At 67.0% G+C, this 230,686-nt stretch carries 209 protein-coding genes, 1 tRNA gene, 2 pseudogenes and 1 riboswitch (1 of these 213 cut by a window edge); of the genes and pseudogenes, 118 read left to right on the plus strand and 94 right to left on the minus strand.

Annotated elements, in window-relative coordinates:
• The first annotated feature begins 52 nt into the window (after positions 1 to 52).
• From ON32_RS09345 to ON32_RS29945, 5 genes and pseudogenes are all read left to right on the plus strand, one after another.
• A pseudogene (locus ON32_RS09345) lies at positions 53 to 1,026 on the plus strand (integrase core domain-containing protein).
• A 153-nt stretch (positions 1,027 to 1,179) separates the two neighbouring features.
• The gene (locus ON32_RS09350; protein ID WP_040790453.1) at positions 1,180 to 1,743 is read left to right on the plus strand and encodes a DUF3558 domain-containing protein; all 564 of its coding nucleotides are present in this window, start codon (positions 1,180 to 1,182) and stop codon (positions 1,741 to 1,743) included.
• A 44-nt stretch (positions 1,744 to 1,787) separates the two neighbouring features.
• Positions 1,788 to 2,189 carry a hypothetical protein gene (locus tag ON32_RS09355; protein WP_040790454.1) on the plus strand — a complete coding sequence of 134 codons (402 nt, stop codon included), beginning with the start codon at positions 1,788 to 1,790 and terminating at the stop codon, positions 2,187 to 2,189.
• A 237-nt stretch (positions 2,190 to 2,426) separates the two neighbouring features.
• Positions 2,427 to 3,488, plus strand: coding sequence for an IS3 family transposase (locus ON32_RS09360; RefSeq protein WP_245550936.1), 1,062 nt, complete (start codon positions 2,427 to 2,429; stop codon positions 3,486 to 3,488).
• A gap of 441 nt (positions 3,489 to 3,929) precedes the next feature.
• The gene (locus ON32_RS29945) at positions 3,930 to 4,703 is read left to right on the plus strand and encodes a tyrosine-type recombinase/integrase (protein WP_245550912.1); all 774 of its coding nucleotides are present in this window, start codon (positions 3,930 to 3,932) and stop codon (positions 4,701 to 4,703) included.
• Here ON32_RS29945 and ON32_RS09375 read toward each other — a convergent pair.
• Positions 4,692 to 4,768, minus strand: a tRNA-Pro gene (locus ON32_RS09375). The two genes, ON32_RS29945 and ON32_RS09375, sit on opposite strands and share 12 nt — an antisense overlap.
• A 139-nt stretch (positions 4,769 to 4,907) precedes the next feature.
• Here ON32_RS09375 and ON32_RS09380 point away from each other — a divergent pair.
• Both ON32_RS09380 and ON32_RS09385 read left to right on the plus strand, forming a co-directional pair.
• Positions 4,908 to 5,357: an SgcJ/EcaC family oxidoreductase gene (locus tag ON32_RS09380; RefSeq protein WP_040790457.1), complete on the plus strand. Its 450-nt coding sequence runs from the start codon at positions 4,908 to 4,910 to the stop codon at positions 5,355 to 5,357.
• Between the two features lie 54 nt (positions 5,358 to 5,411).
• Entirely contained in the window at positions 5,412 to 7,268 is a 1,857-nt protein-coding gene (locus ON32_RS09385) for a Na+/H+ antiporter (RefSeq protein ID WP_040790458.1), read from the plus strand.
• Between the two features lie 19 nt (positions 7,269 to 7,287).
• Here the strand turns inward: ON32_RS09385 and ON32_RS09390 are convergent, their stop codons facing one another.
• The gene (locus ON32_RS09390; protein ID WP_040790459.1) at positions 7,288 to 8,190 is read right to left on the minus strand and encodes a universal stress protein; all 903 of its coding nucleotides are present in this window, start codon (positions 8,188 to 8,190) and stop codon (positions 7,288 to 7,290) included.
• A gap of 165 nt (positions 8,191 to 8,355) precedes the next feature.
• On the opposite strand from ON32_RS09390, the gene ON32_RS09395 reads away from it, so the two are divergent.
• Positions 8,356 to 8,859: a GNAT family N-acetyltransferase gene (locus tag ON32_RS09395; protein WP_040790618.1), complete on the plus strand. Its 504-nt coding sequence runs from the start codon at positions 8,356 to 8,358 to the stop codon at positions 8,857 to 8,859.
• Here the strand turns inward: ON32_RS09395 and ON32_RS09400 are convergent.
• The 3 genes from ON32_RS09400 to ON32_RS09410 form a co-directional block, all read right to left on the minus strand.
• Complete coding sequence (locus ON32_RS09400) at positions 8,847 to 9,965, minus strand: lycopene cyclase family protein (RefSeq protein ID WP_051133056.1); 1,119 nt, start codon at positions 9,963 to 9,965, stop codon at positions 8,847 to 8,849. The genes ON32_RS09395 and ON32_RS09400 overlap by 13 nt on opposite strands.
• A gap of 139 nt (positions 9,966 to 10,104) precedes the next feature.
• Complete coding sequence (locus ON32_RS09405) at positions 10,105 to 11,031, minus strand: hypothetical protein (protein ID WP_157224137.1); 927 nt, start codon at positions 11,029 to 11,031, stop codon at positions 10,105 to 10,107.
• Positions 11,032 to 11,109: 78 nt separating this feature from the next.
• Positions 11,110 to 12,567, minus strand: a complete 1,458-nt coding sequence (locus ON32_RS09410) for an NAD(P)/FAD-dependent oxidoreductase (protein ID WP_051133058.1) — start codon at positions 12,565 to 12,567, stop codon at positions 11,110 to 11,112.
• 180 nt (positions 12,568 to 12,747) lie between these two features.
• Between ON32_RS09410 and ON32_RS09415 the strand changes: the two genes are divergently transcribed.
• Positions 12,748 to 14,229: a cytochrome P450 gene (locus ON32_RS09415; protein ID WP_040790460.1), complete on the plus strand. Its 1,482-nt coding sequence runs from the start codon at positions 12,748 to 12,750 to the stop codon at positions 14,227 to 14,229.
• A 96-nt stretch (positions 14,230 to 14,325) separates the two neighbouring features.
• Here the strand turns inward: ON32_RS09415 and ON32_RS09420 are convergent, their stop codons facing one another.
• The gene (locus ON32_RS09420; protein ID WP_040790461.1) at positions 14,326 to 15,219 is read right to left on the minus strand and encodes a serine hydrolase; all 894 of its coding nucleotides are present in this window, start codon (positions 15,217 to 15,219) and stop codon (positions 14,326 to 14,328) included.
• A gap of 55 nt (positions 15,220 to 15,274) precedes the next feature.
• Positions 15,275 to 15,472: a hypothetical protein gene (locus tag ON32_RS09425; RefSeq protein ID WP_245550913.1), complete on the minus strand. Its 198-nt coding sequence runs from the start codon at positions 15,470 to 15,472 to the stop codon at positions 15,275 to 15,277.
• Positions 15,473 to 15,745: 273 nt separating this feature from the next.
• Between ON32_RS09425 and recC the strand changes: the two genes are divergently transcribed.
• The 4 genes from recC (at position 15,746) to ON32_RS09445 (ending at position 25,678) form a co-directional block, all read left to right on the plus strand.
• Positions 15,746 to 19,177: an exodeoxyribonuclease V subunit gamma gene (recC, locus tag ON32_RS09430; protein ID WP_040790463.1), complete on the plus strand. Its 3,432-nt coding sequence runs from the start codon at positions 15,746 to 15,748 to the stop codon at positions 19,175 to 19,177.
• Positions 19,174 to 22,656: a UvrD-helicase domain-containing protein gene (locus ON32_RS09435; protein ID WP_083874268.1), complete on the plus strand. Its 3,483-nt coding sequence runs from the start codon at positions 19,174 to 19,176 to the stop codon at positions 22,654 to 22,656. Before recC ends, ON32_RS09435 begins: the two co-directional genes overlap by 4 nt.
• 64 nt (positions 22,657 to 22,720) lie before the next feature.
• Entirely contained in the window at positions 22,721 to 24,613 is a 1,893-nt protein-coding gene (gene recD, locus ON32_RS09440; RefSeq protein WP_040790623.1) for an exodeoxyribonuclease V subunit alpha, read from the plus strand.
• 93 nt (positions 24,614 to 24,706) lie between these two features.
• Complete coding sequence (locus ON32_RS09445; RefSeq protein WP_040790464.1) at positions 24,707 to 25,678, plus strand: VOC family protein; 972 nt, start codon at positions 24,707 to 24,709, stop codon at positions 25,676 to 25,678.
• A 16-nt stretch (positions 25,679 to 25,694) separates the two neighbouring features.
• On the opposite strand, the gene ON32_RS09450 is transcribed toward ON32_RS09445, so the two are convergent.
• Positions 25,695 to 26,378 (minus strand): TetR/AcrR family transcriptional regulator, encoded by a 684-nt coding sequence (locus ON32_RS09450; protein WP_040790465.1) that lies wholly within the window; start codon positions 26,376 to 26,378, stop codon positions 25,695 to 25,697.
• Between the two features lie 178 nt (positions 26,379 to 26,556).
• Between ON32_RS09450 and ON32_RS09455 the strand changes: the two genes are divergently transcribed.
• Both ON32_RS09455 and ON32_RS09460 read left to right on the plus strand, forming a co-directional pair.
• The gene (locus tag ON32_RS09455; protein ID WP_040790466.1) at positions 26,557 to 28,128 is read left to right on the plus strand and encodes a succinic semialdehyde dehydrogenase; all 1,572 of its coding nucleotides are present in this window, start codon (positions 26,557 to 26,559) and stop codon (positions 28,126 to 28,128) included.
• Between the two features lie 43 nt (positions 28,129 to 28,171).
• Entirely contained in the window at positions 28,172 to 28,999 is an 828-nt protein-coding gene (locus ON32_RS09460) for an SDR family oxidoreductase (RefSeq protein ID WP_040790467.1), read from the plus strand.
• 9 nt (positions 29,000 to 29,008) lie between these two features.
• Here the strand turns inward: ON32_RS09460 and ON32_RS09465 are convergent, their stop codons facing one another.
• Positions 29,009 to 29,776 carry a putative protein N(5)-glutamine methyltransferase gene (locus ON32_RS09465; protein WP_040790468.1) on the minus strand — a complete coding sequence of 256 codons (768 nt, stop codon included), beginning with the start codon at positions 29,774 to 29,776 and terminating at the stop codon, positions 29,009 to 29,011.
• A gap of 129 nt (positions 29,777 to 29,905) precedes the next feature.
• The gene (locus ON32_RS09470; protein WP_083874288.1) at positions 29,906 to 30,766 is read right to left on the minus strand and encodes a YdcF family protein; all 861 of its coding nucleotides are present in this window, start codon (positions 30,764 to 30,766) and stop codon (positions 29,906 to 29,908) included.
• A gap of 176 nt (positions 30,767 to 30,942) precedes the next feature.
• Here ON32_RS09470 and ON32_RS09475 point away from each other — a divergent pair, with 176 nt between their 5' ends.
• A complete protein-coding gene (locus tag ON32_RS09475; protein WP_040790469.1) occupies positions 30,943 to 31,794 on the plus strand; it encodes a bifunctional 5,10-methylenetetrahydrofolate dehydrogenase/5,10-methenyltetrahydrofolate cyclohydrolase in 852 nt (283 codons plus the stop codon).
• 77 nt (positions 31,795 to 31,871) lie between these two features.
• Here the strand turns inward: ON32_RS09475 and ON32_RS09480 are convergent, their stop codons facing one another.
• Entirely contained in the window at positions 31,872 to 33,122 is a 1,251-nt protein-coding gene (locus ON32_RS09480; protein ID WP_040790470.1) for a phage tail tip lysozyme, read from the minus strand.
• A 325-nt stretch (positions 33,123 to 33,447) separates the two neighbouring features.
• Between ON32_RS09480 and ON32_RS09485 the strand changes: the two genes are divergently transcribed.
• From ON32_RS09485 to ON32_RS09505, 5 genes are all read left to right on the plus strand, one after another.
• Positions 33,448 to 33,930 (plus strand): cation:proton antiporter regulatory subunit, encoded by a 483-nt coding sequence (locus ON32_RS09485; protein ID WP_040790625.1) that lies wholly within the window; start codon positions 33,448 to 33,450, stop codon positions 33,928 to 33,930.
• Positions 33,931 to 33,937: 7 nt separating this feature from the next.
• A complete protein-coding gene (locus ON32_RS09490) occupies positions 33,938 to 35,128 on the plus strand; it encodes a cation:proton antiporter (RefSeq protein ID WP_040790471.1) in 1,191 nt (396 codons plus the stop codon).
• A 174-nt stretch (positions 35,129 to 35,302) separates the two neighbouring features.
• The gene (locus ON32_RS09495; protein WP_157224138.1) at positions 35,303 to 35,674 is read left to right on the plus strand and encodes a hypothetical protein; all 372 of its coding nucleotides are present in this window, start codon (positions 35,303 to 35,305) and stop codon (positions 35,672 to 35,674) included.
• On the plus strand, positions 35,674 to 37,137 hold the full coding sequence (locus ON32_RS09500) for a hypothetical protein (RefSeq protein ID WP_040790473.1): 1,464 nt from the start codon (positions 35,674 to 35,676) through the stop codon (positions 37,135 to 37,137). The genes ON32_RS09495 and ON32_RS09500 overlap by 1 nt, the downstream gene beginning before the upstream one ends.
• A gap of 6 nt (positions 37,138 to 37,143) precedes the next feature.
• Positions 37,144 to 37,938, plus strand: a complete 795-nt coding sequence (locus tag ON32_RS09505) for an ESX secretion-associated protein EspG (protein WP_040790474.1) — start codon at positions 37,144 to 37,146, stop codon at positions 37,936 to 37,938.
• A gap of 46 nt (positions 37,939 to 37,984) precedes the next feature.
• On the opposite strand, the gene ON32_RS09510 is transcribed toward ON32_RS09505, so the two are convergent.
• Complete coding sequence (locus tag ON32_RS09510; RefSeq protein ID WP_040790475.1) at positions 37,985 to 38,335, minus strand: hypothetical protein; 351 nt, start codon at positions 38,333 to 38,335, stop codon at positions 37,985 to 37,987.
• Between the two features lie 235 nt (positions 38,336 to 38,570).
• Between ON32_RS09510 and ON32_RS09515 the strand changes: the two genes are divergently transcribed.
• From ON32_RS09515 to ON32_RS09535, 4 genes are all read left to right on the plus strand, one after another.
• Entirely contained in the window at positions 38,571 to 40,124 is a 1,554-nt protein-coding gene (locus tag ON32_RS09515) for an AIM24 family protein (protein WP_040790476.1), read from the plus strand.
• A gap of 233 nt (positions 40,125 to 40,357) precedes the next feature.
• On the plus strand, positions 40,358 to 40,810 hold the full coding sequence (locus tag ON32_RS09525) for a hypothetical protein (RefSeq protein WP_051133059.1): 453 nt from the start codon (positions 40,358 to 40,360) through the stop codon (positions 40,808 to 40,810).
• 85 nt (positions 40,811 to 40,895) lie between these two features.
• Complete coding sequence (locus ON32_RS09530; protein WP_040790478.1) at positions 40,896 to 42,452, plus strand: phytoene desaturase family protein; 1,557 nt, start codon at positions 40,896 to 40,898, stop codon at positions 42,450 to 42,452.
• Between the two features lie 128 nt (positions 42,453 to 42,580).
• Positions 42,581 to 44,029, plus strand: coding sequence for a three-helix bundle dimerization domain-containing protein (locus ON32_RS09535; protein ID WP_085995150.1), 1,449 nt, complete (start codon positions 42,581 to 42,583; stop codon positions 44,027 to 44,029).
• A gap of 26 nt (positions 44,030 to 44,055) precedes the next feature.
• Here ON32_RS09535 and ON32_RS09540 read toward each other — a convergent pair whose 3' ends face one another.
• Positions 44,056 to 44,976: an LLM class F420-dependent oxidoreductase gene (locus tag ON32_RS09540; RefSeq protein WP_040790628.1), complete on the minus strand. Its 921-nt coding sequence runs from the start codon at positions 44,974 to 44,976 to the stop codon at positions 44,056 to 44,058.
• A gap of 318 nt (positions 44,977 to 45,294) precedes the next feature.
• On the opposite strand from ON32_RS09540, the gene ON32_RS09545 reads away from it, so the two are divergent.
• Positions 45,295 to 47,580 (plus strand): AMP-binding protein, encoded by a 2,286-nt coding sequence (locus tag ON32_RS09545; RefSeq protein WP_083874290.1) that lies wholly within the window; start codon positions 45,295 to 45,297, stop codon positions 47,578 to 47,580.
• A gap of 192 nt (positions 47,581 to 47,772) precedes the next feature.
• On the plus strand, positions 47,773 to 49,050 hold the full coding sequence (locus tag ON32_RS09550) for a metallophosphoesterase (RefSeq protein WP_245550917.1): 1,278 nt from the start codon (positions 47,773 to 47,775) through the stop codon (positions 49,048 to 49,050).
• On the opposite strand, the gene ON32_RS09555 is transcribed toward ON32_RS09550, so the two are convergent.
• A complete protein-coding gene (locus tag ON32_RS09555; protein WP_051133061.1) occupies positions 49,013 to 50,290 on the minus strand; it encodes a phthiocerol/phthiodiolone dimycocerosyl transferase family protein in 1,278 nt (425 codons plus the stop codon). The genes ON32_RS09550 and ON32_RS09555 overlap by 38 nt on opposite strands.
• Before the next feature lie 151 nt (positions 50,291 to 50,441).
• Here ON32_RS09555 and ON32_RS09560 point away from each other — a divergent pair, with 151 nt between their 5' ends.
• Positions 50,442 to 51,221 carry a siderophore-interacting protein gene (locus tag ON32_RS09560; protein ID WP_040790479.1) on the plus strand — a complete coding sequence of 260 codons (780 nt, stop codon included), beginning with the start codon at positions 50,442 to 50,444 and terminating at the stop codon, positions 51,219 to 51,221.
• A gap of 61 nt (positions 51,222 to 51,282) precedes the next feature.
• Here ON32_RS09560 and ON32_RS09565 read toward each other — a convergent pair whose 3' ends face one another.
• On the minus strand, positions 51,283 to 52,059 hold the full coding sequence (locus ON32_RS09565; protein ID WP_083874269.1) for a M50 family metallopeptidase: 777 nt from the start codon (positions 52,057 to 52,059) through the stop codon (positions 51,283 to 51,285).
• A 243-nt stretch (positions 52,060 to 52,302) separates the two neighbouring features.
• Here ON32_RS09565 and ON32_RS09570 point away from each other — a divergent pair, with 243 nt between their 5' ends.
• Positions 52,303 to 52,749, plus strand: coding sequence for an RsbRD N-terminal domain-containing protein (locus ON32_RS09570; RefSeq protein ID WP_040790480.1), 447 nt, complete (start codon positions 52,303 to 52,305; stop codon positions 52,747 to 52,749).
• On the opposite strand, the gene ON32_RS09575 is transcribed toward ON32_RS09570, so the two are convergent.
• Complete coding sequence (locus tag ON32_RS09575) at positions 52,719 to 53,954, minus strand: PucR family transcriptional regulator (RefSeq protein ID WP_040790481.1); 1,236 nt, start codon at positions 53,952 to 53,954, stop codon at positions 52,719 to 52,721. The genes ON32_RS09570 and ON32_RS09575 overlap by 31 nt on opposite strands.
• 371 nt (positions 53,955 to 54,325) lie before the next feature.
• Here ON32_RS09575 and ON32_RS09580 point away from each other — a divergent pair, with 371 nt between their 5' ends.
• Entirely contained in the window at positions 54,326 to 55,306 is a 981-nt protein-coding gene (locus ON32_RS09580) for a hypothetical protein (RefSeq protein ID WP_040790482.1), read from the plus strand.
• 54 nt (positions 55,307 to 55,360) lie between these two features.
• Here ON32_RS09580 and ON32_RS09585 read toward each other — a convergent pair whose 3' ends face one another.
• Positions 55,361 to 56,488, minus strand: a complete 1,128-nt coding sequence (locus ON32_RS09585) for a DoxX family protein (protein WP_040790483.1) — start codon at positions 56,486 to 56,488, stop codon at positions 55,361 to 55,363.
• A 251-nt stretch (positions 56,489 to 56,739) separates the two neighbouring features.
• The gene (locus ON32_RS09590) at positions 56,740 to 57,294 is read right to left on the minus strand and encodes a DUF8020 domain-containing protein (protein WP_040790633.1); all 555 of its coding nucleotides are present in this window, start codon (positions 57,292 to 57,294) and stop codon (positions 56,740 to 56,742) included.
• 270 nt (positions 57,295 to 57,564) lie between these two features.
• On the opposite strand from ON32_RS09590, the gene ON32_RS09595 reads away from it, so the two are divergent.
• Complete coding sequence (locus ON32_RS09595; RefSeq protein ID WP_040790484.1) at positions 57,565 to 58,542, plus strand: NAD-dependent epimerase/dehydratase family protein; 978 nt, start codon at positions 57,565 to 57,567, stop codon at positions 58,540 to 58,542.
• Positions 58,543 to 58,558: 16 nt separating this feature from the next.
• Here ON32_RS09595 and ON32_RS09600 read toward each other — a convergent pair whose 3' ends face one another.
• Positions 58,559 to 59,206 carry a TetR/AcrR family transcriptional regulator gene (locus ON32_RS09600; RefSeq protein ID WP_040790485.1) on the minus strand — a complete coding sequence of 216 codons (648 nt, stop codon included), beginning with the start codon at positions 59,204 to 59,206 and terminating at the stop codon, positions 58,559 to 58,561.
• Between the two features lie 166 nt (positions 59,207 to 59,372).
• Between ON32_RS09600 and ON32_RS09605 the strand changes: the two genes are divergently transcribed.
• On the plus strand, positions 59,373 to 60,821 hold the full coding sequence (locus tag ON32_RS09605; RefSeq protein ID WP_083874270.1) for an NAD(P)/FAD-dependent oxidoreductase: 1,449 nt from the start codon (positions 59,373 to 59,375) through the stop codon (positions 60,819 to 60,821).
• Complete coding sequence (locus tag ON32_RS09610; protein WP_051133062.1) at positions 60,814 to 62,613, plus strand: hydroxysqualene dehydroxylase; 1,800 nt, start codon at positions 60,814 to 60,816, stop codon at positions 62,611 to 62,613. The genes ON32_RS09605 and ON32_RS09610 overlap by 8 nt, the downstream gene beginning before the upstream one ends.
• 12 nt (positions 62,614 to 62,625) lie before the next feature.
• Here ON32_RS09610 and ON32_RS09615 read toward each other — a convergent pair whose 3' ends face one another.
• Complete coding sequence (locus ON32_RS09615; protein ID WP_040790486.1) at positions 62,626 to 63,183, minus strand: TetR/AcrR family transcriptional regulator; 558 nt, start codon at positions 63,181 to 63,183, stop codon at positions 62,626 to 62,628.
• Between the two features lie 92 nt (positions 63,184 to 63,275).
• On the opposite strand from ON32_RS09615, the gene ON32_RS09620 reads away from it, so the two are divergent.
• The 3 genes from ON32_RS09620 to ON32_RS09630 all read left to right on the plus strand — a co-directional run bounded on the left by ON32_RS09620 (position 63,276) and on the right by ON32_RS09630 (position 65,333).
• Positions 63,276 to 63,749, plus strand: coding sequence for a DUF4334 domain-containing protein (locus ON32_RS09620; RefSeq protein ID WP_040790487.1), 474 nt, complete (start codon positions 63,276 to 63,278; stop codon positions 63,747 to 63,749).
• The gene (locus ON32_RS09625) at positions 63,749 to 64,837 is read left to right on the plus strand and encodes an NAD(P)-dependent alcohol dehydrogenase (RefSeq protein WP_040790488.1); all 1,089 of its coding nucleotides are present in this window, start codon (positions 63,749 to 63,751) and stop codon (positions 64,835 to 64,837) included. The genes ON32_RS09620 and ON32_RS09625 overlap by 1 nt, the downstream gene beginning before the upstream one ends.
• Positions 64,838 to 65,039: 202 nt before the next feature.
• Positions 65,040 to 65,333 (plus strand): hypothetical protein, encoded by a 294-nt coding sequence (locus ON32_RS09630; RefSeq protein WP_040790489.1) that lies wholly within the window; start codon positions 65,040 to 65,042, stop codon positions 65,331 to 65,333.
• Here ON32_RS09630 and ON32_RS09635 read toward each other — a convergent pair.
• From ON32_RS09635 to ON32_RS09645, 3 genes are read right to left on the minus strand one after another with little or no spacing between them, the layout of a single operon-like run.
• The gene (locus tag ON32_RS09635) at positions 65,320 to 66,579 is read right to left on the minus strand and encodes an MFS transporter (protein ID WP_040790490.1); all 1,260 of its coding nucleotides are present in this window, start codon (positions 66,577 to 66,579) and stop codon (positions 65,320 to 65,322) included. The two genes, ON32_RS09630 and ON32_RS09635, sit on opposite strands and share 14 nt — an antisense overlap.
• Before the next feature lie 11 nt (positions 66,580 to 66,590).
• The gene (locus ON32_RS09640; protein WP_051133063.1) at positions 66,591 to 67,643 is read right to left on the minus strand and encodes an amidohydrolase family protein; all 1,053 of its coding nucleotides are present in this window, start codon (positions 67,641 to 67,643) and stop codon (positions 66,591 to 66,593) included.
• Positions 67,644 to 67,678: 35 nt separating this feature from the next.
• Complete coding sequence (locus tag ON32_RS09645; RefSeq protein WP_157224139.1) at positions 67,679 to 68,806, minus strand: beta-ketoacyl-[acyl-carrier-protein] synthase family protein; 1,128 nt, start codon at positions 68,804 to 68,806, stop codon at positions 67,679 to 67,681.
• Between the two features lie 292 nt (positions 68,807 to 69,098).
• Here ON32_RS09645 and ON32_RS09650 point away from each other — a divergent pair, with 292 nt between their 5' ends.
• The 5 genes from ON32_RS09650 to ON32_RS09670 all read left to right on the plus strand — a co-directional run bounded on the left by ON32_RS09650 (position 69,099) and on the right by ON32_RS09670 (position 75,115).
• The gene (locus ON32_RS09650; protein WP_157224140.1) at positions 69,099 to 72,020 is read left to right on the plus strand and encodes a helix-turn-helix transcriptional regulator; all 2,922 of its coding nucleotides are present in this window, start codon (positions 69,099 to 69,101) and stop codon (positions 72,018 to 72,020) included.
• A gap of 129 nt (positions 72,021 to 72,149) precedes the next feature.
• Positions 72,150 to 72,971, plus strand: coding sequence for an LLM class F420-dependent oxidoreductase (locus tag ON32_RS09655; RefSeq protein ID WP_040790493.1), 822 nt, complete (start codon positions 72,150 to 72,152; stop codon positions 72,969 to 72,971).
• 212 nt (positions 72,972 to 73,183) lie between these two features.
• Complete coding sequence (locus ON32_RS09660; protein ID WP_040790494.1) at positions 73,184 to 73,474, plus strand: hypothetical protein; 291 nt, start codon at positions 73,184 to 73,186, stop codon at positions 73,472 to 73,474.
• Positions 73,475 to 73,578: 104 nt separating this feature from the next.
• Positions 73,579 to 74,433 carry a protein kinase family protein gene (locus ON32_RS26990; protein WP_157224141.1) on the plus strand — a complete coding sequence of 285 codons (855 nt, stop codon included), beginning with the start codon at positions 73,579 to 73,581 and terminating at the stop codon, positions 74,431 to 74,433.
• Between the two features lie 94 nt (positions 74,434 to 74,527).
• Positions 74,528 to 75,115, plus strand: a complete 588-nt coding sequence (locus ON32_RS09670) for an NAD-dependent epimerase/dehydratase family protein (RefSeq protein ID WP_040790495.1) — start codon at positions 74,528 to 74,530, stop codon at positions 75,113 to 75,115.
• A gap of 76 nt (positions 75,116 to 75,191) precedes the next feature.
• Here ON32_RS09670 and ON32_RS09675 read toward each other — a convergent pair whose 3' ends face one another.
• Together ON32_RS09675 and ON32_RS29950 are read right to left on the minus strand one after the other, a co-directional pair.
• Positions 75,192 to 76,568, minus strand: coding sequence for an MFS transporter (locus ON32_RS09675; RefSeq protein ID WP_051133065.1), 1,377 nt, complete (start codon positions 76,566 to 76,568; stop codon positions 75,192 to 75,194).
• Positions 76,569 to 77,100: 532 nt separating this feature from the next.
• Positions 77,101 to 77,394 carry a hypothetical protein gene (locus tag ON32_RS29950; RefSeq protein WP_245550919.1) on the minus strand — a complete coding sequence of 98 codons (294 nt, stop codon included), beginning with the start codon at positions 77,392 to 77,394 and terminating at the stop codon, positions 77,101 to 77,103.
• A gap of 64 nt (positions 77,395 to 77,458) precedes the next feature.
• Between ON32_RS29950 and ON32_RS29955 the strand changes: the two genes are divergently transcribed.
• Positions 77,459 to 77,857 (plus strand): zinc-binding dehydrogenase, encoded by a 399-nt coding sequence (locus ON32_RS29955; protein ID WP_245550920.1) that lies wholly within the window; start codon positions 77,459 to 77,461, stop codon positions 77,855 to 77,857.
• Positions 77,858 to 77,953: 96 nt separating this feature from the next.
• Here the strand turns inward: ON32_RS29955 and ON32_RS09685 are convergent, their stop codons facing one another.
• The 8 genes from ON32_RS09685 to ON32_RS09720 all read right to left on the minus strand — a co-directional run bounded on the left by ON32_RS09685 (position 77,954) and on the right by ON32_RS09720 (position 85,688).
• On the minus strand, positions 77,954 to 78,382 hold the full coding sequence (locus ON32_RS09685; RefSeq protein WP_040790496.1) for a nitroreductase family deazaflavin-dependent oxidoreductase: 429 nt from the start codon (positions 78,380 to 78,382) through the stop codon (positions 77,954 to 77,956).
• Between the two features lie 79 nt (positions 78,383 to 78,461).
• Positions 78,462 to 78,776: a WXG100 family type VII secretion target gene (locus tag ON32_RS09690; RefSeq protein ID WP_040790497.1), complete on the minus strand. Its 315-nt coding sequence runs from the start codon at positions 78,774 to 78,776 to the stop codon at positions 78,462 to 78,464.
• Entirely contained in the window at positions 78,773 to 79,279 is a 507-nt protein-coding gene (locus tag ON32_RS09695) for a YbaB/EbfC family nucleoid-associated protein (protein WP_040790498.1), read from the minus strand. Before ON32_RS09695 ends, ON32_RS09690 begins: the two co-directional genes overlap by 4 nt.
• A gap of 158 nt (positions 79,280 to 79,437) precedes the next feature.
• Positions 79,438 to 80,052, minus strand: coding sequence for a QsdR family transcriptional regulator (locus ON32_RS09700; protein ID WP_040790499.1), 615 nt, complete (start codon positions 80,050 to 80,052; stop codon positions 79,438 to 79,440).
• Positions 80,053 to 80,091: 39 nt separating this feature from the next.
• Entirely contained in the window at positions 80,092 to 81,885 is a 1,794-nt protein-coding gene (locus ON32_RS09705) for an acyl-CoA dehydrogenase (protein ID WP_040790500.1), read from the minus strand.
• Between the two features lie 66 nt (positions 81,886 to 81,951).
• Positions 81,952 to 83,784, minus strand: coding sequence for an adenylyl-sulfate kinase (gene cysC, locus ON32_RS09710; RefSeq protein ID WP_040790501.1), 1,833 nt, complete (start codon positions 83,782 to 83,784; stop codon positions 81,952 to 81,954).
• Entirely contained in the window at positions 83,784 to 84,716 is a 933-nt protein-coding gene (cysD, locus tag ON32_RS09715; RefSeq protein ID WP_040790502.1) for a sulfate adenylyltransferase subunit CysD, read from the minus strand. The genes cysC and cysD overlap by 1 nt, the downstream gene beginning before the upstream one ends.
• A 9-nt stretch (positions 84,717 to 84,725) precedes the next feature.
• Entirely contained in the window at positions 84,726 to 85,688 is a 963-nt protein-coding gene (locus ON32_RS09720) for a helix-turn-helix domain-containing protein (protein ID WP_083874274.1), read from the minus strand.
• Positions 85,689 to 85,769: 81 nt separating this feature from the next.
• Between ON32_RS09720 and ON32_RS09725 the strand changes: the two genes are divergently transcribed.
• The 5 genes from ON32_RS09725 to ON32_RS09745 all read left to right on the plus strand — a co-directional run bounded on the left by ON32_RS09725 (position 85,770) and on the right by ON32_RS09745 (position 90,566).
• Complete coding sequence (locus tag ON32_RS09725; protein WP_040790503.1) at positions 85,770 to 86,933, plus strand: hypothetical protein; 1,164 nt, start codon at positions 85,770 to 85,772, stop codon at positions 86,931 to 86,933.
• Complete coding sequence (locus ON32_RS09730) at positions 86,933 to 87,709, plus strand: SDR family oxidoreductase (RefSeq protein ID WP_040790504.1); 777 nt, start codon at positions 86,933 to 86,935, stop codon at positions 87,707 to 87,709. The genes ON32_RS09725 and ON32_RS09730 overlap by 1 nt, the downstream gene beginning before the upstream one ends.
• A 16-nt stretch (positions 87,710 to 87,725) precedes the next feature.
• Complete coding sequence (locus ON32_RS09735; RefSeq protein ID WP_040790505.1) at positions 87,726 to 88,886, plus strand: sulfotransferase family protein; 1,161 nt, start codon at positions 87,726 to 87,728, stop codon at positions 88,884 to 88,886.
• A gap of 137 nt (positions 88,887 to 89,023) precedes the next feature.
• A complete protein-coding gene (locus ON32_RS09740; RefSeq protein ID WP_051133066.1) occupies positions 89,024 to 89,548 on the plus strand; it encodes a type VII secretion system-associated protein in 525 nt (174 codons plus the stop codon).
• Between the two features lie 67 nt (positions 89,549 to 89,615).
• A complete protein-coding gene (locus tag ON32_RS09745) occupies positions 89,616 to 90,566 on the plus strand; it encodes a hypothetical protein (RefSeq protein ID WP_040790506.1) in 951 nt (316 codons plus the stop codon).
• An 86-nt stretch (positions 90,567 to 90,652) separates the two neighbouring features.
• Here the strand turns inward: ON32_RS09745 and ON32_RS09750 are convergent, their stop codons facing one another.
• The 4 genes from ON32_RS09750 to ON32_RS30675 all read right to left on the minus strand — a co-directional run bounded on the left by ON32_RS09750 (position 90,653) and on the right by ON32_RS30675 (position 92,568).
• Positions 90,653 to 91,321, minus strand: a complete 669-nt coding sequence (locus ON32_RS09750; protein WP_040790507.1) for a PaaI family thioesterase — start codon at positions 91,319 to 91,321, stop codon at positions 90,653 to 90,655.
• Between the two features lie 76 nt (positions 91,322 to 91,397).
• The gene (locus ON32_RS09755; RefSeq protein WP_245550937.1) at positions 91,398 to 91,913 is read right to left on the minus strand and encodes a DinB family protein; all 516 of its coding nucleotides are present in this window, start codon (positions 91,911 to 91,913) and stop codon (positions 91,398 to 91,400) included.
• A gap of 30 nt (positions 91,914 to 91,943) precedes the next feature.
• Positions 91,944 to 92,273: a maleylpyruvate isomerase mycothiol-dependent enzyme family protein gene (locus tag ON32_RS30670; RefSeq protein WP_306307651.1), complete on the minus strand. Its 330-nt coding sequence runs from the start codon at positions 92,271 to 92,273 to the stop codon at positions 91,944 to 91,946.
• A gap of 46 nt (positions 92,274 to 92,319) precedes the next feature.
• Positions 92,320 to 92,568 (minus strand): maleylpyruvate isomerase N-terminal domain-containing protein, encoded by a 249-nt coding sequence (locus ON32_RS30675; protein ID WP_306307652.1) that lies wholly within the window; start codon positions 92,566 to 92,568, stop codon positions 92,320 to 92,322.
• A gap of 179 nt (positions 92,569 to 92,747) precedes the next feature.
• Between ON32_RS30675 and ON32_RS09765 the strand changes: the two genes are divergently transcribed.
• Positions 92,748 to 93,197 carry a thioredoxin family protein gene (locus ON32_RS09765; protein WP_040790509.1) on the plus strand — a complete coding sequence of 150 codons (450 nt, stop codon included), beginning with the start codon at positions 92,748 to 92,750 and terminating at the stop codon, positions 93,195 to 93,197.
• Entirely contained in the window at positions 93,194 to 94,012 is an 819-nt protein-coding gene (locus ON32_RS09770) for an IclR family transcriptional regulator (protein WP_040790510.1), read from the plus strand. The genes ON32_RS09765 and ON32_RS09770 overlap by 4 nt, the downstream gene beginning before the upstream one ends.
• Positions 94,013 to 94,127: 115 nt before the next feature.
• Here the strand turns inward: ON32_RS09770 and ON32_RS09775 are convergent, their stop codons facing one another.
• The 3 genes from ON32_RS09775 to ON32_RS09785 form a co-directional block, all read right to left on the minus strand.
• Positions 94,128 to 95,834 carry an FAD-binding dehydrogenase gene (locus tag ON32_RS09775; protein WP_085995151.1) on the minus strand — a complete coding sequence of 569 codons (1,707 nt, stop codon included), beginning with the start codon at positions 95,832 to 95,834 and terminating at the stop codon, positions 94,128 to 94,130.
• 165 nt (positions 95,835 to 95,999) lie between these two features.
• Positions 96,000 to 96,701: a biliverdin-producing heme oxygenase gene (locus ON32_RS09780; RefSeq protein WP_040790511.1), complete on the minus strand. Its 702-nt coding sequence runs from the start codon at positions 96,699 to 96,701 to the stop codon at positions 96,000 to 96,002.
• A gap of 121 nt (positions 96,702 to 96,822) precedes the next feature.
• Positions 96,823 to 98,436 carry a threonine/serine exporter family protein gene (locus ON32_RS09785; RefSeq protein WP_085995156.1) on the minus strand — a complete coding sequence of 538 codons (1,614 nt, stop codon included), beginning with the start codon at positions 98,434 to 98,436 and terminating at the stop codon, positions 96,823 to 96,825.
• A 375-nt stretch (positions 98,437 to 98,811) separates the two neighbouring features.
• Between ON32_RS09785 and ON32_RS09790 the strand changes: the two genes are divergently transcribed.
• Entirely contained in the window at positions 98,812 to 100,743 is a 1,932-nt protein-coding gene (locus tag ON32_RS09790) for an acyl-CoA dehydrogenase family protein (RefSeq protein ID WP_040790512.1), read from the plus strand.
• An 18-nt stretch (positions 100,744 to 100,761) separates the two neighbouring features.
• On the opposite strand, the gene ON32_RS09795 is transcribed toward ON32_RS09790, so the two are convergent.
• The 4 genes from ON32_RS09795 to ON32_RS09810 form a co-directional block, all read right to left on the minus strand.
• Complete coding sequence (locus ON32_RS09795) at positions 100,762 to 101,463, minus strand: phosphatase PAP2 family protein (RefSeq protein WP_245550921.1); 702 nt, start codon at positions 101,461 to 101,463, stop codon at positions 100,762 to 100,764.
• A gap of 82 nt (positions 101,464 to 101,545) precedes the next feature.
• Positions 101,546 to 102,430, minus strand: coding sequence for a nuclease-related domain-containing protein (locus ON32_RS09800; protein ID WP_245550922.1), 885 nt, complete (start codon positions 102,428 to 102,430; stop codon positions 101,546 to 101,548).
• A gap of 161 nt (positions 102,431 to 102,591) precedes the next feature.
• Positions 102,592 to 104,001, minus strand: a complete 1,410-nt coding sequence (locus ON32_RS09805) for a DUF2252 domain-containing protein (protein WP_040790644.1) — start codon at positions 103,999 to 104,001, stop codon at positions 102,592 to 102,594.
• A 98-nt stretch (positions 104,002 to 104,099) separates the two neighbouring features.
• Positions 104,100 to 105,782 carry a GMC oxidoreductase gene (locus ON32_RS09810; protein WP_040790514.1) on the minus strand — a complete coding sequence of 561 codons (1,683 nt, stop codon included), beginning with the start codon at positions 105,780 to 105,782 and terminating at the stop codon, positions 104,100 to 104,102.
• Between the two features lie 236 nt (positions 105,783 to 106,018).
• On the opposite strand from ON32_RS09810, the gene ON32_RS09815 reads away from it, so the two are divergent.
• The 9 genes from ON32_RS09815 (at position 106,019) to ON32_RS09855 (ending at position 113,963) form a co-directional block, all read left to right on the plus strand.
• Complete coding sequence (locus tag ON32_RS09815; protein ID WP_040790645.1) at positions 106,019 to 106,618, plus strand: CDP-alcohol phosphatidyltransferase family protein; 600 nt, start codon at positions 106,019 to 106,021, stop codon at positions 106,616 to 106,618.
• A 98-nt stretch (positions 106,619 to 106,716) separates the two neighbouring features.
• A complete protein-coding gene (gene gcvH, locus ON32_RS09820) occupies positions 106,717 to 107,115 on the plus strand; it encodes a glycine cleavage system protein GcvH (RefSeq protein WP_040790515.1) in 399 nt (132 codons plus the stop codon).
• 151 nt (positions 107,116 to 107,266) lie between these two features.
• Positions 107,267 to 107,752, plus strand: a complete 486-nt coding sequence (odhI, locus tag ON32_RS09825) for an oxoglutarate dehydrogenase inhibitor Odhl (protein ID WP_040790516.1) — start codon at positions 107,267 to 107,269, stop codon at positions 107,750 to 107,752.
• Between the two features lie 69 nt (positions 107,753 to 107,821).
• Positions 107,822 to 108,625 carry a transcriptional regulator FtsR gene (gene ftsR / locus ON32_RS09830; RefSeq protein WP_040790517.1) on the plus strand — a complete coding sequence of 268 codons (804 nt, stop codon included), beginning with the start codon at positions 107,822 to 107,824 and terminating at the stop codon, positions 108,623 to 108,625.
• A gap of 138 nt (positions 108,626 to 108,763) precedes the next feature.
• Positions 108,764 to 109,237, plus strand: coding sequence for a bifunctional nuclease family protein (locus ON32_RS09835; RefSeq protein ID WP_040790518.1), 474 nt, complete (start codon positions 108,764 to 108,766; stop codon positions 109,235 to 109,237).
• A gap of 178 nt (positions 109,238 to 109,415) precedes the next feature.
• Positions 109,416 to 109,994 carry a MerR family transcriptional regulator gene (locus ON32_RS09840; protein ID WP_051133094.1) on the plus strand — a complete coding sequence of 193 codons (579 nt, stop codon included), beginning with the start codon at positions 109,416 to 109,418 and terminating at the stop codon, positions 109,992 to 109,994.
• Between the two features lie 93 nt (positions 109,995 to 110,087).
• Positions 110,088 to 110,186: riboswitch (glycine riboswitch) on the plus strand.
• Positions 110,187 to 110,339: 153 nt separating this feature from the next.
• Positions 110,340 to 113,132, plus strand: a complete 2,793-nt coding sequence (gcvP, locus tag ON32_RS09845; RefSeq protein ID WP_040790520.1) for an aminomethyl-transferring glycine dehydrogenase — start codon at positions 110,340 to 110,342, stop codon at positions 113,130 to 113,132.
• Between the two features lie 121 nt (positions 113,133 to 113,253).
• Positions 113,254 to 113,538 (plus strand): hypothetical protein, encoded by a 285-nt coding sequence (locus ON32_RS09850; protein WP_040790521.1) that lies wholly within the window; start codon positions 113,254 to 113,256, stop codon positions 113,536 to 113,538.
• Complete coding sequence (locus ON32_RS09855; RefSeq protein WP_051133067.1) at positions 113,520 to 113,963, plus strand: PIN domain-containing protein; 444 nt, start codon at positions 113,520 to 113,522, stop codon at positions 113,961 to 113,963. The genes ON32_RS09850 and ON32_RS09855 overlap by 19 nt, the downstream gene beginning before the upstream one ends.
• Positions 113,964 to 114,520: 557 nt before the next feature.
• On the opposite strand, the gene ON32_RS09860 is transcribed toward ON32_RS09855, so the two are convergent.
• From ON32_RS09860 to ON32_RS09875, 4 genes are all read right to left on the minus strand, one after another.
• Positions 114,521 to 116,194 (minus strand): VWA domain-containing protein, encoded by a 1,674-nt coding sequence (locus ON32_RS09860; protein ID WP_040790522.1) that lies wholly within the window; start codon positions 116,192 to 116,194, stop codon positions 114,521 to 114,523.
• Positions 116,195 to 116,259: 65 nt separating this feature from the next.
• On the minus strand, positions 116,260 to 116,508 hold the full coding sequence (locus ON32_RS09865; RefSeq protein ID WP_040790523.1) for a WhiB family transcriptional regulator: 249 nt from the start codon (positions 116,506 to 116,508) through the stop codon (positions 116,260 to 116,262).
• A gap of 36 nt (positions 116,509 to 116,544) precedes the next feature.
• Entirely contained in the window at positions 116,545 to 117,093 is a 549-nt protein-coding gene (locus ON32_RS09870) for an HNH endonuclease (protein ID WP_040790524.1), read from the minus strand.
• Positions 117,094 to 117,454: 361 nt separating this feature from the next.
• Positions 117,455 to 118,342 (minus strand): ATP-grasp domain-containing protein, encoded by an 888-nt coding sequence (locus tag ON32_RS09875; RefSeq protein ID WP_040790525.1) that lies wholly within the window; start codon positions 118,340 to 118,342, stop codon positions 117,455 to 117,457.
• Positions 118,343 to 118,691: 349 nt separating this feature from the next.
• Between ON32_RS09875 and ON32_RS09880 the strand changes: the two genes are divergently transcribed.
• Positions 118,692 to 120,881 carry a malate synthase G gene (locus ON32_RS09880; RefSeq protein ID WP_040790526.1) on the plus strand — a complete coding sequence of 730 codons (2,190 nt, stop codon included), beginning with the start codon at positions 118,692 to 118,694 and terminating at the stop codon, positions 120,879 to 120,881.
• A gap of 195 nt (positions 120,882 to 121,076) precedes the next feature.
• On the plus strand, positions 121,077 to 121,937 hold the full coding sequence (locus tag ON32_RS09885) for a 3-hydroxyacyl-CoA dehydrogenase (RefSeq protein ID WP_040790647.1): 861 nt from the start codon (positions 121,077 to 121,079) through the stop codon (positions 121,935 to 121,937).
• 492 nt (positions 121,938 to 122,429) lie between these two features.
• Here ON32_RS09885 and ON32_RS28780 read toward each other — a convergent pair whose 3' ends face one another.
• The 12 genes from ON32_RS28780 to ON32_RS09945 all read right to left on the minus strand — a co-directional run bounded on the left by ON32_RS28780 (position 122,430) and on the right by ON32_RS09945 (position 135,195).
• Positions 122,430 to 123,029, minus strand: a complete 600-nt coding sequence (locus ON32_RS28780) for a hypothetical protein (RefSeq protein WP_157224142.1) — start codon at positions 123,027 to 123,029, stop codon at positions 122,430 to 122,432.
• Positions 123,030 to 123,039: 10 nt separating this feature from the next.
• Positions 123,040 to 123,744, minus strand: coding sequence for an IQM protein middle domain-containing protein (locus ON32_RS09895; RefSeq protein WP_157224143.1), 705 nt, complete (start codon positions 123,742 to 123,744; stop codon positions 123,040 to 123,042).
• Between the two features lie 313 nt (positions 123,745 to 124,057).
• Positions 124,058 to 125,023 (minus strand): hypothetical protein, encoded by a 966-nt coding sequence (locus tag ON32_RS09900; protein ID WP_040790529.1) that lies wholly within the window; start codon positions 125,021 to 125,023, stop codon positions 124,058 to 124,060.
• Positions 125,020 to 126,084, minus strand: coding sequence for a hemolysin family protein (locus ON32_RS09905; protein WP_040790530.1), 1,065 nt, complete (start codon positions 126,082 to 126,084; stop codon positions 125,020 to 125,022). Before ON32_RS09905 ends, ON32_RS09900 begins: the two co-directional genes overlap by 4 nt.
• Positions 126,077 to 127,483 (minus strand): hemolysin family protein, encoded by a 1,407-nt coding sequence (locus ON32_RS09910; protein ID WP_051133069.1) that lies wholly within the window; start codon positions 127,481 to 127,483, stop codon positions 126,077 to 126,079. The genes ON32_RS09905 and ON32_RS09910 overlap by 8 nt, the downstream gene beginning before the upstream one ends.
• Positions 127,484 to 127,762: 279 nt before the next feature.
• Entirely contained in the window at positions 127,763 to 129,199 is a 1,437-nt protein-coding gene (locus ON32_RS09915; protein WP_040790531.1) for a GuaB1 family IMP dehydrogenase-related protein, read from the minus strand.
• Positions 129,200 to 129,373: 174 nt separating this feature from the next.
• Entirely contained in the window at positions 129,374 to 130,729 is a 1,356-nt protein-coding gene (locus ON32_RS09920) for a DEAD/DEAH box helicase (RefSeq protein ID WP_245550923.1), read from the minus strand.
• Positions 130,722 to 131,660, minus strand: coding sequence for a M56 family metallopeptidase (locus ON32_RS09925; RefSeq protein ID WP_040790532.1), 939 nt, complete (start codon positions 131,658 to 131,660; stop codon positions 130,722 to 130,724). Before ON32_RS09925 ends, ON32_RS09920 begins: the two co-directional genes overlap by 8 nt.
• A 38-nt stretch (positions 131,661 to 131,698) precedes the next feature.
• On the minus strand, positions 131,699 to 132,088 hold the full coding sequence (locus tag ON32_RS09930) for a BlaI/MecI/CopY family transcriptional regulator (RefSeq protein ID WP_040790533.1): 390 nt from the start codon (positions 132,086 to 132,088) through the stop codon (positions 131,699 to 131,701).
• 64 nt (positions 132,089 to 132,152) lie between these two features.
• Positions 132,153 to 133,046: an ABC transporter ATP-binding protein gene (locus ON32_RS09935; protein WP_051133070.1), complete on the minus strand. Its 894-nt coding sequence runs from the start codon at positions 133,044 to 133,046 to the stop codon at positions 132,153 to 132,155.
• On the minus strand, positions 133,043 to 134,155 hold the full coding sequence (locus ON32_RS09940; protein ID WP_040790534.1) for a FecCD family ABC transporter permease: 1,113 nt from the start codon (positions 134,153 to 134,155) through the stop codon (positions 133,043 to 133,045). Before ON32_RS09940 ends, ON32_RS09935 begins: the two co-directional genes overlap by 4 nt.
• Complete coding sequence (locus tag ON32_RS09945; RefSeq protein ID WP_083874277.1) at positions 134,152 to 135,195, minus strand: FecCD family ABC transporter permease; 1,044 nt, start codon at positions 135,193 to 135,195, stop codon at positions 134,152 to 134,154. The genes ON32_RS09940 and ON32_RS09945 overlap by 4 nt, the downstream gene beginning before the upstream one ends.
• Before the next feature lie 100 nt (positions 135,196 to 135,295).
• On the opposite strand from ON32_RS09945, the gene ON32_RS09950 reads away from it, so the two are divergent.
• A complete protein-coding gene (locus ON32_RS09950; RefSeq protein ID WP_051133071.1) occupies positions 135,296 to 136,003 on the plus strand; it encodes a hypothetical protein in 708 nt (235 codons plus the stop codon).
• A gap of 229 nt (positions 136,004 to 136,232) precedes the next feature.
• Positions 136,233 to 136,679 carry a PaaI family thioesterase gene (locus tag ON32_RS09955; protein ID WP_040790535.1) on the plus strand — a complete coding sequence of 149 codons (447 nt, stop codon included), beginning with the start codon at positions 136,233 to 136,235 and terminating at the stop codon, positions 136,677 to 136,679.
• Between the two features lie 87 nt (positions 136,680 to 136,766).
• Here ON32_RS09955 and ON32_RS09960 read toward each other — a convergent pair whose 3' ends face one another.
• Positions 136,767 to 137,531: an SDR family oxidoreductase gene (locus tag ON32_RS09960; protein ID WP_040790536.1), complete on the minus strand. Its 765-nt coding sequence runs from the start codon at positions 137,529 to 137,531 to the stop codon at positions 136,767 to 136,769.
• 188 nt (positions 137,532 to 137,719) lie between these two features.
• On the opposite strand from ON32_RS09960, the gene ON32_RS09965 reads away from it, so the two are divergent.
• Both ON32_RS09965 and ON32_RS09970 read left to right on the plus strand, forming a co-directional pair.
• Positions 137,720 to 139,351 (plus strand): ABC-F family ATP-binding cassette domain-containing protein, encoded by a 1,632-nt coding sequence (locus tag ON32_RS09965; RefSeq protein WP_040790537.1) that lies wholly within the window; start codon positions 137,720 to 137,722, stop codon positions 139,349 to 139,351.
• Between the two features lie 116 nt (positions 139,352 to 139,467).
• Positions 139,468 to 139,710: a helix-turn-helix domain-containing protein gene (locus tag ON32_RS09970; protein WP_051133097.1), complete on the plus strand. Its 243-nt coding sequence runs from the start codon at positions 139,468 to 139,470 to the stop codon at positions 139,708 to 139,710.
• A gap of 303 nt (positions 139,711 to 140,013) precedes the next feature.
• On the opposite strand, the gene ON32_RS09975 is transcribed toward ON32_RS09970, so the two are convergent.
• From ON32_RS09975 to ON32_RS09985, 3 genes are all read right to left on the minus strand, one after another.
• Complete coding sequence (locus ON32_RS09975; RefSeq protein WP_245550924.1) at positions 140,014 to 140,418, minus strand: acyl-CoA thioesterase; 405 nt, start codon at positions 140,416 to 140,418, stop codon at positions 140,014 to 140,016.
• Between the two features lie 110 nt (positions 140,419 to 140,528).
• A complete protein-coding gene (locus ON32_RS09980) occupies positions 140,529 to 141,095 on the minus strand; it encodes a TetR/AcrR family transcriptional regulator (RefSeq protein WP_040790539.1) in 567 nt (188 codons plus the stop codon).
• Positions 141,096 to 141,216: 121 nt separating this feature from the next.
• Positions 141,217 to 144,024, minus strand: coding sequence for an aconitate hydratase (locus tag ON32_RS09985; protein WP_040790540.1), 2,808 nt, complete (start codon positions 144,022 to 144,024; stop codon positions 141,217 to 141,219).
• A gap of 349 nt (positions 144,025 to 144,373) precedes the next feature.
• Between ON32_RS09985 and ON32_RS09990 the strand changes: the two genes are divergently transcribed.
• The 8 genes from ON32_RS09990 to ON32_RS10025 all read left to right on the plus strand — a co-directional run bounded on the left by ON32_RS09990 (position 144,374) and on the right by ON32_RS10025 (position 153,218).
• Positions 144,374 to 144,919 (plus strand): Rv1476 family membrane protein, encoded by a 546-nt coding sequence (locus ON32_RS09990; RefSeq protein WP_040790654.1) that lies wholly within the window; start codon positions 144,374 to 144,376, stop codon positions 144,917 to 144,919.
• A gap of 518 nt (positions 144,920 to 145,437) precedes the next feature.
• The gene (locus ON32_RS09995) at positions 145,438 to 146,793 is read left to right on the plus strand and encodes an NlpC/P60 family protein (RefSeq protein ID WP_281032224.1); all 1,356 of its coding nucleotides are present in this window, start codon (positions 145,438 to 145,440) and stop codon (positions 146,791 to 146,793) included.
• 170 nt (positions 146,794 to 146,963) lie between these two features.
• Entirely contained in the window at positions 146,964 to 148,151 is a 1,188-nt protein-coding gene (locus ON32_RS10000; protein WP_085995153.1) for an AAA family ATPase, read from the plus strand.
• Positions 148,148 to 149,128 (plus strand): DUF58 domain-containing protein, encoded by a 981-nt coding sequence (locus ON32_RS10005; protein WP_040790542.1) that lies wholly within the window; start codon positions 148,148 to 148,150, stop codon positions 149,126 to 149,128. The genes ON32_RS10000 and ON32_RS10005 overlap by 4 nt, the downstream gene beginning before the upstream one ends.
• On the plus strand, positions 149,125 to 150,126 hold the full coding sequence (locus ON32_RS10010; RefSeq protein WP_040790543.1) for a VWA domain-containing protein: 1,002 nt from the start codon (positions 149,125 to 149,127) through the stop codon (positions 150,124 to 150,126). Before ON32_RS10005 ends, ON32_RS10010 begins: the two co-directional genes overlap by 4 nt.
• A 399-nt stretch (positions 150,127 to 150,525) precedes the next feature.
• Positions 150,526 to 151,242 (plus strand): 3-oxoacyl-ACP reductase FabG1, encoded by a 717-nt coding sequence (gene fabG1, locus ON32_RS10015; RefSeq protein ID WP_040790544.1) that lies wholly within the window; start codon positions 150,526 to 150,528, stop codon positions 151,240 to 151,242.
• Between the two features lie 41 nt (positions 151,243 to 151,283).
• Entirely contained in the window at positions 151,284 to 152,120 is an 837-nt protein-coding gene (gene inhA / locus ON32_RS10020; RefSeq protein ID WP_040790545.1) for an NADH-dependent enoyl-ACP reductase InhA, read from the plus strand.
• A gap of 102 nt (positions 152,121 to 152,222) precedes the next feature.
• On the plus strand, positions 152,223 to 153,218 hold the full coding sequence (locus tag ON32_RS10025; RefSeq protein WP_245550939.1) for a ferrochelatase: 996 nt from the start codon (positions 152,223 to 152,225) through the stop codon (positions 153,216 to 153,218).
• A 101-nt stretch (positions 153,219 to 153,319) separates the two neighbouring features.
• Here the strand turns inward: ON32_RS10025 and ON32_RS10030 are convergent, their stop codons facing one another.
• Both ON32_RS10030 and ON32_RS10035 read right to left on the minus strand, forming a co-directional pair.
• Positions 153,320 to 154,135 (minus strand): Rv1486c family protein, encoded by an 816-nt coding sequence (locus ON32_RS10030; protein ID WP_040790547.1) that lies wholly within the window; start codon positions 154,133 to 154,135, stop codon positions 153,320 to 153,322.
• A 47-nt stretch (positions 154,136 to 154,182) separates the two neighbouring features.
• Positions 154,183 to 155,007 carry a DUF3097 domain-containing protein gene (locus ON32_RS10035; protein WP_040790548.1) on the minus strand — a complete coding sequence of 275 codons (825 nt, stop codon included), beginning with the start codon at positions 155,005 to 155,007 and terminating at the stop codon, positions 154,183 to 154,185.
• Between the two features lie 103 nt (positions 155,008 to 155,110).
• Here ON32_RS10035 and ON32_RS10040 point away from each other — a divergent pair, with 103 nt between their 5' ends.
• From ON32_RS10040 to ON32_RS10060, 5 genes are all read left to right on the plus strand, one after another.
• Positions 155,111 to 155,542, plus strand: coding sequence for an NfeD family protein (locus tag ON32_RS10040; RefSeq protein ID WP_040790549.1), 432 nt, complete (start codon positions 155,111 to 155,113; stop codon positions 155,540 to 155,542).
• The gene (locus tag ON32_RS10045) at positions 155,542 to 156,741 is read left to right on the plus strand and encodes an SPFH domain-containing protein (protein ID WP_051133073.1); all 1,200 of its coding nucleotides are present in this window, start codon (positions 155,542 to 155,544) and stop codon (positions 156,739 to 156,741) included. Before ON32_RS10040 ends, ON32_RS10045 begins: the two co-directional genes overlap by 1 nt.
• A 176-nt stretch (positions 156,742 to 156,917) precedes the next feature.
• Positions 156,918 to 158,180, plus strand: a complete 1,263-nt coding sequence (locus ON32_RS10050) for an ABC transporter substrate-binding protein (protein ID WP_040790550.1) — start codon at positions 156,918 to 156,920, stop codon at positions 158,178 to 158,180.
• A complete protein-coding gene (locus tag ON32_RS10055; protein ID WP_040790551.1) occupies positions 158,177 to 160,054 on the plus strand; it encodes a hypothetical protein in 1,878 nt (625 codons plus the stop codon). Before ON32_RS10050 ends, ON32_RS10055 begins: the two co-directional genes overlap by 4 nt.
• On the plus strand, positions 160,051 to 161,736 hold the full coding sequence (locus tag ON32_RS10060) for a tetratricopeptide repeat protein (RefSeq protein WP_040790552.1): 1,686 nt from the start codon (positions 160,051 to 160,053) through the stop codon (positions 161,734 to 161,736). The genes ON32_RS10055 and ON32_RS10060 overlap by 4 nt, the downstream gene beginning before the upstream one ends.
• Positions 161,737 to 161,747: 11 nt before the next feature.
• Here ON32_RS10060 and ON32_RS10065 read toward each other — a convergent pair whose 3' ends face one another.
• Positions 161,748 to 162,428, minus strand: coding sequence for a TVP38/TMEM64 family protein (locus tag ON32_RS10065; protein ID WP_051133074.1), 681 nt, complete (start codon positions 162,426 to 162,428; stop codon positions 161,748 to 161,750).
• Positions 162,429 to 162,634: 206 nt separating this feature from the next.
• Here ON32_RS10065 and ON32_RS10070 point away from each other — a divergent pair, with 206 nt between their 5' ends.
• Genes ON32_RS10070 through meaB form a run of 3 tightly spaced genes read left to right on the plus strand, consistent with a single transcriptional unit; the run spans position 162,635 to position 167,782 of the window.
• Positions 162,635 to 164,509, plus strand: a complete 1,875-nt coding sequence (locus tag ON32_RS10070) for a methylmalonyl-CoA mutase family protein (RefSeq protein WP_040790553.1) — start codon at positions 162,635 to 162,637, stop codon at positions 164,507 to 164,509.
• Positions 164,509 to 166,782: a methylmalonyl-CoA mutase gene (scpA, locus tag ON32_RS10075; protein ID WP_040790554.1), complete on the plus strand. Its 2,274-nt coding sequence runs from the start codon at positions 164,509 to 164,511 to the stop codon at positions 166,780 to 166,782. Before ON32_RS10070 ends, scpA begins: the two co-directional genes overlap by 1 nt.
• A gap of 7 nt (positions 166,783 to 166,789) precedes the next feature.
• Positions 166,790 to 167,782 carry a methylmalonyl Co-A mutase-associated GTPase MeaB gene (gene meaB, locus ON32_RS10080; RefSeq protein WP_040790555.1) on the plus strand — a complete coding sequence of 331 codons (993 nt, stop codon included), beginning with the start codon at positions 166,790 to 166,792 and terminating at the stop codon, positions 167,780 to 167,782.
• A gap of 72 nt (positions 167,783 to 167,854) precedes the next feature.
• Here the strand turns inward: meaB and ON32_RS10085 are convergent, their stop codons facing one another.
• Positions 167,855 to 168,334: a TetR family transcriptional regulator C-terminal domain-containing protein gene (locus ON32_RS10085; protein ID WP_245550925.1), complete on the minus strand. Its 480-nt coding sequence runs from the start codon at positions 168,332 to 168,334 to the stop codon at positions 167,855 to 167,857.
• A gap of 61 nt (positions 168,335 to 168,395) precedes the next feature.
• On the opposite strand from ON32_RS10085, the gene ON32_RS26995 reads away from it, so the two are divergent.
• The gene (locus ON32_RS26995; protein ID WP_157224144.1) at positions 168,396 to 168,674 is read left to right on the plus strand and encodes an alpha/beta fold hydrolase; all 279 of its coding nucleotides are present in this window, start codon (positions 168,396 to 168,398) and stop codon (positions 168,672 to 168,674) included.
• A 6-nt stretch (positions 168,675 to 168,680) separates the two neighbouring features.
• Complete coding sequence (locus ON32_RS30650) at positions 168,681 to 169,187, plus strand: alpha/beta fold hydrolase (RefSeq protein ID WP_305082343.1); 507 nt, start codon at positions 168,681 to 168,683, stop codon at positions 169,185 to 169,187.
• 167 nt (positions 169,188 to 169,354) lie between these two features.
• Here ON32_RS30650 and ON32_RS10095 read toward each other — a convergent pair whose 3' ends face one another.
• From ON32_RS10095 to ON32_RS10105, 3 genes are read right to left on the minus strand one after another with little or no spacing between them, the layout of a single operon-like run.
• Positions 169,355 to 170,233: an amidohydrolase family protein gene (locus ON32_RS10095; protein ID WP_040790557.1), complete on the minus strand. Its 879-nt coding sequence runs from the start codon at positions 170,231 to 170,233 to the stop codon at positions 169,355 to 169,357.
• The gene (locus ON32_RS10100) at positions 170,230 to 171,375 is read right to left on the minus strand and encodes a nucleoside hydrolase (RefSeq protein WP_083874278.1); all 1,146 of its coding nucleotides are present in this window, start codon (positions 171,373 to 171,375) and stop codon (positions 170,230 to 170,232) included. The genes ON32_RS10095 and ON32_RS10100 overlap by 4 nt, the downstream gene beginning before the upstream one ends.
• Positions 171,376 to 171,422: 47 nt before the next feature.
• The gene (locus ON32_RS10105) at positions 171,423 to 172,253 is read right to left on the minus strand and encodes an MHYT domain-containing protein (protein WP_245550926.1); all 831 of its coding nucleotides are present in this window, start codon (positions 172,251 to 172,253) and stop codon (positions 171,423 to 171,425) included.
• Positions 172,254 to 172,817: 564 nt separating this feature from the next.
• Between ON32_RS10105 and ON32_RS10110 the strand changes: the two genes are divergently transcribed.
• The 5 genes from ON32_RS10110 to ON32_RS10125 all read left to right on the plus strand — a co-directional run bounded on the left by ON32_RS10110 (position 172,818) and on the right by ON32_RS10125 (position 178,346).
• Positions 172,818 to 174,284: an aminotransferase class I/II-fold pyridoxal phosphate-dependent enzyme gene (locus ON32_RS10110; protein WP_040790559.1), complete on the plus strand. Its 1,467-nt coding sequence runs from the start codon at positions 172,818 to 172,820 to the stop codon at positions 174,282 to 174,284.
• A gap of 179 nt (positions 174,285 to 174,463) precedes the next feature.
• Entirely contained in the window at positions 174,464 to 174,613 is a 150-nt protein-coding gene (locus ON32_RS28785; RefSeq protein ID WP_157224145.1) for a hypothetical protein, read from the plus strand.
• 107 nt (positions 174,614 to 174,720) lie between these two features.
• On the plus strand, positions 174,721 to 175,134 hold the full coding sequence (locus tag ON32_RS10115; protein WP_040790560.1) for a secondary thiamine-phosphate synthase enzyme YjbQ: 414 nt from the start codon (positions 174,721 to 174,723) through the stop codon (positions 175,132 to 175,134).
• A gap of 83 nt (positions 175,135 to 175,217) precedes the next feature.
• Entirely contained in the window at positions 175,218 to 176,060 is an 843-nt protein-coding gene (locus tag ON32_RS10120; RefSeq protein WP_040790659.1) for a methyltransferase domain-containing protein, read from the plus strand.
• Positions 176,061 to 176,138: 78 nt separating this feature from the next.
• Positions 176,139 to 178,346: a molybdopterin oxidoreductase family protein gene (locus ON32_RS10125; protein WP_051133100.1), complete on the plus strand. Its 2,208-nt coding sequence runs from the start codon at positions 176,139 to 176,141 to the stop codon at positions 178,344 to 178,346.
• A 148-nt stretch (positions 178,347 to 178,494) separates the two neighbouring features.
• Here the strand turns inward: ON32_RS10125 and ON32_RS10130 are convergent, their stop codons facing one another.
• From ON32_RS10130 to ON32_RS10155, 6 genes are all read right to left on the minus strand, one after another.
• A complete protein-coding gene (locus ON32_RS10130) occupies positions 178,495 to 178,971 on the minus strand; it encodes a nitroreductase family deazaflavin-dependent oxidoreductase (protein WP_051133078.1) in 477 nt (158 codons plus the stop codon).
• An 897-nt stretch (positions 178,972 to 179,868) separates the two neighbouring features.
• Positions 179,869 to 180,348 carry a hypothetical protein gene (locus ON32_RS29965; protein ID WP_245550928.1) on the minus strand — a complete coding sequence of 160 codons (480 nt, stop codon included), beginning with the start codon at positions 180,346 to 180,348 and terminating at the stop codon, positions 179,869 to 179,871.
• Positions 180,349 to 180,420: 72 nt separating this feature from the next.
• Positions 180,421 to 180,978: a hypothetical protein gene (locus ON32_RS29970; RefSeq protein ID WP_040790562.1), complete on the minus strand. Its 558-nt coding sequence runs from the start codon at positions 180,976 to 180,978 to the stop codon at positions 180,421 to 180,423.
• A gap of 81 nt (positions 180,979 to 181,059) precedes the next feature.
• On the minus strand, positions 181,060 to 181,548 hold the full coding sequence (locus ON32_RS10145) for a GreA/GreB family elongation factor (protein ID WP_040790563.1): 489 nt from the start codon (positions 181,546 to 181,548) through the stop codon (positions 181,060 to 181,062).
• A gap of 337 nt (positions 181,549 to 181,885) precedes the next feature.
• Positions 181,886 to 183,430, minus strand: a complete 1,545-nt coding sequence (locus ON32_RS10150) for a PucR family transcriptional regulator (protein ID WP_040790564.1) — start codon at positions 183,428 to 183,430, stop codon at positions 181,886 to 181,888.
• 105 nt (positions 183,431 to 183,535) lie between these two features.
• A complete protein-coding gene (locus tag ON32_RS10155; protein WP_040790565.1) occupies positions 183,536 to 183,988 on the minus strand; it encodes a MarR family winged helix-turn-helix transcriptional regulator in 453 nt (150 codons plus the stop codon).
• A gap of 201 nt (positions 183,989 to 184,189) precedes the next feature.
• On the opposite strand from ON32_RS10155, the gene ON32_RS10160 reads away from it, so the two are divergent.
• Positions 184,190 to 184,570, plus strand: a complete 381-nt coding sequence (locus tag ON32_RS10160) for a DUF5313 family protein (protein WP_040790566.1) — start codon at positions 184,190 to 184,192, stop codon at positions 184,568 to 184,570.
• 186 nt (positions 184,571 to 184,756) lie between these two features.
• Positions 184,757 to 186,166 carry a M1 family metallopeptidase gene (locus tag ON32_RS10165; RefSeq protein ID WP_040790567.1) on the plus strand — a complete coding sequence of 470 codons (1,410 nt, stop codon included), beginning with the start codon at positions 184,757 to 184,759 and terminating at the stop codon, positions 186,164 to 186,166.
• Between the two features lie 41 nt (positions 186,167 to 186,207).
• Here the strand turns inward: ON32_RS10165 and ON32_RS10170 are convergent, their stop codons facing one another.
• On the minus strand, positions 186,208 to 186,408 hold the full coding sequence (locus ON32_RS10170; protein WP_157224147.1) for a DUF6186 family protein: 201 nt from the start codon (positions 186,406 to 186,408) through the stop codon (positions 186,208 to 186,210).
• Positions 186,405 to 186,815: a hypothetical protein gene (locus tag ON32_RS10175; RefSeq protein ID WP_157224148.1), complete on the minus strand. Its 411-nt coding sequence runs from the start codon at positions 186,813 to 186,815 to the stop codon at positions 186,405 to 186,407. The genes ON32_RS10170 and ON32_RS10175 overlap by 4 nt, the downstream gene beginning before the upstream one ends.
• 232 nt (positions 186,816 to 187,047) lie before the next feature.
• Between ON32_RS10175 and ON32_RS10180 the strand changes: the two genes are divergently transcribed.
• Positions 187,048 to 187,383 (plus strand): hypothetical protein, encoded by a 336-nt coding sequence (locus tag ON32_RS10180; protein ID WP_157224149.1) that lies wholly within the window; start codon positions 187,048 to 187,050, stop codon positions 187,381 to 187,383.
• A gap of 16 nt (positions 187,384 to 187,399) precedes the next feature.
• On the opposite strand, the gene ON32_RS10185 is transcribed toward ON32_RS10180, so the two are convergent.
• Positions 187,400 to 188,074: a dienelactone hydrolase family protein gene (locus ON32_RS10185; RefSeq protein ID WP_040790571.1), complete on the minus strand. Its 675-nt coding sequence runs from the start codon at positions 188,072 to 188,074 to the stop codon at positions 187,400 to 187,402.
• A 206-nt stretch (positions 188,075 to 188,280) separates the two neighbouring features.
• Between ON32_RS10185 and ON32_RS10190 the strand changes: the two genes are divergently transcribed.
• Complete coding sequence (locus tag ON32_RS10190) at positions 188,281 to 189,540, plus strand: acyl-CoA dehydrogenase family protein (RefSeq protein WP_040790572.1); 1,260 nt, start codon at positions 188,281 to 188,283, stop codon at positions 189,538 to 189,540.
• Positions 189,541 to 189,592: 52 nt separating this feature from the next.
• On the opposite strand, the gene ON32_RS10195 is transcribed toward ON32_RS10190, so the two are convergent.
• From ON32_RS10195 to ON32_RS28795, 11 genes are all read right to left on the minus strand, one after another.
• Positions 189,593 to 190,279, minus strand: coding sequence for a hypothetical protein (locus tag ON32_RS10195; protein ID WP_040790573.1), 687 nt, complete (start codon positions 190,277 to 190,279; stop codon positions 189,593 to 189,595).
• 58 nt (positions 190,280 to 190,337) lie between these two features.
• Positions 190,338 to 190,928, minus strand: coding sequence for a G/U mismatch-specific DNA glycosylase (gene mug, locus ON32_RS10200; RefSeq protein WP_051133079.1), 591 nt, complete (start codon positions 190,926 to 190,928; stop codon positions 190,338 to 190,340).
• Positions 190,929 to 191,012: 84 nt separating this feature from the next.
• Entirely contained in the window at positions 191,013 to 191,534 is a 522-nt protein-coding gene (locus ON32_RS10205) for a universal stress protein (protein WP_040790574.1), read from the minus strand.
• A 40-nt stretch (positions 191,535 to 191,574) separates the two neighbouring features.
• Positions 191,575 to 191,940: a fluoride efflux transporter CrcB gene (gene crcB / locus ON32_RS10210; RefSeq protein WP_040790575.1), complete on the minus strand. Its 366-nt coding sequence runs from the start codon at positions 191,938 to 191,940 to the stop codon at positions 191,575 to 191,577.
• A complete protein-coding gene (crcB, locus tag ON32_RS10215; protein ID WP_083874280.1) occupies positions 191,937 to 192,344 on the minus strand; it encodes a fluoride efflux transporter CrcB in 408 nt (135 codons plus the stop codon). Before crcB (ON32_RS10215) ends, crcB (ON32_RS10210) begins: the two co-directional genes overlap by 4 nt.
• 151 nt (positions 192,345 to 192,495) lie before the next feature.
• Complete coding sequence (locus tag ON32_RS10220; protein WP_051133081.1) at positions 192,496 to 193,536, minus strand: Acg family FMN-binding oxidoreductase; 1,041 nt, start codon at positions 193,534 to 193,536, stop codon at positions 192,496 to 192,498.
• Between the two features lie 242 nt (positions 193,537 to 193,778).
• On the minus strand, positions 193,779 to 195,515 hold the full coding sequence (locus ON32_RS10225) for a GAF domain-containing sensor histidine kinase (RefSeq protein WP_040790576.1): 1,737 nt from the start codon (positions 195,513 to 195,515) through the stop codon (positions 193,779 to 193,781).
• Between the two features lie 59 nt (positions 195,516 to 195,574).
• A complete protein-coding gene (locus ON32_RS10230) occupies positions 195,575 to 196,225 on the minus strand; it encodes a response regulator (RefSeq protein ID WP_040790665.1) in 651 nt (216 codons plus the stop codon).
• 117 nt (positions 196,226 to 196,342) lie between these two features.
• A complete protein-coding gene (locus tag ON32_RS27005) occupies positions 196,343 to 197,467 on the minus strand; it encodes a 1-phosphofructokinase family hexose kinase (protein WP_051133082.1) in 1,125 nt (374 codons plus the stop codon).
• 69 nt (positions 197,468 to 197,536) lie between these two features.
• Entirely contained in the window at positions 197,537 to 198,478 is a 942-nt protein-coding gene (locus ON32_RS27010; protein ID WP_051133083.1) for a GyrI-like domain-containing protein, read from the minus strand.
• A gap of 11 nt (positions 198,479 to 198,489) precedes the next feature.
• Positions 198,490 to 198,657, minus strand: coding sequence for a hypothetical protein (locus ON32_RS28795; RefSeq protein WP_157224150.1), 168 nt, complete (start codon positions 198,655 to 198,657; stop codon positions 198,490 to 198,492).
• A gap of 289 nt (positions 198,658 to 198,946) precedes the next feature.
• Here ON32_RS28795 and ON32_RS10245 point away from each other — a divergent pair, with 289 nt between their 5' ends.
• Entirely contained in the window at positions 198,947 to 199,402 is a 456-nt protein-coding gene (locus ON32_RS10245) for a pyridoxamine 5'-phosphate oxidase family protein (RefSeq protein ID WP_245550929.1), read from the plus strand.
• A gap of 41 nt (positions 199,403 to 199,443) precedes the next feature.
• Positions 199,444 to 200,445: a zinc-binding alcohol dehydrogenase family protein gene (locus ON32_RS10250; RefSeq protein ID WP_040790669.1), complete on the plus strand. Its 1,002-nt coding sequence runs from the start codon at positions 199,444 to 199,446 to the stop codon at positions 200,443 to 200,445.
• A 22-nt stretch (positions 200,446 to 200,467) separates the two neighbouring features.
• Here ON32_RS10250 and ON32_RS10255 read toward each other — a convergent pair whose 3' ends face one another.
• Together ON32_RS10255 and ppsA are read right to left on the minus strand one after the other, a co-directional pair.
• Positions 200,468 to 202,003, minus strand: coding sequence for a bifunctional aminoglycoside phosphotransferase/ATP-binding protein (locus ON32_RS10255; RefSeq protein ID WP_245550930.1), 1,536 nt, complete (start codon positions 202,001 to 202,003; stop codon positions 200,468 to 200,470).
• Complete coding sequence (gene ppsA / locus ON32_RS10260; protein ID WP_040790578.1) at positions 202,000 to 204,294, minus strand: phosphoenolpyruvate synthase; 2,295 nt, start codon at positions 204,292 to 204,294, stop codon at positions 202,000 to 202,002. Before ppsA ends, ON32_RS10255 begins: the two co-directional genes overlap by 4 nt.
• A gap of 282 nt (positions 204,295 to 204,576) precedes the next feature.
• Between ppsA and ON32_RS10265 the strand changes: the two genes are divergently transcribed.
• The 22 genes from ON32_RS10265 (at position 204,577) to ON32_RS10370 (ending at position 224,283) form a co-directional block, all read left to right on the plus strand.
• Complete coding sequence (locus tag ON32_RS10265) at positions 204,577 to 205,326, plus strand: SDR family NAD(P)-dependent oxidoreductase (protein WP_040790579.1); 750 nt, start codon at positions 204,577 to 204,579, stop codon at positions 205,324 to 205,326.
• Positions 205,327 to 205,394: 68 nt separating this feature from the next.
• A complete protein-coding gene (locus ON32_RS10270) occupies positions 205,395 to 206,378 on the plus strand; it encodes an Acg family FMN-binding oxidoreductase (protein WP_040790580.1) in 984 nt (327 codons plus the stop codon).
• A 55-nt stretch (positions 206,379 to 206,433) separates the two neighbouring features.
• A complete protein-coding gene (locus ON32_RS10275; RefSeq protein WP_040790581.1) occupies positions 206,434 to 207,774 on the plus strand; it encodes a wax ester/triacylglycerol synthase family O-acyltransferase in 1,341 nt (446 codons plus the stop codon).
• A gap of 76 nt (positions 207,775 to 207,850) precedes the next feature.
• Positions 207,851 to 208,225 (plus strand): hydrogenase maturation nickel metallochaperone HypA/HybF, encoded by a 375-nt coding sequence (locus ON32_RS10280; protein ID WP_040790582.1) that lies wholly within the window; start codon positions 207,851 to 207,853, stop codon positions 208,223 to 208,225.
• A complete protein-coding gene (gene hypB, locus ON32_RS10285) occupies positions 208,183 to 209,022 on the plus strand; it encodes a hydrogenase nickel incorporation protein HypB (RefSeq protein WP_051133084.1) in 840 nt (279 codons plus the stop codon). Before ON32_RS10280 ends, hypB begins: the two co-directional genes overlap by 43 nt.
• An 84-nt stretch (positions 209,023 to 209,106) precedes the next feature.
• The gene (locus ON32_RS10290; protein WP_040790583.1) at positions 209,107 to 210,162 is read left to right on the plus strand and encodes an NADH-quinone oxidoreductase subunit B family protein; all 1,056 of its coding nucleotides are present in this window, start codon (positions 209,107 to 209,109) and stop codon (positions 210,160 to 210,162) included.
• Between the two features lie 12 nt (positions 210,163 to 210,174).
• Entirely contained in the window at positions 210,175 to 211,971 is a 1,797-nt protein-coding gene (locus ON32_RS10295; protein ID WP_040790584.1) for a nickel-dependent hydrogenase large subunit, read from the plus strand.
• Positions 211,972 to 212,003: 32 nt separating this feature from the next.
• A complete protein-coding gene (locus ON32_RS10300; protein WP_051133085.1) occupies positions 212,004 to 212,918 on the plus strand; it encodes a NifU family protein in 915 nt (304 codons plus the stop codon).
• Positions 212,915 to 213,550, plus strand: coding sequence for a DUF5947 family protein (locus ON32_RS10305; RefSeq protein WP_040790585.1), 636 nt, complete (start codon positions 212,915 to 212,917; stop codon positions 213,548 to 213,550). The genes ON32_RS10300 and ON32_RS10305 overlap by 4 nt, the downstream gene beginning before the upstream one ends.
• Positions 213,547 to 214,194: a DUF6084 family protein gene (locus ON32_RS10310; protein ID WP_040790586.1), complete on the plus strand. Its 648-nt coding sequence runs from the start codon at positions 213,547 to 213,549 to the stop codon at positions 214,192 to 214,194. Before ON32_RS10305 ends, ON32_RS10310 begins: the two co-directional genes overlap by 4 nt.
• A complete protein-coding gene (locus ON32_RS10315; RefSeq protein WP_040790672.1) occupies positions 214,194 to 215,516 on the plus strand; it encodes a hypothetical protein in 1,323 nt (440 codons plus the stop codon). The genes ON32_RS10310 and ON32_RS10315 overlap by 1 nt, the downstream gene beginning before the upstream one ends.
• A 13-nt stretch (positions 215,517 to 215,529) precedes the next feature.
• A complete protein-coding gene (locus ON32_RS30810) occupies positions 215,530 to 215,649 on the plus strand; it encodes a DUF6893 family small protein (protein WP_040790587.1) in 120 nt (39 codons plus the stop codon).
• Between the two features lie 22 nt (positions 215,650 to 215,671).
• Positions 215,672 to 215,986, plus strand: coding sequence for a hypothetical protein (locus ON32_RS10325; RefSeq protein ID WP_051133086.1), 315 nt, complete (start codon positions 215,672 to 215,674; stop codon positions 215,984 to 215,986).
• Positions 215,946 to 216,533, plus strand: a complete 588-nt coding sequence (locus ON32_RS10330) for a hydrogenase maturation protease (RefSeq protein WP_083874282.1) — start codon at positions 215,946 to 215,948, stop codon at positions 216,531 to 216,533. Before ON32_RS10325 ends, ON32_RS10330 begins: the two co-directional genes overlap by 41 nt.
• Positions 216,534 to 216,536: 3 nt before the next feature.
• Positions 216,537 to 216,779 (plus strand): HypC/HybG/HupF family hydrogenase formation chaperone, encoded by a 243-nt coding sequence (locus tag ON32_RS10335; protein WP_040790588.1) that lies wholly within the window; start codon positions 216,537 to 216,539, stop codon positions 216,777 to 216,779.
• Positions 216,776 to 219,106: a carbamoyltransferase HypF gene (gene hypF / locus ON32_RS10340; protein WP_040790589.1), complete on the plus strand. Its 2,331-nt coding sequence runs from the start codon at positions 216,776 to 216,778 to the stop codon at positions 219,104 to 219,106. Before ON32_RS10335 ends, hypF begins: the two co-directional genes overlap by 4 nt.
• A gap of 19 nt (positions 219,107 to 219,125) precedes the next feature.
• Positions 219,126 to 219,449, plus strand: a complete 324-nt coding sequence (locus ON32_RS10345) for a HypC/HybG/HupF family hydrogenase formation chaperone (protein ID WP_040790590.1) — start codon at positions 219,126 to 219,128, stop codon at positions 219,447 to 219,449.
• Positions 219,446 to 220,558, plus strand: a complete 1,113-nt coding sequence (hypD, locus tag ON32_RS10350; RefSeq protein ID WP_040790591.1) for a hydrogenase formation protein HypD — start codon at positions 219,446 to 219,448, stop codon at positions 220,556 to 220,558. The genes ON32_RS10345 and hypD overlap by 4 nt, the downstream gene beginning before the upstream one ends.
• Positions 220,551 to 221,633, plus strand: coding sequence for a hydrogenase expression/formation protein HypE (gene hypE, locus ON32_RS10355; RefSeq protein WP_040790592.1), 1,083 nt, complete (start codon positions 220,551 to 220,553; stop codon positions 221,631 to 221,633). Before hypD ends, hypE begins: the two co-directional genes overlap by 8 nt.
• Positions 221,634 to 221,723: 90 nt before the next feature.
• Positions 221,724 to 222,782, plus strand: coding sequence for a Nickel transporter NicT (gene nicT, locus ON32_RS10360; RefSeq protein ID WP_217998038.1), 1,059 nt, complete (start codon positions 221,724 to 221,726; stop codon positions 222,780 to 222,782).
• Between the two features lie 5 nt (positions 222,783 to 222,787).
• Positions 222,788 to 223,543: a DUF6390 family protein gene (locus tag ON32_RS10365; RefSeq protein WP_040790593.1), complete on the plus strand. Its 756-nt coding sequence runs from the start codon at positions 222,788 to 222,790 to the stop codon at positions 223,541 to 223,543.
• A gap of 266 nt (positions 223,544 to 223,809) precedes the next feature.
• Positions 223,810 to 224,283, plus strand: coding sequence for an RDD family protein (locus ON32_RS10370; protein WP_040790594.1), 474 nt, complete (start codon positions 223,810 to 223,812; stop codon positions 224,281 to 224,283).
• A 100-nt stretch (positions 224,284 to 224,383) separates the two neighbouring features.
• Here the strand turns inward: ON32_RS10370 and ON32_RS10375 are convergent.
• Positions 224,384 to 229,864, minus strand: a pseudogene (locus ON32_RS10375) (ATP-binding protein).
• A gap of 527 nt (positions 229,865 to 230,391) precedes the next feature.
• Between ON32_RS10375 and ON32_RS10380 the strand changes: the two are divergent.
• Entirely contained in the window at positions 230,392 to 230,676 is a 285-nt protein-coding gene (locus ON32_RS10380) for a hypothetical protein (protein WP_040790676.1), read from the plus strand.
• On the plus strand, positions 230,673 to 230,686 hold the beginning of the coding sequence (locus tag ON32_RS10385; protein ID WP_040790595.1) for a ribbon-helix-helix protein, CopG family. 292 nt of this gene lie beyond the right edge of the window; the window shows 14 of its 306 coding nt (coding positions 1-14); the start codon lies at positions 230,673 to 230,675; its stop codon lies off the right edge, out of view. The genes ON32_RS10380 and ON32_RS10385 overlap by 4 nt, the downstream gene beginning before the upstream one ends.

Here is a 230,686-nt window from a genome sequence, read left to right on the forward strand (position 1 = left end):
TTTGCGAGAGTCTGAATGCCCAGGTTTTGGGCGGGAAGGCTCGACGACGATCATGGCGACGCGTGCACGGCGCACCCCTGAGCAGGTGGTGCGGAAACCGACCGAGGCCGATCGGCTGCCGGCCGAGGGCAAGGACGTGGCCGGGGTGTGCGGGGTCCTGCAGGGCACCGAGGCCACCTATTACCGGTGGCGCAACCGGTTCGGCGGGGTGAAGGCCGATGATGCGAAGAAGCTCGAGGAACTCGAACGTGAGAACACCGTGTTGAAGCGGTTGCCGGCCGAGGCCGAGCTGGAGAAGGCGGCGTTGAAGGAGGTCGCGAAGGGAAACTTCTAGGCCCGGAACGCCGGCGTGCGGCGGTGGCTCACCTGCGACGACTGTTCGGTATGAGTGAACGCGCCGCGTGCCGGGCGACCGGGCAGCATCGCAGTGCCCAGCGCCGTCCACCGGCCGGCCGACGGGGCGCCGACCCGGATTCCGGGTTGCGGGAATGGTTGCGGCAGTGGGCGAAAACCCATCCACGACAAGGGTTTCGCCGCGCATACCACGATGCCCGCGCCGAAGGATGGGCGGTGAACCACAAAAAGATCCAGCGCCTGTGGCGGGCCGAGGGGCTGCGGGCGCCGGTGCGGCGGCGCCGCAAACGCCTGGGCGGACCGGTGGAGCGCTCGATCACTGCCGATCGGCTGATCGACGAGCTCGACCGCATCGCGGCCGAGCGAGGCCACCCGGCAGTGCTGCGCTGTGACAGCGGCCCGGAACTGGTGTGCTCGGTGATGGCCGATCGGGCGGGTGAACGTGTCGGGTTGGCGTTCATTCCTCCTGGTAGGCCCTGGCGCAACGGCTATATCGAGTCGTTCGACGGACGTCTTCGCGACGAATGCCTCAACATCAACAGCTTCTGGTCGCCGACCCAGGCCCGGGTCGTGATCACCGAGTGGAAAACCGACTACAACCAGCGGCGGCGGCATTCGGCCCTGGGATATCGCACCCCGGCCGGATACGCTGCCATCTGCACACATCAATGACCGGCTCTCACAGCCAGTGGACCGATCACTGGGATCCTGTCAGCCCCGCTACCTGCCCACCGGACCTCGAAACGGGATGGAACCGAAGCCGGCCAGGGTGCGTCATATAGTCATGGCGGGGAATCCCGCACCACGGCCCACGGGGAGACATCCATGCGCATCGCCACCGCCCTACGCACCACACTGCTCACAGCAGCGATAGTGACACTGGCCTCCGGGTGCGGGGTACTCGAGAGCGGGAAAGCCGACACCGAAAGCGCCGGAACCACCACAACCCGCGATATCGACGAGATAGTGGTCTTCAACCCCTGCTCCCAGATCGGCGACGACGTACTCATCTCCGTGGGACTGAACCCGGACTCCAAGAACGTCATCACCGACCCGCCAACCGGCCCCTCCTCCTGGCGTGTCTGCTCATGGCGACCCGCCGACCGCCTATACGCGATCAGTGTGATGTCCACCAGCCACACACTTGACGAAGCCCGAACGAACAAAGACCACGTCGATATCCGGGAGACCACGGTAAACGGTCGACCCGCCATCTACTCCCGCGACAAAACAGATGTCGATCGCGACAGCTGCTACGTCTCTTTTTCTGCCCAACAAGGAATGTTCGAAATCGCAGCCGGTTGGCTCAACGGTGATCCCAGCGATGGCGATATCTGCGCCATCGCCATGCAGTACGCGGTCGGATTCGAACCGCATCTACCCGAATAGCCGCACGCCGCCACCGAGTTCCAGAGCCGCGACAGGGGGACGTGATGTCAGAAAACCTACAGAATGAGCTGCAGCAATGGCAGCAGTTCAAACAGCAGGCAATCAGCGGGGAGATGCGGCTCGAAGAGGGCATCGGCGCCGACTTGGCCAAAGCCTGCGAAGGCTACCGCCAAAAACTATTGGACGCCAAAGATAGCGACCAACGGCTCGGCCGTCTCTCAGGCTACGGCGGCCTACCTTCAGCTCTCGCTCTACAGGACAAGTTCCAGCGAAAGGCCGTCGGTGGTGGCGACAATGCCGACGACAACGCCGTCAAACGCCTGGAACAACACATCGAACTGGCCGAACTCATGCGCGACACCTATCTCGCCGCCATCGGCAAACTCCAAACCACCGACCAAGACACCGGCACCCAACTCGCCAACACCGGAGAAGGACTGCGCTGACACCCCCGACCATCCTCCCAGCGACGATGGGTAAACCTTCTTCTACCAGTCGGGGCTGCCATGATCTGACCCCCTGTTTCCGGGCCATGGTTGTGAGAGTTGAGGCAGAGTGATCCGCAGGAGGTCATGAGGCCGAAGTCTTTCCCGTAGTCGGTTCGCAGGCAGGGGTGCGCTCGTTTGCGAGCCGGGGAGCCTGTCGCCGAGATCGTCGCCGAAACCGGTATTTCGCCGGCGGCATTGTTTTGGTGGAAGGCTCAGGTCCTTGTCGATGCGGGAGTCCGTGAAGGAGTGCCGAGCGTGGAAGCCGACGAGCTCGCCTCGGCGAGGAAGCGGATCGCAGCATTGGAAGCCGAACCGAAACCGACCCGCAATGCCTGCGAATTGTTCGACGATCAGGCGATGGTGTCCTCTAAAGGGAGAATCGCGGTCGTCGAAGGATTGATCGCGCGTGGACATTCGCAGCGCTCGGCCTGCCGGGTTGTCGGTGTGTACCGCTCGACTTTCCTGCGGCAACGGCGGCAACCGATGTCCACCGGACAGCTCCGCCGGATTGTCGTCGCCAACGAGACATCCCGGATACATGCCCGATCACGCGGCACCTACGGCACGCGCCGGGTCAAGGCCGAGTTACTCGCCGGCAGCGGCACGGTCGTGAACCACAGGCTCGTCGCCTCGATCATGTCGGAGCTGGGGTCATGCGGTGTTCCGCGGCCGAAACGACGCGCTCACCCACTGCTCGGCGTCGACACCCCTTCGGGCCTGGTCGACCGGGTCTTCCCCGCGAGTCGGCCCAACGAGCCGTGGTGTGCGGACATCGCAGAGCGTCCGGCCGGAGATGGGAAAGTGCGCTGCCGCGCTGTTCTCGACTGCTTCGGCAAGAAAATCGTGGGACGAGCATTTTCTGCGGTTGCCGACACCGTGTTGGTGAACAACGCGGTGAACATGGCGATGACCGAGCGGATAGGGAATCCGGGGTTGATCTTGCGTGCCGATCACGGCAGCCGATTCACGTCGTGGTCGTTCGGGGAGAACCTTCGAAGACACAATCTGTTGCCCTCGTTCGGGACGGTCGGGGACTGCTTCGACAACGCCGCAATCGAATCATTCTGGGGTCGTTCGCAAACCGAACTACTCAACACGAAGAAACGGGCGACGACCCTCGAATCGAGCATCGCGATGGCCGATTGGATCGACAACTTCTACAACACCGGTCGCCGCCACTCCTACCTGGGCTACGCGAGTCCCACCGAGTATGAGACGCTGTGGCTCGATACCCGACCAACCCCTCGACTCTCGTAAGACCGGCCCGACCAGAGGGGACCAGATCACGTGGACCGATCACTGGGGTCCTGTCACCGCGACTCACGGTGTCGACCCGAAAACTGCGACGGCCACGCTCGCGGAATACGGAAACACGCACTGGGATACCGCAATGCGAGGCGGCGAACCCAAGACGCTCGATCCGTACCGAGCAGGGTGGCGGCTTCGTATCGTGCCGACGCTCGGTCACCTGCCCTTATCGGCCGCCGACAACGCCGGTCTCGTCGATCGGGCGGTCGCGAGATGGGTGGCGGTCGGCTGTGGGCGCTCCACTGTCAAGAACACTTTGGCCGCGCTGGCTCGTGTACTGAACCAAGCGGTCCGCGACGACGTCATAGACCGCAACCGGGTGGAAGTCCCGGGCTGGCAGCGGTTCTACGAACGGCATGAGGACGAGGTCGACGACCCCGGGCGCTGGCGTTGCCGGACTGGGCGACGCTACAGCAGCTCTCGACAGCGCTGGTGCAAGCATCCTCCGATCAATACCAGGGGTGGGGCGACGCCGCGGTATTCGCGGCGTGCACGGCGACCAGGATCGGCGAAGTATCCGGGTGCCGTATCGGAGATATCGACACCGACATCTGGGTGTGGATGCTGCGGCGCCAGACCACCCCCGGCCCGGGCGGCATGAAGGACAAGGGCACCAAAGGAAAGAGGGCTCGACCGATCCCGATCATCGAGGAGGTGCGCCCGGTGGTTCTTCGTCGAATGAATGCCGCGTGGGCACGCATCACCGCGGACACGGCACTCGCGGAGGCCGACGAGGACACACGCCACAATGCGTTCATGCGGGCGCGGTTATTCGTCGGCCCGCGCGGCGGCCGGATCGCGACCGGTGTCCTGCGGAAGGCGACGCACTGGGACGAGGTCGTTACGAAGCTGGGGTTCGAGCACCTGCGTCGACACGATCTGCGGCACACCGGTCTGACCTGGTTCGCCGACGCCGGCGTGCCGTTGCACCGGCTGCAGCGGATCGCCGGCCACACCGACCCACGCATCACCCAGCGATACCTGCACCCCGATCTGGACGAGCTGCGCGGCGACGGTGACCGGCTGTCACGCTTCCTGGCAGCCCCTGGTCAAGGCCCTGCGACGGCCCGACAGGGCCGAGATGGTCCCAAAACTCCGATTGGTCGAATAACAGAAAACCCCTTCCCATGCAGGTGGGAAGGGGTTTTTCTATGGTCGGGCTGACAGGATTTGAACCTGCGACCACTTGACCCCCAGTCAAGTGCGCTACCAAACTGCGCCACAGCCCGTTGCGTCCCTCTCGGGACGCTCGAAGAGATTACCTCAGTGTGGTTCCGGAGGGCTAATCGCCTGGTAAAAAGATATTTTGTACTGCGTACAACACCCGCCGTTCGACCTGAAGTCAGGTTGAGATTGCAAGATCGAGGTATGGAATCGAAAACGCCCACACCGCCCGTGATTGCGAACACCACCGAAGATCGCGCCGAGGACATCGCCGCGATCGAACAGATCGTTCGCAATGTCGAGACCTCGATCAACACCAATGACGCCGAGCTGATGGTCGCGGACTTCGCCGCCGACGCCTCGGTGGTCAACGCGAACGGGGTGCAGATCACCGGCCGGGAGGCGCTGCTCGAGGCGAGCCGACAGGGGCTCGCCGGGTTCCTGAAGGACCAGTTCGTCCACTACGAGGTCGCCGACATCACTTTTCTGCGACCCGATATCGCGATTGCCCACAAGCGCGCCCGGGAGGTGACGGCCACGGGTGAGCCCATCGATATCGACCCTACGACGATCGCGCTGTACATCCTGGTCAAGCGGGACGGTCGGTGGTGGGTGGCGGCCCGGCAGAACACGCTGATCCCGTCGCCCGAGTGATCCGGGGTAGGGCGGCGGGCGCGCCGTGAGTTTTCGTTCTGCGAGAATGCCACGGTGGAGATCGCCGTCGGATTGGTCGTACTCGTCGCGTCGGCGGCCGCGGTGGCGGCGCTGGCGCGACGGGTCGGCGTCTCCGAACCTCTGGCGCTGACCCTGGCGGGGGTGGCGGGGTCGTATCTGCCGTTCGTGCCGGTGGTGCACCTCGAACCGGAGCTCGTGCTGCTGGGTGTGCTGCCGCCCCTGCTGTACACCGCGGCGCTTCGGACATCGCTGGTCGATTTCCGGGCGAATCTCGAATACATCGCGTTGTTGTCGGTGGGGTTGGTACTGTTCACCACCTTCGTGGTGGCGGCGGTGGTGTGGTGGCTGTTGCCGGTGCCGTTCGCGGCGGCGGTGGCGTTGGGGGCGGTGGTCGCCCCGCCGGACGCGGTGGCGGCGACGGCGGTCGCGCGCCGGATCGGGATGCCTCGTCGGATCGTCTCCGTTCTGGAGGCGGAGTCGCTGTTCAACGACGCCACCGCGCTGGTGGCGGTGCGCACCGCGATCGCCGCGTCGGCGGGGGCGGTGTCGGTGTGGTCGGCGGGGGCGGATTTTCTGCTCGCGGCCGGTGGGGGCGCGCTGGTGGGGATTGTGGTGGCGTGGTTGCTGGGGGTGCTGCGGCGGCGGATCATCGATCCGGTGCTCGACACCACCTTGTCGTTTCTCGCGCCGTTCGTGGCGTATCTGCCCGCCGAGGGGATCCACTCCTCGGGGGTGATCGCGGTGGTGGTCTGCGGAATGATCCTGGGCCACCGTGCGCCGGTGTGGCAGAGAGCGGCCTCACGGATCTCCGAACGCATCAACTGGCGTACCGTGCAGTTCATCCTGGAGAGCGCGGTGTTCCTCGTGATCGGGTTACAGGTGCGCGGCATTGTCGATGACGCGTGGAGCAGTGGACTGGACCATACGACGTTGGTGATCGCCGTGGTCGCGGTTCTGTTCGCCATTGCGGTGTCGCGGCCGGTGTGGGTTTTCGGGTGGGCGTTGGCGCGGCGTGCCTTCGGTCGGTCCGGAGTGCCGGCGGCTCATTCGATGGTGGTGTCGTGGGCGGGGATGCGGGGTGTGGTGACATTGGCGGCGGTGCTGTTGCTGCCGCAGGACACTCCGCAGTTGCCGGTGTTGAAACTGCTCGCGCTGGTGGTGGTCGCGGGCACTCTGCTGCTGCAGGGGACGTCGCTGTCGTGGGTGGTGCGGTTGTTGCGGTTGCGGGGGCCCAGTCGTGCCGAGGATGCGTTGCAGGAGGCCACGCTGTTCAGTCGGGCCGCCACCGCGGGATTGGAGGCGCTCGAGCGGGCCACGGGCCCGGATACGCCCGATGAGGTGGTGCGGTTGCTGCGCGAGCGGTCGGATATGCGGACCAACGCGGTGTGGGAGCAATTGGGTCGACCGGAATCCGAGCAGGTGACTCCGACCGCGGAGTATCGGCGGTTGCGGTTGGAGATGTTGCGCGCGGAACGGGAGACGGTGTTGCGGGTGCGGGATTCCGGGGAGGTGGATTACGAGATCCTGCAGCGTGTGCTGTCCTGGCTCGATCTGGAGGAGTCCATGATCGACCGGCTCGACGATGCGGGGGAACTCGATCACACCGAGTTGCTGGTCGGTGACGAGTCCGCCGCCGAGTGCGTGCATCTGCGGTCCACGCCGTTGCTGTGCGAACCCGCCGTGTCCGGACAGTGCGCCGAATGCGTGGCCGAGGGATTGCGGTGGGTGCATCTGCGGATGTGTTTGACCTGCGGGAATGTCTCTTGTTGCGACTCCTCGCCTGGACGTCACGCGAGCCGGCATGCCGCGACCACCGGGCATCCGGTCATTCGCAGTCTGGAGCCGGGGGAGGCGTGGCGCTGGTGCTATGTGGACGAACTGTTGGGGTGAGGCGGGATCGGCCGTCCGGTCAGCGGGGGTGGGTGACCATTACCGGGCAGCGGGCGCGCTGGACGAGGGCATGGCTGGTGGAGCCGAGCAGGAGACTGCGGAATCCGCCGCGGCCCCGGCTGCCCACGACCACGAGCTGAGCGGTTTCCGACCATTCGAGCAGATGCTGGCGTGGTGACGACGGGTAGACCCGTCGATGCACCGTGACCTCCGGGTACTGCTCCTGCCGGCCCGCCAGACGTTCGGCCAGGACCGCATGCTCGGCGGCGGCGAGATCCGCGACCGGGATTTCGATCATGGCGGTACTGGCGTATTCGGCGAAGATGAGATCACTCCAGGTATGCACTGCCACCAGTTCGGCCTTGCGTTCGGCGGCTTCGGCGAAGGCGGCCGCCACCGCGGCGTCGCTGATGCGGCTGCCGTCGACACCGACCACCACGGGACCGTTGTGTCGGCCGTCGGTTTCACGCACGGCGACGATATTGCCGTGGCCGTGGGCCGCGACCGACAGCGTTGTCGAACCCATGTGCGCGAGTGCGCCGCCGGGGCGCGAGCCCAATGCCACCAGATACGCGTCCTCGGACAATTCGATCAACAGGGCTGCCGGGCCGTCCTCCGAGAGCCGGGTCTCCACTCGCAGATTCGGGTCGACCTCCTGTGCGAGCCGACGCGCGTCGGCCAGGACCGCCTCTCCGTGCGCGCGCAGGGTTTCGATCGCTTCGGGAATCATCGGTTGGTAGGCGACGAGCAGGGACCTGGCGGGGGTCACATTCATACCGTGGGCGAGCAACAGGCTGCGTCCACGTTGGACGGCGACCTCGGCGGCCCAGCGAACCGCCACGTCGGAGGCGGGAGAACCGTCGACCCCCACCACGACCGCGGCGGATACCAGCTGATGTGGATCCTCGACGTGTTCGCTCATGCCGGCGGTATCCCCTCGACGGTCGCATCGAAACGTGGGGCCGGGTTCGCGGCGGGGTATGGTGCGTTTCACATATTCATCGCACGGCGTGTCACCTGCGATCTTTCCCCGCGGCGCGCCGGGAGGACACTTGTTCGTCCGGGCTTCTGTGTCGATCATGATCACGTGTTGATATCGGATGGGGTCATCGGACTACGTCCCATCGAGGTCGCCGACGCCTCGGTGCATCTGGCCGAGGAGGACGGTGAAATACTGCGGCGGTTCTACGGGGGAGCGAATCCGGCGGCGAAAGTGACGGACTGTTTCCGTCGCTGTGCGGACGACTGGGCGGCCGACGCGCCGAACAAGGTGTTCATGGTGGTGGATACGACCGGACAACCGGTCGGCACGATGGCCATCGAACTCGCCCGGGATTTCCTGGCAGCTCGGCAGGCCAATGTGTGCTACGGGATATACCCGGCGCGACGGTATCGGGGATTGGGCGTGCGGGCACTGGTGTTGGCCTGCCGATATCTCGCCCGAGACGATATGGCTGACGAGGCGGTATTGCGGATCCATCCGGACAACAAATTGGCGGTGGCGGTGGCGCATCGGGTGGGTTTCACCTATCACCACAGCAGTGAGGACCCGGTGTACGGGAGGTTGGACTGGTTTCTTCAGGCGCTGTGACCGGACCGGGCGGGAAATGGTAACGCGAGTGTCGCGGTGACCAATCGGGTTCGGGTCGGGGCGGGAAGCGCGGTGAACAGCCGCGTCATGGCGGTGAGCGTGCCGGTGAGTTCGGTGCGACCGGATAGATAGGCGCGCTGGGCGGGAAGCGGGAGGTCGAAGAAGCCGTCGAAGAATACCGGTATCTCGGAGGGCGGCAGGGCGAGCAGGGCCCGGAGGCCGGCCAGGCGGAGACGATGCACCGCGCGTGCCGTGGGAGGCCATGCGGAACGGCCCGCGGCGACCGTGTCGGCGGCGGACAGGGCGGCGGCGACGCTGTATCCGGTGGCCGGATGGAGGAATGCGCCGGCCGCGCCGAAACGGGAACGGCTCGGGCGCCCGCCGGTCACCGGGAACCGGACGCGTTCGACGCGCTCGTCGCCGCGCACCGAGATGCCTCGGGCCCGTAGCCGGTGGTGGAGGCGTTGCGCGAGCGCTGCGGGAGAGGGTGCGGGGAGTCCGACCAGACAGGTTTCCTCGAACAGGGTGGTGCCGTCGCCCAGCGGGATGGCGTAGAGGAACGACGGTGGGTCGGTGGGGTCGGCGCCGTTGTCGGGACGCCAGTCCATGAACAGGGTCTCTTCGGCGTGGTCGAGAACCAGGCCGTAGGCGGTTTGTTCGGCTCGGTTCGGGGCGCGGGGCAGACCGCGGGCGTCGATGATGCGGTCGCCGCGGAGGACGGCGCCCGAGGCCAGTGTCACCGTGTGCCGGTCGAGTGCGGTCGCGCGGTCGGTGACGAGTTCTGCGCCCGTGATGTCCAGGGATTCCTGGAGCAGGCGGGTGTCGAAGACCGTGTAGGGGCGCGGGATTCGATGTGGCCGCCGGCCGTGGGCCGTCGGTTCGGGCATCGTCGTGGCGGTGACCGCCGGGTCGAGCCAGTCCGGCAATTCGTCCGCCCATGCCGCGTAGGTCGCGGTCCACCGGCGGCACGGGTTCGGGTCGACCACGGTGACCGCCATCCCTCGGACCAGACAGCGGTGGGCGAGGGCGCGACCGGCCGGGCCGAGCCCGCAGATGACGATATCGCTCACCACGCCGCTCCGACTCGCGGGTGACGTCCGTGACATGGTTGCTCGTCGACCATTCTCGGATCGAACCATGGGATGCGGCTCGGGCGGGAACGACCCGCGGGGTCGGTGCCCGGACACAGCCGTCGTTCGACGGGAATCGGTGGGCTCGTCGAACGACGGCTGCGGGACGGCTGGATTACGACGTGGCGGAGGCGGGTGCGGCCGGGGTTTCGGCGGGTGGGGTTCCGTAAGGCGCAGCGGCCAGGCCCTCTGCCGCGCCGACGGCCCCACCGATGGCCGCGCCCAAGGCCAGCGCGGGGGCGGCGATGACCCCGTAGCCGATGGCTCCGCCCAGGATCGGGCCGATGAGCAGACCGATCGGCAGGAACGGTATGCCCGCGACGAACCCGGCGACCGCGCCGACCACCGCGGAGGTGGCCGCCAAGGGCGAGGCCACCGTGGAACCGACCGAGGCGCCGATGGCGGCCGAACCGAGGGTTTGGGCGGCGATACGGTCGGATCGGCTGCGTTCTATGCCGACCGAATCCAGGAAGGTGGCCAGATCGGCCTCGGCTTGGGCCGCGCCCTCGTTGATCGGCGTCGGGTCGATACCGGGGGGATCCATGACGATATTGCCGATGCGGAGTTTGCCCGGGGGCGCTTCGATCGGCTCGACGGCGGGCACCGGAACCGGCCCATGGAGTTGCCCCAAGGGGGCCAGGTAGCTCTGGTCCGGCATGGGCCGCGATACGGCGTCGGCGGTTTCGGTCGATGCCGGCGCTGCCGCGGTCGCGGCGAGAGGCGCGGCCGGCCGACCGGCGGGAACGTACGGGGCGGGGGTGGGCATACGGTGCAGCGGACCGACGGCGCTCTCGGATGCGGTGAGGGGGAGCGGCGCCGGGGTCGGTTCGAGGCCGAGATGGGTCACCGTATCGGCGACGACTCGGGTGACCGCGTCGGAGACGATCCGCGCCGGGTCGAGTTGTTCGACGGGAGGAGCGGGTTGGGGCGCCGCGTTGGCGGTGCCGCTACCGATCAACGCCATGACGAGCGGAAATGTGCCCGCCGCGACGATCGACCCAACCATGCGCCGTGGCGGAACGACAACGCTGTGTTTGCCCATGTTGGCCTTTCATCCAGGAGAAGTGCCGTGTCTGCTACGGCATTCGGACCCGGATGGGCCTGCGGATGGGCCATGTGCTCAGCCCGCCTTGTCACCGACCTCCGTGGCTCCGGTTCCGCTCGGTTCGCCGGTGCCCGATTTCGGTCGTCCGCGGTAGCCGAGGGAGCGGCGTAGCGCCGCCTGCTCGGCCGCGTCGTCGCCGACGCCGTTCACCGCCTCCAGCGCCAGTCGGGCGAACACCCACTGCTCGGTGGCCGCCATCTGGCCCCGGCTGCGGCCCAGGAAGGTGACGAACCATTGGATCACCGTGATGATCCGGCTGCGATAGCCGATCAGGTAGTACAGGTGCAGTGCCAGCCAGACCAACCAGGCCAGGAAGCCGCCGAACTCCAGTTTGCCGATCTGACAGACGGCGCTGAACCGGGAAACCGTCGCCATACTGCCCTTGTTGAAGTACCGGAACGGTTTGCGCTCCTGCGGTGTCTGGCCTTTCAGACCGGCCTTGATCTGTTTGGCGGCGTAGACGGCGCCCTGGATGGCGCCCTGGGCCTGGCCGGGCACCCCGGGAACCGACATCAGATCACCCACCACGAAGACATTGGGGTGGCCCTTGATGGTGAGATCCGGTTCCACGATCACGCGGCCCGCCCGGTCGACCTCGGTGCCCTCGGAACGTTCGGCCAGCATTCGGCCCAGCGGGCTGGCCTGTACACCGGCCGACCACACTTTGCAGGCCGCTTCGATTCGGCGAACGGTGCCGTCGGCGTCCTTCACCGTGACCCCGCGGGCGTCGACATCGGTGACCATCGCGTTGAGCTGGATCTCCACCCCCATCCGCTCGAGTCGCCGTTGTGCCTTCCCACCGAGGTTGGGTCCCATGGGGGCGAGGACCGCGTCCGCGCCCTCCACCAGAATCACCCGCGCCTCACGCGGATCGATGTTGTGGAAGGTGCCTTCCAGGGTGCGATCGGACAGTTCGGCGATCTGACCGGCCAGCTCCACCCCGGTGGGACCCGCGCCGACCACCACGAAGGTGAGGAACCGTTCGCGTTCTTCCTGGGTGGTGGCCAGTTCCGCCTGTTCGAACGAGCCGAGGATGCGACCGCGCAATTCCAGGGCGTCGTCGATGGTCTTCATGCCGGGGGCGAAGGTGGCGAAATGATCGTTGCCGAAATAGGACTGTTGCGCGCCGGTGGCCACGATGAGGCTGTCGAACGATGTGACGGTGTCGCGTGCGAGCAGCCGTGAGGTGACGGTGCGGGCCTGGAGGTCGATATCGATGACCTCGCCCAGCAGTACCCGGGCGTTTTTCTGTTTGCGTAGTACCAGCCGGGTGGCCGGGGCGATTTCGCCGACCGACAGGATGCCGGTGGCCACCTGGTAGAGCAGCGGCTGGAACAGGTGGGTGGAGGTCTTGGAGATGAGGGTGACGTCGACGTCGGCGTTCGCGAGCTGCTTGGTCCCGAACAGGCCGCCGAAACCGGAGCCGATCACCACCACCCGATGCCGGTGGTTTCCGACAGGTTCAGTGCTCATCGTCGCTCCTCGCCAGACCGGGCGGTGTCCCGGTGATCATCTGCGGACACCGCTCACGGTAGTCGTCCGGGCGAGGAGCGTCACGGGCGGACTGGGCCGACGTGACGGCGATTCGGTGGAATGAGTGAGACGTGTGACACAAAGAGAATACGATGGACTCTATATCTCAGGAGGTTCGTCATGGTCACCGTGGACCGTGCCGCGTCCGTGTCACGCGCACACATCGATACCGAGAATTGGTCGCTCATCGAGCCGCCCCGCACGAGTGTGATCGACCGGCTTCTCGCCCGGACACCGGAGAGACCGCGAACCCTGGCCACCCCGCCACAGGGTAGTGACACCCGCGCGATCCGCGGCGACGCCGGCCTGCCCTATGTGGGCCGCAGCCTGCACTTCATGCGATGGGGGCCGGCGGAGATGATGGACCGCTACCGCCGCTACGGACCGGTGACCCTCAACAGCGGGATGGGTTTGGATCGGGTCTTCGCCGCGGGCCCGGAGGCGCTCGACGAGGTGCTGGGCCGGCGCCGTCGGGACTTCGGGCAGGGTTGGGACTACTTCATCGGTCCCTTCTTCCGGCGTGGACTGCTCCTGCTCGAGTTCGACGAGCACATGTTCCACCGGCGGATCATGCAGCAGGCGTTCACCCGGGAACGGCTCGAGGCGCATCTGGCCGAACTCACCCCCGTCGTCCGTTCCACGATAGAGCGCTGGGTACCACCCGGCCGCGGTGCGAGCGCCACGGTGCGGTTGTTCCCCGCCATCAAGGAGATGGCCCTCGACATCGCCGGGGAAACCTTCATGGATGTCGAGGTCGGTGAACAACGACGCGCCCTCACCAAGGCGTTCGTGGCGTGCACCCATGCCGGACTGGCGATCGTCCGGTATCCGCTGCCCGTCGGAAAGTGGGGAGCCGGGATCCGGGGGCGCAAGGTCCTGGAGGACTACTTCTACTCGATGCTGCCGGAGAAGCGGCGCAGCGACGCCCCGGACTTCTTCTCCGGGCTGTGCCACGCGCGCACCGAGGACGGTGAGATGTTCAGCGATGCCGACGTGGTCAACCATATGATCTTCCTGATCATGGCGGCCCACGACACCAGCACCACCACGGCCACCGCCGTCGCCTACTACCTGGGCAAACATCCGGAGTGGCAGGAGAAGGTGCGCGAAGAGGTGCGGGCGTTGGACTCCGAGGGGGGTATCCCGACCATCGCCGACCTGGATCGTCTGCGCAATCTGGATCTGGTGCTGAAGGAGAGCCTGCGATTGATGCCGCCGGTGCCGGGAATGGTGCGCCGGGCCGTGCGCGATACCGAGATCCTCGGTCACTATGTGCCCGCGGGCACCCCGGTCGACCTCGCCTATCAGGTCAATCATCTGCTGCCCGAATATTGGACCGACCCCGAGGTTTTCGATCCGGAGCGGTTCGGCGAGGCGCGGCGCGAGGACAAATCGCATCGGCTGGCGTGGATGCCGTTCGGCGCGGGGGCGCACAAGTGCATCGGCATGCACTTCGGCAGCTTCGAGGTGAAGACCATCATCTCCGCCATGGTGCGCGACTACCGCTGGCATATCCCCGACACCTACCGAATGCCCTGGGGATTCAGCACCATACCGTATCCGCGCGACAATGCCCCGCTGCATCTGCAGCGGATCACCTGAAACAGCGGATCCCGCGCCGAATATGCGACGGGGCCGGTCTCCCGTGTACGGGAAACCGGCCCCGTGTCCGTCTCGGCGGTGGTGCGTGTGCGGGAATCAGCGTCCGGCGAGCAGGATCTCGGCGACCCGGGTATCGGTGGCCGACCCCTCCGCGTAACCGCCCTCCCGGCCCATGGCGGTCATGATCGCGAGCGTGTAGCGCTCACCGGGACCGGCGAAACCGACCGAGTTGACCACCCAGCCGTCCTGTTCCTCCGACCAGCCGTTCTTCAGACCGGGCCGCATGGCCGCGCCCGCGCCCCAGACACCCCAATGCTGGTTGTGGTCGACCGACCTCATCCGGTCGATCAGATAGTTGCGATCGTCGGGGTGCATTCGGTCCAGGACATGCGACATCAACCGGTCCAGGTCGGCGGCGGTGCACTTCTGGAACGCCCAGTGCGGTCCGGGTCCGCTGGGGTTGGGTTGCGGGGCCAGACTCGTCATCCCATTGGCGCGGAAGGCATTGTTGAACGCCATCCGGTCCATACCCGCGTATTTGTTCCAGAGCAGGTCGGCGGCCTGGTCGTTGGAGGTGGCCAGCATCGACTCGATCAGGCCGCGATCCTCCGGGGGTAGGTTGATCGCCCCGACCCGAGCCCGATTCAACAGATCGGAGGCAATGGCGAGTTTGATGGTGGAGGCGGTCCACACCATGTCCTCGGCGTGATTGTTGGCGTAGACCGCGCCGGTCTGCCGATCACGCAGCACATAGCCGGTTACGCCGGGGCGGGACGCGAGATAGGCGTTGGCGTTCTCGATTCGCGCGGCCATATCGCAGTCGAAGCCGTGGGCGCAGCCCTGGGTGAGCGCGGGCGGTGCGGCGGCGGCGTGAGGATGGGCGATCGGAGCGCCGGTGACAGCCATCGCGGCGGCCGCGACAACACATGCGGACGCGGCGAGACGGGGAGCGGCCTCGGTGACAGACAGGTAACGCACGAGCGTACACATTGGCACACCGCCGTCCGCCACGCATGTTTTCGAGGTGAACGAGGTTGCAGCACGCTCAGCGATGGGCCGCGGGGGCCTGCGCCACGGTGCGCCCGTTGAGTCGGTGACAATGTTCGAATGCCTCGGTGTGTCGATCGCGCGGCCACCAGTGCACCACCACATCGCGCCCGTAGTGGCGTGAATTGACCAACTCCCACCGGTCGCCGACCCGACGGACGGTGAATCCATCTTTCGGGACCAGGGGGATCACCATCGCATCCATGAGCGTGAACCAGCCTTTCGCGCAAACCCCGACTTCCCCTCCCGGGGCAGCACTGTGGCACAGCGTCCGGGCGAAATCGCCACGACACGACCGAGTGTCGGCGTCGCATGTGGGACAAGTCACGTGCGAGTGCGCCGATTTCGGGTATAGGGGACCGGGGGCGCGAGAGCGGTTGCCGGGTGGCGGGCGTATAACGGTTGGACGATGCGCCCGCGGTTCGGGCGCGGAGGGTGGTGATCGTCGAGACCGGAGGAAAGGGCACGTATGCCGCTGCACATCCACCGCGCCGAGTGCGCGGACGTGCTCGCGGCGGCACTGGCCGAGCTGCTCGCCGTCCCGCTACCGGACCCGTTCGCCGCGGAGGTGATCGCGGTACCCGCCAAGGGCACGGAACGGTGGTTGGCGCACCGGCTCTCATCGATACTCGGGGCCACGACACTCGGGGCCACGACACTCGGGGCCACGACACTCGGGGCCACCACGGACGGAGCCGGCGACGGGGTCGCGGCGAATATCGCCTTTCCCTCGCCGGGTGCGCTGGTCACCGAAGTGCTCGCGGCAGCATCCGGTATCGCGCCGGAGGACGACCCGTGGGCGCCCGACCGTATGGTGTGGACGCTGCTGCGGATTGTCGACGAATCGGCGGGGGAGCCGTGGTGTGCGGTGCCGGCCCGGTATCTCGGTGTCGCGCGGTCCGATACCGACACCGAAGACCGGCGCAGCCGCCGCTATGCCGCCGCCCGACGGCTGACGGCGCTGTTCGACGGCTATGCGAGTCGGCGACCCGCGGTGCTCGCAGAATGGGTGGCGGGCGCCGATACCGACGGTGCGGGGCAGCCCCTCCCGGACGATCTGCGGTGGCAGGCCGCTCTCTGGCGCCGGCTGCGCGCGGCCATCGACGTTCCCGGTCCGGCGGAACGGCTGACCCTGGCCGCCGATCGGCTGCGGGCCGAACCCGATGTGGTGGACCTGCCGGCTCGGCTGTCCCTTTTCGGGGTGAGTCGGGTGGCGGCCGATCAACTGGCGGTCGTCTCCGCCCTGGCGGCACATCGCGATGTGCATCTGTGGCTGGTGCATCCGAGTCCGGCGCTGTGGGATCGGTCGGTGCGGAATGCCCCGAGGAACATCGAGGGTGTGACGGCGTCGGGAGACGATATCGCCGCATCGATCCGGCATCCCCTGCTGTCCGCGCTGGGACGCGATATTCGAGAACTCCAGCAGCGACTTCCCGAGTGCGCGAGCGATACCCGCCACGGCACCGCGGTGCAGGACACATCGGCCGGGTCAGGGGACGGGTCGACCACATTGTTGCGGACCCTGCAGGAGCATATTCGCGACGATCGGTGGCCGCCGCGCACGCACTGTGTCGGCGACGGCACGGTGGCGATACACGCATGCCACGGGCCGACGCGGCAGGTGGAGGTGTTGCGGGAATGTCTGCTCGGGCTCTTCGCCGCCGACCCCACCTTGGAGCCGCGAGAGGTGCTCGTCATGTGCCCCGATGTGGAGGCGTATGCGCCGCTGGTGCGGGCCGCATTCGGTCCGCGGCCCGCGGAAGACGTCGACACGCCCGACGATTCGGAGCATCCGGCCCATCGGTTGCGGGTGCGGTTGGCCGATCGAGGTCGCGCGGCGGTCAATCCGCTGCTGCTGGTGGTGGGCCGGCTGCTGGATATGGCGGCCGGGCGGGTCACCGTCACCGAGGTCCTGGATCTGGCGGCGACCGAAACCGTGCGCCGGCGTTGCGAATTCGATGACGACGATATCGAGCGACTGCGGGAATGGGCGGTCGAGGCCGGGGCGCGATGGGGGATCGGGCAACGGCAGCGGCAGGCGTTCGGACTGGCCGAATTCGGGCAGAACACCCTCAACAGCGCCGTGGACCGAATACTGCTGGGGGTGACGGCGGACGAAACCACCTCCGACTGGCTCGATCTGGCGTTGCCGCTCGGTGATGTCGACAGCAACGACGTGGACCTGGCCGGCCGGTTCGCGGAATATGTGGACCGATTGGCGGCGGTACTACGGGATCTGCGCGGTCCCCGTCCGGCCGCGCAGTGGTCGGCGATCCTGACCCGTGCGCTCGACCTGCTCACCGATGTGCCCGAACCCCAGGCCTGGTTGCGTATCGAGGCGCATCGCGAACTGGCCGCCGCCATCGCGCACGCCGGCGATATCGCATTGCGTCGCGACGATATCGCGGCGCTGCTGCGGACCCGGCTCGCCGCCCGGCCCACCCGCACCAATTTCCGCACCGGCGAGCTGACCGTCTGCGGGATGGCGCCGATGCGTTCGGTACCGCATCGGGTGGTGGTGCTGCTCGGGATGGACGACGAGGTGTTCCCGCGAGCCGCCGCGGTGGACGGCGACGACGTCCTGGCGCGGAACCCCCAGCCCGGCGAGCGGGACGCACGGATCGAGGACCGGCAGCTGTTTTTGGACGCGATCCTGGCCGCGCGGGAGAAACTGCTGCTGTTCTACACCGGTGCCGATCCGGTGACCGGCGCCCACCGCCCACCCGCCGTCCCGGTGGCCGAACTGTTGGACGTCCTGCGCGCCCACGTGGGGCCGGACGGTATGAGGCAGGTGGTGGCCCGGCATCCGTTGCAGGCCCACGATCCGCGCAACTTCCGGTCGGAACGGCCCTTCGGTTTCGACACGGTGGCATTGGCCGGCGCGGTGGCCTATGGGCAACCGCCCGTCCCACGTCCGCGGCTGTCGGACACGCCGCTGCCGGCGGTGAAACCGGCCGATATCGGGCTGACCGAACTGATCTCGTTCGTCGAACACCCGATCCGCGGTTTCCTGTGGCAGCGATTGGGGTTGCGGATCCCGGACCGGGACGACGAAGTCGACGACCGGCTGCCCATCGAACTCGACGGGTTGGCCGGTTGGTATCTCGGCGAGCGCATGCTCTCGGCTCGGCTCACCGGCGCAGATCCGGCCGATCTGCGCGCCGCGGAATGGCGTCGTGGCACCCTGCCCCCGGCCGGGCTCGGCGGTGCCGTACTCGACGAAGTGGAACGCACCGTCGAAACCCTGGTGCGGGCGGCCCGCAACGATTACCGGCTGCCGCCGCGGGCGGTGGATATCGCCGTGGATCTGGGAGCCGGTCGTCGGATCACCGGCACCGTGCCCGAGGTGCACGGTGATGTGTTGGTCCGCACCACGTATTCGCGGGTATCGGCCAAACATCGGCTCGGTGCCTGGGTGGCGCTGTTGGCCCTGGCCGCCGGCGACGATACCGGAGAACGTTCCTGGCGGGCGGTGATCACCGGCCGCGGCAGGTTCGGACGCCCGGCCTGGCGTTGTGAGCTCACCGCACCCGCGGCCCCGCAGGCGCGCGAGATATTGCGTGATCTGACGGCACTGCGCGATCTGGGGCTCACTCAACCGTTGCCGATCGTCACCGCGGCGACCGCCACCTACGCCGAGCGTCGCTTCCGCGGCGCCGGACCGGACGAGGCGTTGGAGGCCGCCGAGAACGAATTCTTCGGCGGCCCCGACGGTCCCACCCGCTATGGTGAACACACCGACCGTCACCTGCGCTATCTGTGGGGATCGACCCCCCGGTTGAGTGATCTCGCCGCCGCACCCGCCCCACCGGGCGAAGCCACCGAACCCACCCTTTTCGGTTCCCTCGCACGTCGGTTGTGGGCACCGGTTCTGCGCGCCGAACAGCAGGGGGCTCCATGACCACGACCCGGCCGGCCCGGCCCGCAGCCGTATCGACACGGGGCGCGGCGCCGACGACCCCGTCTCCGAGCCGTAACGCCGGCGGCGGGACGACCTTCGACCTGTACGGACCGCTGCCCACCGGCACCACCGTGCTCGAGGCGAGTGCGGGAACCGGGAAAACCTTCGCCATCGTCGGTCTCGCCGTACGGTATGTCGCCGAGTTGGGGATCGATATCTCGGAACTGTTGCTGGTCACCTTCAGCCGGGCCGCCACCCAGGAGCTACGGGAACGGGCTCGGGACCGGTTCGTCGCGGTGGCCGCGGCATTGGCGGACCCGGATGCGGCCCGCACCGGACCGGACGAATTGGCGCGATACCTGGCCGCCGCAGACCCGGATGAGGTGCGCCGCCGGCGGGCACGGCTGTTGGTGGCGTTGTCGGACTTCGATGCCGGCACCATCGCCACCACCCACGGTTTCTGCCGTCGCATGCTCGACGAGTTGGGTGCGGTCGGGGAACAGGACCCGGATATCCGACTGGTGGAGAATATCGACGACCTGGTCCGCACCGTCGCCGACGATCTGTATCTGAGCCGGTATGCCCGCACCCGTCCACCGTTCAAGGTGCGGGTGGCCCACGAGTTGGCCCTGGCCGCGGTGGCCGACCGACAGGCTCGCCTGGCGCCGGAGGACGGTGGCGTCGCCGGGGAACGGGCCGCTTTCGCCGCTGCGGTCCGCGCCGAAACCGAACGGCGCAAACGGCTGGCCGGGATCGTCGATTTCGACGACCTGCCGGCGCTGCTACACGAGGCCTTGACCGATCCCCGCCATGGCGCGGACGCCTGCCGACGGATCGGTTCCCGATATCGGGTGGTGTTGGTCGACGAATTCCAGGACACCGATCCGCTGCAGTGGCAGATCCTGCGCCGGGCGTTCCACGGCCGTACCACCCTGGTCCTGGTGGGTGATCCGAAACAGGCCATCTACGCGTTTCGCGGTGCGGAGGTGCTCAGCTATCTCGACGCCGTCGCCCACGCCGGTGACCGCCGCGAGCTCGACATCAACCGACGCAGCGACGCCGGCCTGTTGACGGCACTCGACCATCTGCTCGGCGGCGCGGCCCTGGGACATCCCGAGATCACCGTCGGACCGGTTACCCCCACCCATCCCTGGACCCGACTGTCCGGGCCCGCCGATCTGCTCACCCCGCTGCGCCTGCGCTGTCTGCCGCGCACCGGGGCCGGGCCGTTGAACAAGTCGGGGTTCCCGAGTATCGGTCGGATGCGGGCGAAGGTCGCCGAGGACGTGGCCGTCGATATCGCGCGCCTGCTGGAATCCGGGGTGCGGATCGCCGTCGACTCTCGGGCGGCGAACGATGCGGCGACACAGCCGTTCCAGGATCCGGTCGATGCCGTTCCGGCGGATTCCGTGGGTACTTCGGCCGGTGGAGGCGAGCCGACCGGCCCGGCCCATCGTCTGCTCGGGCCCGGCGATATCGCCATCCTGGTTCGTACCCGCTCGCAGATCGAGGTGGTGCGCAGCGCGCTGGACCGAGCGGGGGTGCCGTCGGTACTGGCGGGTGGCACCAGTGTTTTCGCCACCACGAGCGCCACGGACTGGTTGTGGGTGCTGCGCGCCCTGGAACAACCCCATCGAGCCGACCGGGTGCGACTGGCGGCCGGCACCCCGCTGTTCGGTCACACCGTCGACGAGATCGATGAGCAGGGAGCGGATCTGGTGGGGCGGGTCAGCGCCCGACTGCGGGATGCGGCCCGATTGTTCACGCGAGCCGGATTCGCCGCTCTCTTCGAGAAACTGTCGGCCGAAACCCGTTTGGCGCCACGGCTGCTGGCCATGGAGAACGGCGAGCGGGAACTCACCGATCTGCGACATATCGCCCAATTGCTCGACCACGTCGCCGCATCCGAAGGACTCGGGCTCACGGCCCTCACCCGCTGGTTGTCCGATCGGATCCGGGATCCGGCCTCCGGTACGGTCACCGACCGCAGCCGCCGTCTGGATCGGGACGCGGCGGCGGTGCAGATCGCCACCGTGCACGCCAGCAAGGGACTCGAATTCCCGGTCGTGTACCTGCCGTTCGCGTGGGACAGCGCGAAGAATCCGTATGCCGAGACCCAGTTGCTGCATGTCGACGGTGTTCGGGTGCTCGATGTGGGAGGTCAGGAGGCCCCCGGCGGCGCCGAGCGGCGGCGTCGCGCCGAGTCGGAGGAGGCCGGAGAGGAGCTGCGGCTCTGCTATGTCGCCTTGACCAGGGCGAAATGCCAGGTCGTCGCCTGGTGGGCGCCAACTTTCACCACCGCCGTCTCCCCGCTGCATCGGTTGCTGCTGGGGCGGGACACCGGTGCGGTCGATATCGCCGCGCGGGTGACGGTTCCCGCGGATGCGGTCGCGGTGCGGCGGATTGCGGAACGGACGGCCGCGGCCGGGGACGCGATATCGGTGACCGCGGTGGACGGTTCCGGTGCGCTGCCCGCACGCCGTCCACCCGTCGACACCGCCCCCGCCGAGCTCGCCGCCGCGACCTTCGACCGTATCCTGGACCACCACTGGCGGCGCACCTCGTATTCGGCGCTCACCGCCGCGGCGCATGCCACGGCCCCGGACGCCGAACCGGAGGAAGGGCCCGGTCCCGTCGACGAACCCGACGGTCCTTCGCTCGTCACGGTCGAACCCGAACCCGGCGCGCCCTCGCTGATGAACGAACTACCCTTCGGCGCCGAATTCGGCACCCTGGTCCACGGGGTGCTGGAACGGATCGATACCGATGTCCCGGACCTTGCCGCCGAGGTGCGCGCGCGATGCGCCGATCAGGTGACCGAGATGATGTCCGAGGCCGATCCGGAGCTGCTCGCCACCGCCCTGCTCGCCGTCCTGCGGACCCCGCTCGGTTTCGGTACGCTCGCCGATATCCGCACCCGGGACCGGTTGTGCGAGTTGGAGTTCGAGCTTCCCCTCGCCGGCGGTGACACACCCGGCGCCGATTCTGCGAGTCCACACCGTATCGCCGAACTATTACGCGCGCATCTGACACCGGCAGACGACTTCCACGAGTACGCCGACCAATTGGCCGGTCTCGGCGATCTCCCGTTACGGGGCTATCTCACCGGCAGTATCGACGCCGTGCTGCGGATCGGGGGCGAGCGTTTCGTGGTTGTCGACTACAAGACCAACCGGCTCGGCACCGGTGATCTCACCGTCGCGCACTACACCCGCGACCGCATGGCCGCCGAGATGCGTCGTGCGCACTATCCGTTACAGGCACTGCTGTACAGCGTGGCCCTCCACCGCTATCTGCGTTGGCGGCTGCCCGGTTACGACCCGGCCCGGCATCTCGGTGGTGTCCGTTACCTTTTCGTTCGGGGCATGATCGGCCCCGAAACCCCATCGGGTGTGGGGGTTTTCGATTGGGATCCGCCCGTCGCGCTGATCACCGAACTCTCCGATCTATTGGCCGGAGGTGGGGTGTGTCGCAAATGAGCGCAACCGCCCGGCCAGGTCGGTCGGCCCGTGCCCCCCGGGGGCCGGGGGCGAGGAGGTGGGCGTGATATCGATCCAGGTGGCCCAGCGGGGGACCGGGCTGTTGCGGGAGTTCAACGAGGCCGGGGTGCTGTCGGCGGCGGATGTGCACGTGGCGTTGCGATTGGGGCGCCTCGGTGGGGAACAGGACGAGTCGGTGCTGTTCGCGGCCGCATTGGCAGTGCGGGCGGTGCGGTCGGGATCGGTATGTCTGGACCTGTCCCGTATGCGGGATATCGGTGTGGATATCGAGGAGGATCGGGAAACGACTCTCGACCCCGACACGTTGCCGTGGCCCGAGGATCGGGCCGTCGTCGACGCGCTGCGGGCCAGCCCCCTGGTGCGCGGAGGGGCGGCGGGACCATTGCGGCCGCTGCGGCTGGTCGAGCCCACCCGCCCCGGGGTAGGGCCGCTGCTCTATCTGGACCGGTACTACCGACAGGAACAGATCATCCGCCGCGTCCTCACCGAACGGGCCGGTGGACACCCGGATATCGATCCCACCCTGGTTCGGCGTGAACTGGACCGTCTGTTCGGTCCGCCTACCGCGACCCCGGATCGGCAGCGAATAGCAGCGGCGCTGGCGGCGACTCACTGGACCACGGTCGTCGCGGGCGGTCCCGGAACCGGGAAAACCCACACCATTGCGCGGATACTGGCATTGCTCGTTGCGCATCGCGCCGCGGAACCGGGCCGGCCCGCCCTGCGGATCGCGCTGGCGGCACCCACCGGAAAGGCTGCGGCCCGCCTCCAGGAGGCGGTCCGCGACCAGGCCGCGGAACTCGGTCTCGGGGAACTCACCGCGGCGACCCTGCATCGGCTGCTGGGTTGGCAGCGCGGCCGCGATACGCGTTTCCGCTACCACGAGCACAACCGGCTGCCCTACGACGTGGTCGTCGTCGACGAAAGCTCCATGGTGTCACTGACCTTGATGAGCCGACTGTTCGCGGCGCTGCGCCCCGACACCCGCCTGGTTCTCGTCGGCGATCCCGACCAGTTGGCGTCCGTGGACGCGGGGGCGGTGCTCGCCGATCTGGTCGCCGCCCCGGTCACCGATGCCCCGAACCCGATCTTCGACGAGATCCTCGGCCCGGCGGCCGATCCGTCCGACGATCCGGAGGCCCTGACCGAACTGGAGCGCACCAGGCTCCGCGGTGGGATCGTCCGGCTCACTCGTGGCCGCCGCTTCGGCGGACGTATCGCCGATCTCGCCGTCGCGGTGCGGGCCGGGGACGGTGATACCGCCCTGGAACTGTTGCGCGCGGGTGGGGAGGCCCTGAGCCTGTGCGCGCCCGAGGACATCGCCGCCGTGCGCGCCGATGTGGTGCGGACGTCCCGGTCGATCACCGAGGCGGCCCTGGTCGGTGACGCCGCCGCCGCATTGACGGCCTTCGAATCCCATCGACTGCTGTGCGCCCATCGCCAAGGCCCCTACGGGGTGGAGCGCTGGGATCGCCTCGCTGCCGAATGGTCGGCCCTGGCCGGTGTCGGACCCGAGAACTCCCATGCCACCTGGTATCCCGGCCAGCCATTGCTGGTCACCGCCAACGATCACGAGGCCCGGATCTACAACGGTGATACCGGTGTGGTGCTACGCCTGCCCGACGGTTCGCTGCGCGTGGCGCTGCAACGCGGCGACGAACCCTATCTGGTGCACCCCACCCAGTTCCCGGCCGTGGTCACCGTCTACGCCATGACCATCCACCGCAGCCAGGGCAGCCAGTACGACGCGGTCACCATCGTTTTACCGGAAGCCGAATCCACTCTGCTCACCCGAGAACTGCTCTATACCGCCATCACTCGCGCCCGGCACCACGTTCGGGTCATCGGTACCGAGGAAGCCATTCGGGCCGCCGTCGACCGTCGGGTGCTGCGGGCGAGCGGACTCAGCATCGGCCCGGTCGATCGGGCGAAATAGGGATTTCCCGACGGGTATTCCGAACCGGCGCCGCTCTACGATCGCCGCGAGTGGACGCGCCACGGCGTCCGGGTGGTGAGGACTACAACAGAAATGAACTTGCGCACAACCAGGAAACTCGTCATCGCGGTGGTCGGCGCGTTGATGGCATTGCTGCCGTTCGGGGTGGTTCCGGCCGTCGATCCCGCGGGCCCCGCCCATGCGGAGATCACCACCTCGCTCGGGGTGCCGCAGCACTTGGGATTTATCGCGCCCCGGATCGAAACGGCCACCGCTCCCTTCGAATCCGGTATCGGTACCCGGTTCACTCCGGCGGCGACCGAAACGGTGTCGGTAACTCTGGCGGGCGAGTCCCGACCGCGTTCGATCGTGCTGCACCGGACGCGGTCGCTGGACGGCGCGCCGGTGCTCACCTTCGAACAGGCCGCGCCCGCGGTGGGCCCCTGGGCCGAGCCCGATACGGCGTTCCTGTCGTACGCGGTGACCGATCTCGATGCCACGGGACGACGGTTGGCCGACAACGGTTTCCGGCTCGTCGCCACGGCGCGGGACTTCACGTTCTGGCGCGGCGCCGGTGGTGTCCTGGTCCGACTGATCGCCGAATCGTCTTTTCCCGCGGCGGAATCGGGAAGGGCGGGTGGTCTCGGTCCGGTGCGGTCGTTCACCCTGGCCCCGTGCGATATCGCGGCGGTGCGTGATCAGTTGGGGACCGCGTTGGGGGTCCGCTGGAAGATACCCATGGCCGTGCCCTTGCCGTGGGAGCACACCGATGGTGCGGTGCGTCCGCTCGTACACCAATTGCACTCCTCGGACGAGCGGGCGCCACATCTGAGTGTGGAGAGTCCGGATCCGGCGCCCGCCCAGACCTGCGCCCCGGACCGTACACCGGTGCATCTGGTGTATTTCACCTCGGATGTGGTGGCGGCCGAGCGTCGTCTGCTCGCGGCGGGGATGACGCCGGTCGCCCGGGTGCCGATGATGGTGACGTATTTCCGTGCGGGAGAGACCGGCCCGTATCTCGAGGTCGGCAGCACCGCATTCGAATTGGCCGAATACCTGCCCTGAACCGGGGTCGGTGGGCCTACGACGGCGGAGTTGGGAAGATACCGGGCAACTCCAGGGCGTAGCGGACATCGTCGGTATTGCCCAGTGTCGCCAGGACGACGCGGATCATCGTGACCCGGGCGGCGGCGACGGTCTCCGGATCGGGTTCGGCGCCGGGACGGGTATCCGCGGCGATGCGGTAGACGACGTATTCGCAGACGTGTAGCGCGGCGTCGAGGTCCAGCGGCGCCGGAACCGGTCGGTCGAGTTCGGCGAATTTGGTGCGGACGATCTGGCGGATATCGTCGAGCGCCCGATTGCGGTAGCTCGAGACCGGTGAGGCGGGGTCGTGGAGTTCGGCGAACAGGGGCCGCAACATGGGCCCGTGGCCTCGGGCCCAGTCCAGGTAGGCGTCGATGAGGCGGATACCCAGTTCCACGCTTTCCGCGGGTGTGTCCAACGCATTCCGGATACCGCCCACCAGTCCGGCATTGGAGGCGTCCAGGACGGTGTGCAGGGGTTCGGTGGCATTGGCGAAGTATCGGTAGAAAGTGGGTCGCGCCAGACCGGCCTGTTCGATGATCTGCGCGACGTTCAGTCCTCGGGATCCGCCACGGGTGAACACCTCAGCGGTGGCGCGCACGATCCGAGCGCGCACCTGATCGGCCTGTTCTCGTGTCTGTGGTGGTCGGCCTCGGCGGGTGGTGCTCTTCGCCGTCATCCGCATCGATGCCGGGTGGTTGTGATACCGCACAGTCCGAATGCGGGCCGGGCTGTCGTTCGGAACGAGGCGCTTGACACGGTACAGGACACGGCCATTACTCTAACACTGCTGTTCAATTAATCCAGGTGATGTGGCTTCGCCCGCATGGCCGAGAATTTCCAGGAGTACGTCGCCCATGACGACCGCTTCCCGGCTCGCCGATATCGACGCGCTGCCTCCGGATCTGGTGAAACCGCTGCTCGACCGGGCCGCGGCCGGTGGCGCCGCCTCGGTACAGGTCGTCGCCCCCGCTACCGGTCGTCCGCTCGTCGAGTTGCCGCAGTCCTCGATCGCCGATATCGACGCCGCCTTCGAACGCGCCCGTCGGGCGCAACGCGGGTGGGAGAAGGTCCCGGTTCGGGAGCGGGCCGCTGTCCTGCGCCGTTTCCACGACATCGTGCTGGCCGAGCAGGACACCATTCTCGACATCGTCCAGACCGAAACCGGAAAATCCCGGGCGCACGCCTTCGACGAGGTCGGCGATGTGGCGGTGAACTCGCGGTACTACGCCGCCACGGCCGCGCGGCTACTGGCCGACCGCGCCCCGCGCGGAGTGCTTCCCGGGCTCACTACGGTCCGGGTGCGGCACCGACCCAAGGGAGTGGTCGCGGTTATTTCGCCGTGGAACTATCCACTGGCGCTGGCCGTCTCCGATGCCCTGCCGGCGCTGATCGCGGGAAACGCCGTTATCGGTCGCCCCGACAACCAGACCGCGCTCACCGCGCTGTGGGCGGTGGACGCCGCCGAACGCGCCGGTCTCCCGAGGGATCTGTGGCAGATCGTGCTGGGACGCGGATCGGTGATCGGCCCCGAGGTGATCGACCGCGCCGATTACGTCGACTACACCGGTTCCAGCGCCACCGGCCGCACCATCGGCCGACAGGCCGGCGAACGGCTCATCGGCTGCTCCCTGGAACTGGGCGGTAAGAACCCGTTGCTGGTACTGGCCGACGCCAGGATCGGCGCCGCCGCCAAGGCCGCGGTTCGGGCCAGTTTCTCCTCCGCCGGGCAGCTGTGCGAATCGATGGAGCGGATCTATGTGCACGAGGCGGTCTACGACCGGTTCGTGGCCGAGTTCGTGGAAAACGTGCAGAAACTGAAGCTCGGGGCCGAACTCGACTACAGCAGCGATATGGGTTCGCTCACCTTCCAGCGGCAGCTGGACACCGTCCGAGCGCATGTCGACGACGCCGTCGCCAAGGGCGCCACCGTACTCACCGGCGGGCGGCATCGCCCGGATCTCGGCCCGTACTTCTACGAACCGACCGTGCTCACCGGGGTGACCCCCGAGATGACCGTCCATCGCGAGGAAACCTTCGGTCCCGTCGTCTCGGTGTACAAGGTGAGCAGTGATGACGAGGCGGTGGAGCAGGCCAACGACACCGCCTACGGCCTCAATGCCAGTGTCTGGACCCGAGATCCGGCGCGCGGTCGAGAAATCGCGGCGCGAATCAAGGCCGGATCGGTGAACATCAACGAGGGGTTCATCGCGGCCTGGGGTAGTGCCGACGCTCCCTCGGGCGGTCTCGGTATCTCCGGCACCGGCCGACGACACGGGCCCGAAGGACTGCTCAAATACGTCGACACGCAGACCATCGCCGCCCAGCGGCTGCTGCGGATCGCGCCGCTGCCGGGTATGTCGGAACAACTGTGGGCCAAGACCATGACGCTTTATTTCCGGGTCATGAAAACCCTGCGCCAGAAATAGGTCGCACCGACCCTGGGATTGCTCGAACAAGGATTTGAATTCGATGAAACTCGATACCGTCGCCGGCAAGAAGGTACTCGTCACCGGGGCCGCGATGGGCCTGGGCAAGTTGTTCGCCGAACAGGCCGTCCGTGAGGGTGCCGCCGCGGTCGTGCTCTGGGACGTCAACGACACTGCGCTGACCGACACCGCCGCCGAACTGTCCGGCAAGGGGGCGCGGATTCACCGGTACACCGTGGATGTCTCCGACCCCGAGGCCGTCCACACGGCCGCGGAAAAGGTACGTGACGAGGTCGGTGATATCGATGTTCTGGTCAACAATGCCGGAATCGTGCGCGGCAATTCCTATTTCTGGGAAACCTCCGATCGCTCCGATATCGAGAAGACCATGGCGATCAATTCATTGGCGCCGATGTACATCACCCTCGAATTCCTGCCCGCCATGATCGCGAACGGGTCCGAGGCGCGAATCCTCACCATCGCCTCGTCGGCGGGTCTGGTGCACAATCCCCGCATGAGCGTCTACGCCGCCTCGAAATGGGCGGCGCTGGGCTGGTCGGATTCGGTGCGGATCGAACTCGATCAGGCCGGACATCGACACGTCCGCGTCACCACCATCTGCCCCACCTACATCAATACCGGGATGTTCGAGGGCGCCAAGGGCTTTTGGCTCACCCCGATCCTGGACGCGCACAAGGTCGTCGACACCTCGTGGAACGCGATGAAAAAGGGGACCCCGGTGGTGATCCTGCCATGGACCTCTCGACTCAACAAGGTGCTGTCGGGCCTACTGCCCATTCGACTGCGCGACTTCTTCCTCGACATGGTGGGCGTGTATCACTCCATGGAGGATTTCACCGGACGAAAGTGATACCGCGGGTCATTCGGACCGACCGATGGCGACGGTGGCCTCGAGTTCGGGGGAGTGCACCATCCGGGCCGCCAGGCCATGTTCGGAGAGGACCGCGGCGGCCGCGGCGGTCTGATCCACGCCCACCTCGATCAGCACATGACCACCGGGACGCAGCCAGGCACCGGCACCGGCGGCCACCCGACGGAACACGTCCAGACCGTCCGACCCGCCGTCGAGCGCGATGGCGGGTTCGTGGTCGCGTGCCTCGACCGGCAGTTGCGTGATCCGACGAGTGGGCACGTATGGGGTGTTGGCGAGCAGGACGTCGACCCGGCCGCGCAGCTCGTCGGGAAGCGCGTCGAAGAGATCGCCCCGATACACCCGCGCACCGATCGCCACGAGATTGTCGCGGGCACAGGCCACGGCGACCGGGTCGATATCGGAGGCCACCAACTCCATCGGCCGAGCCAGCGTATGAAGGAGGGCCAGTCCCAGCGCTCCCGACCCGCAACACAGGTCGACCACCGTGGGGCGATCGGACCGCCCGCGGAGCAGGGAAGCGGCCTCCTCGACGAGGAATACCGTGCGCTGTCGCGGCACGAAAACCCCCGGACGCACCCCGACCCGGATCCCGCCGAACTCCACCCGGCCGAGCAGATACTCCAACGGCGTGCCGGCGGCCCGACGGGCCACCAGATCGTCGAGCTCTTCGTCCGAGCTCGCCGCCGCCAGCAATAGTCGGGCCTCCTCCTCGGCGAACACACAGCCTGCCGCTCGCAGCCGGGCCGTCACCATCGCCGCATCACGCGTATGCACCGGGTCAGTGTGCCGGTGGCGCACCGGCGAGCGCACCCGATTTATCGCCCCACCGGACGGCCGCGCAGGAGACCGGACGACGCCGTCCGGCCCCCGGCGGCGTCGCGTTCACCGGGCGATGGCGAGCTGGAGGGTGCGACCGGCGTCCAGGTAGATCCCCCGCTGCGCCTGTCTGCTCGGGGGCGGCAGTTGGGAGACCAGGTGCTCGAGTGAGGTGGTCGCGCCCACCACATGTGTGCCCGCGACGATGAAGTCGGCCACCGCGCGGCGGATATGGTTCGGCGATGTCACCACCACCGCGCTCGTCGCGCCGAGATCACGCAGAATACGGCTGCTGAACAGGGCGTTCTGCACCGTTGATCCGGCCCGGTTCTCCACATGGATCCGCTGGGCCGGCACCCCGTGCCCCACCAGCCAGTTGCGCATGGCCTCCGCTTCGGTGATCCCGTTGCTGGGGTTGCCGCCGGTGACGACGATCGGTGAGAACGGGGAGGCGATGGACTGGAGCCAGGCCGCGGTCAGCCGGTTCACCAGTTCCGGGCGCAGCGAACCGTCGGGCAGCAGACCGTAGCCGAGAACCACGATCCCGGTCTGCGGTCCCACCAGCGCGGGCAGCGGATTGGGCAGGGTGGCCACCGCAGAGCCGACCGCGTGGATCACCCGGTCGGTGCCCGCCGCCAGATCGCCGTCCACCGCGCGCAGGCGGGCCATGGTGTCGTGGAAGGCGAGCAGATCGCCGGCGTAATGCGACCAGATGGCCTGCAGCGAGAGCGCCTTGGCGTCGGTGGGGTTGCGGTCGATGAGGATACGCAGATCCGCGCGTCCGGCGGCGTCGTTACCGGCGGTGAAATGCCGCTGCGCCGAATTGTAGAGGGCATCCGTATCCGGACTGTCGGCCTGGGCGGGAGAGCTCGCGAAACCGGCCGCGAGAGCCACGGCCGTGGCGACGGCCGCCAGCAGCCGGCGCATACTTCTGGAGATTTTCACTACTGATGACACCTTTCCGCGAAGGATTGGGTTTCGGTAGGTAAGCGAGCGCTGTGCCGATATGGAGCTTCCCTACGATATGTCCGACGGTTTCGTACCGGTGGGAACCGTGGCGGCCCGTCATGGGCACGATTCGGGCGACGATAGGCTGGATCCCCGTGGATACCGCATCGCTGCCCGGTAAGGACCTCGCCGCCGCCATCAATATCGATACCACAGCACGCGCCGCCGCGTTGACCGAGCGTACGAGCCGCGCCCCGCGGCTGGCGCTGGTCGTCGCCAATGACGATCCGGCCAGTGCCTGGTATGTCAATTCGCTGCGCAAAGCGGCCGCCCGTCTCGGAATCGACTGCGAAACCGTGGACCTGGGTGCCGACGCCGACGTCGACACCATTCGCGGTGAACTGTCGGCCCGCAGCAAGGACGCCGAAACCGACGCCATCATGTTGCAGACCCCGCTGCCCGCCGGTGTCACCCTCGACGACGTCTCCTCCGCCATCGTCGCCTCCAAGGACGTCGACGGTGTGAGTCCGCTCTCACTCGGTCTGCTCGCCGCCGGCCTGGACGGTTTCGCCCCCGCCACCGCCGAGGCCGTGGTGGAGTTGCTGAAACATCACGAGATCCCGCTCGCCGGCCGGCACGTCGCCGTTGTCGGCCGCTCCAATGTGGTCGGCAAACCGCTCGCCCAGCTGCTGCTGGCGGAGAATGCCACGGTCACCGTCTGCCATTCCCGAACCACCGATCTACCGGCCGTGACCTCGGCCGCCGATGTGGTGGTCGCCGCCGCCGGGCGAATCGGACTGGTCACCGGCGAGCATGTGCGCGAGGGAGCGGTGGTGATCGACGTGGGTACCAACGAGGCGGCCGACGGTGGCATCGTGGGGGATGTCGATGCCGAATCGGTGCGCGGGAAGGCAGTGGGACTGAGCCCTGTTCCCGGCGGGGTGGGACCGGTGACCACGGCACTGCTCATGCGGCATGTGGTGCTCGCCGCCGAACAAGGACGCTGAGAGACCGGGGCATGCCGAGACCGGCGGCCCCGTCGAGCCGGGGTCCCATCGAACGAAGCGCTCGATGGGACCGATGTTCACACCATCTGAGAGGTATCCAGGGTGGGTTGCTGTTGTATCTGGGTGGGAGGCTGCGTGGGCTGGTTGCGGTTTAGTTGGGCTTGCTTCTGCAAATAGGCCCTGATGTACTGGTCGTACCCGTTCGCGTAGCCGATACGATCTGAGCGGTGCACACCGGAACTTCGTTCGTAGTATTCGTCGAAGACCGCAGCGGCCTGGGCGGGCGTACTCGCGCCTCTCAGATAGCCATATGCCTTCGATTCGTTCGTATTCAATTCGTGCACCAGGTAGTCGATCTGGACTTCCCATCTGCTCGGGTCTTTGAGCGGATGATTCGCGGCGAACGCGTAGAGCCCTTCCAGTCGGCTCCCTCGCCATTGGGCCAGACCGTAGGAGCCTTCTTCGGCGTAGAGGGCGCCCGTATCGAAGCCCGGCGCTTCGACCTGGAGGTTGCCGAGGATGCCCACTGCCTGGGCGTGGGTCAGCCCGTGCTCACGTAGGCGCTGGTAGATCAACTCGGGTGGAACTTTTTCCCCTTGGCCGACGGGCTTCACATTGCTCGCATGCTGCACAGCGTTGGTGTACTGCACACCGTTGCCCCTGGTACCGGGGGAGCCGCTCCACGGCGTGGACGAAGTCGGCATAACGGGCGGCATATACGGCGAGCCGCCGCCCAGGGGCGAGCTGCCCCCCATGGTCTGGAGCGGGGACGGCTGAGGTATGTCGGGGTCCTGTAACTGGGTGTGCGCCTGGCTGACCTTGTCCTTCGCGATGCCGAGTTCCTCGTCGATGGCGGCCATGGCCCGGAACTGCTCCTTCAACCAGGCCTGCTTGTTCAGTCGACCCTCTTTGTCGACGAAATCGCTCTTCGGGCGGACATCGCCCAGGATCTCCTTGGTGCGTTTGATGAAGGTGTCGGTCGCGGTGTAGGCGGTGTTGCTGGCCACAGCGGCCTTCGAGGCGATATCGCCGACCTTCTTGTCCAGGTCGTCCAGCTCTTCTTTGTACTGCTGGTACTGATTGCTCTGGGCCTCGTACTCTTCCTTCAGCTTCCCCTCGCCGAGTTGCTCCGGGCGTTTCGTCTCGGGTGTGGGCGATGTCGCCGGGTCGTCGTCGGCGAGTGCCTTCAACACACTGGGCTTGACCGTCTCCGCTTTTCCGTCGCCGAGACCTTTCGCCAAACCACGGAATATCCATTCCACTCGGTCGACATAGGAATTCAGAACCGTAGCGCCCGAGACATCGGGGAATTTCACCTCGAGGGCCATGCTTCACTCCCTGCATGCCGCGGTGCGAGCACCCGCTGTCGTACCGGAACAGTGTGCGTCAGGATACAGTTGTTCCCGACACCGATACGGCGAGTGATATCGGTGTCCTGTTTCATGGTGCACGCCTCGCCGCTTCACTCCTTGCTCGGGTCGCTGTCTGCCGTCGAGCCCTGTCCGGCAGCGTAAACGGGGGCGGCCCCGTCCGCTACGCCCTGTTCCCGCCGGTGGGAGCCCTTGGGGTGAAAGGGTGATCTCGCTGTTCGGGGTGCCTGTATGTGCGGAGTGCCGGTAAACGGACCGGGTGGTACCGGATAGGGTGGGTTACGTGAACGTGGATGTGACCCCTCTTCCGGGAATAGGTGTTCGTAAAGATTTCCCACTCTCCGGCGTACGGAGACGGATCGGGGTCGTGGACCACAAGGACGGCACCATCGACCTGATCTTCACCAAGGTCGGTGATCCGGACACCACCACTCAGATCCCCTTGACCGAGACCGAGGCCGGGGCGTTGGCCAACCTGCTCGGCGCGCCTCAGCTGGTCGCGCAGCTGCGGGCCGAACATCAGGACATGGAGGGTGTCAATACACGCCAGCTGCCCATCGGTGAGGGTTCTCCCTACGACGGTCGGACACTCGGTGACACTCGGATGCGGACCCGGACCAAGGCCTCCATCGTGGCCGTGATGCGCGCCGGGCAGGTGCATCCGGCTCCGGGACCCGAGTTCCCCCTCACCGCCGGCGATCTGCTCGTCGTGGTCGGAACCAGCGAGGGACTGGATGCCGCCGCCGAGATACTGACCGAGGGCTGATCGACGAATGAGTTCCACCACGCTGGCCATGATCCAGCTGGGTGCGGTCTTCTTCGGGCTCGGTGTGCTCGGTCGGATCGCTGCCCGTATAGGCCTGTCACCCATTCCGCTCTATCTCGTCGGTGGTCTGGTGTTCGGCGAAGGCGGGGTCGTCGAACTGCACGAAGCCGGCGAGTTCATCCATATCGCCAGTGAAATCGGCGTCGTCCTGCTGCTGTTGCTGCTGGGCCTGGAGTATTCCGCCGCCGAACTGTTCACCGGTATGCGAAGATCATGGCCCGCCGGCCTGCTCGATCTCGCGCTCAATGCCACGCCCGGGGTGATCGTGGCATTGCTGCTCGGATTGGGCCCCACCGGCGCCCTGGCCATGGCCGGGGTCACCTATATCTCTTCGTCGGGCATCGTCGCCAAAGTGCTCAACGACCTGGGCCGACTCGGTAACCGGGAGACCCCGGTGATTCTGTCGATCCTCGTGTTCGAGGATCTGGCCATGGCGGCCTACCTGCCGGTGCTCACCGCGGTCCTGGCCGGACTCGGTTTCCTCTCCGGTCTGAAAACGCTGGGTATCGCGCTGGTCGCGGTCACCGCCGTATTGATCGTGGCCCTGCGCTACGGCAAATACGTCTCCGCATTGGTGGCCAGCGAAGACCGGGAGATCTTCCTGCTCAAGCTGCTGGGGTCGGCCCTGCTGGTGGCCGGTATCGCCTCCGCGCTCCAGGTCTCCGCGGCGGTCGGCGCGTTCCTGCTGGGTATCGCGATTTCCGATTCCACCGCGCACAATGCCCTCAAGATTCTGGAACCGTTGCGCGACCTGTTCGCCGCGCTGTTCTTCGTCCTGTTCGGGCTTTCCACCGATCCGCGCAGTATTCCGCCGGTGCTGGGATGGGCGGTGCTGCTGGCCGTGGTGACCACGGTGACCAAGGTTGCCACCGGATGGTGGGCGGCGGGTCGGGCGGGCGCCGGGCCGCTGGGCCGGGCCCGTGCCGGGACCGCGCTGGTGGCGCGTGGAGAGTTCTCCATCGTCATCGCGGGTCTGGCGGTGGCGGCGGCGGCCGTGCCGGCGGAGTTCGCCGCATTGGCGACCACCTATGTGCTGTTGATGGCGATTCTGGGACCCATTGCGGCGCGTGTCGTCGAGCCGGTCATGGGCCGGCTCGTCCGCCGTCCGAAACCCACCGCGAGCGTTCCGGAGGAATAGTTCGTCGTACCGGCGGCGTCGATATTCGTCGGCGCCGCCGGTGTCGTGTGTGGGGGACGCCCAGGACGTGTTGTGAAATTTATCTTGTTCACACATTTCCCTGAGTGACATTGTTCGAGGTCCGTGGTGAGAGATAGGGTCGCGGAAAATGAACGGACCAGGGGAGGGATGGATATGGCGGGGGCGGACGCATCGAATCGATATTCGGTATCGGAGTGGGGCGGGACGCAGGATCTGATCCTCGATCCGGATGTCGGGGTAGCGGTGGCGCGGGCGTTCGGTGACTTTCTCGGCTGTCTGGAATCCGTCCACGACATGGCGGAGCGAACCGCCGTCGTCGACGGGTTCGGTCCGTTTCGCTCCGGGCGGGCATTGCGCGAGAAGTTCGCTCGCAAAGCGAGTGGTACCCCGGGGTCGATCGATGTGGTTCTCCGCGAGCACATCGAAACGGTGCGGTTGCTCGCCCATACGGTTGCGGTATCGCTGATGAGCACCTCGGAGGCCGACCGGACGCTCGGGCAGCGGATCACGGGCGTGGTGCGGTGATGATCGGTCCTGCGGAGTACCGGCAGCGGATCGTCGACGCCCAGCGGCAATGGGACGAAGAACGATTCGCGGCCTTCGTGGGCGGGGCGCCGGTCGATTCGGGTTTCCGGGGCGAACTGGAGCCGCCGAGTATTCCGGGCCCCGACGACTACGACACCCTGACACTGGAGCAATCGGTCGCGGCGGTCGAACAGATGAACCCGGCCGCCGTTCACGCCGCGGGTCGGGTATGGCGTGATATCGCAACCCAACTGGCAGAGGGGGCGCGAGCCTTCGACGAACGATTCCGACACGCGGTGGAAGGCGTTGTGGGACGGGCGGGCTGGACCGGTTCGGCGGCCCGGGCCGCTGTCGACGGTGTTCGGCGCTGCACTGAAGCCGTGACGGATCTGGCGCTGGCCGCACAGCTGATCGCACTCGGATTGGCGGAGTTGGGAACCGGCCTGGAACTGACCCGATCCTCGATGCCTGCACCCTGTGAGCGCCCTGAACCGCGCGATATAACCCTTCCACCCGAAGGGATCACGAAGGAAGGCGATTATCTCCTCGAAGAGGCGGAGGACGAGGCGCGCAGAGTTCTGCGCACGATCTACGCGCCGGCCGTACATCGCGCCGATCTCGGTGTGCCGGTTCTGCCCGGTCCACCCGCGGTGGTCGACGCGATATCGTCCGAGATATCGCCCGAGACGCTGTCCGGATCGAACGGGGGCGATAAAGGCGAATGGGCCGTAACACGTCGATCGGGCGACGAAGGGCCGCGGTCCGGCGATATGGGAGTGTGGGCGGTCGGTCGGGAGCAGAGCCCTACGGACGACGGTGGGTACGGGTCCGTCCGAGCGGAACGGGATGAGCGAGCACAGGGGACCGAGCACAACCGGGAATGTGCCGAAACACCAGAGGCGGTGACGAAGACCTCGGCGGCCACCGCCGAGGAGACAGGGCCATCGGATGCGTTGTCGTCCACCGGCCGGTCGACCGGGCCCGGCCATTTCCGCACCGAAAGCGTCGGGGCGTTCACCCGCCCGAGCGCTCCGACCTCCTTCGTCGCACCAGACCTGTTCGGTCTCCGGAGTGGCCCGGGCGGCCCACGAAGCTCTGCCCGTGCCGCCGGGGTAACCGATTCCGCGGCCCCGACCACTCCCGAAACACCGGACCGTCGGGAGCCGGGGCCCGCGATCGCATCGGCCCCACCATGGCCCGGTCGGAGAATTGCGGACGCGTCGCAGCGCAGCGGTGGAACCGACGCGACACCCCACGGTGGGGCTGCCGGGGCGTCGTCGACCCGTGCCGCGGTGATGGGACAGTCGTGGAGCGCTGTTCCGATAACGGCCCGTGGCGTGGAGGAGGAGAAGGAAAACCGATCGGCGATCAAGGAGTATCTGATCACCGCGCAGAACGGCGCGGAGCTCATCGGTTCCGATCCCGGGCCGGTGACCGTGCAGCCCGTGTGGACAGAGGATTGAACCGCCATGCCCACCTGGCGTTTCACTGGCCTCGAGTTCTCGATCCTGTGGTCGGCGTTCGGCCACGACCGTCTGCCGTATCCCCTGCGCTTCCGTCCGTGTGCCATGGATTTCGACGATCTGCGTCGGCAACGAGAAGCCGCGGTGGAGGCACTGTGGGCGAAGCGCTACTCGCACCGGCTGATCGGCATGCTCGATATTCTGCGCGAACCCGAGGTTCGTATAGAACTCGTGGGATACGGCGACGCGGATACCGATGATGCCGGAGCGCCCGATATCCGCCGCTTCCACGGCGCGATCCGCAACGACCGTGCCGCGGTTCTCGTCCAGCTACCGGGTTCGGATTCGCGCACGGGTGGTGATGTTCTCGTCGCGACCTGCGCGCCCGAGCAGGTGCCCGCTCGGGCAGTGGCCGTACTACCGGTCGAGGCGGCGGGAACCCATGAATCGGTACGGGTGCATCGCGCGGATATCGCTGCCGACCGCCAGTACCATGTGCCGCGATTGAACCGAATCTTCAAACGCCCCCGCCGATCCATGGGGGAGATCCGGATCCATCCCGGACCGGCCGTAGACGCCCGCCCGTCCTTCGGTCGCGGATTCTGGTGGATGGACTACCCCGACGGCCGCTACCGGGTGGGCACCGGCAACCCCATAACCGCCGAACCCGTGTCCACCTCGGACCTCGTCGGGGAGATAGCACGTCTGACCGAACGAACTCGGCGCTTCCACCATGAGGATCTCGAGCACGAGAACTATCTGCGCACCCGCCGGATTCCTGCGTCCCCGGACCGGGGCTGAACTCGAAACCGGGATCGTCGACGACGCTCGTCGGCCGGGGCCACGCTCATGCCGCCGCGGCGCGACGCAGCATCCCCATGGTGCTCTCGATATCGTCGACGTCGACGACCAGGCGGGTGTAGTCGGTTCCGGTGAGGTCGATACGAATGGCCTTACCGTCGAAGAAGGTGTCCCAGAACTCTTTTCGCCCCTTGCCTCGGAAGGTGCCGGCGGCGATCACGCCGGGGAAGAAGGTACCGGGAGCACGCAACCAGGGCGGGCGTCGGTCGATCTCGGCGGGGGCGACCGCGGTGATATTCGAGAGATCGAAGGTGAGATGGTCCCGCAGCGCCAGCACGCGGTGCGCGCCGCGGACGTGAACCGTGACAGTGCTACCCGTGACTTCGACTTCAACCATCGAGCACCTCCCGATTGCGAGCTGTGGACCTGTTTCCAGAGTGGTCGTCACGCCTGGTCGTAGGCTGTGGCGTTCCTATGAGTTTTCTCAGGATCGAGCGCTCGGGCGTTACAGTGTGGGATGTCATCCTCGCCGGCGCGTCGCGGACGATATACGGCAAACTCGATATCGTGGATCAGATGTCATTCACTCGGAGGGCCGCCGGCCGTGCCGCTGTGCATCGTGGCGGTGCGTGATGAGCACGTTGGCACGTGGGGAGAACCGTCCCGCTCCCGGTCTGCGGATGACGGTCACCGTCACATGTTCGGCGCCGGTCGATGTGTCGGCGCTCCTGTTGGCGGCCGACGACAGAGTTCGTTCCGACGCCGATTTCGTCTTCTTCAACCAGCCGGTGGCCACCGGTGTCACCTATCGGCATGGCCAGGGCGCCGGGGATATGGTCGATGTGCAGACACCCGCCCTACCCGACGACATCCACAAGGTGGTGATCACCGCCAGCCTCGACGGCCGCGGACCCGCCACCTTCGGGGCGGTGGGATCGCTGGTCACCACGATCACCGGTGAGTCGGGCACCTTGACCTTCCCGATCTCGGGGCTGACCACGGAGGCCGGTGTCGTATGCGTGGAGGTCTACCGCCGCGGCACCGGTTGGAAGGTACGGGCCGTCGGCCAGGGCTACGACAACGGGCTGGCCGGGATCGCGACCGCCTACGGGGTGAACATCGACGAGGAACCGGGGCCCGCCGCCCCCGCGCGACCGTCCGTTCCCGACCCGACCGTGGTGGCTCGGCCGGCGAGTGCGCCCATGCCAGAACAGAACTCACCACCGGCCCCAGGTTTCGCCCCGGGCGCATACCCGCCCCCACCCGGCTATTCGCCGATGCCCGGTCAACCGCCGGCACCGCCCGCTCCGGGCGGATATCCGCCGCCCGCCGGTTATCCGGCAGCGCACGGCGGTCCCTATGCGCCACCCGGACATTCGGGTCCTCCGCCGCACGGCCGTCCTCACTCCGTACCCGTACCATCACCTCAGCAAGGAGCGCTGCCGATGCACAGCGAACTGTTCGATCCGATCCATGCCGAAGTGAGTGGACTCGGTATCCAGAAGCAGGGCGGCAAGATGGTCAAGGTCGGCGTCAACGGAGAGGTGCTGGCCCGTGCCGGATCCATGGTGGCCTACCAGGGTGAGCTGCATTTCCAGGCGCTCGGTTCGGGCGGTATCCGTCGTGCCATCCAACAACACCTCACCGGTGAGGGCGTGCCGCTGATGAAGGTGTCCGGACGCGGTGACCTCTTCCTCGCCAACGGCGCCTCCGAGGTGCATCTCATCGACCTGGACGGCACCGACGGCCTCACCATCAACGGTGCCAATGTGCTCGCCTTCGACCCCACCCTCTCCTACGAGATTCGCATGGTGCAGGGAGCGGCCGGTCTGGCGAGCAATGCCGGCCTGTTCAACTGTGTATTCACCGGGCGCGGTCGAATCGCCATCACCAGCCACGGCACCCCGGTGGTGTTGAACGTCGACCAACCCACCTATGCCGACCCCCAGGCCGCGATCGCTTGGTCGTCGAGTCTGCGGACCGGGATCAAACGCAACGACTCCTGGGGCTTCGGCCGAATTTTCCTCGGCCGCAGCACCGGTGAGGGAGTAACCCTTTCGTTCTCCGGGCAGGGGTTCGTCATCGTCCAGCCATCGGAACTGCCGCCGGGCGGCTTGATCGGCGGCACCGGCGGGGGAGAAGAGGCCGGGCAGAGCGGCGGTGTGCTCGGAGGGTTGTTCAGCTGAGGCGCATTTCGGCGCACCGGTTGCCGGTGACCCACCGTGCCCTGCCGGTCGGTCCGCCGCCCTGCGCGGTGCGGGAACGTTCACCGAAAGTGAGGACATCGCACCGGGTACGGCGATAGGGTCGGTACTCGCCGGCGTCGGAGAAGCGTGTTCTCGTATGGTACCGATAGTCGCCGGGCCGGGCCGGGCCGAACCGGGCCGGCGTTTTCGGAAACGATTTCGAAGGACGGACCATGACCTCACGAATTCGCTCGATCGTGCTCGGTATCGCCGCCGTATGTCTGGCCCTCGGTGGGGCTCCCGCCGTATCCGCCGCCCCGAACGCACCGGGCGATGCATTGTGCGAGTTCACCTATCCGACTCCGGACGACTTCGACGTCGCGGCCTCCAGCGCGACCTTCGCTGTGGCGGCGGGTCCGGGCACGGTCGATCTCATCATGCTCACCGACGCCGCATCCCAGGTGAGTTACCAGCAGACGTTCGCCGTGACCTGGGCCAATCTGGATACCGGCCGCAATGGCCAGGGTGAGGTGGCCGCCGAGGTCCAAGGTTCCGACAATGTATTGACGATTCCCGGTGTGCGGACCGAACCCGGACGTATCGCCTTCGTGCTGAAGGCCACCAACCATGGATCGGATCAGAACTACACCTACGGGGATTGCAGCGCCGAATACTCGGTGGGCTAGGCAGCGTGACGCGGTGGTGGGGCCGGACGCTCCGGCCGGACAGGAGATCCTTCGGCCCCACCGGCTCTCGTGGTATCGATGACCGATGGTGACGCGCTCCCAATACGATGTGGTGATCGTGGGTGGTGGACACAACGGCCTGGTGGCCGCCGCCTATCTGGCCGGGGCCGGTAAATCGGTGCTGGTACTCGAACGAACCGGCGAGCTGGGGGGAGCGGCGGTGTCGGAACGGGTGTTCGCGGGTGTGGATGTGCGGTTGTCGCGCTACTCGTACCTGGTGAGTTTGCTCCCCACGCGGATCGTGCGGGATCTGGGGTTGCGGTTCGCCACGTGTCGGCGGCGGATCTCCTCGTACACACCGGTTGGTGACGGTGGTCTGCTCGTCGACAACGGTGCACCCGACCGGACGCGTGCGAGTTTCGCCCGCGTCACCGGCTCGGACAGCGAGTACGAGGCGTGGCGGCGGTTCTACGCGATGACCGGCGAAGTCGCGCGAAAGGTGTTCCCCACCCTGACCGAACCCCTACCCACCCGTGACGAACTACGGGATCTGGTGGGCGCGTCGAGCTGGGACGCGTTGTTCGAACGTCCGCTCGGCGAAACCCTGGAACGGTATTTCGCCGACGATATCGTGCGCGGTGTCGTCTTCACCGACGCGCTGATCGGGACGTTCACCCATGCCCACGACCCGTCGCTGGCGCAGAATCGGTGTTTCCTCTACCACGTGATCGGCGGCGGCACCGGCGATTGGGATGTGCCGGTGGGCGGAATGGGCGCGCTTCGGGACGCTTTGGTCGCCGCGGCGCGAACCGCCGGGGCGGAGCTGGTCACCGATACCGCGGTCACCGGACTCGAGACCGACGGGCGCACCGCGGAAGTTCGGTTCGAGGCGGGTACGGTGGGTGCGCGCTATGTTCTGGTGAACGTCGCACCCACGGAACTGGCCCGGCTCCTCGGATCCGAGGAGGTCCCGAAAGCCGAAGGCTCGCAACTGAAGATCAATATGGTGTTGCGCAGACTGCCGCGATTGCGGGACACCGCCGTCGACCCCGGGGAAGCCTTCGCCGGTACCTTCCACATCGCCGAATCCTATACACAACTGGAACGGTCGTATCGAGAAGCGGTGAGTGGTCGACTCCCCTCGGTGCCACCGTCGGAGATCTACTGCCACACACTCACCGATCCCAGTATCCGCGGTCGCGGGGCCGATGCCCTGCACACCTTGACACTATTCGGTTTGCACACTCCCGCAAGGATTTTCGAGAACGACCCGATCTCACGGCGCGTAACGGCGGTCGATGCCGTTCTCGCGCAACTGGATGCCGTCCTGGCCGAGCCCATCCGCGACTGTCTTGCCGTGGACGCCGAGGGGAGGCCCTGCCTGGAAGCGCGGACACCGCTCGACCTGGAACGCGATATCGGATTGCCCGGAGGCCATATCTTCCACGGCGATCTGTCGTTTCCCTACCGGTCGGATGTCGCTGACGATTCCGCCTCTCGATGGGGTGTGTCCACCGGGTTGCGCAATGTGTTCCTGTGTGGGTCCGGTGCGGTACGCGGCGGCGGTGTCAGTGGTATCGGCGGGCACAACGCCGCCATGGCCGTGCTGGAACAAACGACACGTCAGGGAAATACGATATGAATTCCTGATCAGAATTCGGTTCCATCGTTCATGGCTGGGAGCATCGGAATCCGCTGGGGCGGTAGGCTTGTCGACCGCGGGCCGGCTCGAGCCGTTCCGAAAGATATGTCCGCGCCGAGGAGCGATAGGTGGAACTCGATACCGTCCGTGAGGAGAAGGCGATTCGTGAACTGGAGAATCGCCTGGTGAAGGACTATACGGAGACCCACTCTCCCGATCGGGTGGGCGCCGTCGTCCATGATGTGCACAAGCGCTTCGAGGGTATGCCGGTTCGTGATTTCGTTCCTATTCTGGTGGAACGCATCGTCCGCCGAGAACTGGAACCGGGTAACGGTCCCGAAAATGCCGAAGAAGCCGGGGGATCCGCCGACGGGACCACGAAATCCACTACCGTCGCGGTTTATTCGAATAAAGATAACGAAAATATCGGATCGAATTCGCTCGCTCGTAACCTACCGGACAACTTGCGCGCAATTGTGAGCGACCGACGGGGTGCGCTCGCCCTGGCCGGGGCGGGTGTGCTCGCCGCAGGGGCGGCGGTTTGGGCCGCTACCCGGTCCGAACCCGATCCTGCCCCCGCCCCGGTCGCCTCGGCGACTCCCACGCCGACCCTGGTCTCGGGGGTGGTGGGCTCGGAGAAGATCGATTTCTTCACCGATCCTCGCGTGGTGGACGTATTCGACCACTACGGCCTGCGGGTGGAGGTCCACCCCGCCGGTTCGCGGGAGATCGCCACCTCCGTCGATCTGAGTGCCTTCGCTTTCGCCTTCCCGGCCGGTCTGCCCGCCGCGCAGCGGCTGAAACAGAAGGTGGGGGTCGGCACCCAGTACTCGCCGTTCCATTCACCGATGGCAATCGCCACCTTCGGGCCCATTGTGGACCTGCTCAACCGTGCCGGCGCCGTGAAACACGACGGTCCGGTGCCGACCCTGGATATCGGCGCCTACCTCGATATGGTGGCCCGCGGCACCCGATGGGCGGATCTGGAAGGCAACACCGCCTATCCGGTACGCAAGAACATCCTGATCTCCACCACCGACGCGCGAACCTCCAACTCGGCGGCCATGTATGTGGCGGCGGCGAGTTATGTACTCAACGAGAACGCGGTGGTGCGCGGAACCGCCGCCGAACAGCATGTGCTGCCGATGCTGCGTCGACTGTTCGGCGCCCAGGGGTACACCGAGGACTCCAGCCGGGGGCCTTTCGAGGAGTACCTCACCGTCGGTATGGGTGCCGTACCGATGGTCTGGATCTACGAGGCCCAGTATGTGGCGGCGACCGTTCAGGGCCGCATCAGGCCGGATATGGTGTTGCTGTATCCGTCGCCGACGGTGTATTCCCGGCACATTCTCGTACCGCTGGACCCGGCGGGTGAACGGGTCGGCGAGCTGCTGTCCACCGATACGACCTTGCAGGCACTGGCCGCCGAACACGGGTTCCGCACCGGCGACACCGCCCGGTTCGCCGAGATCGTCGCCGAACACCAGGTGCCGGTCTCGCGTGAGCTGTACGACGTCGTCGACATTCCCGCCTTCGATACTCTCGAACATCTGCTCGACGGTGTGGCCGCCCTCTGATCGGTGGCCGGCCACACCCGCCGGGGTTACAGCTGCGGCATGACCCGTTCGGCGACGAGTTCCAGGTGGTCGAGATCCGACAGGTCGAGTACCTGCAGATAAATTCGTTCGGCGCCGATCTCCCGGTATCGGCCGATCTTGTCGACCACCTCGTCCGGGGAGCCCGCCAGTCCATTGGCGCGCAGCTCGTCGACCTCGCGGCCGATGGCGGCGGCGCGCCGGGCGACCTCGGCGTCGGTCGAGCCCACACATACCACCAGCGCGTTGGAATAGATCAGGTCGTCCGGCGCGCGGCCCTGTTCCGTCACGGCTGCGCGGACCCGCTCGAACTGGGCGGCGCTGTCCTCGACGGACGCGAACGGGATATTGAACTCGCTCGCGTAGCGGGCCGCCAGTCGGGGAGTGCGGCGCGCCCCCAGACCACCGATGAGCACCGGAATCGGTTGCTGCGCCGGCTTCGGGAGCGCGGGTGAGTTGCTCAGCTGGTAGTACTTACCGGTGAAGTCGAACGTATCGCCGAGTTTCGTTTCCCACAGCCCGGTGATGATGGCCAGCTGTTCTTCGAAGCGGCCGAACCGGTCGTTCGGGAACGGGATTCCGTAGGCGGTGTGTTCCTCGGCGTACCACCCGGTGCCCAACCCGAACTCGACCCGCCCACCGGACATCTGATCCACCTGCGCCACCTGAATGGCCAGCGGCCCCGGCAGGCGGAAGGTGGCGGCGGTGACCAGGGTGCCGAGCCGGATCCGGCTGGTTTCCCGGGCCAGCCCGGCCAGGGTGATCCAGGCGTCGGTGGGGCCGGGCAGTCCGTCCGCATCACCCATGCTCAGGTAGTGATCGGAGCGGAAGAAAGCGCCGAACCCCAGGTCTTCGGCGGTTTTGGCCACCCGGAGCAATGTGTCGTAATCGGCGCCTTGCTGCGGTTCGGTGAAGATACGCAGTTCCATGTCGACCATCGTGCCGCATTCCCGAACGTGCGACACGGCCGGTGCGGCACCGTGTGCGCTACCTCTCGCCGGGCCGTACCCGCTGCGGCGGAGAAGGGAATGAACGCTCCGTCATTGTGACCGGAACCACCGCGCCCGACCGCCCGCACGGGAGGGCGTAGCCGGCGATCGCGAGGCGTTCGGTGTCGCCCCGGACGTAGACGTGTGTGACGGCCGAGACGCGCGCCGGATATCCGCCCGGGCGCATTTACCGAAGTAATCGAGATCTCGTCGGTACAGATGATCACCGCCCGACCAGGTCGACCGGTCATATCGGATATGGCCGCGGTGAATGATCGGCAATCCACTTTGGTGATCTGCCACGAAACCGCTCCGAAACACTTCTACCTGCTGGTTCGGTTACCTCGGCGTCGCTATCGTGATGAGCGTTACAGCCGGGTTACCCGCCGACTTCGAGTGTTGGCGCGGGCCGACGAGGAGTATCAGCAGTTGGTCACCGACCTCATCGATGTGCAAGTGCATCTGCCCGTGGCGCGTGGCGCGGTATGGGATCTGCTGCTCGATCCCCAGACCTATCCTCGGGTTTTCCCCGGGATCGGCGCCGGTGTGCAGTCGACCCGCCCCGGCCGGCAGGCGATGTTCGAATTCCGTATCGGCACACCCGATGTCGGGATTCGTACCGTCACCGTCCAAGTGGTCGCCGGGCGCTGGTACGAAAGCCTGGACCTGCAGTGTCCGGGCCTGGGTTGTTTCGTCTCATTGCGACTGCGCGGGGAAGGTGATCGCTGTACGGTGGCGGTCACTTTCTTCGCTCCCGGCCGGATACACCCCCATATCGAAAGATTGTCCGACTCCGTGGTGGTCGATTGGGCCGAACGGGGACTGCGACGTATCGCCGATATCGTGTGCGGGGCGCCCACCTCGGTCGTCGTCAACGGCGAGAACACGGTGGTGCGCACACAGGTCGAGGTCGTGCGGCAGGTGATGACCAGCGGTGTGGTGCGCCCCGGCAGTATGGGTGTCGCGATGAAACAGCTGCGGTCGTTCACCCGCTGGGGATTCAACCTGGCCGGTGGGTATGCCGCCGGTGCCGCGCATTCCCCACATCGGGTCGCCGTCGTCGACGACCGCGGGATGCGGACCTTCCACGAGATGCACGAGCGCACCAATGCGTTGGCCGCGGGAATGAGCGCGGTCGGTCTGGTCGCCGGTGACGCGATCGGCCTGCTGGCGCGCAACCACTCGGGCATGGTCGAAACCATGGTCGCGGCGGGCAAACTCGGTGTCGATGTGGTGTTGCTGAACGTGGGCCTGTCCGGCCGCCGAATCGAGGAGATCGTGCAGCGCCACCGACTCTCTGCGATATTCGTCGACGGTGAATTGGAAGAGCTCATCGCCTATCTGCACTCCGATATCCCGCGCTACAACACCGATGGTCGACCGCCGGTATCCACGCGTCGCACCATTGATGATCTGATGGATACGGGGGAGAGCGGTTTCCGCCGCGCACCGCACCACGGCCGGCTGATCGTGCTCACCTCCGGGACCAGCGGCACCCCGAAGGGCGCACGCCGCCCGCATCCGAAAGGGTTCGCCACCATCGCGGCGTTGCTGTCGCGGATTCCGATGCAGATGGACCGGACGATGCTCATTCCGGCGCCGCTGTTCCACACCTGGGGACTGGCCGGACTCCAGTTGAGCACCGCGCTGCGTTCCACGGTGGTGCTCCCCGAACGGTTCGATGCCGAGGATTGTCTGCGCCGTATCGAGGAACGCGGGGTCACCACACTCGTCGTGGTGCCGACCATGGTGCATCGCATCCTGGAACTTCCCCGTCATATCCGTGATCGTTACGACACCTCCGCTCTGCGGCAGGTGATCAGCTGCGGTGCCCCGCTGGCCGGATCCACCGTTCTGCGCTTCATGGATGCCTACGGCGACATCCTCTACAACGTCTACGGTTCCACCGAGGTGTCGTGGGCGTCGGTTGCGACACCGGAGGACATGCGCATCGCGCCGACCACCGCCGGTCGTCCGCCGTTGGGGACGAAAGTTGCGGTTCTGGGCCCGGACGAGCGACCGGTGCCCGTCGGTGCCATCGGACATATCTTCGTCGGTAACCACATGCTTTTCGACGGCTATGTCAACGCGGCCCCACCGGATGAGGTCGACGGCATGCTGGACACCGGTGATCTGGGCTATATGGACGCTACCGGAAGGCTTTTCGTGGTCGGTCGCGATGACGAGATGATCATCTCCGGCGGGGAGAACGTCTTTCCGCGGCCGGTAGAGGAGGCGTTGGCGCATCTACCGCAGGTGCGTGAGGTGGCCGTCGTCGGGGTGCCCGACCCGGAATTCGGGCAGAGGTTGGCCGCATTCGTGGTGAAACGGGAAGGCGCCGGACTGGATCAGGACATGATCCGCACCTATATCCGGCATCGGCTCAGCCGATTCTCCGTGCCCCGCGATGTCACCTTTCTGCCGTCATTACCGCGTGGTGAGACCGGCAAGGTCCTGAAACGGTTGCTCGCCGGGCCACAATCGGGGCAGATGCCGATGACGCCGCCGCAAATCGGCCGGTTGGGGGCTTCCGGCTCCGCGTGAGGACGGCCGGAACACGCAGCCGGCGGTGTGTGATACACCCGCGGGTCGATACGGGTCGACGACCGCACGGCCCGGCGGGCGTACGGGGTGATTCGCCGTGACGGTAGATTCAGCAGCCACAGGTGCAGTAAGGCAGGAAGAGGCAGTTCCACCGTGGCCATAGTTTCCGTACTCGCAGGGATCGTTCCACCGGTGGTGGTCGCAGCGCTGCACTGGTACCTGTGGCGGCGACTCGTCCGGGACGCCACGCGACCTCGGACATTCTGGCGGTGGTTCGGCGGGGTGATTCTGGCGTCGGGCGCCGTGCTCATGACCGTCGCGCTGGGACTGATGGTGGCCGGCGTGTCCTGGGAAACGGTGCGGTTCCTGATGTGGCCGGGACTGTTGTGGACAGCGATGTCGCTGTACCTGTTCATCGGTGCGTTGATCGGCGAGGTGGTCCGGCCCCTACTGTTGCGTTCGCTGTCGCGGCGGGACGCCGATACCGTGGCGGCGGCCGCCGCGGTATCCGCGGAATCGTCCGCCGCGTCCCGGGCCCACGCCGTCGACGTCGAGGCGGGGGCGACCGCGTCGGCGTCGACGGCGCTCGGGAAGCAACTGTCGGCGCCGAATACCCCTGACCAGGGGGATCGGACGATGGTTTCCCGGCGAATGTTCGTCTCCCGGTTGGCCGCCGGTGCGACGGTGGCGGCCTCCATGGCGACGGTCGGTCTCGGAACCCGCGGTGTGCTGAACGGTCCACTGGTGCGCCGGGTCACCGTCCCGTTGACCAAACTGCCCGCCGCCGCCCATGGATTCCGCATCACCCTGCTCAGCGATCTGCATCTGGGCCCGGTGCTGGGTGGTGAGTTCTGCGAGAAAGTGGTGCGCGCCGTCAACGAGACCGCTCCCGATCTCATTGCCGTCGTCGGAGATCTCACCGACGGTACGGTGGCCGATCTACGTGACGAGGTGGCCCCGCTGGCCGGTCTACGTTCCCAGTTGGGCACTTTCGCTGTGCCGGGTAACCACGAGTACTACTCCGATGCCGATGCCTGGATGGCGTATGTCGCCGACGAGCTGGGCATGCGGGTGCTGCTGAACAGTAGGGTCGAACTGCCCCATTTCGATCTCGCCGGGGTGGACGATATCGAAGGTGAGAAGCACGGTCGGGGCCCGGATTTCACGGCGGCGTTGGCCGGCCGCGACCCCGATCGCGCGTGTGTGCTGTTGGCACACCAGCCTCTCCTGGTACACGACGCCGTCGAGCACGAGGTGGACCTCCAGCTGTCCGGGCATACGCATGGTGGGCAGCTATGGCCCGGTAATCTCGTTGCCGCCCTGGCGAATCCGACGCTGGCGGGATTGGAGCACTATGGCGCCACCCAGCTCTACGTCAGCCGCGGCGCAGGGGCGTGGGGGCCGCCGGTCCGGGTGGCGGCGCCGTCGGATATCACCGTTCTCGAACTCGCCGCACAGCAGCGGGACTGACCCGATCGGAGCCGAACTGCCCCAAGAGTGCCTCGAGGTGCGTTATTCGGGGCGACTGCACGGAGGTGAACTCCGGCGGATGGTGGATCTCGATACTCAGCCGGCCCTGGTATGTGCTGATGATGATGGTTCCGCTACCCGGTTGCGGCCGGCGACGTCCGGTGGGATCGGGCTTGGCGATCATGGTGGAGCGGAAGTCGGTGAACCGCAGGCCCGGTGGTTCCGGAAACGAAGGGATACGGCCCCAGTTCGTGGTCATGACCGTATCGACCATGCCCGGTGTCGGGGCGGCGTTCGTCCTGGGGAGTCGAAGCGGGGTGCGCTGGATGAATCCGGACTCGAGGCCCTCGCGGAGCGCGTCGCAGATGCCGCGGCCCAGGCCGACCAGGGTCGGTTCGATATCGGGGTCGGGCCGGTGGGTGGTGAATCCGAGGACGTTCGTACCCGCAATCCGGCCGATCGGGGGATGCATACGCCGCCGCAGATCCACCGAGTACGAGTACATCAGGTCGTGTACCGGAACCCGTCTCTCCTCCGCCTCGGTGAGCAGTAGCGCCGCGGACACCAGACCGTGGACGGTCACCCCCGTGCGATGTCCGAAATCCACCAGCGCCGCGGTGGCCTCTCGGCTCAACAGGCATCGTGAGGTGACGAGTGTGGGGTATGGCCCCTCGGCGCACGGCGGTCCCCCGTCCGGTCCCGTGAGGGCGGCGACCGAATCGGATGTGGCGGGTTCGTGAATGCCACGGGCGCGCAGCAGTTCCTCCACCGGCTGCGGGAAAGGTGCCTCCGACAGGCGTGGTGTCCCGCCTGCCACCGTCATACCGTAAGCGGCCCACAGGCGTTCGAGCAGTGCCAATGCGTGCATTGCGTCGGCGATACTGTGGTGGGCCAACAGGGTGACGCTTGTGGTCTCCGCGCCGCGAACCACACACAGCGTGCACAACGCCCGTCGTTGGTCGGGGTCGGCGCCGGTGAGCAGCAGCTCCGGGTCGCCCTCCGTTACGGTGATCTCGGTTTCGGACGGCCCGGAAGACACCAGGACGTGTCCGAGAACCCCATCCGGCACCAATTGCGCGTCGAGGGTCGGGTGTGCGGTCACCAGTGCGTCGAACGCGGTGGTCAGCGCGGCGATGTCCAGGCGCCCCGATACCCGGACGCAATATCCGACGAATATTTCACTGAAGGCGTAGATCTGTTCGCTCGGCGCCAGTGGACGAATGACGGTAGCTGCGGTCATGGCGGACCCCTCCCTGAGAGCTTGCTGAGAGATTAGCCCAAATCCGGGCTCTCACCCTGTGTTTCGCAGAACCGTGGGCGAGTGCTACCGCCCGGTCGAATCGCGACTGGTACGTTGAGTTAGGTATGCCTAAATCCAGTGAGGAGACCGGATGGCCAGAAAGCGCACCACCATGACCGTGCTCCGGACCGAGCGGGTGGGCCCGCATATCGTCCGGGTGGTTCTCGGTGATCCCGGATTCGACGATTTCACCCCGAACGAATTCACCGACGCGTACGTGAAGCTGCTGTTCGACCGGCCCGAGGGCGAGGTCATGCGCACCTACACGGTCCGTTCGGTGGACACCGTGGCCCGCGAGGTCGCCATCGATATCGTGGTCCACGGTGACGAGGGCATCGCCGGCCCCTGGGCGCTCTCGGTGCAGCCGGGGGAGCGGATCGATATGTACGGTCCCGGGGGCGCCTACGCCCCGCGCGCAGATGTCGACTGGCATCTGCTCGCCGGTGACGAATCGGCACTGCCGGCCATCGCCGCGGCCCTGGAAGCCCTGCCCGGGGACGCACCTGCGAAAGTGTTCATCGAGGTCGCCGATGCGGCGGATGAGATCCCCCTCACCACCGAGGCGTTGGTGGAGGTGACCTGGGTGCACCGCGGTGGGGCCGCGCACGAGGTGGGCGAGGACCGGGCCGGTGACAATGCGCCGCTCGTCGCGGCCGTGCGCAATGCCGCCTGGCTACCCGGTCGGGTCGGGGTCTTCATTCACGGTGAGGCGCAAGCGGTGATGCACAATCTGCGCCCCTATATCCGGAAGGAACGTGGGGTACCGGCAGAGTTCGCCTCCATCTCCGGTTATTGGCGTCGTGGCCGCACCGAGGAAGGGTTCCGGGTCTGGAAGAAGGAGCTCGCCGCCGCTGAGAGCGGCGGGGCATGACCTCCGTACCGCCGGCGGCATAGGCGGTATAGCCATGAGTTCGCTCCCGGGGTGCGGGGAATCAGCCGGCGGGGCAATCGGCGCCATTCGGGATGGGCAGGCAGATCCCCGCCGTGGCCGACAGCAACAGACTCGCCCCCGCCACGAGCGCCGCCACCGCGACGGCGCCGAAGACCAGCACCCACAGCGATGCCGGGAGCCGGGTCAATCGGGCCAGCTGATCGGCGTCGGTGGTGCCATCGCGCATCCGGCGACGGGTGCGCTGTAGTTCGAGGACCGGCCGGCTGCCCGCGAACAGCAGCATCCAGGTCGCCAGATAGGCGAATCCGGCCTGTAGGGTGTCGGAGCCGAACCAGGAAACGCCGAAGACGAGAGCACCGGTGCCGAGCACCGATACCACCCCGTAGACATTGCGGATCATGACCAGCATGGCGGCCAGTGCGACGATGGAGATCCACAGCATGAGGGTGATCCGGCCGGCACCCAGCAGCGCGGCGAACCCGAGTCCCACCAGGGGCGGCGCCGGATAGCCCGCGAACGTGGTGAGAATCATGCCGAGGCCATAGGGTCTACCGCTGGACACGGTGAGTCCGGAGGTGTCCGAGTGCAGCGTGATGGCATTGAGGCGGCGGCCGGTGAGCAGGGCCATCAGAGCATGTCCGCCCTCGTGCGCGATGGTCACCACATTGCGGGTCAGGCGCCACAGCGGGCGATACCCGACCAGCACCAGTGCCGCCGCCGCGGCGGCGAACACCAGCCACGGCGGCGGCGCCGCCTGCGTTGTCGTGAGCCGATCCGCGATGGACGTGCTGCGGTCGATCAATTCGGCTGTATCCACCGCCGCACCCTAACGGATAGGGTCGGGCACTCGCCCGTTCGCGAGCAGACGCACGGATACCCGCTTCTGTGGGATCGGCCCGGTGGTGTGGAAACGACCGCGAACAGGCGTGAATGGGACACTTCACAATTTTTCGTCGTCGTCGTTCCGATGTGTGCCGAAGTGCGAGCGATGTGAACGAGTATTTCGTCGCGGAACTATACGTTCGTCCATAAGGGATCGTCGCCGGTGAAGGGAGTGCGCATGAAGGCGGGCGGGTCGCACGACCCCGGTACGGGAGATTCACCGCGGTTACCGGAACTCTCGGAACTGGTCGAACCACTGGATATCCGAGCTCTGCTCCCGGCGGACGCCCCCGATTCCGTGCCCGGTGGTACCGACTTCGGGACGGCCCTGCAGATCGGTCTCGGATTGGCGCTGGCGCTGCTGGACGATTCCGATCCCTCGGGCCGAAGGATATTGGCGCGGTTGGAGCAGGCCGCGGTGTGCTGGGCGCGGCAGGAGATACCGTTGGAGGTTGTCCAGCACGCGCTGCACGAAGGGGTGAAAAGTGGTCTCGGACTGCGGGATTCACCCCCGTCCCGGGGCGTGTCCGGTCTCGTCGACGGCTGTTTCGTGGTGGACGTGCTCGAGACGCTCACCACGACCGTCTCGCGCGCCTACGTGGCCGAGTTGCGGTCGGCGCAGTAGCTGCGCGCCACCAGCGCCGAGCGCAGATACCACAGGCCCGACGGTTGGGTCGGGTCGAAACCGGTGAGCTGCGCGACTCGTTTGAGCCGGTAGTCGATGGTATTGGTGTGAATATGCATGAGCCGGGCGGTGCGCTGCCGGTTCAGGTTGTTGCTGATATGCCGTTGCAGGGTTTCCAACAGTTCGGGATGGTCGTCGAGTGGGTCGAGCAGCGACCCCAGATACTCGCGGCCGGGCCCCGGACGGGTGAGTTGGTATTCCAGCGCCATATCGTCGAATCGGTACAGTCCGGGCACACAGTCCAGCCGCTGCACCATATCGAGCAATTCGTGCGCCTGATCGGCGGCCGCGGGCACCTGCGGTGTCGGCGCCTCCACCACGGCGGCGCTGATCTGCACCTGTGCGGCCCGGGACAGTCTGGACACCAATTCGTCGAGTTGTTCACCCTCGAACATTCCGGCGGGCAGCAGAACCGTTCCCCCGTCCACGCTCAACAGGGACAGCGCCGATTCGCCGCATCGGGTGGCGAGCTCGGCCTGCACTCGCCGCAGTTTGCGTCGCGCCACCACCTTGCCGTCCAGATTGGGCGCCGATTCGTCGGGATGCGCGGGAATCGCCATGGCCAGCACCGTGTAGGCGGGTGCGATCTCGATTCCGCATTCGCGGGCCATGGTGGACGTGCTGTACCCGCCCAACAGCGCGGAGGTGAGGGTGTGCACGGCGGTGTGGTGTTCGCTCACCACCGCTCGTAGTTCCCGGATATAGGCCATGGAAATGCAGACCGTCATCTTGTCCAGCATCTCCACCACCAGTTTGGCGCCGTCCACCAGGTTGGAATAGTCGGTGACCGTCGCGTTCGACACCACCAGGTCGAGCCCCAGTTTGACGCCCTCGTGCACCGCGTGATGAATGGTGTCGATGGGGACACCTTCGCGCGCCCATCCCGCGGCGGCGTTCTCCAGGCGCCGTGTCTTCTCCGGGATGTCCTGGCCGTCGAGCATGCTGACCGCGAGTTCCAGGCAGATTCGGGTGATGGTGGTGATATCGCCGTGGATGGCATCCCCGGGCAGCGTGCCGCACGGCACCACGTTTTCGACGAAATGGCCGACCATACGTCGGGACAGTGTCCTGACATCCTGCAGCGGTGCAGACATCGGTTGTCCGGACACGGTCAATTTCGTCCGGATAGCGCTGTCGGCGCTCATGATGATCTCCTTCGACCCCCGATGACGAGACTGCCGAATCACGGTAGCGAGTGACGAACAGGTTACGGGGAGATTTGTCGGCCCGTTGGGTGAGCGTGAATCCGCACGGGGGGTGATTGTGATCGATCACAGGTCGACGGCCCGTCGTTCGTCGAGCGTTCGGAAGGGGATCAGGGCGTGGGTCTACGGTGGGTCGTCGGGGTTCCCTCGCTGGTCCGGGGTAGTTCTCGGCGGCCGTTTCTGTCATACCCCCCGCGTATTCTGTGCTGGTAGGACAGTTCGGCGGGCGGTTTCCGCGATATCGATTCCCTGGGTCCCTGGGTCCCTGGGCATCGCGGCGCTCGTCGGCGCATCGGAACGGGGGTTCTGTGATGAGTGCAATCGGACAGGAACGGCTGCTGCCGCCACGGCAGCACGGCACCTCGTGGCGGGAATCGGAGTATCGAGCGATCGCCGCGGCCTTGCGCACCGGTGTCGCACTGGACGAGATCGCGGCCGAACTGGGCCGAACCCCCACCGCGGTGGAGGCGGCATTGCGCAATTTCATTCCACCGGATGAACGGGTGCGCCGCAGCGAACGGGTGGATTGGATCCGGGAGCGGCTGGCGGATCCGGAATGGGACTGGTGGTCGGTGGTGGTGGACCACTACCGGAACGGGTCGTCGTCACTGTGGCTCACCGAACACGAGCATCTGGCCCGCACCGCGTGGCGGGAACGCACCCCGATGCCGGTATTGGCGCAGCGGTTGGGCACAGCCGAGATCGCGGCGGCCGGGTTCCTGCGCGCGCTCGGGCTGGCCGACAGCCTCGCGGAGGTCGTGGAACGGCTCGGCGCCACACCTGGCCAGGCACTGGCAAAACGGGTCAGCGCCGCTCGTGATCAGGACATCTCCAGTAGCTGGGTGCTCGTGGTCGATGGTGCGGAGGGTACCGCGAAACCGCGCAGTGCACCGGTGCGGCGCCATGTCTCCGTCCACGAGAGTCGGGCCGCCGCCGAGGCGCGGCGCGATCGGGTGCTGTACTGGCATCGCCGCACCGCCGGTGACAGCGCCCGACCGGTGTGGTGGACCATTGCGCAGCGCGGTCTCGGGGAGACGACCGGCCGCACCTACTGCGGCGTCTACACCCCGCGTGCCGGCACCGGTGGGGTGCGGGCGGACGCATTGGCCGTTGGTGACCGTATCCGAATCACCGACGCCGATGGACATCCGCTCGAGGCGATGGTCGAGTCGGTCACCCATCAGGAGGGGACGGTTGTCGTCGATCTCGGTCCGGTCGGGGAATCCCGGGTGCGTCGGGTAATCGAGTTCGAGGCCGCGGAATCGGTGGACATCGTGCCCATCGAGGAATAGGGGGTGTGCGGTGGGGCGTGGCCTCCTTACGCCCCACCGCACGCGGCACAGGAGTCAGCCGAACCACAACACGCCGCGCGCTCGTTTCCGGGGCGCGGCGTTTCCCTGTGCCTTGGCGGTGTCGGCGATACCGACGCCGCGATAACGGGCGCGGTCGGCGAGCTCGGCCGTGCGATGCTTGGCGCGGCTCACCAACTCAGGGCCCTGCTCTTGGGCGACACCGACGATGCCGGCGCCGCGATGACGGGCGGTTTCGGCCAGTTCCTCCCCACGGTGTTTGGCGATATCGGCGATTTCGGCGCCGCGGTGCTTGGCGCGGTCGGCCCATTCCGGTCCGCGTTGCTGGGCCACCTCGGCCAGGACCGCGCCGCGGTGTTTGGCGATATCGGCGATTTCGGCGCCGCGGTATTTGGCGCGGTCGGCCCATTCCGGTCCGCGTTGCTGGGCCACCTCGGCCAGTTCCTCCCCGCGCTGTTTGGCGATTTCCGCCAGTTCCGCGCCGCGGTGGCGAGTGATATCGGCGATTTCGACACCTCGATGTTTGACCGTCTCGGCCCATATCGGGGCCCGCTGCTGCGCGACCTCGGCCAGTTCGGTGCTCTTCTCGGCCGCGGTGCCGGCGAGCTCACGTCCGCGTTCGGCGGCCTGATGCAATTGGTGGCGCAGTGTTCCCGCCGTGCCGTTCTTGGCGGACTCGCCGAGGGGAAGTGCGCCGCTCACCGTCGCGGCCGCAGCCTTGGCGGCTCGGCGACCCCGCCAGCCGAGCGAGGGTTTGCCCTCGGTATCGGCCGCGACGATCATGAGCCCACCGAGCAGGCTCATGTCCTTGAGGAAGGCGGTCCGTTTGGCGGCCCGGCGCTGTGGGTCGTTCTCGGCCCAGAAGTTCTGCTCGGTCACCGTCGCCGGCACCACCGTCGCCGCCAGGGCCAGTGCCGCCAGGCGCGGAGCCTTGCCCAATGCCAGTAGTGCTCCGCCCACGATCTGGGTAACGGCCGTAACCTGCACCAGGGCTCCGGGGTCCGACGGCAGTTTCGTCGCGATATCGGGCGGCAGCGATTCCTCGCCCTTGTGGACCAGCGCGGACGCCTCCTTCACCCGGGACTCCGGGTTACGGAGTGTTTCGGCCCCGTCCACGATGAACGTACTCGCCAGGAGCGGGCGGGCCAGCCGACGTAGAAGCATGGAGACCCCTTTCCTCAGTTGGTATCGGCCCGCGCGAGGCGGGGCCGGACGCCGACGAGATACCCGGTCCATTCGAGCGGAAACAGCGGTTGGCGAGACCGTCCTCGGGATATGGGTGCTCGGTGAGCAGGATGCCCGCTCGCCGAGTGGTGAGGTGGTGACCGGGTCGCCGTAGGGGTCCGAGATCGGCGTGCCCGACGGCCGTCAGAGCCGCCGGGCATGCCGATCGGGTGGTTCGGATCGAGTGGATATCAGGGGGTGGAGTATCCGATGAGTGCCCCGATTCCCGCGCCGATCGGTACGGTCACCAAAGCCCCGACTCCGCCGAGGAAGAAGCCGAGAACCGCCCCGATTCCGGCGCCGATGAGGGCTCCGATCCCGGCATTGTGCAATTTGCGGGCCTGCGTCTCGCCGTCATCGACCAGTTGGGCGATATGGTCGCTGCTGCGCGGCGATCCGATCGGGGTCAGAGTCAGGGTGCGTCCGTCGGAGGAGATCTGCGCGGCCAGTGTCGTCGACTGCCCGAAGGTCTGTACCGTCAGCGGTAGGGCGGCCACGACCTGCCCACCGGGATCGGCCAGGGCCACACTGCCGGCGTCCGGGGCCAGGTGGAAACTGCCGGTGTCCAAGGTGGTCACCACACTCGAGCCGTCGTCACTGGGCGCCATGACATAACCGAGCCCCTGTTCCACGCCGCGCACGCTGACCTCGGCGGCGGCCGGTGGTTCGGCGTGTGCGGTGCCCGCGGCGACTCCGAGCGCGCCGATGGAGAGCACCGCGGTAGCGGCGATATGTCTGATTCTCATTTCGATTCCCCACATACTTCTGCCGACGTTCCCGTCGACGTTCCCCAAGAACCGGATCTCGGTTCCGAACCTCATTCTGGCCGTGAGTCTTCCGGGAAACAGCCGTTTCGCCGATTCCGGGTGCGGGATCACAGAAAGGCCTGTGGTCGTCCGCTGAGTGGGCCGAACCGTGTACCGGACCGCTATGTCCGCTTACGATGCCCTCGGTACCACGGCGCCGATGACGCGGACCCCGTCCCGCATCGGCGGCGTAATCGAGCAAGGAGCAGCATGCGGATCGCGGTCACCGGCGGAACCGGTTATCTGGGCGCGCACAGCGTCGCGGCACTATTGGCGGACGGGCACGATATCCGCTTGTTGGTCGCGCCGAACGATACGGTGCCCGAGGCGCTTCGGGACGTGGAGCGTGAATCGACAGGGGCGATCGAGACCCTGACCGGCGATATCCGGGTTCCGGAAGTGGTGGATGCGCTGCTCGACGGTTGCGACGCGGTCCTGCACATGGCCGGTGTGGTCGGCACCGACAACCGGCGTGAGCAGCTGATGTGGGAGGTCAATGTCGATGCCACGAGCGCGGTGTTGGCCAAGGCGGTCGCCGCCGGGCTGGACCCGGTCGTACACGTCGCCAGCTACAGTGCCCTGTTTCCGTGTCCCGACCCGGTGATCGGGCCCGACAGCCCGACCGCACCCGGCCGCAGCGCCTACGGTCGGACGAAGTCGACGGCCGACCGGATCGCCCGCGCCCTGCAGGCCACCGGCGCACCGGTGGTCATCACCTATCCGTCCAGTGTGGTGGGTCCGGCTCTCGGCACGTCCGCGGGAATCACCGCCGCGGGATGGGACGTGATGGTGCGGACGCGGCTGGCGCCCCGGGTGCCGGGTGGGATGCAGATGATCGATGTGCGCGATGTGGCGGCCGTGCACGCCGCCGTCATGCGACCGGGGCGGGGGCCGAAACGTTATCTGTGCGGGGGGCATCTGGTGACCTTCGACGAGATCGTCGACATGCTGGAAACCGGTCTCGGCAAACCCATTCGACGTATTCCCTTGTCCCCAGCGGTTTTCCGCGGAATGGGACGCGTCGGTGATCTCGTTTCCCGAGTGCTGCCGATCAGTGCCGGACTGAGCTACGAGGCCGCCTGGCTGCTCACCGCTGCCACCCCGACCGATGATTCGCGCACCCTCGAGGAGCTGAATCTGACCTGGCGGCCGCTGGCCGACTCGATCGCGGAGGCGGTGCGCATCTGATCGTGCGGCGGGAGCCTCAGTCGGGTCGGGGCGCATCGCCGTAGACGGTCAGCCAGATGGAGCGGCCCAGGGCCTGCGCCAGGGCCTCGTCGCTGATACCGGTGTCCGTCGCGAATGCGGAGGCGATGGATCGCTCCACCATCGACACGAGGACGAGTGCGGTCGCGTCGGGGTCGATATCGGGGCTGATTCGGCCGGCGGCCCGGTCGGTGTCGAGCCGGGTGCGCACCATATCGGTGAAACCGGCGACGCGGGTGCGCCAGTAGGCGCCGACATCGCGGTCGTAGGCGGAGACCTCGGCGAGGGCGAGCAACAGATAACGGTGTCGGCGGAAGCCGGTGATCATGGTGTGGATGGCGCGGAACACGCCGGCCTGGCGATCGGTGTGTTCGGCGCTCCACCAGTGTTCGGCGGCGGCGAAGAGATCGGCGGTGGCCAGATCGGCCATCCGGATGAGCAGTTGGCTCTTGTCCGGGAAATAGCGGTAGAACGTGGAGCGGGCCGCGTTCGAGGCGGTGGCGATCTTCTGGACCGCGAGCTCGGTGAACGGGGTGCCGTCGGACAGTAGATCTTCCACCGCGTGTAGGACGCGCTGTTCGAATTCGGCGCGCCGGTCGACGGTCTGTTTGCGGGGGTTTTTCCGAACCCGGGTCAGCGACGGCATCGGGCCTCCGGCGACGGGGCGTTCGGGTCCCGTTGCGGTGGTTCTCCGATCACATATCGCATGTGCCCATTGTGCCCGCACCGGCGGTGACCATTGACATTCCCTTGTGCGCCATCGCACTATCGATCGGACACCATGTCCGAGACTCGATGACCGAGGCGATCTCATGAGCGGTTCCGATCTCGCCGTGCCCGTCACCGAACACAGCGATGTCGTCGTCGTCGGAGCCCGATGCGCGGGATCGGCCACCGCCATCACGCTCGCTCGGGCCGGTCGTCGGGTGATCGTGTTGGACAGTGCGCGTTTTCCCTCCGACACCCTCTCCACCCACCTGTTGTGGCCCACCGGTGTGGCCGAGCTGGCCCGTCTGGGCGTGTGGGACCGAGTACGTGCCCTCGGCGCACCCCCGCTGACCACCGCGTTCGCCGCGGTGGACGGATACCGGGTGAAGTCCCGTTTCCCGACCGTGGAAGGGATCGATCACGCTCTGTGCGTGCGCCGGGCCGGACTCGACGAGGCATTGGTTCGGACCGCGATCGAGGCAGGCGCCGAGGTACGGGAGAAAGCTCGGGTCACCGAGCTGGTGTGGGACGAAAAGCGTTGCGTCGGAGTGCGCTATCGCACCGCCTCCGGCGAACTCGCCGAGATCCGGACGTCCCTGGTGGTGGGGGCGGACGGACGACACAGTACAGTGGCGCGACTGGTCGGGGCCGAGCGACCGTTCGCCGCCGTGCCGAGTGGGCGGGAATGTTATTTCGCGTACTGGCGGGACACCCACGACGAATGGCGTTCGATCGCCGCGCAATGGCGGGCCGGAAGCGATCTCGGCACCGCCTTCCCCTGTGACGACGGGCTGCTGCTGAGCCTGGTGCAGCCGCCGGTCGGTCGGTCCGGTTCGGCGAAACTTCGCCCCGGCGACGCCGAGCGCCGCTATACCGAGGCCATCGAGCGACTCCCCGACCTGCGGGAGCGCCTGCGCGGCTGTGAACGGATGGGTCGGGTGCGTGCGGCCACCGAGCTGGCCTCGTATTTCCGCCGTTCGTCCGGACCGGGATGGGCATTGCCCGGCGACGCCGGACATTTCAAGGACCCGGTGACCGCCCAGGGAATCCGGGACGCGTTGCACTACGGTCGGCGTCTCGCCGAGGCCGTCGTGCCGGTGCTCGACGACAGTGCCCGACTCGATCGTGCGCTCGCCGACTGGGAACGCCGGCGGGTGCTCGAATGTCGCGAGATCTATCACTGGACCAACCGCCTGGCCCGCGGCGAGGCCGTGCGTCCCCTGGAACTCGAGCTCTATCGGGCAGCGGCCCACCGACCTGAACTCGGCGAGATCGCCACCGGGATCTTCTGCCGTACCCGACGTCCCGCCGAGCTGTACACCCCGGAACGTGGTCTGCGGTTGGCCGCCGCGGCGCTGTGGCGCCATCGGGCCGATCCCGCGCCGGTCGTCGCCGATCTGGTCCGCGAAATTCGCGATACCGCCATGGAATGGCGCGATTCCCACACCAGCCTGGCCGGCGCTCCTCCTCGACTGCCCGCGACGACAGTGATGTCCGCGGACGATTCCGATATCTCCACCTCACTCGCCAGTCCAGGAGACGACCATGTCTGATCAGCTGCCGATGACGTCAGCATCGATCGCTCGCCGCACCGTGCTGCGTGGTGCGCTCGCCGCCGGCACCGCGTTGGCCACCACCGCGCTGCCGTCCGGTTCCACCGCCGCCTCCGTCGGGCGTCGCCGCACCCCCGGCCCACGGTCCGCCGGTAGGACGGTGGCGATCTTCGGCGGCGGTATGGCCGGACTGTCGGCCGCACACGAACTCGTCGAACGCGGCTATCGGGTCACCGTGTACGAACCGGCCCATCTCGGTGGCAAGGCGCGCAGTATGCCGGTGCTCGGCACCGGGGCCGGTGGCCGGCGAGACCTACCCGGTGAGCACGGATTCCGGTTCTTTCCCGGCTGCTACCAGAACATTCCGGACACCATGCGCCGGATCCCGTTTCCGGGCAATCCGAACGGGGTGTTGGACAATCTGATCCGGGTGCAGGGCACCGTCGCCGGTTTCCGCGGTCGGCCGCCGATCTTCGCGCCGGTGGAGGCGGGGGCCATCGAGCAACTGACCCCGGAGCGGCTGCAGGACAGTATCGTCGGCGCGTTGAGTTTCGTCCCGGAGTTGCCACCGCACGAATTGGCGTTCTTCGCCAAACAGATGGTCATGTGGTTCACCTCGAGCACCGAACGACGGTTCGGACAGTGGGAGTATGTGACCTGGGAACAGATCATGCACGCCGAGGGCAAGTCGCCGGCCTATCGCGATTATCTGGTGAACGCGCTCACCCGCATCACCGTGGCCGCGAAACCGCATATGAGCTCGGCCCGCACCATCGGCACCATCGGTGAGGCGCTGGTATTGGCCGGAACCGGTCTGATTCCGCAATTCTCCGGTGGTGTCGACCGTATTCTGAACCGTCCCACCAATGAGGCGTGGATCGATCCATGGGTGGCGTATCTGCGCTCTCGTGGGGTGCGGTTCGTGATGGGGCAGGGGCTGACCGGCCTGAGTTCGAGCGGCGGACGGATAGATTCGGCGCGGGTGGGCGGTTCGGCGGGCTCGGCCACCGTCACCGCCGACCACTATGTCTGCGCCATGCCGGTGGAGAAGACTGTTCCGCTGCTGAACGACCGCATCCTCGACGCCGACCCCGCGTTGGCCGGGATGCGGGAACTGCGGACCGACTGGATGGTCGGCATCCAGTACTACCTCCGGCGACCGACCGATATCCCGGAAGGGCATATCGCCGCGCTGGGCTCCCCGTGGGCGCTCACCGCCCTGCGGCAGGCGCCGATGTGGGTGGGGGATTTCTCGGCCACCTACGGTGACGGTTCGGTGCAGGAATGTCTATCGGTGGATATCTCCGACTGGGACACCCCCGGCATCCTGTTCGGTCGCCCCGCAAAACAGTGCACCGCCCGGGAGATCGCCGCCGAGGTGTGGGCACAACTGGAGGAATGGCTCAACACCTCAACCGGCTGGCTGCGCAAGGAGGATCTGCACTCCTGGCATCTGGACCCGGGGATCACCTGGTCGGGCGGGACCATCCACAACGAGACCCCGCTGCTGGTCAATACCGTCGGTTCCTACGATCATCGGCCGAACGCCCATTGTGCCATTCCGAACCTGTTCTTCGGTGGCGACCATGTGCGCACCCATATCGATCTCGCGACCATGGAGGGCGCCAACGAATCCGGTCGGGCCGTGGCCAATGCCATTCTCGACGCCACCGACGACCCGGCCCCACGTGTCCCGGTGTTCCCGCTGGTGACCTTGCCGATATTCGAACCCGCCAAGAAGATCGACGCCGACCGTTTCCGGGCCGGTCTGCCGCATCTCATGGATGTGTGAGCGGGGCCTGCGTCACGGTGCGATCAGACGCCGGGCGGCCAGCACCGTGGCGGCCCGGTGGGCGGCGATGCGTTCGGGTCCGCGGGAGCGTTGGGCGGCATGGGTGGCCGTGGTGCGGGCCAGTTCGGTGAGCATGCGCAGCAGGGTGGGTGCGGGAATATCGGCGGTGATCAGACCCGCACGCTGGCCGCGGCGCAGTTCGGCGAGTTTCGGTTCGACGGTGCGGCGCAGGACCTCGTCGATGCGTTCGTCGGTGGGTTCCAGATCGGTCCACGCCTGGAGCCGGGCATTGTCGGGGTGAGCGAGGAAGTGGTCGAAGAGTCGACCCACATACCCGGGGATGTCCTCGGCGCGAAGCGCTGTCTCGGCGGCGGTTTCGCGGGTCCATTGTTCGGTGACGGCGGCGTAGAGCTCGCTCTTGCCGGGAAAGTAGGCATAGAGCCGGTCCTTGCTGGCATGTGCGGCGGCGGCGATGCGGTTGATCCGGGCGCCGGCGGTGCCGTACTCGGCGAACTCGGCCTTGGCAGCGGCGAGAATCCGCTCCCGAGTGGCCTGACCTGCTGCGCGCATGTAGGGATCCTAGCTTGCCGAACCATTTGGTTCGGGATTATGGTTGCTCCCGAACCAAATGGTTCTGGAAATCGGCGAGCAGAGGACGGGCGATGAGCGCGGACATACCCCGCTGGCAGCAACTGCGGGCACGAACCGAAGGAGTCTCGGCCACCGAACTGGACGAGTTGTGGGCCCGCCTGAAACCCGCCCGCGCCGAGGACATCCTCGGCCGATGGCGCGGCGACGCCTTCCAGACCGGTCACCCCCTGTGCCGGGCCCTGCCCGCGAGCCGCTGGTACGGCAAAACCTTCCACGCCCTCGACGACGCGAAACCACTCATCTGCCGCGCCGAGGACGGATCGCTGTTCTCCGATGTCGAGCTCGGCCAGGGCGAGGCGACCCTGTGGAACATCGAATTCCGCGGTGAGGTCACCGCCACCATGGTCTACGACGGTCGCGCGGTGTTCGACCACTTCAAATGGCTCGACGACAAAACTCTCATGGGCATCATGAACGGTCGCCCGGAACTGGTGTTGTCGAAGCAGGGCGAGCACTTCTACTTCCTGCTGGAGCGGGTCTCCTGATGCGAACGACGGCGGTACTGTCCCGCGACCCGAAGGCCCCGTTCTCGGTCGAACCGGTGGAGATCGACGATCCACGGGAAGGTGAGATCCTGGTTCGGATCGTCGCCGCCGGGATCTGTCACACCGACCTGGTGAACCGCCCGATGGGCGCAGCCGACCGTCCCCTCCTGCTCGGCCACGAGGGGGCGGGCATCGTGGAAGCGGTCGGATCGTCCGTCACCCGCGTCCGTCCCGGTGACCACGTGGTGCTGACCTTCCGGCACTGCGGCTACTGCGCCGCCTGCCGGGACGGTCGCCCCGCCTACTGCCGTCGGGCGACCAAACTGAACCACTTCGGCAAACGCGCCCACGACGCCCCTCGGGTAACCGTCGACGGTGTTGCGGTGCGGGACGGGTTCTTCGGACAGTCCAGCTTCGCCGGGTACGCACTGGCCACCGAGGACAACACCGTGGTGGTGAACCGGGAGGTGGACCTCACCGTCGCCGCGCCCTTCGGCTGCGGATTCCAGACCGGCGCGGGCGTGGTCCTCAACGCCCTGCGCCCGGGCCCCGGCGCCTGGTTGGCGGTATACGGTGCCGGGGCGGTCGGTATGGCCGCCCTACTGGCCGCCGGTACGGTCGACGGGGTTCGGACGGTCGTCGTGGAGACCTCGCTCGCCCGTCGGGAATTGGCCCGCGAACTCGGCGCCGATGTGGTTCTGGATCCGACCGAACGCGAAATCGTCCCCACCATTAGGGAATTGACCGCCGGCGGTGCCACGCACGCCCTGGACACCACCGGTATTCCGGCGGTGCTGGCGGACGCGGCGGCCGCTCTCACCACCGGGGCCACCGTGGTCGCGGTCGGGCTCGGCGCCGGAACCCCGCCGGTGGATATCGGCGATCTGGTGTTGAACGGCAAGACCATCCGCGGTTGTCTGGAAGGGGACGCGGTGCCGAACGAGTTCATCCCGCACCTGCTGGATCTGCACGCTCGCGGGCGTCTGCCGGTGGACCGACTCATCGGGGTCTATCCACACGAGAAGATCGAGACCGCCCTCGCCGACCAGCGGGCGGGTGGAGTGGTCAAACCCGTATTGACCTGGTGACGGGTCGAATCGCCGACACGCGATACGCGACACGCCGCAGGTCGGGAAATATTTGGTGTGTCTTCTCCCGTACGCCGAACGATTGGTGTTCAATACCACTCGGTGTGTTCACCAGGTGCCCTCGAAGCCGACCGCAGCAACGGTGACGACGGGGGCCTGGGCGTTGTCAGGATCATTCGGTACCCGAGCAAGGAGTACGGATATGAGTATGATTCTCACCGCCCTACAGGACAGTTACTCGGTTCTGGCCCAAATGGGCAACCCGACCCCGGAAGAGCCGCCGTTGGGCGACAAGATCATGGAGATGACCCGCTATTTCACCTGGTTCACCTTGTTGTCCGGGATGGCTGCGGTCACCTACGCCGGCGGCAAGCTCGCCTGGGAGAAATGGTCGGGCGGTCCGTTGCAGTCGCCGAAGATGATCGCGGGCGCCATGGCCGGTGGCACGGTGGCCACCAGCGCAGGCACCATTATGAACACTCTCATGGGGTCGTAGCCGGTCGCGGAGCGCGCACGCCGCTGCGCGCCGCGAGCATACCGGCTACCACCTGCACCGGAAACATCGCCAGCAACAGCCACAGCACCGCCTGCCAGTCACCGGTCCGCACGTGCAGGGTGCTCAGCGTCGCGACTCCCAGTCCGGCCAAGGCGTAACCCACTCCCTGCGCCGTGGCGGACAGCGCGATGGCGGTGCCCCGGTCCGGCGCCTTCAACGGCACCAGGGCCAACAGCAGCGACAGCGTTCCGAGCCCGGCGCCGACGCAGGCGGCCCACAACCATGCCGCGTCCGCCGGTGACCACAACAGACCGAACAGACCCGCGGCGGGCGCCGCAGTGGCGAGAAGTAGCGGACCGTCCCGCAGCGGGCCTCGATGCGTGCGCCGCAGCAGACCCGGAAGCACCGCCGCGATCGGTATCCCCACCGCGGCGGCGACGCCGAGCAGTAGCCCGGCCCGGGCCCGGTCGATACCGGCGTCGTAATAGATCGACGGCAACAAGCTCATGACGGCGAACGCGGTGACTGCCCATGCGGCGAACATCACCGCCAGCGACCAGGACAGCCGGCTGCGCAGCACCGTGCGCCACGGCACCGGGTCCAGCGGTCCGGGCCCTGTCGTCTCGGCGCCGGGCGGACGCTCGGTGTCGGCCGGGCCGGACCGTCGGAACGCGTACAGCCACAACACCAGTGCCAGCCCGGTCACCGGCGCCCACAGGCCCAACCCCCAACGCCATGAACTCACCGCACTCACCGGTGCCGTGAGAAAGGCTCCGGCCGCACTGCCGATTCCGATGGCGGGTGCGTAGACGGCGGTCATCCGCGCCACCCCCGGTCCCGGACGAGCGGCCAGCACCGGCAGCAGGGTCGACACCACCGCCGTCGCGAGCGCGGTGATCGTGGTGCCTGTGAGCAAGGCCCACGCGCCGCCGAGCACCCGCAACAACTGGCCGGCGACCATGACCGCCAAGGCCCCGATCACGGCGCGTTCGGCCCCTATCCGGGCCGCCGGGCGCGGAGCCGCCAATCCACCGATCGCGTAGCACCACAGGGGTATCGTGACCACCCACCCGAGAACCGTGGGCCCGATATCGGCCGGGACGAATTCCAGGGCGGCGCCCATGGCGGTGATGGCGGGGCGCAGGCAGAACCCCGCCGCCGCCAGCGCCGCCGCGATCGGCAGCCAAGTGGCGCGATGTGATACCGCCGGAGAGATATCCGCTGCGGGCGCGGGGGTTTCGGTCACCGTCTCTCCCGTCAGCGCGCGGCGGACCGGAGCTGCTCGGCGGGTTCGGGTAGCCCCAGCAGGCGGCCGATATTGCGCCAGGCGACCTTCTCCACCAGTTCGTCGTCGGCCGCGGTGCCGAGTACCTCGATACGCCACCGTGACCGCAGGGCGTCGAGTTGGGGAGCCATGTCCTCCATCGGATAGTCCAGCGCCATCGCCACCCGGTCGGGGCCGCATCCTTGTACCGCGGCCCAGAAGGCGACCGCGTCCGTCACCCCCGAGGTGGTGACGAACAGATTCGTCCGAAGATAGTGCGACGGAAGGTGATCCAGTCGGTATCCGTGCCGTTCGGCATTGGCGGCCGACCACCGCGAGTCCAGTCGGGAAGGGGCCGCGAGCAGACCCTCGCCGGCGTGGCCGAGGATCACCGTGAGATCGGCGGTCTCCGGCCGATCGAATACACCCGAGAACAGTAAGCGCAGGAAATGCGCCGCCGTTTCCACGCCCCACCCGAACAGCGGACCGCGCAGCTCCGGATGGTCGGTGGTCCACGCGGCGGCATCGGGCGAGTTCGCCGGGTGCAGATACAGTGGCACGCCCAGTTCGGCGACCGCGGCCAGAAAGTCCCGGTACCGCGGTTCGTCCAGATAGGACCCGCAGGTGTGGCCGTTGATCAGCACGCCCACCATGCCCAGGTCACGGATCGCGCGCCGCAACTCCGCTACCGCGGCGGACGGGTCCTGCAACGCCACGGTGGCGAACCCGGCGAACCGATCCGGAGCCGAGGCGACAACGGTCGCCATCCAGTCGTTGGCGCGCGCCGCGAGGGTGGTGGCCTTCGCCGGATCCGGTTCGATCTGGATACCCGGGGCGGTCGGCGAGAGCACCTGCATGCTCACCCCGTGGGCGTCCATATCGGCCAATCGTTCGTAGCCGACATCGCGGAGTTTGTGTTCGGCCTCCGCCCAGTACGCCGCATCCAGGTTCGCGCGGGCGCCGTCGAGGTATTCACCCAGGAAGTCCGGGAGAACGTGTTCCTCTACGGTGATGATCCGGTCGGGTCCACCCGATATCGACGACATGTTCGTCCTTTCTCTCGACCCCGCCGTGTGCGGGATCAGGCGATCGCCACGTCGTGGCGTTCCGACGTTTCGTGGTGGGCCGGTGCGGGGCACGGTGTGGGCAACAGAGCACGGCCGACGAAGGCGTCGGTGCCGAACCCCGGCCCGAAACCCGCGCCCAGAACCGGGGCGCCCGGTTCCGGCCGTAGGTCGTCGCGACCGGCGATCAGGGCGATTGCGTCCAATACGGCCGAGGACATGAGGTTGCCGCGCGACAGTGACAGCCACGCCGGCGCCACCTGGTGTTCGGTCAGCCCGAGCGCCTGCCGAGCGTCGCGGATGATGGAGTTCCCCCCCGAGTGCAGCGCGCAGACGGCCAGGTCCGCACCCGTCCACCCCTGTCCGGCCACCAGTCCGAGCAGGGTGGGGCCGACGGCCGGGATGGAACGCACGGCGTCCTTGGTCAGCCGGAACCGCATCCCCTCGTCGGTGGCGACCCAGGCGATCGCGTCGGGGGTGCCGGGCACCTCGTACCGTGCGACGTCGAGCAGCTCGATACCCTCCTCGACACCGGCGGACACCACGGCGGCCGCAGCGGCATCGGAGAACAGCGTGCTCGACACGATACTGCCGACCAGGGCCGTCTCCGACAATTCCGATTCGATGTGGAAATGCGGTGAGGCGATATCGGCCGTGACGATGAGAACCGTGTCCTGCGGGCGTGCCCGTAACCAGGTGTGGGCCAGGGTGATGGCGTGCGCGCCGCCGCGGCAACCCATACCGAACACGGGCAATGCCGCACAGTCCGGTCGTAGCGATAGCGCTCTGCTCAGTTCGGTGATCGGCGAGGGCATGGCGATCAGCGTGGATGTCTCGAGGATCACCGCGTCGACCTCGTGGGCGGAGACGCCGGCGCGGCGCAGTGCCGTCTCGGCGGCGGGCACGGCATAGGCCCGAAAGGCGTTCCATGCGGCGGCATTACGCGCCGCCAGGCCCCGTATGCCCATGACCTCGCCGGGGTCCAGGTGCATGGGGTGCGCGTCGATGGCGAGGCGGCCCGCCATGGCGACCGCTCGGTCGACCGCTCGGGCCCGCGGACTTCCGACCGGAAACACTCCCTCATATCCCCGACGCACCGCGTCCACGAGTTCACCGTGCGGTATCTGTCGCGGGGGGACAACCACGACCGGAACCGATAATTTGGGGTACACAACGGTCGACTGCACGGACCTGCTGTCCAATCTCTCGCCCGGCAGGCCGCCGGGTACAACGGAATTCGCGCCGGCGGCGCCGCCACCCCAAGAATGGGATGCGGTACCGGTGGTACGGCAGTAGGGGATTCCCTACATCAAGGGGGCGGTACTCCGGTAATCGACGATTTGGCGCGACAACAGAACTCGTTCTCGTTACGATCCCGGCCCAGGGCTCGGTAGTTCGGTGGACCGGGCCGGTACGAGGTCCGGAGGTGGCAGTTCGGTGGTCTCACCGGATCGAGAAGAAGTGCCGTTGGTGGGTCGGGTCGAGGAGATGGGGGTGCTCCGGGAGGCCCTTGTCGAGGCGCGGGACGGCGCGGCGACAACCGTGGCGGTGACCGGAGAACCGGGAATAGGCAAGAGCCGGCTATTGGCGGAAACCGTGCAGCGCGCCGTCGAACTGGGGTTCCAGGTGTTCGAGGGACGTGGGACGGAGCTGGAGCGCGCACTGCCCTACGCCGTGGTGATCGATGCGTTGGACGGGCCGGCGGGTTCATTGCGCCGTAGCGAACTACGGGAGTTGGGTGGCGACAATATCGCCGAGCTGGGTCGGTTGCTCCCCTCTCTCAACACTTGGGCAACACCGTTGCGAACGACTCTGCAGGTCGAACGGCACCGATGTCACCGGGCGGTGCACGCCCTGCTGCAGCGGCTGGTCGCCCGTCGCCCCGCCCTGCTGGTACTCGATGACGTCCACTGGGCCGATCACGCCTCGATCGAGGTGATCGCGCACCTGCTGCGCCACCGGATCTCCGGCCTCACACTGGTGATCGCGCATCGGGCTCGGCAGCTACCGCAAACCCATTCGGCGTTGTTGTCCCGCGCCGTCTACGACCGAACCCTCACGGAACTGGAGTTGGGGCCCCTGTCGCTGGACGACGCCGCGAAACTGCTGTCCGGTCGTTTCGACCACGACGAACTGAGCCGTCTGCATTATCACTGTGGCGGGAATCCGTTCTACCTTCAGGAAATCGCGCGTTCTCGGCAGAGCACGATTCCCTCCGATCTCGGAACCGCGGACCCGTCGGGTGTTCCCGATGCCATCAAAGCGGCCATTACCCGGGAAGTGCGGTCGTTGTCGGACGAGGGGCGACGGCTACTGCATGCCGCTGCCGTTGCGGGCGGTGTGTTCGATATCGATCTCGCTGTCGAGATCGCCGAATTGGACGAGGAACCGGCCCGGTCGGCCACGGACGAGATAGTCCACGCCGGGCTGGTGCACAGCACCGCCACCCCGGGGCGGCTCGCCTTCCGCCACCCCATACTCCGCCTCGCTCTCTACGAGAGCATCGGATACGGCCGGCGCAGACAAGCGCATCGACGTGCCGCGGCCGCCCTGGAACATCGGCCGTCTGCGCTGTCGATACGGGCCCATCACCTGGAACAGGCCGGCGATATCGGTGACGCGGAGGCCATCGCCGTGCTGACCCGGGCGGGCGCTTCGGCGGCGCCGCGAGCGCCGGTCGCGGCGGCCCGGTGGTTCCGTGCCGCGCTGCGCCTGCTGCCCGACGACGCACCTACCGAGCAGCGGTTGTCCCTGATGTTGGCATTGGCCGACGCCCTCAGCTCGACCGGTCGCCTCGACGCGTGCGGGGCGGTGCTACGGGAGATATTGACCATCATTCCCCCCGAGGCCCTGGGCGATCGTGCCGGGATCATGGCGCGAATAGCGTTGGCCGAGCAGGGAGTGGGCAACTCGTGGGAAGGGAAACGTCTTCTCACCACGGCGCTTTCGATGACCCCACCGGACAGTCTCACCGCAGCCACATTGCGGCTGGAGCTCGCCAAGAACCACCTCATGATGCGCCAATGGGAGGAGGCCTCCCGGATCGTTCGGCAGGTGCAGCGCAGCGCCGAGGTCCGGCACGACCGACGCCTGTATCTCATGGCGACCGCGGCGAGCGCTTATATGGGCACGATGCAGTCCGGCGACTCGCTGGTCCACGCCCGCAACTACCTCCACGAAGCTGTGTCGGCCCTGGATGCCCTGAACGACAACGAAGTGGCTCCCGATCTCCTGGACGGCCTCACCAATGTGGTGTACGCCGAGATATCCATGGAACGCTGGGAGAGCGCGATCGCCCACGCCGACCGGGGTATTCGGCTGTCCCGCGATACCGGTCACGGTCGACATCTGGTGGAATTGCAGCATCTGCGCGCACTCGGATACAAGATGCAGGGCATGCTGGAGCCGGGGTTGGCGGCGGCGACCAGCGCCGTGGATACCGCCCATATGCTCGGTAATTCGCCGATAGTGGCCCTGACCGAGGCCACCCGGTGTTGGCTGCTGTTGCTGATGGGCCGCACCGCGGCATCATTGGAGTCCGGGGCGCTGGCCATGCAGGTCAATGCCCAGGCACCCGACGCGCTGTTCGCCTGGCATCCCCCGCTCATCTACGGGTGTGCGCTCATCGAGGCCGGTCGTTACCGCCAGGGCTGCCGCGAGATCCGCGCCATCGACGGCGGGGAGGAGCTGGGGGCCATGTATCCCACGACCATGCCGCACTTCTATCGCTTTCTGGTCGAGGGCGAGCTGGCGCTCGGCCGGGTGGAGGCCGCCGAACGGACCACCCGGTATATCGAGTCGATCGTCGACGGTATGGCGGGACTGCACATGAGAATGGGGGATGCGCGATATTCCCGAGCGCGCATGCACCTGGTCCGCAAGAACGTACCGGCCGCGCTGACCGCCGCCTCCGACGCCGTCGCCGCCTACGAGGCCAGTGGAACCCGGGCGGAACTGGCCCGAGCGCAGCTGTTGTTCGGTCAGGTGCTCACCGAGCACGGTGATACGGCCGCGGCTCGGCGCGAATTCGAGCAGGCGTTGGTGACGGCGGAGCAGTGCGGGGCCGCGCGACTCGCCGAGCGGGCCCGGTTGTCCCTGCACCGTAGTGGTGCTCGGACGCCCCGCGGTAAGCGGAACGGTTCGCACGAGACGGCGGTCCGGCTCGACGATCTGACCGAACGCCAGGCCGAGATCATTGCGCGGGTGGTGCTCGGGCGTACGAACCGACAGATCTCCGAGGAACTGTACGTGAGCGAGAAGACGGTGGAGGCCCATCTCACCCGCCTGTATACCAAACTGGGAGTTTCCTCCCGCACCGAACTGGCCGCCCTCGCCGCGGCGAACGAACACCTCCGCTAGCCACCCGCCGTATGGGATCCGTCGCATACTCGGCGGTTCCATCGCGCCGGTCTTCGCGGCAGACGTTCACTCGGGCCGGCATACCCGACGGAGAAATATCCGGGTACGTTCGCGACGTTCGCATCCGGTATGAAAATCGGAGTCAACACCTTCCTGACCGATGAGGGGATCGGCCCGACGAAACTCGGCCCCGCGCTCGAGGAGCGCGGACTGGAATCGTTGTTCCTCGCCGAGCATTCCCATATCCCCGCCTCCAGGAAGTCCGCCTATCCCGGCGGTGGTGAACTGCCGCGCGTCTACTACCGCACGATGGACCCCTTCGTCGCGCTCGGGGCCGTCGCGGCCGTCACCGAGCGGTTGATTCTGGGCACCGGGGTCACGCTGTTGATCCAGCGCGATCTCATCCACACCGCGAAAGAGGTCGCCACCCTCGACCGGATCTCGGACGGTCGGGTGGTCTTCGGCGTGGGGGTCGGGTGGAACCGTGAGGAGATGGCCGATCACGGTACCGACCCCAGGACCCGCGGTGCGCTCCTGGACGAACAGCTCGAGGCCATTATCGCGATCTGGACCCAGGATCTCGCCGAATACCACGGCGAATTCATCGATTTCGATCCCATGTACGCCTGGCCGAAACCGCGGCAACAACCGTACCCACCCATCTATATCGGTGGTGCGGAGGCAGCGGCCCGCCGCGCGGTTCGACACGGGATGGGTTGGATCCCCAACGGCGTGTCCGAGGCAGCGGAGGTCCGGACCCAACTCGCGGAGTTCGCCGACAGCGGTCTTCCGGTGACGGTGACTCCGGCCCCGCCGGACCCGGCCGTCCTCGACGCCTACGCCGAGGCCGGTGTCGAACGCGTGACCTTGCGCTTGGAAACCCAACCGGAAGCGGAATCACTGCGCGAACTCGACGAGATCGCGAAACTGGCCGAACGCTACCGCGAATAAGGCCGGGCCCGGTACCACCTCGTGCGCCGCGATCGGGGACGAAGGCACGAGTCGGCGACGATAACGATTTGTCCGTCATTCGAGCCTGCCGTCGTCGCCTTTCCCCCCGAGGGCGCCTTCGGGCGGACGGGCTCGGCAAATCGAGGTCGACCTCGCATCCCGGAACTGGGATGCTGGTGGTGACGGTTGCCGCGGAGAGGATGGAGGTTTGAATGGCCGGCCAGCAAACCCCGACCCAGCTCGGAGTGTACGAAATAGTCGCCCGTCGTGCGCAGCGCGTGGCCGAGTTCCGGTTGACGGCGGCCGGGCGGGTGTTGTTCACCTCGAGCGACGATCAAGGGTGTCTGCAGGCTCAGCAGTGGTACGACGAAGGAGCCGAGGTCGACGACGGACCGAATGTCCTGCCTGCGGCCGGGCCCGCTTTCATGCGCGCACTGATGCAGCAGCCGTTACGGATGAGCTACTGCCGTTTGGTTGACGAAACCCCGTCTACTTCGGTGTGAGTCGCGCGATACGGTGTCCCGGACGGCATCGTCCCCGACACCACGTCCGGTTCGACACCGGCGTCCCCTGACCACGAGGAGTGATCGCCTGGGGGTGAGTATCGATGTTCGATTCGTCAGGTGAATTCCAGGGCCGGATGGATGGCCGCGCGGACCATGGTCCGATCATCGGCCTGCTTACGAACGAGCGGAGCACGACGGTCGACGGTTCGATACCGCCGTCGACCGAACACCGCGATTCCTATACCCCACCCGCCGGTGAGCTGGAGATGCAGCGGCGGCGACTACGAGATGACGACCCGTTCGAAGCGGATCTGATATTCACCTCGAACACGGTGCGCATCCTGCCGTCCGACGACGGGGGAACGCTCAATGTCTACAAGCCCTTCTCCGGCGAATCCTTCGGAACTCGGAATTGGATCACCCATGAACCGGGTCGGCTCGCCTGCCGGGAGGTCGCCGCCTATCGGGTCGACCAGCTGTTCGGGTTCGGCCGGGTACCGCCGACGGCGCTGATCGACGGCCCGGACGGCCCCGGCTCGGTACAGCAGTTCGTCGAGCTCGGACGTGGAAAGCGATGGGACGAGTTCGACCCGGTGCAACAGCAGCAGGTCGCCGTTCTGCACTATGTCATCGGCAACTCCGACGGCCACCGCTCCAACTACCGGCCGGATCTGCACGGCGACCTCGTATCGTTCGACCACGGTTACTCGTTGCCGGAAACTCCCGATCCTGCCCGCGGTTCCCGGGAGTTCATTCTGAATTCCGATTTCGTCACCCTCCACCGTGGCAGCGCAGACCCTCTCCATGAGAACGTGCTCCGCGCCGTCGACGCGGTACGCCCCGAGCACATCCATGCCGCGCTCGCCGATCTCGACATTCCGGAAAGCGCCATCCAGGGTGCGATCACCCGCCTCGAGGAGAGCCGACGACTACGCCGCATCCCGGCGTACGGCTGAGGCGATGCCCGAGTGCGCCGCCTCGGCGTCCGGTAACCGTGACTTTCCTGTCTGCCACCGCCGATTCGGACCCGACCCACGGTAGCCTGACCGGGTGCGCATCTTCCTGGCCGGGGCGACCGGTGTCATCGGGAGTCGCCTACTACCGCTATTGGTCGCGGCCGGGCACCAGGTCGCGGGAACCACGCTTTCCCCCGACCGTGCCGAGGCCATCCGCGCGGCCGGTGGTGTGCCGGTGGTCTGTGATGTCTACGACCTCGACGCTCTCACCTCCGCGATGGTGGTCTTCGCACCCGATCTGGTGATACACCAGATCACCGCACTACCCGACGACCCCGCGCGCCTGATGACATCGGCCGTCGCGGTCGCCCGGATGCTGACCGAGGGCACCGCGAACCTGATATCGGCGGCCAAGGCGGCCGGGGCGCAGCGTTTCCTCGCCTGGAGTACCGTCCTGAGCCTGCCCGGATCCGGGGATATCCTCGCCGGGCACGAGAACGCCGTACTGGAGATGGGTGGGGTGGTCGTGCGATACGGCCATCTGTACGGGCCGGGTACGTACTACCAGGGTGAACCCCCGGCGCCGCCACGTATCCACGTGGACGAGGCGGCGGCCCGCATCGCCTCGCTGTTGGAGGCGCCGAGCGGAATCGTGGTCCTGGTCGAGGAATCGGCCGGCTGAGCCCCATTCGGATGGTGCCGAACCTTGTATATCGCCACCTTGTATATCGCCGTGGACGGTCATGCCACCTTCGCGGTCACCGAGCGCGGGGCGTGGCCGGAGGTGTCGGGAGGAAGGCCGCGACGCCCAATCCGGCGATGCCGAAGGCGGCCAGGACGATCATCGCGGTGGCGTAGGCGTGACCGGTCGGGCCGGCGGTGAGGACGGTCCCGGCGACGGCGGGGCCCAGCGCTGCTCCGAGAGCGGATACGCCATGGGACAAACCGGGGATCTCCCTGGGCTGTCGTTCACCGAATCCGGATCGAACGACATCGATCGACGGGAACAGCATCACCCCCGATCCCATGCCGACCAGCAGTAATCCCGGTACGAAAGCCCAGGAACTCACATCGCGGCCCGCCAGAACGAGCAGCAGGTCGACGCCGATGACCGCCACGGCGAAGCCCGTCATGATGAGCACGCGCGGCGTGTACCGGCGCGCCGATCGGGCGGCCGCCCACCTCGCGCCCAACGGACCCACGATGGTCGCGAGGAAGAGCACGCCCGTCCGGCCGGGACCGTAACCCCACACCACCTGCAGGTATGCCGCCACCACGAATACGGTTCCCGTCAGCAACAGCCATTGAAGGTTCTGCGTGATGAGACCGAGGACGACAGCGCGATGGCGAAACAGATCCGACGAGACCAACGGTTCGCGACCGGCCCGTTCCTCCCCGCGAACCCAACGGAAGCACCACACCAGGACCACCGCGCCCAGCGCGAGCAGGGCCCACATCAAACGAACATCTTCGTCGGCGGCCAGGGCGCCCATGACGAGCAGAGTCACCCCGACCGTCGACAGTACGGCGCCAGGAATGTCGAACGGCTTCGCCGGGTCCACGGGCGCGGGGGCATCGATGTGTCGACCGAGCCACCCCGCCGCCGCGATCACCAACACCTGGAATACGAAGATCGCCCGCCAGCCGAGCCCGGCAGCGATGATCCCGCCGAGCAGCGGCCCCGCCGTGGCCCCGATTCCGGCCACGGTCGTGAGCCCGACCAATGCCCGCGCGGGGGTGGCCGTATCGGTGCGTGACGGGCCGGCCAGGGCGTAAGCGGACGGGATCAGCAAAGCGGCCCCGACACCCTCGAGGATCGAGTCACCCAGGAAGAGCCATCCCGTTCCAGGCGCGAGCGCGCTCAGTACGGCTCCGATACCGAAGAAGGCCTGCCCCGCGGCAAAACAGCGTTTACCGCCGTAGCGGTCGGCGAACCTGCCGCCGGGAATCATCAGCATGGCGACGACCAGCAGGAAGGTGGTGATAACCAGTTGCACGCCCTGGACGGTGGTGTGCAGGTCCGCGCTGATATCGCCGACCACCACGATCGGGCTCGAGCCGGCGAAGCCGCAGATGAACAGCCCGAGAGTCGGCGAAACGAGTGCCGCGCGGGCGGGAGTGAGGGCGCCGCTCATCGGTTGCGTCGACCTCTGTGGCCGCCGAGGTAACGCGAGCCGTTTTCTGGGGGGCTCAACCGGTGTCGTGTGCGGCGATGGGCGGGAAGAATATTCATGAGCGCTCCTGCACCGAGGAAACAGCGGAGGCGGAGAATATGCCGCGCGCCTGCCCGGAGGCGAGACGCCACTTGTCCCGAAACACTTCCCTTCAGTGTGCCCCGACGGGACATCGGAGGGGAGGAGAAAGACGGAGCGGGTCTGTTCCGAAGCGGTAACCGTGACCTCGGGCCGCCGCGGCGGGCTCTGTCGTCGGGGGAATCCCCTTCCGTTCCACCGAGCACTTGGCCTGAAGCTTACTCGAGGTATCAGGCTGGTCGTTGTTCGATCGAACTCGAGGAGATTCTCATGAGAGCAGTACAGGTGACGGAATTCGGCGGGCGGAGGTCCTGACGGTGCACGAGGTGCCGAGGGAGGACGAGGTGCTGGTGGAGGTCGCCGCTGCGGATGTCATGTTCCTCGACACCCGGCTGCGTTCCGGGTGGGGTGTCGACTACTTTCCGGTGCGGCCGCCGTACATCCCGGTGGGGCCGTGGTGGGTACGGTTCGCACCGTCGGCGCGGATGTCGATCGGGCCTGGATCGGTAAATCGGTGGCCACGGCGACCGCGAGCAGCGGTATCGGCGGTGGCCTGCCCATCGGAGGATATGCCGAACGGGCACTCGCCAAGGCGTTGTCCCTGATCGAAACGCCCGAGATATCCCCGACCAAGGCTGTCGCCGTGGTGCACGACGGTCGTACCGCGTTGGGGATCTTCGAGCGGGCCGCGGTGCAGGCCGGTGATCATGTGCCGATCACCGCCGCGGGCGGAGGGCTGGGCACCCTGCTGATCCAGCTCGCCCGGCGCGCCGGTGATCGCCGCGGTCCGTGGTGCCGCCAAACTGAAGCTCGCCGGCCGTCTCGGAGCCGATGCGGTGATCGACTATTCGCAGAACGACTGGACCGAGCAGGTGCCGGCCGCGACCGGGGGATCCGGTCCTCGGTTGATGTTCGACGGCGCCGGCGGTGCGCTGGGCTCGGCCGCGCCGGCCGTGACCGCCGACGGCGGCCGGTTCATCGGGTACGGCGCGGCTGGGGGCGATTTCGCGACCACCACGGGTGTGGATCGGAATGTCGAGGTCGTGACCTTGTTCGATCTGCAGGCCGACGCCGCGGAGCAGTATCGGCGCGGTGTCCACGTACAGGCCGATCGCGCCCACGCCGCCATCGAGACCAGGACGGCCATCGGTCGGACCGTGCTGACGGTGTAGGTCGCAACGGGGCACGGCTCGCCGACGGCCGTAGGGCGGGGTGATCGAGGCTTGCGCCCAACGGCGGCCGGTGTCTGTTTCGGCTCGGTGTCGCGATCAGGCACGATGCAGTGCCAGGACCGGAATGGTTCGGATACCGGCGGTTTTGCGAGCGTAGTCGGCGAAACCGGGATAGCGGCGGGCCTGCTCGGCGTAAATGCGGTCGCGTTGCTCGCCGGTGATTTCCTCCACTGTCACCGGGTAGGTCCGGGTGTCGCGTTCGATTTCGCCGGTGCCGGCGGCGACGAGGTTGTGGTACCAGGCCGGGTCGGTGGGGGCTCCGGCCTTGGAGGCGAAGACGTAGACGGTGTCGGGATCGTGCTCGTCGGGCAGGTACATCAGCGGAGTCACCAGCTCGCGGCCGGTTTTGCGACCCCGATGGTGGACCAGGACCATCGGAGCGCCCTCGAAGTCGCCACCGACGCGCCCCTGATTCGCCCGGAACTCGGCGATGATCTTGGCATTCCAGTCCTCGGATGTGCTCATGAACAGATCCTTCCGGTGATGGTTCGAAGCGACAACCGACGCGGCGTGGTGCGGGCACCGAGAACGGTTGTGCTCCGGCCTACTGAACCGCGTTTCCGAGGGCGGCGGCGTTCTGCTGGTCCTGGTTCTCGAAATCGGTCGCGACCTCGTCGATGCCGGTGGCGATCGCGGTGATGGCCCGACTCAACAGGTCGATGCCCTTCATCCCCTCCTCGGCGCCCGGCTTGTACTTCTCGGCGAATTTGGTGCCGATCTCGTCGCCGCCCCAGCATTCGCCTTCGGCCTCGATGGCCGACTTGGCGGCGTTCAGCACGGACAAGACCTTGTCCGCTGCCTGGGCGACCGCGGGTCGGCTCGCCCGCAGGATTTCCGGGTCGACCTTGATCGTGCTCACCGGTCACCTCCCAGGTAGCGGCGTTCGCGGTAGTAGGAGTCCTCTTCCTCCGGATCCATCGGCTCCGGCGGCGGGGCCGGGGCGGGATCGGGGAACAGGGAATCGACCAGCGCGCGGATACTGGGCGCGCCGGGCACCAGATCGGGAAGATCCGGCACATCGCCCGCTACCTCTTCGACCGGGGCGTAGGCCTGTTCGGCGGCCTCGGTGGCCTGGCGGGCCGCGGCCTGGACGGCCTCGGTGATGGAACGACCCAGTTTCTCCGGGGTGGAGCGTTTGAACGCCTCGGGTTCCAGGCGCACCTGTACGGGTACGCCGGCCGCATTGGATTCGACGCGCACCAGATTGTCCGACGACCAAGCGGTAACCGTCATCGAGGCCAGGCGGGCCTGCGCCTCGGCCAGGCCTTGGCGCTGCCGCTCGAGGGTCGCCAATAGTTCGTCGACGTCTGCGCGCAGGGCGTCGTTGCGCGCGGCCGCCGCCGCGCGGTCGCTGCCGGTCATCCTGTTACCTCTGTTTCCGAGTTCGGTGCCATATCTGTATTCGACGCGGCGGCCCGCCGAACGGTTCCCCGGTGCCGAGGGGGATCCGATCGCGGCGGGTGCGGTCGGCTCTCCATCATCTTGCCCTGTTCGATGCGGAAAACGAGACGCACGGTGGGTTATTCACCGTCGGGGGAGATGTCGGGGGATATATTGAGCAGCGCCGCCTGTACCTGGTAGAGCCGGTCCACATCGCCGCGCAGACCGGTGACATTGTCGTTGTAGAGGAAGGCCTCGCCGAGGCGGACCAGGGAATAGGCGAGCAGTGATCGCTCCAGTAGGGGACGATAGCCGTCCTCTTCGGCGCGGGCGATGAGCGTTTCCACCGCCGCCAGGACACGAGGTTGCACCGGGCCGTCGCTGGAGGTGAGGATGCGCAGGCCGGCGATCGGTTCGTTCTCGAAATAGCGACGAAACGGTTCGTTGCCCGCCATCCAACGATTGACCCGGTCCAGGACGTCGAGGATACGGCGGGCGCCGCTGCTGCGGCGGCGGGCGTCTGCGCGATCGATCAGCGCTTCGAACTCACCGGCCAGAACCGCGCCCAGCACCCCGTCGCGGGAACCGAACCAGCGGTAGACGGAGGCGCGGCTGAGCCGCAGTTGGGCGGCGATGGCCTGGATATCGACGCGTTCGCCGGCCAGGAAGGCCTGCCGTGCCAGTTCGACGACCTGTTCGCGGGTGGCGGATGCGGGCCGACCGGGTGGGCGGGCAGCATTGGAAACGGTCTTCATCGCTGAATGATACACGATGAATGAAATGTATCTAATTTCTCAGAACCAGGCGTCGCGCATATCGAGCGTGGTGGTGTCGAGGGCGGCGAGCAGGTCCAGTTGTGGTCCGGTGCGGGGTAGTTCGAATCGGTAGAAATAGCGCGCCGCATGCCGTTTGCCCTCGTAGAAATCATCCGTGCGGCCCTGGGTGGCGAGCAGCTGTTCCAGCCAGATCCAGGCCATGGTGATATGACCGAAGGCCTCCAGATAGATCGAACTGTTGGCGAGGGCGCGCTCCACATCTCCGGTGGCGAACAATTCGATGGTCACCCGGGCCAGCCGCTCCCACGAGGCCTCGAGGGCATCGGCGAACTCCGCGGCCTCGCCGCCGACGATCCGGGCGGCGGCGATCGTGGCGCGCACGCGGGTGTCGAGTTCACGCAGACTCGCGCCACCGTGTTGGGTGACCTTGCGGCCGAGTAGGTCCAGGCCCTGGATACCGTGGGTGCCCTCGTGGATCGGGTTGAGGCGATTGTCGCGGTAGTGCTGTTCGACGTTGTACTCACGGGTGTAGCCGTAACCGCCGAGTACCTGGATGGCGAGATCGTTGGCGGCCACACACCACTGGGAGGGCCAGCTCTTGGCGATGGGGGTGAGGATATCCAACAGTAGGGTGCGGGCGCGGTGTTGCTCCGGAGACTCGGCAGTGCGCTGCTCGTCGATCAGCCGGGCGCAGTACAGGACGAGGGCGAGCGCGCCCTCGGCATAGCTCTTCTGTGCCAGCAGCATCCGTTTGACATCGGCGTGTTCGATGATCGGTCGCTGCGGGGTGGTCGGATCGGTGCCTTTGGTGCGGCCCTGCAGGCGAGTGCGGGCGTAGTCGAGGGATTCGAGGTATCCGGTGTAGCCGAGTGCCGCGGCCACCAGGCCGACGCCGGCCCGCGCCTCGTTCATCATGTGGAACATGTAGCTCAGCCCCCGGTGCGGTTCTCCGACGAGATACCCGACCGCACCGGATTCGCCGCCGGGTGTCCACCGACCCTCACCGAAGTTCAGGACCGTATTGACGGTGCCGCGAAATCCCATCTTGTGATTGAGCCCCACCAGGGCGATGTCGTTGCGCTCGCCGAGCGACCCGTCCGCGCCGACGAGATAGCGGGGCACCACGAACAGGGATATTCCCTTGGTGCCGGGCGGGCCGCCGGGAATTTTGGCGAGCACCAGATGCACGATGTTCTCGCTCAGTTCGTGATCGCCGCCGGAGATCCACATCTTGGTGCCGAAGATTCGATAGGTGCCGTCGGCTCGGGGTTCGGCGCGGGTGACGATATCCGCCAGCGACGATCCCGCCTGCGGCTCGGACAGGCACATGGTGCCGAAGAAACGCCCCTCGATCATCGGACGCACGAATCGGTCCACCAGCTCGGCATCCGCATGGCTGGTGAGCAGATTGGCATTGCCGATGGTGAGCATCGGGTAGGCGCTGGTCCCCGGATTGGCGGCGTGGAACCAGGCGAGGGCGGCCTGGGCCACGGCCGCGGGCAGTTGGGCGCCGCCGAGTTCGGCGTCCATGGTGGCGCCGACCATACCGGCCTCGGCGAAGGCGTTCAGGGCGGTGCGCACCTCGGGGATGATGGTGACCTTATCGCCGTCGAAAGTGGGCTCGTGCGCGTCGTTGAGTTTGTTGTGGGGGGCGAAGTACTTGGTGGCGAGCTGTTCGCCGAGCTCGAGGACGGCGTCGAAGGTTTCCCTGGAATGCTCGGCGTAGCGGGGATGGGCGGTCAGCGATTCGACGTCGAGCCATTCGTACAGCAGGAAGTCGAGGTCCCGCCGGGACAGCAGAGTAGGTCGCATACCCAACCCTTTCGATACATATTAGGGTGAGTGTATCAATATAGGGGCTGTGATACCGCGGGGATCTCACTGTGTCGAGGTGAGCCTAGCCAAGATCGCGGCGGCCATGGCGGCCGGGTCGCCATCGCTGGGACGCAGGACCAGGGTGGGGGTGAGCGGTGGCTCGTACGGATCGTCGATCCCGGTGAAGCCGCGGATCTCTCCCGCTCGTGCCCTGGCGTACATCCCCTTGGGATCGCGGGCCTCGCAGATCTCGAGTGGAGTATCGACGAAGACCTCCAGAAACGGTAGGCCCGCCGCCTCGTGGACCGCGCGGGCGCGGTCGCGGTCGGCGCGATACGGGCTGATCAGCGAGACGATCGCGACCACCCCCGCCTCGGCGAACAATCGCGCGACCTCACCCACCCGGCGCACGTTCTCCGCCCGGTCGGCGGTGGTGAAACCGAGATCGGAGTTGAGACCATGACGCAGATTGTCGCCGTCGAGCAGGAAGGCGGGGCGACCGGCCGCCACCAGCCGCCGTTCCAGCTTCACCGCCACCGTCGATTTACCGGAACCGGACAGGCCGGTCAGCCAGACGGTCGCGCCTCGGGTGGCGCGTTCGTCGCGGCCCACCGCGGTGGCATGCCAGACCACCCGTGACGACGGGAGGCCGGCGCCGGCGATCATTCCCGCGCCGACGGTGTCGCCGGTGGTGTCGTCGACCAGGACGAAACTTCCGGTGCCCCGATTGCGGCGGTACGGGTCGAACAGCAGCGGTTGCCGGGTCCGCAACTGGACGCGGCCGATCTCGTTGAGCGCCAGTGCGCGCGCGCCCTCGTCGCGGTGCAGGGTGTTGACATCGAGTCGGTAGTCCAGCGAGCGCACCTGAGCCATCACACTGCGGGTGGTGTGACGCACCTGGTAGGTCGCGCCCGGACGCAGGGTGGAATCGTCGGCGAACCAGCACACCATGGCGTCCAGGTCGCGACCCACCTGCGGGCGATTGGCCGGACGACACAACAGGTCGCCCCGCGAGATATCGAGCTGATCGGCCAGCTCCACGGTGACCGCCTGCGGGGGAAACGCCTCGGTGAGCGGAACACCGCCGGGACCCCAGATCCGGGTCACGGTGGTGGTGAAACCCGATGGCATCACCGCGATCTCGTCGCCCGGTTTGAACACCCCACCCGCGATCGTTCCCGCATAGCCACGGAAATCCGTTGCGCCGCTGCGTATCACGTATTGCACCGGCAACCGTGCATCGATGAGGTTGCGATCGGAGGCGATATGCACCTCCTCGAGGTGGTGCAGCAGGGGAGTGCCCTCGTACCAGGGCATGGCCGTGCTGCGATGCACGATATTGTCGCCCTGTAGCGCCGAGACCGGAATGAAGGTGAGATCGGCGATGTTCAGCCGGGAGGCGAAACCGGCGAACTCCTCCCGGATCTCGGTGAACCGCTGCTGCGACCAGTCGACCAGGTCCATTTTGTTCACGCACAGCACCAGGTGGGGAACCCCGAGCAATGAGGCCAGGAAGGCGTGTCGACGAGTCTGCTCCACCACACCTTTACGGGCGTCGACCAGAATCAGCGCCAGATCGGCGGTGGAGGCGCCGGTGACCATATTGCGGGTGTATTGGATATGGCCCGGGGTGTCGGCGATGATGAATTTCCGTCGGGGTGTGGCGAAATAACGGTGCGCCACATCGATGGTGATGCCCTGTTCGCGTTCCGCGCGCAGTCCGTCGGTGAGCAGTGCCAGATTCGGATGGTCCTCGCCGCGTTCGCGGCCTTCGCGTTCCACGGCGTCGAGTTGATCGGTGAACAACGCCTTGGAATCGAACAGTAGCCGGCCGATGAGGGTGGATTTCCCGTCGTCGACGCTGCCCGCGGTGGCCAGGCGCAGCAGGGTGCTCATCAGAAGTAGCCCTCTCGTTTGCGGTCTTCCATCCCGGCGGAGGAAATGCGATCGTCGGCTCGGGTGGCACCGCGTTCGGTGATGCGGGAGGCAGCGACCTCGGCCACCACCTCCTCAGGGGTGGCGGCGGTGGACTCCACGCAGCCGGTGCAGGTGGCGTCGCCGATCGTGCGGAAGCGGACCGTGGCCTCGTAGGGTTGCTCTCCGTCCAGAAGATGCAGAAAACGGGTGTGTGCCAACAGCATTCCGTCCCGCTGGACCACCTTCCTGCGGTGGGCGTAATAGAGTGGGGGCAGTTCGATGCCCTCGTCGGCGATATAGGTCCAGATATCGAGCTCGGTCCAGTTCGACAGGGGGAACACCCGGATGTGCTCACCCGGGCGGTGTTTGCCGTTGTACAGGTTCCACAGTTCCGGGCGTTGGCGGCGCGGATCCCACTGTCCGTATTCGTCGCGGAAGCTGAACACCCGCTCCTTGGCGCGTGCCTTCTCCTCGTCGCGGCGGGCGCCGCCGAATACCGCGTCGAAACGGTGTTCGCGAATCATCCGCAGCAGGGTGGTGGTCTGCAGCCGGTTTCGGCTCGCCCCCGGGCCGGTGTCCTCCACGACGCGCCCGGCATCGATATCGTCCTGTACCCGTCCGACGATCAGCCGCAGCCCCAGCCGGGCGACCGTCTCGTCGCGGTAGGTGATGATCTCGTCGAAATTGTGTCCGGTGTCGATGTGCAGAATCGGAAATGGCGGCGGAGCGGGCCAGAACGCCTTGGTCGCCAGGTGCAGCATCACCACCGAGTCCTTACCGCCGGAGAACAACAGGACGGGACGTTCGAAGGTGGCCGCGACTTCGCGGAATATATGGGTCGATTCGGCCTCGAGCGCAGCCTGATGGGAGAGCTCGTAGCTGCCTGCCGTCGACTTCGCGTGCTGGCTCACACTAGAAAACTAGAACACGTTTCTATCGAAGGTCAACGGTTTGCGCCCACCCGCGGCGGCGGTGACGGCATCGGCGGCGGCCACCAGCGCCGCCCCTCTGCGGGCGATCTCGGCGCCGGTGACGGACTTGCCCACGTACATGGTGAGAACCATCTGCTGTCGGCCGTCGGCATCGTAGGTGGGGGCGGCGAGCAGGCTCACCGGGTGTTCCTTGCGCGGGCGCAGGTCCGCGCCCAGATACACCCGTTCGCCGAGGCTGGTGACCAGTTCGGCGACGGCGCTGCGCACCTCGTCGGGGAGATCGTGGGCGGCCACGCCGGCCAGGAGCGAATACAGTCGCCGCCCCGCGCCGGTCATGCTCTCCACCAGGTATCCGCGCTCCCGGCATTCGGCGACGATACGGCGCAGTCGGGTCTCGTCCTGGCGTAGTGGCACCGTGGGCGGGGTGGCCAACCAGGCCTCGAAGGCGGCGTCGGTGTCCCACAGCACATACATGAGTCCCACCGGTGGCGCGAACGGGTAGGTGGCGCCCACTCGCACCATCCCCGGACCCGCGCTGTCCAGGATGCTGATCCGCTCCCCGACGATCGCCGAGGCCGTGCAGGTGGTGTGGTAGGCGGCACCGAGCCGTTCGAGTTCGGGGTGGGCCAGACCGGCGATCGAGAAGATGTCCTGGGCGACTCGGCCCGCGGCGATGAGCGCCGGTCCCGGCCCGTAGTCGAGGCCGCGCGGGTCGCGGGTCAGATACCCGGCGGCGGTGAGTTCGGTGAGGATGCCCAGGCAGGTGGGTTTGGCCAGGCTCAGCTCCCGGGCGATCTCCGACAATCCGGCCCGACGGCCCCGCCGGGTGACGAAGTAGTCGAGCACCTGGATCACCCGCCGGGTGGGTGCGGACCGACGCCCTACCTCCCGGGGGTTTGCGATCGCGGATCGCAGGGCGGTTGCAGACGGTGTGGATGCCTCGGGCGACATTGACCACTCCTAGAACAGGTTCTAATGTCTTTTTCATCGAAATGTACCAGAGCGGTACATATATGGAACACCGGGAGTATCGTGCTGACCCAGCCGTTCGCGGACGCCGTCGCCGCCGCCGAGGAGATCATCAAAGGCGCCCCGCATATCCGTACCGAACAGGACCTTGCCGAGGGCTACGACTATCTGGCGGGCAGTATCCGCGCCGCCATCCAGATGTCGTGGGCGTACGAACGGGATTTTCCGTTCTTCGTCCAATCCACCGGCCCCTACACCAAGATGGGCCTGGACAACCCGGACACCCTCTACTACCACGCGAATCTGCGTCCCGATGCCGAATACGTGGTCACCGGCATCCGCGGCACCACCCGTGACCTGAGTTTCCAGGTGCTCAACGGCAACTATTCGCCCACCGAGGTGCCCGACGGCGAAACCGCCTTCGACGACCGCGCCCTCGACATCGCCCCCGACGGCTCGTTCGAACTGCGACTGGGCCCTCGGCCCGGTGGACGCAACCACATCCAACTGGCCCCCGATTCGACCATGCTCGCGGTGCGGGAGGTCTTCGGTGACTGGAATACCGAGAAGCCGGGAACCATCCGCATCGCCCGCGTCGACAAGATCGGTGCCGCGCCGCCGCCCGTCACCACCGATCTGATGGCCAAACGCTATGAGGTCGCGGGCAAGATGTTGATCTCGCGATTGAAGACCTTCCTGGCGTTTCCCGAATGGTTCTACCTGAACCTGCCGGTCAACACCATGACCGAGCCGCGTCGCACCCCCGGCGGCCTGGCCACCCAGTTCTCCTCGGTAGGTCACTACGAACTCACCGACGACCAGGTCATGATCCTCACGGTTCCCAAATCCGACGCACCCTATCAAGGCTTCCAACTCGGCAGTATGTGGTATCTGTCGCTGGACTACATCAACCACCAGACCAGCCTCAATGCCGATCAGGCGCAGGTCGACCCCGACGGCATGATCCGGCTCGTCATCAGCGAACGCGACCCCGGCCTGGTCAACTGGATCGAACGGATCGGCCACGACCGCGGCTATCTGCAGTTCCGTTGGCAGCGCCTGTCACGGGAGATGAAACCCGAGGACGGGCCGACCGTGGAGGTGGTGTCGTTCGACGAGCTGCCGAACCGGTTGCCCTACTACACGCAGTCGCGGATCACGCCGCAGGACTGGGCCGCGCGGATCGCCGCCCGACAGGCCGCGGTGGCGGAAAGGATGCTGGGCTGATGCTCCTACAGGACAAAGTGGTCGTCATCTCGGGGATCGGTCCCGGACTCGGCCGTGCCATCGCATTGCGCAGTGCGGCAGCCGGCGCCGATGTGGTGTTGGCCGCGCGCACCGAATCCCGGTTGGTCGAGGTGGCCGCGGAGATCACCGCTTCGGGCCGTCGCGCCGTGACGGTGCCCACCGACATCACCGACGAGGACTCTGCGCAGCGGTTGGTGGAGGCCGCAACGAACGCCTTCGGCCGGGTCGACGCCCTGGTGAACAATGCCTTCGCCATGCCGCCGATGGCCGACCTCACCGATGTCGCACTCGACGATCTGCGCACCGGTCTGGAAACCAATGTGTTCGCCGCCCTGCGACTCACCCGACTCTTCGCCCCCGCGCTCGCCGAGACCAAGGGATCGGTGGTGATGATCAACTCGGCGGTGCTGCGGCACTCCCGGCAACCTTACGGCCCCTACAAGATGACCAAGACGACACTGTTGGCCGTGTCGCAGAGCCTGGCCACCGAACTCGGGCCCCGCGGTATCCGTGTGAATTCCGTTGCTCCGGGCTGGATCTGGTCGGACACCCTGAAGTGGTACTTCGACTATCTGGCGAAGGAACGTGGCGTCACCGCCGAAGACATCTACACCGAGACCGCCTCGACCATCGATCTACGCCGGCTCCCCGAACCCGACGAGATCGCCGATGCCGTGGTCTTCTTCGCCTCCGATATGTCCCGGGCCGTCACCGGGGCATGTCTGGATGTGAACTGCGGCGAATTCCACCACTGAGGGAGTTGGAGACACCATGATCGGCAGGGACGATGTCGGCACCGTCGACGATCTGCGCGCCTCGGCCACCAAAGTGGTGGGGTTGGACGATTTCGGCGACGACGACTACCGCACCGGGCTGGCGGTGCTGCTGGAGTCATACGAGAAGGACGCCGAACTCACCCCGTTCGGCAACAAGGTCAACCGGGCGTTTCTGCGCGGCGCGCTCATTGCCCGGTTGCTCAGCGAAGCGGCCTGGAAACAGCACCCCGAATACACCGAGATCCCCATCGAACGACCCATCTTCGTAACCGGATTGCCCCGCTCGGGCACCACGGCCGTCCATCGGCTGCTCACCGCCGACCCGGGACATCAGGGCCTGGAGATGTGGCTCACCGAAATGCCGCAACCACGGCCGCCGCGCGAGACCTGGGAGCACAATCCGGTATTCCGAAAGCTACAGGCCGGATACGAGAAGCATCATGTGGAACACCCGGAATTCATGGGTGTGCACCATATCTCGGCCGATCAGGTGGAGGAGTGCTGGCAGCTGCTGCGTCAGTCGGCCATGTCGATCTCCTACGAATGTCTGGCCTACCTGCCCACCTATTCGGAATGGCTGCGGGAACAGGACTGGACCGGTGCCTACCGGCGACACCGCCGCAACCTACAGCTCATCGGTCTCAACGACCGCGACCGGCGGTGGGTGCTGAAGAATCCGAGCCACCTGTTCGCCCTGGACGCCCTCATGAGCGTGTACCCGGACGCCCTGGTGATCCAGATGCACCGGGCGCCCAGGACCATCGTAGCGTCGGTGTGCAGTCTCAACGAGCAGGCGTCGGCGGGATGGTCGGAGAAGTTCCGCGGTCCGGTCGTCGGACGGACACAGCTGCAGCTGTGGTCCCGCGGTGCCCACACCTTCCTCGCGGATCGGAAGAAGTACCCGGCCGCGCAGTTCTGCGATGTGTACTACGAGGATTTCGTCTCCGACCCGATCGGCACCGTCGCCGAGATCTACGATCACTTCGGTCTCACCTTCACCGAGGCGGCACGAGCGGCCATGACCGAGTTGCACGCCGAATCCACCACGGGAGCGGCCCGTCCCGCCCATCGCTACACCCTGGATGATTTCGGCCTCACCGAATCCGAGGTCGACCGGGCCTTCGCCTCCTATCTGGAAACGCACTATCCCGGCTAAAGTCCTTAGCGCAGAAGGTTTTCGATCACGTATCGGCCCTCGCTCCCGATCATGTTCGGTTACGGTGTGGCCACGTGGGCGGCGGTTCCGTGCGGGACCCGTTCGGCCCACGACGTATCGGGCGCAGAAGGGCGGATATGGAAGATTCCACGGCGGGTGTGATTCGGCGGGACAACTGGTTGATGCTCGTCGATCCACGGTGGCAGGAGAGCGCATCCGCCGCGGTACCGCCGGAGGAGATGATCGTCGGCGGTTGGCTGCTCGGCGAAGACGGTGAGCCCGGTCCGTTTCAACCCAATCCGAACTATCTGCCCGCCGACGACTCGGCGCCAACCGACCCCACCGATGCCGTGCTGCGGCGGAGTGTTCGCGGTGACGATGTCGGTGACGAGATCGTGCCGACATTGCGCGACGCCGTGGTGGAGATCGGGTGCGACGAGTACAACGAACCGCTGGTGGGGTCGGCGCCCGATGGGGTGCCCTGTGTCGCGGTCGTCACCGCGGCCGTGCATAAGCGTCGGGTCGACGCGGATAGATGGTGGCCGGTGCCGGGCAGCGCGCTACCGGACCTCGTACCGCCTGGGGTCGACATTCTGATCAATCCGGGCAGTCCCGCACAGTTTCGGCTTCTCACCCGGGCGTTGCGGCGGTCGGGCAGATAGATCTCGAGCACCTGGGGACGCACGACATTGTTTCCACCGATGAAGCCCTCCGGGTCAAGGATTTGCGGTGTTCGTTGATGGATTGACGCGGAAGGTCGCGCAGCGACTGCGTACCTGCGCCGTCACGGCCGGTCGCGTACTCTACCGGGACATCACCGGGCCCGTGGGTGATGTGCGACGTATTGTCGAGAACTTCGTGACAATTGATGCCCGAGCCTCTCGCGTGCTACCCGAGATCGATCCGACCGCGCCGCGCTTCGTCGGGCGGAATGTGAGCAGGTCGGGCAAGGTTCGGATCCACGAGTTCACGCCGGATCGAATTCGCAGTGCCCCGATACTGGATTCGGACAAGAATGTCGTCGGCGTTCATTTTCCGTCGAAGCTACGTGACAACAAGGCGTCCTGGACCTTCACTTGTGAAGGACTCGAGAAAGTGAGCGCGGAGTACGGCAAGGTCTCGCGGGTGACCACATCATCGGCATGGAAAAAGCTGATGGAAAGAATATTTCCTATACCGGGCAGGCCGAGATGGATCATCGGTAAGGGGTGGCCGGCGCCGTGGCCGAACGAGAACCTGATATTCCCACGAGCACACGCCGGCCCCGATGGATACGACGTCCATATCAAGGTGAAGCTGGTGTGGAGATTGAGTAGGTGGGTGCGGGTAACGGTCGACGGAAAGACATACGGTCGGATTCTGGCGGCCAACGAACACTTCAATGCGGCCTACGACAATATCAAAAAGAAGAATTCCGGAAAGCCGGTGGTTGCCAATGTGGTCCAGCTGTCGTGCGCACCGGCCCGTGGCCCCGCCGCCCGGGAATCGTTCGAATCCTTGAACGCCGCCGGAACAGGGGCATTCGACGTATACGCCCCCAAGGGTACTCAGGTTCTCGGAAGCAGCGAGGTCGTGGGTTATCTGGTGAAACAAAACAGTGCCACGCTCGTGGACAACGGTCTCGTGGTACGGAGCGATATAGTGGGGACGCCGAAACCATGGGGAATATTCAAGACGTGACAACTCCGGACACGAGGCGGACACATGTGTTCGGCCACCACGATGAAGCGAACCATCCCACAATGGGAACGAGGGTGGTCGGAATATTACGGCTGGCCGGGTTTCAGCGTGATGAACAGCCCATGTGCCTCCGCGCACAGGCGGTCGCCGTCGTGCAGCGTCGCGCGCATGAAAACCTTGCGGCCCTCTCGGCGTTCGGCCCAGGCGCGTAGATCCAACTCGGTGTTCAGCGGTGTGATCGACCGGTAGTCCACGGTGAGCGACGCGGTGCGGGTGACCTCGTCGCAATATGCCGACGCAGCCACGCCCATCAGATCGTCGAAGCCGAGCGAGATGTTTCCACCGTGGACGGCGTCGTTCCCACCGAGATGGAAGGTGCGGTAGGTGATTCGCGCGTGCACCCCCTCCTTGTCGCGCCGGACGAGCCGATACGGCGGCAAGGTGATGAGTCCGCGGGCCGGCAGGTCGAAACGGGTCCAGCTGGGGGTCGACCATTCGTCGACAACCGCCGCCGCCAACCGGTCGTTCAGTTTCTCCAGAACTTCCACCGCCTCGAGCGCGAGCTCGTCGGACGGGGAAACCAACCGCGCCCGATCCATCAACGTGCGCACCTGTTCGATGAACGGACCGTAGTGCGGTCCGCCGCGCATGCCCTCGGCCTTGCGGGCGGCATCCATCAGCTCCGTCATCGGCCGAAACCCGCCTTCGTGATGTTCGGCGTTCGGGAGTGCGTCCCGGCCCTCGTGCTCGCTCATGAGAACACGTTATCGTTTTGTCCTCCCGAAGCCCATGACGGGTCCCGTGATGTCGAGCTCGTCCGCGGACCGCCGGTCAGTACCCGGTCCGGCCGTCGATACGTTCGCGCAGCAGGTCCGCGTGACCGGTATGGCGGGCATATTCATCGATCAAATGCAGATAGACCCGGCGCAGACTGAAGTCGATACCCGCAGGATGGCGGCAGATATGATCGAGGGGAAGCTCGGCCACAGCGGCATCGGCCAGTTCGATCTCGCGGTGGTAGATGGCGAAATCGGTGGCCGGATCGGCCTCGTCGATATCGGCGAAGTCACCATCCGGATTCTCGATCGAACAGTAGAGGTAATCGAGCTGCTCCCCGGCCGCGGTGATACGCAGCCAACCACGTTCGACCTCGGCCAGATGCCGAATCAACCCGTGCAGCGACAGAGTCGACGGCTCGACGCTGCGTCGTTTCAACTCCTCGGCTCTCAGGCCGACACATTTGGACAGCAGCGTGCGACGTTGTCGGTCCAGCATCGACTGCAGCATCGGACGCTCCGCGCCGGTGGGTATTGCCTCGATACGTTCGACTTCGGGGGCGATCCACATCACGACTCGACTGTAAGGCGCGGGGACGTTTCACTCGGCGCGGGTGAAACGGTCGGCGGCGGGACCGTGGACCAGCCCCGGCGATGGACGCCGTCCACACAGGACCATCAGCAGATGTTGGGCCCGGCCGGTCAGATCAGTACCCGTACCGAACGACCAGTCCAGATCATCGGCGCGCAATCGGATGCCGTCGAGGTCGACACCGAAATAGCGCACCTGTTTCGGGCCGCCGGCCGCCAGGATCATGCGCATCCACTCCAGCGGCACCACATGATCCAGGCCGAGAGCGATCGTGATGTCCAGACCGTGGATCACATCGTGGCTCAACGCGCCGACATATCCGCCCCCGGCGGCTTCCACGGATGGTGCACATTGTCGCGCAGCGAGGCCGGCAGCTCGGCATCGCTCAACCGGGCGGTATCGGCCTTGGCCCGACGATCGGACATCCGGTCGAAGCGCCCGCCCTGATCATGTCCAGCAGAAACTGCCCCGTCGACAGGCGGTACGGCATGGTCATATGCGCTACCACCTCGCGTACCCGCCGCCCGGCGCACAGGTTGGGCGCGGCCCATTGTGCCTCGTCCAGGTCGGTCAGCAGGTCCACCAGGTCTCGGCGTCGGCCCGCGATCGCCTCGCGTACGGCGTTTTCCGTCATCGGTCCTCCTCGGTTGTCTCGATCGCTGTCTCGTTCCGGAGACGGTGTTCGGTGGCCGTATTCATCGGTGAAGGCGGGTGATACGGTCCTGCCGACGGCCGCCCGCAATCCATGGGAGGATTCGGACGGCCGTACCCAACACCAACACCAGAGCACCACCGGTCGCCGGGAGGACGACGATGCCGACGACACAACTGACCCAACAGACCTTCGACAGGACCGTGTCCGCCGAGTACATCGTGTTGGTGATGGTCGGCGCGGCGTGGTGCGAGTGGACCAAACGATTCGCACCGATCTACGAGGCATCGTCGGAAGCCCATCGCGATATCGTGCACGCCGTCGTCGACGGCGATGCCGAGGTCGGGGTGCGGGCCACCTTCCGCATCGACAGCTATCCCTGGCTCCTGGGCTTCCGGGAAGGAATGCTGGTCTACTCCAAGTCCGGTTTCCTGCCCGCCGCCCATCTCGAAGAAGTCGTACAACAGATCCGCTGGATGGATATGGAGACCGTACATCGGGAACGTGGCCGTGCCGCCGTGTCGGAAGAGGCCCGCACCGCACCGTCCGTCCGGGCCGGTCTCGCTCCGGGGCCGGTGCGTTACGGGTGGCCGGGACTGGAGACGCCGTGACGGTCGAGGTGCTCGCCCATCCCGAACCGGGCGGGCCCTGGCGCGATGAAAAGCCGCATCGGGCCGTGCCCCCGGTATCCATGATCGAGCGGATGACCCTGATCCTGGACTCGTTCGATGCCGCGACCCCGGTCCTCACCCTGCACGGGATCGTCGAACGCACCGGGTTGCCCCGCTCGACGGTGCACCGCATCCTGGACCAGATGGTCCGCCTGCGCTGGCTGGCGCATGCGCCGGGCGGTTATCGGCTGGGCCTGCGCACTCTGGAGTTGGGCGGCCTGGCCGCCGGCCACAACGAACTGCGCGCCGTCATCGGGCCGCTGTTGCACGAACTGTGTTCTCACACCGAATCGGTGGGGCATCTCGGTGTCCTGGACGGTCGTGATGTGCTGTACCTGGACAAGGTGGGGTGCAGACGGAGCCCGGTTGTCCCGACCCGGCTCGGCGGCCGGATGCCCGCGCACAGCACCGCCCTGGGCAAGGCCCTGTTGGCTGCGCTGGACCCCGGCGTCGTGGAGAAGTCGCTGTACGAACGTCTTCCGCAGCTGACCCCGCGCACCATCGCCAACCGGGCCGACCTGCACCGTGAACTCGCGCGCATTCGGAAACGGCAGGGCGTGGCCGTGGACAACGAGGAATCGGTGAGCGGTATCCGTTGTGTGGCCGTGCCCATCCGGCGCCGCGGGGTCACCGTCGCGGCGGTGTCGCTGGCCACCCGGGTCACGGTCGATCGCGTGCCCACCGACACCGCTCGGCAGGCCCAATTGCTCATTCCGCTGGCGAACGAGGCCACTCGGCTGCTGAGCCGAGGGTGATCTCGGGGCGTGCCCGACCGGGCCGACGGTCCGAGGTCGGTACGAACGCAACCCCGATGCCGCCGAACACCCGGAGATCGATCGGAACCGGTCGGGTGTCCCGAGGTGGGTGGTGTCAGCGCTCGCCGGCCAGCTCTGCGGCGATCGCGCGTCCGGCGGCGCGGCCGGAGAAGATGCACCCGCCGAGGAAGGTGCCCTCCAGCGCGTTGTAGCCATGCACCCCGCCGCCGCCGAATCCGGCCACCTCACCGGCGGCGTACAACCCGGGCAGCGGGGTGCCGTCCGGGCGCATGACCTGTGAATTCAGATTGGTCTGCAGACCACCCAGGGTTTTGCGGGTGAGGATGTTCAACCGCACGGCGATGAGCGGTCCGGCGGCCGGGTCCAGGATCCGATGCGGTTTGGCGACCCGGGCGGCCCGGTCGCCGAAGAAGGCGCGGGCATTGTGGATCGCCATCACCTGGGCGTCCTTGGCGAATTTGTTGGTGATCTCGCGGTCGCGAGCAACGATCTGCCGTTCCATCTCGGCGTAGTCCAGCTTCGGACCGCGCGCGAGCTTGTTCATCCCCTCGACGAGCTCGGACAGGGTATCGGCGACCACGAAGTCGACGCCGTGTTTCTTGAACGCCTCCACCGGCCCCGGCGCGCCGTGGGTGAACCGGCTGCGCACCGTGGCCAGTCGATCCTTGGCGGTGATATCGGGATTCTGCTCCGAACCCGAGAGCGCGAATTCCTTCTCGATGATCGACTGGGTGAGTACGAACCACGAATAGTCGTACCCGGTCGACAGGATCGCCTTCATGGTCGCGTTGGTGTCGAAACCGGGAAAACACGGCGCGGGCATCCGCTTACCGTTCGCGTCGAACCACAGCGACGACGGGCCGGGGATGATCCGAATGGCGTGGTCGGGCCAGATCGGATCCCAGTTGTGGATGCCCTCGGTGTAATGCCACATCCGGTCGCGGTTCACGATCGCCCCGCCGGCGGACTCGCTGATACCGAGCATCCGGCCGTCCACATGCGCGGGGACCCCGGAAATGAGGGTTTTCGGGGCCGGTCCGAGGCGGTCGGTCGGCCAGTTCTGCCGAATGAGGTCGTGATTGTGACCGATCCCGCCGGAGGCCACGATCACCGCACGGGCGTGGAACTCGAAATCTCCCACCACCTCGCGGGAGGACGCCACCCCGCGGGCGAGGTTCGTCGGTTCCAGCGCGCTGCCCCGTACGCCGGTGACCGCTCCGTCGGTGACGATCAATTCGTCCACCCGATGCCGGAACGCGAACCGCACCAGCCCCTTCTTCTCGGCCGCCAATACCGGATTCAGGAAGATCTCGAGCACCCCGGGCCCGGTGCCCCAGGAGATGTGAAACCGTGGCACCGAATTACCGTGCCCGTCGGCCGATCCACCGCCGCGTTCGGCCCAGCCGACCAACGGGGTGACCCGCAGACCCAGTCCGTAGAGATAGTCGCGCTTCTCACCGGCCGCGAACCGGACGTATTCCTGCGCCCACCGACGTGCCCAGTAGTCCTCGTCCTCGCGGTCGAACCCGGCCGAACCCAGCCAATCCTGTAGCGCCAACTCGTAGGAGTCCTGGATACCGAGTCGCCGCTGCTCCGGGCTGTCCACGAAAAAGAGCCCGCCCAGCGACCAGAACGCCTGACCACCCAGGTTGTTCCGGTTCTCCTGATCCAGTACCAGCACCTTGTGCCCGGCCGCGGCCAGCTCGTAGGTGGCGACCAACCCGGCGAGTCCGGCGCCGACCACGATGACCGCGGCCTCGTCGGTGGGGAATGCGCCGGTATCGGTGGTGGGTTCGGACACGGTTCATCCTTCGTTCGCGGTGTTCTGGGCCGGGAATGTATCAGAACGCCGCGACCCGCAGCAGCGGTCGCGGCAATCGGGAACTTGCCGGGATATGGCTCCGGGATATGGCTGCCGGGGCCGTGGTGGACATCCGCTCGACCCGGCCGAGGCCATCCGGCGGTCTCAGGAGAGCCGCTGAGCGGGGAACTCGGCGGCCAGCGCATCGAAAACCGCACGATTCATGACGAACGCCCGCCGACCCTCGTCGAGGACGCGTCGACGTTCCAGCTCGTCGAGCGGAACCCGGTCGAGCAGGGCGCGATATTCCCGTTTGAACGCCGCCGGATTGCCCACGCCCTCGAAAACGTAGAACCGCACCCCGTCGCCACGATGCGGCAGACTCCACAGCTTCTCCGCGGTCCCACGGATGACCTGTCCGCCGGACAGGTCACCCATGTAGCGAGTGTAGTGATGGGCGAGGTAACCCGCAGGCCAGTTCCGGGCGCACTCGGCGATCCGCTCGGCGTAGGCGAGTGTGGCGGGCAGCGGATCCAGGTTGGCGCGCCAGTCCGGTCCGTCCAGATGGGCCAGATCCCGTTCCAGTTCCGCGGTCCGGACCAGTTCCGGCCGCATGAACGGGCCCGTTACCGGATGGTCGGCGAGTTCGTCCCAATACTGTTCGAGCGCGCGGTAGATGAACCAGAGCTGGCTCGTATAGCGCAGATAAGATTCCGGCCCCAGCTCTCCGCCGAGCATATCGGCGATGAATGTGGAGTTCTCCGCCGCTTCGTGCTCGCGGGCCGTGGCCTCTCGGATCATGGTGGAGAACGGCACCGGATCCGGGTGGCCGGTGGCGGGGCTCGAGGGGCGCGCGGTCTCCGTCATCGGGCGAAACCTTCCTGCGGTGTGGTGCGGGTGGTTTCGTTACCGAGACCACCCCGTCATCGCTTCGACGATACCGGCTCGTCATGGTGTCGGCGAAGGTTCGCCAACCGTCGGACCCACCTCATCTGGCCCGCACGCGCGGCGTCGCATCGGTGCGTCGACCGTGGGCGGTGGTGCGCGGATGGGCCGGGATGGGGCCCGTTGTCGGAGAGCGTCGGTACATCGGTGGATGCGCCGCGACGCGCGGCGGCGCCGGAGCGTCCGGGGCGGCCGGTGGGCGCGCCGGCGCAGTGGTCGACCGACGCTTGCGTAGAACCACCCGGGCCGGGAGCAGTCGGCGATGAACCACCGGTCGCCGCAGGGACCCGAATCGGCGCAGGCTCGGTGGGCGGCTGACCGTGCGGTCGAACCATTCGCCCAGGGTCACCCCGGCCGCCAGGGCGCAACCGATACCGACCGCCGCCAGGAGCTGATCGGCGCCGAGCGCCAGCTGGTCGTTGAGCAGGCCGTACAGGCCCCGGTACACACTCAGACCCGGCAGCAACGGCGTGATGCCGGCCACCGCGACCACCAGGGGCGGGGTGAGAGCGCGCCGCGCCATCAGACCACCACCCAGACCGATGACGGTCGCGGCGACACCGGCGGCGAACACCGGCCCGAACCCGGCCGAGCCGACCAGCAGGTAACAGCTGGTGCCCGCCGCGCCGCTGACCGCCGCCGCGGCCAACGCGCGACGTTCGGCGTAGCAGGCCAGCGCGAAGGCCGTCGCGGCCACCGCACCGGCGGCGACCTGCACCGGCAACGAGGTGATGACCTGTCCCGGGCGTAGGTCCAGCGCCGGGACGGTGGCGCCGAGCGTATCGCCCACCCGCAGCGCCACGGCGATACCGGCGATGATGCCGCCGGTCATCATGAGCAGTTCGAACATGCGGGCCGTGGCGGTGATCGGCGCACCGGTTATCGCGTCCTGTACCGAACCGACCAGGCTCAGCCCACTGAGCAGCACGGTGATCCCGGCGGCGATGATGAGCGTGGGGTTCACTTCCATGTGCAGCGGTCCCGCGAGGGTGGCCAGGACGATCGCCGGGGTGGCGGCAATGGCGCCGCCGACCAGGTGTTGGAAGAAGAACGGAAGTCCGCGGCGATTGAGCACCCGATTGGTGCGGTCGATGACAGCGGTGGTGAAGAAGCTGAGCGCCCCGACGACCAGACCACCGCCGAGCAGTACCGCGATCGCCGCGGCCATCGCCGACCAGCCGAGGGTCGCGACCCATCGGCTGTACGGGTGCGAGGCGGAGGTGATCTCGTCCAGGGCCGCCCGTGCCTCGTGCGGTGGTACGACCTGGTTACGGATTCGGCGGGTCAGCCGGTCGACGGCGGCGAGTCGGGTGAAGTCCAGCGACCGGTACTGCACGATCCGCATGGAGCTGGCGGGCGGCAGGTTGGGGCCGCGGTGCACGTAGATACGGATCGCGTTGTAGGTGACGTCGACATCACAGCGGGACAGGCCGTAGGTGGCGGCGATGAACCGCACGGTGGTGGAAGTGTCGGTGACGGCCGAACCGGAGGCCAACACCACCTCGCCCATCCGTACCGCCAGGTCGAGTACTTCGGCGACCGCGGCGTCGTCGGCGAGGTCGATCGGCTGCAGCGGAGCCGGTGCGGCGACGATGGTATCGGCCGTCGCCTGCCGGTCGGCGACCAGCTTTCCTACGGCCTGGGATACCGCGGCCAAACGCAACGGCAGCGGTCGACGAGGCCCGTGGGCGGGCGAGTCGTCGGCCTGGGTTTCGGTGTTCACCCCTTCCGGGAGTACGCATGCAGCCACAGCCGCCGAAGGTAGTCATTGGATGGTGGTGAGTACCAGGTGAAAACCCCTCTCTTTTTTGTGATCTCACTCACTATCAGGTTTGAACTTCGGTCTCGGTGATAATGGGGCGCGCTCGTATCGACAGATCAGATAGTCGTATTCGAACGGTCACCATCGGGTACCCATCTCCGCTCCCCGGTTCGGCCCACCGTGCCCCGGTATCGCGCCGTGGCTGTATCGCTGGTCTCACCTCGGTCTGTCGACGAACCGGGGGCGTTTCCGCCGGTTAAGGTCGATGTCATGGAAACCGGCACCACAGCGACGGCGGAGCGGTTGCGCGAGGCATTGGACGGCCCTTGGGTCGAGGTCCGCGAGCAGGCCAGGATTCATCTGGCCGACGAACGGTTCGCGGGAGACCCGAGCCTCGATCTTCGGGCCGCGCGGGCCCGGGTCCTGGAGCAGATGCGCGCGCTGGCCGAACTGGGATACGCGGAAAAGGGTTTCCGCAAGGAACACGGTGGCGCCGGTGATCCCGGCGCGGCGGTGGTTGCCCTGGAGATGGTCGCGTATGCCGATCTGTCGCTGTGGGTGAAGTCGGGCGTGCAGTGGGGGCTGTTCGGCGGCGCGGTGGAGAACCTCGGCACCGAACGGCATCGGCACTACATCGAACGGTTGATCTCCCTGGATCTGCTCGGCTGTTTCGCCATGACCGAATCCGGGCACGGTAGCGATGTCGCCGAACTGGAGACCACCGCCACCTACGATCCGGCCACCCAGGAATTCGTGGTGCACACTCCCACGCCGTCGGCCCGAAAGGACTACATCGGCGGCGCCGCCGAACATGCCCGGATGGCGGCGGTATTCGCCCAACTGCATACCCCCTCCGGTAACCAGGGTGTGCACTGCCTGCTGGTGCCGATCCGGGACGAGGCCGGTAACGACCTGCCCGGCGTCACCACCTCGGACTGCGGCCTCAAGGGCGGTCTGCCCGGCGTCGACAACGGTCGTATCGTCTTCGATCATGTGCGGGTGCCGCGCGAGAACCTGCTCAACCGCTATGCCGATGTCGCGCCCGACGGCACTTACACCTCCGAGATCGAAAACCCCAGCCGTCGGTTCTTCACCACCTTGGGCACGCTGGTGCGCGGTCGGATCAGTGTGGGTGGGGCCGCGGCGGCGGGGGCCCGGGTGGCCTTGAGCATCGCCCTGCGCTACGCGTTGAAGCGTCGCCAGTTCGCCGATCCGGACGACGGGAGCGAAACCCTGTTGCTGGACTACCGGATGCACCAGCGCCGGCTGTTACCGCTGCTGGCCCATTCGTACGCGCTGGCGTTCGCCCAGAACGACCTGGTGCGCCGCATGGACCTCATCCAGACCGGCCAGGACCACGAACCCGGTGCGCAACGGGCCCTGGAGAAAAGGGCCGCGGGCTTCAAGGTGGCGCAGACCCGGCACGCCACCCGCACCATCCAGGAATGCCGTGAGGCCTGCGGCGGTGCCGGATACCTCACCGAGAACCGGCTGGTCACCCTCAAGGCCGATACCGATGTCTTCACCACCTTCGAGGGCGACAATGTCGTCCTGACCCAGTTGGTCGCCAAGGAGCTGCTCACCGCCTACGCCGACGAGGTCCGCGATCTGGATGCATTGGGCTGGGTGCGGTTCGCCGCCACCATGGCCGGGGATGTGGTGCGCAAGACCTCCGGCGTGCGTCAGCTCATCCAGACCCTGCGCGACCGCGGCGGCGACGTCGTGGAGGACGGCGACCTGTCCCGGCGCGCGGTGCAACTGCAGTTGTTCGCCGATCGGGAGGACTATCTGCTCCGCACCGCCGCGCACCGGTTGCGTGCCCGAGCGGAGGAGACCGGTCCGTTCGAGGCGTTCAACAACGCTCAGGACCACATCCTCGCCGCCGGTGCCGCCCATATCGACCGTTTGGTGTTGGAGGCGTTCATCGAGGGGATCAACGGCATCGAGGATCCCGAGGCCCGAGAACTCGCCGAACGTGTCTGCGATCTCCACGTGTATTCGCTGCTGGAGGAGAACTCGGCCTGGTTCATCATGCATCGGTTCATGACGGTGGAGCGGGCCAAGGCCGTGCGCCGGGGAGTGAACGAACTCGTCGACCGGTTGCGTCCGGACGCGCTCACCCTGGTCGAGGGGCTGGGCGTGCCGGAGAGCATGTTGCGCGCGGCAATGCTCGACGACGCGAGCGTCCACCAACGCGGGTAGGCCGAGCCGGCCCGCGGGTCAGGCGAGTGGGGCGCGGCGCGCATACGCCCACCCCACCGTCGTGGCGGCCCAATGGAACAGAGCGGACAAGGCGACCGCCGCCCCCGCGCCACCGAGGATATCGGTGGGGTGGTGGTAGTCGAGGGCGATCATTCCGATTCCCCCGACGAGCAGAGCGCATACGGTGAGTGAGACCAATACGATCCGGGCCCGCAGCGACTCGATCAGCAGCACGAATATGGTGGCGACCGAGATCAGGTGCACGGTGTGGCCGCTCGGATAGGCGAGATAGTCGTGCAGCGGCCTGCTCCACACCGGTTTCAGCACCCAGGCGTTCACCGCAACCGCGACCTGCGGCGCCAGCATCATCACCGCCGTCTCCCACCAGCGCCGCTGCCAGGCGAACCAGGCCGCTCCCGCGCACAGCAGCGCCAGTACCACCCAGGTATTGGTGGGCAGGGCGAACACCTCGGCCAACCATGGGTGCGGATCCAGCGCGGTGTCCACGGGTTCGCTCATCGCCTCGTCGAAGGGGGTCGCCGCGCCGTCGGGCGGCAGGGTTCGGGCCACCCCCACGGTCACCGCAGCGCCCGCCGCGACCGTACCGAGGTGCCGGCGAGCGCGAAGCGGTCCGAACCCGGTGGCCGGTTCGGCGCGCAGTCCGCTACCGGGGTCCGTGCCCGATCCGGCCGAACAGCACGATCCCGGGTCGGTTGTCACCGGACCGACGATAGTCGTAACGCGGGTACAACGGCCGGCCCCGATTCCGGGGTCCCGTGACCGCATCGCGGACAGGGCGCGATCAGCCCGGTCCGTAGGTGAGGAAAGCGCTGATCACGAACCAGATCAGCCAGGCCGCGGCGACGAACATGCCGATGGCCAGGGTGGTCCGCATGAAGGCGCGTCCGAGGTCCACATCGCCGTATTCCCGGGGGTAGAGCCGCCACGGGCTGTACCAGGGCGAGCGCAGCGCCGCCAAACCCGTCGCGTCCTCCTGGGCGGCGCGCGCCATTTCCTCGGCATACTGCTCGGCCGCGGCCTGTGCCGGTCCGCCGTGCCACAGCGTGACATCGATCGGGCCGAGGAAGCCCTCGTCGAGCAGGTCCTGCGGTGGCGGTAGATAGGCCAGGATTCCGAGACCGCGGAACGCGACCGCCACATCGTTGGCGGTCCAACGGTGTGATTCCTTGCGGGCCATCACTTCGAAGGAGTGCCGCAGTCGCTCGGAGTCGTCTCCGGCGATCACATCGAAACTGGGATCGTGCCACCGCTGTTCGATCTGCAGGTGGGAACCGTATGGCGGCACGATCAGCATTACGCCGTGCACCGCGCGCTGCCCGAGTCCTCGGTCGGCCAGCCAGCTCTGCAGGGCGAAGGTGTGGTCGCGGGACCGGTCCAGGGGGGTGCGGCCCTCGGGGTCTTCCAGGGAAAGCGGCTGTCCGGACAGCTGCCATGGCCCGTTCAACGGGATCTGCAGGGTCCCACCGTGTTGGGATGGCAGGGTGACCACCTCGATCACCACGCAGCCGGTGGGGGTCCAGACCACGGCGTCGAGCCGGTGTTGCACCTCGTTGTGGACGAAACCACAGTTGACCGCCGCGACACCGTACGGTGCCCCCAGGTTCTGCAGACTCTGCAGCAGCTCGACCACCACGCGTTCCGCATCGCTGCCTGTGCTGTTGCGCACCTGTACGAGCATCCGGCGACCCGCCCTTCCCGTCGACACCCGGCACGGTCAGGATACGGGCCGGCGGTGCCGACCCGGATCTCGGCGTGACACAACGGTTTCCCGCCGTTCGGGTGTGTGCTGACCGATGGCTGCGCCGATGTGCGGCGCTCTTGTCGAAACTACCCGTCGCCGAGCTCGGCCGGAAGTTTTCCGGCCCGCACCGCGGCGAGGAGTTCGGCGTGATCGGCCTCGGCGCGGTCGGCGTAGCGCACCGCGAACGCGGCGATCGCCTCGTCGAAGCGGTCGTCGTCACCGAGATAGCCGTGGATCACCCGCGGGTCGAGGGACCGGGAGTGAGCGCGCGCCAGCAGGGCCCCGGCCAGCCGGCCGTAGTCGTCCAGGGCGTGGGGTTTCAGCTCCTGCGGGGCGATACCGCCCTTGAGATTGCGGAACTGACGCACGATGAACGGCAGTTCCCTTGTGCTGCCGTCGCTTTCGGGAACCGACATGGTCGTCCAGCCCAGCAGGATATCGGTCTCGGACTGCACCAATCGGGCGCCTTCCACGATTCGCCGACCTTCGTGTTCGGCGGGGGAGAGACCGAGTACGGGTGCCAGCGCGGGGGAGGTGGCCTGTTTGAGCTGGAGTACCAGGACCTCCTCGCCATTGCCGTGTAACAGGGCGACATAGCTGTGCAGGCCGACGCTGCCGGTGCCGACGACGCGGAAGGTGATATCGGAAACGGCGAAGCGGCCCAACAGTCCGCGCCGGGATTCCCGCAGCGTATCGGCATAGCGTTCCAGGGCGTCGACGGCCGCCTCGGCGACCTCCTCGTCGACCCGGGTGAGGACCGGCGGATCACTGATGAACCGGCGCCGGCTGATTCCGGTTTCGTGGTCGTCGAGGTGTTCGGTCCATTTCGTCGCGACCTTGGCACTGGTGTTCTTCCGCGCCTTCTTGGCGGCCTTGCGGAAGTTGTTCAGGAGATCATCGGCCTCGACCGCCTCGATGATCGATTCGTCCGGTAGTGCGGTCCACGAGCGCAGGAACGGCCACTCGGCGAGTTCGGCGATTGTGCGCCGGTAGGAGCGGGCTGCGTCGCGGGCGGCGGTGCGACAGTCGTCGGCCTCGGCCTCGCCTTCCCGGCCCGCCAGGACCAGACTCGCCGCCAGTCGCTCGAGGTCCCATTCCCACGGCCCCGGCACGGTTTCGTCGAAATCATTGATATCCATGACGATCTCACCACGCGAGGTGCCGTAGAGACCGAAATTGGCCGCATGGGCATCACCACACAGCTGCGCCGTGAGTCCCGTGTCCGGGCTGTTCGCGAGGTCGATGCCCATCAGCCCCGCCGTGCCGCGGTAGAAGGTGAACGGTGAGGTGATCATCCGCCCGATCCGCAACGGAATCAGATGCGGTAGTCGCCCCGAATTGGTGGCCGTCACGTACTCGACCACCCCGGGTCGTCCTGCGGCGCCCACCGGTCGATCCCGTGCCGTGAGCGGCACCCGATCGCGCAGTGCTCGTCCCCGCGCGAGTGCCTCTTCGGCGGAAGTGTATGAGCGCAACCGGATTCGACTGTTCGACACCTTCGGTACCGTAGCGACCTCCGGTACCACGGCGGCCAACGGTCCGCCGCTCCCTCGTGCTCCCGACGTGGTATCCGCACCGGGAGCGTGAGCGGGGCTCAGTGCGAGTCGACCGGGGTGATCGGCAGCCGCAGTGCGCCCGGGGCCGCCGCCGGTACCACCGGGTTCACCGGAGCCACCGGTCGAATGCGTCGATACGGGGCGCCGAGCTCCGGGCGGGGGTCCGGTTCGCCCTTGTTCGGCCAGAACGCCATCGCCCGTTCCGCCTGGGCGGTGATGGTCAGCGAGGGATTCACCCCGAGGTTGGCGGTGACGGCCGAACCATCGGCGATATGCAGTCCCGGATGACCGTAGACCCGCTGATAGGGATCGATGACACCCGTTTCCGGACTGTCACCGATCACGCAACCGCCGATGTAGTGGGCGGTCGCCGGGATATTGAACACGTCCGTGTACAGACCGAGGGTGTCGCCGTCGACCTTTTCCGCGAACCGGCGGGTCACATCGTGGGCCAGCGGAATCCAGGTGGGGTTCGGTTCGCCTGTGCCCTGTCGGGTCTTCAACCGGCCGCGTCGCAGGAACGAGGTGAGCGAATTGTCCAGCGATTGCATCACCAACAGGATCACCGCTCGTTCCGAGGCGTGTCGGGCGTTGAGACTGCGCAGGAACACCAACGGATGCAGCAGGATCGCCAGCAGGAAGCGCAGGAAGCGGAACGGCCCGCCGTCGATCATGGGGGCCGACAGCGGAAACAGTGCGTTCTGCCCCTTGCCGTAATGACACACCTCGATGTGGGTGTCCTTCTCCGGGTGGATGGAGGAGGTGATCGCGATTCCCTCCGCGAAATCACGGCGGTTACGGCTCGCCGCGACGAGGATTGCCTCGGAGTTGCTGCGGGTGAGTTCCCCGAGACGCGGGGAGATGTGGGGCAACGTCTTGCTGTTGCGCATCCTGTGCAACAGTTTCTGAGTGCCCAGCGCCGCCCCGGCGAACACCACTTGTTCGGCGGTGAAGGTGCGTCGCTGTCGGCGCACCCAGCGGTCCGGGCGTCGGGTATCGATGGCGTAGCCGCCGTCCGGGAGTGGTCGCACGGCCGTCGCCTCGGTGAGCGGATGCACCGTGGCCCCGGCCTGTTCGGCCAGGTACAGATAGTTCGTGGTGGTGGTGTTCTTGGCGCGGTGTGGGCAGCCGGTGAGGCAGCGCGCGCAGTGGATACACCCGCGCCGGCGCGGACCGACACCGCCGAAGTAGGGGTCGTCGACCTCGGTGCCCGGTTCGTCCTCGTTGAAGAAAACACCGACCTCGGTCGGGTGGAAGGTGTCCCCGACGTCGAGGTCCTCGGCGACCTCGCGGATCACGGAGTCGGCGGGGGTCAGCCGCGGATTCGTCGCCACGCCCAACATTCGCTGGGCCTGGTCGTAGTAGGGCGCCAGCTCGTCCCGCCAATCGGTGATGTGGGCCCACTGACGGTCGGTGTAGAAGCCCGGCAGCGGCTCGTAGAGGGTGTTGCCGTAGATGAGTGAACCGCCGCCCACCCCGGCCCCGGAGAAGACCGCGCAGGTGCCGAGCACACTGACCCGTTGGGGGCCGATCAGACCGAGGCGAGGGGCCCAGATGGATTTGCGCAGATTCCAATTGCTGCGCGGCAGGTCTTCGGCTTCCCAACGTCGGCCCGCCTCGAGGACCCCGACCCGGTATCCCTTCTCGGTCAGTCGCAGTGCGCTGACGCTGCCGCCGAAACCGGAGCCGATCACTACTACGTCGTAGTCGAATGCGGACATGAAGTTCCTCTCACCTTCCGGATAGGTGAGATGATTTCACATTCATTCTTTCATCCGGTTCGTGGTGGGTAGGAACACATCCGAGGTCCCGTCGTGCGAGACGAATCGGGGGTGAAGAGGGGGTGGGCCGGCGGCGCCTCGGCGGGGTGGGGTATGCACGGCGTGTGACGAGCGAATCGGGAGCCGGCGATTCCGGCGCCGCGGCATCCGAGAATTCCGGCGGATCCGTCGAACGGATCCTGTCCGACCGGCTGCTGACCGTGCCGAACGTGCTGAGCGTGCTGCGACTGGTCGGTGTGCCGGTGTTCCTGTGGCTGCTTCTGGTGGAACACGCCGACGGATGGGCGCTCATCCTGCTGGTCCTGAGCGGGGCCACCGACTTCCTGGACGGCAAACTCGCCCGACTGCTGGACCAGTCCTCCCGACTGGGGGCCCTGCTGGATCCGTTCGTCGACCGGCTGTATCTGGTGACGACCCTGGCCGCCTTCGTGGTGCGCGGACTGATCCCGTGGTGGGCGGCCGCCCTGCTGATCGGCCGGGACGCGGTGCTCGCCCTGACCCTGTCGGTCTACCGGCGCCGCGACCTGGATCCGCCCGAGGTGATCTATCTGGGCAAGGCCGCCACCTTCGCGCTCATGTCGGCACTTCCCTGGCTACTGGCCGGGCAGATGGATTGGGTGGGCGCCGGATTCGGTCGGGCGTTCGGTGGTGCGCTGCTGATCTGGGGCACCGCGGTGTACGTATGGACCGGTCTGCTCTACACCGGCAAGGCCGTCGCGGTGGCCCGGGCGATACCGCCGGCGCCACGCCGGACCGCTGATCGCGGATCGACATAGCAGACCGCGAAAAAGGCCGCCTCGCCGGGCGTCGAAGCGGACGGGTGACGGAGGCTCGCATAGAGTTGCGGTCATCGTGCACGACGAAAGGACACCACGTGACCCAGATCCCGCAGGATTTGAGCTACACCGAGGAACACGAGTGGGTGCTCCGGACCGATCCGACCAACGTACGGGTCGGTATCACCGACTACGCCCAGTCGCAGCTCGGTGATGTCGTGTTCGTGCAGTTGCCGGAAATCGGTCTCCGGGTCACCGCGGGAGACAGCATCGCCGAAGTCGAATCGACCAAGAGCGTTTCCGACATCTACGCTCCCGTGAGCGGGGAAGTCGTTGCGGTGAACGAGGATTTGGACAGCACCGCGGAGCTGCTGAACAGCGACCCCTACGGCGAGGGGTGGTTGTTCGAGCTCATGGCCGGCGACGCAGCGGCACTGGATGCGGAACTCGATGGACTACTGGATGCCGCAGGTTATCAAGGAGTTATCGGGGACTGATCCCGCCTTCGAAGTTCTCCCTGCACGGGTGCGCCCCGGCAGGGTACGGTCAATGCCAACGACAGTGCCGCGCGGATTTCGCAAGACCGCGACGCGAGTCGCGATGCGGTACCTGCCCGCATGGTTATCAGGTTCGAGGAGGAGAGAAACGGTGAGCGAGAACAAAGACCCGGGATACGGGGAGACCGCGGCCGAGACGACGTCGGTCTTCCGCGCGGATTTCCTGAACGAGGTCGAGGCGTCGCGCTCCGGAGAGCCGGCCGGCGAACAGCCGGTGCAGGGTGTCGAGGGCCTCCCGGTCGGGGCGGCGCTGTTGGTCGTCAAGCGCGGCCCGAATGCGGGTTCACGGTTCCTGCTGGATCAGCCGACCACGTCGGCGGGCCGGCATCCCGACAGCGATATCTTCCTCGACGATGTCACCGTCAGCCGCCGCCACGCCGAGTTCCGACAGGACGAGAATTCCTTCCAGGTGGTCGACGTGGGCAGCCTCAACGGCACCTACGTCAACCGGGAGCCGGTGGATTCCTCGGAGCTGCAGAACGGCGACGAGGTACAGATCGGAAAGTTCCGGCTGGTCTTCCTGACCGGCCCGCGGGCGCAGACCAGCGACTCCGCGGCCGGCGCGGGAAGCCTGTGAGAGGAAGTTCCGGGACGGTGCGCCGATAAATAACCGGCATCGGCGCGGGCACATGAAAGACTGGATGTCATGACGGGCGCGGCACAGTGGGCGCACGGGGGTATGTCGATCGGCTCCGTGCTCGACCTGCTGCGCCCGGACTTCCCGGATATCACCATCTCCAAGATCCGATTCCTGGAATCGGAGGGCCTGATCCACCCGGAACGGACCCCGTCCGGGTACCGCCGGTTCTCGGTGGCCGACTACGAACGTCTGCGCTTCATCCTCACCGCCCAGCGCGACCAGTACCTGCCGCTGAAGGTGATCAAGGAGCAGTTGGAGGCGATCGATAGCGGTGCGGCGACGCTCGGTGTGCGGGAGGCCCGTGCCCGAGCACATACCGCTCGCTTCCAGGCCGGGCCGGCGGCGGGGGACGACGGCCGGTCGGGCCGATCTCGGATGCCACGCCTGTTGGGTGTGGTGGACGGGGAGACATCCCCGGATGAGCTCCACTTCGATCGCGAGGTCCGCCTCACTCGGGCCGATCTGCTCGAGCGGGCGGATGTCGACGACAATTTCCTCACCGAACTGATCCGCGCCAACCTCATCACCCCGGGGCCGGGCGGATTCTTCGATACCGACGATGTGACCTTGGCCGCAACGGCGCGCGCGCTGTCCGAGTTCGGCCTGGAAGCGCGGCACCTGCGCGCGTTCAAACTGGCCGCCGACCGAGAGGCTTCCTTGATCGCGCAGATCGCGGCTCCCATTGCCAAGAGCCGTAACGCCGGCGCGCAGGCGCGTGCGGAAGAAACGGTGCGCGAGCTGGCGGGGTTGTCACTGACCTTGCATGCCGCCCTGGTGCGGGCGTCGGTGCGCGATTCCCTCGGTGGCTGAGTCGGCCGAGGGAACCGGCACCTCGGTGTTTCTCGGGGGGCGAAGCAATCGCGGCGAGACCGGGAATTCGCCTAGACTCGTGGTACGGCGAGCTCGGTAGGGTGAGAACGAGCGGCCGCGATTATGGGAGGCAGTGCGATGAGCGAAATGCGCGTGATCGGCATCCGTGTCGAACAGCCACAAAACCAGCCCGTACTGCTGCTCCGGGAGGTGAGCGGAGAACGTTATCTGCCGATCTGGATCGGGCAGGCCGAGGCCACCGCCATCGTGTTGGAGCAGGAGGGGGTCACCCCGATCCGACCGCTCACCCACGATCTGATCAAAATCCTGATCGCCGACCTCGGGCATACGCTCAAAGAGGTGCGCATCGTGGATTTGCAGGAGGGCACGTTCTACGCCGACCTGGTATTCGAGAACGATCTGCGGATCTCGGCCCGGCCGTCCGACTCGGTGGCGATCGCCTTGCGGGTCGGTTGTCCGATATACGCCGAGGAGCCGGTGCTCGAGGAGGCCGGTCTGGTCATGCCGGACGAGCGCGAGGACGAGGTGGAGAAGTTCAAGGAGTTCCTCGAGTCGGTATCGCCGGACGATTTCAAGGCGACCGACAGCTGAACAGTCCCGGAATAATCTCTGGATCTGAACTAGAGGTTGAGACTATTACCGCGCGTCGCGTTTGGTACGGCGATCGACTCCCGAGAGAATGAACAGGAGTAGCCTCGATAGTTGGCGCTGGGCCGGTATCGAAGAGCCAAGTATCGGCGGAGCAAGGGAGTGGTCAGTGGCAGAGAACATGCAGAATGTGTGGTCGGATGACATTCCGGCCGAACGCTACGAGATCCAGCCAGGCCTGTTCCCCGACGATTCCGTCCCCGACGACCTGGTCGGATACCGGGTGCCAACCGCTTGTCAGGTCGCCGGGATCACCTATCGACAACTCGATTATTGGGCCCGCACCGGACTCGTCGTACCGTCCATTCGCAGCGCGACCGGGTCGGGCAGCCAGCGGCTGTATTCCTTCAAGGACATACTGGTCCTGAAAATCGTGAAGCGATTGCTCGACGCCGGAATCTCCCTGCAGAACATCCGTATCGCCGTCGACCATCTGCGCAGCCGCGGTGTCCAGGATTTGGCCGGTATCACCCTGTTCTCCGACGGCACCTCCGTCTACGAATGCACCTCCCCCGAGGAGGTGGTCGATTTACTGCAGGGCGGGCAGGGTGTTTTCGGAATCGCCGTCAGTGGGGCGATGCGGGAACTCACCGGCGCCATCGCGGCTTTTCCCGCCGAACGCGCCACCGAAATCGACGATCGGCCCGAGGATGAGCTGTCCTATCGCCGGCGAGCGCGCATGAACCGCAAAACCGGATAGCAACCACCCGGTGATCACACCGACCGAAGTGGCGCGCCCCACACGAGTCGCAGGTTCGTCGGCCCTCCGCGCCGTCCTAGACTGATACCGCGTCGTATCCGTGCGGGAGAGTTCCGGGTCATCCAGGCTCGGACGCCGAAGGAGCAACACCTCCCCGTCAATCTCTCAGGCACCAAGGACCGTGCGGTATCCGACGTCTCTGGAAAGCGGTGGCCTCGAGCCGCCCGCCCATGGGGAAAGGGACCTGTCGCCGTGGTCGGGCCCCGAATCTCTCAGGCGCCACGACAGAGGGGGAGGGCCGGATACCGCCGAGACCCATCGGCCCGCCCACCCTGGAGTGAGATCGTGACCCGAACCTTTGCCGACCGCCATATCGGACCGGATGACCACGAGCTGTCCCGAATGCTCGAGACCATCGGGGTCGGATCCCCGGAGGAACTGGCGGCGGCCGCATTGCCGACGGGTATCCGGGACGATGCGATCTCCGCACTACCACTCGCCGTGAGCGAACACGAGGTATTGGCGGAACTGGCCGAACTCGCCGCCGCCAATACCGTGACCACCTCCATGATCGGGTTGGGCTACTACGACACCCTCACCCCGCCGGTGCTGGTGCGGAATCTGCTGGAGAACCCCGCCTGGTACACCGCCTACACCCCGTATCAGCCGGAGATCAGCCAGGGCCGGCTGGAGGCGCTGCTCAATTTCCAGACCATGATCACCGATCTCACCGGTATGGACGTGGCGAACGCGTCCATGTTGGACGAGGCGACCGCCGCCGCAGAGGCCATGACGCTGTTGCGGCGGGTCAACCGCAAGGGCGCGGCGCGGTTGGTGATCGATGGCGACCTGTTCCCCCAGACCCGCACCGTATTGCACACCCGGGCCGAGCCGTTGGGGATCGAGATCGTCGAGGCGGACCTCGCCTCGGGGCAGTTGCCCGACGGGGAGTTCTTCGGGGTGATCGTGCAGGTACCGGGGGCGTCCGGTCGGGTGGTGGACTGGGCGCCGCTCATCGCCGCCGCACACGACCGCGGCGCACTGGTGGCGGTCGGGGCGGACCTGTTGGCGCTGACCCTCATCACCCCGCCGGGCGAGCAGGGCGCCGACGTCTGCTTCGGAACCACCCAACGATTCGGGGTGCCCATGGGCTTCGGCGGCCCTCACGCCGGATATCTGTCGGTGCGCAGCGCCCACGCCCGCCAGTTACCGGGCCGCCTGGTCGGCGTCTCCAAAGACGCCGACGGCACCCCCGCCTACCGGTTGGCCCTACAGACCCGAGAACAGCACATCCGGCGAGAGAAGGCCACCTCGAACATCTGCACCGCCCAGGTGCTGCTCGCCATTGTGGCCGCCATGTACGCCTGCTACCACGGCGCCGACGGCCTGCGATCGATCGCGCGTCGGGTGCACGGCCACGCCGAACGGATCGCAGCGGCCCTCGGCACGGCCCTGGTCCACGACACCTACTTCGACACCGTCACCGCCCGCGTTCCCGGACAGGCCGAGGAGGTGGTCGCCAAGGCCGCCGCACGTGGTATCACCCTGCGCGTGGTGGACGCCGACCATGTCGCGGTGGCCTGCGACGAGGCCACCACCGACGCCCATATCGCCGCCGTGCTGGATGCGTTCGGGGTCGCGCCCGCCGAACCGGTCCGCGCCGATATCGAGAACCGCACCTCCGAATTCCTCACTCATCCGGCGTTCACCCGCTACCGCACCGAAACCGCCATGCTGCGCTACCTGCGAGAACTGTCCGACAAGGACATCGCCCTGGACCGCAGTATGATCCCGCTCGGCTCCTGCACCATGAAACTCAACGCCACCGCGGAGATGGAGCCGATCACCTGGCCGGGCTTCACTCGACTGCACCCGTACGCGCCGGTCGAGAACGCGCCCGGTCTGCTGCGGATCATCGCCGATCTGGAGACCTGGCTGGCCGATATCACCGGTTACGACTCGGTGAGTCTGCAACCGAACGCGGGTAGCCAGGGCGAATACGCGGGTCTGCTGGCGATCCGCCGCTATCACCTGGACCGAGGTGATGCCCACCGCGACACCTGTCTGATTCCGTCCAGCGCACACGGCACCAACGCCGCGTCCGCGGCCATGGCCGGTCTGCGGGTGGAAGTGGTGAGATGCCGTCCGAACGGCGATGTGGACCTCGACGATCTGCGCGCCAAAATCGCCGACCATGCCGAACGGCTGGCCTGCATCATGATCACCTATCCGTCCACCCACGGGGTGTACGAGCACGAGATCGCCGAGCTGTGCGCACTGGTGCACGATGCCGGCGGACAGGTGTACGTCGACGGCGCCAACCTCAACGCCCTGGTCGGCCTGGCCCGACCCGGCCGGTTCGGCGGCGATGTGAGCCATCTGAACCTGCACAAGACGTTCTGCATCCCGCACGGTGGTGGCGGACCGGGAGTCGGTCCGGTGGCGGTGCGCGCGCATCTGGCGCGGTATCTGCCCGGCGACCCGTTGGAAACCGATTCGCACGCCGTGTCGGCGGCCCGGTACGGGTCGGCGTCGATCCTGCCCATCACCTGGGCGTATATCCGAATGATGGGTGCGGATGGTCTGCGTCGGGCCACCCTCACGGCCATCGCCTCGGCCAACTACCTGGCGCGCCGCCTGAACGAGTACTACCCGGTGCTCTATACCGGCGAGAACGGCATGGTCGCGCACGAGTGCATCCTGGATCTGCGCGGAATCACCAAGGAAACCGGTGTCACCGTCGACGATATTGCCAAACGCCTGGCCGACTACGGTTTCCACGCGCCCACCATGAGCTTTCCGGTCGCCGGAACCCTCATGGTGGAACCCACCGAGAGCGAGAACCTGGCCGAACTGGACGAATTCGTCGAGGCCATGATCGCCATCAGACGGGAGATCGATCAGGTCGGCGCCGGGGTGTGGCCGGTCGAGGACAATCCGCTGCGCGGGGCCCCACACACCGCGGCCTGTCTGGTGGGGGAGTGGGATCATCCGTACAGCCGGGAGGTCGCCGTCTATCCGCGTGGTATCGCGCACACCCGGGCCAAGGTGTGGCCCGCGGTCCGGCGCATCGATGGCGCTTTCGGCGACCGCAATCTGGTCTGCACCTGCCCGCCCCTGGACGCCTACACCGACTGAGCGGTTATCCGACGGAACTCGGTCGGAAGCGCTGCCCTCGATCGGTGCGGTGAGATATCGAGTAGGGAAAGCGTCGGCGATCGACGTGGTGATTCCTACTTCATTCGATAATTTATTCGGTATGGGTGAGCCCGAGTACGGTATCGGGGAAGGCCCGGCCACAAGGGTCAGCTTGTCGCTGCCCGAAGGCACGGCCGAGGCCGTTCGCCGGCGGGCGGGGAAACGCGAGTTCTCCTCGTTCGTGGCCTCGGCTGTCGAACGCGAGTTACGTGGACTGCTGCTCGACGAGTATCTGGCCGATTACGAGCGCCGCAACGGTCCTGTACCCGCCGGTGAGCGACAGCGGGCCCGGGAAATCTTCGATACCGTCCTCGGCGAGACGGGGCAATGGCCCACGGCAGGCTGAACCCCCACACCCCTCGTCGCTCATCTCCACCCCACCACGGCACGCTGGTACTCGACTGCGAGGGATTGTCCCGGCTCGTCGACGACTGCCCCCGCACCGTCGCGCTGGTCGCGGAAGCGCGCGCATGCGGAATGGAGATGGTGATCAGCGCGCTGACCATAATCGAAGCAACACATCGGAAAACGGATCGGGCACGCCTGTCCTGGTTGCTCTCCGCGATTCGCATCGAGCCCATCGACGAATCGACCGCGAAAGCCGCGTCGGCTCTGCTGCGAGCAGCGGGGTTGCACGGTCACAGGTACGTCATCGATTCCGTTGTTGCGGAGATGGCTCTGAGACAGCCTCCGCCGGTCGTCATGCTCACCGGCGATCCCGAGGACATGGGTGCGTTGTGTGGGCTCGAGGTTCGAGTTGTGTCTCTTTGAGAGCGCAGCTCTCCATGGGATGGGTTGCCTGGCGCGCCGGGTTCATGATCGGGCCGGCCTGGCCCGAAACCTCGCGGTCGGCTATGAGCCGGTGCCCGATGATCGGAGCCGCACACCTGGCCGCGGCGCGTGAGAGTCAAGGGTATGAGCCGCTGACAGGACCCCGGTGTTCGGTCCACCCGGACCGAACCAGAGGGGGCAGGTCAACAGCGGATCGGCAGCAGGAAGTCGACCTTCACCATCTTCCCTCCACACCTCAACGGTGTCGGATGTCGAGGGTGAACTGCTCGGTGAATATCTGGCCGACCGTGAAAACCGCCTCGGTTCTGCGAGTGGCGGGGTTGTACGGTGACGAGTACGCCATCGAATCCGTTGTCGCGGATATGGCTTTGTGACAGCCGGTGTCCGGCCCCGGTTTCACCGTCCACGTACGTCCGGGAGCCGGGCCCGCGGCACTGCACACGACCGGAATCCCGTGTGATCGGCAGGAATTGCTCCTGCCCGGGTAGTCGTAAGAGGGTGGTCCGTCTGCCCGAGCGTTATCGGCCGATCTGTACCTACGGGGTGGTGAGTGCCTGCACGACCGCTGTGCCGAACTGGAGATCGTTACTGCTGGGGAGAACGGTGTACGTGCCGCCGGTCCGTTCGGTGAGGGTGCGCAGGGCATCTGCGCCTGCACCGCCGACGACGAGGACGTCGATCCGCACGGGGGTATCCGACGAGCCGATATCCGTGATCTCGGACAACAGCTCGTCGTCGGTGAGCTCGGAGTCGTCCTCGGGGCCGTCGGTGATGAGCAGGATCGAGTTGGTGTAGCCGTCCCGATAGTCGGACACGGCCGCCCGGTAGGCCGCGACCAGCGCGGGATAGCATTCGTCGGCCTCGGTGGATCCGGCGCGTACGGAGCCGACCGCGTCCATGACCTCGCCGCGATGCGCATCGGATAGTGGTGCGGTCTGCGCGGCCACCTGGTAGGAATCGCCGCCGGAGAGGTTCTTACCGAACTTCCAGACGCCGAGACCGAAATCGGGTGGCATCACGTTGACGGTGGAGGCCAGCGCGCCGACGGTATTGGTCATCCGGGTGGACGAGCCCTCATCGGTGCTCATCGACGCGGATACGTCGACCAGAACGGTGGCGTTCACGCCCAGCACCGGGTGGGCGAGTGTGGTACTCAGTTTGTCCAGGGCGGCGCGCGGCGGGACCGGCACCGGGTTCGGTGGGGGCGGGGCGAAACCCGCGGTGGTGAACTCCTGCAGGCTCTCCGGTTTACGCAGGAACTGGGCGAACAGGCCCGCGATCAGGTTCTGGGTCTTGTCCACCCACGGACCCGCCATCAGGGCGGCCGGATAGTCTGCGATCGGTGCGGTGCCGGCGGGTACGAATGCGGTCGCGCCGCCGGCGGTGTCGAGTTGGCGCACGGTCACCGGCACCGCGTGTATCGAGGCCGCGGCCGGGTCGGATGCGGAGAGCGCGGCCAGGGCCGCCGGGATATCGGTGGACTCGGGCGCGTGGGTGGCCACCCCGGACACTGCGGCGACCGCTTGTCCGGATGCGGCGCCTTCGGCGGTGAGCGGGTCGGTGCCGGAGACAGAACCCGCGATGGCGGCGGCCACGGCCAGGGAGGAGTCACCGACCGGTAGCGCCAGCTTCAACCCACCCCAGCCGGACAGGCCGATCTCGTCCAGGGAGCCCTGTTGTAGACGCGGCAGGTCCACCCAGGAGACCTGGGCGGATTCCAGGGCGCCGCGCAGTTGGTCGGGAACGGCGAGCACGATCGGGCTGGAGGCTATGGATTCGGGTTGTCCCTCGATCAGGCCCGGTACCCGTACGGATTCGATCGAACGTGTGGAATCGGGGATCCACAATCCCGGCTGGGGGCCGAGCGCCGGATCCCACGGGCCGTTCGCGGCGAGCGCGGCGGCTATATCCGCCGACGGACGGTCCGTCACCACCACCTTCGCGCAGTGGTCCCGCACCTTCGGTTCGGTCGCGTTGTACCGGTCGGCAATGGCGCGGACCGGTGCGGCGATCTCGGGGTCGACCGTGACGTCCAGGGTGGCGGGCCCCTCGACGCATTCTCCGGCGGCGACGCCGGCCCGCTCGTCGGAACGTTCGCTCAGCCGGAACCAGAGGAAGACCGCGGATACCAGCAGTAGCACGGCCACGACGACGACAACCGGCCCCGCGCTGATACTTCTGGAACTGGTTGCGCTGCGATGGGATCCCACGAGCGCCAAGTGTAAGTGCGGGCGGGAGGGGGTATGGGGCCACCCCGCGTGACCCCATACCCTCTTTACTCGCGGATCATCCGACCGCGGTCGAACTCCCGGCCGCCCCAGACACCGGACTGGCCGGTGCGCTCGGCGAACTCACCGCACTCCCGACGGATGGGGCAGCTTCCGCACACCTGCCGGGCATAGGCGAAGTCCTGGGACGGGTACGGAAACCATGCCTCATGGTTCGGGTCGCCCCGGCACGCGGCCCGATGCCAGTCGTGGCTGTCCGACATCGGCAGCAGATCGGTCAGTACTTCCATGGCCATGTCGATCCCTCCTTTCGTGGATCGCCTCGGGTGTCTTCACGGGCACGCGGCGAGCTGTTTCCAAACGCGCCGCTGTTTCTTGGCCAAGGGGTCGGGCTCCTTCGGCTCCCACAGCAACCGCATCCCGGCCTCCTCCGGGGTGCGGTCGGCCTTGGCCGTATTGCAGGGAGCGCAGCAGGCGATGAGGTTCTCCCAGGTATTGGGCCCACCACGGCTGCGCGGCCGAATATGGTCGACGGTGTGCGCCCATCCACCGCAATAGCCGCACCGGTTGCCGTCGCGGCGCAGGACCCCGGCGTGTCCGGCCCGACCGTCCGCTCGCAGCGGGGTCGCCGCGGCCAGGTAGACGTAGCGGACCAGCCGAATGGTTTCGGGGAGCATGATCTCCAGGTGCTGCGACCGAATGGGGAAATGCGGCCGGCGCACCACGACCGATTCGGCGACTCCACCGGCCACCAGGGTCACGGCCCGGTCGGCGGTGATCTCGTCCAACGCCTCGTAACTGGCGTTGAGTACCAGGACGCGGGTGTGTGTCCAGTTGTCGGCGGTGAGCGTTACCGGCTCGGTGGAGTGCAGAATAGGCATGGGAGCACCCTGTTCGTGACGTGCGGGAATACCCCCGCGGGTGGGTGATTGGGCGAAAAGGCGGATATGCGAGTTACTGTCGCGCCGGGAGGAGGCCGCCGAGCACGACATCGTTGTAACCGCGAAGTGATCGTGCCGGGTCGGTGTATTCGACCGGATACAAAGGCGTCTCCTCCTTTCGATGCTCGTAGATTCGCCACCGCGGCGAATCGGATGTGATCATGGTGGCGTACCGAAGGCGCTTTTGTCAGTTCATTTTTCGCGCCGCTATATCCGCGTGACCGGCCGAGGGAATCGAGCCGATATCGGTTCGGTGGGTGGGGATTTCATCGGTTGTGACGCCGACGAGTGTGGGGATCGGTCAACTCGCAGCGGTGACCAGCGCTTCGACGAGCGGCTCCGGTCCGATATCGGCGGGCAGGTCGGATACCTGGCCGTCACCGACTTCCACCAGCCGCCAGACACCGTCCTCGCGCCGGGCGAGATCTGTGGTGAGAAAGCGGGCGCCCAGTCGTGTGACGCATTCGGCAATGTGATCCAACGGGGGTATCGACCATTCGCCCGGTGTGTCGGGATGCGCGCCGACCAGCAGCGGCGCCCCGTCCAGCCACCACACCCGTGCCTCTGCCGCTCGATGGGCGCCGGTGCCGAAGGCCGCGAAGGCTTCGAAGGTCCGTAGCACGATCCCACCCGTGAGATAGGGGCCCTGTTCGGCGACGAAAGCGGCCACGACGCGGTGCAGGCAGTCGGGGTCGGTGAGGTCGGGGATGTAGCAGGCGGTATCCCAGGCGTGCTTGGCCGATTTGACGAAATCCTTGACGATGCCCGCACCGTCGCCGAGCGGGGCCGCCAGATCCGACAGGGTGGCCGGGTCCGGTACCCGGCCCGGCGGGGTGGGCAACCACCGACTCGCCGGAGTCACGGCAGCGAACGTTTCGTACCAACCGGGTAGTTCATGTGCGCTCCGGTAGGCCGCGGCATCCGTGATGAGCGATGTTCCGCGGGCCAGAAGAGCGTCGGCCAGGGCGGAGTACTCGGCCGAGGGGATCATCCACCCGCGATACCACACGGGCCCGATATCGCGGGGAACATTGCGAACCGCCGCCGCGGCATCACCGGCCATCAGCAGATCGTGGTCGATCAACCCGATGGTCGCACCGAGTTCGCGCGCCACGGCGGTCTCCGCGGCGAAATGAGGGTCGGTTCGTCGCCGATCGAGCGGATCGACGCACGACAGAATACCGGGCATCGGAAAATGATCTCCTGTCCTGCCGTCGGGAGAAAACCGAATTCGCGCAAGCGATTGTCCGGGTAGGTCCGCGCATGCTCATCTACCTTCATCGGGTGATTCGGGACGGTTTCGGAATTTCGAGCCATGATTTGCACCGGGCGAGGTGGGAAGGCCATCGGCAGTGCGGTGTCGGGCCGATCGTCGATCATGGCTCGCGCCTCGCGGCGAATCTCGGGCAACCTCGATCGGTGGCGTTATCCGAGTAGAGTGCGGGGTGGCAGCGCTCTCACCCGGTGCATCGGTAGCGTGCTACCGACCGGTAACATGGCATCGACTTTTCACCCGGCTTTCGGAAGTGAGGCAGTAGATGACAGAGCGGATTCGGGTCGGTGGACTCCAGGTGGCCGGCGTTCTCCACGAGTTCGTCGAGAACGAGGCACTTCCGGGTACCGGCGTGGACTCCGCCACGTTCTGGACCGGCGTCGAGCAGATCGTCAACGATCTGGCCCCGCGCAACCGGGCGCTGCTGGCCGAACGCGACGAGATCCAGGGCAAGATCGATGCGTGGCACGCCGAGAACCCCGGCGCGAACTACGACAAGGCCGCCTACAAGAAGTTCCTGACCGAGATCGGATATCTGCGTCCGGAGCCGGCCGACTTCCAGATCACCACCGCCAACGTCGACGACGAGATCGCCGCCACGGCCGGACCGCAGCTGGTGGTGCCGGTGATGAACGCCCGGTTCGCCATCAACGCCGCCAACGCCCGCTGGGGATCGCTGTACGACGCGCTCTACGGCACCGACGCCATCTCCGAGGAGAACGGCGCCGAGAAGGGCACCGGCTACAACAAGGTGCGCGGTGACAAGGTCATCGAATGGGCGCGCAACTTCCTCGACGACGCGGTTCCCCTCGTCACCGGCTCACATGTCGGCTCGCGGGGTTACGCCATCGTCGACGGCGAGTTGGAGGTGACCCTGGAGGACGGGACCACCATCGGCCTGGCCGACGCCTCGCAGCTGGTCGGCTATGTCGGTGACCCGGCGTCGCCTTCGGCGGTGCTGTTGAAGAACAACGGTCTGCACATCGAGATCCAGATCGATCCCGACTCGCCGATCGGCAAGACCGACAACGCCGGTATCAAGGACGTGGTGCTGGAAGCGGCCGTCACCACCATCATGGACTTCGAGGACTCGGTCGCCGCCGTCGACGCCGAGGACAAGGTGCTCTGCTACCACAACTGGCTCGGTCTGATGAAGGGTGACCTCGCCGAGGAGGTCACCAAGGGCGGCAAGACCTTCACCCGCACCATGAACCCCGATCGTGTCTACACCGCGCTCGACGGTTCCGAACTGGTGCTGCCCGGTCGCTCGCTGCTGTTCGTGCGCAATGTCGGTCACCTGATGACCACCGATGCCATTCTCGACGCCGAGGGCAACGAGATCCCCGAAGGCATCATGGACGGCCTGATCACCTCGCTGATCGCCAAGCACAGCCTTCTCGGCAACGCCCGGGTGCGCAACAGCCGCACCGGCTCGGTGTACATCGTGAAGCCTAAGATGCACGGCCCCGACGAGGTCGCCTTCACCAACGAGCTGTTCGCCCGGATCGAGGACGTGCTCGGCCTCGAGCGCAACACCCTCAAGGTCGGCATCATGGACGAGGAGCGCCGCACCACGGTGAACCTCCAGGCCTGCATCGAGGCCGCATCCGAGCGCGTGGTGTTCATCAACACCGGCTTCCTGGACCGCACCGGCGACGAGATCCACACCTCCATGGAGGCGGGTCCGATGATCCGCAAGGCGGAGATGAAGACCCAGCGGTGGATCCTGGCCTACGAGGACTGGAACGTCGATATCGGCCTGGCCACCGGACTGCCGGGCAAGGCGCAGATCGGCAAGGGTATGTGGGCCATGCCCGACCTGATGGCGGATATGCTCACCCAGAAGATCGGTCACCCCACCGCCGGTGCCACCACCGCTTGGGTGCCCTCGCCCACCGCCGCCACCCTGCACGCCACCCACTACCACAAGGTGGATGTCTTCAAGCGGCAGCAGGAGATCGCCAAGGGCGGCCGCCGCGCTACCGTCGACGACATTCTGGAGATCCCCCTGGCCGCCGATCCGAACTGGACCGACGAGGAGAAGCAGCAGGAACTGGACAACAACTCCCAGTCCATTCTGGGTTATGTGGTGCGCTGGATCGATCAAGGCGTCGGCTGCTCCAAGGTGCCCGACATCAACGATGTCGCGCTCATGGAAGACCGCGCCACCCTGCGCATCTCCAGTCAGCTCATGGCCAACTGGCTGCGACACGGTGTGGTGACCGCCGACGATGTGGTGGCCAGCCTGGAGCGGATGGCCCCGGTGGTCGACCGGCAGAACGCCGGTGATCCGAACTACCGGCCGATGGCGCCCGACTTCGCGGGCAGTATCGCCTTCCAGGCCGCCAAGGACCTCATCCTGGAAGGCGCCAAGCAGCCCAACGGCTACACCGAGCCGATCCTGCACCGCCGCCGGCGCGAGGCGAAGGCATTGGCCGCCAAGAACAACGGCTGACAGCGGTAGATCCGAGCGGATGGTGGGCGCCCCGGTCGAAAGGCCGGGGCGCCCACGCGTATCGGGGACGAACGGCGGGGCTTCCCATGTATCGGACGCATGCCGGACGGAATGTGATTGGGTTGGGCGACCACGGGTAGTGCGACGGCACAACAGCGACAGGCGGCCGCTTCCCGCCGCCGGGAGGAGAACACGATGGCTATCGAGATCCGTTCTGTGACGGTCCTCGGAACCGGCGTCCTCGGTTCACAGATCGCGTTCCAGACCGCATTCCACGGATTCGACGTCACCGTCTACGACATCGATGACCGGGCATTGGCCGCCGCGCGGGACCGCTTCGACCGCCTTGCCGCGGCCTATCGGGCGGAGGTGTCCGGTGCCACCGACGACGAGATCGAGCGGACTCGATCGGGCATCGCTTCGACCACCGACCTCGCTGCTGCGGTGAAGGACGCCGATCTGGTGATCGAGGCGGTACCCGAGGTCCTCGACATCAAGCGCGAAATCTATACGCGCCTCGGCGAACTGGCGCCGAATCACACCATCTTCGCCACGAACTCGTCGACCCTGCTGCCGAGCGCCATGAAGGACTTCACCGGTCGCCCGGACAAATTTCTCGCACTGCATTTCGCCAACCAGGTGTGGAAGTTCAACACCGCCGAGGTGATGGGCACACCACAGACCGATCCGGAGGTATTCCGGGCGGTGGTGGATTTCGCCGAGCGGATCGGCATGGTGCCGATCGAATTGCACAAGGAGAAAGCGGGTTACGTGCTGAACTCGCTGCTCGTGCCGTTTCTCAACTCCGCGATCACGCTCGCCGCGGGCGGTTACGCCGAACCGGAGGCGGTCGACAAGACTTGGCGTATTGCCACCGGCGCCCCGGTCGGTCCGTTCCAGATCCTGGACGTCATCGGCCTGACCACGCCCTACAACATTCTCGTGCACGGTGGTGAGGACGAGCGGCGCCTCGCGGACTGGTTGAAAGCCGAGTACATCGATAAGGGCAAACTCGGCCTCGCCACGGGGGAAGGTTTCTACCGATACGGCGAGTGATCGGTCGGATTCCTCGGTTGCACTCGGTCCTGTCTTGTCGCAGGCGGTGGTCGGCCCCTAGCCTGGGCGCGGTAAACGGAACCGACGTTAGGAATGTTTGATGGGTAGTACCGCCCTCGATATCGTTGCTTTGATCGTGCATCGGTTGGGCGCGTTCTGGCAATGGTTCGTCACCGGTTCGGCCGGTTTCCCGCCACTGTGAGTCGGTAGACGACCGTCCCCGGGAGTCCGGACATCTCAGGGTGTCCGGACTCCCGGCGCGTCATGAGCCGGTGACATGGCGCCTGGTTGGAATGTGTACCGATCCTTCGTCGGTCGATACCAGGGAGGCCCCTGCTTCGGTTTCGGTACCGTTGCGATACCGGTGTCGGTGAGAGTGTTGCTCATCGCCGTATGTCCCGCGGAGTGCAGTTTCCAGTAGTTCCGGCGCGGATGGGCTGCGGCCGGAGAAATTGCTTGTCACCGGGAGTGGGTGCGGGTGAATGCGGTTGATTACCGTTGGTCCATAATGATGAACATATCGGCTTTCAGGCTTGCTGATTCGTGTAGTTCTGCCACTATTTCGTGCGGCTTCGCGCCGGGGTCTCGGGTGGTCACCACTGTTCCGTCCAGCCCGGCGTTATATGGATGGAGGAAACCCACCTCTGCACCCGAGTTCAAACGGATCAGCAAGAATTCGCCGAAATCGGGAGCATTGCTGAATGCGCATCTCATCAAGGATTCGATGTCATTTACCGACCCCTTTATGCGAGCTATCGGATGTGCCGATAAAAAATTGGACAGTCTGTTTTCTGGAAGTCGATCGAAGGGCCTCTTCGGCCAAGGGCGAAGCTCCTGCATATGTGCTGCAACCTCGGAGAGGAACAGTCTTATGTCCTTTTCGCTTTCACTGGTGAGGGCATCCGATGGTATGGGAGATCCCGAGTCCAGGCCGAATGCGAGAGCGTTGTACTCCTCCTCCGCCGTGAGGGACCAGAGGGGGTCGGTTACCAGCTCAATTGCGACCCGTCGCGCCAGGTTTGTATCGAGAGCTCTGTCGAACTGAACTCTGTAGAGAATGGCATTGACGATGCCGGGCCATGGTGTATCCACTGTCGGATTCCTATTCCGATGCGTAGAGAACGACTTTGTCCATGGGTAGTTTCACCCCCAGATTGCGCAGGTGTTCCAAGGCCTGTAGCGTGTGCATAACGCTCGGTACGTAGTGGCCGCTGCGGTCCGACATCGCCTGTATTATCCCTTTCTCGACTTTTATCGTCCCTGCGGCTGCGACAGGGGAGCCGGCAAGGAAGCTGGAGTGTTGGAATTCGCCGATCTTGGCGAACTTGGATGCGTAGAACCGCCCCTGTTCATCCATGACAAAAATGGCGTTTCCATCCCCGAGCAGTCCACCTCCTGTAGTATCGAACAATCTGCCGTCGGAGTCGTAGATCTTTCCGTCACGCACTGCCAAAAGGAATCTCTGACGCGATTTCTCGTCATAGTACTTTACTGGATTTTTATTCCAGATGCTCATGCCTTTTTCGTGTTCCCCTATAAATCTTTCCTGCATGGGTATGGTGGCAAAGGGCGGAGAAGTCCTGTGCTGTATGGGTTTGATTCCTGGTAATGTATCCTCATCGGGATCTATATCGTTGTGCGCGGTCGACCTGAAGCGCTTGGAGAGTTCGTAATCCAGGCCGGGATGGTCTTTTCCGACTCGATGAAGTGTCTCGGCGCTCATGTAGACATCGCGAGCTACGGTCTCGGTCCCACCCTTTACCGCGGTCTTGAGCCGGAAGACGATCGCCGACATCAGTTTCGTCAAACTGTTCACGGTAGCCTTACATCACGGAACAACGGTGCCAGTGGATCGTCTTCGGACAATTCGCCTGACGACCTCCGAAGCGTACCGTTACCCGCGTTTCGCGGGCCGGTTTTTCCACAGGAACCGGAATGGTCCGAACCGGTGTGGACGAGTGGGTATGCCGTGAGGTACGCGAAGACATCGGCACGTTCGCGTCAGGTCCGTATCGGAAGTGTCACCCGCGGAAGCATCGAGGTATGCCGCCGACCGAGTTGTGCATGTGGCACTCGATAGTGGGCCCACAGCAGCGGGGAAGAGATGGAGTCGATCGCTCCTATGCCTGCGCGAGCAGGGTTTCACACATTGTCAGTAACCGGGCGCGCAGTATCCTGGAGCGTTCCGCTATCTCGGACTGTTGTCGGACGTATTCGGCCCGTCCGGCGGGAGTCTCGATACAAATCGGTTCGTACCCGTAATCGGTGAGATCGTAGGGGCTCGCCCGCATATCGAGCTCCCGCGCGTGCATTGCCGATTCGAAGCAGTCCAACACCAGATCCGACGAGATGAGCGGCGTCATCTTGAAAGCCCACTTGTACAGGTCCATATTCGCGTGTAGACAGCCCGGTTGTTCGGTGTCGATCTGGGTTTCCCGGCTGAGGGGGTGGGCATTGCGCCCGACCGCCTCGGGGGTGAAGAAGCGGTAGGCATCGAAGTGAGTGCAGCGCAACGACATCGATTCGACCACGGCATTCGTGCCGGCGGCGCCCAGTCGTAGGGGAACCGTGCGGTGGCGAACCGCATCGGTGCGATACACCATGGCCCATTCGTGCAGACCGAAACAGGACAGTCGGGTCGGACGGGCCGCGGTGGCGCGCAGCAGTTGAGCGACGAATTCTATGGTGTTGCGCCGTTTGCGCAGGAACGTCGGGTCGGTGGTCACCACCGTGCCACCGGGACGTGTGGCCTCGATCGCGTCGATCCGGGTCGGATCCGGCTCCTCGGCCGAGCGAGTACCGGATTCCTTCTCCACCTCGGACAGCGGGATGCGGTGATAGCCGCGCATTCCGTCGTACTCGGCGGCATCGGCCAATGCGATTCCGTGGCCGGGATGCCAACGTCGCAGCTGGGCGGGTTTGTGGCCGTAGTAGGTGAACAAGAAGTCGATCACGGGGTGGGGCGCACCCGCCGCTCGCCGACGCAGATACGGCCCGACCAGCGTATCCACCCGCTCACGGTGAATCGCGGCACGGGCCCGCCATTCCGACTCGGGTAGCACCCGCAGCTCGGTCGCCACCATCATTCGCTCACCCGGTGGGTGGTGTCGCGCACGGTGCCGACGAATTCCTCGACCAGATCCTCCAGGGCCACGATGCCCACGGTATTGCCTCGGGCGTCGACGACCCGACCCAGATGCGAATTGGTGCGCCGCAACCGGGCGAGTGCCTCGTAGAGTGTGGTGCCGACCAGAACGGCGGGCAGCGGTCGGATATCGGTGCGCGGAATGAGGGTGTCCGGCCCCGCCGACTCGTCGGCGACCTTGTCCAGAACGTCCTTGACGTGCAGGTACCCCACCAGGGCGCCGGTATCGGCGCGTACCGGGTACCGGGAGAACCCGGTCTCGGCCACCGCGTTCTCCATATCTCCGAGGGTGGTGCCGTCACCGCGCAACGGGATGGTGCGGGTTCGCGACAGCGGAACCATCACTTCGCCGACGGTGCGGTCGCCGGTGCCCAATGCCTGGGTGAGGCGGCGGTGTTCCTCCTCGTCGAGCAAACCCTCCGAACGGGATTCCCCGATCATCTCCGCCAGTTCGTCGCTGGAGACCGTGCTCTCGAGTTCGTCCTTGGGTTCGATGCGCAGCATTCGCAGCGACAGGTTGGCGGCCGTGTTGTAGACGGCGATGAGCGGGCGGGCAAGGCGCAGCCATAGCAGGTGGATCGGCACCAACAACAGGGCGCTGCGCTCCGGGCCGGCCAAGGCAATGTTCTTGGGGATCATCTCGCCGAACAGGATGTGCAGGATCACCACGATGATCAGCGCGATGGTGAACGCCACCGGGTGCAGTAATCGGTCGGGCAGACCGAGCAGGTGGAACGGATATTCCAGCAGATGCGCCACCGCCGGTTCACCGATACGGCCCAGCAGAATGGAGCAGATGGTGATGCCCAACTGGGCGGCCGCCAGCATCATGGACAGGTTCTGTCCGGCCCGGATCACCGTCTCGGCCTGCCGTTTGCCCTGAGCGGCCATGGCCTCGAGCCGGTCGCGGCGGGCGGAGATGAGGGCGAATTCGGCGCCGACGAAGAAGGCGTTACCGGCCAATAGGACAACGGTCAGCGCGATGGCGAGCAGATCACCCATGATGATGCTCCCACTCGCGAAGCGCCGGTTCCTGCCGTTGTTGTTCGGCGAGTTCCGTGGCGTCGACCGGGACCAGCCGCACCCGGTCGATACGGCGACCGTCCATTCGGTCGACGCGGGCGAGCCAACCGCCGGGGGTCTCGGGATTGTGCCGGTCGTGCGCCCGGCGTTCGGGCAGGACCACGACATCTCCGGTTTCCGGGATTCGGCCGAGCCGGTGCAGCATCAGACCGCCCAGGGTTTCGTACTCGCCTTCGGGAGCCTCGTAGCCGGTGGCGCGGAAGAGTTCATCGATGCGCAACAGCCCGGAGCAGTCCCAACCGTCGGAGACCCGACGCACATCGCGTTCTTCCTCGTCGTGTTCGTCGCGGACGTCGCCGAGAATCTCCTCGATGATGTCCTCCATGGTCACCATGCCCGCGGTGCCGCCGTATTCATCCACCACCAGCGCGACCTGCATGCCGTGGGCGCGGACGCGTTCGAGCACCTCGTCGCCGTCGAGGCTGGCCGGCACCACCGGCACCGGGCGGGCGAGCTGCTGCAGGGTGACGCCGCGGCGCTGCTGCGCCGGATAGGTGAACGCCTGCTTGACGTGCACCACGCCGAGGGTGTTGTCCATATCGCCGTCGACCACCGGGAACCGGGAGTAACCGGTGCGAGCGGCGGCGGCGAGCAGATCGGCGATGGTGTCCGAGCGGTCCAGCGATTCGATCTTGACCCGCGGGGTCATCAACTCCTCGGCGCTGCGCTCGCCGAACCGCAGCGAGCGATCCATCACCAATGCGGTGCGCTGGTCCAGGGAGCCGCGCTGGGCGGAAGTGCGTACCAGTGAACCGAGTTCGGCCGGGGAACGGGCCGAGCGCAGTTCCTCGGCCGGTTCCACTCCGAAGCGCCGCACCATCCAGTTTGCGGTGCCGTTGAGGAAATGGATCATCCACTTGAACACCACCGAGAACGCGACCAGCGGTCCGGCCGTGACCCGAGCGGTGGCCAGTGGCGCGGAGATGGCGATGTTCTTCGGCACCAGCTCGCCGTAGACCATCGACAGCGAGGTGGCCAACAGCAGCGCCAGCACCAGAGAAATCCCGGTGGTGGCGGTCTCGGACATACCGAGCGCGGTGAAGAGGGGGGACAGGAGGCGGGCCAGCACGGGCTCGGCGATATAGCCGGTGATCAGTGTGGTGATGGTGATACCGAGCTGGGCCCCGGACAACTGGAACGACAGGGTTCGATGAGCCTGACGGACCGCGCGGGCGCGAACGTCGCCCTCGCGGGCGTGGGCTTCGACGGTACTGCGTTCCAGCGCGGTGAGCGAGAACTCGGCGGCCACGAACAATGCCGTGCCGACGGTGAGCGCCACGAATCCGATCAGGCTGAGCACGGTGAGTGCGATGGTCATATCAGCACCACCGCGCCGGCGTCGCCCCCGAATGGACGGTGGTACCCGGAGTCGACGGGAAGTCGATCATGTCGTGGTGGATTGCCGGGAGAGAGAAGGCGCCGGGTTTGTCACCCGGCTCGGTAGATGAGCCCTCCTGAGTGGCGCCCTCGGACGCGGGTGACAAGTGGTTCCTTTCGCACTGTGAGTCGGGCCGGCGGCCGCCGGCTACTCTCATGCTACCGGCTCATGCATACAGGTGCATGAGCCGGTGCGGTGGTGTGCGGATGCCGGCCGGGTTCACCAGCCTTTGGGCAGCGGGCGGCCCTCGGCGAAACCGGCGGCCGACTGCACACCCAGGACCGCCTTGGCGTGCAGCTCCGGCAGGGTTCGGGCACCCGCGTAGGTGCAGGCGCTGCGCACCCCCGAGCAGATGTGGTCGATGAGATCCTCGACGCCGGGACGTTCCGGATCCAGCCGCATCCGCGAATGGGAGATACCCTCCTCGAACAATGCCTTGCGGGCGCGGTCGTAGGCCCGGTCGCCGGCCGTGCGGGCGGTAACGGCGCGTTTGGAGGCCATGCCGAAACTCTCCTTGTAGGCATTGCCGTCACGGTCGATCCGCAGGTCCCCGGGTGACTCGTAGGTTCCCGCGAACCACGACCCGATCATGACATTGGACGCGCCCGCGGCCAGTGCCAAGGCGACGTCACGGGGATGGCGAACCCCGCCGTCGGCCCAGACGTGAGCACCCAGTTCCGCTGCCGCGGCGGCGCATTCCGCGACCGCCGAGAACTGGGGGCGACCGACACCGGTCATCATGCGGGTGGTGCACATGGCGCCCGGCCCGACCCCGACCTTGACGATATCGGCGCCGGCCGCCACCAGGTCTCGGGTTCCCTCGGCCGAGACGGTGTTGCCGGCCACCAGCGGCACCCCCAATCCCAGGTCCCGGATGGCGCGCAGGGTATCCAGCATCTTCACCTGGTGGCCGTGCGCGGTATCGACCACCAACACATCGGCCCCCGCGTCCACCAGCGATTTGGCCTTGTCCGGGACGTCGCCGTTGATGCCGACGGCGGCGGCGATCCGCAGTTTGCCCGCGGTGTCCACGGCCGGGGTGTAGATACCGGTTCGTATGGCGCCGGTGCGGGTGAGCACGCCGGCGAGGGTGCCGTCCTCGGCGAGTAGAACCGCCAGATCGGAGTGCTCGCTGTGGAGACGGTCGAAGATCTCCCGCGGTTGGGCGGTTACCGGTGCGGTGACGAAATCGGCGGTCGCGACATCACGAAGCCGGGCGAACCGATCCACATCGGCGCAGCCGGCTTCGGTGACCACACCCACCGGCCGGTCCTGCTCCACCACGATCACCGCGCCGTGCGCGCGTTTGTGGATCAGGGCCATGGCGTCGGACACCGAATGCTCGGGTGTCAGGGTGACCGGGGTATCGGCCGTCAACGAGCGGCTCTTGACGAACGCGATGGTCTCGGCCGCCGCGTTCAACGGCAGGTCCTGGGGGAGTACGACGATTCCGCCGCGCCGGGCGACGGTCTCGGCCATCCGACGACCGGCGACGGCGGTCATATTCGCCACCACGATGGGGATGGTGGTACCGGATCCGTCGACGGTGGACAGGTCCACGTCGAACCGGGACGCCACATCCGTGCGGTTCGGAACGAGGAAGACATCGTCGTAGGTCAGGTCGTACGGCGGCTGATGTCCGGGGAGAAATTGCACTGCTCCGATGTTAATCGGGTCACCTCGTCCGCGGGTCGCTCTCGAGCGTACGGCGTCGATCGAAAGATTTCGGTGCGTCTCGACGGATATGGTGTCTCCGCTCGGTGCCCGGCGCTTCGTCGAGGCCGTGGGAGCGGCCCGAGGGGCTCAGGCCGTGGGAGCGGTCCGAGGGGCTCAGGCCGTGGGGCGCTTGCGAGCGCGGCGGGCCGGGCCGGTGCGTCCGGGGCGATGTGGCGAACGGTCGCGTGGATCGGCGGTGCGTCCGGGGCGGTGCGCGCGTCCGTGCGTGTCGGGGGCGCGGTCCGATGCTGCCCGAGACGCGCGCGATGCGGTACCGGGTGGGGTGCGGGCACCGGTGAGACGGTGCAGTTCGCGGTCGTCGGGGCGTATCCGGTGCTGCTCGACCGGAATTCCGGCCGATCGGAAGAGCTCGGCGACTTCGGTGCGCTGCTCGGGAGTGACCAGGGTGACGATGGTGCCCGTGGCTCCCGCGCGTGCGGTGCGGCCGGCGCGATGCAGGTAGTCCTTCGGATCCGCGGGCGGATCGACATGGACGACCAGCGAGACGTCGTCGATGTGGATACCACGGGCGGCGATATCGGTGGCGACCAGAACGTCGACCGAACCGTCGGCGAACGACTCCAGAGTGCGGGTGCGTTTCCGTTGCACCTTGCCGCCGTGCAGGGCGGAGGCCGCGATACCGGCGTCACGCAGTCGGCGGGTCAGGCGTTCGGCGCCGTATTGGGTGCGCACGAATAACAGCGTTCGGCCGGTTCGGGCCGCGATTCGGGCAATGACCTCGGGTTTGTCTTCTGTTCGCACATGCAACAAATGGTGGGTCGCGGCCGGGGTGGTGGTGGGTTGCACGTCCGCGGTATGGGTGACCGGGTCGTGCAGATATCGGTCGACGAGGTCCTGGACGTCTCGGTCCAGGGTGGCCGAGAACAGCAGACGTTGCCCGTCGGGGCGGGTCAGGTCCAACAGTCGCCGAAGCTGCGGTAGGAAACCGAATTCGGCCATATGGTCGGCCTCGTCGACGGCGGTGACGCGTACCTCGTCGAGCGCCGCCGCGCCCCGATCCACCAGATCGGCCAGCCGGCCGGGGGTGGCGACGAGCAGATCCAGGCCGCGCAGCAGTCGATCGGCCTGCCGTGCCACGGGTATTCCCCCGACCGCCGTTCCCGAACGCAGGCCCAGGGCGGTGGTGAAGGGTTCCAGGGACCGTTCGATCTGTATCGCCAGTTCCCGGGTGGGAGCCAGGATCAGGCCGCGGGGGCGGCGCGGTATGGCGGGCGCATTGGCCAGCCGGACCAGTAGCGGCAGCCCGAAGGCGAGGGTTTTTCCGGAGCCGGTCGGCGCCCGGCCCAATATGTCGCGGCCCGCAAGGGCATCGGGGATGGTGGCCACCTGAATGGGGAAGGCATCGGTGATTCCTTCCCGGCGCAAGGCCTGGACCAAGGGAACCGGAAGCCCCAGCTCGGTGAAAACCGGACGCCCCGGCGGGGTGTCCGACACGGTGGGGTCAGGCACGGAACAACCGGCTCAACTCGACCAACCAGGGAATGGCCACGGCCAGGGTCGGCACCACGAGGATGGCGGCCGAGGCCGAATAGGCGGCGATCGCGATCCGCACATCGCCCACCGGACCGGCCAGCCGCTGGATACGGATGAGGGTGCTGGGTCCGCCCACCGCCAGCGCGCCGCGCGGGGCGGGGGATTTCGAGCACGCCACCAGGGCACGGGCCAGGGGTTTGGGACCGGTCACCTTCACCGCGGAATCGTCGGCGAGCAGCTCGATGAGCAGTTTGACCGAGTCCAGCGCCGATTTGCTGCGGACGAATCGGGGAAAGGCCTGGTGGGCCGCAGTGAACGCCTCCAGCACCAGATCGTGCCGGGCCCGCAGGTGGGAGCGTTCGTGGCTGAGGATGGCGGTGAGTTCCTGTTCGTCCAGGTTGTCCAGGGTGCCCGCGCTGACCACCACCCGCTGCCGCAGACCGGGCAGACAATAGGCGATGGGTTCGGCGGCCGCGAGCACCCGGATATCGGCGGCGCGCCGCACCGGCCCGCTCTGGTCCAACAGATCGACCAGCATGCGGTGGCGGGCGCGGCGCCGCCGAGTGTGCACGCCGACCCGGATCACGGCGTAGATCAATCGGGCGCCGATCAGCAGGGTGAGGGCGAAGACGATGACATAGGCCAACCACAGCGGCAGGCCCAGGACATCGATCTCGTCGGTGGGGCTGGTGGTCGGCCGTCCGTCGGGGCCGGGAACCAGGAGTTCACTGGCGATCGCCAGCCCGGAGCCGAACGCGCTGAGCACCGCGGCCAGGGCGATGGCCTGCCAGAGCACGAGTGCCGCACGGGGAGTTCGATGGGTCCATTTCGCCCGACTGAGCAATTCCGGGGCGGGCCCCGCGAGAAGCAAAGCGAGTCCGGCGAAAACCGGCGCGGCTGCATTCATCGACTCGACTCACTGCGTTGTGCGGTCAGGGTCGGAGGTCACTGCGAGTTCCCGGTGTCCTCCGTTGCTTCGAGCTTAGCGAGTGCATCCCGGAGCGCCGCGGCCTCGTCCTTGCCGACCTGCTCCACGAAGTGCACCAGGGCCGCGGCCCGGCTGCCTGCCTCGTCGGCCTGCTGTAGGGCGTCCATCATGAGACCGGCCACCAGCTCGTCGCGGGTATGTACGGGAGCGTACCTGTGCGCGCGGTCGTCACGTCGCTGGACCACCAGGTTTTTCTTCGCCAGCCGCTGTAGCACCGTCATCACCGTGGTGTACGCGAGTTCGCGGCGTGCGGACAGGGCCTCGTGGACCTGTCGGACCGTTTGCGGTTCATCGGTCGACCACAATTGGTCCATGACCGCTTTCTCGAGTTCACCAAGACCTGCCATTCCACCGATTTTACGGGTTCAACGACAGGGAGGCGTACTACAGGTCGTCGTAACTCGGCGGTAGTCATGTGGTATGCGTCATAGCCGGTTCGTGCGGCGTATCGCGGCCCTCGTCGGTGCGGTCGATATGCCGGGTGCCGATCGGCACGATCATCGGTCGGCCCGAGATCGGGTCCTGTAGGAGCGAGGCGCGCAGTCCGAAGACCTCGTACAACAGATCGATGTCGATGATCTCGGTGGGGGACCCCTGGGCGACGATCCGGCCCGCGCGCATGACCACCAGCCGATCGCTGTAACGGATGGCCAGATTCAGATCGTGTAACACCATCACCACGGTGCGGCCCAGATCGGCGTGCAGCCGGTCGATCAGATCGAGCACCTCGAGCGCGTGCGCGAGATCCAGATAGGTGGTGGGTTCGTCGAGCAGCAGGATATCGGTGCCCTGCGCCAAGGCCATGGAGATCCAGGCGCGTTGGCGTTGTCCGCCGGACAGTTCGTCGAGGGGGCGGTCGGCCAGGTCGGCGATACCGGTCTGCTCCAGTGCGGCGTGCACCTCGGCCTCGTCGTCGGACGACCACTGTCGTAGCCAGGACTGGTGCGGATGTCGGCCGCGGGCGACCAGATCGGCCACGGTCAGCCCCTCGGGGGCCACCGGACTCTGAGGCAGCATCCCGAGGAGGCGGGCCACCTCCTTCGTCTTCAGCGACGAAATGGCCTTACCGTCCAGGACGACTCGTCCGGAGCGCGGCCGCAACAGCCGTGCCAGCGAACGCAGCAGGGTGGACTTGCCGCACCCGTTCGGGCCGATCACGGTGGTCACCACACCAGGAGTTATATCCAGGTGCAGGCCGTCGACGATGGTGCGTTCACCGTAGCCGAGGGTGAGGTTCTCGGCGGAGAGTCGATGGGCGGGGGCGGTCCCGGAGGGTCCGGAGGACGCGGCTCGTCCGGTGGTCACAGCGTTGCCTTCCGATTGATGTGCACGAGCAGCAAAAGTAGGAACGGTCCGCCGATGGCGGCGGTGACGATACCGACCGGCAGTTCCACGGGGAAAAGGTTGCGGGCGATGAGGTCCGCGCCGACCATCACGATCGCGCCGAGCAGCGCCGACCCGATGAGTGGTTCCCCGGGTGTCCGCAGCAGCCGGCGGGCCAGTTGCGGGGCGAGTAGGCCCACGAAGGCGATCGGCCCGGCCGTGGCGGTCGCCACCGAGACGCCCACGACCGCGGCCCCGATCAACAGGGCCTGCCGGCGGTGGAGGCGCACCCCCAGCACGCGGGTGGTGTCGGCGCCGAGCCGGAGCGCGGCGAGGGTGTGGGCCGATCCCAGGGCGATCGCCACCACGAATGCCGTGGCCACGGCGGCGGGAACGAGGGCGGAGTAGGACGTCGTGGCGAGCGACCCGGTCAGCCACTGCTGAAGGCGCATGGTCTCGGTGAGCGGCGAACGAGCGAGCAACCAGTTGATCCCGGACAGCAGCAGCGAATTCGCCCCGACGCCGATGAGTACCAGCCGCAGTCCGCTCGCCCCGCGATCGCCGGTCGGGTTGCGCCCCCAGGACAGCAGGTGGATCGTCGCCGCGGTCAGCAGTCCGCCCGCGATGGCGGCCGCGGGGGCGCCGAGACCGGCGGCCAGGCCCGTCGTCGCGCCTCCGGCGCCGACCACCACCGCCACCGCACCCAATCCGGCGCCCGCGCCGATACCGAGAACATCGGGCGCGGCGAGCGGGTTGTGCAGCACCGACTGGGTGATGGCGCCCGCCAGCCCCAGGGCGATGCCCACCACGACCGCGGTGAGTGCCCGCGGGAGCCGGGATTCCAGCACGATGAACCGCTGCGAGCGGGTTCCACCCCCGGCCAGCACCTCGAGCACCCGGGCCGGCGGTAACGGGGTCCCGCCGAAGGCGATGTGCAGACAGAACAGGAGGAACAGTGTCGCTGCCAGTGACGCCACCACGGCCACCATCGCCGGGCGCCACACCAGCGATACGGTGCCGAGTCGCAGGGCGGCCGGAACTCGGGCGGTCCTCGATGTGGCCGATGTGGTCTCGGGAAGGGAAGCGGTCACGGGTTCACCGCCTTCCGTCGCCGCACCAGGGCGATGAAGAACGGTACGCCCAGGAGCGACAGCATCATTCCGGCCTGGAGTTCCGCCGGCCGGGCCACGATCCGACCGGCGATATCGGCGATCAGCAATACCGCCGCGCCGAACAGGGCCGAATACGGCAACAGCCATCGATGGTCCGGTCCGGTGCAGGACCGGGCGATATGCGCGGCGGCCAGACCGAGAAACGCGATCGGCCCCACCGCGGCGGTGGCCGCGCCGCACAGCAATACCACCGCGGTCAGGCCCAATGCGCGGCTTCGGCCGATATGCACCCCCAGTCCGCGTGCCATATCGTCGCCGAGGCCGAGCAGGTTCAACCCTGGGGCGGCGGCCAGGGCCAGTACCATCCCGACCACCAGGAACGGGAGGATCTGCCAGAACACCGAGGCATCCCGGCCGCCCATGTCACCGATCACCCAGAAGCGGTAGCTGTCCAGTACGTTCGCGTCGAGCGTGACGATGGCATCGGTCAGCGCCTGGAGGAACGCGGTCATCGCGGCCCCGGCCAGGATCAGGCCCAACGGCCCGCCCCGTCCCATGCCGACTCCCGACGTGGCGAAGACCGCCAGACCTGCCAGTAGCGTTCCGGCGAAGGCGAGCCAGATGTACTGGACGGGTGTGGTGAGGGCGAACAGGGACGTGCCCAGGGCGCAGAGGAAACTCGCGCCCGCGGTGAGGCCGAGCAGTCCGCCGTCGGCGAGAGGGTTGCGGGTGTAGCCCTGGATCAGCGCGCCGGTCAGTCCCAGTGCCATCCCGGTGACCGCTGCCAGGGCGGTACGCGGGAGGCGCATCCCCCGCACGATCTGTTCGTCCGTCGAGCGCGCCATACAGCGGAAGAGGCCGTCCGGGCAGGTCAGAGCGTGCTCGAGGGCCGAATAGGCCGTGATGGGTGAGATCGTGCGACTCCCCACCGCCACTCCGAGGATCAGTAGCGCCGGCAGCCCGGCCAACAGTGCGAGACCGGCCAGGCGCCGGCGGCGCACGGTGCCGATGATTGCCACGCGGGGTGACTCCTTGCTCGAGCGAAATACTTGCCAGGTCTGGTAAGGCTAACCTATTTTCCGAGCAGTCGCCGTGCGACTCTCATCCCGAGGAGGCCCGATGTCCGAACTTGCACCCCCGCGCGTCATTCGCTCCTACGAGCCGACGTTCGGGCACGTCTGTTCCCGTCTTCGTGCGCTGCAACCGGAACATCCCCGGGTCTATGCCGTGGCGGCCATGGCCGACCAGGGCAAACGGCGGTGGTGGCGATTGGCCGACGACCCGCGGGAAGGGCGTATCGAGCTGATGTACCGGCGGCACGCCGCGGAGATGATCAGTGCTCGGGCGGCGGCGGAAGTCGTTGCCACGGCGCTGATCCACGCGGTGGTCGGACGTGTCGTCGCCCTCTGGGTCGCCGACGGGCGGGCCTGGGACCCGGGGCTGGAGAACCTGTGGGTTCACACCGACAACGACGGCGGTATCGACTGGGCCGGGCTGACCGACACCACGATCCGCGTGGTGAAGGGTGACTGCTCGGTCGGTGAGGCCGGGGTGGTGGTGCTGCCGTGCGAACAGGCCATGTCGGTGTGGTTGGCTCATCGATGCGAATCCGCGTTGGTTCTGGTGCAGGACGTTCTGGCGCGGAGTGCGGATCTGCCTGCGCGCCGTTTCTGGTCCCTGGTGGGCGAATCCGTTTCCGGCGCGGCCACCTATGTTCCCGAACTGGCTCGAACCGATGCCGTGGCCGGTATGCGGCGTGGTCAGGGGTTTCTGTTGGCGTTGGAGAACCGTGGACGTCCGGTGCGTCGCATTCAATGGGTTGCCTAGTTAGGTAAGGCTGCCCTATAGTCTATTTCGGCGGCGGATCGCGCGTGAGTCCCGAGGGCTGCGGTCGACTCCCGATCCAGAGCCGTGGCGGGCTCCACTTCGGTGGAGCCCGCCCTTTTCGTCGATCGCGCTTTCCTTTCGGCACGGATCTTCCGCGCGGATCGCCGGGCGGCGGTCACCGCCGAGACCGGTCGGCACGGCGTTTCTCGGGTCATGTCATGGTTTAGGCATGACGCAACAGCAAACCCAGCGGCCACGCTCGCTCGTCGGTCTCACCCCCGAACAGCTGAACGAATTCAGCAAGGGCACGTTCACCGATCTGATCGGTCTGCGGTTCACGGAATTCGGCCCGGATCGGGTGCGTGGTGAATGGGACGTCACCCCGCAACTGCATCAGCCCGCGGGGATCCAGAACGGTGGCGTGCTGTGCACTGTCGTCGAAACGCTCGCCAGCACCGGCGCCGGTGCCTGGTACGGGGAGCAGGGCAGCGTGGTGGGCGTGCACAACAGCACCGACTTCCTGCGCGCGGTGCGGGAGGGCACCCTGTTCGGCGAGGCGACTCCGTTGCACCGCGGTCGACTCCAGCAACTGTGGCAGGTGGTGATCACCGATGCGGAGGGCCGGAGTGTGGCCCGCGGGCAAGTGCGCCTGCAGAATCTACCCGCACGCTCCTGATCTACCCGCACGCTCCTGATCTGCCCGGACGGCGAGGGCCCGGCGACCGGGTGAACGGTCGTCGGGCCCTCGGCCGTTTCCGGCGGGTCAGATGCCGCCGGTGGAGAGCAGGCCGCCGTCGACGCGGACGGTCTCGCCGGTGATCCAGGATGCCTCGTCGGAAACCAGGAAACCGATCAGTCGGGCCACATCCTCGGGGGAGCCCAATCGCTTCAGCGGGTATGTGCGCGCCGCGGCCTCCTCGTCGGCGGAGTACAACGCATCGGCGAACTTGGTCTTCACCACTCCCGGAGCCACCGCGTTCACTCGGATCTTCGGACCCAACTGCCAGGCGAGTTCATCGGTGAGCCGAATGAGCGCGGCCTTGGACGCGCCGTAGGCGGCGATGACTCCGGTGGAGCGGATACCGGCCACGCTGGCCACATTCACGATCGCACCACCGTGGTCGCGCATCCAGGCCCGGTAGGCCTGCTGGACGTAGCCGAGCGCGGCGACGACGTTCACATCGAAGATCTTGCGCACCGCGTCCAGATCGGCCTCCATCAGCGACCCGAACACCGGGTTGATCCCGGTGTTGTTGATCAGAATGTCGAGTGAGCCGAATTCGGCCACGGCCCGATCGACGGCGGCCGCCCGTGCCTCGGCATCCCCGGAATTACCCGCCAGCGCGACGACCTCGCCCTGGTGACCGAGTTCACGCAGCTCTTCGGCAGCCTGTTCCAGCGGCTCGGGTTTACGGGCGGTGATCAGTACGTTGGCACCACGTCGCAGCAGCTCCGCGGCCACGGCATGGCCGATTCCCCGGCTGGCGCCGGACACCAGCGCGCTCTTGCCCAACAGATCGGTAGTCATGTGAAGGCAGGTTACGGCAGTTATCGGTGTCGGCATCCGCCGGGGCGAGCCGGGTGGACGGGTAAAATCGGTGGTTCCGTGTCCGGTATTCGACCACACTGCACCGAGGCGGGTGTGGGCCGCTCCTTTCCGCGGTCGCCCGTACGAGCCGGACAACTGCCCTGCGATCATGTGCTGAGGAGACATCTGTGATCACCGCGACGGACCTCGAGGTCCGGGCCGGCATCCGTACCCTGCTGTCGGCGCCGGGACCTGCGCTGCGGGTGCAGGCCGGGGACCGGATCGGGTTGGTCGGCCGCAACGGCGCGGGCAAGACCACCACTCTCCGCATCCTCGCGGGGGAGGGCGAACCCTATGCCGGGAAGATCGTTCGGTCGGGTGAGATCGGCTATCTGCCCCAGGACCCGCGGGAGGGCAACCTGGATGTGCTGGCCCGCGACCGGGTGTTGTCCGCCCGCGGTCTGGACACCCTCATCCGGGAGATGGAGAAACAGCAGGCGTTGATGGCAGAGGTGGCCGACGACGCCGAGCGGGAACGCGCCGTACGCAAGTACGGCCGGCTCGAGGAACGTTTCTCGGCGCTCGGCGGGTATGTCGCCGAAAGCGAGGCCGCCCGGATCTGCCACAGCCTCGGCCTTCCCGACCGAGTGCTGGACCAGGCCCTGCGCACCCTGTCCGGTGGTCAGCGGCGTCGAATCGAATTGGCGCGCATCCTGTTCGCCGCCTCCGACGGCAGCGGCGGCCGCTCGGACACCATCCTGCTGCTCGACGAGCCCACCAACCACCTGGACGCCGATTCGATCACCTGGCTGCGCGGTTTTCTGCAGAACCACGACGGCGGCCTCATCGTCATCAGCCACGATGTGGACCTGCTCGCCGATGTGGTCAACAAGGTGTGGTTCCTGGACGCGGTGCGCGGCGAGGTCGACGTGTACAACATGGGTTGGCGCAAATACCTCGACGCTCGCGCCACCGATGAACAGCGTCGGCGTCGCGAACGGGCCAATGCCGAGAAGAAGGCCGCGGCCCTGCGCGCCCAGGCGGCGAAGTTGGGCGCCAAGGCCACCAAAGCCGTTGCCGCCCAGAACATGGTCAAGCGGGCCGATCGGCTGTTGGCCGAACTCGACGAGGTGCGGGTGGCCGACAAGGTGGCCCGGATCAAGTTCCCGGAACCGGCCCCCTGCGGTAAGACGCCGTTGATGGCGGAGAACCTCACCAAGGTCTACGGCTCGCTGGAGATCTTCACCGGCGTGGACCTGGCCATCGACCGCGGCAGCCGGGTCGTGGTCCTCGGCCTCAACGGCGCCGGTAAGACGACCTTGCTGCGGTTGCTCGCCGGTGTGGAGCAGCCCACCGCGGGGCGGCTGGTGCCCGGCCACGGGTTGAAAGTGGGTTATTTCGCCCAGGAGCACGACACCCTCGACGACAACGCCACCGTGTGGGAGAACATCCGGCATGCGGCGCCCGACGCCGGGGAACAGGATCTGCGTGGGCTGCTGGGTGCGTTCATGTTCAGCGGACCCCAGCTGGAACAGCCCGCCGGAACCCTGTCCGGCGGTGAGAAAACCCGTCTCGCCCTGGCCGGTCTGGTGTCCTCGGCGGCGAACGTCCTGCTGTTGGACGAACCCACCAACAACCTGGATCCGGTCTCCCGGGAACAGGTGCTCGATGCGCTGCGCACCTATGCGGGCGCGGTCGTCCTGGTCACCCATGATCCCGGTGCGGCCGAGGCGCTGTCACCGGAGCGGGTGATCCTGTTGCCGGACGGCACCGAGGACCACTGGTCGGCGGAGTACCTGGAATTGATTCAGCTCGCGTGAGTTTCGTCCGATGATTTCCCGGTGTCGAACGTGACATTCCTCACAAGAATTGATTGATCATTGCCCGTCGAGTGCTTAGCCTGAGGAGGACGCTGCTCGGCGACTCGGAGGAAGCCATGGGCGACAGGCCGGCACAGAGCAAAACCACCAAAACCACCCTGGGGAAGGGCACACGGGTCACGGGTAAGTCCCGGGACCGCCTGCAATCACAGTTGAAGAAGCAATACGAGGCGGGAGCGAGCATCCGTTCGCTGGCCCGGTCCACCGGACGCTCCTACGGCTTCATTCACAACGTACTGGTGGAGTCGCACGTCCAACTCCGCAGCCGTGGTGGGGCCAACCGCCGCAAGGCGCGTTAGAGCCGCACCTCTGCCGCGAGAATCGACCGCCTCGCCACGCTCGGCGGCCGCGTTCACACGCGTCGGACGCCTCGGTATTGGCGCCCCGGTCGACCACGTTCCCTCGGTGGTCGTGGTCGTGGTCGTGGGCAATCGCGCTCCCGAGAGGGAGCCACCGGGCGGTTGCATGCGGCTGGTCGGATTCGGCTGCGATGACATCGAGCCCGTAGGGATGCGGTCGTCCGGACCGTTCGGTCGATGTCGACCGCCGTCGGTGGGGTGGTCTCCGGGAGGGCGGCCGGGGATTTCTCCGCCGAGGCGGGTTCACAATCCGAGTAGACCGGGATTGTCGGCCAGTTCGCGGAAGCGATCGGCGGGGTCGGCGAGTAGTTTTCGGGCATCGAGGTCCATGAGACCGCAGATCACCTGTATCTCGGCGGACAGGGTGTCGTCCAATTTGCGGGTCTGCTGGTGAATACGAAAGGTTTTGCCGGTGCCCCATTCGAACTCGCAGCTGATCCGTACCTCGTCACCGCCGCGCAATTCGCGCCGATAACTGATCGTGGTCTCCAACACCACCGGTCCGACCCGGCTCGCGCGCAGCTTCTCCTGGCCGATACCGGCGGCCTGGAGGCATTCCCAGCGCGCATGTTCGGCGTGTTGCAAATACACCGCTTGATTGAGGTGGCCGAGAACGTCCAGTTCGTAGCCGCGAACGGTAACAGGCACAGTAAAGGTCATAACAGGGCGAACGGGTAGGTGCCCCCGCGTTGTTCCCGCCGTGGGGCGGTCACCGCTGTGGGGACATTTCGGGACGAGGGCAGGATGAGGATGTCGGATCAGGGGCGGCGGCGTACCGACGCCTCCACCAGATCCAATACCGCGGAAAGGTTTTCGTTCGTATGCCCGGATGCGATCCGGGCGATCAGGCCGTCCAGGACCAGGTCGAGATAGCCCAACAACACATCGGTGGGCACATCGTCGCGCAGCGCGCCCGCGGCCTTGCGACGTTCCAGTCGGGCCAGGGTGGCGGCGGTCAGCTCGGCCGAGCGCTGGGTCCAACTCGCCCGGAACTCCGGATCGGTGCGCAACCGGCGGGCGATCTCCAGTCGGGTGCCGAGCCAGTTGTAGGCCTGTGGGTCGGCCAGCATATCCCGCATGACCTGCACGATGCCCTGGTTGGCGGCGACTTCGGCCATCCGTTCCGCATCCTCTTGCGCAAGGGCGAGAAACAGGGCGTCCTTGTCCCGGAAATGGTGGAAGATCGCGCCGCGGGACAGTCCGATGGCTTCCTCCAGGCGGCGCACCGTGGCGCCGTCGTACCCGTACTCGGCGAAGCAACGGCGTGCGCCGTCGAGTATCTGCGAACGCCGGGCGGCCAGATGATCATCGCTGACCTTGGGCATCGGTCTCCTTCAACGGATATGCGAACCCCGCGCGGCGGATCACCGCGCGGGGTCCTCGGATTACGAGCGAGCGAACGAGAGACCTGTCGGCCTTCTCGCGACTCCGCCGGAGGCGGCGCTGTCAGCCACGAATCATATTCCGCAGCACGTACTGCAGAATGCCGCCATTGCGGTAGTAGTCGGCCTCACCGGGGGTGTCGATACGCACCACCGCGTCGAACTCGATCTTCTCGCCGCTGTCCTTGGTGGCGGTCACCTTCACCGTGCGGGGAGTCGTGCCCTCGTTGAGGGCGGTGATGCCTTCGATATCGAAGACCTCGGTACCGTCCAGACCCAGCGACCGAGCGGATTCGCCCTCGGGGAACTGCAACGGGATGACACCCATGCCGATCAGGTTGGAGCGGTGGATACGTTCGAACGACTCGGTGATGACGGCCCGCACACCCAACAGGCGAGTGCCCTTGGCCGCCCAGTCGCGCGAGGAACCCGAGCCGTACTCCTTACCGCCCAGCACGACCAGCGGGATACCGGCCTTCTGGTAGTTCTGCGCGGCGTCGTAGATGAACGCCTGCGGGCCGCCCTCCTGGGTGAAGTCGCGGGTGTAGCCGCCCGAGACATCGTCGAGGAGCTGGTTGCGCAACCGGATGTTGGCGAAGGTGCCGCGGATCATCACCTCGTGGTTACCGCGACGCGAGCCGAGGGAGTTGAAGTCCTTGCGCGCCACGCCGTGGGACTCGAGGTAGTCCGCGGCAGGGGTGCCCGACTTGATGGCGCCGGCCGGCGAGATGTGGTCGGTGGTGACCGAATCACCGAGCAGGGCCAGCACCCGCGCACCCTTGATGTCCTCGACCGGGGTCGGTTCCTTGGTCATCCCATCGAAGTAGGGGGCCTTGCGGACGTAGGTCGAGTTCTCGTCCCAGGCGAAGGTGTCGCCCTCCGGGGTGGGCAGGCCCTGCCAGCGCTCGTCACCCTTGAACACGTCCGCGTAGGACTTGGTGAACATCTCCTGGCTGATCGCGGACTTGATGGTGTCGTCGATCTCCTGCGCCGAGGGCCAGATATCGCGCAGGAACACCTGGTTGCCCTGTGGGTCGGTGCCCAGCGGCTGGGTCTCGAAGTCGAAGTCCATGGTGCCCGCCAACGCGTAGGCGATGACCAGCGGCGGCGAGGCCAGGTAGTTCATCTTCACATCGGGGGAGATGCGGCCCTCGAAGTTGCGGTTGCCGGACAGCACCGCGGTGACGGTGAGGTCGTTGTCGTTGACGGCCTTGGAGATCTCCTCCGGCAGTGGACCGGTGTTACCGATGCAGGTGGTGCAGCCGTAACCACCCAGGTGGAAGCCGAGCTTCTCCAGGTACGGCCACAGACCGGCCCGCTCGTAGTAGTCGGTGACCACCTGCGAGCCCGGAGCCATATTGGTCTTGACCCACGGCTTGGTCGACAGCCCCTTCTCCACCGCATTGCGAGCGAGCAGGGCTGCGCCGATCATCACCGAGGGGTTGGAGGTGTTGGTGCAGGAGGTGATACCCGCGACGACGACCGCGCCGTGGTCGAGGATGAACTCACCGCGTTCCTCCGAGACGACCCGCACCGGCTTGGAGGGCCGGCCGTCGGCGTGGGTGGCCGCGGACTGGACGTCGACCGCGCCGTCGTCGGCGAAGGAGAGCGCCGGAGCCGGATCGGAGGCCGGGAAGGTCTCCTCGACCGCCTCGTCCAACTGGGTGTGTGGGGTGGGAAGATCCTCCTCCACGTAGTTGTGGATGTCCTTGCGGAAGGCGATCTTCGACTCGCTCAACAGGATGCGGTCCTGCGGGCGCTTCGGGCCGGCGATGGACGGCACCACGGTGCTCAGGTCCAGTTCCAGGTACTCGGAGTAGGCCGGTTCCCGGGTCGGGTCGTGCCACATGCCCTGTTCCTTGGCGTAGGCCTCGACGAGGGCGAGCTGCTCCTCGGACCGGCCGGTCAGGCGCAGGTAGTTGATGGTCTCCGCATCGATCGGGAAGATTGCCGCGGTGGAGCCGAACTCGGGGCTCATATTGCCCAGGGTCGCGCGGTTGGCCAGCGGGACCTCGGCCACACCCTGGCCGTAGAACTCCACGAACTTGCCGACCACCCCGTGCTTGCGCAGCATATCGGTGACGGTGAGCACGACGTCGGTGGCGGTGACGCCCGGCTGGATCTCACCGGTCAGCTTGAAGCCGACCACCCGCGGGATGAGCATCGACACCGGCTGGCCCAGCATGGCCGCCTCGGCCTCGATACCACCGACACCCCAGCCGAGGACACCCAGACCGTTGATCATGGTGGTGTGCGAGTCGGTGCCCACACAGGTGTCCGGGTAGGCCTGGCCGTTGCGGACCATGACGGTGCGGGCCAGGTACTCGAGGTTCACCTGGTGCACGATGCCGGTGCCGGGGGGAACGACCTTGAAATCGTCGAACGCGGTCTGGCCCCAGCGCAGGAACTGGTAACGCTCGGCATTGCGCTGGTATTCGAGTTCGACATTGCGCTCGAAGGCGTCGGCGCGGCCGAAGACGTCGAGGATGACCGAGTGGTCGATGACCAGTTCGGCGGGGGAGAGGGGATTGACCTTCGCCGGGTCGCCGCCGAGGGCGACGACGGCCTCACGCATGGTGGCCAGGTCCACCACACAGGGCACGCCGGTGAAGTCCTGCATGATCACGCGTGCGGGGGTGAACTGGATCTCCACGCTGGGCTCGGCGGTGGGATCCCAGTTCGCGATGGCACGGATGTGGTCGGCGGTGATGTTGGCGCCGTCCTCGGTGCGAAGCAGGTTCTCCGCGAGGACCTTCAGTGCGTAGGGGAGTTTTTCGGTGCCGGGGACGGCCGAGAGCCGGAAGATCTCGTAGGAGTTGCTTCCGACCTCGAGGGTGCCCTTGGCGCCGAAAGTATCGATACTTTTCGTCACGTCAGCTCCACTCGTCGGTGAGGGTGCCGTCGGCGGGGCTGTGCCGACGGCTGGGTATGTCTTCGAAAGGACCACCGGCCGGTTACGTACCGGGTTTCCCGCATCTGCGACTCTAACAGTACGCTTGTCCTGTGAACCGTGTGGGGGCGGCGAAGCGCGGTGCCGGAGGAGCCTCGGCACGCCATGGGCGTGATGTGCGTCATGGTATCCGGAACGCATCGCGTACTGTGCCTGTCGGGTTTGCCGGGGTGTGCTTCGTGTCCGCGAGCGCATCTTCTACGCTCATCCCGCAGTGTTGGATTCCCCGTCGCCTCGCGTGTCGATGCGGCTCGACATGACCGGATGGAAAATGACCGTTTCGTACACTCGGGTTTTCGTCCCCCAGATTGCCGGCTTGCCGCAGAATATCGATCTGGACGAGCTCCGCGCGGATCTCGCGGACAACCACGTGGCGGCACCGAGCGGCGTGGACCAGGACGATGTGGCCGCCATCGTGGCGCAGGCGCGGGCGAAGGGGATCAAGCTCAGTGTGGTGGTCACGGAAGGTAATCCCTGGCATGATTCGGAGCTGCGTGACCTGGCCACCGAGGTGGCCAAGACCGAACACGGCACCATCCTGGTCCTGAGCCGGGACTGGGCGGGCACCTACAGTGATACCTTCAGCCGGGTGAAACTCGAGGCCGCCGAGGACGCGGTCGAGTGGGTGCGCCCGGTCGAGGCGATCGATACGAAAACCCAGACCTTCGTCGATCGGATCGAGCACGAGCCCATGATCGACTGGACCCATATCACGATCATCCTCCTGGTGGGGATGGTGCTGGCGATCGGGGGGTTGTATCGGGTGAAGTCGCGTCGCGCCGAGCGTACGGACGAAGTGCCCCAAAAGATTTCGTAGGGCACCCTACGCCGGCCGCTGTCCGGTCCCGGGCCCGGCGGGGCGGTTGCGTGGGCCCCGTGCCCCATGGGTTCGAAGTGGTCTGCCGTCTCCATCGTTCGATGTGCCCCCGACGTTCCGACGTCGGGGGCACATCGATTTTCGGTGTGTCGTACATAGGGATTCCGTCCGGTTTCGGCGGGTGACTCCATTTGCCGGTTTATCGCCTGGCCAATTTTGTTCTCTCGTTATAAAACCGCTCGACGGGTCGGATAATTTTGCGCAACCGATATATAGCGTTTCCGTGATCCGGACTGTCGTAGCCCACTTCGTGATGAATTGTGCCGTACCGTTCGACCGACCGTATCTGGAAAAGATCGTTGTCCGCGTATCGGCGAGGCGTCGAACAGGCAATTCTTCCGGCCCCGTCGGGTGAGGTCGCAATCGGAACCGCTGGAGGTGCGATGCACTGGGTTCGGCGAATGGGTCACGGTCAACCGTTGTGGATAACGATATGTTTGCTGCTTTGTATCGCGATAATGTCGTCCGCACACGCTTTTGCGGTTCCACCACCACCGCCTCGCCCCGACGAACGGGATATCGCCGATGCCAGGGCCCGTGTGGACGGCGGTATCGATGAAGTCGGCGCGCTGGTCAACGCCGTGGTCGCGGCCGACGAACGGATCCGGCAACATGACGACGAGGTCGCTCACACCCGCGAAGAGGTCAACAAGGCTCTGGTGGATCTCCAGAACGCGCGCGCCGCCGCCGCGGCCGCGGAAGCGGAGGTCGACAACACCGGGCGGGCATTGGCCGATGCCGGAACGGCCATACGACGGGCTCGCGGTGAATTCGATCGATTCGCCACGGGGGTCTACACCCGGCCATCCGCCGATGCGATGCTCTCCTACCTCGCCCCCGGTGGACCCGCCGCCGCTTTCGACCGCGCTCGGGTCCTGGACCTGGTGACCCGGAATCGACAGCAGGTGCTCGACGATCTGCGCCGAGCGCAGATCGAATTGGGCAACGCCCACGCCACCGCCCGGCGCGCCCGGGATCTCGCCGAAGCCGCTCGCGCCACCGCCGAACAGCGGCGAACCGACGCGGAAGCGGCCATGCGGGCCGCGACGGCCGAACTGGACCGCCGGACCGCCCTGCGTGACGACCTGCTGCGGCAGCGCGCCGCGGCCCAGGACCGGTTGAACGCCGCACGCGACCGGGTGAGTGGCCTGCAGCGTCAACAGACGGCCTACGCGGACTGGGAGCGACAGCAGCGTGCCGAGGACGCACTCGCATTGGCCACGGCCGCGGCCGCCCGCACCGCCGCCGACCACGCCTCCCGGGCGCGCGCCGCCGCGGCGGGCGCCGGAAAACCCGCACACACCCTCATGGAGGATCGGTCTCGGCGAACCGGCCGGATCGGGGTGTCGCCATATGACACCGGCGGTAGTGCCATCCCGAGGGTGACCGGGCCGGCGGCCATCGAAATCGTGGTCGATCGCGCCCTGTCCCAGCTCGGCGTCGACTATGCCTGGGGTGGCGGCAGTGAGACCGGTCCTACGCGCGGTATCCGCGACGGTGGGGTGGCCGACAGCCACGGCGACTACCGCAAGGTGGGATTCGACTGTTCCGGGTTGATGGTCTACGCGTTCGCGGGTATCGGCGTGTCGCTCCCGCACTACAGCGGTTACCAGTACAACGCCGGTACCCGTGTCCCGGCGGCCGCGCGCCGACGGGGGGACATGCTGTTCTGGGGGCCGGGTGGCAGTGCGCACGTGGCGCTGTATCTGGGTGGCGGCACCATGGTGGAGGCCCCGGAGTCCGGGGGCGTGGTCCGGGTTTCGCCCGTGCGTGAGGCGGGCATCATGCCGTTCGCGGTGCGTATCGTCGACTGAGACGGCCACCGCGGTGGCCGTCGGATTCGGGGCCGGACGGGTGCCGTCCGAGCCGGATCCGTCGTGCCGAGGGGGCCGGGTTCTCGCCCACGGTGTCCCCGGTTGCGGCACGGCAGGCCATTACCTGGAATAGTTGTGACAGCACGCACAGGACCGAGGCGAAAGCGGGGATGTTGGTGACTTCGACGGACGGTGTCAGCGGGGTGGATGTGGCGAAGCGGCCACAGGCGTCCTCATCCGACACCCTCGAGCGTGACGTCCAGACCCTGGAGAAGGCGATCTACGAGGTCAAGCGGGTCATCGTGGGCCAGGATCGACTGGTCGAACGGTTGCTCGTAGGGGTGCTGGCGCGTGGGCACGTTCTGCTCGAAGGTGTTCCCGGCATCGCGAAGACGTTGGCGGTGGAAACCTTCGCCAAGGTGGTCGGCGGCACGTTCTCCCGGGTGCAGTTCACTCCCGACCTGGTGCCCACCGACCTGATCGGTACCCGGATCTACCGGCAGGGCCGGGAGGAGTTCGACACCGAACTCGGCCCGGTCGTGGCCAATTTCGTTCTGGCCGACGAGATCAACCGCGCGCCCGCCAAGGTGCAGTCGGCGCTGCTCGAGGTGATGGCCGAACGGCATGTGTCGATCGGCGGCAAGACCTACCCCATGCCGGATCCGTTCCTGGTGATGGCCACACAGAACCCGATCGAGAGCGAAGGTGTGTACCCGCTGCCGGAGGCGCAGCGCGACCGTTTCCTGTTCAAGGTGGTCGTCGACTACCCCTCGGTGGAGGAGGAGCGCGAGATCATCTATCGGATGGGTGTCACCCCACCCGAACCCAAGCAGATCCTGGCACCGGCCGAGCTGCTTCGGCTGCAGAAACTGGCCTCGAACACCTTCGTGCACCACGCGCTGGTCGACTATGTGGTCCGGGTGATCTCGGCCACCCGCGCACCGGCCGAGTTCGGGCTGAACGACGTCGCGGGCTGGATCTCCTACGGCGCCTCGCCGCGCGCCAGCCTCGGCATCATCGCCGCCTCTCGGGCCGTCGCGCTGATCCGCGGCCGTGACTACGTGGTGCCGCAGGATGTGGTCGAGGTGATTCCGGATGTGCTGCGTCACCGCCTGGTGCTGTCCTACGACGCGCTCGCCGACGAGATCAGCCCCGAGGACGTGATCACCCGGGTGCTGCAGACCGTCGGCATGCCCCAGGTCGCGCCGCAGGCCGTGGGCCAGACCGCGCCCGTCGGGGACAACGGCCGCGGTCCGGTCCCGCCGCCCGTACCGCAGGGTCCGCCGCAGGGGCAACAGCAGGTTCCGCCGCCCGCGGGTCAGATCCCGCAGGCCGCCGGCAACAACCAGCCCAAGTGACCCGCCCCTCGGAACACCCCGCCGCGACGCCCGATCACGCTCCGCCGTCGTTCCGTGGGGGTGATCTGCGTGACCCGCGGCTGTCGGCCGCGCTGCGGACGCTCGAACTCACCGTGCGGCGTCGTCTCGACGGGGTGCTGCACGGAGACCACCTCGGCCTGATCCCCGGCCCGGGTTCGGAGCCGGGGGAGGCCCGTGCCTACCAGCCCGGTGACGATGTGCGGCAGATGGACTGGTCGGTCACCGCCCGCACCACCCACCCGCATGTGCGGCAGATGATCGCCGACCGGGAGCTGGAGACCTGGATGGTGATCGACCTCTCGGCCAGTCTGGACTTCGGCACCGCGGCCTGCCAGAAACGCGATCTGGCCATCGCCGCCGCGGCGGCCATCACCCACCTCACCAGCGGTGGTGGCAACCGGATCGGTGCCATCGTGGCGACCGGTGAGCGGTTGGTCCGCATCCCCGCGCGCGGCGGCCGGGCGCATGCGCAGTCGCTACTGCGTTCCATCGCCACCACCCCGCACGCCCGCGACGGGGTGCGCGGGGATCTGCGCGGGGCGATCGAATCGCTGCGGCGTCCGCAGCGCAAACGCGGACTCGCGGTGGTCATCAGCGATTTCCTGGGCGAAATCGATTGGCAGCGACCGCTGCGGGCCATCTCCGGCCGACACGAGCTGCTCGCGGTGGAGGTGCTCGACCCCCGTGACCTCACCCTGCCCGATCTGGGCGATGTGGTGTTGCACGACCCGGAGACCGGGCGTACGCGGGAGTTCAGCGTCACCCCCACTCTGCGCGCCGACTATGCGGCCGCCGCCCGGCAGCACCGAGAACATGTCGCGCAGGCGCTGCGGAACTGTGCCGCGCCGGTGCTGACCCTGCAGACCGACCGGGACTGGATCGCCGATGTGGTCCGGTTCGTCGCCACCCGGCGCCACAGCCTCGGCGCCTCGACCCAGCGGGTGCCCCGCCAATGAGTATTTCGCATTTCACCGCCCCGATCTGGCTCGGCTTCCTCGCCGTCATCCTGCTGTTGGCACTGGGATATCTGCTGGCCCAGCGCCGTAAGCACAAGCACATGATGCGGTTCACCAATATGGAGCTGTTGGAGCAGGTGGCTCCGAACCGCCCGGATTTCCGGCGTCACCTGCCGATTGTGCTGCTGTTGCTCGGCATGGTGTTCTCGACCATCGGGGCGGCCGCCCCCACCGCGGTGGAGAAGGTGCCGCGCAACCGGGCGACCGTCGTCCTCGTGATGGACGTGTCGTTGTCGATGGAGGCCACCGATGTGCAGCCGAGCCGACTGGAGGTTGCCCAAGAGGCCGCGAAGAACTTCGCCGACGGTTTGACGCCGGGAATCAACCTGGGTCTGGTCACCTATGCGGGGACCGCATCGGTGATGGTCAGTCCCACCACGAACCGGGAGGCGGTGAAGGCCGCCATCGACAACATCAAACTGGCCGAGCGGACCGCGACCGGCGAAGGGATACACACCGCCCTGCAGGCCATCGACGTCCTGGGTTCGGTACTGGGTGGTGCGGAGACACCGCCGCCGGCTCGGATCGTGCTGATGTCGGACGGTAAGCAGACCGTCCCGGACTTCGACGATGTCGACAACCCCCGCCACGAATACGTCGCCGCGCGACTGGCGAAGGAGAAGGGGGTGCCGGTGTCGACGATTGCGTTCGGCACCAAGTGGGGCACGGTCGACATTCCCCGCGAGGACGGCGGCACGGACCGGGTGAAGGTAGAGGTCGACGACGAGGCGATGCAGGAGATCGCCCGGTTGTCGGGCGGTGAGTACTACAGCGCCGCCACCCTCCAGGAACTGTCCAATGTGTACGACACCCTGGAACAGCAGATCGGGTACGAGATGAGACGAGGCGACGCGAGTCGGCCGTGGTGGCTGCTCGGATTGGCCGCCACCCTCGCGGGTGTCGTCCTGGCGATTGCGTTCCGGCAGCGTCTTCCGTGACCGATTCACGGTGAGAACCATTGGGGCGGCGCCTGTTCGAAACGAAAGGGCGCCGCTCCCATGGTCGGCGCATTACGTTCTGTGTAGCGACGTTCTGTGTAGCGCCTCGATGGGAGGGTTCGCTGCGTGGGGCCTTCTCGGTCGGTTCGGTGGCGCCGGTCGCGCCCGCTGTTGCCATGAGGTTCTCGACATCGTCGTGTAGGGCCGAAGACGCGTGTTATCGGCCCGGTGCACCTATTCCGGCCGGGCCATACGCCGCACTGCTACGGGCCGGAGTCGCGGACGACGGGTCCGGCCCGAAGTGTGTTCGCCTTCGGTGATCCCGGGGCAGGATCGCCGCCGATATATGTGGGAGGTCCTGATGGTCTGTGGGAAACGCGGCCGGGTAGGTTGGTCCGCATGTCGAACACAGTATCGCGCTCGGTCCTGGTGACCGGCGGTAACCGCGGTATCGGGCTCGCGGTCGCGCAACGTTTGCTCGCCGATGGCCACAAGGTGGCGGTCACCCACCGGGGTTCCGGTGTGCCGGAGGGGCTGCTCGGCGTGAAATGCGATGTCACCGATTCCGACTCGGTGGATCGTGCGTTCGCCGAGGTCGAGGAGCGGCAGGGCCCGGTGGAAGTACTGGTCGCCAATGCCGGCATCACCGAGGACACCCTACTCATGCGGATGAGCGAGGAACAGTTCAGCAGGGTTGTCGACGCCAACCTGACCGGCGCCTTCCGCTGCGCCAAACGGGCCAATCGGGCCATGTTGCGGGCACGGTGGGGTCGGTTGATCTTCCTCGGCTCGGTGGTCGGGATGGCCGGTATGGCCGGTCAGGTCAACTACGCCTCCACCAAGGCCGGTCTCATCGGTATGGCGCGATCGCTGACCCGCGAACTGGGGTCGCGTTCCATCACCGCCAATGTGGTGGCCCCCGGCTTCATCGAAACCGATATGACCAACGCCCTGGACGACAAGTACCAGGAGATGGCGGTTCAGGCCATTCCGCTGCAGCGTAAGGGCAAACCGGAGGATGTCGCCGCGGTCATCAGCTTCCTGGCCTCCGACGATTCCGCCTATGTCTCCGGTGCGGTCATTCCGGTCGACGGCGGCCTCGGCATGGGGCACTGAGCGCACCGACACAATTCCAACGTCAGGAGAATCGAATACTCATGGGCGGATTGCTCGACGGCAAGACCATCCTCGTCACCGGCATCATCACCGATGCCTCCATCGCCTTCCACGCCGCCGCGATCGCGCAGGAGCAGGGCGCGAAGGTGATCATCACCGGTATTCCGGAACGGTTACGGCTCATCGACCGCATCGCCAAGCGCCTGCCGAAAGAAGTACCGCCCGCCATCGGGCTCGATGTCACCAGTGAAGAGGACCTCGCCGCCCTGGCGGACAAGGTCCGGGAATTGGCTCCCGAGGGCCTGGACGGGGTGCTGCACTCGATCGCCTTCGCTCCGAAGACCCTCATGGGTCCGGAGGCGAAACCCTTCCTGGAAGGCCCCGGTCCGGACGCCGCCAAGGCGTTCGAGATCTCGGCCTGGAGCTATGCTTCGCTGGCCCGTGCCGTCCTGCCGGTGATGAACGAGGGTGGTTCGCTGGTCGGTATGGACTTCGATCCGCGCACCGCCATGCCGTTCTACAACTGGATGGGTGTCGCCAAGGCGGCCCTGGAATCGGTGAACCGATATGTGGCGCGTGAGGTGGGTCAGGCCAAGAAGATCCGGTCCAACCTGATCGCGGCGGGGCCGATCAAGACCCTGGCCGCCAAGGCCATTGCCGGTACCGCCACCGACGACGCCGCCAAGCTGAACCAGCTCAACGTCTACTGGGACGGGGCCGCGCCCATCGGCTGGGATGTGGACGATCCGACGGTTGTCGCCAAGTCCATCGTCGCGCTGTTGTCGGACTGGCTGCCCGGCACCACCGGGTCGATCGTCTACGTCGACGGTGGCGCCAGTCATAACACCTGGTTCCCGGAGAACATGCCGGTCGCCTGATCGGACCCATTCACCACAGCCGGAAGGAGACACCCCGTGGCCCGGGCGGTCGATGCACTGTTGTTGCTGTCCTTCGGCGGGCCCGAAGGACCCGACGAGGTGATGCCGTTCCTGGAGAATGTCACCCGGGGGCGAGGCGTGCCGCCGGAACGTCTCGCCGAAGTGGCCGAGCACTATCTGCACTTCGGTGGGGTGTCCCCGATCAACGCGCTCAATCGCGACATCATCGCCGCCGTCGAGCGGGAACTGGACGCGGCCGGCCTGGATCTACCGGTGTACTTCGGCAACCGCAACTGGCATCCCCTGGTGGAGGACACCGTTGCGCGGATGGCCGCCGACGGTGTCCGGTCGGCGCTGGTGTTCCCCACCTCGGCCTGGGGCGGGTATTCCGGTTGCCGTCAGTATCACGAGGACATTGCCAGGGCCCGGGCCGCGGTCGGCGCCGGCGCACCGGAACTGGTGAAGCTGCGCCAATACTTCGACCACCCCCTGTTGATCGAATCCTTCGCCGACGCCATCCGTGCCGCGCGGGAGCGCCTACCGGCCGATCGGCGGGAGGACGCCCGGCTGGTGTTCACCGCGCATTCGGTGCCGGTGGCCGCCGACGCCGCCGCCGGACCGGCTGCCGACGGCGGCCGGCTCTACAGCCGGCAGGTGGCCGAGGCGGCCCGATTGTGCGCCGCGGCAACGGGTTTCCCCGATCACGACCTGGTATGGCAGTCCCGTTCCGGTCCGCCGCAGGTGCCGTGGTTGGAACCGGACATTGTGGACCACTTGGAAGCCCTCTCCGGCAAGGGGGTCGACGCGGTGGTGGTGTGCCCGGTGGGATTCGTCTCCGACCACCTCGAAGTGATCTGGGACCTCGACAACGAGGCCGCCGAGAAGGCTGCCGAACTCGATATGGCCTTCGCCCGGGCCGCCACCCCGGGAACCGATCCTCGGTTCGCCCGGCTGGTGGTGGAACTGATCGGTGAGCAGGTGCGGGATATACCGCCGCGTCGTTCGAGCGAGATTCCCGCCTACGGGTGCACGGTCAACGGCACCGCCTGCCGGGCAGGATGCTGCGAACCGCTTCGTCGCGCGCCCGGACGGGAGTAGTGGTGCGCCCCCGGGCGGGGCCGTTCGATGGTTCGTACCCCCATCCGGGCGTGCCGGTCCCCGGCGGGTCCGGGTGGTCGTGCCCCGAACGTGGGTGATGGTCAGCGCGCGCCGGGTGTCGAGGTGTGGATGGCGATGAGGCGGGCGGCTCGGATGGCATCCCAGAGGGGTCGCAGCAGGGATTCGTGCGCCATGGCGGCACCGGCGGAGGTCGGCGAGGAGGCCGGTTCCCGCTGGGCGACGGTGAGGATGGCCGCCACATGATCGGCGGTATCGAGAATTCGCTTGGCGCGCAAGGGGATCGAGTCCGGGTAGATATGCCTGGAGTAGTCGGCGAGTTCGGCTTCGATGAGTTCTCGAGGGTCTGCGTCACCGGTTCCCAGGCCGGTGGTGTGCAGCCGCATGAGGGCGTCGGCCGCATCGCGTACCGCTTCGCGCATGGCGTATTCGGCCTCGCCCAGGGTCATATCGGGACCGGGAAGGGTGGGTATCGCGGTGGTGTAGATATTCCATTGCAGGGTGTTCTCATCCACCCAACGGGGGATGAGACCGGTGCCCTCGCCGTCCGGCACGCCGATCAGAATGCCCTCCCCGGCCTCGATGGCGTCGGCGGCGAAGGCGGTGCCGACGGGCACCCCGCGGACATCACCGGGAACCGGGAGCACCAGCCGCAATCGGGCACCGGGGGACGCCATGGTTTCCCGAATCATCTTGAGCAGCGCCATGACTCCGGTGGTGGGCGTATCACCCCGGGAGGACCACGGCAGATCGGTGCGGCCCCCGGTCACCGGATCGCCCGCCGCGATGGTGTGCAGGGATGCCCAGGCGTGCATGGCCTCCAGTACGTCGTCGGGCGCACTGCAACCGGCCAGCCAGGAGCCGGCCCATACGGTGAGGGTCGCGCTGGGGGAGCACATAATCATCGAGCATAAATGCTCGTCGCTACTCGCGGGCGACCTCGGGGTCATGCGGGTTCGGTGACGAAGTCGATAAGTCGTTCCACCGCCCCCAACAGCGGCGCCTCCAGATCCCGGAACGTGCGCACCGCCGCGTGGACCCGCTGCCAGCCGTCCTGCGGCGTACCCCAACCGAGCCGCCGACAGATACCGGTCTTCCAATCCTCACCGTGCGGTACGGTCGGCCATTCCCGCAGCCCCAGTGCGGCCGGGCGTACCGCCTGCCAGATATCGACATAGGGGTGTCCGGTGACCAGGACATGCGGTCCCAGTCCGGTGGTGAGGTGGGTCTCCTTCGATCCGGCCACCAGATGATCCACCAGCACCCCGATCCGTCGCCCCGGACCGGGCTCGAACTCGGCGAGTCGGGCGCCGAGATTGTCCAGCCCCTCCAGTTGCTCGACCACCACACCTTCCACCCGCAGGTCATGTCCCCATACCCGCTCCACCAGCGCGGCGTCGTGCATCCCTTCCACCCAGATCCGACCGGCCGCCGCGACCCGGGCCCGTAAACCTTCCACCCGGGTAGAACCGGACGCCGAACGGGTGGGCGCGGTCCGCACCGGAGCCTTCGGACGGACCAGGGTCACCGGTTCACCGTCGATCAGGAACGCGGCCTCGCGCAGCGCGAACAGGCGCACGACACCGCGGGCGTCCTCGAGTTTCACGAAGTCTCCCTCGTAGCCGCGGTCGAATCCCACCACCGCACCACAGAAGCCGCCGGCCGCGTCCTCCACCACGAGGTCGCGTTCGGCGACCACCCGCGGAACTGCCCGCTTCCTGGTTCGCGTATGCCCGGAAAAGATGTCGCCGTACCTGTCACCCGCACTCACGGGGCCGAAACTACTGCACCCGACAGCCGCTCGACGGTATCCGGTATCCGGCGGTGTTGCGCGGACGGCCCCGAATGTCGGCCACAGCCACTACAGTGAGGATGTGGCCGCAGTTTTCTGGCTCGTCGCCGGCCTGGTGCTGGCGGCGGCCGAGATGTTCGTCGGTGAACTGACGTTGTTGATGCTCGGGGGCAGTGCCCTGATCACCGCAGGCGTCGCGTTCGCAGCCGACACCGGTTTGGTGGTCGATGCGGTGATCTTCGCTGTTTCGGCCATGGTGCTGTTGTTGGGTGTGCGCCCGGTTCTGTTGCGTCGCTTCGGAACTCCGCCGCCGACTCCCACCAATGTCGACGCGCTGACCGGCAGGACGGCGCAGGTGTTGGAACCGGTGGACGAACACGGCGGTCTGGTGAAGCTGAGCGGTGAGGTGTGGACCGCGCGGTCGTTCGATCCGGGGGAACAGTACCCGGAGGGGACCACGGTGTACGTGATGAAGATCGACGGCGCGACCGCTGTCGTCTGGAAAGGACCCTGATGGAGTTGTTGATACTGGCAGTTGTTCTCATACTGCTGGTAGCGGTGGTGGTGCTCAAGTCCGTGGCCCTGGTGCCGCAGGCCGAGGCCGCGGTGATCGAACGCCTCGGGCGGTACCAGCGGACGGTCTCGGGACAGCTGACCTTCCTGGTGCCGTTCGCCGACCGGATTCGCGCCAAGGTGGATCTGCGTGAGCGGGTGGTGTCGTTCCCGCCGCAGCCGGTGATCACCCAGGACAACCTCACCCTCCAGATCGACTCGGTGGTCTACTTCCAGGTGACCAACCCGCAGGCCGCGGTATACGAGATCAGCAACTACATCGCCGCCGTCGAACAGCTCACCGTCACCACCCTGCGCAATGTGGTGGGTGGTATGACTCTCGAGGACACCCTCACCTCCCGCGACCAGATCAACAACCAGTTGCGCGGTGTTCTGGACGAGGCCACCGGCCGATGGGGCCTGCGGGTGGCACGCGTCGAACTCAAGGCCATCGATCCGCCGCCGTCGATCCAGGAGTCGATGGAGAAGCAGATGAAGGCCGATCGGGAAAAGCGCGCCATGATCCTCACGGCGGAGGGCACCCGGGAATCGCAGATCAAAACCGCCGAGGGCGCCAAGCAGGCACAGATCCTGGCGGCCGAGGGTTCCAAGCAGTCGGCCATTCTGGCGGCCGAGGGTGAACGGCAGAGTCGGATCCTGCGCGCCCAGGGTGAACGTGCCGCCGCCTATCTGCAGGCGCAGGGCCAGGCCAAGGCCATCGAAAAGGTTTTCGCCGCCATCAAATCCGGTAAACCCACCCCGGAACTGCTGGCCTACCAGTACATGCAGACCCTGCCCCTGGTGGCTCGGGGCGACGCCAACAAAGTGTGGTTGGTGCCCAGCGACTTCGGCAAGGCACTGGAGGGTTTCGCCAAGAGCTTTGCCAGCCAGGGACAGGACGGGGTGTTCCGCTACGAACCGTCCACCGACGAGGAGACCCCGCCCAAGCCGGAGGACGATTCCGACGAGGTCGCCGACTGGTTCGACACCAGCACCGATCCGGCCGTCGAGCGCGCGGTACGGGCTGCCGAATCCGTCGCGCGTACCCCGGTGGAGTCGGCCGTGCCGCCCTCGGCGCGGTCGGTGAAGCCGGTGGCGCAACCACCGGCCACTCCGCCTCAGGGGCAACCGTTGCCGCCCTTCCCGCCGAATCAGCAGTAATCCACATCGGTTCGCCGGTGGTGTCCCGCGGCCGACCCGGTCGCGGAGGGCGGAAGCCGCCCCTGAATCGGGGGCGGCCGAAACCGCCCGTCCCGGCCGTATCTCGGGAATAATCGGAACCCTCTGACAGACAACGACTTCGGGGGTTCGTGAGAACACGTCGTACGGTTCTGCAAGTGGCCGCGTTGGCGCCGCTGGTCGCCGCCTGCGCACCCGATGTCCTGCTCGGTAATCCGGACGTGGTGCGGATCGCGGTGGCCTGGAGCGGGGTGGAACTGGCGGCGTTTCGGTCGCTGACGGCGGCGCCTATGCTGCCGTATCCGGTGGAGGTGGTGCCGCTGGGTGACGATATCGGGACCGCGTTCGCCGCCGGTGGGCGTTCGGCACCCGATATCGTCATGTTGCCGCAGGCCGGCCTGGTCCGGGAGTTGGCCGAGCGCGGCCGGTTGCGGTCGCTGTCGAAATCGTTGTGGGACGATGCCCGGGGGCCGTGCTATGTCGAGCAATGGCGGCGCCTGTGTTGGCACCGGGACATACTGTATGCGGTTCCGTTCAAGGCGGCGGCCAAATCTCTGGTGTGGTACGACCTGGAGTCGTTGCGCGAGCATCGGTTGGGCGATCCGTGGGATTGGACCCTGGCGGACTGGGTCGACCGGGCGCGTGGACTCGCCGACGCGCCGCGGAAACTGCTCGCGCTCGGGGCCGCCGACGGTTGGGTGCTCACCGATCTGTTCGAGAACCTGCTGGCGGGTGAATCTTCCGCGGTCTACGAGGCGATGGGAACCACGGGCACCGAACGGATCTGGGACCAACCGGCCATCCGTGCCGCCTTCGCGCATCTCGCCATGCTGTGGGGGCGGCGAGATGTGTTGGCGGGCGGGATCGGTCCGGCGCTGACCCGCCAATTCCCCGACGCGATACGGGAAGTGTTCGAATACCGGCGGGCCGTGGCGGTGGTCGCCCCCGATTTCGCGGAGCCGGTGGTACGCGGTGCACTGCGCCGTGCCCGGCGTCCCGAGGCGGTGGTGGGCGTCGTGGAGTTCCCGGCGGTCGGGCCCGATGGACATCGACCCCGGATCGTGGGCGGGGACGTCATGGTGGTGACCGCCTCGGCCGATCCCCGGGCGGAGGCGGTGGTCGCGGCGCTGGCGACCCCGCAGGCTCCGGTGCCGTGGATCGAAGGGACCGGTGGCTTCCTCGGACCGAATCTGCGTACCGTCGCCCGTTATTCGGCGTGGTTGGCGCCCACCACCGAACGGTTGCCGTCCTGGCCGGTTTTCGACCTGTCCGACCGTATCGGGGAAATCGGTGGCCGGGACGGGCTGTGGCGGGTGCTGACCGATTTCCTGATCGCGGTCGGTGACAGCGGCATCGAGATCGATGCCGCTACTGCTCGGGCCGTGACGGCGCTCGACCGATACGAACGGAGCCGGCGATGACGGGTTCGGTGGAATTCCGGGCGCACGGCCTGACCCTGGAATTGGCCACCCGCCGTATCCACGGCTCCCTGGTTCCCGGCACCCCGCCACATCGCGGCGCGGCCTGGTTGGCGTGCCTGCCCGCCGCCGTGTTGTCGATGCTGTTGGTGGTGCCGGCCGGATGGACGTTGGTGTCGGCTACGCGCGCCCGCCCGGGGATCGTGGTGTGGTGTGCGGTGTGCGCCGTGGCGGTTGTCGCGCTGGTCCGCTTCGTGCGCCGGATATCGGCCGCGTGCGAGGACCGAACCCCCGCCGGCTCGGGGCGCCGTGCTCGAAGTCTGCCGTGGGTGGGGACGGCGGGGGCCGGGGCCGTCGCCGCTGTCGCGGTGTTCGCGTTGGGTGATGCGCTCGGTCGCGACGGAATGTGGTCGTATCTGCGGACCCTCGGTTGGGTGGTGTTCGGATTCGGCCTGTTGTTCGTCGCTTTGCTGCTGGCCTGGTGGAGCCGTAACGCCCGCTGGTTGTGGCGGCCGCTGATCGTGCCGTTCGGTATCTCGGCCTTCGTCTCCGGGGTGGCGTTCCGGCTGATCTTTCAGTACCTGGCCGACCGTCTCGGGATCGGGAGCGTGCTGGGGTATCGGCTGTGGTTCGGGATCATGCTCGGTTCGGCGTTCCTGTGGACCTGGTTGGGGTTCCTCATCGGACTCTTCCGCGCCGGTATCGGTGCCGTCCAGGACGATCCGGTGCGGTGGGGATATCTCCGGGCCGACGATGCGCCGACCTTGCGGCGGCTCTACGAGTTGCTGCGCCCCATCGTCCTGGTGGCCGGGTTGGTGGTGGGTGTCGCCGCGGCCCGGGTCTTCGACGTGGTGCTCATCGGGGTGCCCGGTTCCATGCACTATCAGGTGGACAGTGCCACCGTGCACTGGTGGCGGTTGGCGACCGAACGGGATCCCATGTCGGGGGAGGCGGCAGCCTACAGCCTGCCCTTGGCGGTTCTGGTGGGTCTGGCCGCCTGGGTGCTGCGCACCGGTGTCCGGCGGCACCGGGTGAGTCTGGCCCCGGATCCGGTCGAACCCGTCGAGACCCCGCGCGCGGTCGCGGCCGGTCCCGTCGCGGGGCGGGTCGCGCGCACGGCGGGAATCGCCTTGGCCTCCGCGGCGGCGCTGGTGCCGTTGATCGTTCTGCTCGTCGCCGCGTTCCGGGGGCCGCACGGTTGGAGTCCGGCGGCTCTCACCGAGATATGGCGCGACGAGGCGCTGCGAACCTCGCTGCAGGCCACCGCGTGGGTGGCCGCCCTGGCGACGATCGTGGTCGTCGCGGCGGCGGCGCCGTTGGCGTACCGACTCGCCGGCCTGAACCCAGACCACCCCCTGTCGGGCGGGATCGTCACCGTTCTCGTGGTGTTCGCGGTGCTGCCCGTGCAGAGCTATCTGGGGCCGCTGGACGCGCTGATCGACGCATACGGACTGTCCGGCACCCGGATTCCGCTCATCCTGGTGCATGCCGCCGCCGGGCTGCCGATAGCGGTGTTGATCCTACGTGGGGCGCTGTTGTCGCCCCCGGACAGTTCGGCGGCCGACGCGCTGCGCGGCCCCGCCCCACCCGGTGCCATCACGCGGCGGATCCTGACCACCGCCGGGCCCGCCATCGGTGCCGTCGCGGTACTGGAGTTCGTGCAGGTGTGGAACGATTTCGTGGTCGGTCTGCTGGCCAGTGGTGCCGGTTCGTCCCCGTGGTCGCTGCTGCTGTGGGGGGAGGCCCGCCAGTTCGGTGAGAACGCCGCCCACTTGGCCGCCGGCTCTCTCGTAACGGCCGTACTGCCGGTGTTGTTGGTACTGGCCACGTGGCGCCGGTGGTTGCTGCCCGGATTGACGGGGGGAGCATTGCGATGAGTGGTCCACCGTCCAGGCCGACGTTCCTGGAAGGACTTCTGGCCGGTTCGTCGGTTTTGGCCACGGCGCTATTGCTGGAGTTGGCCCGCAACCTGGTGGTGAACTCGTTCAGTGAGAGCGCCGCATTGCAGGTGCTCGGCAGTACGCTGCGGTGGCTGTCGGTGTTGATCGTGGCGGTGTCCATGGTCTACGCCGGATATCGGTTTCTGAACGGGCGGCGCGAACAGGTGGGTATCGCGCGCCGGCTGGAACCACTGGCTCATCTCGAGGAGCTCGGCCTGCCGGTTGCGGATCCGGCGCCGCGTCTCTCGGTGCCGGCGCCGGAATCGGCGCCGGAGCTCGGGCGCCACCCGACCGCGGCCACCCTCCGCGAACTGCCGGTGGCGGAATTCGATACCGCGACCCTGCTGGCGGTCCTGACCGCCATCCTGGACGCGCCGGCGCTGCTACCGCTCGAGGCGCCGGCCGCGAATCGACCGCGCCGTACCGCCACCGTGTTGCTCGAGGAACTGACGCAGGCGGGAATCCTGGTCCGACACGGTGCTCACCGGTACCGGCTCGCGCGGGTTCCGGTTGAACCGCGCCGTGACGAGGTGGTGGCCGACACGCGGTGGCGAGCCGCGTTACCCGCCCTGCTGCGTCACTGTGCCGACCGTGCCTGCGGGTGGGCGGTTGCGCTGGATACCGCGCCGTATACGGAGAGCGCCCGTCGCTGGTTCACCGTGGAGGAGCCGTATCTGTGTCGGTTGGTGCGGGAATGCGCCGATCCGGCGGTTCCGGTCTCGGTGACCGCCGCCGCGGAGCTGGTCCGGATCTCCGATGCGCTGGACAGCTGGTATGCCCGCACCGGACGCCCGGAGCACGAGAACGGGGTGGCCGAGTCGCTGCAGCGTATCCGTGGACTCGACCCGCTGGTGTTGAGCCGTGACCTGGCCAGATTGCGGGCCGGTCTGCTGCGCGAGCGACCTCGGCGATACCGTCCGCGCAAACTGTCCACCGGACTGGCTGCGCGATGGGAACACCGCGCAGCGGTGGAGCTGCTGGTCGGGGCCCCCGATCATGTGGACGAGGCGGTGGATCGGCTGGAGACCGCCTGGTCGCTGCTGCCCCGCGAGGACATCGCAGGCGAGGTGTGCGTTCTGCTCAACCTCGCCGTGGCCCATATTCGGCAGGGGCGCCTCGATGCCGCCCGGGACCGTCTGGAATTGGCCGAGTTCCGCAGTCGGGGCGGGCGCGACCCGAGCGGTCGCGCCCAGGTCCACGAGCTCACCGGGGTGGTGTGGTGGGTGCGGGGTGAGCCACGTCGGGCGCTGCGCTGCTGGCAACAGGCCCTGACCTGCTACCGGGAACTCGCCGACGATCTCGGTATCGCGCGCTGTCTGCGGCACCTCGGCTCGGCGATCACCCTGGTTCCCGAACACGGTGATCTATTGCTCGGAACCGATCCGCCGCCCGATATCGACGAGGTGCGACGCCGGGCCCGGGGTTGGCTGGCGGAGGCGCGACGTCGCCGACCGGACGCTGCCGATCCATATGCGCGCGAACATGTCCGCGGAGCGCGGGTTTCGCCTCGGAGTGCCCCGTATCGGCTGCGCGTTCCGGACGGTCACCGCCCCGAGTCCAGCCCCCTGTTCCGGTGGCCGCTGCCCGCTCCGGACCGGCCGGTCGAGGACCTCACCTGACGATCCGGCCGTCAGCGTTCGCCGGCCACCGACAGGCAGGGTTCGGCGTCCTCGGCCGGTTTCCACTTCTGGTCGACGAGCAGACCGAGCAGACCGACGGCAATGCAGACGATCGAGACCACGACCATGGCCGGGTGGGTCCCACCGGTGAGCGCGTCGGCGAGAACCACGGTGGCCACCGTGCCGGGCATGATCCCGATGACGGTGGCCGCCACATACGGCCAGAACCGCACCGAGGAGAGCGCACAGCAGTAATTCACCACCGAGAACGGCGCGAAGGCGATGAGCCGTAGCGATCCCACCGCCAGCCAACCGCGTCGCGCCAACCGGTCGTCGATACCCCGTACGGCCGGATGGTTCAGCCGGGCCCGAACCCGGTCGTGGTCCAGCGCCCGCACCAGCAGGAACGCCAGTATCGCGCTCAGGGTGGTGGCGCCGGCGGCGATGGTGATCCCCAACGCCGGACCGAACAGTATCCCGGAGCTGACGGTGAACACGGTGCGCGGAACCGGCGCCACCGTGATCAGGGTGTGGGCGAGAAAGAACAGCAGGGGGAAGAGGGGCCCTACGCTCTGAGCCCACTCCTGGATCCGGCGGGGACTCGGTAATGGGAACACGAGCGCGGCCACGCAGACCACCACCGCGCCGAGGAGAAACAGGGCGATACGCCGGTCACGGATCAGTTCGGTCACCGGCCGAGGTTACCTGCCTCGGTCACCGCCCGAGGTTACCCGCCGGTAGTGGTGGGTAGGGGGAGGTGGTGTGACGTCGGCCGCTAGCATCAGAGGAAACGGGATGAATGACCGTTAACCAAAGTATTCGCTGAGCTGGGCGGATGCACAGGTACCTGCGTGCGGAACGGTGCGCTCGTACTGGAACTAGAACGAGGGAACAGGGTATGGCGATTGCTTCAGAACCCGCGGCCGGAGCGGATCCCGGTTCGTCCGCGGTGCCCGAATATCCCGCCTGGCGCAAGGGTGTGGCGGGCGTACTGGCCAAGGCCCGTAAGGTCGATGCCGCCGAACTCGGCCCGGAGCCGGAAAAGCTGCTGAATCAGACGACCTACGACGGGTTGACCATCGCCCCGCTGTACACCCGCCGCGATGAGCTGCCCGAGCTGCCGCTGCCGGGGGTGTATCCGTTCGTGCGAGGCGGTTCGGGCACCCGGGACGTGCACCGCGGCTGGTATGTCAGTGCCCTGATCGGCGCCGAGAACGCCGCGGCGGCCAATCAGGAGATCCTGTCCGGGTTGGAGAACGGCCTGAGTGCTATCTGGCTGGGTGTCGGTGATCACGGGGTGCCGGTGGCGGACCTGCCTGCCGCGCTGTCCGGTCTGCTGTTCGAACTCGCGCCGCTGACCCTGCACGCCGGGGCCGCGATGAACGAGGCCGCGACGGCCCTTTTCGAGATTCTCGACGGCTACGGTGCCCCGGAGCGCTCCGATATCCGGATCGGGTTGGGTGCTGCCCCGTTGACCGGACGATTCGCCGGGATCGCAGACGTCGACCTTCCGGACGCGGTATCGCTGGCCGTGCGATCCGCCGCCCGGGCGGAGACGGTGCGGGCGATCACGGTGGACGGCACCGTCTTCCACGACGCCGGCGCCGCCGACGTCCAGGAACTGGGTGCCGCCGTGGCCGCCGGTCTGGAGTACCTGCGCGCGCTGACCGGACAGCTGTCGGCGGTACAGGCGCTGCGGCAGGTGGAATTCCGCTTCGCCGCCACCGACGATCAGTTCGCGACCATCGCCAAGTTCCGGGCCGCTCGGCAGTTGTGGGCTCGGGTCGCCCACGTCTGTGGCGCTCCTTCCGAAGGGTCGGCGCCGCAGCACGCGGTGACCTCGGCGGCCATGATGAGCCGTCGCGATCCCTGGGTGAACCTGCTGCGCACCACCCTGGCCGCTTTCGGCGCCGGTGTCGGTGGCGCCGATACGGTGACCGTGCTGCCCTTCGATTCTGCCCTGCCCCCCGGGGAACTCGGTGTGTCGCAGACGTTCTCGCAGCGGATGGCGCGCAACACCCAGTTGCTGCTGCTCGAGGAGTCCCACCTCGGACATGTCCAGGACCCGGCCGCGGGCTCCTGGTACGTGGAGCGCCTCACTGCCGAGATGGCAGAGGCGGCCTGGAAGTTCATGCAGGAGATCGAGGCCGCCGGTGGTTATTCGGCGGCGGTGGAGTCCGGTTTGGTGGCCGAGCGCATCGCCGAGACCAAGATGGCGCGCCAGGCCGATATCGCCCACCGCAAAACGGCGGTCACCGGTGTGAACGAATTCCCGAATCTGGGTGAACCGCCCCTGTCGGAGGCCGCGCGCGCCGCGGGGCCCGGTAACGGCTACGGCGCCGCATTCGAGGCGCTGCGTGATCGTTCCGATGCCTACCTGGCCCGGCGCGGCGTCCGGCCCCGGGCGCTGTTGGTCCCGTTGGGCACGGTGGCCGAGCACAATGTGCGAGTGACCTTCATCGCCAACCTGTTGGCCTCCGGGGGCATCGAATCCGTCAATCCGGGGCCGTTGGCCGGTGACGGAATCACCGCGGCCGTCGAGGAGTCCGGTGCGCGGATCGCGGTGCTGTGTGGGACGGACGCCCGCTATGCCACCGAGGCCGGGCCCGCCGTCCAACTATTGCGCGACGCCGGTGTGGAGACCGTGTTGCTGGCCGGACAGGCCAAGGCGCTCGCCGATGTGGACCCGGCGCAACATCCGGACGGGTACCTGGCGGCGCGGATCGATGCGGTCGCCGCGCTGAGCGATCTGCTGGAGAAGGTGGGAGCCTGATGACGACACAGCGAATCGAGCATCTGATCGGCAGTTTCGCCGAGGTGCCGCTGACAGAGCGGGCCCCGGAGCCCGCCGCGGTCGACGCCGTGGCGGTGGATGCCTTCCTGAAGACGTCGGCCGCGGCCAACAACTACACCCCCGAGCAACTGGTGTGGTCGACCCCCGAGGGCATCGATGTGCCGCCGGTCTTCACCAAGGCCGACCGGGACGCGATCGCCGCGGCCGGTTTTCCACTGGACAGCGTTCCCGGTATCGCCCCGTTCGTGCGTGGGCCCTACCCGACGATGTACGTGAACCAGCCGTGGACCATCCGCCAGTACGCCGGTTTCTCCACCGCCGCCGACTCCAATGCTTTCTATCGCCGTAACCTACAGGCGGGTCAGAAGGGTCTGTCGGTGGCGTTCGACCTGGCCACCCACCGCGGCTACGACTCCGATCACCCGAGGGTGCAGGGCGATGTCGGTATGGCCGGGGTGGCGATCGACTCCATCCTGGATATGCGGCAGCTCTTCGACCACATTCCGTTGGACCAGGTCAGCGTCTCCATGACGATGAACGGGGCCGTTCTGCCGATCCTCGCGCTGTATGTGGTGGCCGCCGAGGAGCAGGGGGTGGCCCCCGAACAGTTGGCCGGAACCATTCAGAACGACATTCTGAAGGAGTTCATGGTCCGCAACACCTACATCTATCCGCCGAAACCGTCGATGCGGATCATCTCCGATATCTTCGCCTACACCAGCGCGAAGATGCCGAAGTTCAACTCGATCTCCATTTCCGGCTATCACATCCAGGAAGCGGGTGCGACCGCCGATCTGGAGCTCGCCTACACCCTGGCCGACGGGGTGGAATACATCCGCGCCGGTATCGACGCGGGGATGAAGATCGATGATTTCGCGCCGCGCCTGTCGTTCTTCTGGGCGATCGGCATGAACTTCTTCATGGAGGTCGCCAAACTGCGTGCGGGCCGGCTGCTGTGGAGCGAGCTGGTATCGAAGTTCGAGCCGAAGAACCCGAAATCGCTGTCGTTGCGCACCCATTCGCAGACCTCGGGTTGGTCGCTGACCGCCCAGGACGCCTACAACAATGTGGCGCGCACCTGCATCGAGGCGATGGCCGCCACCCAGGGGCACACCCAGTCGCTGCACACCAACGCCCTCGATGAGGCCCTGGCGCTGCCGACGGACTTCTCCGCCCGCATCGCCCGCAACACCCAGCTGCTCATCCAGCAGGAGTCGCGTACCACCCGGCCGATCGATCCGTGGGGCGGCTCCTACTACGTGGAGTGGCTCACCCACCAACTCGCCGAACGCGCCCGCGCGCATATCGCCGAGGTGGAGGCGCACGGCGGTATGGCCCAGGCGATCGGCGAGGGCATTCCGAAGCTGCGCATCGAGGAGGCCGCGGCCCGCACCCAGGCCCGGATCGATACCGGCCAGCAGCCGGTGATCGGCGTGAACAAGTACCAGGTGGACGAGGACCACGAGATCGAGGTCCTCAAGGTCGAGAATTCCCGGGTGCGCGCCGAACAGACCGAGAAGTTGCGCCGACTGCGCGCCGAACGCGATCAGGACGCGGTGGACCGCGCCCTGGACGCGCTCACCAAGGCCGCGGCCGCCACCGGCGGCGGAATGGAGAACAACCTGCTCGCCCTGGCCATCGACGCGGCCCGCGCCAAGGCCACCGTCGGCGAGATCTCCTACGCCCTGGAGAAGGTGTACGGCCGGCACCAGGCCGAGATCCGTACCCTGTCGGGTGTGTACCGCGACGAGGCCGGTAAGGCCACCAACATCACCACCGCGAGCCGACTGGTCGAGGAGTTCGCCGAAGCGGAGGGTCGTCGCCCCCGTATCCTGGTCGCCAAGATGGGCCAGGACGGCCACGATCGCGGTCAGAAGGTTATCGCCACCGCCTTCGCCGACCTCGGATTCGACGTCGACGTGGGCCCGTTGTTCCAGACTCCGGAAGAGGTGGCGCGCCAGGCCGCGGACAACGACGTGCACGTCGTGGGTGTGTCCTCGCTGGCCGCCGGCCACCTCACGCTGGTGCCCGCCCTACGGCAGGCGCTGGCCGATGTCGGCAGGCCCGACATCATGGTCATCGTCGGTGGGGTCATCCCGCCCGGTGATTTCGAGGAACTGTATGCCGCGGGTGCGGCGGCGATCTTCCCGCCCGGCACGGTGATCGCCGACGCGGCCATCGACCTGTTGCGCAAACTCGGCGCCGAACTGGGCCACGAAACGGTCGCCGGGGGAGCGACCGCGCAGGAATGATCCGGGAATGAACAAGCGCGTCATCGATGTCGACGCGCTCGCGCAGGCGGTTCGCTCCGGTGAGCGGGCCGCCTTGGCGCGGGCGATCACCCTGGTCGAATCCACCCGGGCCGACCACCGTGAACTGGCCCAACGGCTACTGCTGCAGCTCACTCCCGCTACAGGGGAGGTGTTGTCGAATCGGGTCGGGATCACTGGGGTGCCCGGGGTCGGGAAATCCACCTTCATCGATTCGATGGGGATGTATCTGATCGGGCAGGGGCACCGGGTGGCGGTTCTGGCCGTGGATCCGTCGTCCACCCGCACCGGCGGCTCCATCCTCGGCGACAAGACCCGGATGGCGCGCCTGGCGGTGGAACCGAACGCCTTCATCCGGCCGTCGCCCACCGCCGGCACCCTCGGCGGGGTCGCCAAGGCCACCCGCGAAACCATCGTGTTGTTGGAGGCCGCCGGTTACGACGTGATCCTGGTGGAAACGGTCGGCGTCGGCCAGTCCGAGGTGACCGTCGCCAATATGGTGGACGTCTTCTGCTTCCTCACCCTCGCCCGCACCGGCGATCAACTCCAGGGCATCAAGAAAGGTGTGCTCGAGCTCGCCGATCTGGTCGCGGTGAACAAGGCCGACGGCAACCATGAGATCGAGGCCAAGGCTGCCGCCCGCGAGTTGTCGAGCGCGTTGCGATTGATCCATCCGCACGATGCATTGTGGCGGCCGCCCGTGCTCACCATGAGCGGTCTGGAAGGGAAAGGCCTGGAGAAGTTCTGGGCCACCGTGCTGGAACATCGCCGGGTGCTCACCGAGGCCGGGGAGTTCGACGAGAAGCGCCGTCGTCAACAGGTGGACTGGACCTGGACGATGGTGCACGACCAACTGCTGCGGCGGTTGGCGGACAACCCGAAGGTCAAGGCCATACGCGGCGAGGTGGAGCGACAGGTCCGGGAGGGGACGCTCACCGCGGCCCTGGCCGCGGAACAACTGCTGGACGCCTTCGACAGCTGAGCTCGGGCAGGCCGTGCCCATCGGTGGGGCGCCTTTCCGTCTCGAGGTGCCGTATCGAGGCCGACTCGTTCGTCATGGGGGGTCGGTTTTCGTTCCGAGAGTGAGGTCGAGCAGACGCTCGACGAGTTCGGTCGCCGTCTGCGCGGTGTAGTGGCCGGCGAGCACGCCCTGGGCGATCCCTCCGACGGTCGCGAGAATGAGCTCGGCGTCCAGGGCGGCGTGGGCCGGGGTCGTCTCCGCGGCCCGGCTTCGCTCGAGTCGTTCGGCGATGAGGGTGACCAGTGCGCGCGGTGCCGCCGGCGTTTCCTCGGCCGTGATACTCCCGCCGGTGAGTGCGGCGGTATTGAAGGCGCCGAGGACGATGGCCTCCTCTCGGCGTCGGTCGTCCAGCGGAAGTAGTTCGGTCAGGATCGCTCGGACGGTCTCGCGGGGGGTGGTGTCCGCACTCAATGCTTCCCATCGTCGGGTGAATCGCGCGCCGGCGTCCGCCATCACCGATCGGTGGGTCGCCAGGAGGAACTCTTTCTTGGTGCCGAAGGATGGACGATTCACGAACGAGAAGGCGCGGTTGGCTCACCGTCGCGCATATGACACCCTGGCAGCGCGGTGGCCGGTGCCATCGGCCGAGGTCGACGTCGCGACGTCGTTCGGGACGACGCGGGTGCGCAAATCGGTGGCCGGGGACGGTGCGCCGATCATGCTGCTTCCCGGTATCTCGGGTAACGGCCTGGTATGGCATCCGTTCATCGAGGAGTTCGCGCGCGACCGTGTGGTCTACACCCCGGACGTCATCGGATGGTCGGGGCGCTGTGTCCAGACCGCACCACTACGCGATGGCGCCGATATTGCGCAGTGGGTGGTCGACATGCTCGACGGGCTCGGGGGGAAGTGAGTCCATCTGGCAGGCAACTCCCTCGGCGCTTGGCTGGTGGGCGTGGCCGGGGTGTATCACTCCGACCGATTGGCGAGTACCACCATGTTCGAGCCGGGAGGCGTTCATCAGGCCGCCCGCGAAAACTCTGCTCGGGTTCTTCCTTGCCGGTTTGCGGCCGAGCGTCGAAGGTATGCGCAAGCTCAATGCCTGGCCCGCCCCCATGTCGAGCTCGCCGAGGAGGAGTTCGCAATGGCGACGGCGGCCCTGGAGTTTCGGACGGGGATGCCGTGGGATCGCATGCTCACCGACGAGCAGATGGCGGCCATCGCTGCACCGCTGCTCGTGCTCTTGGGGGCCGAAACAGTTGTCAACGATCCCGAACGCGAAGCGGCCCGGGTGCGCAAACTCATCCCGACGGCCGATGTCGAAATCTATCCGGGGGGCGGACACGATCTCCTCTGGGTCAACCCGGAACAAATCGTTCCGCGTTTCCTGGCCTTCCTCGACGAGAACGACTCGGTCCGAACGTAGCCGGCGGCTCTCGCGCGTCCGGCCGCCTCTCGCATCGAGAAGTGCGGCGCTGCAAACCATGAGGCAACAAGTAAGAAAGGATAAACGTCAATACGTAGATATTCGCATTTAATTATTTGATATCACCTGTAGGAGAGCAGTCGAAAACCACCCGGGAAGAACGAAAGTCACCCGATCTCGAGCAGGGCCGCGGCATTGCCGTAACAGACCGCTCGCAGCCACTCGTCGCCGAGATCGAGGCGTTCCAAGGCTGCGACGGCGTGGTGATACGGGTGGGGGATGTTCGGGAAATCGCTACCGAACAGGATCCGTTCGCCCAGGTCGCGCAGTCGAGGTCGATCGGCAACCGGGAAGGGGTCGTCCTCCTCGATGAAATCGGTGAACGCCATGGTGGTATCGAACAGTACATTCCGATACCGCTCGGCCAGGTCGAAGAACTCCGCGTACTCCGGCATACCCATATGCGCCACGATCAGGCGCAACCCCGGGAATCGCCGGAGTACTTCGGAAATCGGTCCCGGGCCGGTGAATCGTCCGTGCGCCGGACCGGATCCGCAGTGCGCGATCACCGGCACACCCGCGTCCGCCAACGCTCCCCATACCGGGTCGAGTAGTGGATCCCGTGGATCGTAGTCGCCGACCTGGATATGTGCTTTGAAGATCCGCGCGCCTCCGGCCAGTGCCGCGTCCACATAGGCCGCCGCCTCCGGTTCCGGATAGAAGGTTGCGGTGTGCAGGCAGTCGGGTACGCGGGCGGCGAACTCGGCGGTCCATTCGTTGAGCCATTCCGCCATCCGCGGTTTGTGCGGATACACCAGCGAGGTGAAAGCGCGGACACCGAAGCCGCGCAGTGTTTTCAGGCGCACGGCTTCGTCGTCCCGGTAGGTGATCGGCCATGGTCGCCCGGTCAGGGGGCCTGCGGAATCGAAATACGCCCACACCTTGCGCATCACTCGTTCGGGCATGAAATGCGTGTGCACATCGATGATTCCGGGCAGGCCCAGGCGTCGACACAAATCGGTCGAATACTCGTGGTCGTCGCTCATCGTGTTTGCCCTGTTCGTGCCGGATCGGGTGTGTCGGTCGCGGGGTGGGCCCGATTCGCCGCGTTCGGCGTGGGTGGGCATGTTTCGCGGGGGTGCGGGTCGGGTGTTTCGGGAGGGTAGAGGGCGCGGGCGAAATCGCCGATCCGGGTGATCATCCGGTCGAAGAAGAGTTCCGGGTCGGTTCCCACCACGATCTCGGCATTGGGTTCACGGCCCCACATGCCGGCCCAGTCCGCGACGGTGGTGGCCCGGGTGATCGTACCGGCCAGTTCGACGTCCACCGTGGCGGGACGGGTGCGGGCCAGCGTCGGGTCGAGGGCGACCGCCGCGGCGAACGGGTCGTGCATATGCGCCAGATAGCCCAGATCGTAGGAGTGGTGGAAATCGAAGTAGAACCGCACCGCATCGGTCAGATGCCGCACGATGGGGTTGCTCGCCGCCGATCGGGTGTGCGGGGGGCAGTCGGGGGACAGTATCTCGTGGGGGACGCTACCCGCGCGCCGAGCGAGCCGGAGTAGATGCTCGGGGCGCATTTCGATGGTTTCGGTGATGTCGAGGGCACAGATAAGCGGTCGCCGATCCGCCGGCGCCGCGGAGAAGGCATCGAAGACCTCTTTCGCCGCCTCGGGATCCACGTGCACATTCCACTCGTTGGTGGGGGTGGTGTTGCCGGGGTGGTTGAAGGCTCCGCCCATGATGACCAGTCGGCGCAGCAGCTGTGGTAGCCGCGGTTCCTCCCGGAGCGCGAGTGCGAGGTTGGTGAGCGGGCCGGTGCACAGGCCGATGATCTGTCCTGGGCGTTCCCGGGCCAGCTCCACCCACATACGGGCCGCGGATCGGGTCGATACCCGCCGCGTCGGTGTCGGGAGTTCCGCGTACCCGACGCCGTGAGGCCCATGGGTGTCCTCGGTGGTGCGCAGGGGGACCTCCAGTGGTCGGGCCGCTCCCAACGTCACCTCGATCTCGGGTGCCCGGCACAGTTCGAGCCACGCCAGGTTGTTCACCGCGACCTGGGCCGCGCCCACATTTCCCGCGGTGGACGCTATTGCAAGGATCTCGGCCTCCGGGCTCGCCAGGAGGTAGAGCAGGGCCAGGGAATCGTCCACCCCGGTATCGACGTCCACGATGATCTGTCGGCGCACTCCGCGAGCCTATCCATCGGCCCGGGGGCGGGGGCACCGGCCGGTGGTCATCCCCGGGTGGGCCAGTGGTGCTCGGTGGCGGGGGAGTGCCGGATCGGTCGGGGATCCGGCTCGTTCACCTCGGTGATCCCCAGATGTAGCAGCATCCCCACCGTGATCAGGCTGACGGTCACGATCAGCGGCGTCAGCAGTTGCGCCGCGCCGGCGCCCGACGGGACGTGCGCGTGGCCGCTGGGTTGGGCGTGCATGGCGAACATGCCGGTGTAGTGCATTCCGGCGACCGCGACCCCCATGACCGCCGCTGCTCCGATGGTGGCGAGTGTGCCACGCACGTGCAGGGTGAACCAGAGCGCGGTGATCGATGCGGCCACGGCGATCACCAGCGAGAGGACCACGAGCGACCCGTCGTAACCGATGATGGCGTCGGTTTTCATGGCGTACATGCCGGAGTAGTGCATGACGCCTACGCCCGCCCCGGCAATGGTGCCGCCGAGCAGAAGTGCGGAGCCGCCGAGTGCGCGTTGTTGGGTCAGGGCCAGCCCCACCCACACCACGAGCATGGCGACGATCGCGCTGAAGATGGTGACGGGTACGTCGTAGCGGATCGATGCCCCGTGGATTCGGAAGCCGAGCATCGCCACGAAGTGCATGACCCAGATGCCGGTGCCGCCGATGGCGACCGCGGCGGCGATGAGCCATCCGTTGCGCGCGGATCCGTCCCGGACACGCGCCATGCAGCGTAGACCGAGCAACGATCCGGTGAACGACATAACGTAGGCGACCGCGGGTGTCAGCAACCCGTAACTGAAGTGGTCGATCTCCAGCACGTGACCTCCAAGCCTGCTGGATGCTCGCTCGTCGAGGGGAGACGAAAGCATCTCGAAATAATGAACATGCAGCTAGTGAATTTAGAGTAGATAACTTGTTGAAAACAAGAGGTTGACAGAAACGGTAACGCCTCACTTGTGATCCGGGTGGTCCTCTTTCCGGCGCGACCGAGTTCTGTTTCGAGATTCGGGCGGTGGGCTATCGATTCGCACACCTACCGCAACCCGCTCGACGAGAGTCGTTGGACTCGGGCGTATTTCCCGTCGACCGCAATTCCGGGGGAAGTCCTGTCGGCCGGGAAGCCTCGGTGTCCGGGCCCGATCCCGGACAGGCCCGAGTCCGAAAAGTCGCTGCCGGCCGAATCGTCGACCGTGGCCCCCGAATCCGCGGTGACAGCGGTGACCCGCGCGTTCCCGATGCGGATACCGAGCGCCGTGACCTCACCTAACGGGAAGTCGAAATGCCGAGAGTTCGGGCGTTTTCGTTCCGACGGGAGGTCGGTACCCGATTCGGCCGGCGGTCGGTCTGGACGACAGATGCCGAAGCTCGGTCCTCGGCGGTATCCGGAGGTGGGGCCGCAGGTGTGAGTCGCGCACAGTGGGTAGGCCCCGGGTATGGACCACACACGAGCTCCTGTCCTCGACGCGCTCGCCGAATATCACCGTCTCGGCCGGTACGGGTTCACGCCGCCGGGACATCGGCAGGGGCGTGGGGCCGACCCCCGGGTCCGCGCGGTAGTGGGTATCGATCCGTTCCGTGCAGACGTGCTGATGAGCCCGGGCCTCGACGACCGGCTCTCCCGCGGTGGGTGTCTCGCCGAAGCCGAAGCGCTCATGGCGGACGCGGTGGGCGCCGACGCCGCGTTCTTCTCCACCTGCGGCAGTTCCCTGTCGGTGAAGGCGGCGATGTTGGCCGTGGCCGGCGGATGCGACGGCGGGCTGCTCGTACCCCGCGACAGCCACAAATCCATTGTGGCCGGGCTGATCTTCTCCGGGGTGCCCCCGCGCTGGATCGCCCCTCGCTGGGACGCCGAACGCCATATGTCACACCCGCCGTCACCCGACGAGGTGCGGCGTGTATGGGACGAATGCCCCGATGCGGCGGGTGCGTTGATCGTCAGCCCCAGCCCGTACGGTACCTGTGCGGACCTCGCCGGAATTGCCGAGGTGTGCCATGAACGGGGTAAACCCCTGATCGTGGACGAGGCGTGGGGTGCGCATCTGCCGTTCCACGACGAGCTGCCGACCTGGGCGATGGATGTGGGCGCCGATGTGTGCGTGGTCAGTGTGCACAAGATGGGCGCCGGATTCGAACAGGGGTCGGTATTCCACGCACAGGGTGATCTGATCGACCGCGCTCGGCTCAGCGCGTGCGCCGACCTGCTGATGACGACCAGCCCGAGCGTGCCCATCTACGCAGCGCTGGACGGATGGCGACGGCAGATGGTCGAACACGGCGAGGCCCTGCTCGACGCGGCCCTACACAGGGCGCGATGGGCCCGTACCGCCCTGGCCGAGATCGACGGTATCGAGGTGCTCGACGATGTGTTGCTCGGCGCGGAGGCCTCGCACGACCTGGATCGGTTGCAGGTGTTGTTGGACCTGCACGAGACCGGAGTGACGGGATACGAGGCGGCCGACTGGTTGCGGACCCGATGCGCAATCGATATGGGGCTCAGCGACCACCGCAGAATTCTGGCGACGTTGTCCCTGGCCGATGACGACGAAACCATCGACACCCTGATCGCGGCCGTGACCGCCTGGCGGGAGCAGATCGCTGGTAGTGCGGCGCCGCCGATCCGGTTGCCCGATCCGGGGGAGATCCAGCTGGAGACGGTGATGCTGCCACGTGACGCCTTCTTCGGGCCCGTCGAATCGATTCCGATATCGGAGTCGGTGGGGCGGATCGCTGCCGAACAGCTCACCCCGTATCCCCCTGGTATTCCGGTGGCCCTACCGGGGGAGCGTATTGATGCCGCCGTGATGGAGTATCTGCGTTCGGGGGTGGCGGCGGGAATGAATGTGCCGGATGCCGCCGATCCGACACTGGACACCATCAGGGTGGTCGCTCGGTCTCGCTGAATCCCACCGCTTCGTCCGGGGCTCGTCTCCGATCGGATCGGGCGGTGGGCAGGGCCGTGGCCTGTGGGTGCCCTGGTCGCTCTCGGTCTCGGCGGTGTTTCGGGTGCGGTTCCCGGGGTAGGACGCAGGTGGTTCCCGCTCCGAACGGAGCGATGAATCCGTGCGGACAGGAGGTCTCGATGGTTTCGAAGGATGCGATCGCCCAGCTTCGGCAGGACATCACCACGGCATCCGATGCGGGGGACGAGCCGACGGCCCGGAAACTACGCGCCGAACTCGAGGAGGCCTTGCGCGCCGCGCGTGACGAGGACGAAAACCGCGGCGAATAATCCCCACGGGCGGGGGTGATCGCCTCGCCGGACGAGAGAAGTTCCGGAGTTCGGGCAGCGACACGACCCGGGAACCGACATCGGAAACGATGCGGGACGATACAAGTATGAAGAGCACGCTGATATCGGTACGGACGGGCCACAGCGACAGCGTCGTCGATATCACTGCCCAGTGTGCGTCGTTCGTGCGCGACATCGGCGGTGACGGACTGTTGCACGTCTTCGTGCCGCATGCCACCGCGGGGGTGGCGGTGATGGAATTGGGGGCGCGTAGTGACGAGGATCTGTTGGCGGCGCTGCGAGAGCTCCTACCTGCCGACGACCGGTGGCGCCATGCCCACGGTTCCCGAGGTCATGGGCGCTCCCATGTGATGCCCGCGCTGATCGCGCCCTACGCGACGGTCCCGGTGCTCGACGGATCGTTGGCGCTGGGCACCTGGCAATCGATCGCCCTCGTGGACGTGAATGTCGACAATCCGGATCGGCAGGTACGGTTGTCGTTTCTTGCCGATGCCGGGTGATCACCGCCGATACCGTCTGCCGTTGCGGTGATATCGGCGCATCCCATCGCGTATTCCGTTGGGCGGACTACTGTCGGAGCATGATGAGCACCAACGAAACCGAGTCGTCTTTCCATTGGGACGAGACCGTCGAGCGTCCCGGCGGCGCATCGGCGCAGGACGAGTCGACGCAGCTATTGGTGGAGGTGCTCGATCTGCAGGCACAGCTGTCGAGTATTCGGCGGATGCGTCGGTGGGGACACGATGCCCTGGCCGTCCGCTCGGGGGAGCGGGTGCTGGATGTCGGCTCCGGGACCGGCAGCGAGGTGCTCGAGTTCGCCGAACGGGTCGGTGCCTCGGGTGAGGCGGTCGGGGTGGACCCGAATCCGGCGATGCTCACCGTGGCGCGGGAGCGGGTCGAGAAGCTCGGGGCGAGCGCTCGTTTCGTCGAGGGCACGGTCTACCGACTGCCGTTCCCGGATGATTCTTTCGACGCGGTGCGGTGTGAGCGCGTATTCCAGCATCTCGACGATCCGGTGGCGGCGACGGCCGAGATCGCGCGGGTACTGCGGCCGGGAGGTCGGGTACTGCTGGTCGACAGCGATTGGCGTACCACGATCGTCCACCCGGGTGATCCGGAGATCATCGACCGGCTGACCACGGCAATGCTGTCGGAAACCCCGAACCCCACCTCCGGGCGGCGGTTGCGGGGGTGGCTCACCGCGGCCGGGTTCGTGATCGACGATATGGGATCGGAAGCGGTGATCTGGGACGAGTCCATCGCTGTGGTCATGGCTGCGGCGATGGGGAAGCGGGCCGTGGCGCGGGGTGTGCTCACCGAGGAAGAACGGGCCCGACTCGCCGCCGACCTGGAGGCGGGTATCACCTCGGGTGATTTCCATGTTTCGGTGACCATGTTCGCGGTACTCGCCCACCTCGGAGAGTGACATCCGCCGGCCCGATCGTTTCTGAGAGAGTCTCGTTCGGATCTTCTCGAGATGTGGTTCCGCGCGCGAAGATGGGGTATGGCCGCGAGCACCTCCGATACCAGTCCCCGCACCGAGTCCCGAAATCTGTTGCGGACCTGTCCGCTGTGTGAGGCCGTCTGCGGGCTCGAATTGACCCTGGACGCCGACGACCATGTCACGGCCGTGCGAGGTGATCGCGCAGACCCGTTCAGCGCAGGATTCATCTGCCCGAAGGGCGCGAGTCTGGGATACCTCGACGAGGATCCCGACCGAGTGACCGAACCGCTGATTCGCGACCGCGCGACCGGCGCCTGGCGCGCCGTGTCCTGGGACGAGGCGTTCGATGTGATCGCCGAGCGTATTCCGGCCATCACGGCCGCCCACGGTAATCGGGCCGTCGCCTTGTATCTGGGCAATCCCACCGCGCACACCGTGGCCGGCGCGTTGTATGTCCCGGCGCTGATCCGCGCGTTGGGCACCGAGAATCTGTTTACGGCCAGTACCGCCGACCAGATGCCCAAACAGGTGGCCTGCGGGCTGATGTTCGGCGATCCTCTCGCGGTGCCGGTGCCCGATCTCGACCGCACCGATTATCTGCTGATGTTGGGGGCCAATCCGCTCGAATCCAACGGTTCGCTGTGCACCGCACCGAATTTCCCGGGCCGACTGAAGGCGCTGCGCGCTCGTGGCGGTCGACTCGTGGTGGTGGACCCGCGTCGTACCCGCACCGCCGAGATCGCCGACGAGCATTTGTTCGTCCGCCCGGGCAGTGATGCCTACTTGCTGTTCGGGATCGTGCGCACCCTGTTCGCCGAGGGGTTGGTCGATACCCGGGTGGAAACCACCGGTATCGACGAATTGCGATCAGTGGCAATGGATTTCACCCCGGATACGGTGGCGCGGCGAACCGGTGTGCCCGCCGGGACGGTGGTGCGGTTGGCCCGGGAGCTGGCGGCGGCGCCGACCGCGGCCGTCTACGCCCGAATCGGTACCTGCACCGCCGAATTCGGCACCCTCACCCAATGGTTGGTGGAGGTGATCAACGTTCTCACCGGCAATCTGGACGCGCCGGGTGGGGCGATGTTCGCGACTGCGGCCGCCCAGGGCATCGTGCGGACCAAACCGTTCCGCCCCGGTCGTCGACGTTCCCGCGTTCGCGGATTGCCCGAGGCCATGGGCGAGTTACCGGTGGCCACACTCGTCGACGAGATCGTCACCCCCGGTGCGGGACAGGTGCGCGCACTGGTGACCGTGGCGGGTAATCCGGTGCTGTCGGCGCCCAACGGGGCTCGGCTCGATACCGCGTTCGCCGAGCTCGAGTTCATGGTTAGTGTGGACCGCTATATCAACGAGACCACCAGGCACGCCGATGTGATCCTGCCGCCACCGCGTTTGCTGCAGTCCCCACACTACGACTTCGCGCTGCTGCGGTTCGCCGTGCGCAACTACGCGCGCTATTCCCGTCCGCTGGTGCCGCTCGGTGACCGGCCGTCGGAATCGGCGGTGATCGCGCGATTGGCAGCGGCGGTGTCCGGTCGGCCGCACCGCGTCGACGAGGGATACGATCCCGTGGCGGCGCTCGACGAGATGGTGATCGCCGGAATGCTGCACAGGGCGGGTCTGGAGGAACGCCGACCCGAACTGATCGGCGAGAACAGCACCGAGCAGCGTATCGACCTGATGCTGCGTCTCGGGCCGTACGGCGAATGGAACGGCGGCACCCTGAGTTTGCGGACGCTGTTGGACAATCCGCACGGTGTCGATCTCGGTCCGCTGCGGTCTCGGCTCCCGGAGATCCTGCGCACCGCGTCCGGCAAGGTGGATTTGGCGCCGCCGCAGCTGCTGGCCGATGTGGCCCGGTTACAGGAGGTGCTGTCGACGCCGGCTCCCGAGGTGGTGTTGATCGGACGCCGTCATCTGCGGTCCAACAACAGTTGGATGCACAATGTGCCGCGGTTGGTGAGTGGGACGAATCGCTGCACCCTGCATATCCATCCCGACGATGTGGCGCGGTGGGGTCTCGGTGACCGAGCGATCGTGAAATCGGCCACCGGATCGCTCGTTGTCCCCCTGGAGCCCACCGAGGCGATCATGCCCGGAGTGGTGAGTCTGCCGCACGGGTGGGGCCATGGTGACAGCGGGCAACGGGTGGCGCGGGAACACGCGGGGGCGAACGTCAATATTCTCACCGACGATTCGGTGCTGGATGTGCCCTCGGGGAATGCCGTCTTCAACGGCGTTCCGGTCACGCTTCTGCCCGCATGATCCCGCGGTTCGACGAACGTGATCGACGAATAGTCGTATCGTCGATCACGGTTCGGCCGCCTACGCCGTTCGTCGTCGGAACGAATGGCCCCGGTAGGCTCGGCTCGGCGCGGCCGCCGGTCCGGTCTCGCCGGACAGCGAGTGGGCCTCAGCGGCGGCGTAATTCGAAGATCCGGAACTCGCGCCCACCCGCCATTTCTTCCTCGACCCGGTAGCCCGGCCAGTATTCGACCGCCTCATCCCAGGCGCGGTCTCGCTCGGGGCCGGTGAGTTCGACGGCGCGCACCGGGAAGGTTTCACCGCGTAGCCGCACCGTCGCGGTTCCGGCCGCGCGCAGGTTGGTCGACCAGACAGGATGCTGTGCGTTGCCCCAGTTGGAGCCGATGATCAGGAAGTTCTCGCCGTGGGGTACATACAGCAGTGAGGTCTCCCGTGGTAGCCCGGTCCTTCGACCGACCACGGTGAGCCGCAGCGACGGTAGTCCGGCAAGGTCGAGTACCCCGAATCGCTTTCCGCTGAGCGCGCGGATCAATCGTTCGGTCGGTAACACCAGGGGCGCCATGCGCATCATCCAGCGTTGCCGGCCGAGCCATCGGGCCGGCGGCGTCAAGGGGTTGGGCGACATCGTGCCATCGTCGCAGACGCTCCGCGGCGGTGAATGAGGCCGTACCCTGTCGACCCGACGGGGTCACGGTACTGATCCGGCTGCGACACGTCCCATCGAGACGGCGGGGTCCTGCGGTCTTCGTGGGATCGCCCGCCACGGGCGCTCGGAGCCGACGACGCAGTTTGCCGGTGGCGTTGCGGGTCGGTTCATCGACGATGACGACATCACAGGGCACCTTGTGACGGGCCAGGTGGGATCTGACGTAGTCCTTGATCTCCGTGTCGTCGCGACCGTCGGTGTAGCCCCTGGAAACTCGGGCTGTGTCGGACACGACGATCGTGCCCACCACACCGAGTGTGGTGATCCGGTTGCGGTTCTCGTCGTAGATCGCGATATGACACCCGACCGGTGGCTTGCGGAAGAGATGACCCGCAGCGACGAGGCGTCGTACTCGGCGAGCGCTTCCGGACCGAGGTCGAAAAGAGGATAGTGGTGTTGCCGTCCGGTATTCGGAGCCAAGGTGTGGGTTTCGGGCCAATGGTCGGCAGGTTGATCTGTGCGTGGTTTCGGATTGTGAGTTTCAAGGGGACGGGTGAGTGGTCCGGGCCTGCCGGGGCGAACGGCCTGGCGGAGATCGCTCGAGAGGCTGCCACTCGGGTTGTGCGAGCATTGACCACCGGTATCTCGGATGCGGGCGGCAAACAGCGAGGACTGATCGGCGAGACCCGCGCATCGGCGGGCATGCTCCTTCGCACGGAACGTGATGCGGCGATACCGGTCGATAGGTCCGCGCGAGCGTTGATCGGCAACGATGAGGTCTACGGAGGGCGCCGGGAAGACACCTATACCGAATGGTTCCGTGAACTCCACGAGCGCGGAGTGGATACCGACCAAGTGATGTCGGACCTGGGAAAACTATGGGATTACCTGCGCCACGACCCGAAATGGGAGATCGAGGAACCCGAGGCCGCCAACACGGGGCAAAACGCCGCCTTCTCGGTTCGGATGCTCGCCGACCACGGCTGCGATACCTCGCTCATCGGGGTGTGTACCCCGTTCCACGCACGCCGGGTATGGGCGACGGTCATGAAGCAGGGTTTTGCCGACGTGAACGGCAAGCGTGTGTCGGTCGATCATGTCGCCATGGCCACCGCGGATGTCTCCCTGGAGAATTACATGAAGTACGGCAACCGGCCCGATGCCGATACAGCGCCTCATCCGAAATCGATCGTCGCGGTCACCATGGGAGAGATCAAACGCCTCGACGAGTACCCCGATGAAGGTCATATAGTCCGGCAGGATATCCCCGGCGAGGTCCGCGACGCCTACAACCGATTCGGTGAAATCTTCCGGCCTGCCGAGCGCCGATACCGACCACCGACTGCACATGCGCACGGATGCAGGTCGCGGATAAATCGACGTGACGGCCGACCTTTCAGCTCGGTACCGCTTCCGCCCTGCGGTCGCTCATCCGCGTGTTCTCTCGTGTCGTCGCCAGGGGGCGAGGATCGATTCCGAGGAGGTTCTGCGGTGCGGTGCGGGTTCGGGTGTCGACCTGCGCGATCGGGTGGGGGACGGGAGGGTGGGGACCAGGACGGTCGTGTGCCACCGATGCGGTTCCCACATCTTCACCGGTAGGTTTCGGCATACTCGCAGCCGGCCGGCCGCGGCGAGGGCTATCACCAGTCCGGTGCGTTCGAGCGCCCGACGGGATTCGTCGGTCATCGTCCCGGAAACCCGCACCACCCCCGGGCCCGGACCGGAACCGATGGTCGCGGGTACTCGCACGGTCAATGGCGCCGAGGTCCAGGCGGTGGGCTCCTCGCGATCCTCGGCGATATAGGTGCGGGGCGCGTGTTCGGTCCCGAATGGGAGTGCGTCCAATACACGGTCGACGGTCGGAAGATCGTAGAGCTCCCAGAATCCCGCGGACAGCCATGAGACGACCGGCAGTTCGATAATCCGGTTGCCGTGCCCGATCGTCGGGGATGCAATATTGACCAGGGTTATTTCCACGTCGGGCATGGCGATCCTCGGATGATCCGGATTGGTGGTGGTCGTCTGCGGTTACCGGCGGGCATCCGGGTTGCGAGCCGTGTGCCGGCCTCACCGGGCCGAGGCCGAGGCACGGCCTGCGGTGGTGGCAGCGTGGCCGTAGGGGACGGCGTCGAGGAGGGTGACCTGCACCGTGGCGCCATTGGGTACCCGGTAGGTACGTTGTTCGCCGCGGCGTGCCCCGATCAGGGCGGATCCGAGCGGTGATTCCGGGGAGTAGACCTCCAGGTCGTCGTACTCGACCTCACGGGCGCCGAGGAGGAAGGTTTCGGTGTCGTCGGTGTCGTTGTAGCGAACGGTGAGCACCATGCCGGGTTCGGCGATGCCGTCGTCGGGTGGATCCTGGCCGACCACCGCGTTGCTCAACAGATCTCGAATCTGGTGAATACGCGCTCTGCGCCGATGGCGAGTGGCGGCCTCGTATTCCTGGTCGGGAGTTTCGCGGTCATCGGGTGTATCGGAAGCGAGCAGATGGGTGAGCTCGGCCTGGAGTTGTTCGTAGGCCTGCGCGGTCAGCCATACGGGCGTGCTGCCGGTCATATCGGTCCTCCAGGAATTCGATCGGAAGGGAGACGTCCGCCGTCAGGGCGGTCGGGGAGAAGAGGGCGACCGCCCTGACGGCAGAACTTCGGGAAGCCGGGTCGACGTCACCGGCTCCACGAATCGGGGAATGGTTTCGGGTTCAGCCGGGTATCGCGCTTTCCGTCGGATACCCTGCCGCGCGTTCGCGGTCGAGCCGACGCGCTGCGCGTGTCATGGTCACCTCCACCGTCGAACGAACTGCTGTCTCCGTCATGATGGCCCGCGGAATGCCGCCGCGCTTGTTCGATCGATACAGCTTTTCCCCCGACGCCTGTGCATTCTCCACAAGTGTTGTTCAATCGCTGTCGGGGTTGTCGAGGATCGCCAAATCGATCGTCATCGCCAGGCGTTTGCGAACATCGTCCACCTCGAGAGTGGTCACCTCGCGCATCCTGCGCATTCGGTTGCGCACGGTGTTCGGATGTACACCGAGTCGATCGGCGGCCACGGTGAGATCGCCCTGCGCGTCGAGCCAGGCCCGCAATGTCGCGACGAATGCCGTGGCATGGGTGCGGTCGTATCGGCGTAGCTCGGCGACCGGTCCGCGCGACGGCACCCGACCGGTGCTCGCTGCCGCCCGTAACCGTTGCAGCAATATCTCATCCCAGGATTCCTCGTACGCCGGCGGTGCGCTGTCCGTCGGCCGGCGTTCGTTCAGGGCCAGGCACTCGTCTGCCTCCTGGCGGGAAGCGGGAAGTTCTGTGGCCGAAGCCGCTCCGCCGATCCCGGCCGCCACCACCGTCCGCGGCGGTAGCGCGGCCCGCAGCGCCGCCACCCATTCCCGGGCCGCGTGGACCTGCTCACCGGGCAGGATCGTATAGACGGTGTTGTCCGACAGGGCGCTGCGTCCCGGACGTGACCAGCCGAAGCCGATGGTGGCCTGTTCGAAGGCGAGGAGTAGGCCGGTATGTCGCTTCCCCGACAGCTGCGCGCGCACCGCGACCACCCGCAACGGTCCCGGTGCCAATCCGAGCCGGCCGACCACGGTCGTGGCGTCGGGGGTACCCTCCAGGAGTCGGAGCACCAGCTCGGACTCCACCTGTCGTTCCAGATCCGCGCTCGCCCGGGATCGAAGCAGATGCAGGGCCACCGTCTGCGCGCCCTCGAGCAGCGCACGCCGCCGTGTCCCCGCCAACGGGGCCGCGCAGGTCACCCAGACGGAACCGAGGAGCTCCCGCCCCACGCGCACCGCAACCACCATTCGTCCGATGAGGCCGTATTCCTCCGCGGGCTCGACGAACAAGGGTTCCTCGGATTCGGCCAGATGCGCGTAGACTCCCCGGGCCTCCAGCAGCGTCCGCAGCGCATCGGGCACCTGTCGTCTCAGTACGATCTCCGACCGGGCCCGATCGGATTCTCCCGGTACGGCGGAGTAGGCCATCACCCGCGACAGTCGATCCTCGATGGTCACCGCGGCGCCCACCGCGGCCGCCAGGCTGTCCGCCAGGGCGAACAGGTCCGTGGGGCCACGCCCGGAGGCGGTTTCCCGCCCTTCCAGAACCAGCCCGTACACCACCCCCGCGACCTGGCTCCACGACACCGCCGGATCGATCACCAGCACCGCGACGCCGTCTTCCGGGCCGAGTTCGGCGGCCGCTCGCTCGATGTCGGCGCCACCACGTACCAGGACCGCGATCGCCCGCGCCGTTCGCGCGGCGGTCACCGCTTCGCGCACGGACCGAGCCCCCACCGCGAGGAAGATATCGCCTGTCGCGCTTTCCGAGGATGTCGCATCGAACATCGCCACACTGCGGATCGTTGTCGTCCGCGGCACCGGGCAGTAGCGCAATCGCACCCCGTACCCGCCCAATACGTTCACGAGATGGTCCAACCGCACCATGAGCCACTCCTGTCCACATCGGTTCGGCCACCGTAGCCGCCGATCCGGTATGTGCGGAGAACGCGGTCACGGTGAGCGACTCCTACCGGCCCCGATGGGCGGTGGTCACGAATTCGGGTCTCGGCGGGCGGCCCGGTTCACCCGGGTGAGAACGGCGTGGAGTTCCTCGAGCTCCTTGCGGTCGACGCCCAGTCGTTCGACCACCGCCGGCGGGATCCTCTCGGCCTCGGCGCGCAGGGCTCGTCCGGTGGGGGTGAGGTCGACGACCAGGTTGCGTTCGTCGCGGCGGTCGCGAGTGCGGGTGATGTAGTTCAGGGCCTCGAGCCGCTTGAGCAGAGGGGACAGGGTCGGGGAATCCAGTTGCAGTCGTTCGCCGATTTCCTTCACCGCCAGCGGCGCCTCACCCCACAGGGTGAGCATCACCAGATATTGGGGGTGGGTGAGTTTCAGCGGTTCCAGTAACGGGCGGTAGACGGCCAGTACGGCGCGATTGGCCAATGCCAGCGCGAAACATACCTGTCGATCCAGCCGGAGGGGGTCGTACGTCGCGGTGTCCATGCACACACTCCTCACAGGCGTCGGTCGAATACCGCGGTAACGGCTCGCGCCCGGACCGGGTTCCGGTGGGATGCTCATGAACTCTCGGTGCGGGCCGGTTGTGTACCAATAGTTAACGTACGATACATTAGTGTGCGATTGATGTCCGGTGGCGCTGCCGAATGCCCGTCCCGGGCCCACGCGGACCGAGGGGAGCTGACGATGGGTTCTCGAACGAAACCGACCTTCGGGCAAAGGATCCGCTACATCTGTGGCGCGACGCTGCCACCCGAGATGGCGGATTGGGTGCTCCACGATCTCACCGGTCCGGGAGCGACCCGTCGCTACCTGATGCGGTTCCTGATACCGGTCATCCTGCCGCTGTGCCTGTTTCTGCTACTGCCGGGGCCGCTGTGGATGCGACTGTCCATGATGGGGTTGCTGTACATACCCCTGATCTACTTCACCGTCGCGCTGCTGTACGTCTATCGACGCCATCGCCTGATCAAGCACGGTCTCGATCCCGCTCTCGCGGATGCGCGGGAACGTCGGCGCGCCGTTGAGGAACGCCTGGCCTACGAACGTCGGCACGGCAGGGCATAGGCCCTGACACGGCCCGCGGCGCGATCTTCGGCGTCGATGCGGTCGTTCGAATCGGCGGTCGAGGTCCCGGAAGCGAATGTGGGGGAACCGGTTCGGTTTTCGGCGGGGCGTGCTCCCCGGAGTATGCGTACGGGATAGCATCGGCTCCTTGTTGGCACATCGTGCCGGGAAGGGGTGGTTCGTCGCATGGGACTGCGAACGCGGGTGCGGTGGTCGGCCGCGACGGTGCTGGTCGTGAGTGTTCTCGCGACATCTGCACAGGCCCAACCATTCGCGGATCCGTTCGTCGGTTCCTCGGGACTCGGAGACCCGTACTATCCGGACGACGGCAACGGCGGTTACCAGGTCGAGCACTACGAGGTGGCGATCACCTACGATCCGCCGAGTCGTCACCTGGCCGGGACCGCCCGGCTGAACGCGGTGGCGGCCCAGGCGATGCGGGTGTTCGATCTCGATTTCGCCGGACCGCCGATACACCGGGTGACGGTGAACGATCTGCCCGCCGGATTCGTCCGCCACGGTGACCACAAGGTCAGCGTGTCCCCGGTATTGCCCGTGCTGCCGGGGCTGCCGTTCACCGTGACCGTCGAATACGCGGGGCCCGTGGCGGAGACCTCCGGGAGCGGGTGGATGTTCTCGCCCGATGGTGGGGCGTTCGTGGCGGGGCAGCCGCATTCGGCGGCGAGCTGGTATCCGCTCAACGACACGGTCACCGACAAGGCCACATTCGAGTTGCGGGTGACGGTTCCGCAGGAGTGGCAGGTGGTGTCGAACGGGGTGCGCGTGCGTGAGGTGATCGACGGCCCGAACCGCATCGTGGAATGGGCGTCACGGCACCCGACGGTCGGATACCTGACGACGGTCGCGATCGACCACTTCGATTTCCTTTATCAGACACGCGCCGATGGCACGCCGTTGATCAGTGCCTTCGCTCCCGGTGCGGACCGGGGGCGGGAGCTGGAGCGTCGGCTGCCCGAGGTACTGGATTTCCTCGAGTCTCTCTACGGCCCCTACCCGTTCGAGAGCGGGGGTGGAATCTACGTCGACACCGAGTTGGACTTCTCCCTGGAAACCCAGACGCGTCCCCTCTACGCGCCCTGGGCGGACCTCGAGACCGTCGTCCACGAGAACGCCCATCAGTGGTGGGGGGACTCGACATCGATACGGCGGTGGTCGGACATCTGTCTCAACGAATGCCTCGCCAGTTACACCGCCGACTATCTGTGGCCGGAACGCAAGGAGGGGGTCGATATCGATGCGCGGTATCACAAGACCGTCTCCGAATACCTGGACGATCCGGAGTTCTGGCGGATCCCCTTGCAGGATCCCGGAGCGGGAAAGGAATTCACGGTTGTCTACCGTCGTGGACCGCTGTTCCTTCATGCCCTGCGTCGGTTCATCGGTGATGACGTGTTCTTCGGCGCGATAAGGGATTTCGTGCAGACGCACGCCTACGGTAATGCGTCGATGCCGGAGTTCCGCAGTTTCGTGCAGTCTCGCACCGGTATCGATCTGACGGCCTTCTTCGAGGCCTGGCTCGACCACGAGACCGTTCCCGCGCCGGCGTATCTGTATCCCGGATCTCTGCGCATCTGACCTTCGACGGCTGGGGGCCCGGGATGGGGCCGGTTCGAATGTCACCTCGCGAGGAAATGCCGGCCCAGCCATGCCCACAGGAGGACGGCGAGGATACGTATCGCACGCCTGCGCATCAGGTGATCCACGATCTCGCCCAGGCCGGCGATACGGTCCCGGCGCAGTCGTGTCGTCACGGCCGCGCCGATCATCGCTGTCAGGATTACGGCGAAGCCGATGATCACCAGGGAGCGTTCGCTCATCGCAGCAATCGCCACCCCACCACCAACCACAGCAGCCAACCGACCAGCCGCCATGGGCCGTGCTCGAGCGCGGGATCCAGCAGGGTGGACAGCGTCGGTGCGGACGGGTCGGGTCGGTTCCACTCCGGTTGCCGGAGCAGCGAGAACAGCTCCCATGCCAACAGGACGGCGATCAGGGCCGACCACAGCATCAACCCGCTGCCCAACCTCCGATCCGTCGGTACCGGGTGCGACGGGAGTGTTACCGCGCGCACCATGGCAACGGCCGCGAGCACCACCACCAGCGCCGTGGCCGGCCGACCGAAAGGAGTGGTGGCCGCTCCCGCGGCGGCGATGCCGAGCAATACCGTCAGCAGCGCCGCCCGTCGTCGACGGGAGCCGCGCGCCGGGACCGACCTCGCTGTCACGGTCGCAGGGTACCGCCGCTTTCGCGTAGGGCGCCGCACCCGCGTCCGCCTGTCGGGCATTGCGCCGATCCACGGGATTTTCTCGGGCGGACCGAAGCGTGGTACCGCCGGATGAGATCAGCCGGGAGCGGAAGTCCGCTCCCGGTCCGCGCGGTGACACTCGCCGGGTGGAAAACGCCGAGTCCGCATCCGGTTGCGGCGCGCGTCGGAAGAGTCGGGGAAAATGGCACAGGTGAGACACTCCGAGGAGGCTCGAGCCGAGCGGCTGGATTGCCTGGTGCAGATCACCTGGCCGGCCGGACGCAACCCGTGGTGGAGTGTCCGTCATATCGGTACCCGTATCCAGGTCGCGGCCGCTCTCGACGAGCTCGCCCTGCGCATCGATATCGACCACTGGACGCACCTTCTCTCGGCGCTCGACCATCCGCTCGTCGGCTATGACCTCACCCTGCGCCGAACCGATACCGCCTTCGTCATCGACCATGCCGCCGACACCGTCCCCATAGATACGATGTCGGCCATCCTGCACACCCATGCCACGGTCATCCGTAGCCACCTTCCCGCCTGATACTCGAACGGGTCGATCAGGGCGAGGAATGTGTCGTGGGCGCGGTGTCGATATGGTCCAGGAACCAGTCGGTGGCGAGCCGGGCGACTCGGTCGAGGGCTCCGGGTTCTTCGAACAGATGGCCGGCGTCCGGCACGATCTCCAGGGTAGGTGCGACGGGCATACGCCGTAGGGCCTGCCGGTTGAGTTCGAGGACGGTCTCGTCGTGGCCGCCGACGATCAACAGTGTCGGTGCCCGCACCCGGGTGAGCGCGTCGCCGGCCAGATCGGGTCGCCCGCCCCGGGAGACGACGGCACGGATCGCGGTGGGGCGCTCCGCGGCGGCGACGAGTGCGGCTGCGGCGCCGGTACTGGCGCCGAAGAGGCCGAGTAGGCTTCGGGCGGTCGTCGGTCGCTCGGTCAACCAGTCCACGGTTCCCGTCAGGCGGTCGGCGAGCAGGGGGATGTCGAAGCGCAACTCGCGGGTGCGCAGATCGTGCCGCTCCTCCTCCGGGGTGAGCAGGTCGAGCAGGACGCTACCGAGGCCGGCGCGGTGCAGTACGGCGGCCACATGACGATTGCGGGGGCTGTGCCGACCGCTACCGCTGCCGTGTGCGAAGACGACGAGGCCGCCGGCCCGGCTCGGTGAACACAACCGGGCCTCCAGATGGAAACCGTCCATCGGAATTCGCACGTCCTCGTCGACGAACATCGCGCATTGCGCCTCCTCGGAACGTCATCCCATCCCACTGCGGCGCACGGGCCGGCGTCGAGGCTCTGTCCGGTCTCGCCATCGAACGCACCGGTCGTCGGGCCCGAGTCGGATACCGCCTTCGGTTCGCGCCTACCCGCCGCGGTGGCGGAGAAACCGCCGGACACCTTATTGAGTAATGATCAATAAGGTTCTAGCCTGCAACCATGGATTTCAGCCTCTCTCCGCGCGCCGCCGATCTCCGCGATCGGGTGCGGGCGTTCGTCGAAACCGAGATAGAGCCGGTGGAGCACGAATACCACCGCGCGATCGACCGGGTCCGCGCGTCCGGTGGCGACCCGTGGCAGCCGCTGCCGGTGATCGCCGAACTGCAACGCAAGGCCCGGGAGCAGGGGCTGTGGAATCTGTTTCTGCCCGCCGGACACGAGGGGCCCTACGCCGAGCGGTACGGCACCGACGGGGGCGCGGGTCTCACGAACGTCGACTACGCGCCGATCGCCGAGCAGATGGGTCGCTCGTTCCTCGCGCCACTGGTGTTCAACTGCAATGCTCCGGACACCGGAAATATGGAGGTGCTACTCCGCTACGGCAGCCAGGAGCAGCGCGACCGGTGGCTCGATCCGCTGCTCGACGGCCGCATTCGCAGCGCGTTCTGTATGACCGAGCCGGGTGTGGCCTCCAGTGACGCCACCACCATGGAGCTCACCGCGCTCGTCGACGGAGACGAGGTGGTGCTCAACGGCCGTAAGTGGTTCTCCACCGGGGTCGGTCATCCGGACTGTCGGATCCTCATCGTCATGGGACTCACCGATCCCGACGCCGACCGCCACCACCGCCACTCCATGGTGCTGGTGCCCCGCGACACCCCGGGCGTCGAGGTGGTGCGGATGCTGCCGACGATGGGATTCCACGACGAACCCCTCGGCCACGGCGAGGTGGCGTTCACCGATGTGCGGGTCCCCCTGTCCAATATCATCTCCGGGCCCGGTCGAGCGTTCGAGATCGCCCAGGGACGCCTGGGACCGGGTCGGGTGCACCACTGTATGCGATTGGTCGGATTGGCCGAGAGGGCCCTGGAGCTGGCCTGCCGCCGTGGCAGCGAACGGGTGGCCTTCGGTAAACCGCTGGTCAACCTCGGCGGTAATCGGGAGCGGATCGCCGAGGCCCGCATCGCCATCAATTCCACCCGTCTGCTGATCCTCGACGCCGCGTGGAAACTGGACACCGGCGGCCCGCTCAACGCCCTCAGCGAGGTCGGTCAGATCAAGGTGGCCGCGCCGCGGATGGCCCAGCAGGTGATCGACTTCGCGATCCAGCTTCATGGTGGGGGCGGCCTGACCGACGATTTCCCGCTCGCAGCCGCCTGGACCAATGCCCGCGCCCTACGGCTGGCCGACGGGCCCGACGAAGTGCACCTGGGGACGGTGGCGCGACTCGAGCTCGGTCGATACCGGACGAGCCGATAGGTCGCCGCCCGAACGCGGGCATCGATCCGGTCGACCGCGGGATGGATTTCGGTTATGCCTCCACCACGCGGTCGACCGGCAGGTCGGCGCGGTAGCGCACGTAGTCGAGAATCTCGTCCACCCGGTCCGAGGTCTCCTGCTCCGCGCGGTACCGGCGGAGATTGTGTATCGCTTCGTCGAGTTGCGGCCCCGGACCACGGTCGGCGAGCAGGACGACGATCGCTTCGCGGGTTCGGAATCCCTGATCGGGGTGGGCCAGTAGTTCGTCGAGATAACGCTGCGGTTCCAAGAGTTGCAGTGCTCGGCGCGCGTAGGCGTGGACGCGGCGGGGCAACTGCTCGCGAATGGTATCGATATCGGACTGGAGCGCGTGCTGCTCGAGCTGGTCCGGGTCGACCCGCAGAATCCAGGGAGTGGTGAGTTCCGCGGAGTGCGGGTGCATATCGAGCACACCGGGGCCGGTGGCGTTTTCCAAGGGGATGGCCGGCAGTCCCCGTTGCGCGTTGCACCAATTGCAGTATTCCCACCAAGCGGTGGGCGTGGCATTCAGAGTCAGGCCGAAGCTGCGGGTCTGACGTCCGTTGGTCCAGGTGCGCAGAACTCGGGTACGGCCGACCGAAGCGACCCCACCGTCCACGATGCGTGTCCAGGTGGGGTCGGTGCCGTGAAATCCGTACCGCTGGAGCAGTTTTGCCGTTTCGCGTAGGAGGCGGCGCAATGCCGTATCGGGACTGACCACGATCTGCCAGATTAGCGTTGTCGGCCGACAGGGCCGCATGGCTGCACCCGCATCCGGGCTATTCGGTGGGCCGGTGACGGTCGGGGAAATCCCGCTCCGTTTCCTGCCGCAGGATGCGGAATCGGTCGGCCAGTGCGTCCAGGGTGTAGTGGGCATTGAGACCGCTCGGATTGGGCAGCACCCAGACCTCGGTATCGCCGATCGGGTCGGGTTGGCGGCCGACCCCGATATGCGGTCGGCCGAACGCGGTGCGGTAGGCGCCCAGACCCAGGACCGCCAGGGTGCGCGGGTGGTAACGCCGCACTCGTTCGACGAGGGCTCGGCCGCCCGCCCGCAACTCTCGAGGCGTCAACTCGGCCGCTTTCGCCGTCGCGCGGGGAACGACATTCGTGATGCCCAGTCCGAATGTGAGCAGGTGGTCCTGTTCGTCGGGACGCAGCAGTCGGGGTGTGAAACCCGATCGATACAGCGCGGGCCAGAAGCGATTTCCGGGCCGAGCGAAGTGGTAACCGGTCGCCGCCGACCACAATCCCGGATTGATACCGCAGAACAACACCCGCAGATCCGGCGCCACCACGTCGGGAATGGTCTTTCCCGCCGCGGCGGCCAGATCGGCCGAGGTGGGGCGGTACGCAGCGGAACGTGCCATCCGTCCAGTCTGCCCGAGCGGCCGGAACCCGTTTCTGCCGCCACAGCGATCACCTCCGGCGGGAGAACGCCCGGCGATCGGTGCTCATCGACCGGTCGGGGGAGCGGGGACCAGCAGAACCGGACGGTGGGCGTGATGGATCAGATCCGCTGCCACCGAGTCACCGAGGAGACGGTGCAGGAACGAGGCGGGCCCGCCGCGGGAGGTGCCGACGACGATCATCTCGGCGTCATGGGCTTCGGCGAGATCGAGCAGGATCTGCGCCGGTCTGCCGGTGCGGTTGTAGTAGGACCAAGGGCCGGGTATCCGGGCGAGTACGGCGCACGCGTCGCGGCGTTCCCGCTTCACGGCGTCGGCGACGACCTGCTCCCAATCGGCGGAATCGGGATCGATCGGCAGATCGTCGGCGTCGAGGATATGGGCGACATGTAGGAAGGCATCGAGTCGGCCCGCGAGTCCGACAGCATAATTCAGGGCGGCGCGGCCACCCGGGTGACGATCGAACCCGACCACCAGGTGGCAGCGGGCCGCGGTGGGATCGATGGGCCCGGCCATGCGGCGCGGGGTTCGCGTATTCGCGGCGGGCCGGTCGTTGTCGTCGGTCATCTCGGTGTCCTCACCATCCGGGTCCGCACGGTCCGGACCCTCACAATGCGGCCAACGCCAGGCCGATTCCTCCGGCGGCGACGGTGACCACGAGACTGCCGACCGCGTTGGCGGCCGCGGTGGTGTAGTACCGGCTCTGGATCAGGCGCACGGTTTCGATGCCGGCGGTGCTGAAGGTGGTGTACCCGCCGCAGAATCCGACACCGAGGATCAAGCCGAGGTCCCGGGCCGCGCCGTGGAATACCATCAGGCCGGTGACGAACCCGAGTACGAGGGACCCGGTCACATTGATCACGAAGGTGGCCCAGGGAAAACGCGAGTTCCGGTGCTGCCTGATCACGCCGTCGAGGACGAATCGGGTCATCGCGCCGGCGCTACCGGCGACCGCGATCCACAGTGTCGTCATTGCGGGACCTCCGATCGCCACATCCGGAACCGGGCTCCGAGCGCGATTCCCGCGGCGGTGGCGACCAGCCCCACCAGCACCGTGCCGAACGCATATCCGACGGCGGTGGACCAGTGGTGGTCGCGCAGCAACAGATCGGTGTCCACGGCGAGGGTGCTGTAGGTGGTGAACGCCCCGAGAACTCCGGTCCCCACTGTCAGCCGAACGCGTCGGCGCAGGCCGGTGTCGGGGCCGAGTCGGGTCAATCCCTCCAACAGCAAGCCCAACAGGAACGCGCCGACGATATTGATCACGAACGTGGTGAGCGGCCACTCACCGCTCGCATGGGGAAACCACACCCCGAGTTGGTAGCGCAGCGGCGCGCCGAGTAGTCCACCCACCCCGACCAACGCTATGGCGCTCATCCGGGTGTGTAGTGGCCCGGGAGTCGGTGGTGCGGTGGTACGACCGACGGACAGAGTGGTTTTCGGGTCTCTCGGCACGGGAACAGACTCCCACCGCCGGCGGGGTGAACCACAGCGACCCCGGCGATGGAGCGGGTCGGGACGGTCCCGGTCAGAGGTTGCGACCGGAATCCGGTGCCGTGCGCCGTGGGGGTGTGGGGTGAATCGTGAGGAAATCCGACGGTGGCCTACGTGGTGTCGGCGGATGGTCCTCCCGGGCGGGGGCGCGGCCGACCCGCACGACCACCTGGGCCTGGTTACGACCGCCGGTGAGATTCATGACCGCGCGTCGGGGGGTGGGGAGTTCGGTGATGTGCGTCATCGGACAGGTCGCCAATCCGGCCGCGGTGCACTCGAGCAGGACCTTCGACAACGCCTCACCGGCACGCAACCAATCCAGAACGGAATCCCCTGACGTGCCGAGCACCCAGAGTCTGGCCCGGTCCTCCATTTCCGCGCGCCGCGCCGAATGGGCGGGGCCGGGGAACTTGCGTCCGACCGGAATCCGCACCGCCTCGGATTCGGAGATCAGCGCATCGGCCGGCACCCCTTCGGTGCTGTGCCGATGTCCGCTCCACCAGCGCAGTTCGGCCTGATATGTCATGTCGTAGCGACGGAGGGCCGTGGACTGTTCGGAGACCGCGGCCAAGCGGGCCGGGGCGTTCGTGTCGAGGACACCGATATCGACGTCGTATGGGTCGGTAAGCGCGCGGATCCTACGGACGAGGTCGGACAGATCCCCCGGATCGTCCATCGGAAGGCGATCGGTGTGGCGGCGATCGATCATCTCGGCTCGGGTCCGCAGGTCCGAAGGCGGATTCGGCCAGGGCCGGAAGGTGAGTGTGGCCAGATGCTCCGGTCGATGCGGGTCGGGTAGCCGGACGATATCGGTGTGCCGGCCCGCCGCGGCGAAGGCGGTGCGCACATGGTCGAGCATCGTTCCGCAGCTGATGACGAGTTGTCTTCCGTTGGGGTCGGCGGAGGGCAGCCGTCTCTCGTCGTCACGATAGAGGCGCAGTTCTCGATCGCAGTATTCCCACCGCCAGGGCTGGGTGTTGTGCACCGATGGAGCGCGCGCGGCCAGACGCATGGTCGCGAGCAGGGTGGCCTGGTCGGGTACGGAATCCGCGGTGTGCACAGAGTTGTCGGTCATATGGCCAGTGTGATTCGGGCCGATACGGGCTACCAGGGCCCGCCGACGGTCGTCGGGACACCGGGATTCCGGTCGATCGGCACTGCCGATTCGGGCCGATGGACCCTGTTCGCGTCACCCGCCGGAGTCGATACTGTCGGGGTCCTTCCGGACGATACTGTCGGGGTCCTTCCGGACGATACTGTCGGGGTCCTTCCGGATATCGGAGGGTGCCGACCACTTCGACGGAGGTGGGTCGGTCGTCAGGGCAGGGGCGCATTCCAGCGCAACACGGTGCCGCCATTCGGTCCGTCGGTGATGCGGCACGTGCCACCCGCCTGTTCGGCGCGGGCGGCGATATTGGCCAGGCCGCTGCGCCGGTGGCAGTCGGCGGGGATGCCGACACCGTCGTCGGTGACGGCGAGGACGACCTCGTCGTCGACGCGCAGATCGATCGAGAGGCTGGTGGCGCGGGCATGGCGTACGACATTGCTGATCGCCTCCCGCAATACGGCCTCGACATCCTCGGACAGGGGCGGGCTCAGCACGGTGATGGGCCCGGACAGGCGAACCGAGGTGCGCAGATCGGTGTCGGCGGTCATCTCGCTGACGAGACCGTGCAGTCGTTTGCGGTAGTTGGTCGAATCGATGGTGGCGTTGTGCAGATCGAAGATCGAATGCCGGATGTCCTCCACGATGGATTGCAGGTCATCGATGGTTTCGGTGAGCCGTTTGCGCACTTCGGGGGCGCGGGCGCGCTGTAGGGTGCCCTGCAGGCCCAATCCGACGGCGAAGAGCCGCTGGATCACGTGATCGTGCAGGTCGCGGGCGATTCGGTCCCGGTCGGCGACCACGTCCAGGTCGCGCATCCGGCGTTGGGTTTCGGCCAACTGGAGGGCGAGCGCCGCCTGGTCGGCAATAGCGGCCATCATGGCCTGCGCCGCGGGATCGAGGGCAGCGGTGCCGGCGGGCCACACGGTCGCGAGCACACCGATGACCGCCTCCTTGGTGCGCAGTGGAAGCAGTAACGCCGGGCCCAGTCGAGGGGCCAGATCCGGCAGGACACTGTCGTGGATACGGTCGATGGTGGTCAGGCGTCCGTGCCGGAACACCTCACCCACGTACGAGTCGCGCAACGACAGTCGTCTGCCGTGTAGCGCGTGCTCGCAGTGACCCTTTGCGGCGGACACGATCAGCTCGCTCACCTCGGCGGGCGGCAGGTCGGGGTCCTCCGGCAGCGCGATGAAGGCGCAGGCCGCCGCGGTGAGCGTGAGTGCGCGTTCGGTGACGAGGTCGAGGACTTCGTGGGGTTCGCCGCCGGTGAGGAGTTCGGTGGCCACATCCCTGGTCGCTTCCAGCCATCGTTGCCGGGCGCGGGCCTGTTCGTAGAGTCGGGCGTTCTCGACGGCGATACCGGCCGCCGCGGCGAGCGCCTGGACCACGACCTCGTCGTCCTCGGTGAAGTCCTGCCCGCCGGCCTTCTCGGTGAGATAGAGATTGCCGAACACCTCGTCGCGGACCTTCACCGGAACACCGAGGAAACTCCGCATCGGTGGATGGTGGGGCGGAAAACCGACCGACGACGGGTGGCTGGCGATATTGCTCAGCCGGATCGGTTTGGGATCCGCGATGAGTAGTCCCAGCACACCGTGGCCGCGGGGGAGATCGCCGATCAGGACCCGGGTGCGGTCATCGATGCCCTCGTAGATGAACTCGGCCAGTTGATGGCTGGACTCGTCGGTTTCCCGGACGCCCAGGGCGCCGTATCCGGCGTCGACCAACTCGATGGCGGTGTGCACGATCGAGCGGAGGGTCTCGTCCAGGTCCAGGCCCGCGGTGATGGACAGCATGGCCTCCATCAACCGGTCCATCCGGTCGCGCACGTCGACTATCTGGGCGATGCGGTCCTGTACCTCGCGTAACAGTTCCCGCAGACGCAGCTGCGACAGGGTCTCGGTCACCGGAGGTGGCCCGTTCACTCCGGACACCCTGGGTCCCATACGGTCATTGTCTCATCGGCCCGATGCCCTGGCCACCTCCCCCGGTCCGGCAACCGGCATCATCCGATCCGGCCACCGGACGCGTTGAGTTTCGAGGCGAGGACAGCGGCCTGGGTGCGTCGCTCCACACCCAGTTTGGTCAGCAGCCGCGACACGTAGTTCTTCACCGTTTTCTCGGCCAGGAACATCCGCCCGGCGATCTGCCGGTTGGTCAGTCCTTCGCCGAGCAATGCCAGCAGGGTGCGCTCCTGGTCGGTCAAGGAGGCCAACGGTCCGGTCGCGGCTTCGGCCTCGGCGCGCAACTTGGTCATCAATGCGGCCGCGGCGCGGTTGTCCAGCAGCGATTTGCCCGCACCGATCTCCCGGATGGCGCCGATCAACTGCAGGCCGGCGATGTCCTTGACGACATAGCCGCTCGCGCCGGCCAGGATCGCATCGAGCATGGCCTGTTCATCGGTGAACGAGGTCAACATCAGGCACCGAACGTCCGGGTTCGCCGAGAGCAGTTCCCGACACAGCTCGATGCCGTTACCGTCGGGCAGGCGCACATCGAGGACCGCGACATCGGGCCGCAGCGCGGGGATGCGAGCCATCGCCTGGGAGACGTTCCCCGCCTCGCCGACCACCGTCAGGTCCGGTTCCGAGCCGATGAGATCGGCAACTCCACGTCGCACGATTTCATGGTCGTCGACCAAGAAAACCCTGATCACCGGCACACCTCTTTCTCGTCCGAAGCAGTTCCAGCCTACGGAGCGGGCCGAGGTCCGGCGTGGCGGAATCGGCCCCGAATTCGATGACGAAAGACACTTGACCGCTTTTGACGTTTCCTACTCACCGCACCACTCGTCGTATGGGTGAGCGCGCCTCGTAGATGCCTGTGCCCGCCGGCGGTGCGGCTTCGTCGGCCCGATCCGGCCGCCGGGGACATGCTCGATTCGTACCTGTCGTATCAGTGCTCCGATCGTTTCGGGGTGCAATACCTCCGTGTCGGGCCACAGCGCGGCCGCGGTCGCCGCCGCGACACCGAACTCGCACGCGGCGAGACAGTTGTCGCCGCAAGCGATGCGGTAGGCGAGGGCGGCGATGAGACCGGCGCCGCCGCAGGTGTCGCCACGCGGCGAAGTGGGCAGCGGGGGAGCGGAGATCATATGGTCGGTGTCCGCGTCGGAGAACACGACGCCGAGCCCGCCGACCGTTGTCACCACGTGCCGGGTCGCCCCGGTTTCCAGCAGGTGCCGGTTCGCCTGCCCGGCATCGGCGAAGGAGTCGATGGGATGTCCGATCAGTTCCGCCGCCTCGATCCGGTCCAAACCGATCAGGAACGCGTCCTCGCCACACAGCCGCCGCAGGTGCCTGCCGGTGATATCGACGAGTACGGGTGTCTCGGTTTCTCGGGCCGCGCGCACCACGGTCGCGGTGAAGTCGTCCCGAACCCCGGGCGGAAAACCGCCGGCGACGACGATCACCCGGTGGGCGCTCGCCTCGGCTCGGATCGTCGCCAGGCACCGGGCCACTTCGTGCTCGGTCATCCGCGCCCCGGGATGGACGATGTGGAAGTTGCGCTCGGTTCGGGTTTCGGCGATCATCGCCGCTTCGCGGGTTTCGCCCGCGACCGGTATCCGGGTCCGGTCGAGGCCCTCCACCTCGAGCAGGTGATCCAGTCGGTGTCCGGTATCGCCGCCGGAGACGTATATCGCCGTGGCCGCACCACCGAGCCGGCGGATACCGCGCGCGATATCGATACCTTCGCCGCCCGCCCGAACGGAACGCACTCGGGCGTGGCTCCTGCTGGTTTCCGCCAGTCGATCGACCTCGAGGCATACGTCGACGGCGGGGTTCAACGTTATGGTGAGCACGCGGGGCGATGTTCGTCGTTCGGATGCCTCGGCCGCCGATACGCGGTGGTCACGGGCATCGGATTCGTCACCGACCGGGTAATGGTCGGAGCGCATGATTCCTCCTGACAATGGTTCGGGCCGCGGGGCCCGGGTGCCGTCGCTGCCGCGGATTCCCGATGGGCCTCACCGGCTGTCCGGGGCCGGTGATCCGGAAGCCGGGGTGCCCGCCGAAGGGACCGTTTCGGCCGGGTGCGGTGCATCGGTTTCGGTGAACCGGTGCACCAGTTGGCGCAATGTCCGTTCCAGGCGGGTGTGGGCTTCCCGGGCGATCGACCGCAGTGCGGGCACGCTCCGTCGGGTGAGTGGTTCGGGGTCGATCGCCTCGACGACGGTCCTCGCGCCGTCGGCGCGGAGGCTCACGGTGTAGGGCGGCAACGGATCGTGGTGGTCGGTCGCCAATACGTCCCGGACGAGGTCGGGCGCGTAGGCGCAGATGATGCGATGACCTCCGATGTCGACCCCGGAGCACGAGGCCGATATCGCGCCCACATCGAATTCCGCCGCGATATCGAAGCCGTTGTCGAGCAAGGCCTCGCGGGTGGCCTCGTGGGCCGTGTCCACCGGCGCCGTCACCCGCGCGAGCAGTGCGCTCGAAGCGAGGGGGACGCGGATCTCGGTACACAGCTCCTCGGTGACGGCGACCTCGTTCGGTCCCACCGGATACACCTCGGTGGGCGGCCCGGCCGCGTGCAGACCGGAGGTCCGGATCCATCGGTCCAGTGCCCGGTAGGCCGCATCGATATGGCTGTAGTCGCCGCGATGACTCGTGTGGGCGAAGAGCTGCCGTGGAGTACGACGGACCGCGAACTCCGTCACCTCGGTACCGGGCACCGAGGTGGTGACCGGCAGATCGAAATCGACCTCGATGGTGGTGCCGGGTCGGAAATCTCCGTGGTAGGTGGTGGCCGGCGGACCCATCGGCAGCAGCCCGAGTTCCCGGGCCATCGCATACAGCGCGTCCATACCGGCTCCGATATCGTCGCCCGCGTGCTCGGCCCGGACGGTCCGGTGCAGGCCGAGCACGGTATGCGGGGCGGATTCGTCGACGTCGATCCGGTAGGCCATACCGCCGCTCCTCAGTTCCCCGAGGCCGACGGCCCGGGACCGAGCTGTTCTCGCACGGTGGTGTCGGTACCGGCTTCACCGTCACCGTCTCGGCGCAACCCTCGGGCGGTGATTTCGGCGATCACGGTGAATTCGACGGTATCGCCGCATATCGACATGTGGACGATCGGTGCGCGCATGACGGATCTCCTGTGGGCCGGTGGCTCGTGATTTCGACGCTACGGAGCCGTCCCGACGTCGCCCAGCGCCGACCGGCCCCGATGCCGGGGGACCTTCGGCCGTCATACGCCCGGATCTCCGCGCGATGGTACCGGGGCCGGACGGGTGCCGCACCGCTACACCGGGGCGTTCGGTGCACGGTCACGGGGTACTTGGTTCCTTCCGGGAAGGGGCGTTCGACCCTGTGCCGCGCTGAGGCCCGGTGCTGATATCGATGCGAAGAACCCAGTGAGAAGTGGGTGAGATCAGGTGACCGAATCCGAGGTGCCCGCCGGAGGTGATATCGGTCCTCGGCGGGTTGTGACGATCGAGCGGACGGAAGCGCTGCGTCTGCTCGCGAGTGTGCCGTTCGGGCGGCTCGTGTTCACCGACGACGCGCTGCCCGCCGTGCGGCCGGTGACCCATATGATCGCCGACGACGGGGCGGTGGTCGTGCGCACCCGCCCGTTTCCGGGGTTGTACTCGACAATGCTTCGGGAGCGATCGGTGGTGGTCGCCTACGAAGCCGACGAGATCGACCCGGCCCAGGGGCTCGGTTGGTCGGTGGTGGTCACCGGCCCGGCCCGTATTGTCGCCGCGCCCGATCTGGCCCTCGAGTACGCCCGTCGGCTCGGGCGGTGGGCCGAGCGGGGAAGCGGTGTCTTCATCGGGATCGAGCCCACCCTTGTTTCCGGTACCAGACTGATCGAGGAGGTCGTGACGTGACCCGACCCCAGGGTGCCCGGGGAACATCCACCGTTGCGACGATGCGGGCATGGCGAGTGGATACGCCGCGGGCCGTCGACCGGCAACCGCTCACGATACGCAGCGAGCCGATCCCGGAACCGGAAGCGGGAGAACTGCTGGTACGGGTGCTCGCCTGCGGGGTGTGCCGCACCGACCTGCACGTCGTGGAGGGTGATCTGCCGGTGCACCGTCCGCATGTCGTGCCCGGACACGAGGTCGTGGCGGAGGTGATCGATACCGATCACGCCGAGAGCGGTGGATTCGCCGTGGGTGATCGGATCGGCATCCCGTGGTTGCGCCACACCTGCGGTGTATGCGCATTCTGTCGGCGCGGCGCGGAGAATCTGTGCCCACATTCCCGCTACACCGGTTGGGACGCCGACGGTGGGTACGCCGAGTACACCACCGTACCGGCCGATTTCGCCTTGCCCCTGCCCACCGGATATCGCGATGTCGAGCTGGCGCCGCTGTTGTGCGCCGGAATAATCGGCTATCGCGCATTGCTCCGGGCGGCATTGCCGGAGGGGGGCGTACTGGGCATATACGGCTTCGGCGGTAGTGCGCATCTGACCGCGCAGGTCGCGCTCGCGCAAGGCGCGCGGGTTCACGTCATGACCAGAGGCGCCGCGGCGCGGGCGCTCGCCCTCGAGCTCGGCGCCACCTCCGTGCAGGGCGCCGCGGCGGCACCGCCGGAGCGGCTGGATTCGGCCATTCTGTTCGCGCCCGTCGGGGAACTGGTTCCGCCCGCCCTGGAAGCGCTCGCCGCGGGCGGAACCCTCGCGCTGGCGGGCATACATCTCACGGATATCCCGCCGCTGAACTATCAACGCCACCTGTTCCGGGAACGCCAGATTCGCAGTGTCACCTCCAATACGCGCGCCGACGCGCGGGAATTCCTGACCTTTGCGCAGCGGCATCGGCTTCGGGTGACGACGCACCGGTACCCGCTCGATCGGGCCGACCACGCCCTGTCCGACCTGTCGCACGGTCGTTTCGACGGTGCGGCGGTGCTGGTGCCCTGAGCGACGATCGTTCCCGAACTGCTCAGGAGACGGTGCGGGCGACCCCGCCCGGTGGGGTGTCGTGCCATCGGGCGACCGCCTCGGCGACGACGAGATCCAATGGGCGGGTGGTGTCGAGCAGATCCGCCTCGGGCCAGGCCGCGGCCGAATCCGCTATCGCGTGTGCGATCTCGGGGGTGGCGTCGGACTCGGTCGGCGGCCTGTTCCGCAGTCTGTGGTCGGCCGTCTCGCGCGGACATTCGCAGCACAACCGCACCGGTTCCGCATCGGTCGCCGCGGCGAGTTCGAGGGCCCGCTGCCGTTGGGACGCGTCGGACCAGCTCGCGTCCAGCACGACCGATACCCCCGTGGTGAGCAGCCGACGGGCTCGGTCGAACAGTTCGGTGTACACCCGCGACCGGGCGTCCGGAGCATAGGCGCCGGCATCGTAGACGCCGACGGCACCGGATATCTCGCCCCGGGCGATCAGCTCCCTGCGCACCCGATCGGTGGCGAGCACCTGTGAGCCGGTTACCGCCGCGAGCCGATTCGCGACCGTGGTCTTACCGGTGCCCGGTAGACCTCCCACCAATGCCAGCCGAATCGTGCCCCGGGCCAGATGCCGTTCGGCCAGCGAGACGTGGCGGCGGAGACGGTCGCGTGCGGTGACCTCGCCCTGAGCGAAGCGTATGGCGTCGACCTTGGCCCGCACCAGCGCCCGATAGGCCCGATAGTGATGGGCCAGGGACAGGGGAGCGTCGTCCGAGCCGAAACGCAGATAGTCGGCGATCAGTGCGTCGGCCTGTTCGGGGTGGCCGAGGAATTCGAGATCCATGGCGAGAAAGGCGATATCGTCGAGGCGATCGATATGGCGGAGCCGGTCGTCGAAGTCCAGACAATCCAGTATTCGGAAGCCATCGGGTAGGTCGAAGATGTCCTGGGCGAGTAGATCGCCGTGCCCGTCCACGATGCGTCCGTCGGCGATGCGGTGCTCGAACAAGGGGACGCGGCCCCGGATATAGCGCATCGCCCGGTCTTCGACGTCGGCGATGCGACCGGGTTCGATCAGGTCGCCCGGTTGTCGGCGCAGGGTGTCCAGGACCGTGAGCCACCGCTCGCGTAGCGCGTCCGCCGTTCCGGCCCGGTCGATATCGGGGCCGCGGCGGGCCCGGTCGTGGAACGCGACGAGAGTCCGCACCAGGACCGACAGTCTCGTTCCGTCGGCCGTCGAATCGGAGAGCATGGTGGACAGTCGTCGCTGTTCGGGCATGCGCCGCATGACGAGCACCGGTTCCTCGGGGCCGCCGAGCGGATCGGACAGATGCGCGACGCCGAGATAGACATCGGGTGCGAGCCGCCGGTTGAGCTCGTATTCGCGTCGGCACGCCCGTTCCCGGGAAAGCGGGGTGCCGAAGTCGAGGAAATCGGTCGTGATCGGCTTCTTCACCTTGTACGCGCGGTTGCCGAACAGCACGACCAGACCGGTGTGGGTCTCGTGCAGGAGCGCTCCGGTATCCGTGGCCGTGGCGAACGGGGCCACCGGCGATGTCATCTGCGGTCGAGTCGGTGCCTGGCTCATGCGGACACCCCGGGCAACAGCGCGTGCTCGAGCAGCAGACGTCGTTCGGCCGCGGCGATCGCGCGCCGCGCGGCGGGTATGGCGTCCGGTGCCACCGAAACCGAGGTGATTCCCATACGCACCAGATGTTCGGCGAATTCGGGCCGATTCGACGGTGCCTGGCCGCACAGTGAAGATGTGATACCCAGATCGCGGGCGGTGGTGACTATGCGGGAAATCGCCTCCAGCACGGCCGGGTCGGATTCGTCGAAGAGTTCGCTGCACTGGTCGGAATCACGATCGACGCCGAGCATCAACTGGGTCAAATCGTTGCTGCCGATGGAGACACCGTCGATACCGAGTTCGACGTAATGGGGCAGCCAGTACAGCACCGAGGGAACCTCGGCCATCACCCAGCGGTGCAGACCGCGCCCCCGGCCCAGTGGGCTCGCATCGATCAATTCCAGGCACGCCTCGAGTTCCCAGCGGGTCCGCACGAACGGGATCATCAGGTGCAGATTCGGTGACTGCTCGCGCACTCGGGCCAGGGCGCACAGCTCGAGCCGGAAGACCTCCGGTTCACGCAGATAGCGGTAGCAGCCCCGATAACCGATCATCGGGTTGTGCTCGACGGGTTCGTATCGGGAGCCTTCGGTCAGGGCACGGAACTCGTTGCTGCGGAAGTCACTGGCCCGATAGACCACCGGACGGGGATGGAACGCCGCGGTGATACGCCGCAGCGGCTCGACCATGCGGTCCACGAACAGATCCTGTTCGCCGTGGGCGATGAGGTCCCGCGGATGGCGGCCGTCCAGTGCCCGGGTGAGCAGGGTTTCCGCGCGCAGTAATCCGACCCCGTCGACGTCGGTCGCGGCTATGCGTTCGGCGGTTTCGGGCAGTGCGAGATTGGCGTACACCCGGGTGGCGGTCGGTTCGGTCCCGATCACCGGCGCGGTCGGGGGTGCGGATGTCTCGGTGGTGGTGCGCGCTCGTGTTCTCCCGGCGCGGACCTCTCCGCTGAAGCCGTCGACCGTCACGGTCGTGTGGTCGGCGAGCGTCGTCGTCGCCGTCCTCGCCCCCACAACACACGGTATGCCGAGCTCGCGCGCGACAATGGCGGCGTGACAGGTCATTCCACCGCTATCGGTGACCACCGCGGCGGCGTGTCCCAGGGTGGGCAGCCAGTCCGGGTTGGTCATCGGCGCCACCAGGATCTCGCCGTCGCGCAGCATAGGCCCCTGGGCGGGTGAGGACAGCACCCGCACGGTCCCTGTGGCCATACCGGGCGCGGCGGCCAGGCCACGGACCAGCACCTCGGATCGGGTCGGTCCGGTGTCCTCGTGCGGTGCGGGTGCGTCGGCGAGGGTGGTGACCGGACGGGCCTGCACCAGCCAGAGCGTGTCCTCGTCGAACACCCACTCGACGTCCTGGGGTGTGCCGGAGTGATGCTCCTGGACGGCTAGGGCCAGCCGTGCGACGGCGACCGCCTCGGCCTCGCTCAGTACGGGATCGGTCGTGTCGGCGTCGGTGAGCTGCACCTGTCGATCGCCGTCCGGTCCCGCCGTGATCGCGTACTCCTGGTGCCCGCGGCGGGTACGCAGCAGGGTGGGGCCCGCCGCGTCGAGAAGGTAGGTGTCGGGTTCGGTGGCACCGGAGACCACCACCTCGCCCTGACCCCGCGCCGCCTCGACCACCACCCGGTCCCGCCGCCCGGACGCCGGGTCCGCGGTGAAGGCGACCCCGGATCGCTGGGCGGCGACCATCCGTTGGACGACCACGGCCATCTGCGGGTGGGTGGTGATTCCGCGCCGGGCCCGATAGGTCACCACCCGCGGCGTGAACAGCGAGGCCCAGCAGTCGATGACGGCGGCGAGTAGATCTTCGTCGCCGCACACATTGGTGCGGGTCAGATTCATGCCCGCGAAGGATGCGGTCGCACTGTCCTCGCCCACGGCGGACGAGCGGACGGCGACCCGAGCGTTCTCCCCGAGATCGTGATATTCGGACAGAATCATCTCGCGTATCGAGGCGTCGAAGGGTGTGTCGCGAACCAGGTCCCGCATGGTCGCGCACTGTTCGGCGATCCGGGGTTCGTCGCCGACCGCCGCCAGTGCGGCGGTGTGCAGGCGATCCAACTCCGCGCCGTGCGGGCCGTGCGCCACCACTTGCTCGTAACACGAGCGCAGGATCACGAAACCGGGCGGCACCGGCAGCCGCGCCGCCACCAGCTCACCCAGGTTCGCCCCCTTGCCCCCGGCCTCGTCGGCGTCCGTCAGTCGCAGGTCCACGAACGGCGCTACATATCGACCCATATCGACTCCTTCGGTACCTCGCCGGAAGGTTCGGGGACGGATGACATCCGTTTCACCCCCGGTGGTCCGAGCGTCCCCCGAACCCCGGCGTGCCGGGAGAGTCCTGATGCCTCCGCCGGAAGGACCATCGACCCACGAGGAACCCACCGCGGCGATCCGGCGTCGGATACCGGGGCCAGTACTGCCGGATGACACCGGGACAGGTGACTTTCGGCGGTCCCGCCCGGGTTTCGGACGCGCGAGGCTGGGGGCGGACCCATCCTTCGATGAGAGGTTGTCATCATGAGTGCCTTCGACGGCCGCAGCGCGATCGTCACCGGCGGGGCCCGCGGGATCGGCGCCGCGATCGTGCGCGCACTGGCCAAGGAACACATCCATGTCGTCGCGGCCGACCTGCTGGAACAGGAAGGCACGACATTGGTCGAATCGGTGGGACCGTCGGCGATGTTCCGACGTCTCGACGTGACCGATGAAGCGGATTGGCGGCGGGTGATCGATGAGGCCGAGGCCTGGTCCGGTCCGTTGTCGATCCTGGTCAACAATGCGGGCATCGTCGGTTTCGGAGGAATCGAAACGGAAACGCCCACCATGTTCCGACATGTGGTGGATGTGAATCTGTACGGCGCCTGGTTGGGTATGCATCTGGCCGTGCCGCGGATGCGCGCGGCGGGCGGGGGGGTCGTCGTGAACGTTTCCTCCACCGCCGGGCTGATCGGATATGCGGGGCTCGGTGGATATGTGGCCGCCAAATGGGGGATGCGTGGCCTGACGAAAGCCGCCGCGCTGGAATTGGGCCGCGCGGATATCCGCGTGTGTTCGGTTCATCCGGGACCGATCCGCACTCCCATGACGGCGGAGATGGACGAATCCGTGGTCGAGGATCAACCACTGGCGCGTTTCGGCGAACCGGAGGAAGTGGCGGCGATGGTGCGCTTCCTGATCACCGAGGCGACCTTTTCCACAGGATCGGAGTTCGTGCTGGACGGCGGGTCCACCGCGGGGCAGGTGCTGAATCTGCCCGAAGCGTCGTGACCCGGCGCGGTTCCCCCATGGTGTCCCGGACCGCCGGGTCGGTTCCGATCCGAAAGCGAGGAACGACTATGACCACGACCGACACGCACCCCGGCGTCGACACGGTACGCGCGGCCTTGGCGCTGGCCATTCGGGCGCCGTCGGTGCACAACACGCAACCGTGGCAGTGGCGGGTCGGTGATCGGACGGTTCACCTGTACGCGGACGAAGAGCGGCGGTTATCGTGCGCCGACCCCGACGGACGGGACCAGATCATCAGCTGCGGCGTGGCATTGCATCATTTCCGGATCGCGGCCAGATCCATGGGATGGCGCACCATTGTGCACCGGTTTCCGAATCCCGCCGAGCCCAACCACCTCGCGGCCGTCGAATTCGCCCGGGTCACCCCCACGGCGGATTTCGTCGAGTTGGCGCGGGCGATAAACCGCAGGCACACCGATCGCCGGCGGGTCACCTCGTGGGAGATTCCGCCGGGACAGCTGGCCACCTTGTTGGCCGCCGGTACCGAGGAAGGGGCGGATATCCGCGAGATCGTCGGCGGAGCGAACCGTGCGGCACTGGTGGCGGCCTTCGCCTGGGCGGCCGAACAGCATCGCGGTGACCCTGATTACCGGTCCGAACTGGCGATGTGGAGCGGCCGGCACGCGGCACCGGACGGCGTGCCGGCGCGCAATGCCGTGCCGGTGGCGGAGGATCCGCTCACCCGCGAGTTCGCTGTCGCCACCCAGAGTGAGACGGTGGTGCGGGATATGACCGAGGGCGGCAGTCTGCTGCTGGTCTATACCCCCGTCGACGACCGACTGTCCTGGTTGCGCGCCGGAGAGGCGAGCAGTGCCGTTCTCTTGTCGGCCACCGCGCTCGGAATGGCGACCTGCCCCATGTCGGAACCGCTCGAGTTGCCCCGAACCCGCGATCTCATCCGAGGTGATGTGCTCGACGATATCGGCTACCCGCAGCTCATCATTCGGGTCGGTTGGGCGGCGACCAGCGCGGACGAGGTGCCGGTGAGCCCGCGGCGTCCCCTCGACGAGGTGGTGTCTCCGTTGCGATGATCCGGCGCAACGGATCGTCGACGGGAATTCCGGTACCGAGAGGAGACGAGCCGAGATGACGGAGTTGCGGCCGCTGGACACCGGATTCATGGAACTCGAGGACGTCGACCGCCATGTCAGTGTGGGGATCGGCGCCATAGCGATCCTGAACGGACCGCTTCCCACCCGTGCCGAGTTCGTCGAGGCGGTGGGGCGCTGGTCGCGGCAACCACGACTGCGACAGAAGGTGCGCAGAATGCCGTGGGATCTCACCGCACCGGTCTGGGTCGACGATCCCGACTTCGACATCGACCGTCATCTGCGCTGGACGGCACTCCCCGAACCGGGTGACGAAACCGCGCTGTGGGAACTGGTCGCCCATGTGATGGAGGAACGGCTGGACCGGGATCACCCGCTGTGGCAATGCGTTGTCGTCGAACGCGTGCGACCGGATCGCTGGGCGTTGATCGTCAAGGCCCACCACAGCATGGTGGACGGGGTGTCGGGGATATCGCTGTTGCAGCGGTTGTGCGATCCGCACCCCGGGCAGGCGGCCACTGCGCCGGCGCGCCCCCGATCCGGGCGGGGGCATTCGGATCCGGGGAAATGGCTCCGATTGCCCTACGAGGTTCCGCGTGCCCTGATGAAAACGGTCCGGGCGGTCGGTCCGTTCGCTGCCGGGGTGGTGGTGCCCGCCCCGAAAACCTCGTTGAACGGTCCGATCGGTACCCGACGCCGGTATACGGTGGCCCGAACATCGCTGTCGGCGGTACGCGCAACGGCCCACTTCTTCGATGTCACCGTCAACGATGTGGCGCTCGCCGCAGTATCCGCCGGCTACCGGGAAATCCTGCTGCGCCGCGGTGAGGATCCGACGAACATCGATCTGCGGGTCCTCACCCCGGTGTCGGTGCGTTCGGCGGAGGCGGTATCCGTTCCGGACAATCGGGTGTCGGCCATGCTGCCGGTGCTGCCCATCGATATCGCCGATCCGGTGCAGCAGTTGCGTCGGGTTCACGAGAGAATGGCCGCTCACAAAGGCAGCGGGGAATCGTCGGCCGTCGGTTCGATTCTGTCGTTGTCGCGCTTGCTGCCGTTCGCGCCGCTCGCCTTGCTCCTGCGGGCGGTGACCGTGTTCCCGCAGCAGGGTGTGGCCGGTCTGGTGACCAATGTGCCGGGCCCGAAACAGCGTATGCGGTTGCTGGGTCGCGAGATGGTCGAGCTCTCCGGGTACGTGCCGATCGCCATGCGGTTGCGTACTGCAGTCACGGTTGTCGGCTACGACGATCGGCTGTCCTTCGGAATCACCGGTGATTACGACACCGCAGCCGATATCGATGTGCTCGCCGAAACCGTCGAGAAGACCGTCGAGGTGTTGGCGGAGCATGTCGCGAGGGGCAACGTCGAGGGTGGCTGATCCTGCGCGATCATGCGTCGGAGCAGCCTCCATCGGAGTAGCCTCGGAAATGTCCCGTGATGAGCCGAGGCGGCGAATGCACGAACTCGCGATCACCCAAAGCGTTGTCGAGACCGTGTGCGAGCACGCGGCGGGGCGGACCGTGTACAGCGTCACCGTCGAGGTCGGGGTATTGACCGCGGTGGTGCCGGACGCGATGCGATTCTGTTTCGACCTCGTCGCCGAGGGCACTCTCGCCGAGGGTGCGAATCTGGAAATTCGGTGTATGCCGGGGACGGCGCGTTGCCGTGCCTGCGGTGCCGATTTCACCGTCATGGACCCGGTGTTGCTCTGCGTCTGCGGCAGCGCCGATATCGAGCTCCGGTCCGGGCGGGAACTACGAATCCGGTCGATGGAAGTGAGCCGAGAATGTGCGCAACCTGCGGATGCGGAAACGACACGGCGAACGTGATCACCGTCGGGCGAGGCCATGAACCGGGCCGTGAGCACGACCCGGACCGTGCCCCGGGCAATGGTCATCGGCACGAGCACGAACACGATGCCGAACATGGACACCCGACGATGACCGAAACGGTGAGCCTGGAACAGAAGGTTCTCGCCAAGAACGACCACCTGGCCCAGCACAACCGGGAATGGTTGCATCGGCGCGGCATCCTGGCGCTGAACCTCACCAGTTCTCCCGGGGCAGGTAAGACCACCCTGCTCGAACGGACGATCCGGGATATGGGGCAGCTCCCGATCGCGGTGATCGAAGGCGATCAGGAGACCCAGCTCGACGCCGAGCGGATCAGGGCGACCGGGGTCGAGGTGGTGCAGGTGAACACTGGCGCCGGATGTCACCTCGACGCCGAGATGACCCGGCGGGCGCTGGATGTGCTCGATCCCCGGCCCGGGACGCTGGTGTTCGTGGAGAATGTCGGCAATCTGGTCTGCCCGGCATTGTTCGACCTGGGTGAACGTGGCAAGGTCGTGATCGTCTCGGTGACCGAGGGGGCCGACAAACCGCTGAAATACCCGCATATGTTCGCCGCGGCCGAGCTGGTGCTGGTCAACAAGATCGACCTGCTGCCGTATGTCGATTTCGATATCACCCGCTTCGGTGAGTACGCACGGTCGATCCACCCGGATGTGCAGATCGTGCCGATCTCGGCGACTGCGGGCACCGGACTCGATCGGTGGTACGAGTGGCTGATGCAGCAGTATCGGCTGCCGGCGGCGCGCCTTGAGGACGCGGTGGGCCCCACCTAGACTGATTGTGACCAGCGTCACAAACCGCGGTATGTGAGCCGAGTACGGTCGACGCCGCCTTCGGCTCGGGAAGGTGGCAGTGCCATGCCCACCCAGGAAGCGGTCCAAGCCGAAGAGACGCTGATCCACGTGCTGTGGATCAATGCCGGTCTCAGTTGCGACGGTGACTCGGTGGCGTTGACCGCCGCCACCCAGCCCAGCGTCGAGGAAATCGCCCTCGGCGCGCTACCCGGTCTCCCGAAGGTCGCCGTGCACTGGCCGCTCATCGATTTCGAATGCGGCCCGAACGGGGGAGCCGACGACTTCCTCGAGTGGTTCTTCCGAGCCGACCGGGGCGAGATCGACCCCTTCGTTCTGGTGGTGGAGGGGTCGATACCCAACGAGGAACTGCACGAGGAAGGCTACTGGTGCGGATTCGGTAACGACCCCGATACCGGACAGCCCATGACGACCAGCACATGGCTGGACCGTCTCGCGCCGAAGGCCACCGCCATCGTGGCGGCCGGTACCTGCGCCACCTACGGCGGTATCCACGCCATGGCGGGCAATCCGACCGGCGCCATGGGCGTTCCCGACTACCTCGGCTGGGATTGGAAGAGCAAGGCGGGTATCCCGATCGTCTGTGTCCCCGGCTGCCCGATCCACCCGGACAATATGTCGGAAACGCTCACCTACCTGCTCTACCTGGCCACCGGACAGGCGCCGATGATTCCCCTCGACGAGGCGCTGCGACCCAAATGGCTCTTCGGTGCGACCGTACACGAGGGCTGCGACCGTGCGGGCTACTACGAGGAGGGCGAATTCGCCACCGAGTACGGTTCGCCGAAATGCATTGTGAAACTCGGCTGCTGGGGCCCGGTGGTCAAGTGCAATGTGCCCAAACGCGGGTGGATCAACGGGGTGGGCGGCTGCCCGAACGTGGGCGGTATCTGCATCGGCTGCACCATGCCCGGTTTCCCCGACAAATTCATGCCCTTCATGGACGAACCGCCCGGCGGGAAATTCTCCTCCGCGGCCTCGGGCGTCTACGGATCGGTGGTCCGCGGCCTACGACATATCACCGGCCGCACCGTCGACAAGGAGCCACGCTGGCGACATCGAGGCGACAAGCTCGAGACCGGCGCGACCCGAACCTGGTAGGAGGATCTCGCGATGACACAGATCATCCCCGAGCCGTCGCACCGGACGACCGAACCGGACACCCTGGTCGAGATGGCCTGGGATCCGATCACCCGCATCGTCGGCAGCCTGGGTATATACACCAAGATCGACTTCGAGAATCAGGAAGTGGTCGAGTGTCACAGCACCTCCTCCATCTTCCGCGGCTACTCCGTCTTCATGCGCGGTAAGGACCCCCGCGACGCCCACTTCATCACCAGCCGTATCTGCGGTATCTGCGGCGACAACCACGCCACCTGCTCCTGCTACTGCCAGAACATGGCCTACGGGGTGCGTCCCCCGCATCTGGGCGAGTGGATCGTCGATCTCGGTGAAGCGGCCGAATACATGTTCGATCACAATATCTTCCAGGAGAACCTGGTCGGCGTGGACTTCTGCGAGAAGATGGTCGCCGAGACCAATCCCGGGGTGCTCGCCCGGGCCGAGCGGACCGAGGCACCACAGGCGGGGGCCCACGGCTATCGCACGATCGCCGATATCATGCGCGCCCTCAACCCGTTCACCGGCGAGTTCTACCGGGAAGCCCTGCAGGTGAGTCGATACACCCGCGAGATGTTCTGTCTGATGGAGGGCAGGCACGTGCATCCGTCGACGCTGTACCCGGGAGGCCCGGGCACGGTGGCGACGGTGCAGCTGATGACCGACTACATGACCCGGCTCATGCGTTATGTCGAGTTCATGAAGAAGGTCGTGCCGATGCACGACGATCTGTTCGACTTCTTCTACGAGGCATTGCCCGGCTACGACAAGGTCGGGCTGCGGCGTACCCTGCTGGGCTGCTGGGGTTCGTTCCAGGACCCCGAGTTCTGCAACTTCGAGTACAAGGACATGGAGGACTGGGGCCGCCGGATGTTCGTGACTCCCGGGGTCGTGGTGGACGGCAAACTGGTCACCACCTCCCTGCTCGATATCAACCTGGGATTGCGGATCCTGTTGGGCAGCTCGTACTACGAGGACTGGACCGACCAGGAGATGTTCGTGAAAACCGACCCGTTGGGCAATCCGGTGGATCGGCGCCACCCCTGGAACCAGCACACCAATCCGAGACCGCAGAAACGAGACCTGGACGACAAATACAGCTGGGTGATGTCGCCGCGCTGGTTCGACGGCAGCGAATATCTGGCCCTGGACACCGGTGGTGGTCCGCTGGCCCGACTGTGGGCCACGGCGCTGGCCGAACTGGTCGATATCGGTTATGTGAAATCGACCGGGCACAGTGTGCAGATCAACCTGCCCAAGACCGCCCTGAAGGGCCCGGTGACCTTGGAATGGAAGATTCCCGCGCACGGCAGCAACACCATCGAACGCAACCGCGCCCGCACCTACTTCCAGGCCTATGCGGCGGCCTGCGCTCTGCACTTCGCGGAAAAGGCGCTGGCGGAGATCCGGGCCGGGCACACCAAGACCTGGCAGGAGTTCGAAGTGCCCGACGAGGGCATCGGCTGCGGTTTCACCGAGGCGGTGCGCGGTGTGCTGTCGCACCACATGGTGATCCGGGACGGGAAGATTGCCAACTACCACCCGTACCCGCCGACACCGTGGAACGCCTCCCCGCGGGACACCTACGGCACGCCGGGCCCCTATGAGGACGCGGTGCAGGGACAGCCGATCTTCGAGGAGAACGACCGCGAGCACTTCAAGGGCATCGACATCATGCGCACGGTGCGCAGTTTCGATCCCTGCCTGCCCTGCGGGGTGCACATGTACCTGGGCAAGGGGCAGACATTGCAGAAACTGCACTCACCGACGCAGACACTCACCCCGGAATGAGTCCGTATCGGTGCCGGTGACGGGAGGTCACGGTGGATACACGCCCACGGGAACGGAACGACGCGGCATCCGACGATCGCCGGTGGCGGGAGGCCGGCGAGCGGATCGAGACACTGCTGGAGGCCTGTTCGGTGGGCGGCGCCGTGGCCCGCGAGCGCGCCGAGCAACTGGTGCGCGAGGTTGTCGACCTGTACGGCGAGGGACTGACCCGCGTGGTCGGTCTGCTGGATTCGGAGACCCTGGAACGGTTGGCCCGCGACGATCTGATCGCGAGCCTGCTGCTGGTGCACGGATTGCACCCGCACGATGTGGCGACCAGGGTGCGGGCGGCGCTGGACGATGTGCGCCCGTACCTCGGCTCGCACGGTGGCGACGTCGACCTGGTCGACATCGTCGACGGTGTGGTTCGGTTGGAGCTGACCGGTAGTTGTCGTGGCTGCCCCTCCTCGGCGGTGACGCTGGAACTGGCCGTGGAGGATGCGGTGCGCGCGGCGGCGCCGGAGATCGAGGCCATCGAAGTCGTCACCGCGCACACCGAGTCGGCGGGACCGATACCCGCCGACTCGCTGTTTTCCCGGGTGCGTGCGGAGGAACACCGACCCGGCGGCTGGGTGGTGGTTCCCGAACTGGCCGAACTGGCCTCCGGGGAAGTGGCCGGATTCGCCGTCGCCGGATTCACCATGCTGGCCTGCCGAGTGGGGGAGAACGTCTTCGCCTACCGGGACCGATGCCCGGTGTGTGACCACTCGCTCGCGGGGACCGCACTGTACCGGCGGTCCGGTTTCCCGATCGGCGACGCGGTACTGGATTGCCCGACCTGTCACGCCCACTTCGATGTCGTCCACGCCGGTGCGCGGGTCGACGGCGACGGGCATCTCGACCCGCTTCCGGTGCTCGTGCGTTCCGGCGAGCCCTCGGTGGCGGTGCCGATGGGGGTGCCCGGGTGACCACCCCGTTCCGAGTGCTGCGGCGGATCGGAGCCGAGCGCCCACCCGCGCCGCGGGCGGGCGAACGGTGCGAGATGTGTGCCGAGCCGATCACCGCCGAACACCGACATGTGGTGAACGTCGAGAGCCGGCAACTGATGTGTGTGTGCCGCGCGTGTCATCTGCTGTTCGTGGACCGGCAGGCCGAACTGCGGTATCGGTCGGTCCCCGACCGCTATCTCGCCTTCCCCGGGTTCACCCTCACCCGTCGGGAATGGGACGCGCTGGAGATACCGGTGGGGCTCGCGTTCTTCTTCCGCAACTCGGCATTGGACCGGACCGTGGCGTTCTATCCGGGTCCCGCCGGCGCGACCGAATCGGAACTGCCGTTGCGGCAGTGGAATACGATTCTGCGACGCCATCCCGAACTGGATGTTCTCGTCCCCGATATCGAGGCCCTGCTGATCCGCATATCCGAACGAGGGGCCGCGTCCGCGACGTGTCTGTTGCTGCCGATCGACGCGTGCTACGAGTTCGTCGGCCGGATGCGATTGTTGTGGCGCGGTTTCGACGGTGGGCAGGATGTGCGTCGCTACCTGGACGAGTTCTTCACCACCGTCTCGGCCCGTGCGCGAACCGGGGGCGTGGTATGAGCCCCGTCCACTCGACGACGTTCGCCGTGCTCGAGATCCGACCGGAGCCGTACGCGGCGGCTCCGGCCCTGACCGCGCGGGTCGGTATCGCCGCCCTCGCCGAAGAACCCGTGCATGCGATCGCCCTGCGCGCCCAAGTGCGGATCCAGCCGTCCCGCCGCTGTTACTCGGAGGAGGAAAGCGTCGGCCTGACCGATCTGTTCGGTGCGCGGGAGCGCTGGCAGGACACCCAACGATCGTTCCTCTGGATGCACTGCGCCACCATGGTTCCCGGCTTCTCCGGTGGCGCCGAAGTGGATCTGCCGATGCCCTGCACCTACGACTTCGAGGTGACCGCATCGAAGTATCTGCACGCATTGCGCGGCGGCACGGTGCCGCTGCTGTTTCTGTTCAGCGGCACGGTGTTCATCAAGGGCAGCGATGGATTCGCGATCCAGCAGATCCCCTGGGACCGCGAGGACAGCTTCGATATGCCGGTTTCGGTATGGCAGGACCTGATGGCCGCGCATTTCCCGAACGCCGGCTGGCTACGCCTGCACCGGGACACCCTCGACGCGCTGAACGCCTACAAAACCGGTCATGGCCTGCTCGGTTTCGACGATGCGGTGACCCGACTACTGGACCGTGCCGAGGAGTTGTCGTGATCACCGATCCGCGTGCCCGGGCCCGCGCCGTCGCCGACGCGGTGCTCTACGAGGGCTACCTGCTCTACCCCTATCGGGCGGACGCACCCAAGAACCGGTCGCGCTGGCAGTTCGGGGTGTTGGGACCGACCGGGGCCGCCGAGACCGCGCTGGGCGAAGACTCGTCCCTGTCGGCCCGGTTCCTGCTCGAGCCGGTCACGGATCCCGTGCTGACGTGGACGATCCGATTCCTGCAGCTTCAGCGGCGTCGAGCGGTGGACAACGCCGGCACCCGGGTCGACGAACTGATCGTCGATGCGCAGACCCGGCCGTCCTGGGACGAGGCCGTCGCACGAGAGATCGTCGTCGGGCCCGTGGCGCCCGTGTCCTGTGTGCGTGCCCTGACGGTTCCCGGTGGTGTCGACACCGAGGAGATCGTGGACGCCTCGGGCCGGCCGGCCGGAGCGTTCGTGCGGACCCGGGAACCGCTCACGGGTGAGTTCGAGCTCGCCGTCGAGCAGGACGACGGATTTCTGCGACTCGCGGTCACGGTGCGCAATGTGGGCGCGCCCGCGACCGATGCACCGGATGCCACCGCACACTCGCTGCTCGGAGCGCACGTCATCGCCGAAGTGGCCGGGGGCCGATTCGTTTCGTGTCTGGATCCCCCACCCGCCGCCGCGGCCGCGGTCGCGCGCTGTGACCGATATCGGTGTTTCCCGGTCCTGGCCGGCCCACCCGGTGACCACAGTCTGCTGTTGATCTCTCCGATCATCCTCTACGACCACCCGGAGATCGCGGAACAGAGCCCGGGCGCGCTGTTCGACTCCACCGAGATCGACGAGCTGCTCACCCTGCGGGTGCTGACGATGACCGATGCGGAGAAGGCGGCCGCGCGCGCGACCGATCCTCGCGCGGCCGAGATCATCGATCGCTGCGAGGCCGTGTCCCCGGACATGATGCAACAGCTCCACGGGGTGCTGCGGGATCCGTATTCGGATGGCTCGCCCCTGGTACCCGAGGTTCCGCACGGGGGGCAGTGGTGGGATCCGGCGGTCGACGGCGCGGTGCGCCCGGACGCCGACGCGGTGCCGGTCGCGGGGGTGTTGGTGCGCAGTGGTAGTCGGGTGCGGCTGCATCCGTCCCGTCGGGCCGATGCCCAGGACCTGTTCGTCGCCGGCCGGTCCGCCCGGGTCGTCTCGGTGCACGAGGACGTGGACGGGCAGGCGCACGTCGGTGTGGTGCTGGACGACGACCCCGCGGCCGAGCTGCACGAATGGTACGGCCGCTACCTGTATTTCGCCCCCGACGAACTGGAGCCGCTCGACGACCCCGAGAAGTGAAAGGAAGTTCGTGATGCAAACGGTGGGAGTGATCTCGACGGCGGTGGTGGCCGTGCTGGCGGCGGTCGGGCTCTATGTCGGTGTGCGGTCGATACCGGACCTGCGCAGATATCTGCGAATGCGGCAGATGTAGCGGCGGACCGGAAGGAGACGTCATGCAGGACCGCAGCGAAGAACCCCAACAGGAACGTGGCGAACCGGGCTCCCGCGATACCGGGGCCGAAACCGCGGCCGGCGGTCCCGTCGAACGGGAATCGGGTGATATCGGGCACGAGGAGACGACCTCCGCCCCCGGCGCCGATCCCGAGCGACGGACCGAGTTCACCTCGAAACCGGGCTCCGGCGAACCGGTGACCCCGCCCTACGCGGAACGCAAGGAAACCGCCAACGAACCGGAGGAGACGGCGACTGGCACGGTCGACGAGGCGAATGTCGGTGGGGCGACATCGCCGACCGAGGAACAGGAGTGAGCCGACGGACAGGGTGCTGATCGCCGGGATCGGCAATATCTTCCTCGGCGACGACGGATTCGGGCCCGAGGTGGTGCGGCGGCTGCCGGACCACCCCAGGCCCGGTGTGCGCGTCGTGGACTACGGCATCCGCGGGATGCATCTCGCCTACGACCTGCTCGCCCCCTGGGAGGCATTGGTGCTGGTCGACGCGGTGCCCGACCGCGGCGCGCCGGGCCGGATCGAGGTATTCGGCCCCGAAGAACCGGAAAACCCGCACACCGCGCGCCTCGACGCACACGCGATGACACCGGACGCGGTGTTCGCCGGGTTGCGCGCCCTGGGCGGCGCACCGCCGCCGACGGTTGTCGTCGGCTGCCAGGTGTCCTCGGTGGCGGAGGGGATCGGCCTGTCCGGGCCCGTCGCCGCCGCGGTGGACGAAGCGGTCGACGCCGTGGGGTGGGTCCTCGACGGGTTCCTCGTCCACGGTGATCAGCACCTCGGCGGTGCCGCGGAGCCGAACCGTTGCGCCTCGCCCACGCAGACCACGGCGCGACAGGAGGACTGACCGATGTGCCTCGGGATCCCGGGACAGGTGGTGGAGATTCTCGCCGATTACCACGACCAGGTGGCGCTCGTCGATGTCGCCGGCGAGCGGCGGAAGGTGAATATCGGTTTGCTGGAAGACGATCCGGCACATCCGGGGGACTGGGTGATCATCCACATGGGCTTCGCCGTGGAGAAAACGGATGAGGCGGGCGCCGCGACCGTCATGGGCGGGCTGCGCCTGCTCCAACGTGGAGACCGACCATGAGCAGCACCGAACGCCGGCGGTGGCGCCTCCTGGTGCGCGGGGTGGTCCAGGGCGTGGGATTCCGGCCCTTCGTCTACACCACCGCCGCCGAATTGGCCCTGTCCGGCAGCGTCGGCAACGACAGCAGCGGGGTGATCGTGGAGATCGAGGGCCCACCTGCGGCGCTCGATGAATTCGTCGAACGGCTGCGCCTGCGACCACCACCGTTGGCGGTGATCGACTCGATCGACCGTACCGATATCCCACCACGCGGGGGCACCGGCTTCCGGATCACCGACACCACCCGCGGCGGTGGGCGAACCCTGGCCTCACCGGACGTCGCCATCTGCGCCGACTGCGAGCGCGAACTGCGCGACCCCGACAACCGGCGCTACCGGCACCCGTTCATCAACTGCACCAACTGTGGGCCGCGTTTCACCATCATCGCGAGCCTGCCGTACGACCGGGAACGGACCTCCATGGCGGATTTCGCCATGTGCGACCGTTGCGCGGCGGAATACACCGACCCCACCGATCGGCGATTCCACGCCCAGCCGATCGCCTGTCCCGACTGTGGCCCCATCCTGATGTACTCGGAGCCGGGCAGCGGTGACCCGCTCGCCCGGGCCCGAGAACTGTTGCGCGCGGGTGGCATTCTCGCCGTCAAGGGAATCGGCGGCTACCACCTGGCCTGCGATGCCGCGAACGAAGCGGCCGTCGCGGAGCTGCGCAGGCGGAAACGCCGCGGGGACAAACCCTTCGCCGTGATGGTGGCCGACCTCGCCACGGCCCGGGCCATCGTGACGGTGGACGATGCGGCCGCCGCATTGTTGACCGGTCCGGCCCGACCGATCGTGCTGCTACCGCGCCGGGACAGGCCCGGCAACACCCCCCCGGGCCCCGAGACCGCGACAATCACCGGGACATACGGTCTCATCCCCGCCGAGTTGGTGGCACCCGGTAATCCGGACCTGGGTGTCATGCTCGCCTACACCCCTTTGCACCTGCTGTTGTTCGGTCTGCCCGGCGATCCGCCCGGCCCGCGATCACTGGTGATGACCTCGGGCAACCTCGGTGGTGAGCCGATCTGCTACGAGGACTCCGACGCCCGAACCCGGCTCGCCGAGCTCGCCGACGCCCGGCTGTCGCACAATCGGCGCATCCTGGTGCCGTGCGACGACTCGGTGGTGCGCTCGCTCGACGGCGCCGAACTGCCCGTGCGCAGATCGCGCGGCTATGCCCCGCTACCGGTGGCGTTGCCGGTCCCGCTGCCGCCGACCCTCGCCGTCGGTGCCGATCTGAAGAATACCTGCGCCGTGGCCGACGGTCGTGTGGCCTGGCTGAGCCAGCACATCGGTGATATGGACGATCTGGCCACCCTGCGCGCCTTCGACGCCGCCGAACGCCACCTCGAGGAGTTGACGGCGGTGCGACCGGAACAGGTGGCCGCCGACGCACACCCCGGCTACCGGTCCACCGAATGGGCGCGACGCCACGCGGGCGAACGACCGGTGCGCACCGTACAACACCACCACGCCCATATCGCCTCGGTCATGGGGGAACACGGGCTGGACCCCACCGAGACCGTGCTCGGGATCGCGTTCGACGGCACCGGTTACGGGCCCGATGGCGCCATCTGGGGTGGCGAGGCGCTCGTGGCCGGGTACAAGAGTTATCGGCGAGTGGCGCATCTGAAGTACGTTCCGCTGGCCGGTGGGGACGCCAGTGTGCACCGCCCCTACCGGATGGCGTTGGCGCATCTGTGGTCCGCGGGTATCGGATGGTCGGAGGACATCGCCGCGGTGCGCGCCTGCCCCGCCGCCGAGCGCGCGGTACTGGCACACCAGTTCGCCACCGGCTTCAACTGTGTGCCGACCTCGAGTATGGGCCGGTTGTTCGACGCGGTGTCGTCACTGGCCGGGGTGCGCCATGTGGTGGACTACGAGGCACAGGCGGCGATCGAACTGGAAGGCCTGTCCCGTCGTGCGCGGCCCGACCCGGCGGGCTACCGGTTCGCCGTCGCCCCCGATCCGGACCCGGCCCCCATCGATCCGACACCGGTGATCGCGGCGGTGGTCGACGACACCGCACACGGGGTCCCCGCGGCCGTGATCGGTGCCCGCTTCCACGCGGCGGTCGCGCGACTGGTGCTCGATATCGCCCGCGGTTACGCCGCACCGGCGCAAACCGTCGCGCTGTCGGGCGGAGTGTTCCAGAACGCCCTGCTGTTGTCCACGGCCCGGACATTGCTGCGCGCGCACGGATTCCCTGTCATCTGCCCGCGTCGACTGCCGCCCAACGACGGTGGTTTGGCGTTCGGCCAGTTACTCGCCATCGGCGCGGGTTGAGTGGAAAGGAGGAGCGGCCATGTGCCTGGCGGTTCCCGGAAAGGTGATCGAAACGCACGAACGCGACGGCACCCCGATGTCGGTCGTCGACTTCGGGGGCGTGCACAAGGACGTTTGCCTGCAATACATCCCGGATGTGGCGATCGGTGACTACGTGATCGTCCACGTCGGGTTCGCGATCCAGCGTCTGGACGAGGCGTCCGCGCTGAAGACCCTGGCCGAATTCGAACATCTCGGGGTGTTGAACGAGGAGTTCGGGGACGGCTTCGCCACCGCGGCCCGTCAGGCGGGTGTGGAGAACCCGGAGACCGCGCGACCCGAGGAACCGGAGGACACACCATGAAATATCTCGACGAGTTCAGCAATCCCGAGTTGGCCAAACGCCTACTCGATCGTATTCGCGCCACCACCACCAGGCGTTGGGCATTGATGGAGGTCTGCGGTGGGCAGACGCATTCGATCATCCGCCACGGTATCGACCAGTTGCTGCCCGATCAGATCGAGATGATCCACGGTCCGGGCTGTCCGGTGTGTGTGACGCCGTTGTCGGTCATCGACAAGGCGCTCGAGATCGCCGCGCGACCTGGGGTGATCTTCTGCTCGTTCGGCGATATGTTGCGCGTGCCGGGCAGTGACAGGGATCTTTTCCGCGTCAAGAGCGAGGGCGGCGACGTGCGAGTGGTGTACTCGCCGTTGGATGCCCTCGAACTGGCCAAGGCCAACCCCGACCATCAGGTCGTCTTCTTCGGTATCGGTTTCGAGACCACCGCTCCGGCCAATGCGATGACCGTCTATCAGGCGCAACGTCTCGGCATCACGAACTTCTCGCTGCTGGTGTCGCATGTGCTGGTCCCACCGGCGATCGCCGCGATCATGGAATCACCGCTGTGTCGGGTCCAGGGATTTCTGCTGGCCGGTCACGTCTGCACGGTCATGGGCACCGAGGAATACCCACCGCTGGTGCAGCGGTACCGGGTCCCCATGGTGGTCACCGGTTTCGAACCGCTCGATATCCTCGAGGGCATCCGGCGCACGGTCACCCAACTGGAGGCCGGACGGTACGAGTTGGACAACGCCTATCCGCGGGCGGTCGCGGCGACGGGAAATCCGGCGGCGAAGGCGATGCTGGCGGACGTTTTCGAGGTGACCGACCGGGCCTGGCGCGGTATCGGCGTCATTCCGAACAGCGGCTGGCGGTTGTCGGAGCGCTACCGCGCCTACGACGCGGAGCACCGCTTCTCCGTCGGTGAACTGAACACCGCGGAATCGGCGGTCTGCCGTTCGGGTGAAGTGCTGCAGGGGCTGATCAAACCGCACGAGTGCGCCGCATTCGGCACCCGGTGCACACCGCGCAATCCGCTGGGGGCCACCATGGTTTCCTCGGAGGGCGCATGTGCGGCGTACTACCTGTACCGCCGGCTGGAGCAGCCCGCGGAGGTGGCCCATGCCTGAGGACCTCGACGTGGCGACACCCGCGACGATCGATATGGACGGCTGGGTGTGTCCGATGCCGTTGCGGGACGCGCCGAATATCGTCATGGGTCACGGCGGTGGTGGGGCGATGTCGGGTGAACTGATCGAGCACCTGTTCCTCCCCGCCTTCGGGGCGGCCGCCGACGCGGCCATGGGCGATTCGGCGGTGCTCACCGTCGGGGACAACCGGTTGGCGTTCTCCACCGATTCGTTCGTGGTGAAACCGATCGTGTTCCCCGGCGGCACCATCGGTGAGCTCGCGGTCAACGGCACCGTCAACGATCTGGCGATGGCAGGCGCGCGTCCGCTGGTGCTGTCGACCGCGTTCATCCTGGAGGAGGGCACCCCACTCGCCGAGATCGCGCGCGTGGCGCAGGCGGCGGGCGCCGCCGCGCTGAGCGCCGGGGTAACTCTCGTGACCGGCGACACCAAAGTGGTCGACGCCGGGCACGGCGACGGGATCTTCATCAACACCACCGGTATCGGAATCATCGACCCCGGTGTCGATATCCGACCACAGCGGGTGCAACCGGGGGATGTGGTGCTGGTCAGCGGTGAGATCGGCGTGCACGGTATCGCGGTGCTGAGTTGCCGGGAAGGCCTGGAATTCGGTACGACGGTGTCCAGCGATACCGCGCCACTGCACGGGTTGGTCGCGGCGATGCTGGCCACCGGCGCTGACGTGCACATGATGCGCGACCCCACCCGAGGTGGTGTGGCGGCGGCATTGAACGAAATCTCTCGCGCTGCGAACGTCGGTGTCACACTGGAGGAGACGAAGCTACCGGTGCCCCCCGCCGTACGCGATGCCTGTGGACTGCTCGGTCTCGATCCCATGTATGTGGCCAATGAGGGCAAGCTCATCGCATTCGTGGCGGCGCGGGACGCGGATCGAGTGCTGGCGGCGATGCGGGCCCATCCGCTCGGTGCTCACGCGCAGATCATCGGCGAATGCGTGGCGGAGCATCCGGGCATGGTGGTGACACGCACGAGCCTCGGCGGCACTCGGGTGGTGGATCTGCCCGCCGGTGAGCAGCTGCCGCGGATCTGTTGACGCGACGCCGTTTTCGGCGCGCCGATGCACAGAAACGAGGTGACCATGGCGGGGGTGTCGGTATCGACGATACGTGGCCGATGGTGGGGCCTGGACGCCCGGCAGCGGCGCAGTGTGACCGGAATGGCGCTCGCGGTGATCGCGCTGCACCTGATCGGCTTCGGCGAACTGCTGTTGGTCGTGGTGCCCGGCCATTACATCGTCGACGGCGCGGTGTTCGGCGTCGGCCTCGGAATCACCGCCTATACCCTCGGTATGCGGCACGCCTTCGACGCCGACCATATCGCCGCCATCGATAACACGACGCGCAAACTCGTGGCCGACGGCCGCAAACCCATGTCGGTCGGGTTCTGGTTCTCCCTCGGACACTCCACTATCGTGTTCGTGCTCGTCGCCCTGCTCGCGGCGGGGGTGAAAACACTGGCGGCGAACCTGGAGGACGAGGGTTCCCGCTTGCAGCGGTGGACCGGGGTCCTGGGCACCGGGGTTTCGGGTACGTTCCTGATCCTGATCGGATTGTTGAACCTGGTATCGCTGATCGGGATCTGGCGGGTGTTCCGTGGGATACGCCGCGGCGGCCACGACGAGGCGGAGTTCGAACGACGACTCGCCAACCGCGGCGCGCTGAACCGGCTGCTCGGTCCGTTGACCCGGGCCGTGCGCGAACCCTGGCACATGTATCCGGTCGGGCTGCTGTTCGGTCTCGGCTTCGACACCGTCACCGAGGTGGGTTTGCTGGTGATCGCGGGCGGGGCGGCCGCCACCGATCTGCCCTGGTACGCCATTCTGGTGCTGCCCGTTCTGTTCTCGGCGGGCATGTCGCTGTTCGACGCGGTGGATGGCACCTTCATGAACTTCGCCTACGGTTGGGCGTTCGCCGGACCGCTGCGCACGGTCTACTACAACATCGTGGTCACCGGGCTGTCGGTTGCGGTGGCGCTGCTCATCGGCGCGCAGGAGATCATCTCGATCCTGACCGAGAAACTGGAGGTGACCTCGGGGCCGGTGGCGTGGATCGGGAATCTCGACCTCGCCGCAATGGGATTCATCATCGTCGCCCTGTTCGTCCTCACCTGGGCGACGGCCATCGCGATCTGGCGTTTCGGCGATGTCGAACGTCGATGGCGCGCCCGACTTCCGGTGGAATGAGACCCGTGACGCACGAGAATCGCGGCGACAGCAGGGGAACGCGGATGTTCGCCCGATTCGCCTACGCGCCCAATCATCTCGGTTACTGCGGCCCTCGGGACACGGCGGTGTTGCGCGGCGGCTCGGCGGAGCAGGTACGGGCATCGGCACGCGAATTCACCGGGGCCTGGCCCTATCTCGAGGTCATGGCGCGGATGACCGGAATAGCCGATCCGCTCGACCACCGTCTCGTGGCCGCGTACTGGCTCGGCGGCGGTATCGGCGCCCGGCTGGATCGGAACGAGTTCGCGGCCGAGCTACTGGCGGTGATCGCCCCCGCGGCGGGACAGTACTGGCGGCATCTGGATGTGGAGATCGCGGGCGAAGCGGCACCGAACCATTGTTTCCACGTCTTCGGCGTCTACCCGTGGTCCCGGCTGCTCGGCGGTGCGACGACCGATGTTCCGTTGCGTGTGCTCGACGACTGTCGAATCGGCTGGGGGAAGGTTGTCGCCCGAGAAGACGACGAAGTCCTCCTCGAGAGTCGCCAACTCGGGTGGGATGGCCGACAACTGTGCCTGACCGAACCCCGCGCCCGGCGTGTCCCGATACGGATCGATGGATACGCGGCGGTCCCCGATGCGGGACCGGGCGATATCGTCGCCATCCACTGGAACCACCTGTGTGCCCGGCTCGACTCCGCTCAGGTGCGCGCGTTGGCGGAAAGCACGGACTGCCAATTGGACCTCACCAACCGCAGACTCGCACGCGCCGCGAGTTAGCGTGTTCGGTTTTGTCGGCATCTCCTGTCGGCGGGTCGTCCGATTCTGTCGACGCGGCATCTGTTCGCGGCTGGTCGCCGCGGCCGTTCGAGCGACGAAGATATGACCGTCGGCAGCGTCCGGCTCGACACGATCCGGACGAAACCTCCACGGCACCACGCGAATGGCACCGGCGGAGTACCGCCCACCTATGAGATCGTGGAGTCGCACGAGGCCGGTTCGGCTTCTGCCGGTCGATGCGATGGTTTATTTCTAGGAGGAACTCGATGAGCACAGGCGGATACGATCCCCGGTTCGGAGCGGTTGCGGGCGTGACCCCGGGTGGACTCGGCAAACGCGCCGCCGCCCGCTTTCTCGACTGGATTATCGCGGGGATCGTTGGCGGAATCTTTTTCTGGTTGCTGAACAAATCGGCCCACACACCCTCATGGATCTCGGTCCTGCCCGGTGCCGGATTCGGTTTCCTGTACTTCCTCGCTTTTGAGGTCGCCACCGGATCCACGCCGGGAAAGAAGTTGCTGGGTCTGCATGTCAATGGATCCGGTGGCGCGTCGAAACCGAGTATCAAGGACTCGGCCATGCGTAACGCCTACATGCTGCTCAACCTGATTCCCTGCATCGGCGGTGTGCTGTGGTTCTTCGCGGCCCTCGCCATTGCCGTCACGGTCGGCTCCAGCCCCACCAAACAAGGCTGGCACGACCGATGGGCCGATGGCACCCAAGTGGTCGAAACCTCATAACCGATCACCTGTCGTGATTTCGACGATACGAACAGGGCCGCGGTCTCGAAGCTTCGAGACCGCGGCCCTGTTCGATTACCCCGGGTGCGGGAATCCTCGCCTACGAGGTCGGGACGGCCTGGTCGACCAGGCGCGCTTCGATGGCCTCGATGATGCGGGGACGGAGTTCGGCGGGGCGAATGATGGCGTCGACCGAACCGACCTCCACCGCGCGCTGGATATTGTGTACGCGGTCGAATTCCGCGGCCACCTCGCCCAGCTTCTCCGCACGGACCGACGAGCGGGTCTCGTCGAGTTCCGCGGTCAGGGCCGCCCGGTCGGTGCCGGTCGCGCTCGCGGCGCGCGCCTCCAGTTCCCGCACCCGCGGGTCGGCCGCGGTCCGCCGGTTGACCTCACCGGCGAACACCACCGCGGCGGCCGGGGCGCCACCGAGCACCGAGGCGAACGAACCCTCCAGCGCGAGCACGGTCATATTCGGGTTCAGCGCCTTCGAGAACACCACGAACGCGCCGCCGTGGTACCGGGAGATCACGCAGAACACGATGGGGCCGCGGAAGTTCACGATGGCCCGACCGATTTCCGCGCCGTACTCCAACTGCAGTTTCCGCATCGACTCCGGCGAGCCGTCGAAACCGGACAGGTTCGCCAGGACGACCAGCGGTCGGTTGCCGCTGGCCGCGTTGATCGCCCGCGCGGCTTTCTTCGACGACAACGGGAACAAGGTGCCCGCCGTGTAGGTGTCGGGGCCGTCGCTGGCCGTGAAACCGCGCCGCGGCACACTGTGGGACTCGATCCCCAGCAGGCACACCGGGATACCGCCGAGCCGAGCGTCCTGCACCACCGCGGTATCCGCGTCTGCCATACCCGCCCAGCGTTCCAGCACCGGGTGGTCCTGGTCGGCGAGGGCGCGCATCACGGTCCGAATATCGAAGGGCTTCTTGCGGTCCGGGTTGGCGGTGGTGGAGAAGATCTCGCCGACGGTGGTGAAATCGCTGTCCGCCGAGACATGTGGGAAATCGGAGATATCGCGGTTCACCGGGTCGCTGGTGCGCGACCGGCGCGGTGCCTGCTCACCGGGCGCCACGTAGGTGTGCTCGTAGTGCGCCATCAGCACATCCCGGGCGGCGGTCAGGTTCGGTGCCCAGTACTGCGCCTGCCCGTTCGGGCCCATCACCCGGTCGTAGCCGCCGATACCGAAGTTGTCCTCGGCCGAGACGCCGCCGGAGAAGTCCAGCGACTGCTTACCGGTGAGCACCATGGCCGAATCCGGGGTCATCACCAGGATGCCCTTGGTGTGCATGAGCATCGTCGCCTCGGCGTTCCAGTACGGCTGCGCCCCGACATTGATGCCCGCGACGACGATATTGATCTCGCCGCCGTCCTGAGTGAACTCCACGATCCGCTTGAGCGCGGCGGCCACCCAGTCCATGTTCTCGGTACCGGAGGTCATCGAGATCCGGGCACCGGAGGACAGCGCGTACCACTCCAGCGGGACCTGCATCCGCTCGGCGAGGTCCAGGGCGGCGATCACCCGACGGCACTCCGGCTCCGACAGCGCGCCCAGCGATTTGGTCGGATCGCCGAGCAACACCACCCGGGTGATGCCCTCCGGATGCTGCGGGGTGGGCGTGGTGACCACACCGGCGACGATCGCCGCCGTATTGTGCCCCTTTGGGCGGTCGACCGGCACCAGAACGTGATCGGCGTCGAGGTCGTATTCGGCGAACTCGCCGAGCAGACCGGTGAGTTCGTACGGGTAGACGGTATTGCGGCTCGCGGCGCGCAGCACCTTCTGCCGGTACTCGTCCAGCGGCTCGATCGGATCGGCGCTGCGTTCCCCGATGGTGATGGTTGTGCCGGTGGCCTCGAATCCGATCCGCACCGCGCGTTTGACCAGCTCACCGGTCCGCTAGGAGCGGTGCCGGGCGATGATCAGGATCTCCTCCAGACCGGCGCCCGCGGTGACCGGCTCGATGCGTTCGACAATGGTGTCGAACTCCGCCCGGGTGAGTTCGACCGGCGGCCAGATGTACATCACGATGCGGTTCGTCTGGTACCGCGCGGCGGCCGAACGCAGCGACCGCGCCCGACGAATCGAATCCAGGCAGGCGGCGATGGTGTTCTCCGCCGTCGGCAGCGAGAGCAACCGGCCGTCGTGGTCGCGCAAGGCGGTCAGGTCACGTACCTGCGTGAACGCGACGAGACGCTCGTCGGCCGGGTTCTCCTTCGCCACGCAACGGAAGAGGTAGACCTCCTCGTCCGAGGACGGCTGCCGGGTGAGGTCGAACTTGTGCAGCCGCTCGATCTGCATCCGCTGCGCGATGTACGGATGCAGGCCGCGGATCAGCCGTTCCTCGGTCATCCCGGTGGCCGACGGACGGAAGGTGAAGTGGTTGTGCATCACCGCACCGTTGCTTCCGGCCACCGTGGTGGTGATCCGGTGTACCTGGTTCGGCATGCGGCGCGCGGCGAGTACCTCCTGCAGCGCGGCGGCCATCGCGTCGAAGTCCTCGGGCTGCTTCTCCCAGCTCAGGTAGATATCGGCCTCGATGGACGCGGCGCCGCCGGTCAACTCGGCCAGACCGCGCAACGCGGTATCGAGGGCGTCGAACCGGACCGCGACCGAGACCAGGCTCGTGCCCTTGCGTTCGGCGATCACGAAGGTGCAACCGGCCGACTGCTCGGTGCGGACGTTGCTGAGTCCCTTGTTGCCGTAGTAGCGGCGGGTCAACACCTCCAGCATGACGGTGTTGTCCGCGCTGCCGCGGACCAGGCGCTGACCGAGCAACCGCACCAGCGGCTCGGTGCTGCGCACCATCTCGGCGATACGGTCGGCGCGGTCGGGGCTGTCCGGGTGCGCGTCCAGATGCCGCAGGTGCCGACGAACGGTGGTGTACACCTCGGCACGATTACGCCGCAGCAGCGGCTGACCGTACCAGGCGTACACCAGGCCGCGGGCGAGGTCGGCGATCACCGGGAAACGCACCTGCGTCGCGCCGATCAGCCGCTCCAGGGCCAGACCCACGGGCTCCCGCAACGCCCGCTCCGGCATCGGCTCCTGCAGCCATTCGCGCAGCAGGGTGGTGATGACCTCGACGGTGTCGGTCGGCCGCTGCTGGGCGAGGAAGATCCGGAAGACCGCGGCCTCGAGGGCGGGGGTGCGGTCCAGCTCGGTCACCCCGTAGTACCCGAGCGCCTTGGCGAGCTTGGTCTGATACGCCTCCGGCAGCCCGGCCCGTTCGACATCGAGGCTGCGCATGTAGGTGTGGAAGTATTCGCGGGCGCTGTGCACATGGCTCTGGCCGCTGCCGTCCTCGTCCCAGGGACGGTTGTGGCTCAGCTCGGCGAGATCGGCGAACACCTGGAAGAGTTCGACTTCCTCGGCCAGCGGCCTGCGATTGTCCGCCACGGCCTCCCGGCGGGCGGCGAGGTAGTCGCCGAGAACCCGGCGGTCGTCGTGCGGGTCGACGTCGAAGCCGAGCAGCAGACTGCGCAGGTCCTGCAGGCCGCGGTCCACTCGTTCGTGCGGCCGCGAGGGGGCGGGTTCGGCCGGCAGATCCAGCTCCACCGTCTCCACGGCCGCATTGTCGGCCTCGGCGCCCTCCTCGGCGAGCGGCTCCAGCCGCAGCAGCGGTGCGCCGGTCTCCACCTGGGTGCCGACGGAAACCGCGCATTCCTTCAACCGGGCACGGAACGGTGCACGCAGCACCGTTTCCATCTTCATGCTCTCCAGCACCAGCACGGGCGCGCCGGCCTCCACCTCGGCGCCGACCTCCAGCGGGGTGGCGACGACAAGGGCCGGAGCGGGGGAGCGGACGACCCCGCCCTCGTCCCGGCTGATCCGGTGCGTCACCCCGTCGACGTCGACCAGGTGGATCGGTCCGTGTGTGCCGGTGGTGAGGCGGTACCGGGTGCCGTTGACCACGGTCTGCCCGGTGTGGTGGTCGAAGCGTTCCAGATCGACATCGGCGGTGCGTAGCTCACCGCCCGCCTCGATGCCCACCCGGAATCGGTGCGCGCCCACACGGGCGACCCGGACCCGGTAGCCGACGCCGCGCAGTTTGAGGTCGTGCGGACGGCCGCTCTGATGCTGCACCTGCGGCCGGCCGCCGGCCGCCGTGGACAGCAGACGGTCCCGTTCGACCCGCTCTTCCTCCTCATAGGCGTCGATGGCGGCGGCGGCCACCGCGACGGCGGAGTGACGATGCGAGACGAGCCGGCCCTCACCGCGCACCCGGTCGATCCAGCCGGTGTCGGCGGTGGCGTCGATCACCTCGGGCTGGTCGAGCAGGTCGAGGACGAAGCTCTTGTTGGTCGCGCCGCCCTCGATGACCACGCGGGTCTGCACCATGGCGCGGCGCAACCGGCCCAGGGCCTCGTCGCGGTTGCGGCCGTAGGCGATGATCTTGGCGATCATGGAGTCGAAGTCGGCGGGGATGGTGTCGCCTTCGCTGACGCCGGTATCGACGCGGATACCGGGCCCGGCGGGCAGATCCAGGCGCACGATGCGGCCCGGGGCGGGCGCGAAATCGCGATCCGGGTCCTCGGCGTTGAGCCGCGCCTCGATGGCATGGCCGCGTTCGACCGGGGGCTCCCCTTCGAGTCGACCGCCGGAGGCCACGTGCAACTGCGCCCGGACCAGGTCGAAACCGGTGGTGGCCTCGGTGATCGGGTGCTCGACCTGCAGTCGGGTGTTGACCTCGAGGAATGCGAACAACTGTTCACCGGGGTGGTAGAGGAATTCGACGGTCGCCGCACCGCGGTATCCGACCGCGACCGCCAACCGTTCGGCCGAGGCCTTGAGGTCGGCGGTCTGTTCCGGGCTCAATACCGGCGACGCCGATTCCTCGATGATCTTCTGATTGCGCCGCTGCACCGAACAGTCGCGCACACCGAGCGCCCATGCGGTGCCCTGACCGTCCGCGATCACCTGCACCTCGACATGGCGGGCCCCGGTGACCAGCCGCTCCAGGAAGACGACGCCGCTGCCGAAGGCCCGCGCGGCTTCCTGTCGGGTGCGTTCGTAGGCGTCGACCAGTTCGGCCTCATTGGTGATCACCCGGATACCGCGGCCACCGCCACCCGCGGTCGCCTTGAGCATCAGCGGGTAGCCGATTTCGGTCGCGGCGGCCAGAGCGGCGTCGACGGATTCGACCGCCCCCCGGCTCCAGGGCGCCACCGGAACGCCGACCTCCTCGGCGATGAGCTTGGCGCCGATCTTGTCGCCGAGTTTGCGCATGGCCTCGGGGCTCGGGCCGATGAAGGTGACCCCGATCTGCTCGCACAGCTCCGCGAACGCCGGATCCTCCGCGACGAACCCCCATCCCACCCAGGCGGCATCGGCTCCGGTGGTCACCAAGACGCGCTCGAGCGCCTTCAGGTCCAGGTAGGGGCGCGCGGACGCCGGACCGAGATCGTAGGCGATATCGGCTTCCCGCACGAATGTCGCGTTCCGGTCCACATCGGTGTACAGCGCGACGGTTTCGATGGGTTGCGCGGTCTCCGCCGCCAAATCCCGGACAGCGTGGATAAGGCGCATTGCCGCCTCTCCCCGGTTCACGATCGCGATGCGATTGAACACTCGCCTGGCTCCCTTCCTCTCCAATGCGCCGGCCCGTTCTACGGGCGAGCCGATCGCGGCTCTGCGTAGTGTGCACCTCGAACCCGGATAAATGCACGGCACGCGGGTACTACTCGCCCGTATACCTCATCGGATCATCTGCTGCCGAGGGGTACCGATTGATCGTGGCATGGGGGTGGTGGTGTTATCGGCGCAGGTCCGACCTCATGCCGGGGCGCGTTGCCGGAGTTTGCCGGGACAGTGGCCCACCATTGCCGGTTTCGGACGGTCGTACGCCGTGTCGGACGATCCGAGCCGATCGGCGAAGTGGGCGTCACCTCGACGAATACCGAGGCGCATCGGCTCGTCGACCCTCTCGGTCGAGGAAGCGGCCGAACCACGCGGGTCCGGGCGCGGCCGGTGTTCGTCCGCCGAACGGTGCGCTCCGGCGAATTACCGCGACGAGACGACCACGGCAGCGAGGGCGGACACGAGGTGCGGTGCCGTCGGGTACCACCAACGTGGTACCCGACGATAGAATCGAGTGTGTGACCTATGAGTGGTGGTTCGGCGCCTTCACGGTCCTGGCGATGGCGGGGATCGAGCGACACGAGGTGATCGAGGTGCTCTACGCCGACCGCCGATGGCCGCGGCGCGCCGTCGACCCGGTGACCGGATTGACGGCATTGACCATCTGGGCCCGGACGGGCGACGGACGACCACTCATCGTGACACTTCGACCGCGAGACCACTTCGAGCATCAGATCGTCGCGGCTCGGCAGATGACCCCGGAGCAACTCGAAGAATTCGTCGCATGGGAGAAGACACAATGAGTGACCGATG

The sequence above is a fragment of the Nocardia paucivorans NBRC 100373 genome (assembly GCF_000308675.1).
GTDB classification, from domain to species: domain Bacteria; phylum Actinomycetota; class Actinomycetes; order Mycobacteriales; family Mycobacteriaceae; genus Nocardia; species Nocardia paucivorans.

Coding starts and splice junctions, on each gene's coding strand:
- ON32_RS09350 (WP_040790453.1), top strand. CDS start 1,180: ATGCGCATCGCCACCGCCCTACGCACCACACTGCTCACAGCAGCGATA.
- ON32_RS09355 (WP_040790454.1), top strand. CDS start 1,788: ATGTCAGAAAACCTACAGAATGAGCTGCAGCAATGGCAGCAGTTCAAA.
- ON32_RS09380 (WP_040790457.1), top strand. CDS start 4,908: ATGGAATCGAAAACGCCCACACCGCCCGTGATTGCGAACACCACCGAA.
- ON32_RS09390 (WP_040790459.1), bottom strand. CDS start 8,190: ATGAGCGAACACGTCGAGGATCCACATCAGCTGGTATCCGCCGCGGTC.
- ON32_RS09400 (WP_051133056.1), bottom strand. CDS start 9,965: ATGTCACGGACGTCACCCGCGAGTCGGAGCGGCGTGGTGAGCGATATC.
- ON32_RS09405 (WP_157224137.1), bottom strand. CDS start 11,031: ATGGGCAAACACAGCGTTGTCGTTCCGCCACGGCGCATGGTTGGGTCG.
- ON32_RS09410 (WP_051133058.1), bottom strand. CDS start 12,567: ATGAGCACTGAACCTGTCGGAAACCACCGGCATCGGGTGGTGGTGATC.
- ON32_RS09415 (WP_040790460.1), top strand. CDS start 12,748: ATGGTCACCGTGGACCGTGCCGCGTCCGTGTCACGCGCACACATCGAT.
- ON32_RS09420 (WP_040790461.1), bottom strand. CDS start 15,219: ATGTGTACGCTCGTGCGTTACCTGTCTGTCACCGAGGCCGCTCCCCGT.
- ON32_RS09425 (WP_245550913.1), bottom strand. CDS start 15,472: ATGGTGATCCCCCTGGTCCCGAAAGATGGATTCACCGTCCGTCGGGTC.
- recC (WP_040790463.1), top strand. CDS start 15,746: ATGCCGCTGCACATCCACCGCGCCGAGTGCGCGGACGTGCTCGCGGCG.
- ON32_RS09435 (WP_083874268.1), top strand. CDS start 19,174: ATGACCACGACCCGGCCGGCCCGGCCCGCAGCCGTATCGACACGGGGC.
- ON32_RS09445 (WP_040790464.1), top strand. CDS start 24,707: ATGAACTTGCGCACAACCAGGAAACTCGTCATCGCGGTGGTCGGCGCG.
- ON32_RS09450 (WP_040790465.1), bottom strand. CDS start 26,378: ATGACGGCGAAGAGCACCACCCGCCGAGGCCGACCACCACAGACACGA.
- ON32_RS09455 (WP_040790466.1), top strand. CDS start 26,557: ATGACGACCGCTTCCCGGCTCGCCGATATCGACGCGCTGCCTCCGGAT.
- ON32_RS09460 (WP_040790467.1), top strand. CDS start 28,172: ATGAAACTCGATACCGTCGCCGGCAAGAAGGTACTCGTCACCGGGGCC.
- ON32_RS09465 (WP_040790468.1), bottom strand. CDS start 29,776: ATGGTGACGGCCCGGCTGCGAGCGGCAGGCTGTGTGTTCGCCGAGGAG.
- ON32_RS09470 (WP_083874288.1), bottom strand. CDS start 30,766: ATGCGCCGGCTGCTGGCGGCCGTCGCCACGGCCGTGGCTCTCGCGGCC.
- ON32_RS09480 (WP_040790470.1), bottom strand. CDS start 33,122: ATGGCCCTCGAGGTGAAATTCCCCGATGTCTCGGGCGCTACGGTTCTG.
- ON32_RS09490 (WP_040790471.1), top strand. CDS start 33,938: ATGAGTTCCACCACGCTGGCCATGATCCAGCTGGGTGCGGTCTTCTTC.
- ON32_RS09495 (WP_157224138.1), top strand. CDS start 35,303: ATGGCGGGGGCGGACGCATCGAATCGATATTCGGTATCGGAGTGGGGC.
- ON32_RS09500 (WP_040790473.1), top strand. CDS start 35,674: ATGATCGGTCCTGCGGAGTACCGGCAGCGGATCGTCGACGCCCAGCGG.
- ON32_RS09505 (WP_040790474.1), top strand. CDS start 37,144: ATGCCCACCTGGCGTTTCACTGGCCTCGAGTTCTCGATCCTGTGGTCG.
- ON32_RS09510 (WP_040790475.1), bottom strand. CDS start 38,335: ATGGTTGAAGTCGAAGTCACGGGTAGCACTGTCACGGTTCACGTCCGC.
- ON32_RS09515 (WP_040790476.1), top strand. CDS start 38,571: ATGAGCACGTTGGCACGTGGGGAGAACCGTCCCGCTCCCGGTCTGCGG.
- ON32_RS09525 (WP_051133059.1), top strand. CDS start 40,358: ATGACCTCACGAATTCGCTCGATCGTGCTCGGTATCGCCGCCGTATGT.
- ON32_RS09530 (WP_040790478.1), top strand. CDS start 40,896: ATGGTGACGCGCTCCCAATACGATGTGGTGATCGTGGGTGGTGGACAC.
- ON32_RS09540 (WP_040790628.1), bottom strand. CDS start 44,976: ATGGAACTGCGTATCTTCACCGAACCGCAGCAAGGCGCCGATTACGAC.
- ON32_RS09545 (WP_083874290.1), top strand. CDS start 45,295: ATGGCCGCGGTGAATGATCGGCAATCCACTTTGGTGATCTGCCACGAA.
- ON32_RS09555 (WP_051133061.1), bottom strand. CDS start 50,290: ATGACCGCAGCTACCGTCATTCGTCCACTGGCGCCGAGCGAACAGATC.
- ON32_RS09560 (WP_040790479.1), top strand. CDS start 50,442: ATGGCCAGAAAGCGCACCACCATGACCGTGCTCCGGACCGAGCGGGTG.
- ON32_RS09570 (WP_040790480.1), top strand. CDS start 52,303: ATGAAGGCGGGCGGGTCGCACGACCCCGGTACGGGAGATTCACCGCGG.
- ON32_RS09575 (WP_040790481.1), bottom strand. CDS start 53,954: ATGAGCGCCGACAGCGCTATCCGGACGAAATTGACCGTGTCCGGACAA.
- ON32_RS09580 (WP_040790482.1), top strand. CDS start 54,326: ATGAGTGCAATCGGACAGGAACGGCTGCTGCCGCCACGGCAGCACGGC.
- ON32_RS09585 (WP_040790483.1), bottom strand. CDS start 56,488: ATGCTTCTACGTCGGCTGGCCCGCCCGCTCCTGGCGAGTACGTTCATC.
- ON32_RS09590 (WP_040790633.1), bottom strand. CDS start 57,294: ATGAGAATCAGACATATCGCCGCTACCGCGGTGCTCTCCATCGGCGCG.
- ON32_RS09595 (WP_040790484.1), top strand. CDS start 57,565: ATGCGGATCGCGGTCACCGGCGGAACCGGTTATCTGGGCGCGCACAGC.
- ON32_RS09600 (WP_040790485.1), bottom strand. CDS start 59,206: ATGCCGTCGCTGACCCGGGTTCGGAAAAACCCCCGCAAACAGACCGTC.
- ON32_RS09605 (WP_083874270.1), top strand. CDS start 59,373: ATGAGCGGTTCCGATCTCGCCGTGCCCGTCACCGAACACAGCGATGTC.
- ON32_RS09610 (WP_051133062.1), top strand. CDS start 60,814: ATGTCTGATCAGCTGCCGATGACGTCAGCATCGATCGCTCGCCGCACC.
- ON32_RS09615 (WP_040790486.1), bottom strand. CDS start 63,183: ATGCGCGCAGCAGGTCAGGCCACTCGGGAGCGGATTCTCGCCGCTGCC.
- ON32_RS09620 (WP_040790487.1), top strand. CDS start 63,276: ATGAGCGCGGACATACCCCGCTGGCAGCAACTGCGGGCACGAACCGAA.
- ON32_RS09625 (WP_040790488.1), top strand. CDS start 63,749: ATGCGAACGACGGCGGTACTGTCCCGCGACCCGAAGGCCCCGTTCTCG.
- ON32_RS09630 (WP_040790489.1), top strand. CDS start 65,040: ATGAGTATGATTCTCACCGCCCTACAGGACAGTTACTCGGTTCTGGCC.
- ON32_RS09640 (WP_051133063.1), bottom strand. CDS start 67,643: ATGTCGTCGATATCGGGTGGACCCGACCGGATCATCACCGTAGAGGAA.
- ON32_RS09655 (WP_040790493.1), top strand. CDS start 72,150: ATGAAAATCGGAGTCAACACCTTCCTGACCGATGAGGGGATCGGCCCG.
- ON32_RS09660 (WP_040790494.1), top strand. CDS start 73,184: ATGGCCGGCCAGCAAACCCCGACCCAGCTCGGAGTGTACGAAATAGTC.
- ON32_RS26990 (WP_157224141.1), top strand. CDS start 73,579: ATGTTCGATTCGTCAGGTGAATTCCAGGGCCGGATGGATGGCCGCGCG.
- ON32_RS09675 (WP_051133065.1), bottom strand. CDS start 76,568: ATGAGCGGCGCCCTCACTCCCGCCCGCGCGGCACTCGTTTCGCCGACT.
- ON32_RS29950 (WP_245550919.1), bottom strand. CDS start 77,394: ATGATCACCGGCCTGCACCGCGGCCCGCTCGAAGATCCCCAACGCGGT.
- ON32_RS09685 (WP_040790496.1), bottom strand. CDS start 78,382: ATGAGCACATCCGAGGACTGGAATGCCAAGATCATCGCCGAGTTCCGG.
- ON32_RS09695 (WP_040790498.1), bottom strand. CDS start 79,279: ATGACCGGCAGCGACCGCGCGGCGGCGGCCGCGCGCAACGACGCCCTG.
- ON32_RS09700 (WP_040790499.1), bottom strand. CDS start 80,052: ATGAAGACCGTTTCCAATGCTGCCCGCCCACCCGGTCGGCCCGCATCC.
- ON32_RS09705 (WP_040790500.1), bottom strand. CDS start 81,885: ATGCGACCTACTCTGCTGTCCCGGCGGGACCTCGACTTCCTGCTGTAC.
- cysC (WP_040790501.1), bottom strand. CDS start 83,784: ATGAGCACCCTGCTGCGCCTGGCCACCGCGGGCAGCGTCGACGACGGG.
- ON32_RS09720 (WP_083874274.1), bottom strand. CDS start 85,688: ATGTCGCCCGAGGCATCCACACCGTCTGCAACCGCCCTGCGATCCGCG.
- ON32_RS09730 (WP_040790504.1), top strand. CDS start 86,933: ATGCTCCTACAGGACAAAGTGGTCGTCATCTCGGGGATCGGTCCCGGA.
- ON32_RS09735 (WP_040790505.1), top strand. CDS start 87,726: ATGATCGGCAGGGACGATGTCGGCACCGTCGACGATCTGCGCGCCTCG.
- ON32_RS09740 (WP_051133066.1), top strand. CDS start 89,024: ATGGAAGATTCCACGGCGGGTGTGATTCGGCGGGACAACTGGTTGATG.
- ON32_RS09750 (WP_040790507.1), bottom strand. CDS start 91,321: ATGAGCGAGCACGAGGGCCGGGACGCACTCCCGAACGCCGAACATCAC.
- ON32_RS09755 (WP_245550937.1), bottom strand. CDS start 91,913: ATGTGGATCGCCCCCGAAGTCGAACGTATCGAGGCAATACCCACCGGC.
- ON32_RS30675 (WP_306307652.1), bottom strand. CDS start 92,568: ATGACGGAAAACGCCGTACGCGAGGCGATCGCGGGCCGACGCCGAGAC.
- ON32_RS09765 (WP_040790509.1), top strand. CDS start 92,748: ATGCCGACGACACAACTGACCCAACAGACCTTCGACAGGACCGTGTCC.
- ON32_RS09780 (WP_040790511.1), bottom strand. CDS start 96,701: ATGACGGAGACCGCGCGCCCCTCGAGCCCCGCCACCGGCCACCCGGAT.
- ON32_RS09790 (WP_040790512.1), top strand. CDS start 98,812: ATGGAAACCGGCACCACAGCGACGGCGGAGCGGTTGCGCGAGGCATTG.
- ON32_RS09810 (WP_040790514.1), bottom strand. CDS start 105,782: ATGTCCGCATTCGACTACGACGTAGTAGTGATCGGCTCCGGTTTCGGC.
- ftsR (WP_040790517.1), top strand. CDS start 107,822: ATGACGGGCGCGGCACAGTGGGCGCACGGGGGTATGTCGATCGGCTCC.
- ON32_RS09835 (WP_040790518.1), top strand. CDS start 108,764: ATGAGCGAAATGCGCGTGATCGGCATCCGTGTCGAACAGCCACAAAAC.
- ON32_RS09840 (WP_051133094.1), top strand. CDS start 109,416: ATGCAGAATGTGTGGTCGGATGACATTCCGGCCGAACGCTACGAGATC.
- ON32_RS09850 (WP_040790521.1), top strand. CDS start 113,254: ATGGGTGAGCCCGAGTACGGTATCGGGGAAGGCCCGGCCACAAGGGTC.
- ON32_RS09855 (WP_051133067.1), top strand. CDS start 113,520: ATGGCCCACGGCAGGCTGAACCCCCACACCCCTCGTCGCTCATCTCCA.
- ON32_RS09865 (WP_040790523.1), bottom strand. CDS start 116,508: ATGGCCATGGAAGTACTGACCGATCTGCTGCCGATGTCGGACAGCCAC.
- ON32_RS09870 (WP_040790524.1), bottom strand. CDS start 117,093: ATGCCTATTCTGCACTCCACCGAGCCGGTAACGCTCACCGCCGACAAC.
- ON32_RS09875 (WP_040790525.1), bottom strand. CDS start 118,342: ATGCCCGGTATTCTGTCGTGCGTCGATCCGCTCGATCGGCGACGAACC.
- ON32_RS09880 (WP_040790526.1), top strand. CDS start 118,692: ATGACAGAGCGGATTCGGGTCGGTGGACTCCAGGTGGCCGGCGTTCTC.
- ON32_RS09885 (WP_040790647.1), top strand. CDS start 121,077: ATGGCTATCGAGATCCGTTCTGTGACGGTCCTCGGAACCGGCGTCCTC.
- ON32_RS09900 (WP_040790529.1), bottom strand. CDS start 125,023: ATGATGGTGGCGACCGAGCTGCGGGTGCTACCCGAGTCGGAATGGCGG.
- ON32_RS09905 (WP_040790530.1), bottom strand. CDS start 126,084: ATGGGTGATCTGCTCGCCATCGCGCTGACCGTTGTCCTATTGGCCGGT.
- ON32_RS09910 (WP_051133069.1), bottom strand. CDS start 127,483: ATGACCATCGCACTCACCGTGCTCAGCCTGATCGGATTCGTGGCGCTC.
- ON32_RS09925 (WP_040790532.1), bottom strand. CDS start 131,660: ATGAATGCAGCCGCGCCGGTTTTCGCCGGACTCGCTTTGCTTCTCGCG.
- ON32_RS09930 (WP_040790533.1), bottom strand. CDS start 132,088: ATGGCAGGTCTTGGTGAACTCGAGAAAGCGGTCATGGACCAATTGTGG.
- ON32_RS09950 (WP_051133071.1), top strand. CDS start 135,296: ATGTCCGAACTTGCACCCCCGCGCGTCATTCGCTCCTACGAGCCGACG.
- ON32_RS09955 (WP_040790535.1), top strand. CDS start 136,233: ATGACGCAACAGCAAACCCAGCGGCCACGCTCGCTCGTCGGTCTCACC.
- ON32_RS09960 (WP_040790536.1), bottom strand. CDS start 137,531: ATGACTACCGATCTGTTGGGCAAGAGCGCGCTGGTGTCCGGCGCCAGC.
- ON32_RS09970 (WP_051133097.1), top strand. CDS start 139,468: ATGGGCGACAGGCCGGCACAGAGCAAAACCACCAAAACCACCCTGGGG.
- ON32_RS09980 (WP_040790539.1), bottom strand. CDS start 141,095: ATGCCCAAGGTCAGCGATGATCATCTGGCCGCCCGGCGTTCGCAGATA.
- ON32_RS09990 (WP_040790654.1), top strand. CDS start 144,374: ATGACCGTTTCGTACACTCGGGTTTTCGTCCCCCAGATTGCCGGCTTG.
- ON32_RS09995 (WP_281032224.1), top strand. CDS start 145,438: ATGTCGTCCGCACACGCTTTTGCGGTTCCACCACCACCGCCTCGCCCC.
- ON32_RS10000 (WP_085995153.1), top strand. CDS start 146,964: ATGTTGGTGACTTCGACGGACGGTGTCAGCGGGGTGGATGTGGCGAAG.
- ON32_RS10010 (WP_040790543.1), top strand. CDS start 149,125: ATGAGTATTTCGCATTTCACCGCCCCGATCTGGCTCGGCTTCCTCGCC.
- fabG1 (WP_040790544.1), top strand. CDS start 150,526: ATGTCGAACACAGTATCGCGCTCGGTCCTGGTGACCGGCGGTAACCGC.
- inhA (WP_040790545.1), top strand. CDS start 151,284: ATGGGCGGATTGCTCGACGGCAAGACCATCCTCGTCACCGGCATCATC.
- ON32_RS10025 (WP_245550939.1), top strand. CDS start 152,223: ATGCCGTTCCTGGAGAATGTCACCCGGGGGCGAGGCGTGCCGCCGGAA.
- ON32_RS10030 (WP_040790547.1), bottom strand. CDS start 154,135: ATGTGCTCCCCCAGCGCGACCCTCACCGTATGGGCCGGCTCCTGGCTG.
- ON32_RS10045 (WP_051133073.1), top strand. CDS start 155,542: ATGGAGTTGTTGATACTGGCAGTTGTTCTCATACTGCTGGTAGCGGTG.
- ON32_RS10055 (WP_040790551.1), top strand. CDS start 158,177: ATGACGGGTTCGGTGGAATTCCGGGCGCACGGCCTGACCCTGGAATTG.
- ON32_RS10060 (WP_040790552.1), top strand. CDS start 160,051: ATGAGTGGTCCACCGTCCAGGCCGACGTTCCTGGAAGGACTTCTGGCC.
- ON32_RS10070 (WP_040790553.1), top strand. CDS start 162,635: ATGGCGATTGCTTCAGAACCCGCGGCCGGAGCGGATCCCGGTTCGTCC.
- scpA (WP_040790554.1), top strand. CDS start 164,509: ATGACGACACAGCGAATCGAGCATCTGATCGGCAGTTTCGCCGAGGTG.
- meaB (WP_040790555.1), top strand. CDS start 166,790: ATGAACAAGCGCGTCATCGATGTCGACGCGCTCGCGCAGGCGGTTCGC.
- ON32_RS10095 (WP_040790557.1), bottom strand. CDS start 170,233: ATGAGCGACGACCACGAGTATTCGACCGATTTGTGTCGACGCCTGGGC.
- ON32_RS10105 (WP_245550926.1), bottom strand. CDS start 172,253: ATGCTTTCGTCTCCCCTCGACGAGCGAGCATCCAGCAGGCTTGGAGGT.
- ON32_RS10110 (WP_040790559.1), top strand. CDS start 172,818: ATGGACCACACACGAGCTCCTGTCCTCGACGCGCTCGCCGAATATCAC.
- ON32_RS28785 (WP_157224145.1), top strand. CDS start 174,464: ATGGTTTCGAAGGATGCGATCGCCCAGCTTCGGCAGGACATCACCACG.
- ON32_RS10115 (WP_040790560.1), top strand. CDS start 174,721: ATGAAGAGCACGCTGATATCGGTACGGACGGGCCACAGCGACAGCGTC.
- ON32_RS10120 (WP_040790659.1), top strand. CDS start 175,218: ATGAGCACCAACGAAACCGAGTCGTCTTTCCATTGGGACGAGACCGTC.
- ON32_RS10125 (WP_051133100.1), top strand. CDS start 176,139: ATGGCCGCGAGCACCTCCGATACCAGTCCCCGCACCGAGTCCCGAAAT.
- ON32_RS10130 (WP_051133078.1), bottom strand. CDS start 178,971: ATGTCGCCCAACCCCTTGACGCCGCCGGCCCGATGGCTCGGCCGGCAA.
- ON32_RS29970 (WP_040790562.1), bottom strand. CDS start 180,978: ATGCCCGACGTGGAAATAACCCTGGTCAATATTGCATCCCCGACGATC.
- ON32_RS10145 (WP_040790563.1), bottom strand. CDS start 181,548: ATGACCGGCAGCACGCCCGTATGGCTGACCGCGCAGGCCTACGAACAA.
- ON32_RS10150 (WP_040790564.1), bottom strand. CDS start 183,430: ATGGTGCGGTTGGACCATCTCGTGAACGTATTGGGCGGGTACGGGGTG.
- ON32_RS10155 (WP_040790565.1), bottom strand. CDS start 183,988: ATGGACACCGCGACGTACGACCCCCTCCGGCTGGATCGACAGGTATGT.
- ON32_RS10160 (WP_040790566.1), top strand. CDS start 184,190: ATGGGTTCTCGAACGAAACCGACCTTCGGGCAAAGGATCCGCTACATC.
- ON32_RS10165 (WP_040790567.1), top strand. CDS start 184,757: ATGGGACTGCGAACGCGGGTGCGGTGGTCGGCCGCGACGGTGCTGGTC.
- ON32_RS10170 (WP_157224147.1), bottom strand. CDS start 186,408: ATGAGCGAACGCTCCCTGGTGATCATCGGCTTCGCCGTAATCCTGACA.
- ON32_RS10185 (WP_040790571.1), bottom strand. CDS start 188,074: ATGTTCGTCGACGAGGACGTGCGAATTCCGATGGACGGTTTCCATCTG.
- ON32_RS10190 (WP_040790572.1), top strand. CDS start 188,281: ATGGATTTCAGCCTCTCTCCGCGCGCCGCCGATCTCCGCGATCGGGTG.
- mug (WP_051133079.1), bottom strand. CDS start 190,928: ATGGCACGTTCCGCTGCGTACCGCCCCACCTCGGCCGATCTGGCCGCC.
- ON32_RS10205 (WP_040790574.1), bottom strand. CDS start 191,534: ATGACCGACGACAACGACCGGCCCGCCGCGAATACGCGAACCCCGCGC.
- crcB (WP_040790575.1), bottom strand. CDS start 191,940: ATGACGACACTGTGGATCGCGGTCGCCGGTAGCGCCGGCGCGATGACC.
- crcB (WP_083874280.1), bottom strand. CDS start 192,344: ATGAGCGCCATAGCGTTGGTCGGGGTGGGTGGACTACTCGGCGCGCCG.
- ON32_RS10220 (WP_051133081.1), bottom strand. CDS start 193,536: ATGACCGACAACTCTGTGCACACCGCGGATTCCGTACCCGACCAGGCC.
- ON32_RS10225 (WP_040790576.1), bottom strand. CDS start 195,515: ATGGGACCCAGGGTGTCCGGAGTGAACGGGCCACCTCCGGTGACCGAG.
- ON32_RS27005 (WP_051133082.1), bottom strand. CDS start 197,467: ATGCGCTCCGACCATTACCCGGTCGGTGACGAATCCGATGCCCGTGAC.
- ON32_RS27010 (WP_051133083.1), bottom strand. CDS start 198,478: ATGGCCTACCGGATCGACGTCGACGAATCCGCCCCGCATACCGTGCTC.
- ON32_RS28795 (WP_157224150.1), bottom strand. CDS start 198,657: ATGCGCGCACCGATCGTCCACATGTCGATATGCGGCGATACCGTCGAA.
- ON32_RS10250 (WP_040790669.1), top strand. CDS start 199,444: ATGCGGGCATGGCGAGTGGATACGCCGCGGGCCGTCGACCGGCAACCG.
- ON32_RS10255 (WP_245550930.1), bottom strand. CDS start 202,003: ATGAGCCAGGCACCGACTCGACCGCAGATGACATCGCCGGTGGCCCCG.
- ppsA (WP_040790578.1), bottom strand. CDS start 204,294: ATGGGTCGATATGTAGCGCCGTTCGTGGACCTGCGACTGACGGACGCC.
- ON32_RS10265 (WP_040790579.1), top strand. CDS start 204,577: ATGAGTGCCTTCGACGGCCGCAGCGCGATCGTCACCGGCGGGGCCCGC.
- ON32_RS10270 (WP_040790580.1), top strand. CDS start 205,395: ATGACCACGACCGACACGCACCCCGGCGTCGACACGGTACGCGCGGCC.
- ON32_RS10275 (WP_040790581.1), top strand. CDS start 206,434: ATGACGGAGTTGCGGCCGCTGGACACCGGATTCATGGAACTCGAGGAC.
- ON32_RS10280 (WP_040790582.1), top strand. CDS start 207,851: ATGCACGAACTCGCGATCACCCAAAGCGTTGTCGAGACCGTGTGCGAG.
- hypB (WP_051133084.1), top strand. CDS start 208,183: ATGTGCGCAACCTGCGGATGCGGAAACGACACGGCGAACGTGATCACC.
- ON32_RS10290 (WP_040790583.1), top strand. CDS start 209,107: ATGCCCACCCAGGAAGCGGTCCAAGCCGAAGAGACGCTGATCCACGTG.
- ON32_RS10295 (WP_040790584.1), top strand. CDS start 210,175: ATGACACAGATCATCCCCGAGCCGTCGCACCGGACGACCGAACCGGAC.
- ON32_RS10310 (WP_040790586.1), top strand. CDS start 213,547: ATGAGCCCCGTCCACTCGACGACGTTCGCCGTGCTCGAGATCCGACCG.
- ON32_RS30810 (WP_040790587.1), top strand. CDS start 215,530: ATGCAAACGGTGGGAGTGATCTCGACGGCGGTGGTGGCCGTGCTGGCG.
- ON32_RS10325 (WP_051133086.1), top strand. CDS start 215,672: ATGCAGGACCGCAGCGAAGAACCCCAACAGGAACGTGGCGAACCGGGC.
- ON32_RS10330 (WP_083874282.1), top strand. CDS start 215,946: ATGTCGGTGGGGCGACATCGCCGACCGAGGAACAGGAGTGAGCCGACG.
- ON32_RS10335 (WP_040790588.1), top strand. CDS start 216,537: ATGTGCCTCGGGATCCCGGGACAGGTGGTGGAGATTCTCGCCGATTAC.
- hypF (WP_040790589.1), top strand. CDS start 216,776: ATGAGCAGCACCGAACGCCGGCGGTGGCGCCTCCTGGTGCGCGGGGTG.
- ON32_RS10345 (WP_040790590.1), top strand. CDS start 219,126: ATGTGCCTGGCGGTTCCCGGAAAGGTGATCGAAACGCACGAACGCGAC.
- hypD (WP_040790591.1), top strand. CDS start 219,446: ATGAAATATCTCGACGAGTTCAGCAATCCCGAGTTGGCCAAACGCCTA.
- hypE (WP_040790592.1), top strand. CDS start 220,551: ATGCCTGAGGACCTCGACGTGGCGACACCCGCGACGATCGATATGGAC.
- ON32_RS10370 (WP_040790594.1), top strand. CDS start 223,810: ATGAGCACAGGCGGATACGATCCCCGGTTCGGAGCGGTTGCGGGCGTG.